136 protein-coding genes and 2 pseudogenes (1 of these 138 only partly in view) are annotated in these 176,885 nt (G+C 46.2%); 62 read left to right on the forward strand and 76 right to left on the reverse strand.

All coding sequences use genetic code 11. From position 1 onward, the window contains the following. The 7 genes from FCL48_RS09170 to FCL48_RS24970 form a co-directional block, all read left to right on the forward strand. Positions 1–727 carry the 3' portion of an ATP-binding cassette domain-containing protein gene (locus tag FCL48_RS09170; protein WP_136871970.1) on the forward strand. It extends 287 nt beyond the left edge of the window, so only the last 727 of its 1,014 coding nucleotides appear in the window; its start codon lies off the left edge, out of view; the stop codon is at positions 725–727. 133 nt (positions 728–860) lie between these two features. After that, the gene (locus tag FCL48_RS09175) at positions 861–1,079 is read left to right on the forward strand and encodes a hypothetical protein (RefSeq protein WP_136871971.1); all 219 of its coding nucleotides are present in this window, start codon (positions 861–863) and stop codon (positions 1,077–1,079) included. A 398-nt stretch (positions 1,080–1,477) separates the two neighbouring features. Beyond that, positions 1,478–2,494: a TRAP transporter substrate-binding protein gene (locus FCL48_RS09180; RefSeq protein WP_169309154.1), complete on the forward strand. Its 1,017-nt coding sequence runs from the start codon at positions 1,478–1,480 to the stop codon at positions 2,492–2,494. Positions 2,495–2,579: 85 nt separating this feature from the next. Further along, the gene (locus FCL48_RS09185) at positions 2,580–3,869 is read left to right on the forward strand and encodes a TRAP transporter large permease (RefSeq protein WP_136871973.1); all 1,290 of its coding nucleotides are present in this window, start codon (positions 2,580–2,582) and stop codon (positions 3,867–3,869) included. Next, on the forward strand, positions 3,869–4,450 hold the full coding sequence (locus FCL48_RS09190; protein WP_136871974.1) for a TRAP transporter small permease: 582 nt from the start codon (positions 3,869–3,871) through the stop codon (positions 4,448–4,450). The genes FCL48_RS09185 and FCL48_RS09190 overlap by 1 nt, the downstream gene beginning before the upstream one ends. Positions 4,451–4,630: 180 nt before the next feature. Continuing rightward, the gene (locus FCL48_RS09195; RefSeq protein ID WP_136871975.1) at positions 4,631–4,939 is read left to right on the forward strand and encodes a putative quinol monooxygenase; all 309 of its coding nucleotides are present in this window, start codon (positions 4,631–4,633) and stop codon (positions 4,937–4,939) included. Between the two features lie 256 nt (positions 4,940–5,195). Continuing rightward, entirely contained in the window at positions 5,196–5,366 is a 171-nt protein-coding gene (locus FCL48_RS24970) for a hypothetical protein (protein WP_169309155.1), read from the forward strand. Between the two features lie 410 nt (positions 5,367–5,776). On the opposite strand, the gene uvsE is transcribed toward FCL48_RS24970, so the two are convergent. The 20 genes from uvsE to FCL48_RS09295 form a co-directional block, all read right to left on the reverse strand. Next, positions 5,777–6,682: a UV DNA damage repair endonuclease UvsE gene (uvsE, locus tag FCL48_RS09200; RefSeq protein WP_136871976.1), complete on the reverse strand. Its 906-nt coding sequence runs from the start codon at positions 6,680–6,682 to the stop codon at positions 5,777–5,779. Positions 6,683–7,253: 571 nt separating this feature from the next. Next, positions 7,254–9,113, reverse strand: a complete 1,860-nt coding sequence (locus tag FCL48_RS09205) for an ATP-binding protein (RefSeq protein WP_136871977.1) — start codon at positions 9,111–9,113, stop codon at positions 7,254–7,256. A gap of 414 nt (positions 9,114–9,527) precedes the next feature. Then, positions 9,528–10,439 (reverse strand): methylisocitrate lyase, encoded by a 912-nt coding sequence (gene prpB, locus FCL48_RS09210; protein WP_136871978.1) that lies wholly within the window; start codon positions 10,437–10,439, stop codon positions 9,528–9,530. An 82-nt stretch (positions 10,440–10,521) separates the two neighbouring features. Continuing rightward, positions 10,522–11,259 carry a bifunctional 2-polyprenyl-6-hydroxyphenol methylase/3-demethylubiquinol 3-O-methyltransferase UbiG gene (locus FCL48_RS09215; RefSeq protein ID WP_136871979.1) on the reverse strand — a complete coding sequence of 246 codons (738 nt, stop codon included), beginning with the start codon at positions 11,257–11,259 and terminating at the stop codon, positions 10,522–10,524. 193 nt (positions 11,260–11,452) lie between these two features. Continuing rightward, positions 11,453–11,812, reverse strand: coding sequence for a tRNA-binding protein (locus FCL48_RS09220; protein ID WP_136871980.1), 360 nt, complete (start codon positions 11,810–11,812; stop codon positions 11,453–11,455). 738 nt (positions 11,813–12,550) lie between these two features. Then, the gene (locus tag FCL48_RS09225; RefSeq protein ID WP_136871981.1) at positions 12,551–12,847 is read right to left on the reverse strand and encodes an isoamylase early set domain-containing protein; all 297 of its coding nucleotides are present in this window, start codon (positions 12,845–12,847) and stop codon (positions 12,551–12,553) included. 63 nt (positions 12,848–12,910) lie between these two features. Continuing rightward, positions 12,911–14,470 carry a glycogen synthase gene (locus FCL48_RS09230; RefSeq protein ID WP_136871982.1) on the reverse strand — a complete coding sequence of 520 codons (1,560 nt, stop codon included), beginning with the start codon at positions 14,468–14,470 and terminating at the stop codon, positions 12,911–12,913. A 19-nt stretch (positions 14,471–14,489) separates the two neighbouring features. After that, positions 14,490–16,124: an alpha-D-glucose phosphate-specific phosphoglucomutase gene (locus FCL48_RS09235; protein ID WP_136871983.1), complete on the reverse strand. Its 1,635-nt coding sequence runs from the start codon at positions 16,122–16,124 to the stop codon at positions 14,490–14,492. A gap of 70 nt (positions 16,125–16,194) precedes the next feature. After that, on the reverse strand, positions 16,195–16,947 hold the full coding sequence (tpiA, locus tag FCL48_RS25430; RefSeq protein WP_136871984.1) for a triose-phosphate isomerase: 753 nt from the start codon (positions 16,945–16,947) through the stop codon (positions 16,195–16,197). Positions 16,948–16,974: 27 nt separating this feature from the next. Beyond that, positions 16,975–18,171, reverse strand: a complete 1,197-nt coding sequence (gene pgk, locus FCL48_RS25435) for a phosphoglycerate kinase (RefSeq protein WP_136871985.1) — start codon at positions 18,169–18,171, stop codon at positions 16,975–16,977. 238 nt (positions 18,172–18,409) lie between these two features. Then, a complete protein-coding gene (gene glgB, locus FCL48_RS09250; protein ID WP_240744799.1) occupies positions 18,410–20,314 on the reverse strand; it encodes a 1,4-alpha-glucan branching protein GlgB in 1,905 nt (634 codons plus the stop codon). Positions 20,315–20,326: 12 nt separating this feature from the next. After that, a complete protein-coding gene (locus FCL48_RS09255; RefSeq protein ID WP_136871986.1) occupies positions 20,327–22,294 on the reverse strand; it encodes a fructose-1,6-bisphosphatase in 1,968 nt (655 codons plus the stop codon). 28 nt (positions 22,295–22,322) lie between these two features. Further along, the gene (locus FCL48_RS09260) at positions 22,323–23,567 is read right to left on the reverse strand and encodes a glucose-1-phosphate adenylyltransferase (RefSeq protein WP_169309161.1); all 1,245 of its coding nucleotides are present in this window, start codon (positions 23,565–23,567) and stop codon (positions 22,323–22,325) included. A 54-nt stretch (positions 23,568–23,621) separates the two neighbouring features. Continuing rightward, positions 23,622–24,917: a phosphopyruvate hydratase gene (gene eno / locus FCL48_RS09265; RefSeq protein WP_136871988.1), complete on the reverse strand. Its 1,296-nt coding sequence runs from the start codon at positions 24,915–24,917 to the stop codon at positions 23,622–23,624. Positions 24,918–25,034: 117 nt separating this feature from the next. Further along, entirely contained in the window at positions 25,035–26,057 is a 1,023-nt protein-coding gene (gene gap, locus FCL48_RS09270; protein WP_136871989.1) for a type I glyceraldehyde-3-phosphate dehydrogenase, read from the reverse strand. 254 nt (positions 26,058–26,311) lie between these two features. After that, a complete protein-coding gene (locus FCL48_RS09275) occupies positions 26,312–27,292 on the reverse strand; it encodes a class II fructose-bisphosphate aldolase (RefSeq protein ID WP_136871990.1) in 981 nt (326 codons plus the stop codon). A 27-nt stretch (positions 27,293–27,319) separates the two neighbouring features. Continuing rightward, positions 27,320–28,249, reverse strand: a complete 930-nt coding sequence (gene pfkB, locus FCL48_RS09280; RefSeq protein ID WP_136871991.1) for a 1-phosphofructokinase — start codon at positions 28,247–28,249, stop codon at positions 27,320–27,322. 3 nt (positions 28,250–28,252) lie between these two features. After that, positions 28,253–29,989, reverse strand: a complete 1,737-nt coding sequence (locus tag FCL48_RS09285) for an alcohol dehydrogenase catalytic domain-containing protein (RefSeq protein ID WP_136871992.1) — start codon at positions 29,987–29,989, stop codon at positions 28,253–28,255. Between the two features lie 32 nt (positions 29,990–30,021). Continuing rightward, a complete protein-coding gene (gene ptsP, locus FCL48_RS09290) occupies positions 30,022–32,652 on the reverse strand; it encodes a phosphoenolpyruvate--protein phosphotransferase (protein ID WP_136871993.1) in 2,631 nt (876 codons plus the stop codon). 141 nt (positions 32,653–32,793) lie between these two features. Further along, positions 32,794–34,188 carry a PTS mannitol transporter subunit IICB gene (locus FCL48_RS09295; RefSeq protein ID WP_136871994.1) on the reverse strand — a complete coding sequence of 465 codons (1,395 nt, stop codon included), beginning with the start codon at positions 34,186–34,188 and terminating at the stop codon, positions 32,794–32,796. Between the two features lie 777 nt (positions 34,189–34,965). Here FCL48_RS09295 and FCL48_RS09300 point away from each other — a divergent pair. Further along, complete coding sequence (locus FCL48_RS09300) at positions 34,966–35,958, forward strand: LacI family DNA-binding transcriptional regulator (RefSeq protein WP_136871995.1); 993 nt, start codon at positions 34,966–34,968, stop codon at positions 35,956–35,958. A gap of 66 nt (positions 35,959–36,024) precedes the next feature. Here FCL48_RS09300 and FCL48_RS09305 read toward each other — a convergent pair whose 3' ends face one another. Together FCL48_RS09305 and FCL48_RS09310 are read right to left on the reverse strand one after the other, a co-directional pair. Further along, a complete protein-coding gene (locus FCL48_RS09305; RefSeq protein ID WP_136871996.1) occupies positions 36,025–37,914 on the reverse strand; it encodes a VTT domain-containing protein in 1,890 nt (629 codons plus the stop codon). Between the two features lie 7 nt (positions 37,915–37,921). Next, positions 37,922–38,344 (reverse strand): rhodanese-like domain-containing protein, encoded by a 423-nt coding sequence (locus tag FCL48_RS09310; protein WP_169309156.1) that lies wholly within the window; start codon positions 38,342–38,344, stop codon positions 37,922–37,924. A 397-nt stretch (positions 38,345–38,741) separates the two neighbouring features. Between FCL48_RS09310 and FCL48_RS25870 the strand changes: the two genes are divergently transcribed. The 3 genes from FCL48_RS25870 (at position 38,742) to FCL48_RS09320 (ending at position 41,925) form a co-directional block, all read left to right on the forward strand. Beyond that, complete coding sequence (locus FCL48_RS25870) at positions 38,742–39,191, forward strand: IscA/HesB family protein (protein ID WP_205747681.1); 450 nt, start codon at positions 38,742–38,744, stop codon at positions 39,189–39,191. A gap of 255 nt (positions 39,192–39,446) precedes the next feature. After that, positions 39,447–40,928 carry an SDR family oxidoreductase gene (locus tag FCL48_RS09315; protein ID WP_205747682.1) on the forward strand — a complete coding sequence of 494 codons (1,482 nt, stop codon included), beginning with the start codon at positions 39,447–39,449 and terminating at the stop codon, positions 40,926–40,928. 328 nt (positions 40,929–41,256) lie between these two features. Continuing rightward, positions 41,257–41,925, forward strand: a complete 669-nt coding sequence (locus tag FCL48_RS09320) for a Crp/Fnr family transcriptional regulator (RefSeq protein WP_169309157.1) — start codon at positions 41,257–41,259, stop codon at positions 41,923–41,925. 83 nt (positions 41,926–42,008) lie between these two features. On the opposite strand, the gene FCL48_RS09325 is transcribed toward FCL48_RS09320, so the two are convergent. From FCL48_RS09325 to FCL48_RS09350, 6 genes are all read right to left on the reverse strand, one after another. Continuing rightward, on the reverse strand, positions 42,009–43,901 hold the full coding sequence (locus FCL48_RS09325) for an aryl-sulfate sulfotransferase (RefSeq protein ID WP_136872000.1): 1,893 nt from the start codon (positions 43,899–43,901) through the stop codon (positions 42,009–42,011). A gap of 35 nt (positions 43,902–43,936) precedes the next feature. Further along, entirely contained in the window at positions 43,937–44,245 is a 309-nt protein-coding gene (locus FCL48_RS09330) for a thioredoxin family protein (protein WP_136872001.1), read from the reverse strand. 11 nt (positions 44,246–44,256) lie between these two features. Further along, the gene (locus tag FCL48_RS09335) at positions 44,257–45,174 is read right to left on the reverse strand and encodes an NAD(P)/FAD-dependent oxidoreductase (RefSeq protein WP_136872002.1); all 918 of its coding nucleotides are present in this window, start codon (positions 45,172–45,174) and stop codon (positions 44,257–44,259) included. A 50-nt stretch (positions 45,175–45,224) separates the two neighbouring features. After that, the gene (locus FCL48_RS09340) at positions 45,225–46,610 is read right to left on the reverse strand and encodes an SLC13 family permease (protein ID WP_136872003.1); all 1,386 of its coding nucleotides are present in this window, start codon (positions 46,608–46,610) and stop codon (positions 45,225–45,227) included. Between the two features lie 770 nt (positions 46,611–47,380). Continuing rightward, positions 47,381–48,412, reverse strand: a complete 1,032-nt coding sequence (locus FCL48_RS09345) for a cyclic nucleotide-binding domain-containing protein (protein ID WP_136872004.1) — start codon at positions 48,410–48,412, stop codon at positions 47,381–47,383. Positions 48,413–48,836: 424 nt separating this feature from the next. Further along, entirely contained in the window at positions 48,837–49,445 is a 609-nt protein-coding gene (locus FCL48_RS09350; protein WP_136872005.1) for a hypothetical protein, read from the reverse strand. A 713-nt stretch (positions 49,446–50,158) separates the two neighbouring features. Here FCL48_RS09350 and FCL48_RS09355 point away from each other — a divergent pair. The 12 genes from FCL48_RS09355 to FCL48_RS09410 all read left to right on the forward strand — a co-directional run bounded on the left by FCL48_RS09355 (position 50,159) and on the right by FCL48_RS09410 (position 66,140). Beyond that, positions 50,159–51,004 carry a hypothetical protein gene (locus tag FCL48_RS09355; RefSeq protein ID WP_136872006.1) on the forward strand — a complete coding sequence of 282 codons (846 nt, stop codon included), beginning with the start codon at positions 50,159–50,161 and terminating at the stop codon, positions 51,002–51,004. 61 nt (positions 51,005–51,065) lie between these two features. Then, positions 51,066–53,390, forward strand: coding sequence for a response regulator (locus tag FCL48_RS09360; protein ID WP_136872007.1), 2,325 nt, complete (start codon positions 51,066–51,068; stop codon positions 53,388–53,390). Between the two features lie 203 nt (positions 53,391–53,593). After that, complete coding sequence (locus tag FCL48_RS09365; RefSeq protein WP_136872008.1) at positions 53,594–55,417, forward strand: sigma-54-dependent Fis family transcriptional regulator; 1,824 nt, start codon at positions 53,594–53,596, stop codon at positions 55,415–55,417. A 290-nt stretch (positions 55,418–55,707) separates the two neighbouring features. Continuing rightward, on the forward strand, positions 55,708–56,139 hold the full coding sequence (locus FCL48_RS09370; RefSeq protein ID WP_136872009.1) for a hypothetical protein: 432 nt from the start codon (positions 55,708–55,710) through the stop codon (positions 56,137–56,139). 87 nt (positions 56,140–56,226) lie between these two features. Then, positions 56,227–57,381, forward strand: coding sequence for an NAD(P) transhydrogenase subunit alpha (locus FCL48_RS09375; RefSeq protein ID WP_136872010.1), 1,155 nt, complete (start codon positions 56,227–56,229; stop codon positions 57,379–57,381). A gap of 121 nt (positions 57,382–57,502) precedes the next feature. After that, entirely contained in the window at positions 57,503–57,793 is a 291-nt protein-coding gene (locus FCL48_RS09380; RefSeq protein WP_169309158.1) for an NAD(P) transhydrogenase subunit alpha, read from the forward strand. A gap of 25 nt (positions 57,794–57,818) precedes the next feature. Next, a complete protein-coding gene (locus FCL48_RS09385) occupies positions 57,819–60,344 on the forward strand; it encodes an NAD(P)(+) transhydrogenase (Re/Si-specific) subunit beta (protein WP_136872011.1) in 2,526 nt (841 codons plus the stop codon). Positions 60,345–60,359: 15 nt separating this feature from the next. Further along, positions 60,360–61,436, forward strand: a complete 1,077-nt coding sequence (locus tag FCL48_RS09390) for a rod shape-determining protein (RefSeq protein WP_136872012.1) — start codon at positions 60,360–60,362, stop codon at positions 61,434–61,436. 71 nt (positions 61,437–61,507) lie between these two features. Further along, on the forward strand, positions 61,508–62,080 hold the full coding sequence (locus FCL48_RS09395; RefSeq protein ID WP_136872013.1) for a DUF2179 domain-containing protein: 573 nt from the start codon (positions 61,508–61,510) through the stop codon (positions 62,078–62,080). Between the two features lie 57 nt (positions 62,081–62,137). Further along, entirely contained in the window at positions 62,138–63,106 is a 969-nt protein-coding gene (locus FCL48_RS09400; protein WP_136872014.1) for a universal stress protein, read from the forward strand. A gap of 46 nt (positions 63,107–63,152) precedes the next feature. Further along, complete coding sequence (locus tag FCL48_RS09405; RefSeq protein WP_136872015.1) at positions 63,153–64,667, forward strand: potassium/proton antiporter; 1,515 nt, start codon at positions 63,153–63,155, stop codon at positions 64,665–64,667. A 375-nt stretch (positions 64,668–65,042) separates the two neighbouring features. Next, on the forward strand, positions 65,043–66,140 hold the full coding sequence (locus FCL48_RS09410; protein ID WP_136872016.1) for a PAS domain-containing sensor histidine kinase: 1,098 nt from the start codon (positions 65,043–65,045) through the stop codon (positions 66,138–66,140). A 95-nt stretch (positions 66,141–66,235) separates the two neighbouring features. Here the strand turns inward: FCL48_RS09410 and FCL48_RS09415 are convergent, their stop codons facing one another. The 4 genes from FCL48_RS09415 to FCL48_RS09430 form a co-directional block, all read right to left on the reverse strand. Beyond that, positions 66,236–66,880, reverse strand: coding sequence for a histidine phosphatase family protein (locus FCL48_RS09415; protein ID WP_136872017.1), 645 nt, complete (start codon positions 66,878–66,880; stop codon positions 66,236–66,238). 98 nt (positions 66,881–66,978) lie between these two features. Beyond that, positions 66,979–67,269: a nitrate/nitrite transporter NrtS gene (gene nrtS, locus FCL48_RS09420; protein WP_136872018.1), complete on the reverse strand. Its 291-nt coding sequence runs from the start codon at positions 67,267–67,269 to the stop codon at positions 66,979–66,981. Between the two features lie 33 nt (positions 67,270–67,302). Next, the gene (locus FCL48_RS09425) at positions 67,303–67,986 is read right to left on the reverse strand and encodes a haloacid dehalogenase type II (protein WP_136872019.1); all 684 of its coding nucleotides are present in this window, start codon (positions 67,984–67,986) and stop codon (positions 67,303–67,305) included. 73 nt (positions 67,987–68,059) lie between these two features. Next, positions 68,060–68,713: a flavodoxin family protein gene (locus FCL48_RS09430; RefSeq protein ID WP_136872020.1), complete on the reverse strand. Its 654-nt coding sequence runs from the start codon at positions 68,711–68,713 to the stop codon at positions 68,060–68,062. A 693-nt stretch (positions 68,714–69,406) separates the two neighbouring features. On the opposite strand from FCL48_RS09430, the gene FCL48_RS09435 reads away from it, so the two are divergent. From FCL48_RS09435 to FCL48_RS09445, 3 genes are read left to right on the forward strand one after another with little or no spacing between them, the layout of a single operon-like run. Then, positions 69,407–71,398, forward strand: a complete 1,992-nt coding sequence (locus FCL48_RS09435) for a cache domain-containing protein (RefSeq protein ID WP_240744802.1) — start codon at positions 69,407–69,409, stop codon at positions 71,396–71,398. Further along, entirely contained in the window at positions 71,395–71,757 is a 363-nt protein-coding gene (locus FCL48_RS09440) for a response regulator (protein ID WP_136872022.1), read from the forward strand. Before FCL48_RS09435 ends, FCL48_RS09440 begins: the two co-directional genes overlap by 4 nt. 53 nt (positions 71,758–71,810) lie before the next feature. Then, entirely contained in the window at positions 71,811–73,055 is a 1,245-nt protein-coding gene (locus FCL48_RS09445) for a formate/nitrite family transporter (protein WP_136872023.1), read from the forward strand. 73 nt (positions 73,056–73,128) lie between these two features. Here the strand turns inward: FCL48_RS09445 and FCL48_RS09450 are convergent, their stop codons facing one another. The 8 genes from FCL48_RS09450 to FCL48_RS09485 form a co-directional block, all read right to left on the reverse strand. Beyond that, on the reverse strand, positions 73,129–76,035 hold the full coding sequence (locus FCL48_RS09450) for a PAS domain S-box protein (protein WP_136872024.1): 2,907 nt from the start codon (positions 76,033–76,035) through the stop codon (positions 73,129–73,131). Between the two features lie 349 nt (positions 76,036–76,384). Continuing rightward, the gene (locus tag FCL48_RS09455; protein ID WP_136872025.1) at positions 76,385–77,698 is read right to left on the reverse strand and encodes a HAMP domain-containing sensor histidine kinase; all 1,314 of its coding nucleotides are present in this window, start codon (positions 77,696–77,698) and stop codon (positions 76,385–76,387) included. After that, the gene (locus tag FCL48_RS09460; RefSeq protein WP_136872026.1) at positions 77,695–78,372 is read right to left on the reverse strand and encodes a response regulator transcription factor; all 678 of its coding nucleotides are present in this window, start codon (positions 78,370–78,372) and stop codon (positions 77,695–77,697) included. The genes FCL48_RS09455 and FCL48_RS09460 overlap by 4 nt, the downstream gene beginning before the upstream one ends. After that, positions 78,366–81,512: an efflux RND transporter permease subunit gene (locus tag FCL48_RS09465; protein ID WP_136872027.1), complete on the reverse strand. Its 3,147-nt coding sequence runs from the start codon at positions 81,510–81,512 to the stop codon at positions 78,366–78,368. Before FCL48_RS09465 ends, FCL48_RS09460 begins: the two co-directional genes overlap by 7 nt. Continuing rightward, positions 81,505–82,677: an efflux RND transporter periplasmic adaptor subunit gene (locus FCL48_RS09470; protein WP_136872028.1), complete on the reverse strand. Its 1,173-nt coding sequence runs from the start codon at positions 82,675–82,677 to the stop codon at positions 81,505–81,507. Before FCL48_RS09470 ends, FCL48_RS09465 begins: the two co-directional genes overlap by 8 nt. After that, complete coding sequence (locus FCL48_RS09475; protein ID WP_136872029.1) at positions 82,674–83,981, reverse strand: TolC family protein; 1,308 nt, start codon at positions 83,979–83,981, stop codon at positions 82,674–82,676. Before FCL48_RS09475 ends, FCL48_RS09470 begins: the two co-directional genes overlap by 4 nt. A gap of 906 nt (positions 83,982–84,887) precedes the next feature. After that, the gene (locus FCL48_RS09480; protein ID WP_136872030.1) at positions 84,888–86,783 is read right to left on the reverse strand and encodes a malate synthase; all 1,896 of its coding nucleotides are present in this window, start codon (positions 86,781–86,783) and stop codon (positions 84,888–84,890) included. A 351-nt stretch (positions 86,784–87,134) separates the two neighbouring features. Next, on the reverse strand, positions 87,135–88,727 hold the full coding sequence (locus FCL48_RS09485; protein WP_136872031.1) for a hypothetical protein: 1,593 nt from the start codon (positions 88,725–88,727) through the stop codon (positions 87,135–87,137). Between the two features lie 565 nt (positions 88,728–89,292). Here FCL48_RS09485 and FCL48_RS09490 point away from each other — a divergent pair. From FCL48_RS09490 to FCL48_RS09530, 8 genes and pseudogenes are all read left to right on the forward strand, one after another. Next, complete coding sequence (locus FCL48_RS09490; protein ID WP_169309159.1) at positions 89,293–91,398, forward strand: ATP-binding protein; 2,106 nt, start codon at positions 89,293–89,295, stop codon at positions 91,396–91,398. A gap of 211 nt (positions 91,399–91,609) precedes the next feature. After that, entirely contained in the window at positions 91,610–93,607 is a 1,998-nt protein-coding gene (locus FCL48_RS09495) for a sigma-54-dependent Fis family transcriptional regulator (protein ID WP_136872033.1), read from the forward strand. Between the two features lie 242 nt (positions 93,608–93,849). Further along, complete coding sequence (aldA, locus tag FCL48_RS09500; protein ID WP_136872034.1) at positions 93,850–95,283, forward strand: aldehyde dehydrogenase; 1,434 nt, start codon at positions 93,850–93,852, stop codon at positions 95,281–95,283. A gap of 25 nt (positions 95,284–95,308) precedes the next feature. Next, entirely contained in the window at positions 95,309–95,794 is a 486-nt protein-coding gene (locus FCL48_RS09505; protein WP_240744803.1) for a heme-binding protein, read from the forward strand. Between the two features lie 409 nt (positions 95,795–96,203). After that, positions 96,204–96,647 (forward strand): transposase, encoded by a 444-nt coding sequence (locus FCL48_RS09510; RefSeq protein WP_136872035.1) that lies wholly within the window; start codon positions 96,204–96,206, stop codon positions 96,645–96,647. Between the two features lie 2 nt (positions 96,648–96,649). After that, positions 96,650–97,579 carry a transporter substrate-binding domain-containing protein gene (locus tag FCL48_RS09515; RefSeq protein WP_136872036.1) on the forward strand — a complete coding sequence of 310 codons (930 nt, stop codon included), beginning with the start codon at positions 96,650–96,652 and terminating at the stop codon, positions 97,577–97,579. 1,162 nt (positions 97,580–98,741) lie between these two features. Further along, positions 98,742–100,148 (forward strand): annotated as a pseudogene (locus FCL48_RS25875) (PAS domain-containing protein); the annotation flags it as partial. Between the two features lie 39 nt (positions 100,149–100,187). Further along, the gene (locus FCL48_RS09530) at positions 100,188–100,775 is read left to right on the forward strand and encodes a response regulator (protein WP_136872039.1); all 588 of its coding nucleotides are present in this window, start codon (positions 100,188–100,190) and stop codon (positions 100,773–100,775) included. Positions 100,776–100,877: 102 nt separating this feature from the next. Here the strand turns inward: FCL48_RS09530 and FCL48_RS09535 are convergent, their stop codons facing one another. Next, complete coding sequence (locus FCL48_RS09535) at positions 100,878–101,117, reverse strand: hypothetical protein (RefSeq protein ID WP_136872040.1); 240 nt, start codon at positions 101,115–101,117, stop codon at positions 100,878–100,880. Positions 101,118–101,360: 243 nt separating this feature from the next. Here FCL48_RS09535 and FCL48_RS09540 point away from each other — a divergent pair, with 243 nt between their 5' ends. Together FCL48_RS09540 and FCL48_RS09545 are read left to right on the forward strand one after the other, a co-directional pair. Continuing rightward, positions 101,361–103,280: a CHASE4 domain-containing protein gene (locus tag FCL48_RS09540; RefSeq protein WP_136872041.1), complete on the forward strand. Its 1,920-nt coding sequence runs from the start codon at positions 101,361–101,363 to the stop codon at positions 103,278–103,280. Continuing rightward, positions 103,280–105,133: an EAL domain-containing protein gene (locus FCL48_RS09545; protein ID WP_136872042.1), complete on the forward strand. Its 1,854-nt coding sequence runs from the start codon at positions 103,280–103,282 to the stop codon at positions 105,131–105,133. The genes FCL48_RS09540 and FCL48_RS09545 overlap by 1 nt, the downstream gene beginning before the upstream one ends. 165 nt (positions 105,134–105,298) lie before the next feature. On the opposite strand, the gene FCL48_RS09550 is transcribed toward FCL48_RS09545, so the two are convergent. Continuing rightward, positions 105,299–105,961 (reverse strand): tellurite resistance TerB family protein, encoded by a 663-nt coding sequence (locus tag FCL48_RS09550; RefSeq protein WP_205747683.1) that lies wholly within the window; start codon positions 105,959–105,961, stop codon positions 105,299–105,301. A gap of 299 nt (positions 105,962–106,260) precedes the next feature. Between FCL48_RS09550 and nhaR the strand changes: the two genes are divergently transcribed. After that, positions 106,261–107,166: a transcriptional activator NhaR gene (gene nhaR / locus FCL48_RS09555; protein WP_136872044.1), complete on the forward strand. Its 906-nt coding sequence runs from the start codon at positions 106,261–106,263 to the stop codon at positions 107,164–107,166. Between the two features lie 64 nt (positions 107,167–107,230). Here nhaR and FCL48_RS09560 read toward each other — a convergent pair whose 3' ends face one another. Next, the gene (locus FCL48_RS09560) at positions 107,231–108,145 is read right to left on the reverse strand and encodes a Tim44 domain-containing protein (protein WP_136872045.1); all 915 of its coding nucleotides are present in this window, start codon (positions 108,143–108,145) and stop codon (positions 107,231–107,233) included. An 813-nt stretch (positions 108,146–108,958) separates the two neighbouring features. On the opposite strand from FCL48_RS09560, the gene FCL48_RS09565 reads away from it, so the two are divergent. From FCL48_RS09565 to FCL48_RS09590, 6 genes are all read left to right on the forward strand, one after another. After that, complete coding sequence (locus FCL48_RS09565) at positions 108,959–109,348, forward strand: hypothetical protein (protein WP_136872046.1); 390 nt, start codon at positions 108,959–108,961, stop codon at positions 109,346–109,348. A gap of 953 nt (positions 109,349–110,301) precedes the next feature. Next, positions 110,302–112,128: an SLC13 family permease gene (locus tag FCL48_RS09570; RefSeq protein ID WP_136872047.1), complete on the forward strand. Its 1,827-nt coding sequence runs from the start codon at positions 110,302–110,304 to the stop codon at positions 112,126–112,128. A 401-nt stretch (positions 112,129–112,529) separates the two neighbouring features. Then, a complete protein-coding gene (proV, locus tag FCL48_RS09575) occupies positions 112,530–113,747 on the forward strand; it encodes a glycine betaine/L-proline ABC transporter ATP-binding protein ProV (RefSeq protein WP_136872048.1) in 1,218 nt (405 codons plus the stop codon). 92 nt (positions 113,748–113,839) lie between these two features. Continuing rightward, on the forward strand, positions 113,840–114,838 hold the full coding sequence (gene proW / locus FCL48_RS09580; protein ID WP_136872049.1) for a glycine betaine/L-proline ABC transporter permease ProW: 999 nt from the start codon (positions 113,840–113,842) through the stop codon (positions 114,836–114,838). Positions 114,839–114,921: 83 nt separating this feature from the next. After that, positions 114,922–115,926, forward strand: a complete 1,005-nt coding sequence (gene proX, locus FCL48_RS09585; protein ID WP_136872050.1) for a glycine betaine/L-proline ABC transporter substrate-binding protein ProX — start codon at positions 114,922–114,924, stop codon at positions 115,924–115,926. Positions 115,927–116,063: 137 nt separating this feature from the next. Then, positions 116,064–116,537, forward strand: a complete 474-nt coding sequence (locus FCL48_RS09590) for a MarR family winged helix-turn-helix transcriptional regulator (protein ID WP_136872051.1) — start codon at positions 116,064–116,066, stop codon at positions 116,535–116,537. A 328-nt stretch (positions 116,538–116,865) separates the two neighbouring features. Here the strand turns inward: FCL48_RS09590 and FCL48_RS09595 are convergent, their stop codons facing one another. The 13 genes from FCL48_RS09595 to FCL48_RS09655 form a co-directional block, all read right to left on the reverse strand. Further along, positions 116,866–118,617: an ATP-binding protein gene (locus FCL48_RS09595; protein ID WP_136872052.1), complete on the reverse strand. Its 1,752-nt coding sequence runs from the start codon at positions 118,615–118,617 to the stop codon at positions 116,866–116,868. Positions 118,618–118,639: 22 nt separating this feature from the next. After that, positions 118,640–121,693, reverse strand: coding sequence for a chemotaxis protein CheB (locus FCL48_RS09600; RefSeq protein WP_240744804.1), 3,054 nt, complete (start codon positions 121,691–121,693; stop codon positions 118,640–118,642). Positions 121,694–122,563: 870 nt separating this feature from the next. Further along, entirely contained in the window at positions 122,564–122,755 is a 192-nt protein-coding gene (locus FCL48_RS09605) for a ferredoxin (RefSeq protein ID WP_136872054.1), read from the reverse strand. Positions 122,756–122,899: 144 nt separating this feature from the next. After that, positions 122,900–124,564, reverse strand: a complete 1,665-nt coding sequence (gene hcp / locus FCL48_RS09610; protein ID WP_136872055.1) for a hydroxylamine reductase — start codon at positions 124,562–124,564, stop codon at positions 122,900–122,902. A gap of 110 nt (positions 124,565–124,674) precedes the next feature. Beyond that, entirely contained in the window at positions 124,675–125,853 is a 1,179-nt protein-coding gene (locus FCL48_RS09615) for an FprA family A-type flavoprotein (protein ID WP_136872056.1), read from the reverse strand. Positions 125,854–125,925: 72 nt separating this feature from the next. Further along, positions 125,926–126,150, reverse strand: a complete 225-nt coding sequence (locus FCL48_RS09620) for a DUF1858 domain-containing protein (RefSeq protein ID WP_136872057.1) — start codon at positions 126,148–126,150, stop codon at positions 125,926–125,928. A gap of 38 nt (positions 126,151–126,188) precedes the next feature. Then, the gene (locus FCL48_RS09625) at positions 126,189–126,992 is read right to left on the reverse strand and encodes a ZIP family metal transporter (protein WP_136872058.1); all 804 of its coding nucleotides are present in this window, start codon (positions 126,990–126,992) and stop codon (positions 126,189–126,191) included. 223 nt (positions 126,993–127,215) lie between these two features. Continuing rightward, positions 127,216–127,911, reverse strand: coding sequence for a Crp/Fnr family transcriptional regulator (locus FCL48_RS09630; RefSeq protein ID WP_136872059.1), 696 nt, complete (start codon positions 127,909–127,911; stop codon positions 127,216–127,218). Between the two features lie 731 nt (positions 127,912–128,642). After that, a complete protein-coding gene (locus FCL48_RS09635) occupies positions 128,643–130,163 on the reverse strand; it encodes a tripartite tricarboxylate transporter permease (protein ID WP_136872060.1) in 1,521 nt (506 codons plus the stop codon). Between the two features lie 31 nt (positions 130,164–130,194). Next, entirely contained in the window at positions 130,195–130,620 is a 426-nt protein-coding gene (locus FCL48_RS09640) for a tripartite tricarboxylate transporter TctB family protein (RefSeq protein ID WP_136872061.1), read from the reverse strand. Positions 130,621–130,639: 19 nt separating this feature from the next. Then, positions 130,640–131,602 carry a tripartite tricarboxylate transporter substrate binding protein gene (locus FCL48_RS09645; RefSeq protein WP_136872062.1) on the reverse strand — a complete coding sequence of 321 codons (963 nt, stop codon included), beginning with the start codon at positions 131,600–131,602 and terminating at the stop codon, positions 130,640–130,642. 60 nt (positions 131,603–131,662) lie between these two features. Beyond that, positions 131,663–133,105, reverse strand: a complete 1,443-nt coding sequence (locus FCL48_RS09650; RefSeq protein ID WP_136872063.1) for an aryl-sulfate sulfotransferase — start codon at positions 133,103–133,105, stop codon at positions 131,663–131,665. A gap of 31 nt (positions 133,106–133,136) precedes the next feature. Next, a complete protein-coding gene (locus FCL48_RS09655) occupies positions 133,137–133,853 on the reverse strand; it encodes a FadR/GntR family transcriptional regulator (RefSeq protein ID WP_136872064.1) in 717 nt (238 codons plus the stop codon). Between the two features lie 409 nt (positions 133,854–134,262). Between FCL48_RS09655 and FCL48_RS09660 the strand changes: the two genes are divergently transcribed. Both FCL48_RS09660 and panF read left to right on the forward strand, forming a co-directional pair. Then, the gene (locus FCL48_RS09660; protein ID WP_136872065.1) at positions 134,263–134,565 is read left to right on the forward strand and encodes a YhdT family protein; all 303 of its coding nucleotides are present in this window, start codon (positions 134,263–134,265) and stop codon (positions 134,563–134,565) included. Beyond that, positions 134,562–136,043, forward strand: coding sequence for a sodium/pantothenate symporter (panF, locus tag FCL48_RS09665; RefSeq protein ID WP_136872066.1), 1,482 nt, complete (start codon positions 134,562–134,564; stop codon positions 136,041–136,043). The genes FCL48_RS09660 and panF overlap by 4 nt, the downstream gene beginning before the upstream one ends. 275 nt (positions 136,044–136,318) lie before the next feature. Here panF and FCL48_RS09670 read toward each other — a convergent pair whose 3' ends face one another. Beyond that, positions 136,319–136,936, reverse strand: a complete 618-nt coding sequence (locus tag FCL48_RS09670; RefSeq protein WP_136872067.1) for a LysE/ArgO family amino acid transporter — start codon at positions 136,934–136,936, stop codon at positions 136,319–136,321. A gap of 107 nt (positions 136,937–137,043) precedes the next feature. Here FCL48_RS09670 and FCL48_RS09675 point away from each other — a divergent pair, with 107 nt between their 5' ends. After that, positions 137,044–137,940 (forward strand): LysR family transcriptional regulator ArgP, encoded by an 897-nt coding sequence (locus FCL48_RS09675; RefSeq protein ID WP_136872068.1) that lies wholly within the window; start codon positions 137,044–137,046, stop codon positions 137,938–137,940. A 36-nt stretch (positions 137,941–137,976) separates the two neighbouring features. On the opposite strand, the gene FCL48_RS09680 is transcribed toward FCL48_RS09675, so the two are convergent. The 10 genes from FCL48_RS09680 to FCL48_RS09725 form a co-directional block, all read right to left on the reverse strand. Beyond that, the gene (locus tag FCL48_RS09680) at positions 137,977–138,162 is read right to left on the reverse strand and encodes a hypothetical protein (RefSeq protein ID WP_136872069.1); all 186 of its coding nucleotides are present in this window, start codon (positions 138,160–138,162) and stop codon (positions 137,977–137,979) included. Next, positions 138,159–138,422, reverse strand: a complete 264-nt coding sequence (locus FCL48_RS09685) for a hypothetical protein (RefSeq protein WP_136872070.1) — start codon at positions 138,420–138,422, stop codon at positions 138,159–138,161. The genes FCL48_RS09680 and FCL48_RS09685 overlap by 4 nt, the downstream gene beginning before the upstream one ends. 223 nt (positions 138,423–138,645) lie before the next feature. After that, positions 138,646–139,776, reverse strand: a complete 1,131-nt coding sequence (locus FCL48_RS09690; RefSeq protein WP_136872071.1) for an amidohydrolase — start codon at positions 139,774–139,776, stop codon at positions 138,646–138,648. Positions 139,777–139,815: 39 nt separating this feature from the next. After that, complete coding sequence (locus tag FCL48_RS09695; RefSeq protein ID WP_136872072.1) at positions 139,816–140,595, reverse strand: ABC transporter ATP-binding protein; 780 nt, start codon at positions 140,593–140,595, stop codon at positions 139,816–139,818. 6 nt (positions 140,596–140,601) lie between these two features. Next, on the reverse strand, positions 140,602–141,300 hold the full coding sequence (locus FCL48_RS09700) for an ABC transporter permease (RefSeq protein ID WP_136872073.1): 699 nt from the start codon (positions 141,298–141,300) through the stop codon (positions 140,602–140,604). Next, positions 141,297–142,010: an ABC transporter permease gene (locus tag FCL48_RS09705; RefSeq protein ID WP_136872074.1), complete on the reverse strand. Its 714-nt coding sequence runs from the start codon at positions 142,008–142,010 to the stop codon at positions 141,297–141,299. The genes FCL48_RS09700 and FCL48_RS09705 overlap by 4 nt, the downstream gene beginning before the upstream one ends. 53 nt (positions 142,011–142,063) lie before the next feature. After that, a complete protein-coding gene (locus tag FCL48_RS09710) occupies positions 142,064–142,876 on the reverse strand; it encodes a transporter substrate-binding domain-containing protein (protein WP_136872075.1) in 813 nt (270 codons plus the stop codon). A gap of 33 nt (positions 142,877–142,909) precedes the next feature. Further along, positions 142,910–143,674, reverse strand: coding sequence for a dimethylarginine dimethylaminohydrolase family protein (locus FCL48_RS09715; protein ID WP_136872076.1), 765 nt, complete (start codon positions 143,672–143,674; stop codon positions 142,910–142,912). 11 nt (positions 143,675–143,685) lie between these two features. Further along, positions 143,686–145,269 (reverse strand): M20/M25/M40 family metallo-hydrolase, encoded by a 1,584-nt coding sequence (locus FCL48_RS09720; protein ID WP_136872077.1) that lies wholly within the window; start codon positions 145,267–145,269, stop codon positions 143,686–143,688. Beyond that, a complete protein-coding gene (locus FCL48_RS09725; RefSeq protein WP_205747684.1) occupies positions 145,239–146,111 on the reverse strand; it encodes a dimethylarginine dimethylaminohydrolase family protein in 873 nt (290 codons plus the stop codon). Before FCL48_RS09725 ends, FCL48_RS09720 begins: the two co-directional genes overlap by 31 nt. Positions 146,112–147,157: 1,046 nt before the next feature. On the opposite strand from FCL48_RS09725, the gene FCL48_RS09730 reads away from it, so the two are divergent. Further along, on the forward strand, positions 147,158–147,424 hold the full coding sequence (locus FCL48_RS09730) for a hypothetical protein (RefSeq protein WP_136872078.1): 267 nt from the start codon (positions 147,158–147,160) through the stop codon (positions 147,422–147,424). A 49-nt stretch (positions 147,425–147,473) separates the two neighbouring features. Here the strand turns inward: FCL48_RS09730 and FCL48_RS09735 are convergent, their stop codons facing one another. Then, positions 147,474–148,865 (reverse strand): sigma-54 dependent transcriptional regulator, encoded by a 1,392-nt coding sequence (locus FCL48_RS09735; protein WP_136872079.1) that lies wholly within the window; start codon positions 148,863–148,865, stop codon positions 147,474–147,476. Positions 148,866–148,876: 11 nt separating this feature from the next. Continuing rightward, positions 148,877–151,288 (reverse strand): DUF3365 domain-containing protein, encoded by a 2,412-nt coding sequence (locus FCL48_RS09740; RefSeq protein WP_136872080.1) that lies wholly within the window; start codon positions 151,286–151,288, stop codon positions 148,877–148,879. A gap of 574 nt (positions 151,289–151,862) precedes the next feature. Here FCL48_RS09740 and FCL48_RS09745 point away from each other — a divergent pair. The 3 genes from FCL48_RS09745 to FCL48_RS09755 all read left to right on the forward strand — a co-directional run bounded on the left by FCL48_RS09745 (position 151,863) and on the right by FCL48_RS09755 (position 154,813). Then, entirely contained in the window at positions 151,863–153,614 is a 1,752-nt protein-coding gene (locus FCL48_RS09745) for a YeiH family protein (protein ID WP_136872081.1), read from the forward strand. Positions 153,615–153,673: 59 nt separating this feature from the next. After that, the gene (locus tag FCL48_RS09750; protein ID WP_205747686.1) at positions 153,674–153,916 is read left to right on the forward strand and encodes a hypothetical protein; all 243 of its coding nucleotides are present in this window, start codon (positions 153,674–153,676) and stop codon (positions 153,914–153,916) included. Between the two features lie 306 nt (positions 153,917–154,222). Then, the gene (locus tag FCL48_RS09755) at positions 154,223–154,813 is read left to right on the forward strand and encodes an NF038143 family protein (protein WP_136872082.1); all 591 of its coding nucleotides are present in this window, start codon (positions 154,223–154,225) and stop codon (positions 154,811–154,813) included. Positions 154,814–155,072: 259 nt separating this feature from the next. On the opposite strand, the gene FCL48_RS09760 is transcribed toward FCL48_RS09755, so the two are convergent. Beyond that, complete coding sequence (locus FCL48_RS09760) at positions 155,073–155,423, reverse strand: zinc ribbon domain-containing protein YjdM (RefSeq protein ID WP_136872083.1); 351 nt, start codon at positions 155,421–155,423, stop codon at positions 155,073–155,075. Positions 155,424–155,988: 565 nt separating this feature from the next. Here FCL48_RS09760 and FCL48_RS09765 point away from each other — a divergent pair. Both FCL48_RS09765 and FCL48_RS09770 read left to right on the forward strand, forming a co-directional pair. Beyond that, a complete protein-coding gene (locus tag FCL48_RS09765) occupies positions 155,989–157,824 on the forward strand; it encodes a sodium:proton antiporter (RefSeq protein WP_136872084.1) in 1,836 nt (611 codons plus the stop codon). 1,013 nt (positions 157,825–158,837) lie between these two features. Further along, a pseudogene (locus tag FCL48_RS09770) lies at positions 158,838–160,193 on the forward strand (IS1182 family transposase). Positions 160,194–160,801: 608 nt separating this feature from the next. Here the strand turns inward: FCL48_RS09770 and FCL48_RS09775 are convergent. Genes FCL48_RS09775 through FCL48_RS24975 form a run of 3 tightly spaced genes read right to left on the reverse strand, consistent with a single transcriptional unit; the run spans position 160,802 to position 161,415 of the window. Beyond that, positions 160,802–161,110, reverse strand: a complete 309-nt coding sequence (locus FCL48_RS09775) for an addiction module antidote protein (protein ID WP_136872085.1) — start codon at positions 161,108–161,110, stop codon at positions 160,802–160,804. After that, positions 161,097–161,324 (reverse strand): type II toxin-antitoxin system RelE/ParE family toxin, encoded by a 228-nt coding sequence (locus FCL48_RS09780; RefSeq protein WP_136872086.1) that lies wholly within the window; start codon positions 161,322–161,324, stop codon positions 161,097–161,099. The genes FCL48_RS09775 and FCL48_RS09780 overlap by 14 nt, the downstream gene beginning before the upstream one ends. Then, complete coding sequence (locus FCL48_RS24975) at positions 161,269–161,415, reverse strand: hypothetical protein (protein WP_169309149.1); 147 nt, start codon at positions 161,413–161,415, stop codon at positions 161,269–161,271. The genes FCL48_RS09780 and FCL48_RS24975 overlap by 56 nt, the downstream gene beginning before the upstream one ends. A 683-nt stretch (positions 161,416–162,098) precedes the next feature. Between FCL48_RS24975 and nrfH the strand changes: the two genes are divergently transcribed. Both nrfH and nrfA read left to right on the forward strand, forming a co-directional pair. Continuing rightward, a complete protein-coding gene (nrfH, locus tag FCL48_RS09785) occupies positions 162,099–162,626 on the forward strand; it encodes a cytochrome c nitrite reductase small subunit (protein WP_136872087.1) in 528 nt (175 codons plus the stop codon). 15 nt (positions 162,627–162,641) lie between these two features. After that, positions 162,642–164,150, forward strand: a complete 1,509-nt coding sequence (gene nrfA / locus FCL48_RS09790) for an ammonia-forming cytochrome c nitrite reductase (protein WP_136872088.1) — start codon at positions 162,642–162,644, stop codon at positions 164,148–164,150. A gap of 844 nt (positions 164,151–164,994) precedes the next feature. Here the strand turns inward: nrfA and FCL48_RS09795 are convergent. Then, positions 164,995–166,488 carry a succinate CoA transferase gene (locus FCL48_RS09795; RefSeq protein WP_136872089.1) on the reverse strand — a complete coding sequence of 498 codons (1,494 nt, stop codon included), beginning with the start codon at positions 166,486–166,488 and terminating at the stop codon, positions 164,995–164,997. Between the two features lie 310 nt (positions 166,489–166,798). Between FCL48_RS09795 and FCL48_RS09800 the strand changes: the two genes are divergently transcribed. From FCL48_RS09800 to FCL48_RS09820, 5 genes are read left to right on the forward strand one after another with little or no spacing between them, the layout of a single operon-like run. Then, a complete protein-coding gene (locus FCL48_RS09800) occupies positions 166,799–167,407 on the forward strand; it encodes a TetR/AcrR family transcriptional regulator (RefSeq protein WP_136872090.1) in 609 nt (202 codons plus the stop codon). After that, the gene (locus FCL48_RS09805) at positions 167,404–168,552 is read left to right on the forward strand and encodes an efflux RND transporter periplasmic adaptor subunit (RefSeq protein WP_136872091.1); all 1,149 of its coding nucleotides are present in this window, start codon (positions 167,404–167,406) and stop codon (positions 168,550–168,552) included. The genes FCL48_RS09800 and FCL48_RS09805 overlap by 4 nt, the downstream gene beginning before the upstream one ends. Beyond that, on the forward strand, positions 168,549–169,754 hold the full coding sequence (locus tag FCL48_RS09810; protein ID WP_136872092.1) for an ABC transporter permease: 1,206 nt from the start codon (positions 168,549–168,551) through the stop codon (positions 169,752–169,754). The genes FCL48_RS09805 and FCL48_RS09810 overlap by 4 nt, the downstream gene beginning before the upstream one ends. A 1-nt stretch (position 169,755) precedes the next feature. After that, the gene (locus tag FCL48_RS09815) at positions 169,756–170,466 is read left to right on the forward strand and encodes an ABC transporter ATP-binding protein (protein ID WP_136872093.1); all 711 of its coding nucleotides are present in this window, start codon (positions 169,756–169,758) and stop codon (positions 170,464–170,466) included. Beyond that, positions 170,463–171,941 carry an efflux transporter outer membrane subunit gene (locus FCL48_RS09820; protein ID WP_205747687.1) on the forward strand — a complete coding sequence of 493 codons (1,479 nt, stop codon included), beginning with the start codon at positions 170,463–170,465 and terminating at the stop codon, positions 171,939–171,941. Before FCL48_RS09815 ends, FCL48_RS09820 begins: the two co-directional genes overlap by 4 nt. Before the next feature lie 31 nt (positions 171,942–171,972). Here the strand turns inward: FCL48_RS09820 and FCL48_RS09825 are convergent, their stop codons facing one another. Then, a complete protein-coding gene (locus FCL48_RS09825) occupies positions 171,973–172,998 on the reverse strand; it encodes a hypothetical protein (RefSeq protein WP_136872094.1) in 1,026 nt (341 codons plus the stop codon). A gap of 214 nt (positions 172,999–173,212) precedes the next feature. Between FCL48_RS09825 and FCL48_RS09830 the strand changes: the two genes are divergently transcribed. From FCL48_RS09830 to FCL48_RS09840, 3 genes are all read left to right on the forward strand, one after another. After that, positions 173,213–173,833, forward strand: a complete 621-nt coding sequence (locus tag FCL48_RS09830) for a CBS domain-containing protein (RefSeq protein ID WP_136872095.1) — start codon at positions 173,213–173,215, stop codon at positions 173,831–173,833. Beyond that, a complete protein-coding gene (locus FCL48_RS09835; RefSeq protein WP_136872096.1) occupies positions 173,830–174,366 on the forward strand; it encodes an HPP family protein in 537 nt (178 codons plus the stop codon). Before FCL48_RS09830 ends, FCL48_RS09835 begins: the two co-directional genes overlap by 4 nt. A gap of 205 nt (positions 174,367–174,571) precedes the next feature. Then, complete coding sequence (locus FCL48_RS09840) at positions 174,572–176,062, forward strand: methylenetetrahydrofolate reductase C-terminal domain-containing protein (protein ID WP_136872097.1); 1,491 nt, start codon at positions 174,572–174,574, stop codon at positions 176,060–176,062. Positions 176,063–176,096: 34 nt separating this feature from the next. Here the strand turns inward: FCL48_RS09840 and FCL48_RS09845 are convergent, their stop codons facing one another. Beyond that, the gene (locus tag FCL48_RS09845) at positions 176,097–176,360 is read right to left on the reverse strand and encodes a hypothetical protein (protein WP_136872098.1); all 264 of its coding nucleotides are present in this window, start codon (positions 176,358–176,360) and stop codon (positions 176,097–176,099) included. Between the last annotated feature and the right edge of the window lie 525 nt (positions 176,361–176,885).

A 176,885-nucleotide genomic window follows, 5' to 3' on the forward strand; every position in this document is an offset into this window, starting at 1 on the left:
CAATCCGGAACCAAATAATGTGGTACTCAAGGTCGGAGAGGTTGTTGCACTTGTTGGCCCAACAGGGTCAGGAAAAAGCAGATTACTCGCCGACATAGAGTGTCTCGCCCAAAAGGATACGCCTTCCGGCCGGCAGGTACTCATAGATGGAGAAGCACCCGATGAAAAAAAGCGGCTTTCCGGGGACCAGCAGTTGGTTGCACAATTATCGCAAAACATGAACTTTGTGATGGATCTCACTGTTGGTGCGTTTGTTCGTATGCATGCGGAGAGTCGGCTTGTCCCCGATATCGATTTTCGTATCGATCAGATATTTGCAACAGCGGTGGAACTGGCAGGTGAACCCTTTACCCTTGAAACGCCTGTTACTGCATTATCGGGAGGGCAGTCCAGAGCACTTATGATCGCTGATGTCGCCTGTCTCAGTGCGTCACCCATAGTTCTTATTGATGAAATTGAAAACGCAGGTGTCGATAGAAGACGGGCGCTGGAGCTTCTGGTCAAGGAAGAAAAAATGGTCTTGATGGCCACCCATGATCCGTTGCTTGCACTCTCTGCAGATCGTCGGCTGGTGATCGGTAACGGCGGTATTCAGGCTATTTTGACGACGAGCCCAGAGGAGAGACGGGTTATCTCGGAGCTTCTCGTAATTGATAAAAAGCTTTCCGGAATGCGAGATTTGATCAGAACAGGCAACCGATTATCTTTTTCGTACTTTCTCGGTTAAACCTGTGTTGGTAGAGCCCGCGATTGTAAACCCACCGATTTTGAGGCAGATGGCTGTTTAGTCTCTCCGTTCTAAGCCTCATCGCTGCCTGGATTATCGGTAAGGCGGAGAAAAAAATTTCGAAATGGAGGACATGGACGGAAAAAGAGCCATCTTATTATGGCAGAAAAAAGACTATTCCTCTGAAGCACCAGACAATACAGAATTTTTTTCAAGAGGTTGTCTTTGCTCTGAAAACTTCTACATCACTGACCAGGACGAACAAAATAATATTTACAAAAGAGATATTTTATCAAAGTCTGTATACCTAAAAAGGCTGTATTCATTTAAAATTAAATCAGCTCAGCAATGAGTTAGCAGGTGTGACGATACATCTGAGTTCCTATGTTATGACACAACACCAAGTGTTCTTTTCTGCAAAAGACAGAGCTGTGCATACCTGAGAAATGCTCACCTGGCAGACAGATCTCTTTTCCGTTGAGAAAACAGTGGAAAAGACGAAAAAAAGACGATAGGTTACACAGGTGTTCTGCTTTAACAAAAATTTGTAAAAAATAATTAGGCTAGCCTCAACATTTGATTGTTTATAACCATCACTTGGTTTTGGAATATAGGACAGGTTATTGAAAATGCCCTAATACCTCAACCATTGTGGATGATAGATTGTGCTAAGATTGAAGGATGGTCGATTGTGTCCCAATCGCCAACAAATGTACAGTCACACTAACTATAACAATGGAGGAGCTCACAATGTATCAAAAGCAGAGAGTTGGCGGTAGGTATAGGTCTAAGACATTATTAGCGGTTCTGATTACATTGCTGTGCTGCACTTGGGCATCTTCAGCATTCGCAGTCATAGAACTGAAGTTAGGTCATTTCGGATCTGATACTCATCCGTCCCATATTGCCGCAACCCAGTTCGCAAACAATGTTGAAAAACGCACCAATGGTGAAGTAAAAATCGCAATTTACCCAAACAATGCTCTTGGTAGTCCACCAGAAGTTCTTGAGCAGGTTATCATGGGTGTAGTTGATATGAGTCTTTCAGGTCAGGATCAACTTGCCAAGCACGTATCCCTGTTTGACACCGTTAGTATTCCCTTTTCTCTCAGCAGCTATGAACACGCCGATCGAGTACTCGATGGCCCGTTTATAGATTGGGCTGCACCTGAAGTTGAAAAAATTGGCCTTGTCTATCTATCCAGCTGGGAATGGGGATTCCGTCAGTTGACCAATTCAAAACTGCCCATCATTTCCCCTGCTGACCTCAAAGGGCTTAAGATAAGAACACCTCCCGCCATGACCTATCAGGCAGCCATGGAAGCTCTTGGCGCCAACGTTCAGACCATCGCTTTCAGCGAACTGGTTATGGCCATGCGTCAGGGTGTTGTCGACGGGCAGGAAAACCCAATCGGTGTTATTTACAACCTCAAACTGTACGAATCTCAAAAATATATCTCCATTATAAACTACCTTTACAGTTCAATGTGTCACGTGGTTTCCAAAGGTGTCTGGGACAGTCTGACACCTGAACAGCAGACAATTATTCGCGAAGAATCCAATTCTGCCAGACTGCTCATGCGTAAACTCGCCCGTGCTGACGAGCAAAAACAGATCGAAGACATGCGTTCCAAAGGTATTCAGATCGATACTCCTGACCTGGCTCCTTTCAAAGCCAAAATGGGTCCTGCCTACGAAAAGATCAAAAAGAATGTCGGTGAGGCCAACTTTGACAAATGGATGAAGATGACGGAGTCAATGCAATAAACAACAGAATAGTTTCATAGCACAAATGGCTCCGCCTTTGTTACGAGGTGGAGCCAGTATTTTAAGTTCTAAGAGGTGACTTACATTGTTGACCCTTTCTATATTCGCCGTCCTGATCGCCCTCCTCCTCATAAATGTCCCGGTTGTTGTTGCAATTGGTGTAACTTCAGTTATCTTTTTCGTTGGCCTCGGTGATGCTCGCATGCTGGCGATGCTTCCGCACAGAATGTATTACGGCACCACCGGCTTTACCCTGCTGGCGATACCATTTTTTATTCTGGCTGGGAACCTGATGAATGTCGGTGGGATAACCGATCGAATTTTCCGTTTTGCCAGTGCAATGGTTGGACATATTTCCGGTGGCCTGGGACAGGTTAATATTGTAGCCAGCGTCATTTTTTCGGGTATGTCCGGTTCAGCTGTCGCCGATGCTGCAGGTCTCGGCCAGATCGAACACAAGGCGATGGTCGACGCAGGTTACGATCCGGCGGATTCCGCTACACTGGTTGCAGTTTCCTCGGTAATCGGTCCGGTTATCCCCCCCAGTATCCCTTTCGTGCTTTATGGAGCGATCACGAGTGTTTCGGTCGCCCGCCTGTTTATGGCGGGTTTCATCCCTGGCATCATAATGAGTCTTGGAATGATGATGGCCTTGGCAGTTCTGGCCAAGCGACACGATTATCCCTGTTCTGCCCACAGGGCATCGATTAGCCTTCGATGGATCGCCTTCAAAGAAGCATTCTGGCCACTTCTGGCCCCGGTAATTATCATTGGCGGAATCATGACCGGCTTCTTTACTCCGACAGAAGCATCGGTAGTTGTCTGTGTATATGCCCTGTTACTCGGATTTTATTATGGGGACCTTACGTTTAAAGATTTGCCGGATATTATGTACAAATCGATTACTCAGGCGGTCAGTCTGCTCTTCATCATCGCAGCAGCAAACTTCTTTGGCTGGCTCATCATCCATCAGAAAATACCGGACAGCATCATCGCGACCTTGATTGATTTTGGGGCAACGCAATCGGCTGTATTATGGATTATCATCGGCATCGTCCTGATCATGGGCTGTTTTCTTGAGGGAAATGCTATTTTCCTCATCACCCTGCCTATCTTTATGCCAATTGCCAAGATGTTTCAGATCGATCTGGTTAATTTTGGTGTGGTCATGACTCTACTTATCATGATCGGCAATCTTACTCCGCCTGTAGGTATGTGTCTGTTTGCTGTCGACAGTTTCGCCAAGGTCGGGATTCCGGCTTTGGCTAGGAAAATCTGGCCATACCTCATTATCATCCTGATTATTACCCTGATTATTGCATTCGTACCGAGTATAGCCCTATTCTTACCGAACCTGCTGATGGGAGAGATGTGATGATCAAGGCTCTTAAAAAACTGGATAGCTGGGTGCAAAAGATATTGCGCCTGATTTCGATGGCAATTTTCTCGGCACTGGGACTGCTGATGGTTGTCAACGTGCTGTTACGGCTGACGACTGACCTGATCAACTTCCTCAGCGTTAATGGATATGTCAACATTGCAGAAGCCATCAAAAATCTGCTGCCGGTCACATCCTTTCATTGGTTTGATGAAATTGTTGAACTCTCCTTTGCCGCTCTGGTCTTCTATGGTGCAGCTGCTTTATGGGGGGCCAAGCTCCATTTCAGCGTTGGAGACTGGATCACTCCACGCCTGCCAAACCAGCGCTTAAAGATTCTTTACAAGATGTTTATCTACCTGATTTGTATGGTGTTCATGGGAATTTTGTTCTGGTTTTCAATGCGTCTGACGCTACGGTCAACCGAATTGACCACCGTTTTTCAAATTAAAAAATCGGTTCTCTACTCCTGCATGCCGATATCTGCTCTGATAATGCTGATTTATTCAATTTTTGATTTTTTAGGAACCGTTATGGACCTCTTTTCAGGCGAGCCCAGTCAAAAACCATCAGAGTGAGCTCAGATGTCTACAGCCAGCACTTTTTCGGCTACGTCCTAAGCTGATTCGCCTGTCGGCCTAATACAAGCCTGGCTGTTGTAGTTGTTCTATTTTGATTGTTGCTCCAGATAGCCACATGGCCCAACCTTCATTAAAAGAAGGTATCCTCTTATAAAATTGTAGAAAAAGGATATTCCTATGATTCATATTATTGCTTCGTTGACCATTGCAGATGGGAAAATGCCCCAGATGAAAGAGATCTATAAATCATTTGTCCCTAAAGTTGAAGCCGAGGAGGGATGCATTATGTACTGTCCAACGGTTGACTTTGAGACGGACATTCCCACCCAGGAGAAAAATAAGAATATTATTACTGTCATAGAAAAGTGGGAGAATATTGAGGCCTTCCATGCCCACCTCTCCGTGCCACATCTGGCAGAGTTCAGAAAGGATGCACAGGGCATGATTGAAGGGGTATCAATAAAGGTGCAACAAAATATGTTGTGATTGACAAGAAAGAATTGAGAACATCATACTAAATACTGCATCCGTTCTAACTACGAATGATAGTATTCATTAGTATTATGCACTTCTTTTGCTTTCATTGTAAATCATTTCGCATGCTCTATCGTATAAGACAGGCAAGAAAGAGTCTCAAGGATCGATCTTAACACACTCTATACACTTGCAAGGATTTCAATTTGTTGAATTCCATAGGAACGATAAGATTTTTTCATATACAATAGAGAGGTGGGTTATGAGTATGAGAGGCGAAATTATTTCAAAAGAATATCAGAGCATGGTATGGGTGAAGGACAATGATGGAAAAGAATATGCCTGCTATTTAGACGACTTAAAAGATAAGGATAATCTCACTGAAGAAGAAAAAGCAAAATGTGTAAACGTGAGTGATATGCTTGGTGATAGCTGGTGATATATTTTCCCCATGTTAAGATAAATAATTTTTTCTATGTTAGAATTGTTGAATTATTCTAGTGCATGGGAAAACATGAATACATTACCGTTTGAGATCCGACAAATATTCTGAGAGATCAACAGAAAAGAGAATATGGATCTCAAGCGGTGTCTAATGCTGGTATAATTCTAACGATATTCTCCACCCGACCGTTAAATATCTCCTTTAAGCGTGTTAAGTGTAATTAAAGAGCACTTTGATAGACCTATATTTTCGTAGTCTTCTTCCACACTTTATCTGCAATCCTGGCACCTGCTGGCCCTGTTGGCGGACAAACCAATACGTAGTGACGTCATAGGTTTTAAGTGTCGATTGTAGGGGAAATTCTTTCACGCATGGTCTTTCTGCCATGGTGATGTGAGTTTAACCTAGTTTTCATGACATATGTCATCCATCAATCGCATGATTGCCAGCTCTTTGGCTTTCGCTTCAATATCGACAGTCATCACACGCCCTCGCCAACAGTCGGGCAGATCATCGGGATTTATATAATCGGCATGTGGTCTGGGATTACCATCCCCCCAACCGGCCTTCGGTGATGACAGATGGCAATATTGCTCCCTCCCCTGCCGATGCCAGGTTGCAGCTGCAAGCTCAGTGGCCTCTTCGACAGACAGTTCATCCGGATTGCAGCGATGGTGATGAACATCATAGACCAGTGGAATGCTCAGCTTGTCACAAAGGGGCAAGAGATCGGATACAGTATAACTGACATCATCATTTTCCAGAGTCAAGCGGCTGCGCACATTTCCAGGAAGATCTCCAAAAACCTGGCTAAATCGTTGCAGTGCAGATAATTTATCGCCGTAGACACCACCGGCATGTAGATTAATAATGCCTGCCCCGACTGCTTCCGCCAGCCATCCCTGATACTCCAATTCTCGGATTGAGTTGGCGACGACCCTTGTGTCAGGTGAAGAAATCACAACAAACTGATCCGGGTGGAAACTGAGACGAATGTCATGCAAATGGGAAAAAGATCGAACGGCGCTAAGCAATTCGACTATTCTCTCTCCCTTGGGAAGATCATCAAGACGATAACCAACCTCTGGATGGGTTATCCGAGGAAACAGCGGCGACATGATGCGAAATGCACCGATCCCAAGGCGGTGGACGATTTCTACGGCCTGCAGGAGGTTCCAACTATTGTCGTAGCAGAGATCAGACAACTTGTTCAGCTGTTCAGCACGAGACAGGCTGGAAAGAAACTTGGCAGTCGTTGTCCGAAAGGCAATCTTCTCATTTTTAAAAATACAGCACAAACCAAAGCGCATAGGAGCTCCTTCATCACAGTCTAGACTATCATAGATAATCACATATATAACAAATTATATCAGCTACCCATGTTTTGGCGCCTGAAGTATACGACAATTTTTTGTACAATCCAGGCGTGGTTATTATAACATCCATAGCTTTATTTAGTATTCAGCTGCAGAGCAGGTTTCCTCAAAACTGTCGGAATAAATCTCTCCAAAATTTCCAAAAAGCCACTGACAAAAGACCATCTTGTTGGATTGCTCCCTGGAAGATAATATTCTCTTACCTGCTTGCTGCTGTTGATTTGCTCAAGCGATGTCTATAGGGTTGAGAATATGATATAGATTGGTTGATTGAAGCGATACTGGTAACTACCCCATTATATGTTTCGTGTCGTCAAATTTTTATTTTTCAGGTTGTACGGACCACAGTGAACGGTTACCCGTTGGAGATTACTTATGAGCAGATTTTGCTGGATACCACCTGGGAAAGTGCAGGAGAAACAATTCACCACCAGTTGAGGCAAACATACAGGCAAACTTGTGAGACAAGCTGATTATAATTTCTGTCTGAATCTATAGCACGTTGTCATGCATCAAGCACCTTTCTAATCAAAACAGCAATATCTTTTTTTGTCAGAGGTTTGAGCGCAAAGCCCCTGATTCCATATGATTTTGCCTTATCTTTAGAAACCTGAGAGCTATACCCGGTACAGAGAATGATTGGCATTCCGGGTCGAAGCTGGAGAATCCTTTTAGCGAGATCAAAGCCGGTCATGTCTGGCATGGTCTGATCAGTAATAATCAGATCGAACCTCTCGGGCTGGCTCTGAAAAGTGGAGAGGGCATCAATGCTGTTTAGCCTGACCGTGACCCGATAACCGAGTCTCTCTAGCAATTGTTTACCCATTTCGGCCAGTATTTCCTCATCATCTATAAAAAGAATATGTTCGTGGCCAACCGGAATGATGTCCGGGACGTCGGTTCCAGGCAGGGCGGCATCCGCCATAGCAGGAAAATACGCATGGAAAACAGTTCCTTCCCCGGCTTGACTTTCAAAGGTTACAAAGCCTCCATAACTTTTCACAATGCCATGGATAATGGCAAGTCCCATGCCGGTCCCTTTGCCAACCTCTTTTGTGGTAAAATAAGGATCGAATATGTTTTTCTGGATTTCAGGTGCAATCCCTGAACCGGTGTCTGTTATAGACAGCTTGAGAAAATCTCCAGGTTGAATATTTGATTCAGAGGGAAAATCCGAACATTGAAGGTATTTCTTCCTCAGGGAAATGGAAAGAATCCCCCCGGTCTCTTCCATGGCGTGAAAAGCGTTCGTACAGAGGTTCATGAGGATCTGATGAATCTGGGTCGGATCGGCAAGAATATAGCCTGATTCAGGATCAACGTCTTCCCGGATAGCTATGGTCGATGGTAGGGAGGAACGCAGCAGCTTAATTGTTTCATGGATAACAGCAGCAACTTGAACGACAACAGGTTCGGTGTCTGTATGGCGGCTAAAACTAAGGATCCGTTTGACAAGATCCTTGGCCCTGTTGCTGGCCTTGAGAACTTGCTTAATATCATTTTTAGCCATTGATCCTGCGGTACTATCCTGCTCTGCCATTTCGGCATAGCCTATGATTACACTGAGGATATTGTTAAAATCATGGGCAATACCTCCTGCCAGAGTGCCGATGGCCTCCATCTTCTGCGCTTGGAGGAGTTCCGCCCCCAGGCTGGCGTTTATCTTTTGTTCTTCAATCAGCTTATTGTTGGCGACTTTCAGCGAAGCTGAATGTTTCCGCAGTCGTGCAGAGTAGATCAAATGAAGTGGAATAGTGGCCCCAAGTAATAGAAAGGAATAGCCAAAGGCTAAGAGCATTTCCATTCGGAGCCCAGCCGATATATCATTGATATTAATCTCTGCACCCGAAATATATGAATTTCCTGCGGGGCTACTGCGCAGCAGAAGGCTTGTTCTGAAGGTTCCCCAGCGATCTGAGTATGTTAATTGAATAGGTTCATCTTTTTTAATTTTATCTGTCAGCAGATGAACGGCTTCATCATAACGGGTGAAATAACGGACCTCAGACGAAGAGGCCATTTCTTCTTCTGAAGCGCTCGAGGAGGTGATGAAAATATGTTGGTTTTGAATAATGACCGTGTACAAATACGTTACAGATGAAAGTCGTGCCATTTGGGTCAGTAATCTGATATTTTCCTGATCCTCCGCCGGCAACACCGAATCTTTGGCTATGGCCCTGTCATGAAAGTCGTCAGCCAGTATATATTGCACACTGGCTGCACTCGCCGCAAGATGCTGATCCAAATGCCGATAGATACTTTCCTTATGCCTGTAATAAATGGTTATTGCGGTGAGAAAAACTATGAAAACATAAAATGCCACCGCCAGAAACGTATGTTTTTGAAAATATTTGTTTTCAGCCATTTGTAAGTTTAATTATCACTCCATCAAAAACATCGTGCTTGAAAGCTGCAAGTCTATGAGCTGTTATTCCTGGGGCGGATCGGTCAAGTTATGTGTCAGGAAAGGGGGGACAGCGCTAACAGATAAAAATTGCCTGCCTGAATTCTATTAAAGCATCAGGCGTTAACGTAATTGCCGATCGCACCAAAGAAATATGCATCACAGGAACATTACTATTATACAGCTAACTATACTGTAATATCAAGTAATTCCTAACAAGGTATTAGGTTTTTTGAATTGACTTACAATATTCACATTACCATAACAGATATCGTCCAGTTCCTGCCACCGCTCTGACAAAAAACGGGATCTCTCTTTACTAGTGCGTTTCAACACAGGCCATGTTCTCGATTTTACGCATGTGGCCGAAGACACTCATTTTGCCGGGGTGTCATGAACTTCGAAGTTAAACAGATTTTGATCGAAGGCGTTGTAATCCTCATAACGAAGGAGGTCATACAAATCCTTTCGATGCTGCATTTTATCCAGAATTCCGTTTTGATCTCCGTCCCGTAATATTGCGTCCAATCCCCGGCTTACTTCTCCCATTGCCAGCCGAAGAGTGGTAACCGGATATATCACCATATTATAGCCAAGATCTTCCAATTCCCTCACGTTGAACAATCTGCTTTTCCCAAATTCTGTCATGTTGGCAAGCAAAGGGACCGAGATTGCCTCTCGGACCGTTGCAAATTCCTGTTCCGACTTGAGCGCTTCAGGGAAAATAACGTCTGCGCCTGCATCTACATATGCCTGCATTCTTTCAATTGCTTTATCGAGTCCCTCAATTGCCCGAGCATCTGACCTGGCGATCAGACAGAAATTGCTGTCCATTTTAGCATCGGCTGCAGCACGCACGCGCTGAACCATGGTGGTTGTCGCCACAAGCTCTTTACCGTCGAGGTGACCACAGCGTTTTGGCATGACCTGATCCTCTATATGACAGCCGGCAAGGCCTGCCTCCTCCATGAGACGTATTGTTCGGGCAGCACTGACCGGTTCACCAAAGCCAGTGTCAATGTCAATTATGGCAGGTAGATCCGTCACCCGAGCAATCTGCCGTCCTCTATCTACAAATTCACCCATTGTGGCAAGGCCAATGTCAGGTAGACACAGATCAGCGGAGATCACAGCCCCGGAGATGTAAATTCCACTAAATCCTTTTCTCTCAATTAATTGCGCACAGAGGGGATTAAAAGCTCCAGGGAATTGATGGAGAGCCCCATCAGCCAGCTGCCGTTTGAGTTCAAGACGTTTTTCAACGGCCGTTTTTTGTGTAAAAAGCATTAGAAGATTCCTCTCAAAAGATTTTTTATCCGATACACTTCAGCTACCACCGGATTCAACTCCCTGATTATAAATACTACACTCAACCACACTCAACAGGGTGATATATCCTTGCCAGATAGTGTTTTTCTTCCCCTTCAATGAGTTTGTCACACTTTAATCCATGGAAGCTACATAGGGTGTGTAAAAGTTCGAAATCCACATAAAGCCAACTGAAAGGGTCTGACCGTAACCCTTTATATATCATGACAAAATCTGTTTCACCGCAATACTCTCCGTTCTTATTATAGACTTCCCCGGCTTTTTGTAAAAATCTTTCGGTGAGATCAGTAGAATCCACCAGCAGTTGTCCCTTCGGAGCAAGCAGGGACATCAGATGCTGAATAAATACATTCAGACCATCCAGTGAACCAGATATTCCTATCCCATTCATGAGCATGAGGATTGTGTCATAACAGCAATCTCCATGATCCAGGATATGTCTGAGAAAGGTTTTTTTGACGCTTCTTTTGCGCATTATCTCCACGCAGCCAGGAGAGATGTCAATTGCCTCGACGTCCAGGCCTCTAGACTGCAAGACAAGGCTGTGACAGCCTGATCCGGCACCGACATCGAGCACTCGTCCCCGGCATCCTTCCAGGGCATATTTTTCGAGTTCGTTCATTTCCTCGAAACTTCGAAACATGGTGCTGCCCTGCATGGAAGACATTTCAAGCGTCGAGGACCATACATTGAGAAAAGCCTCTGAATCACCACAAAAATAATCATTCAACATTATACCCAGGGGATCTTTCTCTTTGGCCAATATACATCCTGGCATATTTCTTTCCTTTCCGGGGATCAGTGCTGCATTAAGACAAAGTATAGAGAATCCATACTAAAAATGGCAAAAGCAAGCTTATACAGGACAAATTGTGGTATGGCAGGACTTCTTCTTAAGAAGTTACCTTACACAAAACATTTTGCCCTTTCACAGTGATCGGCTTAAACCATAAAAGCTCGAAAGTCATTTTTCAGAACAACTTACTTCCAACTTTTGCATTAACTGCAGGTGAAACAAATGTAGCCTCACCACTTTCCGCCTTTGGGTATTGCACACCGAGAATCAACACCTCTGAAGTGACAGGCCCCATTGGCCTTGGCTCAAAATTTAATACTCCGAGTACCAGCCTGTCTTTTACTTCTTCTATGGGATGGCAGGTAAAACGGCCGTAACTTAGTCGCTTACCATATTTGCCAAAATCTACTACCATCCTGTATGTCTGCTTATTTGTTCTCGTCTCCACTTCAACCTCAATAACCCTGCCAACCCGGATATCGAGCAGTGCGAATGAGGCATCATAGGAGACAACTGGTTTTATTTCGCTTGCCATTTTTCTTTCCTTTTAGCCTGAAGATCATCATAAAATCGCTTTAACATATGATTTTGTAGTTCTGCGCCTTGTTGTTACGAAGTTTATATTTTGGGAACAGGGCACTACAGTATGACACTTGCCACGTACATCTTCATAACCGACAGATTTGTGTTGCTCAACATTTTTAAGTAAACGCGAGATCTACCCTTACCGTGGGTTGAAGTCGCTTCCTTGGAGAACAATTCTTCAACCAAATCACGATCAACACTGATTTTGGCAGTTTTTCTAATTGTATATTCGCATCTCAAAGAATGACGGCTCTCAGGTTTTTGACCAGCAGTTTGATGCTTTGGAGGAAGCTTGAGTTGATCCTGAAAGATTTTACAAAGATCAGGCCTCCGGAAGAAAAGATAACTGCCCTGGGCTACAGGCTTACCGCAGCCAGGGCAGGAGGACGCTTAGATGGAAGGCCACGTAAAATGACCACGAGTCTAATGTTGACCAGAGTTGGGCAGATCTTGCAAAAAAAGATCTCAAGAGCTTATTTCTGGGAATGTTTCTTCGCTACCATGAGATGAGGTAAAAAGAAAGGTACTCTCCTAAAATGCCATCTTTATGATTTCCAGTCGGCTGGCATCAAGGCGATAGTAAATCAAATACTTCTTATAAGGAAAGGCTACCACACTTTTATCAGGATAATCTCTTCCAGAATAAAAAAGTCTCAAGAATCTGAATATTTATCGTTTTTGGAGAGGCTCACACGGTCACAACCGAATTTTCTTCCCCATATTGGTTGGTGACATAACTGTCAGCCTCAACGTCGTTAACCCAGGTATTCCCGTCAAGAACATAGCGGAATTGATAGGAATTACCGGCCTGCAGAGAAAGGGTTATTGAAAAGCTTCCATCTTTCAATTTCTTCATAGGGTTTTCCTGCAGTGACCATTTATTGAATTCTCCAACAAGCACAGCATTTTTAGAACCCTCAGGATTATTGTATTTGAAGGTAACACGACAAATGTTACCGGATTTTGAGTAATTTTTTTTAAGCATGTTTTTCTCTTCATTGTGTTTTACGGATCTGAGTCCATAATTTTACTGTCTGGAAACAACTATTCAACCAAGATATAAGGAATCGATATACTCCTTTGCCACACGACTCCATAAGAAACGCTCCTCAGTTGCCTGCCTTGATATTTTTTGCCACTGTTCAGGATTCGTGTCATGCAATTCCAGGATGGTTTTGCAACTCTCCAACATATTCCTGGCTTGTATCATCAAACTCTTCCCGGTAAACACAAAACCATTTTCATTGTGTTTAACTGTATCACGTAGGCCTCCGACACCATGGACAAGGCATGGTTGCCCGGCTCTCATTGCCAGCATCTGACTAATCCCACAGGGCTCAAAAGAACTGGGCATCAGAAACAAATGACCACTCCTGTAAATTGTATCTGCCAGAGACTCAGAATAACCCTTGAGAAAAATAAAATTCTGCTTACGGGCTGCTACTTTTGTCAGAAACACTTCCAGATCTCGATCACCGCTCCCCAGCATCAGGAAAATACCATCCCCCAGCATATCGAGCAATTGTTCCAGAGCAGATTGACCATCTGCCATTTTTTGCTGGAGTATGAGTATTTTTTGATCAGTAACTCGGCCGACCGACGTTAGTACAAAACGCTGGTGGTGAGATGGAGATGTCAACCATTTTGTCAGGTTGTGCAATGAAATAAGATGTGCACTTTCTACAGTTGTTTTTGCTGCAACCCAATTCAACACTTCTTTTTCGCAGTGTAAAAGCAGCTCAGAAAATGACAACTTTTTATTTTCCTTGCGCGGGTATTCGCAACCATTGAGAATTCCATGTAAACGACCATCCTTTGCAGCGCGTTTTAAATCGTTTTCAAGGCCTTCCCCACCGAAATACCCATGTTCAGCATTGCTGGGCAGCAAAATCTCCTGTGCATAGGAGGGTGATACCGTATGCACCTTGTTGCAAAGATTGATACCGATTCGCATTAAATTGACACAATGCATTACATCTGGATCGTGAATTGGTCGGTGGTCATATCTGAGTTGTGGAAACCAGTGCTGCAATGCAGAATCATCCCCTGCCAGTGGGCGTACACCCTGTAATGCCAGGTTATGTATTGTGAAAACCGAATGGATAGTCCGTAACTCGTGGTATTGCGGATCATATGCGAGTAATAAAGCAACGATCGCAGCATGCCAATCATGGAGGTGCAGCACATCCAGTTTGCCAAAGTGGTTATTTGCGATTGTTTGGCAGACAGCCGAACAAAATAAGGCAAATTTAGTGGCATCGGTAGCATAGGGTCTGGTTGAAGGATCGTCACAATAGATTCTGCCAACACCTCCCACTGAGAATAGCGGATGCTCCAGCACCCAGATCTGTACACACTCATGAGGAATTTTTGCAGGCACCCGAAAAAGATTGATGGTTTCTATTTTACCAGCAAACGAGATCTGGACTGCCCCCTGAAATTCAGTGCCCGGCAACTGAGGGAATATGCCATACCCTGGCATAATCACATGGACTTGATGACCACTGTCAGCCAAAGCAGGAGGGATATCTCTGACCACATCACCAATACCTCCAACCTTCCCGCCGGGAAGTGCATCATTTTCAGATGCCACCATTAAGATATTCATCTCTAATTATTATCCCGTATTAGGTTATGACATCTGGTGCCATGCGTCCGGTGGATTGCTTAATACCGGCTACCTGATCAGCTGCTTTTATCAGGACAGCCAATGCCTCCTGAGGATCCTGAGCTAAACGAGTTGGGCTGTCCTCATAACAGTCACAATAGACCCGCAGGGTAGCTCCCTCGGTACCAGTGCCCGACAAACGGAATACGACCCTGCCACCATTGTTAAAATAGACCCGTATTCCCTGCTTGGTGGCCTCACTGTGATCTACCGGATCGTGATAAGAAAAATCATCGGCGGAATCAACGCGCAAACCAGCAAATTCCTGACCCGGTAATTCATCAAGGGACTGACGAAGGCGATCGATCATCTGGTGTGCACTATCACTATTCACACCTTCGTAATCGTGCCTTGTGAAATAATCCCGACCATATTGCGCCCAATGATCGCTGACTATCGTAGCAACAGGTAACTGCTTTACTGCGATGAGATTAAGCCAGAATAACACCGCCCAAAGGCCATCTTTTTCACGTACGTGATCTGAGCCGGTGCCAAAGCTTTCTTCACCGCACAGGGTAATTTTTCCGGCGTCGAGCAGGTTGCCGAAAAACTTCCAGCCAGTAGGTGTTTCATAACATTCAATACCCAAAGAAGCCGCAACACGATCAGCTGCTCTACTGGTCGGCATTGAACGGGCGATCCCCACAATACCGCCACTATAACCGGGAATCAGTTTTGCATTGGCCGCTAAAATCGCCAGGCTGTCACAGGGATTGATATAGCAATCCTTTCCAAGCACCATATTTCGGTCACCATCTCCATCAGAAGCCGCGCCAAAATCGAGGGCATTTTGCCCTTTCAAGCGTGACACAAGCTCCTTGGCATGGACCTGATTCGGATCCGGATGACCACCACCAAAATCCGTCAGTGGAATTGCGTTGACGACAGTCCCTTTGGATGCACCCAAACGGTTTTCCAGTATTTCTCTGGCATACGGTCCCGTCACTGCATGCATGGCGTCGAAACACATACGGAATTTTCCTCCAGCAAACAATCCCGCTATCGCTGGAAAATCAAATTTCGATTCCATTAAATCGGCGTAGTCAATTACCGGATCTATGATTTCAATTTTTGTATCACCAATTTGCCGTTTCCCCAGTGAATCCAGGTCTATATCTTCTGATTCAACCGAAAAATATTCCTGAATGTTCTGGCTTTGTTGATACATCTCATTGGTCATTTTCTCGGGGGCCGGACCGCCATTGGCGGCATTATATTTGATACCAAAGTCTTCGCTCGGCCCTCCCGGGTTATGGCTGGCAGATAACACAATGCCGCCAAAGGCCTGGTATTTACGAATGACACAACTTGCGGCAGGTGTTGACAGGATGCCACCCTGCCCCACCAACAGACGAGAAAATCCGTTGGCAGCAGCCATACGAATAATAATCTGGATGGTTTCGCGATTATAAAATCGACCATCACCACCGATCACCAGCGTATGACCGTCGCAGGGGCCGATGGAATTAAAAATCGACTGGACAAAGTTTTCCAGATAATGGGGTTGTTGAAACTCTACAACCTTTTTGCGTAACCCGGAGGTCCCTGGTTTTTGACCCGGAAATGGTTTAGTTATAACTGTAATGGGTTTCATTATTCTCTTCCTTTTTGCGTTAAAACGAACCCCTCCAGATACGTGAGACTCCGAGGGGTATTAGTGAACATTAACTCTGGAAGTTTACAAGACTGAGGAAGCTGTCCGGCTGCAGACTTGCGCCACCAACAAGTGCACCATCTATATCAGACTCTTTCATGATTTCTGCAACATTTGAAGGTTTTACGCTGCCACCGTATTGAATCCGGATTTTGGTAGCCGCATCTTCGCCAAACATAGTTGCAACAACTTCACGAATGTAGGTGATAACATCATTTGCCTGGCCACTCGTGGCTGTTTTACCGGTACCGATGGCCCAAATAGGTTCATAAGCGATTACGACATTCGTAAGTCCATTTTGATCTACACCGTTCAGGCCTTTTTGGACTTGCTTTTTAACAACATCTTTCGTTTTCCCTGCGTCTCTCTGCTCTAAGGTCTCTCCACAACAAAGGATCGGCAGGAGATTGTGCTCCAGCGCTTTAAGAACTTTCCTGTTCACTGTGTCATCTGTCTCATTGAAGTATTCTCTTCTCTCCGAGTGCCCGATAATGACATAATCCACAGCGAGCTCTTTCAACATTGAGACCGATATTTCCCCTGTAAAAGCGCCACTTTCTTCAAAATGCATATTTTGAGCACCGACTTTTATAGCGGTACCTGCAGTGGCTTCTTTTAGATCTTTGAGCATTGTAAATGGGGCACAAAGAACTGCCTCAACATCTTTTCCATCAATTTTGTCCTTAATTGCAGCGACGAAACTCTTTGCTTCTGCAATGGACATGGTCATCTTCCAGTTTCCTGCAATAATTGGCTTTCTCATTTTTCCACTCACTGTTTTACTGTTTAATCATTTATCGTTACATGCATCAATCCCAGGAAGTACCTTACCTTCAAGAAATTCAAGGGAAGCTCCACCGCCGGTTGATATATGAGACATCTTTTTACCGAATCCAAGTTGGTTAACAGCGGCCACACTGTCACCGCCACCAATGATTGTCGTCGCTTCGAGTTCAGCCAAGGTTGCAGCAATAGCCAATGTTCCTCCAGCAAAGCCTGCAAATTCAAAGACACCCATTGGTCCGTTCCAGACGACCGTTTTCGCGTCATTGAGTTCTTCTTTAAAAATTTTAACGGATCTTGGCCCAATATCCATACCCATAAATCCGGAAGGGATATTCTCATCATCTGTTACGACGGTCTTGGCATCTGCAGAAAATGAATCACCGCAAATGTTATCTACTGGGAGAAGAAGCTTCACGCTCCGTTCTTTCGCCTTGGCGACCATCTCAAGGGCATAAGCCATCTTTTCTTCTTCCAGTAAGGATGACCCAATCTCATAGCCTTGGGCTTTAAGAAAGGTGTAAGCCATTCCGCCGCCAATGATCAGGCTATCAACTTTTTCAAGCAAGTTATTGATGACCTTTATTTTATCAGAGATTTTGGCACCACCAAGGATAGCTACAAATGGTCTCTGAGGGTTAGCGACAGCCTCTCCAAGATATTTGAGCTCTTTTTGCATAAGATATCCGCAAACACAGGTATCCAGAAAATGTGTCACACCAACCGTTGAACAATGAGCGCGATGAGCTGTGCCGAATGCATCGTTTACAAAGATCTCAGCAAGAGAAGCCAGCTCCCTGGAAAATGCTTCTTTATTCTCTGTTTCTTCCACGCGATAGCGTACATTTTGTAAGAGCACCACATCGCCATCAACCATTTCGGCTACTGCTTTTCTGGCATTTTCACCAACAACAATATCATCTGCTGCAAACACAATCTCTCTGTTCAGCAGTTCCGCAAGACGTCTGGCGACAGGTTTTAAAGAAAGTTCTGGCTTAGGCTCTCCCTTTGGTTTACCCAGGTGAGAACAGAGAATCACTCGTGCTCCATTTTCTATCAGATAATTGATTGTGGGTATCGCGCCAGTCAATCGGGTCTCATCTGTTATCACATCATCTTTTATAGGAACATTGAAGTCACATCGTACAAGAACGTTCCTGCCTTTTACTGCTATATCTTCAATTGTTTTTTTGTTGTAAACCATTATGCAAACCTCAATTATTCATTTTTAAAAGGGCACAGAAAACAGGGGAGAATCATATCGCCACTGAGTTCTGAAAAAACTGGTAATATCATAAGAAAGACACGTACAATATTCCACAAATTTACCTTTACCTAAATTTTGCAAGTGCCTGGTGTATCATTTTGAAAATACACTCAACTTAAAAAACTCAAAACAGAGAATGCAGTTTTTGGGTTTAAATTTACATGATTGTTTAGATCTATGTTCTCAACTTGAGCATTATGGTTGCAAGTGGCGGCAATACCAGCGATAACGACTGGGGATGCCCGTGCATTGGTACCGATTCAGTGGCTTGGCTTTCATCATTGCCCAGGTTACTTCCCCAATACTCGGCTGAATCGCTATTAAAAATCTCATCATATCTGCCGGGTTGAGGTACTCCTATCCGGTAACCATGCCAGGGGACCGGTGTAAAGTTGGAGACGATAACCAGGAACTCATCGCTGGATTTAGCTTTGCGGATAAACGAGAGTACGTTGTTGTCTGTGTCACTGGCGTCAATCCACTGAAAACCATTTGATTCGAAGTCGTTCTCATAGAGAGCCGGTTCCTTTTTATAGAGTTGATTCAAATCCCGGACAGTTCTTTGTAAACCCTGATGATTAGGTGCCTCCAGGGCAGCCCATTCCAAACTCGTATCGAAGTTCCACTCCTGCCATTGGCCAAACTCACAGCCCATGAATAATAACTTTTTCCCCGGATGGGCCCACATAAAGCCATAGTAGGCGCGCAAATTGGCAAATTTCTGCCATTCATCCCCTGGCATTCTGGTCAGCAACGAGCCTTTGCCATGCACTACCTCGTCATGGGAGAGGGGCAGGATAAAATTTTCACTAAAAGCATAGAGCAGGCCAAAGGTCATATCATTCTGATGATATTTTCGATGGATCGGATCTTTACCCATATAGCCAAGGGTATCGTGCATCCATCCCATATTCCACTTGAGGCTAAAGCCGAGACCGCCAGTATAGGTGGGCCTGGACACCATTGGCCAGGAGGTCGATTCCTCTGCCATGGTTAACACCCCGGGAAATACACCGTGGACCACCTCGTTCATTTTCCGCAAAAAGCTAATGGCCTCCAAATTTTCCCGCCCTCCATACTGATTAGGGAGCCACTGTCCTTCTTCCCGGGAATAATCGAGGTAGAGCATGGAGGCCACCGCATCGACGCGCAGGCCGTCAAAATGATATTTATCAATCCAGAACAAGGCATTGGAGATGAGAAAAGCCCTTACCTCGTTACGTCCATAGTTGAAGATCATGGTCCCCCAGTCCTGATGTTCTCCCTGCCTTGGATCAGTGTGAGCATAGAGATGGGTGCCATCAAAAAAGTTGAGGCCAGCGCCATCTTTTGGGAAGTGGGCGGGAACCCAATCCAGAATGACAGCCAGTTTATTCCGGTGACACTGATCTATGAAATACATGAGATCTTCCGGCGTGCCAAATCGACTGCTGGGTGCGTAAAATCCCATCACCTGATAACCCCAGGAACCATCAAAAGGATACTCCGCTATGGGCAGCAATTCGAGATGAGTGTAACCCATCTCCACCACATAAGGGATGAGCTCATCTGCCAATTCACGGTAGGTCAAATAGCGCGAGCCCCATTTCTCGTCAGGCACCTTGCGCCAGGAGCTTAAGTGCACTTCATAAATTGAGATCGGCCGGTCCAGTCCCTGTTGCTTACCCCGTCCATTAACCCAGTCCCCGTCAGTCCATTGATAGCGGTCCAGCTCTGCCACCACTGATGCGGTTCTGGGACGCTGCTCCATAGCAAAGCCATAGGGGTCGGCCTTATCAAAACTTTCGCCAGACTTGCTGACGACCCGGTATTTATACACAGAATTTTCGGTCAGGGCCGGTACAAACAAGGTCCAGATGCCGCTGTCGCTGGAGTTGAGCGGATGGTTTTCACCATGCCACTCATTAAAATCACCTATGAGCTGGACCTGGCGAGCATTGGGAGCCCACACGGCAAAATGCACTCCCTTTTCACCGTTAATCTCAACCAAATGTGCCCCCATTTTTTCGTAGGTTCGCTCGTGGCTTCCTTCGCCCATCAGGTATTGATCAAAATCAGTTAAAATGGTTGTGGTATTCAAGCTATTCTCCTTTTAGTGCCTGGACAAAAATGTTCCTGTTCGATATGCATCGTGTAGCGCCATCAGTTCATCAATTCGTTGCTTAATTTCTTGGCCTAAATCTGTATCTTTGATACGAATCCGGTGGTTCCGTTGTTCGAGGATCTCAGTCATACAATCGATGGCCGGGATGTCCGATCTGGTTGAAGAGTTTACTTCACCCTGCTGGTGAGTTGCGAGCAACAGCCCCCATGAATTAAACACCAGAGTGTAACCAGCGATCCCTGTCTTTTGCTGGTAAGCCCGAGAAAAACCGCCATCAATGACGATCAATTTCCCGCCCGCCTTCAATGGACGTTCTTTTTTCTTAACGATTACCGGCACATGCCCGTTGATCACATGCCCTTGGTCCGAGGCTAAGCCAAATGCTTCTAGAATTCGTCGGACCGTTGTTTCATCGTCCCTCAAGGAATAGTAAATATTGCGCGGCTCTTTGTGGGTGGCTTTATCTTCAATAAAATATTGTTCAAAAGTTGTCATCTTTCCCTTGCCAAAAAGTGGCGAACAGGGGCCGCACCATAAATACCACATGGCGTCCAAACCTTGTTGTTTTTCCGTGGAGTCTTCACTGGCAAAAAAACCCTGTCTGGCCAGGCGAGTAAAGGTATCCATCAAATCAGCTCCAGAAGACGTAGCATGCCCAAGGCTCAGTGACTTAAAGGAACCGTCATCATTCATGGGAATGCAACCATGATAGAGCAGATTCCCATTACAGGTTTTATAGATGCTGCCATTTGCAAAGAGAAAGCGTGCGTGTTCCTGTAATTTTTCACTATGTAGAAACGCGACTTTCAACCTATCGACCACATGTTGCTCAGCAGGTGTTAACGCATAAGGATCTTCAGGCGTGACAGTCTGAAACTTTCTGTCAAGGAGAGGATAGACCTGTCGGTCTATCTCTATGGTTCCCTTCTCAAAGTCTATTTTATCAAGCAGCAGACGATCCTCAAGCTGGTATTCCGGGCAACGCCGAATGATTTGAGCCTCCAGCTTAAACTGAATAATCGTGATGGCCTTATGCATCCTGGCCATCAACATCTGTTCACCCTCAGAATCATCCTGCTGGTTAAACCTCTGCTGGACAAACAATTCGCAAGGATCATTACCGTAGGTTTCGATGGCGAAAGAGGCCAGTGGCAAAAGGCTCACCGCATAGCCGTTTTCCAAAGTCTCCATATTTGCGTGTCGCAGCGAGATCCGGATGACACTGGCAATACAGGCCTCACTGCCACCTGCTGCCCCCATCCATAGGATGTCGTGGTTACCCCACTGAACATCGACACTGTGATAATCCATTAAGCGATCCACAATAAGATGTGCGGCAGGACCACGATCATATATATCACCAACAACATGGAGGTGATCGATGGCCAGGCGTTGGATGGCTTTGGCCATCACTACAATAAATGCTTTGGCGTGGCCGGTTGATACAATTGTTTCAATCAAGCCCTGATAGTATTCGCTCTTATCGTTCAGATTTTCATTCTCATAGAGCAACTCTTCAACGAGCCTCTCAAATCGACCCTCAATCAATTGCCGAACCTTGGTGCGCGGATATTTTGAAGATACTGCCCGTAATACATACGTCAGTCGCAGTAAGGTTCGCTGGTACCATTGCTTTTGCTCATCTGCAACAGGTAACATGATGCCCAGCATCGTTTCAGGTGTATAAATCAAGGCACCAAGCTTGATTTTATCTTCACCTGAGAGAGTATCTTTAAAAATTTCATCAATTTTTCGCTGGATTGCGCCAGAGGCATGGTTCACAACCTTGCAAAATGCTTCGTACTCACCATGAATATCAGAGATGAAATGCTCGGTACCCTTGGGCAGCTTGAGCTGGGCCTGCAGGTTAATAATCGCCTCGGCTGCCGTTTCCTGAGATGGGAACTCTTTTGCCAGGTGGGTCAGATAGCGCAAATGATCCGGAAATAATTCCATTGATACTCCCCCTTTACAAGGCCATGAATCAGATAACCGTATTGTCGGGAATGACCGCACTCTTTGGGACGACAACCAAACCATCCCGGACTACCCAGTTTTCGTTATCGGAGTCGGGCCTCTCAGGCAGGGAACGAATATGAACATTTCGGCCAATCCGCGCTTTCGAGTCAATGATTGCACTCTCTATGACTGAGCCGTCGCCAATTCCGATATCAGGCCGGCCTAACTGCCTGTTTTCTAAACGTTGCTCTTCAGTTTCATAATAATTTGAACCCATCATGACAGTGTCACGAATAACCACTTGCGAACCAATGACACTCCGGATACCAACGACAGAATTGCTGATATCTGCATTGCCGATATTGCATCCTTCTGCCAGTAGAACCTTCGTGAGTGTTCCTCCCTGAATTTCAGTGGGAGGCAGGAAGCGAGCATTGGTGTATACGGGCTGTGAAGGATTATTCAGCTCAAAAGGCCTTGTGGAAGCAAGCTCCAGACTTACCTCATAGAAGCGACGAATTGTACCAATATCTGCCCAGTAGTCATCGAAGACGTACCCTATAACCCGATGGTTAAGCATGGCTTCGGGAATGATATCATTGCCAAAATCGTCACCCGGCGCCGCTAATAATTCAGAGAGCAGATCGGTGGAAAACACATAAATCCCCATCGAAGCCATGAAAGGTTTATCTGAACCGGGCCTGCTTTCCAGATTACCCAGAAGATCAGGAGTTGGTTTTTCGGTAAAACTTACAATTTCACCGTCCGGGTTTTGTTTGAGAATACCAAGAGACGGGGCCTCTCTTTTGTCTACCGGTTGAACTGCCAGAGTGATATCTGCCTTTGTGTCAATATGAAACTGCACAAATTTACTATAATCCATCCTGTATAAATGGTCGCCTGCCAGGATGAGAACATATTTGGTGCCTGAGCTTTTTATTTCAACCAGCTGCTGGCGAACCGCATCTGCAGTCCCCTGATACCAACCGGTGCTATTTGGTGTTTGTTCGGCTGCCCATATTTGAACCCAGCCATCAGTGAACATATCACGCCGATAGGTCCGGAAAATGTGTCGATGCAGTGATACCGAATTAAACTGCGTCAGAATCGCAATCTTGTCGATACCAGAATGCATACAGTTGCTGATGGGAACATCGATCAACCGGTATTTGCCTGCAAAAGGAACAGCCGGCTTCGATCGTTTCTGAGTTAGAGGAAACAGTCTGGTTCCTCGCCCCCCACCCATAATTAATCCCAAAACATTTTTCATCATCATCGCCACCTCTATCCCTATCTATGGTTTTCCGGACTGTTTACGACGCTATCAATATTGCCCTTTTATGCCTTTACGCCCGGCATATCCCACTTTCCCTGCCAATTCTTCCTCAATCCGCAGCAACTGATTGTATTTGGCAACCCGGTCCGACCGACAGAGGGAGCCGGTTTTTATTTGTCCTGCTGCTGTGCCAACAGCCAAATCTGCAATGGTCGAATCTTCTGTTTCGCCGCTTCTATGGGAAATTACTGCTGTATAACCCGCTTTTTGAGCCATTTGAATCGCCTCCAGAGTCTCGGTCAGAGAACCAATCTGGTTGAATTTAATCAAAATGGAGTTGGCTACACCGGTATCTATGCCCCGTTTCAGGATTTTGGTGTTGGTCACAAAAAGGTCGTCGCCCACCAGCTGGACAGTGGAACCAAGCTTCTTCGTCAGGCTTGCCCAACCATCCCAGTCACTTTCGTCCAGACCATCTTCAATGGATAGTATCGGATATTTTCTACTGAGTTCAGCAAGGTAGTCCCCAAAACCCTCAGAATCAAAAACCTTACCTTCACCTTTGAGATTGTAGCTGCCCTCTGTGTAAAATTCGGAAGCCGCACAGTCCAGAGCCAGGGTAATGTCTTTATCCATCTTGTAACCGGCCGCCTCCACCGCTTGAACAATAACGGACAGAGCCTCTTCATTAGAAGAGAGGTTTGGGGCAAAACCACCTTCGTCACCAACAGCTGTACTGAGCCCCTTGCCACTCAGCACTTTTTTCAAATTATGAAAAACTTCTGCACCCATTCGTAATGCTTCTCTGAAATTTTTTGCACCAACCGGCTGAATCATGAATTCCTGAATATCAACATTGTTATCTGCATGCTCACCGCCATTGATAATGTTCATCATTGGTACCGGCATCAGATACTGACCGGGGGTTCCGTTTAATTCAGAAATATGCTGATAAAGTGGGATTTTTTTGTCCATGGCCGCAGCTTTTGCATTGGCTAAAGAGACCGCCAGGATTGCATTGGCACCGAGCTTTTCCTTATTCTCTGTACCATCCAGTTCGACCATGATTCGGTCAATACTCTTCTGGTCATACGAGTCTTTACCAAGGAGGGCGGGTGCTATTGTTTCGTTCACAGCTGCAACTGCCGTTAAAACTCCTTTTCCGAGATATCGACTCTTGTCACCATCTCGGAGTTCAAGTGCTTCCCGCGAGCCTGTGGAGGCTCCGGAAGGAGCACAGGCTCTACCACATGCACCTGATTCAAGATATACATCCGCCTCTACGGTGGGATTGCCCCGGGAGTCCATCACTTCTCGGCCAATAATCCTGCTGATCTTTGCCATTGCCGTCTCCTGTTATTTTGAAGTCAATTCATTGATGAATCTACGCTTAGTACTTTATAGATTAGTTTCTTATCTTTTTAGTAAGAAACTAATCTGGCAAAAAGTACTTGTCCGGGCTTATTTCATTAAGCTTCCCATATGGTCTAATGTTCTGATTAATTGACTCACATAGCTCATTTCATTATCGTACCAGGCTACAACCCTGACCTCATAGATATTGGTTCCACAACGTTGCGCAAGTGTTTGAGTGGAATCAAAAAGTGAACCAAAGCTCATACCAATTGTATCGCTTGACACCAACTCCTCGTCAGAATATCCAAAGGATTCATCGGCGGCCTTTTTCATCGCTTCGTTGATATCCGCAACAGTTACAGAATCGGTCTCATCTTTTAACGTCGCATCAAGAATCGTAATGGAACCAGAAGGAACTGGTACACGTTGTGCCGATCCTATCAGTTTTCCGTCAAGTTCAGGAATGACAAGACCGATCGCCTTCGCAGCACCGGTTGAATTGGGTACAATGTTGATTGCACCGGCTCTTGCTCGACGCAAATCACCTTTGCGGTGTGGTCCATCAATAATCATCTGGTCCCCTGTATATGCATGAATCGTGGTCATGAAGCCTGTTCTCAACTCACGATAATCATTCAAAACCTTTGCCATGGGAGCAAGGCAATTGGTTGTGCAGGATGCACCGGAAACAATGAGATCATCATTTTTTAATATCTGGTGATTTACGCCATAAACAATGGTTGGCAGGTCACTGCCTGCAGGGGCTGAAATAAGAACCCTCTTTGCACCTGCATCAATATGCGCCTGACTTTTGGCTTTTGAACAGAAAAAGCCGGTACATTCTAAAACAATATCGACACCAAGGCTTTTCCAGGGAAGATTCTTCGGATCTGGATCTTTGTATACTCGGATTTTCTTGCCATCAATGATCAGAGAATCCTCATTACTCTCTACAGTATGGCCTGAAAAATGACCCTGTACACTGTCATACTTCAGGAGATGAGCAAGCATCCTTGGCTCTGTTAAATCGTTGATTCCCACAACTTCAAAACGATCATCTCCAAAGATTTTTCGAAATGAAAGTTTTCCTATTCTTCCAAAACCATTTATAGCTACACGGATTGACATTTTCTTTCTCCTAGGACAACTATTTTTATTAAATTTGTAAATACTTATAAGTTTGATGAACCCGTAAAAAAGATGAGGTTTTCGGTAGATAAGCAAAAATATTCATATGCGCACCGCAAGAAATGCCTTTGGGGGTGCGAGGCGTAAAGATACTTCTATTATTTAGGCATACTAGAGTACACCGTAAGGATAAAAGTATTGCCACAACCAAGCAGATACGCCAAGACTTCAGATGAAATGCTTATACGACGGCATCAACCCTTTCCAGCACTTCCCAACACATTGGTGTTTTTCTCTTTGATAAGGCGAATCAGCTCATCCCTGGCGGGTCCCAGATATTTCCGCGGATCAAACTCTGATGGCTTCTCGGCAAATATTTTACGAATCACAGCGGTCATCGCAAGACGCCCGTCGCTGTCTATATTGATTTTACACACTGCAGATTTGGCGGCCCTGCGCAACTGTTCAGCAGGAATTCCTACGGCACTCTCAAGCTTTCCACCATACCGATTAATCATGTCCACATGTTCAGGTGTAACGGAAGATGCACCGTGGAGTACAATCGGGTATCCAGGCAGTTTCTGCTCAATTGTCTCCAGGATATCAAAACGTAAAGGCGGTACCGCCTCGCCTGGTTGAAGTTTGAACTTATGCGCACCATGGGATGTCCCAATGGATATGGCCAGACTGTCCGCACTGGTTTTTTTCACAAATTCCTCAACTTCTTCTGGCCTGGTATAGTGACTCTTTTCAGAAGAAACTTCGTCTTCCACACCGGCAAGAACACCCAGCTCTCCTTCAACAGTAACGTTTTTTGAATGAGCATACTGAACTACTTCTGCGGTGAGACGCATATTTTCTTTAAAAGAAAGGTGGGAGCCGTCAATCATGACCGAAGAAAACCCGCTGTCGATACAATCTTTAGCGAGCTCAAAGCTATCTCCGTGATCAAGATGCAGGGCAATAGGAATGCTGCTGCCCATACTGCGCACAAGTTCAACCGCCCCTTTGACCATATAGGGCAACATCTTTGCTTCAGCATATTTTCTGGCACTTCCGGACACCTGCAGGATAACAGGAGAGCTGGACTGGGCACAGCCAATAACAATTGCCTGAAGTTGTTCCATATTGTTAAAATTATAGGCAGGAATGGCATAGCCGCCCGCCATTGCCTTGGCAAACATCTCTTTGGTGTTCACCAGGCCAAGATCTTCATATCTGGTTGGACTCGTCATTATAGTTCTCCTTGTGAATCAGGATGATTAAACTGGTTTGATTTGAACCTGTGCTAACAACTTATTAACCTGCTCACGGGTTCCAACCGTTGTACCTTTCATACTGGCAGTTGCAGCACCGCAGGCAATCCCTTTGCACAGGGCATCCTGCATGCTGTCCCCCTGGCTGAGGCCCCACACAACTCCGGCAACCATAGAATCACCTGCTCCAATCGGGTTAGCTGCAACTATTTTGGGACTGGCAGCCAGCCAGGCCTTATCTTTATCGACTAGTATGGCCCCCTCTTTGCCAAGAGAGATGATCACACTGCCAGGGCCCATGGCAGAGATTGCCTTACCAACTGCAGCTATCTCTGCAGGCGTACTAACCGGCAACCCGGTAAGCACATGCGCTTCTTCGTCATTTGGCTTGACCAGCTGGGGTTTGGCCGAGCAGTTCTGACGCAGGGCCTCATCGCTGGTATCCAAAAATACCTGTGCCCCCGCCGACTGGATGATGGTGATGAGCTCGGTATAGTAAACTGGAGGTACCCCGGGAGGGAGGCTGCCAGCAAGCACCCACCAGTCTCCGGCCTGTACCCTCTCACCTATCTTTTGTGCCAGTTGCGTAAGATTGTCTTTGGTAATAGTTGGCCCCGGCTCATTAACCTTCACATACTGCCCATTTTCAGTACTTACAATGGAGACATTGGTGCGGGTTTCCCCTTCGACCCAGACAAAATCGGTCTCTATTCCGAGCGTCTTGAGCTTATCGTCCAACATCTCCCCACTCTTACCGGCAGCAAAGCCCAGTGCTACACTTGAAATGCCAAGAGATTTAAGCATACGGGCCACATTAAAGCCTTTTCCACCGCAGTCTACCCGCCAATCCGAGGCTCTCAGCACAGTATCAAAAACGATCTCATCAACTGTTAACTCCCGGTCAACTGCAGGGTTTAGTGTCACAGTAAATATCATTTTTTAGCCCTTATAATATTTTTCAAACAACGCTTCTTCCGCTTCGATGGTCCACATGTTGCCCGGTTCAAGTTTGTCGGCAATATCAGGATGAACCTTGTGCAGATCGTCAAGTCCTATAAGCGGCAGGTCCGGGAATTGTGGGAAGATAATAATCTTACCCGCATAGCGACCATCAATCATCGCCTGAATTCCCTCTCTGGCAGCATTCATTCCACCAATGGCCCCGACACTACGGCCTGGGTTGAGGCTTCCTTTTGCTGCCTGGCTGAGCACCTGAGACTGATCGCTCAGGGTGAGACCGGAGGTCCCGGTATATTGGGCATTATTCATATACACGTTGGAGAGATTCAAATGGGCCATGGTTCCGTTGGGGACACCTGCAAAAAAGACCAGCATGCCATCCTTATGCATCAAGGTATCCGCCTCGGCCATGACTGCAGCAATGGGAACACTGACAACAACATCATCTGCCCCCTTGCCATCTGTAATATCCATGACGAATTCATGGATTGATTTATCACTGGTTTGAGGATTGTAGGTGAACAGTTCACAGTTATTACTTTTCGCCAATGGTCCGAAACGTTCCTGGATGGCAGCAAGCCGCATATCACTGACCTCTGTCGCGATAACCTTACCTGGTCCGTCTGGAAGTTCTATTGCCCGCTGAACATGCATTTGCCCCATGGGTCCACCGGCACCGACAAAAACGGTTGTGCCACCGGCTTTCAGTTCACAGCGGTTTCGTTTTTCGCCATAAGATGCCCCGATGTCAGGGCCCTGGTTACCGAGAAAGGCGATATAATCATAATGAAGACGGCCGACATCGGCATTAACCAGGCCGTCCAGTGGTGTCTGGCCCACCAGATTCAAGGTACCTCTGCGAACGATAAAGGCTGCAACATCACTTACAAGGGCTGCGGAACGAGGGTCAAGCATGACGATATCGTCAAAACCTGCTCCATTGGTAAACTCTTTGGCAAGTTCACTGTATTGGTCGGGATTGATACTGTTGCGCACCACTACTTTTGCCGAGGTTTTTTCTGCAAGCTTTGCAACACTCTGCGGAACGTCGGTAAGAATAATGGTTGCTGGAGCGGCAAGGCCTGTGGAGAACTGATACTCCCGGTCGTCTCCCTGCTGGCCAAGAATCCACATAACGCCACCATCTTTTGGCTCAAGACGTCTTCTCTGGGTATATGATGCGATAACACAGCCCCAAGGCTCAAGTAGTGAGGCTTCGGCATAACCCATGTCACCGGTAACAGGCAGCAGGCAGGCACCTTCATCGGTTTCCAGCATCTCAGGACCGATCAGGTGATACTGAATAAGGCCTCCGGGAATGGTATAACCATACGCTGTGCTTTTACCGTTCTGGTAGATATCAGGCTGTACCGCAACGCGCTGGCCGGGAGTATATTTTCCTTTCAGTTCTTCACCTACCTCGATGATGGTGAGGGCCGCTTCATGGCCAAGCCTTGTTGGCTCTTTGGTCAGATCTCGATTGTACAGTTTTGGATGATCTTTACCCATCCGAATCAGTTTCACATCGGAAAAACATAAACCTACGCTGTCAACTCGTACCAGCATCTGGTTTGGTCCCGGTTTCGGTACAGGTAGAAGTTCAGGCTTGCCGTCTTTGCCTATGTTTTCTTCACCGGCACCGTACATATTCCACACCCATGTTTTTTCGGGTGGACTGATTTTTTCGGATTGGTATTTCTTATATTGTGATGTCATGGCTACCTCTCAGGAATATTTAAATGCAGATTTTACAACAGATCCTCGTTCGTTTTATACAACGCCATAACGGCTTCTGAGCTATCCAGTTGTAAGGCTTTTTTGGCTTTTTCTTGTAATTTACTGTAGTTTACTGCGCGGATAATATTTTTCACCGCCGCCACATTGGCCGGGCTGACAGACAGTTCCGTCACCCCCAGGCCCACCAGCAGTGTTGCCAGGCTCGGCGTCGCTGCTGCATTGCCACACACACCAACCCACTTGCCATGGGCTTGTGCGGCTTTTACTGTCATCTCGATCATTTTCAGCAACGCGGGGTGGTAACTGTCGGCTTCACTGCAAAGATCCGGATGCAGGCGATCTATGGCCAAAGTGTATTGAGTCAAGTCATTGGATCCGACGGAAAAGAAATCCACTTCTTTTGCCAGATGTTCGGCCACCATCACAGCGGATGGCACCTCAATCATCATGCCCAGCGGCAACTTGGGAGCATTCAGTTGTGCGCGTACGCGCTCGGCCATATCCCGGGCTTTCTTCCACTCCGACACTCTGCCGATCATGGGAAACATAATGTGCAGTCCGGTTGATCCGGTCGTCTCTTGCTGCCAGACTGCTGTCTGGTAGATGGCTTCCAGTTGGCGCCGGAACATATCTTCATATTTGAACGACAGGCGGATGCCTCGAAGACCCAGGAAAGGATTGTCTTCATGGGGGATATGCATCCAGGATACTGGCTTATCGCCACCGATATCGGCTGTACGCACGATCAACTGGCGACTGCCAAGCTCCTTGATGATAGCTTTTAGACTCTCGCCCTGCTCTTCAGGTGTGGGTTCCGAAACAGAAGATTCAAAAAGAAACTCTGTTCGTAACAAGCCCACACCTTCGCCTCCATTTTCCAAGACGAGCTTCGCGTCTTCGGGGTTGGCGATATTGCAGACAACTTCAACATGGTGGCCATCCAGTGTTTCTGCTGGTTTGTGCTTTTGTGCATCTTCTTCTTTTCGAATCTGCTCCCACTGGGTTTTCCACTTAATCGCACGTTTCTGTGTTGCTTCGTCAGGAGCAACGTAAATGGAAGATGCCTGGGGATCGACAATAATCAACTCGCCATCCTCAATGTCCGTAAGGCTTCCGTCACCCAGACCAACGATTGCCGGTAGCCCCAGGGCTCTGGCAAGAATCGCCATATGACTGTTGGGACCACCAAGCTCTGTACAGATGCCCCGAACCTTCAACCCATGTAACCCGGCTGTTTGTGAGGGGGTGAGGTCCTTTGCCATCAAAACGAAATCAGTCCCCGGATATTCGACGGATGAAGCAGCCGGCATCATCAGGGCCAGTACCCGGTCACGTACATCGATCAAATCGGCAATCCTCGCCCTCAAACGCTCATTATCAACCGTTTTCAAGGAACCCACCTGCTTTTCAATGGCTTGATGGAAAGACCAGGCTGCGGTTTTACCATTGACAATGTACTTTTCACTGTCGGTCAGAACAAGTTCATCCTGCAGCAATTGTTTCTGGGCATGCAAAATAGCGGCTTCTTTTGGCGCCCTGCTTTGCAGATTGGCCTGCAGCTCATCGAGTTGCTGGGCGGCCTCGGTCAAGGCGGTGCTGAAAAGTTTGGCCTCCCCCTTAGGGTCTTTTCCTTCCTCTTCAAACCTCATCTTCCTTGCATGTAATCGAAATGCCGGTGCCATGGTAATACCTGGTGAAGCAGCGGAACCACTTATTGTCTTACGACACTGGACATCGGAGAGAGCGGGGAGTACGGTCAGAGGATTATACGAAGCATTATCCGGTCCATCATCATCATCGAGGCCTTCACAAATCATTGCAGCCAGCAACTGAACAGCCTGTTCTGCTTCAGGTCCTTGTGCGGAAATGATCAGAGCATCGCCAAGACATGCGCCCATGGATAAAAGTGATGCCATGGACTTGGCGTTGGCCGTCTTCTGATCGTTGCGAATGCGAATGTCCGTTCCTGAAAATTTAGCGGCACTCTCTGAAATCATGCTGGCAGGGCGGGCATGCATCCCCTGGACATCAACGACTTTCGCCTCAGCGGTAACAGCAAAATCTTCGAGTTGTTCAGGCGCACTCTGCTTTTCAGCGTTTAGCGCATCCAGAATATCGTTTTTATTGGTTGTGGTGGCCAGTTGGCCGGCAACGGCCTCATCCATGACCACATTGGTCAAACGCTCAAGCAGCTTCAAGTGATCCTTGCCTTTGGCTGCAATACCGACGATCAAACGTGCCACGTCTCCCTTGTCATTCCAGACGACACCCTCAGGTGCCTGGACGATAAAAACACCTGTCCTGATAACCTGATCTTTGGCCTCATTGACACCATGGGGGATTGCCACACCATTAATGAGATAAGTGCTGACTTTTTCTTCACGTCCGGAGAGTGCATCCAAATAGTCTCCCTCAACGAGCCCCAATGAAGACAAGTTTTCTGAAATCAATTTGAGTACATCATCCTTGGACGTTACCTGGGCATTTAATAAAACCTGGTCAGAACTGACCGTAAGAGTATCCTCTGCGGCAGCATCGCTCTCTTGTTTTGCTTCTGCCTGGACAACTTTTTCTGGCTCTTTGGGCTTCTCTGTGGTCGCAGGTTTATCTTGACCACCGAGCAATTTTTTAAAAAAAGACATAACAATCTCCTTTAAAACTGAGTCGATCTTCGAACAGGACTTCCGCCTGCGCCTCAAAACGTACAGCATTGTCAACTCCTGGAAGAGTGCCATGAAAAATCAAGTAATCTTTCATGGCCTCAGCCAGTCTAACCAGAGCCCTTATACCAGCTTAGCTACCAGGTCATCATAGAAACTTGCATCCATAAAGTTGTCGATACTGAAATGCTGTGCGTTAGGCAGTTTAGCCCGAGCACGAGCAGTCAATTCATTCTGGGTGATAACAATATCCGCATCTTTCAGATCATTGATAGCTGCGTTGGTAACCTCAATATCCAAGCCAGCGGCTTTGACTTTGCCCCGTAACACCGTTGCTCCCATAGCTGAAGATCCCATTCCAGCATCACAAGCCACAACAATTGAACGAACAGTTCCTTTCGCGACTGAAGTTGTCTGCGCAGAGGCCGCCTGTCCTTTTGCGGCAGACTTGCTTTCGGCAACAGCGGCTGTGGCTGCTTCCAGGTCGTCAGCTTCTGAAGCGTCTGTACGGATGAGTATTGCTGCAATGATAAACGAAGTGAGAGCAGACACCGCAATGGAACTGAGGGTGAGAACAATCCCCATTCCTTTTGTTGACATCAGGGTCAAAGCAAACACAGAACCCGGAGAAGGAGGACCAACCAGGGCATTACCTGTGACCATGTTAAAACCAACCCCCACCATACCGCCAACAATCACGGCCAGGATCAATCTTGGCTTCATCAAAATATAAGGGAAATAAATTTCGTGAATACCTCCAAAGAAATGAATGATTGATGCGCCATAGGCAGATTTTTGCGCTGTACCCTTACCCATCGCCATATAAGCCAGAAGAATACCTAAACCGGGACCGGGATTGGTTTCGATTAAATAGTATATAGAAGATCCGACCTTAGCTGCCTGTTCTGCACCCAGAGGGGTAAAGACACCATGGTTTATGGCATTATTTAAGAATAGAATTTTTGCCGGCTCAACAATGATTGACACCAGGGGCAAGAGAGACATGCTAACAATCCAACCCACGCCAGCTGCAAGAGCCTTGGTGATGACAGAGACGATCGGACCAACAACGAGGTAGGCAATCAAAGCTGCCAACATGGCGATAATACCGAGGGAGAAATTGTTGACCAGCATCTCAAACCCGGGCTTGATCTTACCGTGCACCTTCTGGTCAAATCTGATTACTGCCAGACCTCCCAGTGGACCGGCAATCATGGCCCCCATGAACATCGGAATATCAGCACCGACAATGACCCCCATCGTCGTAACAGCCCCGGCTACCGCACCACGTTCACCGCCAACAATCTTACCACCGGTATAACCAATCAATAGCGGTAGCAAGTAGGTAATCATGGGACCAACCATTGATGCTAATTTCTCATTAGGCAACCAACCGGTTGGTATAAATAACGCAGTAATCAAACCCCAAGCGATAAATGCGCCAATGTTGGGCATTACCATACCACTCAAGAACCTTCCAAATGATTGGACACCTATTTTCAAAGTACTACCGGACATAAACTTACCTCCCAGTTACATGGTTATTAAATGATCCGTAATCAAACCTCAGGCGATAAAAGCACCAATGCTAGAGGGGAAATTATCCCGGACATAAACCGCCAATTCCTTGAATTGCCTCTTTCATTTCAAGGTCTCCTTATTAAGTGGGTTAGTGTGGGCTGACCAAGTACTTTACTCGCTGTAGATAAATCGGACTGGCCTCTTTCAGATAATAGACAGATCTCATTCTTGGGTATTTACTGTAATCGTTTACACAAATCATGTCAAACATTTTTTGCCATCTTTTCAGTGAAAGGCCAAGGCTTAACAGAGAAAAGAGCTTATAGTACTGTTTTTATATGGTTTATTTTTAGAATTACATTTATATTTATCACATTTTGTTTGTCAGATCTTCTCATTTTTTCCTTCTTACTAGAGCAATCGTTTACATGATACAATGTGACAGGTTCCTGTAACAATCAGAAAGCCAGGACACATAAATGTCGTTTTGTTTGTAAACCTTAGATGCATTTTATCCCGACGAACCGCTCTTTCGATCATTCCAACTACACATACCCTCGCCTGAATCTGTGTATCTTCATGACATCATTGTATATATCCTTTCTCTATTATCCGTAGAGATAAACCTGAAAATTACTGCTTGGTAATGAGGAGCCCGGATGGTTCAATTTTAAATAACCACAGTTGCAAAAATGTAATTGACGAAGACAGTGTAATCGTTTACATTGTATTTACGAGTATAACTACCAGCTAAACAAGGAAAGTAATAGTCACATGGTTAAAATTAAAGATGTTGCCAATGCTGCGGGCGTATCAACTGCTACTGTATCACGGGTCTTAGCGAACAAACCCCACGTGCGACGTGAAGTGCATGATCGAGTGATGAAAGTAGTGAAAAAGCTGAATTATCGGCCAAACCGAGTTGCACAAAATCTGAGATCAAATAGTTCAAAGATTATAGCACTGGTTGTTTCCGATATAGAGAATCCATTTTTTCAGCGGGTCAGTCGGGCTGTTGATGATGCAGCCTATGAGCATGGTTATATTGTCATGCTTTGCAATACAGATGAAAACCCAGTCAAAGAAGAATCATGCCTGAATCTTCTTCGGGACGAGAATGTTGCTGGGGTTATTTTGTCACCTACACGACAAACAATTGAAAGATTTACAGATATACCCGCCCTCAATATGCCGGTAGTTATAGTTGACCGACATGCGAACAATCTGGAAGTTGACAATGTCCTGATTGACAATGTTCAGTCGGCCCATATCCTCACAAGTCATTTAATAGAGCACGGTTATCAACGAATCGGTGGAATTTTCGGTGTGGGCAGTAACACTGGAAGTCTCCGGCATGAAGGTTTTATGCAAGCGTTAAAAGATCATAACATTAAGCCTGCTACCGAATTGATAAAGTTTGCCAACCCCAGAGAGGACGATGGTTTTAAGACGACAATGAACCTGCTGAATCTGGAGAGTCGGCCAGATGCTATTATTACCAGCAACAGTCTGTTGGCAGCAGGCGTTCTTCTTGCGATCCGAGAAAGCAAATTGACGATCCCGAAAGATATTGCTTTAGCCAGTTTTGATGATACTACCTGTGCTCAATTACTTGAACCTGCAATGACAGTCATTGATCAGCCAACCTATGAAATTGGCCGGACTGCTGCTGAGCTTCTCATTAAAAGGATTCAGGATCCGACCCGTTCTAACCGTGAAGTTGTTCTGAAAACAAAACTTATTATTCGCCAATCTTGCGGTTGCTGAAAATAATAAGCAAAATATTCATCTGTGTCAGCATAACGACTCCTATTACGCTATCTGAGCCGCTTACTATTGTTTTTTGAGATTGTGGGTGCGAGATCTGGAGAGAGCCGGTTCTTTTTGCAACCTTTTTTTCAAGCGAAGCCGTTGCAGATATGTAAATGGGGCACGCGTTGCCGATTTTTTACCGGGCCTTGTTGTTTCTGGCAAAAAGAGCAGATCAGTAATATGGACCGTCGGGACGACCCGTTCGAGAAAGTTGCAACAACCAGCGCAGTAGGTGACCAAAATACGACCTCCGCTTTCTTTCGCTCGCATGTTTGCCCAGGCCTTGGCAAATAAAGGACGAACAGCACTCACAGTCCCTCCTTCTCCGCAACAGAGCGTACGGCGGCCGCGATGTTTCATCTCCACTTGCTCCAGGCCCAGATCCGTTACCAGTCGACGTACGGACTTCTGCACGTTATCGGCCTCTCGCATAGAGCAGGGATCGTGAACACACACGGTCTTCCATGTTTTGGCCAATGGCATAGTTCCTTGTTCCACCTCAATAACCTCGTAAACTGTCTGTACTGCCAAACCTTTTCCATACTGCTGAAAAATCTTATAACAATTCGGACACGCAACCAATACACGCCGAATTCCTTGCTCTCGAAGGCTTTGACGCAATGCACCAAAGGCTGCCGCAAAATGTTCTTGTCGGCCGAGATCGTGGGAGGGCTTATTACAGCAGTTGAGCACCATTCCAAGTTTTGGGATAGTACGGCGCAAACTCTCAAAGAGCTGAACTGTGGTTGCCATGCGACTTCCAGGTAAATTACAGCCGGGGAAGAAAATTGTGTCACAACCATCGGGAATTCCCTGCCATGCGAAAAGTTTCGAACGTCCAAGCGTCTCATATCTGAGAATTGTGCTGTACGTCGATTTGTTGAACTGACCGTTTGCCACAAATGTTCTTCGCAGATCAAGAAATAGTCTGCCGGGATCGAGTTTTTCCGGGCAAACTGCAGCACAAAGGCCGCAGAGGCTGCATTCGTAAGCCATTGACAGAGCTCCGTTCCAGGTAAAATCCTGATTTACGGCAATTGCTTTAGGTGTGCCGTAATGGCTCAAAAAAGTGCAGTTCCTGACGCATGCTCCGCATTCACTGCATCGATTTTCGATATCACGCAGCTGGTTGGATACTGTTGCCGGAAGCGACGATGGTTTGTTTTCTGCTTTTTCCCGTTGCTCACTTGATCGTTGTGAGGCTCTTTGCCAGACAAACAGGCGTTTAGTTACTAAAGGAAAGAGACCGATAAGAGCAAGAGCCGTCAGTAAACCTGGAGATATGATTTCAGCAGGAGAATCAATCAGTCCCAATTGGTTGCCGGCATTGACGAAAAGAAATGTTCCCGGCAGCATGCCGAGTTGTGAAACCCAATAAAAAGTGGTCAGGCGCAATGTTGTCAGCCCCATGACCAGGTTGATGATAAAAAAGGGAATAACCGGCAGGAGTCTCAGAGAAAAAAGATACAGGGCCCCCTCATCATGTAAACCGGCATTGACCCGTTTCAGCCTATCGGAAAATCGCCGTTGCACCAGATCCCGAAACAGATAACGAGAAAGGGCACAAGCTATCGTCGCTCCGATGGTGCTGGCAAAAGACACCAGCACCGTCCCTGCCAGGGTGCCGAAAAGTGCACCGGCAACCAGACCAAGAATCGTTCCACCAGGAAGGTTAAGAATTATCACAGGCAGGTAGCAGGCAAGAAAACCACCCGCTACCAGCCAGGGACTTTCAGCATAGAGTTGTTGAAGCTCTACCTGATGGGATTTTAGCGCAGTAAGTGACAGTTCATGATGCAGGCCAGTCGTGAAAAAAATTGAACATACTCCAATTATCCCCAGTAACAGTCCACTTTTGAGCACCATGCCTGAGGAAATTGATTTCTCACGTTGTAGCTGAGATAAATTCATGAAGGGCTTATTTTGCTTCAGTGGCAAAAGGCCATTTTTCCACGCCTTTCTCAAGAATCAACAACCGGCTTTCATCGACGCCGTTGGCTTTGTAAAAATCATAGGTTCTTTTGGCACCCCCACCACCGCGAGGGCAGAGGACAATTACATCGTCTTGGCTTTCGAGAATCTGTGGCAGCAATTGACCAATAGCCGCACGTTCTTCGTCAGTTTCCACCGGGTAGGCATTGGTTTCAATCGAGCCTGGGATGTGTGCTTTAGCGAATTGTTCCACCGAGCAGATATCAACCAGGATCATTGGTGATTTTGCCTCAATGCGTTTTTGCAGATCCTCTGGGGAGATGAAGTTGTAGCCACTGGATAGAAAGGCAGAAGCGGATGACACACTAAACAGCAGTGCGATAAGACAGAGTAAACCTTTTTTAAACATTTTTCTTTTCTCCTTAGTATTTGAATCATTCATGACAAACAGCATAACGACACTACCGTCGAAGCCAGGGAAAATTTATAGCACAGATTTTTAACTTGGTAAAAAAGGTAATACCGATCGATTAGGGGCTGATTGATAGACTAGAGGGATAGGCCGTGGTGTAAGAGCGTTCACGGACATGTGCTTTTTGAGGTATCTACTCCTTAAGAAAGATAATAATTGTAAATATCAGTTCAGGCGTAACCTTTTGAATTAGAAGAAATGATGACGCTGTTACGTCTGCCCTGCATGTTGCAGATTTCTGTGTGTCAGGAGTTCAGCAAATTTTTCTTGCTCCTTTTTAGTAAAAATATAGCAATACGCTCCATGCAAATTTCTGATTGAAAACACTTAGAAAATGCAGACCTATGCCACCACATTTTTTAATCGTTATTTCCTATTTGACATATTATATATTTCGATAGTAGCTTGGTTTATCAATAACCGAAATAAAAGGAACAATATCAAGCTTAAGATAACCAGCATGGAGAATGACAAATTGATAAACTATCCTCAAGAAAACAATAGCTTCTCAGCCATCAGAGTTTCACTGGTGCAGGACGGATGTTTCGGTCCGTTTTTGGGCCTCTCCTTTGACCAAGAGAAACCGCAGGATGAATCATTTCAGATTCATGAACTAACCTTTATCATGGAGAAAAGCCTTTTAAAAAAATGTGGGGGCATATCAATTGATTTCAACGAGGCTGGAAGCTTCTCCGGGTTCACAATTACTTCTGTCAACCCACTTTCTTTAGGAGAAGAGTGCTGTAGTCCGGGACCATGCGGGTCATGTGGTTGCTGTCAATGAGCCTTGAGCTATCAAGGCACATTAACCTGTAGTTAAAGCCCATGGAGAAATCTTTTGAGATAAGAATACTTCAGATAATTCGGAATTCCGTGAAAAGAGTATTGTATTAATACCTAAAAATAGCGTAAAACTTCTCATTTTAATTTCTGTAATAATTAGGTTCGGCAGGATATCCAGGCAATCGAAAATGAACTCTATTGTCTAAAGTGGATATTAGGTTTGACCCGACATGAAACAAGGATGAGAATGGAATTGATGAACAAACCAGTGATGGTTCTTGGGGCCACTGGCTATGTAGGTGGAAGATTGGTGCCACTTCTTCTCGAACAGGGGTGGAAAGTCAGGGCTGTTGGTCGTTCTGACCAAAAGATTAAAGCAAGGTCATGGGGAAATCACTCCAATCTGCAAATTATTGTAGCCGACGCCCTAGACACAGCAACACTCGCTGAAGCAATGCAAGACTGCATTGCGGTTTTCTATCTCATCCAATCAATCAGGCCAGGTGAAAGTGATTTTGCCACCCTCGACCGGCAGATTGCCTATTCTGCCGTCAAAGCTGCCAGGGTAGCTGGAATGAACTGGTTTATTCATTTCAGTGGGCTGGGACATCAATCCCGTCTTTCTTCCCAGTTAAGATCCAGGTATGAAGTTGGTGACATCCTGAGCCTTGGTGGTGCCAAAGTTACCCAACTGAGAGCCCCGTTAGTCCTTGGCTCTGGAGGGGCCTCATTTGAAATGATCCGAGCTTTTTGCGGGTACATGCGAATCATGTTTGCCCCTCGCTGGATGGATACCAAATGTCAACCCATCGCCATTTCTAATGTGATCGAATATCTGGCTGGGTGCCTGTCTCATCCCCAAACGGCTGGACAGGTTTACCAGGTTGGAGGGCCCGAAGTTCTTACCTGGCGTAAGCTTTTTCATATTTATGCCGATGAGGCCCAGCTGCCGGAACGAATCGTTGTGGTACTCCCTTTGCGTATCCATCGAATTTCGATTGGCTGGATGAATGTGGTAACACCGGTATCTGTAGCTCTTATCCGGCCGCTGGTTGAACGTATGCAGGATGAAATTCTCTGCCAGGAAAAGCTCATCCAGGAGATCATTCCCCAAAATCTTCTCACCTGCCGCGAGGCCATAACCGTCGCTCTTTCCGAAACATACCGAAACGAGGTCGTTTCCAGCTGTTTTGACGCGGGCTCAACCCAACTGTCAGAATGGGACGTTACCATGAGACCGTCAGAAGCAAAAGTTTATCGGGACACTTTCTCAATCATCCTTGACGGTTCACCGGAACATACCTGGAACGTGGTAAAAAGTATTGGCGGCAATACCGGTTGGTACTTTGGAACGGTGCTTTGGCGGATACGCGGTTTTGTTGACAAACTGCTTGGAGGCCCGGGTTTATCAAGGGGCCGCCGCCGTGTGGATTCCATTGCTGTTGGTGACTGCCTTGATTTTTGGCGTGTAGTGGCAGTGGATGAGCGGCGCCTCCTACTGAAGGCTGAGATGCTTGCACCGGGTAAGGCTATGTTGGAATTTCATATTCAAGTGTTACCAGACGGCACAAATGAGCTGCGGATGACTCCAAGCTTTGAACCCCGAGGGTTGTGGGGGAGACTGTACTGGTGGATTATTGCACCATCACATTCCCTGATGTTTGGCTCCATGCTCAAGCAAATGGCCAAGGTAGCTGATGTTCGTGTTTTAAAGGGTCCAACCGCTGTCAAAGGGTGAAAAGGACTTATCATGTATTGCTGAAATGTTAATGGTAAAGACGATTAAGGTGTTTCCAGTCGATTTGTTACGACAGGCTTAATAGGTTTGAAAGATCCTTAAAATGAAGTTTTACATATGTCCGCAGGTTTGATAACGTAAATATCTCAACAGAATTATCTGTAAAGATATGATAAAAATTGATTGCTCAATAAATCTTGTTACCAAAATTCTCGAGATAAGCCAATATTTGTCAATGTAATGTCTGGGCGGTTTAACAATGAGCAGGCGCTTCGCGACATGTGTTAGACCATGCCATTATTTATATATCAGTCAAAGGTGGCTATTGATGTTTTGGGAAAAGATAATGTACAGCGATGTATTCAAAGGTATAGGCAAAAAAATTTCTTTTCCTGCCAATTGCGAGTTACCAATTGGCAATGATGTGGCTTACCTGGAAAGAGGTATCTGCGGTGTAGCAACAGTAACCCAAGAAGGCAACGACCGCACTTACCTCTATTTCAAATCCGGGAACCTCATGGGCTTTTTACGCCATATTCTTCCTGTTGATACATTTGCAGCCAGCCATATCCATAAAACAAGGAATCGGGTAGTTACAAAAACGAAGGTCGATTGCTATATAATTAAAAAAGAGGACTTTTTTGGAATATTAGAAACGAATCCTGCATATTATCAGGTGTTGACCATAGCATTGGCCCAAAACTTATCAAACGTTATGGAGCACTCCGCCTGGCTTGCATGTGAGAATGGGCCCATTCGCATCTGTTCAATGTTACTTGAGTTCTCAGAGTTGGCTGGTGGGATTTATCTGTTGCCGCGCTGTTTTACTCAAGCGGAGATGGCACACTTTTTATCACTGCATAAGATTACCGTCGCAAAGATATTAAAATCTCTGCGGGAAGCGAACTTTATAAGAAAAGATGGACAGCTTATCCGTATAATGGACAGAGAGGCCTTGATTAAAATAGTGAATCGGGAACTTTGTATACGATACTGAGGTCCGATAGCAAAACGTAGCCGGCAATGGCTATAGAGGGGCCTTTTCTACAGCCCCTCTATAGCTACTCTGTTATGAGATAATTAAGGGAATGTGATTGTAATTCCTGTGTTAAATTTCTTCTCATCGAGGATGTATTTTACTTTGAATACGCCGGAAAAACCAAGCTTACTGATATTCACAGACAACTGTCTGTCATCCGCGGCCATAAAAGACCCCACACACATGGCAAGAGCCGGCCGTGCCGTTGTCGATATATAGTAATTATGTGTTTCCTTTTCGTTTTCCAGACAGAGCATTAACAGGGTACCTTTGGAAAAACGTCCGTGAAATGTGAAGCGATCCTCTTCTTCTACAATTTTAATCTGGTTCCATTCCGATGGAGCTTCTAAAACTTCCTCAGCTTCAGGAACGGTATCAAATTCAGGCGTTACATCTAAAGTCCCCAATACTTTACCATCTCCTAAAAAGAGATTGTCTCCTCCGTGATATAGAGACAACTTTTCTGCTCTGTAAAACTGAGTGGGTAGATGCATTTCATACATGACCACATCATCTTTTAATTCAACAGTTATACTTTTTTGTACATGGGATGGGTCATTTGGATCAAGAAATGCGGGAAGCAAGAGTTCCGAGGCACTACCATCAACGTAGCCTATTCCACCAGAATGCACCATGTAATGACCATCTTCGTAATATTCTACATTACTGATATACGGTGAAAAAAAGTGCTGACCACGTTCTTTACCAAACTGCCAGACCTGCTCAATGGTCATTTTCTCGGTATCAATTTTATATCTGACACCACGTGAGAAGTTATTCTTATTTAACCAATAATTCTCTTTTTTCTTCGCACGCCAGTGTCCGTTATCAAAACACATTACATCACCCTCAGGGGTGATAAGGCAGGCATGTTGCTCATATTGCCAATCAAAATCGCCGGTTCCGACAGGGGTGAAAAAGTATTTATCAACGAGCTCCTGCGGCCAGCCTTCAGGGTCTCCCAGCATCCAGCGTAACGCTCCCGTCTCATAATCGATATTGATGATAATATCCTGGTGACGTCCTGAAAGACTGAGTGAGTTTGTCACTTTGTCATACCATACCGCATTACAGTGGAACCAGTCATGGTCACTCCAGCTGCCCGACTTGCCGACATTCATTGGAAACAATCCTCGTATGTCCCACATGCGAAGAACGTCACCAGTTTCTCTATCAATTAAAGCGAGCTGATCTTCAACGGTATCCCTATGGAAATCCTGGGTCAGGACAAGCAGGTTACCATCTTCCATCTCCCACTGGTCATGGTGGTAGTTCCCTGGCAGGCGGTATTCTTTGACGATTTTACCTGCCATGGTGATCTCGCATATACCGACCGCATGATAGGGAACACGGGAATAACGATAGGATCCACAAAGCAGATTGCCGTTTTTTGCCCGCTTCATGTCAAACACAAAGTTTTCGGCAAGTGTCCAGCGACAATCGCCTTTATGGTCATAGCCACCGGGGAGTGATTTCCCGGCCGCAGAAACGAACATGAGATTGTCCGCCATATATTCTGGAGATGTGAAAATTTTCTCAACTTGCTGGGTGAGGACGGGCAGGTCGCCACCTTGAATCATGAGAGTTGTGTTACGGCCATCTGAAAGTTCAATCTGAACAGTATTTTCAAATGTTGCATAGAGGCCGAGGACAGGTACGATATGTTTTCGCGAGGGGCCAAAAGAAAAGGAGATATCCGCTGTTGAATCCAGCTTTCCTTTTACCGTAACGGTTACACTGACCTCTTCCTTGGTCTCAAACAACACCATTGCCGCAAGTGGATTGATGAGATATGGATTGTCAACAACGAGGGGTGACTCCAGTGTGTAGTCTCCCTGCTCAAACTGGCTGAGGAACTCTTTTTCTTTCCTGTTTTGCTGAGTGACAAGATGATCTATTCGTAAATATTGAACTTTGGGAAGATTGTAATTCATTGATATCTCCAATGTAGTCGTAAATTTAAAATTATTTATGCTTTTTCAATCATCTCAATGATTGCTCTTTTCTGCTTGAGCCCTTGCATCCGTTCAATTTCTTTACCGTCTTTGAGCATGAGCATCGTAGGAAAGCCTTTCACATCGTAACTTTCTTTTAAGTCGGTGTATTCATCAAAATCGACAACCACGATTGTGGGGTTATCCAGGGTTTTGTCTACATCTTTAAGAACAAAAGCCAGCATTTTGCATGGGCCACAGGTTTTAGAATAAAACTCAACAAGCACTTTGCCGGACTCTGTTAATGTTTTAAATTCTTCTAAATTTTTGATTTCAGTTATCATGGTAATATTCCTTACAGGGTTTCGATGTATTTTGAGGCTTTCTGTGCTGCAATAGCTCCATCAGCGCAGGCTGTAACAATTTGTCGCAGATGTTTATCAATAACATCACCTGCAGCATAGATTCCTTTAACTGCGGTCTGCATGTCCTGATCAACACGGATAGTGCCAAACTCATTACAGATGTTGAATGACTCGACAATTTTGGTCATAGGTTGCAGTCCAATATATTCAAAAACGCCATCACAGCTGACGCTTTGTTCTTCATCCGTTTTAGTCGACTTGAAACGCACTCCTTCCAGTTTGCCATTGCCTTTAAACTCAAGAATTTCCTGGTAAGGATGTATCTTCACATTTTCAAAGGCCCGTAATCTATCGCAGGCAACAGGATCTGCGGTAAGATCAAAAAGGGTGATGATTGTTAGAGACTTAACAAAGCCAGCGAGGTAGATGGACTCTTCAACGGCGGAGTTTCCTCCACCAATAACAACAACATCCTTATCCCTGTATTGCGGACCATCGCAGATTGCACACCAACTGATACCATTGCTCTTAAACATTTCTTCGCCAGGAACCCCAAGGGTTCTCGGCAGGGAACCTGTAGCAACAATTACTGTTTTCGTTTCATATACAGCGTTGTCTTCTTCACAGACTACCTTTATGAGATCTCCGGTAGTCTCAAGACCAATGACTGTTCTCTCGTCATACTCGATACCGAGTTCCTGGGTGTGGGTAAACATCTGGATGGCGAGTTCTGCACCATTGATAGAGCCTACTCCGGTATAATTTTCAATTTCATTGGTGTTCAGCATCTGACCACCAGGAGAGAGCCGGTCCAGCATAAGTACTTTAAGATTTGCCCTGATCGCATATATGGCTGCTGTCATACCAGCGGGACCTGCACCAACTATAATCGTATCGTATAAACTCATTGTCTTCCTCTTAAATAGAATGATTTTTCCTGCTTCCTGAGAGGAGCTATTTATAAAATTCCTATTACTTTCCAATATGGAATCGCTATGGCGAATAAAAATAGAACAGTTAAAATTGCCCGTGCCCCAAGAGTGAGGATGATATGCTTAATTTTCATGTACCCTTGGGAGTAAAAATAAAGAAGCACTGCGTATTCATAGGGGAAAATGTACTGATCAATACCAAAGATGAGGCAATATGTGGCCACATTAGTGGGAATATCTATTGCCTGTGCAATCTGAGCAAAGGGTCCTGTAAGCGCGGCTACTGCTGCCAGTGGGGTAAGGAAAAAGTTAGCAATTACACCGACTCCATAGAATCCTATTAAGCTGGTTGTTTGAGACCCCTGAAGGTGTGGAGCTATCAGATCGGCAAACCAGACATCAATACCTGCAGCTTGTGCGGCCGAACCGATACACATGGATCCCACAACAAAGAAAATGACACCGAAGTTCATTTTACTCAATTTTTCTTTATCAAGGAGATCGATACCCGGTAGAAAACATACCCCTCCCATAAAGAGCAAGACGTAACCAGCAGGTACTCCATGCATCTTGTCAGTAAACATAAGCAGAAGAAGGGTAATCAAAATGCAAATGCTTTTTTTCTCATTTATGCTTACTGCCCCCAGGGCGTTATACTCGTTGTTCACATAGTCAGTCAGGTCATCAGATAGTTTTGGTCGCAATATGAGAATGACGAGAACAAAGGACATAACCGCGTAGAGAATAGCAAGAGGGAAGTTATGGATGAAGTATTCCATCCAACTGATAGGTGTCCCCGCGACTTCGCCTGCAAGTTTCATTGCAATGACAATGTCCCCTCCACCGGTAAGGTAGGCCAGCTTTGGACAGGCAACGGATAAAAAACCGACAAGTAATACGGTACTTCCTTCTCTTGAACCGGGTTTGAGTTTGAGTGCATCACAGATACCCAGGCAGATTACAGAGACAATGGCAGCCTTGCCCATTACAGAAGGGACAAAGGGGGATATAATAAGACCGGCCAGCATCAATCCAATCATAACCCTAACGAATGAAAGTCCTGAAATACGAATTGACCATAGAGCAATTCGTTTCGATAATCCGGTCTGCATCATGATCATGCCCATCATCATACCGCCGGCAACCAGCCAGGGAATCTCAGAGGCCCATGGGGAAAAGATTTGTTTGCCTTGACCAACGGCGAAAACCACATAAAACGCCGGCATTAAGATGGCGATCAGATTTTCAGGTAAGGTTTCAAGAATCCACCCTAAAATTGCCCATACAGTAATCGCTAAATATGTTGCAATGACGGGTGGTAATCCCATGTCTGGGCCCATTAGTTTTATCAAGATCGGGACACATAAGTTGAGACCCCACTTGATGGCCATCGTTTTGTCTTTAAAAACCATTCCTATCTCCCACGGTTAAAGTTATTTTAAATATGTATAAAAACTACCGTGATTATATTCGCAGAATCTCATATGGAAATTGCATAGACTAACTTTTGCCTATATTTATCTTTTATTCAGATTGTTGAGGATGGGAAATATCCAGCGTGGCAGGTTCGTTTCTCAACAGAGCACACAAGTCAACATCGTATTTGATATCAATATGTTACACCACATGGTTGCAATGCTAATCTTGGAGGAAATACTAAAGAAACTCAGAATGTCTTTACTAAAACCCGAATTGAAAACTTAAGGTGCTCCTCAGATTTCTGGTTCTTGCAACTCAAGAGCATGTGTTAATTGTCACTTCGACCTATTAAGGCAGTACGGGAAAGGTGTTCTGACAAATTGCGTTTACCTTTTATAGCGGTGCACTTTTAAATTTAAGTAGGTGACCCGTGAACGGTGGTCAGTGAATCTTTTTAGAATGACGCTTTGAGCGGTTCATACTTTAAAGCTCCCAGCTTTGCCGGGGAATAGTTACTTGTATTTTTTTGCTGGCCATTTACAAAAAGAGGGAGGAGGAAGGGGCATTATTTGGAGCGGTCATATCTGTGAAAAATATCTAATGAGCTTTTGGTTTTGCCTATCGATTTTTTTGTTACTCTCAACATTTTATTTAAGGTGGCCTTAAGTCATTGCTGTGTTGTAAAAATTGAGGCAGAGGTGGCTTTTCTCTTGTGTCATCTCTTCTATAGATTTCTGTTCTTTGTTTGGAACTGGTTGTCACTTCAACCAATTGGCAGAGCCTTCTCCAGTTCTTTTGGGATTCCTCTTGTGTACCCGAAATGACCGTTTTTTGTATTCAGCAGTGCAGATACCGCTTCTTTTTGACGATACTTTGCGTATCGGGCATAGACGATATCACCCTCTCGAAAAAAGACTACAGCCTTTCCATCCTGAAGGGAGAGCTGAACTGTGCCAGTTTTCCTGGCCAAATTAATGGCTTGAAAAAGATCTGCAGTGTTAATGTCAGCTAAATTGCCAGTCATGCCTGAGGTGATATTTCCGGTTCTTAATGCTGCTGTTTGGGACCTGTCGACGAGCAGTTTCAAAAGAAAGAACTGCAAGATATGGTAGCCTTTCAGGATATTCCGAAAATGCTTCACACTCAGTGTCGCCACCTGGGTTTCTTCAATCGTGTGGATAGAGCTTGATACCGGTTCACCGGAGAGAAGGCTCATCTCCCCGAAGATCTCACCCTCTTTCAGCTCAGCTATCTTTGAATTATTACTGTTTGTGACGGCTACCTTGCCTTTGAGGATGATATATAACTGATTGCCTGGTGAGCCCTTTTTCACTATTATCTTGTTCTGTGGTATTGTTTTAAACTCAAGTAACAGCGCCAAATCAATAAGCGAACTATCATTTAAAGGTTTGAAAATATCGAGTTTACGAAGTGCCTCGAAGTGTTGTTTGAGTTGTTTACTATTACGCTGCTCCTGTGCTTCTTTCAGCATTTTCATTTGTAATGTGGCGAAATCTTTTTCCTTTTTATATTCAAAGAAAATCTTGCTTTCACCGCAGCCACCACAGTCAAACTGGAGTTTTTGCCCGCCTGTCTTTTGTGGAGATCCGCTGAGATTTTTCTCTACTGTGACAATATCGGCAATTTTTGCCGTAAGGTGGAGGCAACTCGCCTTATAGCTTGATGTCACCAAACTGAAATTTTGCACTTTCAGTTCATCTCCTAAGTCGTAGATTGGACATGAACATTCTTCCATGATTACAAAGACAGCATCACGATATTTATCTTTTTTCATTGTTTACAATGTTCCTCTATTCATTCCTAATGATGCCAAAGCGTGTGGTAAATTGTCAGGTCTATTCCCCAATGAATTTGACTGGTCGCCTGCTCCTGGTTCCAGCAAGAGTGATGTTCTTCCCGTTCCAATTTAAGAGCACCCTGTAAAAGACCTTTTGTCAAGGAAGAAATATCAGTATCCAGTGAAAAAAATAGCTGCCTCCATTTCCTGTAAACAGCGAAAACACAGGGAACATTGTTCCTGCTGGTAATAGAGGTGTTGTGCCGGAAGTGGTAAGCGACAGAGCCAATCAGAAGAACCCGGGGAAATGATTGCAGAACAGGAAGAGCACGGTAAAACTCTTCAGGGTCACAACGAATGAACATGACCAGTCGTTTAGTGGGAAGGTCGAGGTTGTAGAATATCTTTGAAAGGCAATACCTTATAGACTCATTTTGCCTTTTAGAAACCTGCTGCGATAATTCATATTTTCTAACAACTTACTAATATCATGAGCTATCTGGTCATATATTTTTCTATCATATCTGCACAGATTTGCTTCGACAAAGTCATTTTCTTCTGGAGGCACTCCACTTAAAGGATAATTTGGATCCATCATTTGGCCATAACTGACAAATGTCATCGTTTGGGCAATCTTTTGCATCCTCAAATCTATAGATGAAAGGTATAATTCTGACAGCGTATCAGCACCCTTCAACATCTCATACAAATCTGGTATCAAAGGACCTTTAATATGTACGAGATGAGTATTATCACGGAGCCATTCTGCTACATTTGTTCCTGCAGGAGCATAATCGATAAACTGGTCGGTCATCCCTTCATACCTGTTCACCTTCACGGGTTCCCAGATCCCATTGATGTGAACTTCCGTATGTCTTGGATTTACCATTAAATCACCAGCTTCACGAATCTGGCCAAAGTCAGCATAATTACCAGCACAGAGTAAAGCAAGTTCCATTATTCGTGACATAGAAAGCCAATAAATTTCAATAGACCCATCAAGGTCTTCAGATGATTCCAGTTGCTCCATCTGATTTATGAGGACTTCCTCCCCTAAATAATGATCAAAAACATGTTCGTGCAAATTTCTTGTTAAAAGCATTATGTATAGATTAATTTTAATCCAAATTTTCTGTTCAAGGTATAGATCGACAATGTCCGTCGACCTCAGCTATACCACTGTTATCTCCAGTTAAATAAACGTTCAATCCACTAGCGTACAATGAATGTTTTTCGGTTTTTTAAAGCTATCTTGGGCCTCAATTGTTCAGATCCCCAAAAAACCGAGAAGCTCACAACCAGACCGCGAGCACCACAGCAGATGAGCTGAGGAAGGCAGCCTTTTTGTCGAAGAAAAACTTAACAGAATATTCTTTGGTAACAACAATTCTCGTTATTCTAACCAATACAGACGTTCCGCAACTGAAAGCTACGGTGCTGAGCAATGAGATACCCCCGTTATGGTCTTGTAATTGTACGAAAATCGACAATAATATCTTAATTCAGCGCATTTATTAAAAAATGATAGTTGTTGGAGTGCTCTATCCCGCTTACCAACCGTGTCAATGTGGTGGCAAAGTCTGTCTGGACAGTTACTTTCAATAGATGATACAATTTGTATGTCATATGGGTTAGGCAGCACTTTTGCTGATTCACGAAATTCAGGAACGCATATAACTCATCAGGAATTTTAAAAACCACGGGTAGCCCGATGACAAACTCAGGGCTCAAGGAGTGAATCAGATGGCTGTACGATCTTTTTGCCTTGGATTTTTCTGGATCATATTGATGGTCCCGACAGGGGTGCTCCTGTCTGTGCAAGAAAAAGCAATTGCCACACCAATGTCAGACAAACAGGTGCTTATTCTATGTAAAGATTCGTACGGTTTACCCGTACCGGATATGACCATTGCTGCCATTGTCGATGAGCTCAAACGCAAGAAGGTGAGCATAAATGATATTTTTGTCGAATATCTCGATTTTAATAGGAACTCCGACAGCACCTACCGAATTAATACCATCAACCTATTGCAACACAAGCTTGCTCAAAAACAAATCGGAGTGATCATTGCTGTCAGTCAGGGTGTTTTATCTTCCCTGTCACATGACGGCAAAGATTTTTTACCAGGTGTACCGGTAATTACGTTCAAGCCACGTGCCACTGAAAACTCTTTGGAGGGAGCGGTTCGCCCGCTCAATAAAATCCAAACCAGTAAAGACGTGGCCGGGACTTTGCAATATGCTCTTACACTGTTTCCGGCAACCCAGCGGCTGGTAGTGATTAACGCTCCAGGAAACTCGAAAGAACTCACAAATGAAGAGATAACCTCAGCGATTAACAAGGTTAAACCGCAACTGAATGTGGAGTTTAAAGAGGGATTACCTTACGAAACAATATTGCAACAAGTCGGGTCTCTGCCCCCAAACACCATCATCCTCTACGGTCTTTTTTTTCGTGATGCAACCGGCAGAACGTTTGTTCCTTCCGAGGTCGCAAGTGAGCTTGGGCAGCGGTCTAATGTTCCGGTCTTCTGTCTGGATGAACTTCATGTACTTAATGGATTGATGGGGGGGGAGTGTCCTCAGTAGTTCGACGATTGGTAAACGGGTTGGAGAACTCGCCTTCGATTACCTGAACGGCGACATTACTTTGATCCAGGCCAACACGGAAGCTGATATTCCGTATACTCCACTGTTCAACTGGCAACAGGTTGAGCGTTGGAAAGCTAATATTTCACAGTTACCTGAAAGCAGTGTCTTTTACAATCGTCCAATATCCTTTTGGCAGCAGTATAAGACTATCGTAATCGGCATCACCATTGTGCTTATAATCCAGGCTGGTTTGATTATCTCTCTGTTGGCCCAAAATAGACGTCGCCGATACGCCGAGGAAATAGTGGAGAAAGAGCGCCAACGGCTGGCGGGAATTATCAGTGGTACCAATGTCGGAACCTGGGAGTGGAATGTTCAAACAGGAGAGATCATAGTTAACGATCTATGGTGGGAGATTATTGGGTACACCCATGAGGAGGAGCAGCTGCACCCTCTCTGTTTTGACATGTGGACAAAATTTGTACACCCCGATGATCTAAAAGCAAGCCGTGACATGCTTAAAGCGCATTTTCAAGGTCAACTTGATCACTACCAACTCGAATTGAGGATGAAACATAAGGACGACAGTTGGAAATGGGTGCTCGCTCGAGGCAAGGTAGTTTCCTGGACAGACGGTAAAAAACCCCTTGTAATGATGGGGACTCACCAAAACATCACCGATAAGAAACAAGCTGAAGAGGCAAATAAACAAAGTGAATTACGATTGGCGAAACTGGTTGATATTCTCCAGCATTCATCCGAAACGATTCAGGATCTCCTCGATTATACCCTGGAACGGATCATCGAGTTAACTGGAAGCAAGATCGGTTTTATTTATCACTACGATGAAAAGAGCAAAAAACTTATTTTGAATTCATGGTCTGATGAAGTCTTGCCTGCCATCGCCGCCACCGACCCGCAGACCTGTTATGAACTGGAAAAGACTGGTGTCTGGGGAGAAACTGTTCGGCAGCATCGAACTCTGATCTTTAACGATTTCCAGGCCCTCTGCCCCTTGGGAAATGGCTCACATGAAAGATCTGTTCACTTTTCAAAGCTCGTAACAATCCCGATTTTCAAAGGTAATCGCATTGTCAGCGTGGTTGGCTTGGCGAATAAAGAAACCGACTATGATGAAACTGATGTACTTCAGGTCTCTTTGTTGATGGATGCCGTCTGGAAAGCTATGGACAGAAAACAGGTCGAAGAAGACAGGAAAAACCTGCAGCTCCAGTTGATCCAATCACAAAAAATGGAAGCACTAGGAACTCTTGCCGGTGGAATTGCCCATGACTTCAACAATATACTCGGAGCGATCCTTGGTTTTTCAGAAATGGTCCAGGAAAATTGCCCACCAGGATCAACCATGAGGCACGATATTGATCAGGTCGTCGAGGCAAGCCACAGGGCAAAAGAACTGGTTAAGCAAATACTTTCCTTTAGCCGCCAAGCAGAGACCGAAGAGAGGATTCTGCAACCAGCTTTAATTATAAAAGAAGCAATAAAAATGCTTCGTGCCTCGTTCCCTGCGACCATTGACATCCAGCAAAACATTGATCCGGACCTGGGACAGGTTCTGGCCGATCCCAGCCAAATCCATCAGATACTGACCAATCTCTGCACGAATGCCTTTCACGCCATGGAAGAGACCGGTGGCACCCTGAGCATATCCCTGAAAAACAAAAAGCTTACATCTGCTGACGTAGTCCATGAACAGGATGTGCAGCCTGGTCTTTTTGTAGAGCTCTCTGTTGGTGACACTGGCCCTGGAATCTCTCCGACAATTATGAATAAAATTTTCGATCCTTTCTTCACCACAAAAGAGGTGGGTAAAGGGACAGGGATGGGCCTTGCAATTATCCATGGCATAGCCAAGAAATCTGGCGGGTTTGTTTCTTGTCAAAGTACACTGGGTGAAGGAACAATTTTTCATGTATATCTTCCTCTCCATGATCAGGAGGGAACATTGGAAACCGAAAAAAAACCTTTGATCTCCACCCCGCCAGGAAAAAATGAACGTATTCTCTTTGTTGACGATGAAGAGATGCTCGCTGAAATGGGCAAGACCATGCTGGAGCGACTCGGCTATAGGGTAACCAGTACTACACGCAGTGTCGATGCACTCACAATCTTACAAAAGCAGCCGGACGAATTCGATCTGGTCATCACCGATCAGACAATGCCTGGTATGACTGGAATTGAACTGGCACGACGTGTGCTGCAAATACGACCGGGACTGCCGATTATTCTCTGTACAGGTTTCAGTAATTTGATTTCAGAAGAAAAGGCCAGAACTTCCGGGATAATGGGTTTTGCAATGAAGCCTCTGGCTAAAAAAGATCTTGCTGTTCTTATCAGGAACGTGCTGGAAGGTAAGAAGTGATAAAGGTAGCACTATCATCAACGGAATACCCACAACTGCCAGATCAGTGGATCAAGCAACCCGACATTCATCAGCTTATGAGCTGTAATTTATTATCAAACCCTGTAGAATCATAAATTGTTTATCCCATTAAGGGTAAGACAGTAACGACTTAATATACTTGTTTTTGTAGTAAAGATTTTATTTCTGGGTGGGGAAAATACATGAAGCCTACAGATGCCACAAAACCCGCTAATACGAGTGACAATAAAATAATCTGCGGTGAATTCTGCAAACTTCCACCCATCTATGCTGCTCCTAATGCTCTCACTGAAAGAATTAAAGAACTGAATTGTCTCTACAGTATCTCAAGCCTTCTTGAGAATCAGGACGGAACTCTGGACTGGATTCTTTCTCGCGCAGTAGAACTTATCCCTGCCGCTTTGCAGTATCCAGAACTGGCCTGCTCCTGTATCAAGCTGGATGGTCATGAGTATGTCTCTGCTAAATTTAAACGGACCCAATGGTGCCGAAATACCAAGATCATGCTCAATGATCGCCATGTAGGGGACCTGGATGTTTTTTATACCCAGTCAACCTCAACCGGAAACAGTGGCTTGTTTCTTGAGGAAGAATCCCACCTATTGCAAGCTATCAGCGAACGTTTAAGCAAAGTTTTGTGGCGGAAACTTTCCGAAGAAGCGTTGAAGGAGAGTGAAGAGCGATATCGGGTCCTGACGGAACAGGTTACCGACGGCGTAGTGTTGGCTCAAAATGCACGATTTTGCTATGTGAACCCTGCATTTTGTGAAATGTTCAATATATCGTCACCAAAGGCTGTTATCGACAACAAGCTCCTTCGTCCCGGTGCGGGTGAGGTCGAAGAAATCAAGCAAATGTACCAGGGATATACCGACAACTACAGCAAAAATAAGGCCGACAATGTACATTGTTTTTCCCGTCCTGGAAAATCTATTTGGATACAAGTCTGCCACACTCCGATCACCTTCAGAGGACAACCGGCACTTCTGTCTACTTTTAAAGATGTCACGGAAATCAAAGAGCAGCAGGTTGCGGCGCAGAGTATGGCTGACCAACTCCACGACGAAAACCAGGTATTGCGTGCTTCCTTGAATGAACGTTATCGGTTTGGCAACATTCTCGGTCGATCTCCGGTTATGCAAGAAGTCTACGAACTGATAATGAAGGCAGCTGTAACTGATGCCAGCGTTGCAATTTTCGGTGAATCTGGCTCTGGTAAAGAGTTAGTTGCTCAAGCCATTCACGAATACAGCCCAAGAAAAAACAACCGCTTTGTCGCAGTTAACTGTGGTGCAATTCAAGAATCCATCTTTGAGCGAGAGTTTTTTGGCCATCGCAAAGGCTCTTTTTCAAGTGCCCATGCAGACTCTGCTGGCTATTTAGATATGGCCAATAAAGGCACTCTTTTCCTTGATGAAGTGAGCGAACTTACCGTCAATATGCAGGCTAAACTACTCAGAGCCATTGAAGGCGGAGGATATCGACCTGTAGGTGGTACTGAAACAATCGATTCAGATTTCCGAATTATATCAGCCTCCAATGTTTCTTTAAGTGAAAAAGTAACCAATGGACAGATGCGCAACGACTTTTTCTATCGGCTGCAGATTATACAAATACGATTGCCGCCTCTGCGCCAGCGAAAACAAGATATCTCTCTGTTGGTTGACCATTTTGTCCAAAAGATGTCTCCATCATCGAGTTTAACTACAATTCCGGGACATGTTATGGATGTCTTCATGGAGTACGATTGGCCTGGTAATGTACGTGAATTGCGGAATGTCCTGCAGCGTTACCTGGCTCTTGGACGACTCGAGTTTATTTCACCGGACAGGACAGTAAACACAATCTCGATGGAAGCACAGTTGAACCTTCCCCAGGCTGTGCGACAACTTGAAGAATCCCTTATCGGTCAAGCGTTGCAACTTACAAATGGCAACCGAACCAAGGCTGCCAACCTCCTTGGTATTTCCCGAAGAGCTCTCTCCCGAAAAAACATTCTGCCTTAAATACCAATATCGCCCACTTTGGGCGATATTGCCCAATTACATTATACCACAAGATTCCAAATATTTAGATGTGTTCTCTTGTGTGGCGCCGGGCGGATTCGCCCTTTTTTCTTCCTTGGTTGTTTTTCTATTTAAAGATTTACATAATAATATCAACACTATATGTGTTTTGTAGATTTTGGCATCATCCTTGCGATATCAGTGACCAGAAGGATGTGAATTCTCGTATGGTTCACTTCATTGATACAAATAGAGCGGCGATCAATACGTCCATAACAAGGAGAAAAAAAATGCAACCTGACCCTTTTGGAAACCTAAGAGACTGGGGCCCAGCACTCGAAAAAATATGTCAATTAGCGGACGAAGGTAACTTGAGTGATTGTCAATCTGGTTTGACACGGATACTTCGTTACCGTGACAACTGGAGACTTCGTGAAGAAGCACTGCTCAGGATCGGAAAGATCAATACACCTGAAGATCCGATGGTTCGCCAGATCCTCAATATTATCGAAGATGAAAGACTCTACTATGACGTAAGAATTCTTGCCTGTCAAACCATGGCGGAATTAATGAAGAACAGCTCCGGAAGATTTTATGCTGCAACAGAGACAGATATATTGAACGTAGTAAAAGTATTGTCTTCTACCCCGCAGCCCCCTATTTTCGAGCAGGCACTGAAAAAACTATACTCCGTAGGACGCGAAAAATTCTGTGTTGTTTAATACTGTTTTTGACTGACCATGTTTATGCAAAGCGCAAAGAATCGCTAACAAACCAAATCTCTAAATTACTCTTGTGTGAGGTAAATAATGTTGATTGTAATCCCCAGAGAAATCATGGCTGAAGAAAAAAGAGTAGCAGCGACACCGGACACCGTCAAAAAATATATTGCTCTGGGTTATACCGTTGCTGTCGAAGCCGGTGCCGGTGAAGGTATCTTCATCTCTGATCAAGAGTATAAAGATGCTGGGGCTACCATGAGCACCGATGTTGAAAAAATGCTGGGTGAAGCGGATATCGTTCTGAAGGTTAAGGAGCCCAAGTTCAACAAAAAAACGAACAAGCACGAAGTGGAAATGCTGCGCAACGACAGTATTCTGATCACCTTCCTCCATCCCGCCGCTCCGGGTAACCATCAGATGGTAAAAGATCTGCAACGCAAAAACATCACTTCACTGACCATGGATGGTATTCCACGAATATCCCGTGCCCAGAGAATGGACGCACTGTCATCAATGAGTGCTCTCACCGGGTATAAATCAGTAATCATGGCTGCCAACCAGATGCCCAAGTTTATTCCTATGGTCGGCACTGCCATCGGTACAATCAAGCCTGCAAACTTTCTGGTCATCGGTATCGGCGTGGTTGGTCTTCAGGCAATCGCCACTGCCAAACGCCTTGGTGGTGTTGTTAAGGCTCTGGATATCCGCAAAAACGCCTCTGTTGAGGGAGACAGCCTTGGCGGCAAGGTTATTGAATTTGATATTCCTCAGGAATTGGCCGTTGCAGCTGGCGGCTATGCCAAGTCACTCGATGAACAATGGTTGAGCAAAGAGCGTGCTCTTATTCGGGAGTACGTGAAAGATACCGACGTAATTATCCTTAGTGCGCTGGTACCAGGCGAAATAGCACCGGTGCTTATTACCGATGAGATGCTGGCTGAAATGAAGCCCGGTTCCATCATAATCGACGTGTCCATCGACCAGGGTGGTAACTGTGAAGTGACTGAGGCCGGTGTCTGGATTGAAAAACACGGCGTACAGATTTGCGGTATCAATAATATCCCAGGCCGCATGGCAGTTCATGCGAGCTGGTTATATGCCAACAATATTGTGCACTATCTCGAGAACCTGTTCAAAGGTAAAAAAGAAATTGATCTTAACGATGAGATCGTTAAAGGCTCACTGGTTACTCATAATAGAAAAATCCTTCATGAAGGTATGTTGAAGGCGATGAAAGAGTAGATCTTCGCCTCCCGAATCCCAGAAGATGGGTAGTAAAAAACAGCCGGTCGGGTAATTATCGGTCGGCTGGCTCTATTTACTGCGGCCCTCACCCACTGTATTCCAATCCGGAGCGAGTACCATGTTGAATCTGATCCTGATGATCGTTGTGTTTTTTTGTTCTTTTGCAATCGGCTACCTGCTGATTTCAAGGGTGCCACCCTTACTGCACACCCCCTTGATGTCTATGACCAATGCGATCTCTGCCATTACGATTCTGGCGGCGCTCATCCTGTTCGCTGTGCCGACAACACCTGTTGAAAAAATTTTCGGCTCTATCGCTATCATTACCGCAACCTTTAATGTGGTCGGCGGTTTTGCAATCACTCATAAGATGCTGAAGATGTTCAAAGGCAAAAAGAAACAAGCCTGAAGAAATAACTGAGGAACCCACTGACATGAATATGTTCATTGACTTCACCGTAATCGCAATTCTCATTGCTGGCATCTGGCAGTTTCGCTTACCCCACACTGCGAAAGTTGGAAATCTGACAGCTGCTTTTGCCTTTTTCCTGGCCTTCGTCCTCATCCTCTACCGTAATGGCATTATGGATCTCGGCACTGTTGTCATATCGCTCATAGTGGGTTCACTGGCAGGCTATGCTCTCGCCAGGGTGGTCACTATGATCCAGGTTCCAGCCATGGTGGCTTTTCAACATGGGTGTGGTGGTGTCGCCGCCTTTCTCGTTGCCTTAGTAGAGTTAAGCCGTACAACCATTGACTTAAGCCTGATTAGTGAAATCTCTGGAGTTCTTGGCCTTGCTATTGGCTCACTGACGTTTAGCGGCAGTATGATCGCCAGCGCTAAGCTTGCTGGTAAAATGCGACAGGCCCCCCAGGTTCTGGACAAGCATAATCTTTACGTGATCATCAATCTTGTTGCCATCGTTGTGGTTGGGGCTCTCTCGCTAATGGTACCACATGGTTTTGCTCTCGTTCTATTTGTATTCGAGATACTTCTCGGCGCCTGCTTTGGTATACTTGTGGCGATGCGTATCGGCGGTGCCGATATGCCTGTGCTTATTTCATCACTCAATGCTACAGCTGGTGTGGCAGCGTCCCTCTGCGGTATGATCATTGAAAACCAACTGTTGATCGCCTTTGGCGCAACCGTTGCTGCATCCGGTTCGATACTCACCTATGTCATGTGTAAAGCGATGAACCGCAAGCTTGGCAAGGTAATTTTCCCTGATTATAAACCGAAAAAAGCCGGGTTACAAACTTCAGTAAGAGACAGTGCTGTCCCTGTACAACCTGCGCCAGCTGGTGCACCTGCAGTGGAAAACGACCAGGCCGCTGCAAGCCGCGCCATAAAAGAAGCTCAAAGAATCATCATTGTTCCGGGTTACGGCATGGCGCTTGCCAAAGCTGGGACTGAGGTTGCAACCCTGGCAAATGAACTCATAGCCCTGGGCAAAGATGTAAAATACGCCATCCATCCCGTAGCCGGCCGGATGCCAGGCCACATGAACGTGTTACTGGCTGAAGCTGGGGTTGATTATGACATGCTGGTTGAAATGGAGGCCATCAATCCAGAATTTCATGCCACTGATCTGGTATTGGTCGTCGGTTCCTGTGACGTGGTGAATCCGGCTGCCATCAAAGTCGAGGGAACTCCCATTTCGGGCATGCCGATTCTCAAGGCCCATGAAGCAAAAAAAGTGATCTGCTGCAACTTTGATCGTAAACCTGGATACTCCGGAGTGGAAAACTCGCTCTATGACCAGGACAACTGCATCTTGCTCGAGGGTGATGCCAAAAAGACGGTGCAGATTCTTCTGAATTCTCTGACCGGTGAACCAGCAGGTGCGTCTGATATCGGTAAACCTGCTTCTGAATCGGGTTATACAAAGGCTGGCAACATGCTGAAAGCCTCCAAACGGGTGATCATCGTGCCCGGCTACGGTATGGCTCTGGCCAAGGCACAGGAAGACGTAGCTAATCTGGCAGAAGATCTCACTAATATGGGCGCAGACGTAAAATACGCTATCCATCCGGTAGCAGGTCGGATGCCAGGGCATATGAACGTACTGCTTGCAGAAGCCGGTGTTGATTATGATATGCTCGTGGAGATGGACGCCATCAACCAAGAGTTTGAGGCCACTGACCTGGTGCTGGTCGTCGGTGCCTGTGATGTTGTCAACCCTTCAGCAATAGAGGTTGAAGGGACACCGATCTCTGGAATGCCCATTCTCATGGTGCATAAGGCTAAAAATGTTATCTGCTGTAACTTTGACCGCAAACCCGGATACTCTGGCGTGGAGAACTCACTCTATGATCAGGACAACACTGTACTGCTCGAGGGGGATGCAAAAAAAACAGTCCAGGAACTTCGCAAGGCGCTTATCACCGAGACAGCCTCTGAAGTATCTGCCATCCCTGCCAATCCAGTAGTAGTCGATACTATTTCTGAAGCAGTTCGGGTTTTAGCTACCGCAAAAAGTGTGGTAATCATTCCCGGCTATGGCATGGCACTGGCCAAAGCCCAGTTGAAACTGGTTGAGATGGTTTCCCTACTCGAACAGCGCGGCGTGAGTGTCAAATACGCCATCCACCCTGTGGCTGGACGGATGCCAGGCCACATGAACGTTCTGCTGGCCGAGGCGGATGTTGAATATGAAAACCTGCTTGAGATGGAAGATGTTAATCCGCTCTTTGCAGAAACTGATGTTGCAATGGTTGTCGGGGCCTGTGATGTCGTCAACCCCGCAGCCATTGAAAGTGAAGGAACCCCCATTTCCGGTATGCCGATCCTGCTGGCCCAGGACGCCAAACATATTATTGTCTGCAACTTTGATACAAATCCCGGTTACTCTGGTGTCCCTAATCCACTGTATAGCAACAGTAAAACGATACTACTTACTGGTGATGCCAGAGAAACCATAAACAACCTGCACGCAGCATTACAAAATGTCGATGTTTGAGTTTTGGGAACGAAAATGGGTCATCACATCAACAACGGAGCAGCGATGAATGTTATGTTGACAGAATTATTACATTTTATGTCGCGCCCCAATATTGCTGTGGACCTTGGTACCGCTAATACTCGTATTTATAGTTCACTTAACGGGGAGACGACAGACAATCCCTCTTCAATAAACCTCGTTGTAAGAAAAACAACACCTGTTTCAAATGAGTATTTTCAGTATATCAATAATAAAATTTCAACCAAGCCACTTCGTCGTGGTGTAATTGTTGATTTGAAAAATGCTACGATATTGCTGAAAAAATTAGTGAATAAGAATAGAAAATCTCTTCTTTCACCAATGGCCCTGGCCACCGCTCCCATAGGCACTACAGAGAAGGAGCGGGACCTCCTTCGCAAAGCACTTATGAATGCCGGGACATCGCATGTGGCAATAATTCCAGAAAGCCGGGCTGCTGCTATAGGAGCCGGACTCGACCTTGCTCTTCCCCAGGCGCAAATGCTTTTAGATATTGGTGATGGAGTAACTGAAATGGCGGTGTTTCGGGGAGGACGCATCCTATATCATGCAACAGTTCATTTAGCGTGCAGTGATCTTCACAGATCGGTGCGCTCCACAATCCTTGCAAGACACAGGGTGCAACTGGAGAATGCTTCTATTGAAAAATTGACCCATGTAATCTCATCCATGCAAAATGAACAGGAATCCAATGTCGGAATATTTGATGTTAGCGGTATTGATGCAGTCCAGGGAAAGAGAGTTCATTGTTGCCTCAACAGGAAAGATGTTATCAATGCACTAGAACCGGTACTGATGAAAATTACTGTTATTATTGTTAATTTTTTAAAAAAACTACCGGATAAAATCTATTCTGAAATCTTGGAATCAGGAATTACTTTGACAGGCGGTGGAGCTTGTATCGCAGGAATGGATAGCCTGATAGCAAGGAGAACCAACATCAAAGTTAGAGTTGCACTTGATCCGTTGCATGCAGTCATAAATGGTGCACGACTATCATTGAACTATTGGATTGGTAAGGAAGATGGTTGGGAAAATTTTACCTGGCCGAAGTTGACTGCTTTTCGTTAGAAATAGGCAGTATCGTTCTTGAAAAAAACTAACTTTAATTCTTCTTCTATCGACTGTCTGAGGTCCACATTATGCTCTCTTTCTTTGATTCACAAATTCTGCTGACCGGGCTCTTTATTTTCTCGGCCCGTGTTGTCGATGTCTCTCTAGGCACTGTTCGAACAATTGTTACAGTTCAAGGACGAGCTGGCGTAGCATTTTTGTTGGCCGTAATCGAAGTAACTATCTGGATAACAGCCATCAGCACTATAATTAAACAGATCGATCAGTCACCTATTCTGGTTATGTTCTATTCCCTGGGATATGCCTGTGGGAATGTTACAGGAATTCTGGTTGAAAACAAACTTGCCTTCGGCAAGATCATCCTCAAAGTCTTTGTTGCCAACAATGGACAGGTAATCGCTGATAAAATTCGCAAAATGGGACAGCCGGTGACTATATTTCAGGGAGAAGGCATGAACGGCCCGGTTCTGGAACTGTATATTGCCTGTGGGCGGCGACACCTCAAATGGTTGCTACCTATGATTACCGAGTTTGACGAAAAGATCTTCTACGTCATCGAACCGGCCAGGGACATGAGCAGAATACTCAGGCCTACTTTTTCACCACGTGGCGGTTGGCGATCCCGGCAAAAAAATAAATAGTCGTCCAAGCAGAAACAACATGAACAGTGAATTGATTAACGAGGAGGTGAAGTGATCATGCAACCTTTCAAGAATATACTCTACGTCAATGAATCAAATGTAGAGCAAGTCGCAACTCTTGCGCGTGCAGTCTCTGTGGCGGAAAAGAATCAGGCGACCTTAACGGTCGTAGACGTGATTCCGATCGAAGTCGTACAGGCGGATATGGCTTTACCACCAGGAGGACCGGTTTCCACCGAACTGCAGGCTTTTGTCGTGGCTGACCACCGCAACACGCTGGAAACCATGCTTCGGCCTTACACCCAACGTCTTGACATCCGGGTTGATGTATTGATTGGCAGAACCCATATTGAAGTGGTTCGCGCAGTGATAAAAAATGGACACGATCTGGTTATCAAGCCCGCTGAAAATCCATCATGGACGCACATGCTGTTCGGCAATGAGGATTTGGATCTGCTGCGGGAATGCCCCTGTCCAACATGGTTGATGAAGTCATCTGAAAAATCGAATTACCACAATATCGTGGCCGCAGTCGATTTCGATCCACTGCACCCTTCTAATACCGAGCAAGCCTTAAACCGTAAAATTCTTACCCTGGCTGGGTCCCTGGCCCTCTCCAACAAGGCTAATTTACATCTCGTGCATGTATGGGAGGCCTTTGCCGAGGCAACCATGCGCTCACGAAGTGGTGCAACATCTGAAAACCTGGTCGGTTATGCTGATTTGGCCTATACACAGCACAAACGAGGTCTTTCCATGCTGACGGAGGAATTACGACAGGAGATCGGCGAAAATGCTTATACTGCGCTCTCCCCCCGCCTTCACCTTCTCCAGGGGGAAGCCAAGAAAAAAATCACATCGTTTGCAACGGACGTTGATGCCGACCTTGTAATCTTGGGAACCGTCGCCCGAAAAGGTTTCATCGGCCTGATCTTCGGTAACACCGCCGAAGTTCTCCTCGATGAACTGTCCTGTTCCGTTCTGGCCATAAAACCCCCGGGGTTTACGACGGAAGTTCAGAGGTGATTGCATTACTCTTGTCCCTGCGGGACTGTTTATATGGAGCAGATTCATGAGTGCAATCTATATTATTGGTCCTACCATCCTGATTGCCGTTGTCTTGGCCGCAGTGTGGCTCGATCGCTGGAGTGTTCCGGTTATCTTGATAGCTCTTGGTGCCGGAATATTTTTTGGCAGTGACGTCCTGAATGTCTGGCATTTCGATAATATCGAATTAACCAATCAGGTCGCCAACTTTGCCTTGGTCCTCATTCTGTTCCATGGGGGGTTTTCCACCAAACAATCCGACTTCAAAGCTGTTGCCCTGCCTGCGGGTGGAATGGCCACCTGGGGTGTTGTCCTAACTGCAGTGGCATCGTTCTCTGTGCTTTATATCCTCTTTGGCTGGCAGCTTGAGAAAGCTATTCTGCTTGCGGCCATCATCTCATCGACAGACGCAGCTGCAATCTTCTCCATCCTTCGCCGACAGCCTCTACCTGAGAAGCTGTCCTCTACAGTCGAAATTGAAAGCGCCGCAAACGATCCGATGGCGATTCTTCTCACCATGGCCGTAATCGAGACGCTCACTTTCGGCACCTCAGCTTTGCCCCTCACGGCCGTGCACTTTGTCTGGCAGTTCACCGCTGCACCGCTGCTGGCCTGGTTCCTTGCCCGTGGAGCTCTGTGGATGTTCAACCGTCTCAGCCCGCAGGACCGGGGCCATTATTATGTGCTCACTTTAGGGATTGCCCTCTTAGTATACGGACTTGCTCAACTGATTGGTTCCAGTGGCATGCTTGCGGTGTTCATTGCAGGCTATGTAATGGGCAATCGTTCGTTCGTGCACAAGCAGGGAGTGGCGAATTTTTCAGCTGCCCTGTCCACAGTGGCCAATATCGGTATGTTCGTTCTCTTGGGTCTCCAGGTTTTTCCCCGCCAGTGGGGAGACATCTGGTTTGAAGGACTGCTACTCTTTTTGGTATTGACCTTTGTCGCTCGACCACTTGCCGTTTTGCTTGGTACGGTCGGAATGGGGCTTGAGTTGAAAGAAAAGATCTTTATTTCCTGGGCCGGACTCCGCGGCGCAGTACCCATCGTGTTGGCCACCTACCCGGCCGCAGCTGGCATTGTAGGTGGTGACGAAGTGTTCAACCTTGTCTTTTTTGCCGTTCTCCTGTCGGTTGCGGTGCAAGGGTCCACGCTGGGGATCTTGGCCCGTTGGCTGAAACTAACCGTGCCAGCGCGTCCACGGCCACTGTTCAACCTGGAACTGGTGACCATGGCCGCAAGCGATCTGGATATGTTCGTGATCGATCTTCCCGGCCCGCAAGGCGCCCTTGGACCGACAATCGCCGAGTTGCACCTTCCTACCGGAGCGGTCATCGCCTTGATAACACGGGGAAAAGAGCTGGTAGTCCCCAAAGGCTCCACCCAACTGCATGGATGGGACCAGGTGACCGTGCTCGCCCACGCTCGGGAGGAAGAGGCTATTCGTTCTGCTTTGCTGCAGGCATTTCCTTCCACTTTACAAGCCATAATCAATACAGCCTCCGACAAAAATATGCCCACCAAAACCAAGGCATCGTAAGTCGACAGGGTAAAGTAGCCCCCTGTTCATTGAAAATTGGCATATGGTTACGGCTAAAAGACTGTATTAATATTTACATAATCAAATTGGCACAATATTCGTCAGAGTATGAGGTAGTACTTGTTACCTCTGTTTTTGTGGGTATTTTTCAGGAAAGTATTGGAAAGCAATAAATGTTACCTGAGAATGCGCTCAATCAAGATCAATAAGTATTTCGGACTTAAAGGTATCTGCCGTAATTTCGAAGAACTTGAGAGCGTCTCCAAGCCCGTAATAACAAGTTGGGATAACCTGTATAGCACTTTCAAGAAGAACTGATTTGCTCAACGAAAAACGAAAAGAGTAGAGATATTCTACATACTGTTAAACAAAATAATGACAAGTATTCTTCAACCAATACAGAGAGGTGTATTTCTGGTTCTGCTTATAGCAGGTATAACCTACCTGCATTACAGCACGGATCAGAGCCGCTATTATTTTCATGTATTCTATGGTGAACTCTATTTTCTGCCGATTGTATTGGCTGCTTTCTGGATCGGTTTGCGGGGGGCACTCTTTGTCTCAACGGCTATTACTGTATGTTACCTACCCTTTATTTTCTTGAACTGGCAGGGTTTTTCCGCAAATGACCTGGATAGCATTTTATCCCTTCTGCTCTACAACGGCCTGGCTATAGTCGTAGGTGCACTAAAAAACAGTGAGACAAAAGCCCAGAAGGCGTTGCTGCAAACAGAAAATTTGGCCGTAATGGGCAGGTCTCTTGCCGCAGCTGCTCATGACATGAGAACCCCCCTTGTGGTGATTGGCGGTCTCGCGAGACGGCTTTTGAAGAAAACAAATCATGAAGATCCGGCTCACCTGAAGCTGGAACTTATCATAAAAGAGACAGAGAAGATGGAGGAAATGACGAGAGATATGCTCAACTTCTCCAAGCCTTTGACTCTCAATCTGCTACGCAGTAATTTTAGCGGAACTATCCAGAACGCTCTTATAAAAATAGAGGAAGCAGCCCGAAGGAATAATGTGTCTATTAAATACAAGTCCGATATTGCAGCCGAAGTGCTTGACATCCCGTTCGATTGTATACGGTTTGAACAGGTGATAGTCAACTTGGTGCTTAATGCTATTGAAGCTTCTCCTGAAGGAGGTACTGTCACAATAACACTTTCACTTACGTCTTCTGGAGATCTTACTCTTGATGTTTCCGACAATGGCAGTGGCATACTGCCTACAAATAGGCGAAAGGTTTTTCATCCTTTTTTTACTACTAAAAAGGAAGGAACAGGTCTCGGTCTTCCTATCGTAAAGAAAATTGTCGAGGGTCATGACTGGTCATTACATATTCTAGATGGTCCAAGTGGCGGAACAACCTTTAGAATCAAAGTGAGAAAAGAGCTACGAGGAGTTGATGGGGATTGCCATAGCACCTGTTTCCGTTTCATTACAGGCAAAGAGCAAAACCGTGACCATTAAGAGAGGCATCATCGAGTAAACGAGGCTGGAACATGCTGAGGAAAAGTGGCTCTGTTACGTATTGGATGGAATTGTGCTTTACCTGATCAAGACTCTCAGGCCGGATCTGGAATACCATAATTGAGATGACTTCTATCGTTGATTTTTTCAATCTGGAAGTCTGTCCCGTTTGTATGCATGATATTAAGGGCCGCTGTCTCCTGCCGCATTTCCCGAAATTGATCTAACGAGATTTTGGCCGCAAAGCATAACAGGGAAACAATTACGAAATTGTGCGAACATATCAGCAGAGTACTGTTAGAGGGGTTTGATTGGGAGATCTTCCGCAGCGTATCTACAGCCCTACGCTGTACTTCCTCCAAAGATTCTCCTCCCGGCATGGGCAGCGTTGCCGGATTTTTTTCCCAGGCTCCTCGAAACTCCTGATACTGGTCTTTCCAGTATTGAGCTTTCATTCCTTCGAACTGTCCCAAATCCATTTCCATCAACCCGGATTCTTTGATCAAAGGAATTGTTGGATGAAACCTGCCAATATGGAATGCCGTTTCTGCAGCCCGCCTGAGTGGGCTTGAATACATGGCCGTGATGCTCTCATTTTTCAAGGCCAAAGCTAAGGCTTGAGCCTGTTTATGGCCCCTTGGATTAAGTGGTATATCACTCCGTCCCTGAAAACGGTGAAGACGATTCCATTCGGTTTCCCCATGCCGGATCAGGATAAGCCGCGTATCTGACTGTTGCATAATTTTATTTGATGGTCACTCCTCCATTCACCAAGAATTGCTGCGACTTGATAATGCAGCTCTAAAAATTAAAAGCCCACAATCATTGACTAGACCAATTACGATTGCAGTTCGTTCTTTATTGCGTAAATTGGTTTTTCTGACCGACAGCCTTTTAGAAATCCGTAACTCGAGACACAAAAAGGCACCACAAAATTCATTCCAACCTTGAGCCAGGTAATTGAAGTGGCAAGACCACTGAGTATTACATCACTCTGGTTGATGATTGAGAGGATAAAGCCAACTATTATTGCCACCGGAATACAGGAGTACAGTGTCGCACCATTAAGGAAAAGATGGAATGCCTCCTCCCAGGTTTGCCATGACTCTTTTTGTACATATTTACTCATCTTATTGAAATTGCAGTTAAATAATAAAATTTATCAGCACAGGGAGTGCTGGTGTATCCCGTCGTTTAATTCTAGAAGATTGTTTATGGTAATGGTGGGTTCTATTCCCCATGGATCGAAAACTGCACCAGGTGAACGTTGAACCCAGGCAGCTTTCATCCCCGCTGACATAGCGCCGATCACATCAAAAGGATTGCTCGAAATCATCCATGCCCTATCGCCTGTGGCCTTTGCCTGGCGTAAAAAGTGGCAATACGTGGCCGGAGATGGTTTGAATGTTTTAATGTCGTCAACGCTCACAACACCCTGGAACAGATCTCTGATATCAGCGTTATCCAGCAGTATCTCAAAAGCATCCGTCTTACCATTGGAAAATGCATACAGCCGAAAACCAGCTGTCTGCAAAAGGTTCAATCCAGCCTTAACGTCGCTGAATGCTGGTAGTATCCGATAAATACCAAGTAACTCCTCCTTCTCGGAATCGGTAAGCGGGACATTATAGATCAAACAGGTATAATCCAAAGCCTGGCTCGTACAGACAGCAAAATTTTCGTAGTTTTGCATAAGGCCTCTTCGAAACGAGTATTCCAGCTGTTTGTCACGCCAGGTTCTGGAAAAACCTCCCGCCTTATCTCCGATGATCTTTTGCAATGCTTCTACAACCCCATCGGTATCAATCAAGGTCCCATATACGTCAAAAGCAAGAGTCGTCCGCATTGTTTCATCCTCCGTTCAGGATTTTAAACCTGACCTTCCAAGAGAGGCTGTGCATGTCAAAAACCCGGTCGGGTTATCTCAAATATACTTTTTTCAATCTTTCGGTAATCTCTTTACCGAGCTTTTCAGCCTGCTGCCATGTTTCCTTCTGATCTTCCACCTGACAGAATTTCTCAGGGGTAACCGTCGTGTCATCTTTAAAAATCCAGGGAAGGGCGCTCATGGAACAACTCTGTCCAAAACCGCAGACCATACATTCGGGGTTTCCAACTACTTTGAGCTGACCCAGAACTTCCATTCCTTCCATGGTAAGTGCCAGACTGATCTGGGCACTTGCCTCATCCAGCCCTGGGGCACCCCGTCCGATAGCGGTAACAACAGTCACAGCTAATTTCCCACGATTAAGGCCGTTTTGATGTCTGAGAGAAAAAAGCCGCTCAAGAAAAGCCTTTGTAAAAGCATCAACGGTACCATAGGGTGGATATCCACCGACCACTATTGCGCCTGCATGTTTCACCTTTTCGGCTATTTCCTGAAAATCGTCCTTTACCTTGCATATATTATCTTTCGTACAGCCCAGGCATGCGATACATGGCTGAACTTTATATTTTGATAATTTGATAAATTCTGTTTCAAGGCCGGTATGGTTCAGGACTGCTTGAACAGCTCGGTCTGTATTGCTATTCTTAATAGGGCTTCCTGAAATTCCAATGACTTGTGGCTTCATGATCTCCTCCTTGGGGAAAATATGGTTAGTTAATTCATCTATCTTAACACAGGCCGGGCAAAGAGCTTGTAGCAATTGTTACAATGTATATGGAAATATTTTGAAAACCAGCAATTTCTATATATCATCCTGATATGTATGAATTTATTCTGATTCAGACTGTGCCATTCACCGGCAAGGAGTTGTCCGCCCAATCAGTAGCCACCTTGTAATATTGCGTCCTCGTCTCAATTATCGCGTTGTTGCCGACTTTTTCAACCGATTATAGCTCTGCCATCGTTTCATTCCTGCTCTCTCTGAAAAACACCAAGTTTCCACCAATTGTGCAATTAGTGCAATCGATTATTTATTGGAAAAACATTCAGAATACGTTACTCTTTCATAAATCGTAGTTTTGGGCGATCGGGAATTGTAATTTTGGTCGAATTGGTCAGGAACATCACCTTCCATTTTCGAGGCATTTCTTTTGGGCAGTCTGGAGTAGACGTAGCGTCTGAGATCAGTTGTTTTTTGTGTTTTTTCACACGTAATATCTGACCTTTAGGCCTAAGCTTTAGATATTTTGCACGAACACCATCCCCCCGTTATTGCCATTTTTCCGCTCTATATTAGATATGTAGTTTTTCGTAATCCTTGATGCCATAACGCATTTCAAAATGGTTAAGGCACAATAGTACCTTGAGGGAAATGGTTGTGAAACTAAAATTGCTTAACCTGATATATTCGACCCGGTTTCGGCTCATTGCCAGTCTTTTGGTCGTGTCACTGTTAATTGGCACATTATCGCTCATTGTTGGCGGTAATATGCTGTACTCCTCAGTGCTCACCGAGACCCGGACTCGGGTTCGCGAGGATCTGAACGTGGCAAAGTTGCTCTATGACGAAAGAATCGATGCCATTCGCATGGTGCTTGAAATAATAGCCGACACGTCTGAGTTTAAGCAGGCCTTGGCCTCCGGAAATTATCTCTATCTTGATAAACAGATTCAGAATTTCTCGGGCCGTGTCGGTTTAAATTTTGCTGGAATAATAAATGACAACAATGAATCCTACGGCCGCCTCAACCAACAGGTTGTGGGGCAGGTAACCCAAGCAGTAATGAATCCACTTGTTGTTCGGGCCTTCACAGAAGTGAGATCTATTGCCGGTACCTTTGTGATGGACGAGCAGAGTCTGCGTTATGAAAATCCTGAGCTGCTCATCAAGGCCCAGATAGCTACCTCTGAAAATCTTCCCGCCCAAAAAGACTTGAAATCAGCTGTGGCCCAAGGGTTGGCAGTTGGCGCTGCAGTGCCGGTGAGACTTGACGGAAAAGTGATTGGGGCGGTTTACGGCGGTGTTCTTTTAAACGGAGATACTTCGTTTGTGGATCAAGTCGGAGAAACCGTGTTTCGAAATGAGGTGTATAAAGGCCGAAATGTTGGCACATCAACCATATTTCTTAATGCACAGCGTATCTCAACAAATGTAATGAATCGCAATGGCGAGCGTGCTCTTGGTACATATGCTTCTTCTGAGGTAACCAGGCAAGTTTTGGATGAGGGAAAACTTTGGACTGATCGTGCCCAGGTGCTGTCTGACTGGTATATTTCGGCATATGAACCGATCATGGATATCTTTGATACACGTGTGGGAATGCTGTATGTGGGAACACTTGAAGATAAATATCTGGACGTTCGTAAACAGGCTATCGTTCTGTTTGCTTTGATTACCCTGGCAGGGATTGTCTTCTCGTTTGTACTTGGCTGGTATGTAACTGGAATTATCATGAAACCGGTCAATGGCTTGCTCCAGGCAAGTGTTGCCATTTCCAATGGTAATTTTTCTCCGGATATTGGCCCACCGTCAAAGTGTGATATGGGGCTATTGCAAGAGCAATTCAAGATAATGACCGAAGCGTTACAGGAACGTGAAAAACGCCAGAAAGAAGAAAGTGAAAGTGTCCTGATTCAATCTGAAAAACATGCAAGTGTTGGTAAATTAGCCGCCGGTGTCGCCCATGAGATCAACAATCCGTTGACCGCAGTATTGACCTTCACCCATCTGATCCTGCGTCGCCAGGACTTAGCCGCAGAAGTGCGGGATGATCTTGAAACAATCGCAAGTCAGACCGAACGGGTTCGTAAGATCGTCAAGAGTCTTCTTGACTTCTCCCGCCAGAGTCGTCTCGATCCTCAACCGATGGACCTCAATCTCGAACTCGCGAAAAGTGTTAAATTACTCAGTAATCAATCACTTATTAAGGGTGTCGAACTGAGCTTTAATGGTGCCACCGGACTCCCTATGTTTTCCCTGGACCGCAACCTGTGTCAGAGCGTCTGGATCAATATGATTATGAATGCCCTGGATGCCACTCAACCCGGTGATAAAATTGAAGTGTCTACCCAGCAGGTAATTTCTGATGACAAAAACGGGGCTGAAATAATCATTCGGGACACGGGAAGCGGAATAGAACCTGAAATTCTGGATAAGTTGTTTGATCCTTTTTTTACAACAAAAGATGTTGGTAAAGGGACGGGTCTCGGTCTTGCTGTTTCTGCGGGAATCATAGAACGGCACGAAGGAAACATTCGAGTTACCTCAACATTAGAAGAAGGAACCTGTTTTACTATCTGGCTGCCTGCAATCAGACTGCTCGGTGACCACTGTTCTTACCCAACAAAATATCTTAGGAGGGGTGCATGAAAGTTTTGATTGTGGATGATGATACCATAGTTGTCGAAAGCTGTCGGAGGATACTGCATGCCGAAGGCATAGTAACACAGCACGCCGGGACTGTTGAAGAGGCCAAGGCGGTTCTCGAAACTGAAGTTTTTTCCGCCATGATTACGGATATCAAAATGCCAAAACAGGATGGATTCAAACTCATTTCCTGGGTTAAAAAACACAGGCCGGAAATGTCTGTACTGATGATGACAGGATACCTGACGCCGGATACCCAGAACACTGGACTCAACTCCGGAGCCGATGCATTTATCGCCAAACCGTTTACTCCCGATGAATTACTCGAACAGCTGTACAATCATATTACATGCAAATTTTAAACAGTTTTTAAAATACCATTAAACAATACTAATAACACATGGAGGAGAAAGTTTTGGTTCAGAATATGCTGATTATAGACGATGACACCGCGGTGCTCATGTCCTGTGAACGAATATTTACGGAGGAAGGTTTTAGTGTTGAGGTTGCTTCAGACCCGCATCAGGGACTTCAGATGGCAACACAAAAAAAATATACGGTAATCCTCTGTGATTGGCAGATGCCTGGCCTGGACGGACTGGATGTTGTGGCAGAGCTTGAAACACGGGCTCCTGAATCAACGGTTGTGATGATCAGCGGCTACCCCTCTGTTGGCCGTGCCACCGAGGCAATGAAACGGGGTGCGATGGACTATCTGGCAAAGCCATTTACTCCCGAAGAAATCACAGCTACTGTGCAAAAGGCTGTTCGTAATAAACTACATAGCGAAAAGAAAACTCTGGGCCGTTTTGAGCAATTACTCAACAAGTTCCCGGTCCCCAGTATGGACGATAAAGGCCCCAAAAACATCGCTGAAACCGTTGCCCAGACTATTGGAGTGTCGAAGGCTACATCGCCCTGGATTTCCATTGTAGTCCTTGGCATTATGGCTGGTGCATATATCGGCTTTGGGGGACTTTTTGCGGTCACCGTAACCTTTGACATGGATCTGGGAATTGGTCTGAAAAAAATGGTGGCAGGTATCGCTTTCAGCATAGGCTTGATGTTTGTGGTGATTGCCGGAGGAGAACTTTTCACAGGTAACAATCTTATGGTTTCCAGTGTTGTCACCGGTAAAATAACCTGGAGAAATGTTTTGGGAAAATGGGGATTAGTATGGGGGGCGAACTTCATTGGTGCCCTTCTTCTTGCCCTCTTATTTTATTTTTCTGGCCTGTGGAAGACCGGAGACAACGCCCTGGGTGAGGCGTGTGTGAAAATTGCGGCGGCCAAATGTAACCTGGACCTCGGCGAGGCTTTTGTACGTGCTGTCGGATGTAACTGGATGGTCTGCCTGGCCGTCTGGATGGCCCTTGCCTCCCGACAGGTCGTTGGAAAAATATTTGCCATTTTTTTCCCGATAATGGGCTTTGTTGCTATTGGCTTTGAGCACTGCGTAGCCAACATGTATTTCATCCCAAGCGGGTTATTCCTCTCACACTGGGCAGGTCTGGCTCCTGCAGGCGTCGACCTCTCAACCCTGACCTGGACCGCTTTCTTTATCAATAATTTAATCCCGGTGACCATTGGTAACACCCTTGGCGGGGCGGTTTTTGTCGGGCTTGGCTACTGGGGTGCATATTTAAGGTCGCCGCAGTAAGCAACACCCTTTGTTTGATGTTTGTGCCTGGTTCCCATGTCGGCCATGGGAACCAGATTTTTCCTCAACACATCTAAAGCTTAAAAGTTGCTTCAGATTCTAGAACCTCTCTCACCTTGGCAGCCAGGGCCTTACTTGTAATTGGTTTCTGAAGGAAGTGTACGCTCCTGGCCAAAACTCCGTGATGGGCGATAACATCTGCGGTATATCCAGAAATAAAGAGAACCTTCACCCCAGGGCAACAGGAGGTTATGGCTCTTGCCAGATCTCGACCATTCATTTCAGGCATAATGACATCAGTGATGAGCAGATCAATCTTTCCGAGATATTCTTTATTGAGGCGAATTGCCTCTATTGGAGATATGGCGGTAAGGACGGTGTATCCTAATTCCACGAGCATGTCCTTGGTTAAATCTATGAGCATAGGTTCATCTTCGACCAACAGTATCGTTTCATTGCCATGACAGAGATCAACCTGTTCTTCTCGGTCACCAGACTCGTCTGATGGAATGGTAAATGATGGAAGATAGATCATAAAAATTGTCTCTTTTCCGGGCTCACTGATGACGTCGATAAAACCATTGTTCTGCGTAACAATCCCATACACCATTGCAAGACCAAGTCCCGTCCCTCTCCCCTGCCCTTTGGTTGTATAAAACGGCTCAAAGAGATGTGACATGATCTCCTTACTCATTCCACAGCCATTATCCCTTACAGTCAGAACCGCGTATTTACCAGGAGGTATTTTCGAATATGCTGTGCTGGTTGTTCGTGTAATAACAGCGTGTTGCGTATCCACGCTAATTGTACCCGTGCCACGGATGGCATCACGGGCATTGACGCACAAATTCACCAACAACTGGTCAAGTTGAGAAGGATCAATATGAATGGAAGGAAGGTTACGAGCAGGTGACCAGATCAATTCGATGTCTTCGCCAATCAGATGCCGAACCATCTTCAGCATTTCTTCCACAGTCCCGTTGAGATCAAGCAGTTGAGGGCTCACCGGTTGTCTTCGAGCAAATGCCAGCAATTGCTGGGTAAGAGCTGCCGAACGTTTTGCTGCATCACTCACGACTCTTAGCCTTTTCAGCACAGGATCATCTGAGGAAAGTAGATTCATTGCCAACTCCACATTGCCGAGGATGACACTGAGCATATTGTTGAAATCATGCGCGACACCACCGGCTAAACGACCGACAGATTCCATTTTTTGAGCCAATATAAGTTGCTCTTCGAGTTTTTTCCTATCGCTTATGTCTAAGTTAACGACAATTGCACCATCAATTTTTCTTTCTTCATCATAGATAGGAGTCGCATAATTTAGAACGGTTTTCCGTTTCCCATCTCTTGTTTCTATTTCCAGAAGTTCATCGACAGTGGTTATTCCTTTGCGGAACGCCTTGACGGATGCCCGATTCTCGTCTTCTATAGGTTCAAGGGATGGTAGTCGCCATACCTTAATTTTACGGGGGCCCAGAAAAGGTAAGCCTGGTTCAGATGCCAATATTTCCAGACCCATGTTGTTTTGGTGACGGACGTTTCCATCTTTATCGAGAAACCATACGGCAATGGGGAGCATGTCAAATATTTTTTTCATTAAATAGTCCCCCTTACGAAGCTCATCTTCTCTTTGCTTACGTGAGGATATGTCAACAACATGAGACACAAAATATTTTACAGTTCTGTCCTCATTGAAAATTGACGAGACACTGAGCAGGACCCAAATGACATGACCGTCCTTGTGGATATAACACTTTTCTATCTGGTAAAAAGAGATTTCCCCTCTGATCATCTTTTGCACGTTGGCCAGATCATCGGTTAAATGTTCTGGATGGGTAATATCTTGAAATGTTTTTGAGAGCAGCTCTTTTCTGGAGTAACCGGTAAGGCTGCACAATGCACGGTTGACTTTGACATATTTCCCCTCAGGCAGGGCAAGAGCCATCCCGATGGGAGCATATTGAAAGGCATGATAGAAGCGCTCTTCACTTTCGCGCAATGCCTGTTCTGCAAGCTTCCTGTCGGTAATATCGATATTTATGCCAAGAATACCTAACTTTTCTTTTCCATCCAGAATGGGTACTACGATGGTATGGAAAACTCGTTGTTCTCCGGCACAATTAATTAATTCGCATTCTCCAGAGACTGTTTCACCTTTTAGTGCCAACTCATTATTCCGTTGCCATGCCGCCATGGTCGATGGATCAAATTTCCAATCAATACTTGGATCAGAAATAAGATCCCCCCAAAGTTTGATCGACTCTTCACTTTGCATGATAACCCGCAGATCATTGCCCCGTGCCCAGAAATCAAAGGGTAGATTACGCAGCATGGCACCTAGCAGGGCATCTTTCTCGGCAAGTGCTTCAATTGCCTTCATGGCCTCTGTATTATCGCGAACATTGGCTATAACACCATTGACTGAAGATTCATGCAGAAAGCTTTGAGCGACAGCCTCACAATGGACCCATTTCTTTGATTTATGGAGATGTCGGTATTGAACAGTAAAGGTGTTGTCTGGATGTTTTACTGCATTCTGGAAAGCATCTTTGACGCGGTTCTGGTCGCTCGGATGAATAATAGTATCCAGTGTTTTTCCTTCGAGCTCAGCTCTTGTAAAACCGGTTATTCTTTCGACTACAGGGCTCACATATTGCTGCCTACCATTTTTGTCCAATATCACCAAAATATCGGAAGAATTTTTGACCAGAAATTGTAATTTTTCATTGCTTCTTCGATTTTCGTCAAGAGCTTGATTGATTTTGCGATTGAATCTTGCCAGCAACAGGTACAGTAGGGCCGAAGTGAGAAATATAAAAACAATGCCTTTGTAAGTGCTCAATGTCGTCAGGGTATTGGTATCTTTAACCAAAAAGCCGAGAATCGAATCAGAAAAAAATATCCAGGCACAACCAAACAGAAAGTAGGTAGCGACTATTTTACAGATTTCCGGTTTCTTATTAATTGGTGATAACATTTTGATTTCTCTTCAACTGAGTTGAAGTAAAGGAACAACTTCCTGATTTTATCGAAACAAAGAAAGTAAAAAGCCTAAAGGCCTTTATTTAACAGAGATAAAAACTGAGTCCCATCCTATGCCATGGTGACCACAATTGCAATAGTTGCCTTTTTCTGTCGGGTCACTATTGGCCTGATTTGGATATCGTTAACCCACTGGAATACTTCTTGTAAAAAACTGTAGGTGCCACCGGCACCATGCTGGACCCGAGACCCTCAAAAAATAGAATCTCTGCAGTGCCGGTTACTGCGAAACTGATCAAAATCAATCTGAATCCGGATAAGCGTTAGGCCATGCCCTATACCATTTATCTATTTTCAATACCCTCAGTCAGCTTGCCACCTTCGCTACCGAATGTGATTGATGCCTTGTGAACATCCGTTGTTGACTCATCCACATATCTCCAATCCAGCTTTTTTGTAAGTTGAGCTGTCAGTTGCAGACCAAGACCAAAACCCACATCATTTTGCCCCGTATCTGCAGGAGATTGAGGATTGGTGACAACGACCCGGTTATCTTCCTGAAAAATATTGATGCAACCCTCCCAGGTATACTGAAAAGCATTACGAATGAGATTCCCGAGGATAATCTGGACTGGAAATTCCGGTAAAAAAACCGTACACGGTCTTGTTTCAAGTTTGAGTTCGACCTCTTTTCTATCGAGCAGATACTCCATTTCCTCCACTAATTGCGCCAGCATTTTGTCCAGCTGAATACATTTAACCGGGAGTGAAACCATTTCTTTTTTGCTCAGCCACAGCAGGGTCTCTGTCAGATACTGCATATTCAGACTTGCTCTATCAATGCGATTTATCACTTTTTCCTGCTGGCTGATATACCCTGATCCCTGAGTCTCCTTAATCTTACGTAACAGTTCAATGTTGTTGCGAATGATGGTGATCGGGGTGCGTAATTCGTGACTGGCGTAACTCAAAAAACGGTGTTCCCGGGCCAGACTCTCCTGCACCGATGAAAGACTTGTTCGAATCAAACCGGCAAGGTCATTGAGCTCGGGATAAGAGAAATCCGGCAGTGGCTTGTTCAGATTTTCAGCATTCAATGTATGGGCCCACTGGCCAAGTGCAGCTACAGGCCGCGAAACACGTCGCAATAAGAGCAGTATTACCCCTCCCAGAACGCCTGCAATTAAAACGCTGATACCAAACAGCATTTCTCTACTTTCTGCAGCATTACGGCCAATGAGAGGGGGAGCCGTATCTCTGGACCCGTGTCGGGTGACAAAGAGGGTCTGATCATTGCTCTGATATCGATATACAAAATACATAGCATCAGGAGGCGCAAACCATTTACTGCGGCCTACTTTTACAGTGAAACCAGGCTCAGCAGGCGGAGTGCGAAAAACCTCTTTGAAAGCCCGGGGGATATGTTCCCAGTGAGCGGCAATCTGATAGCCTCTAAAATTGTCCAGTTGGTTACGCCTGGCTGGTGGAACCAATTCAAGATAACTGTGGGCAGCCCCTTCCATATCACTGGCTGTAACGCTGTTCATTCCCATTCGATAATAATGGGCACTCAGCATTGAATAACCTGTGACGAGCACCACACCAAGCGATAAAAAAGCCAGGGTGACAAAAAGTTTAAGGCTGATCTGGCGTTTCATTCTACAGAGTTCTCTCTTATGGCAAAACCGTGCCCGGCTACCGTCTGCAGCAGAGGGCTGGAAAAGGGTAAATCAATAGCTTTGCGTAGATGAAATATATGTACTTTCAAACTGTTACTATCAGGAATATCGTCTTCCCAGACGGCTTCCTCCAACGCCTGCCGTGAAACAACTTCAGGGGAAGCACGCAATAATGCCTCCAGAAGCCGCCAGCCCGTGGGCGATAATTTTAGTATCTTACCTTCTCTGCTGACGGTTTTATCTCTTAGATTCATCTCAAGATCTGCACAGGATAATTTCCGGACCTGACCACTGCGTCTCCGGGCCAGTGCTTCCAGTCGCACCACCAGTTCCTTTAAAGCAAAGGGTTTTACCAGGTAATCATCGGTTCCGGCCTTAAAGCCCGCCAGTTTATCATCCAGCCCGTCCCGGGCCGTCAACATCAGAACAGGGGTGTCATCCCCACCATCCCGCAGTTTTTCACAGAGACTGAGACCATCAAGTCGCGGCAGATTGATATCGAGCAACAGTACCTGATAGCCACCCTCTTTTGCCAGCTGGAGGCCGGCCATACCATTTGCCCCATGATCACAGCGTATTCCTTCCAACTCAAGAAACTGGACCACTGTGTCCGCAAGATCAAGATCGTCTTCAACCAGGAGTACGTTTAACATATCTGCCGTTGCCCTTTTTCTGGAAAATACCAATGTTTGACTGCAACCAGAACCTTTGCCACATCCGCCTGTATCATCAGCAGGGACGGGATCAGTATCAGGGTAATCAAGGTCGCAAACATTATGCCGTATGCCAGTGACACTGCCGCCGGAATGAGGAATTGAGCCTGCGACGAGGTTTCACCAAGCAAAGGCATGAGTCCTGCAAAAGTTGTGAACGAAGTGAGCAGAACCGCCCGGAGCCGATCACGACAGGCACCGCTGATTGCATCATGCAGTCCCACGCCTTCGCCTCTCAGGGTGTTGAACCGGGAAACCAGTAAAAGACTGTCGTTCACGACCACTCCACTAAGAGCTATAATACCATTGAGTGATAATATTCCCAAGGAAAGGTCGTTGAGCCAATGACCGAGAAGAGCCCCTACTATGCCAAAAGGAATCGCGGTCATAATGATCAGTGGTTGAATATAGGATTTCAGCGGAATAGCCAGCAACATATAAATCATAAGCATGGCAATAAAAAACACCTGGACCATGGAGCTTTGTGTTTCCGCCTGTTGCTCGGCCTCACCTGCAAAATGGATGGTAAGACCAGGATAGTTTGCCTGCAAAGTTGGCGTTAGCGTTGCTTTCAGCGTGCTGACCAGTTCGGTTGCAGACACGGCATCCTTGTCGACATCCGCAGAAATATAGACAGCGCGCTTTCCATCAATACGGGTAATTGTATCGCGTGTATAGCCGTAGGTCACGGTAGCCACGCTGGCAAGTGGCAATACCGTTCCGTCACTGGTACGTACCGATGAGTTCAGCAGGTCAGAACCATTCTGACGCTCGTCTTCAGGGTAGCGGACCTTCACTTCAATTTCATCACTGTTTCGCTGATAGCGCTGCACCACCTGGCCGCTAAAACCCTGGTAGGTCTGTTCAGCAAGCATCTCTGTTGTCATGCCGAGTGCTCTGCCCTGCTCGGTCAACTTCAACTGTAGCTGAGGTTGACCGGGTTTGAGGTTGTCTTCAATACCACTGACTGCAGGTATTGCCTGCAATTGCTCTTTGAGCGTATTACCAGCCGCCGTCAGGATACTATCATCTGCGGCCCGAAGTTCAATACGCAGCGCATCTACCATTCGACGGGTGTTCTGAACACTCAGGGACCTTGTACCCTCGGGTAAACCAGCCAGCTGTTGCCAGCGGCGGGTGAAGGTATTGATGTCATAGGGTGCATCACTGCTGAGCTTGAGTGTTATCGTACCTGACTGATCAGCCTCTGCCAGTATCTGTAAACTTGTGATGAAAGATTTCTCCTGCTCACCACTGAGTTCATGATCTGCCTGATATGCGCGCTGCTCCAGTAGATTGAGAGCAGCATGGGTCTGGCCATAACTGCTATCATTTTGCATAGTCAGGGAAGCCAGAACGGTATCACCAGGAATATCTGGAAAAAAGCTAAAGCGCAACTGACCAGTAAAGGGCATGGACAAAACGAGGACAAAGAGAGCGACAAACATAATTGTCACCGCATATCGATAATGCAGCGCGTATTCTATAACCGGCCGGTAACAACGTTCAGTAAACATCTTCAGTACCCGATCAGCACCATTCTGGATGACCTGCCAAAAACGCAGCAACAGGTTGGTGGAGGTTTGGGGCCTGGTGTTGAGATGTGCCAGGTGAGCAGGCAGGATAAGCTTTGACTCGATAACAGAGAGGACCAGGCAGATGGCCACAACTATTGCAAACTGAGAATAGAGTTCACCCATACGGCCACTGATCTGAGAGAGTGCGAAAAAGGCCGCCACAGTTGTAAAAACGCCAAAGATAGTGGGCAGAGCTACTCGGAGTGTCCCCTTGATGGTATTTTCCCGCGTATCACCACGTTCAGCCCGCATAGTATAGACACTTTCACCAACCACCACCGCGTCGTCCACCACAATACCAAGAGCCATGATAAAACCAAACGTAGTGAATTCATTCAGTGTTAAGCCAATGAAACTGGTACCCATGAAATAGAGGGTCCCAAAAAATATAAACGGCAGCCCCATTGCCACCCAGAAGGCAACCGTAAGGTTTAAAAACACAGCCAGCAGGACAAAGACAAGAGCTATACCGGTCATCGCATTTTTAATCAGCAGCTGCAACCGTTCATTGATTGAGGTTGATCGGTCATACCAGGTGGCGAGTTCGACCCCTTCCACAAGTTTGGAACCGTTTTGCCACTGCTCTGCAACCTTTCGGGCACTTTTTGCAGATTCGGAAATGTCATCCATCCCGGTGGTGACAACCTGCAGGGAAATGGTGTCATGACCGTTATAACGCGACAATACTGCTGTTTCATCGTCAAAGGTATCACTGATCGTTGCCACCTCGCCGAGCAGCAGTCTGTGCCCATCACTGGTGGTAAGAAGAGGTATGGCTGCAAAATCTTCTTTCTGATAAGCCTGCTGGGAAGATTTGAGTTGCAGATTGAGCCGGTCATTACGCATGACGGCTGATGCCGTGCTGGAAGAGCCATCGTTAATAGCGTCTTCCACATCGGATAGAGACAGACCGTAGGCTCTCAAGCGTGCCTCCTCAATCTCCACAACCATCATTGGATCCTTACGGCCGGAGATGGTGACTCTGCTGATGGCATCATCTGCCAGCAGGTCAGATTTCAGGTCATCGGCAAGCTGCTGCAGGGTGTTCCTGTCCACATCACCATAGAGCTGCAGCCAGAGTGAATGTTCCTCGCGCTCTGCTTTTTCAATAATGGGATTTTTTGCATCTACCGGGAAGGTGGAAATGGCATCAATCTTGGTTGTCACATCAGTGAGCAATTGGTCGAGGTCGTAATCATCCTTTTTTTCAATAGTAATGGACGCCCCACTGCTGGTGGATGAACTTGTAATCGAATCGATTCCGGTAACGTCTTCCAGCTGGTCTTCAATCTTAATTGCCAATCCCTCCTCAGCCTGCTGTGCAGAACCGCTGTTGTAGGTCACCGATACCTTGATCGAGTTTGGTTCCAAGCTGGGGAAGGCCTCTTTGCGCAGGCTCGTTAACTGTATGGCACCAAGTGCGATGACCAGCATCAGCAGTAGATTGGCAGCGACGGGATTTGCCACAAACCAGGGAATAATCCCTCGTGTTTCACTATGCATTGTCATTCTCCACTACTGGTTGAACCCGCATTCCGGGGAGGTAACTACTGAGTGGATGCACCACTATCTGTATCGGCGCTTTGGCCAATTCTTCAGGGACCTTAATATATATAGAGTTTCCACTGCTAAAAATTGGTTCACTGGAAAATTTGGCTAAGGTGTCATCTTGAGAAATATACCAGATTTCTCCACTCTGACTCAGGGCAGAACTTGGCAGTTCCCAGGTATTATCAACCCTCTGACCATTAATCCAGGTCTCGACGAAGGTCCCGGGAAAAAGGGGTGGAACCTGTGCCAGGGGGGAATCAACCGCAATAAGAAGAGTACGCTGCCGACTGGTGGTGTCGACGTGCTGCTCAGCACGAAGTACGTGGCCAGCCCACGTTTGATTACCTTCAACACTTTTCAATACAACCGGCCATTGATCACCACTGAGCGTTGCAGGATCGGGGAGATTCTCCCAGTCCCTCGTTGTCAGAGCAACAGGAATTTCTACCATGTCTGTACTATATAAGGTGGCAACTTCAGTTCCTGCCTGAAGGTAGCTGCCAGGTGCTGTCATTCTTTCGACCACAATGGCATCAAAAGGCGCTGTCAATTTCGTTCGACTCAGGTCTTTCTCAGCGCTCAAAAGAGCCGCTTCAGCTTTTGAAACTACAGCATCTGCCGCCTCCAGCTGCGGCTTGTGAAGAACCAGTTCAGAATCGGGCTCACCACTGATACCTGAGGCCAGCCATTCTGCCTTTGCCTGACTTGCTTCACGCTGTTCTTCAAGCAGGTCGAGTCTTGCACTTGCCAGGGTACTTTTAGCGTCGGCGACTGCTGATTGATAGGCACTATCTTCGAGTTCAATAAGCACCTCACCTTTTTTCACCTGATATCCCGCCTCAAGTTTTTCTGACTGTGCGACGACCTGTCCGCTAACTTGAGCCGTCAGGGTCAGGGTGAAATGAGGCTCTGTTTCACCATAACCCCGTATCCTGGCATTATACCCGGCTCTTTCTACAGTTATCACCGCAACCTCAGGTAGCTGGGGTTTGTTGATCCGTTGAGGATGAGGATTTCCAACCTGCTGAGCTATAAGCTGACGGGTATAGGATATTATTGAAATAAGGATGATTATCGCCACAGCGAGGGTGGACCATTGTATAATTCGACGTTTCATTGTGCTACTCCAAGGCCGAGAGCCAGACCGAGATCGATCCGGTTTATCAGGCGTTCGTAAGTAAGGTTGTCAAGTTCTGATGCGAGATCAAATGTTTTTTCCTGTACAGTGAGCAGATCAAGTATATCAACCAGACCGGATCTGTAACTCTCTTCATATCTCTCAAGTGAGTTGCGGGCGCTCACCAGGGCTGAGGTGATATGGTTTTCACGGCGGGTAATCGACTGCTCCAGGCTCAGGGCATTATCCACTTCCATAATGGCTTCCAACAAAGTTTCCCGGTAGGACTGATAGCTTTGTGCTGTCTGCAGCTCAGCAACTTCAGCCGCTGATTTCAATTTGCCCCCCTGGAAAAGCGGTGCACTCAACTGCCCAAGCAGTGCCCATACAGGATCGGTAAGCAAAAGAGATTGCGGTGAATCACTGAGGTCTTCGAAGGCAGCTTCCAGACTAATACTGGGCAGGAGATCCTTATAGGCAACAGAGGTTCGCAAATCGGCTGCTTCTATGGCAAAATAAGCCGCCTGTAAATCAGGTCTGCGCTGCAGAGTCTGATCCGGCAGGTCAGCAAGCGGTGTTACCACCTGCGGATATACGCTGGCCACCGTTATATCGGCCTCTCCAATACGGCCGAGTATCGTCTTTAAGGTTCGTTGTCTTTGTTTCAGGTTTTCTTTGTACTCTTCCAGGGACGCTCTGGAAACAGCCGTTGAGGTGCGGGCACTTTCCAGATCTTCCAGAGTACCAATACCACTACGATATCGTTGCAGGATGTATTGCTCTGTTTTTTCCAGATTTTCCAGACGAAGACCTTCTATGTCTATTGCGTGTTGATCGCGGGTCAGGCCCAGCCACTCCTGCATGACCTCTGCAGTCAATGCATCACGGGCAGCCTGCAGAACCGCTGCCTGCTCAGCCTCATCCATCATAGCAGCACTTTCATTGTCGGCAAGTTTACGCCAGAGATCCACTTCCCAGCTTATGGTGAGTGACCCGCCATAGTTGTTGTCCTCTTCCTCACTCTTTTCTCCGTAACCATCAAAAGAAACCTCCGGCAAACGCTCTGCCTTGGTTTGCTGAAGCTGAGCATGAAGAATTTTCAAAGTCAGTACGGTCTGCTGAAGACTGGGGTTGGCGAAAATCGCTTCCTTAACCAAGTCATTCAGCTCAGGAGAATTTATCAGCTCATTCAGGCTGGTTGTCTGTTCCGCACCCTCCTGAACGGCCCACCGAGTCGCACGCTGCCGTTCCTGATCAGCCAGTGCAGTGTAGTTGCCCTGAGGGGCGAGACTACATGCACTCATAAACAGTACATTGGCTATTAATACCACGGGCAGCCAAAATTTTGATTTGTTCAAAAAATGCATCTTCACACCATTTTACCTGCTGTTTTTTTTTGTACCGATAAACCTGTTGCTCCAGCTCCTGAATACTCTCAAAGATATACTGGGCAGCGGATACACAATTATTTTAACAGGGAGTATAACGAGGTGCTGGTTAACGATGGGTTAACGTTTGTGAAAAATCAGAAAAAAAGAGGCAGATCTCTTGATAGCTTTCGATACCCACAGCGGATAATGGTCGTTTCAAGAAAAGAAAGTTAATGCAACAGATAATCACGCGGGCTATTTGGGTAATACAGATAAGCAGTTCATCACATGATTTTTATGGATCTGGGTGAATGAGTGGAAGAAAAACAGCCAGAAGAATCTTTCATTCATCCGAGATGGGATAGGACTTGGAAATTCCTGAGCCAGACCTTACAGACCTTACAGCTTACCCACCTCAACCTATGAAACCTGCATAAACCATAGGTGATCAGGAGACCAACGCTCCAACCATGATACTGCCTGGCCGGCAACCTGACGTAAAGAATGTGACGCCAGGTCTGCCCCAGGGGAACATTGACAAGACCTTTTGCAGAGGTTGCCAGCCACCCAGAACTGCTCCTCCGATCCCTGCTGTTTTTATGGTAACTGCCCAGCCAGACGAAAAAGGGACCGAAGGGTATTGAGTTTTTTATTCCACATTTTATCCCGTAAAAAATGGAACCTTCTGCAGCAGCTGGTGCCAAGGGAGAATCAATGCAAATGGTTTTCCACTGCTTTCCTCCATGGCACTGCAATACAATTGAGGAATTCCAGCAAAGCGGGACCCAGAACAATAACCCTCTAATTCACGCAACCGTTCCCTTCCCTTTTGCTCCTTTTTTATTGTAAATAGTCCCAATTTCCCGTAATTCGCTGACCGTTTTCTCTGAATTTCTTGATGTAGGCCTCAATTCGCCGTTTAGCTTCTTCTAAATCAATATTGTTCAGATTGATATTCAACAAATCGATATACCATGGGATTTTTACTTCTTCGTCTATATATTTTTTTACCATTTCATAGATGATTGGAAGTGATGTGGTTTTTGAATTTTCATGAACGTCCCGGCTGTCCGCCTGGAGGAGTTTGTTATATTCCTCATCTAAAAGTCTGGCAAAAATAGCTTTTGAAAAGACATCCCCTTTTTTCAGTCCTGTCTTTTGATCATCTTCCGTCAGGGAGGCACCTTTGTGTACCCATTCCCAGAGGATACTGAGGCGGATCTCACCGGTTGCCATATCTTCCATGAGGTAAAGAATGTCATCGTTGCCAAAAGAATCTCCACCTTTTAAAGCAGCTGCCTGGAACCCCTGGGAAAAGGCATTCCCATATTGCAGAGCAACGCTCAGAAGATTTCTTGCTCCGCCAATGGTGCGGGGCGCATCTTCGAGTAAAAAAAGATTATCTGCATCTTCTTTTTCATAGCAAAGAGGTGGAAAGGATCTTCCCAATTGATTGATTTCACCAGCTTTTTCCCACACAGGCCGGATGATATGGACCATTTTCCAGTGGGCGACCCATTTGCCGCTGGCACCCGCTTTTTGTTCCCGCGCAGCGCCTGCAAGGGCATTTTTCATGCTGGCTTCCACACCTTTTGCAGAGCCAACGGGAATATTGGGTTCCATTCCGCCCTGAAATAACGCAAATCTTCCGTTCTCATCGGGACTGTTGACACAACGCCTAACCCTGTCTTCATAGTGGCGCATGTAGCCGTAGGTCATGGTGATTGCTTCAATGTTGGGGTTGATGAAATTCTTGTCCCAGGCCATGGCGTCGGCTACGCTGTTGATATAATCCCATCTGCCGGTGTTAAACCCGAGAAAATGACCGCCCAAAGCTGCACGTATTTCCATTATTTGAAAGGTAGCTTCAACCTGCTCAAGAAGGACGTAGGCAAGGATAGTGTTTTGGGGCAAGCCTAAGACGGTTTCAATGGTATCCAGTATTTTTTTCCAAAATGCCGCTTCTTCAGCTGTCTGGATTTTAGGCAGGTAAAGTACCAAAGAGAAACCAGCCTTACGCAGTGCCTCATGACAATTGCAGAGATACAGCGTTGTATCGACTATGGAGGCAGAAAGGCCATTGCCCTTACTGTCCCTGAAATGCCGATCATCAAGATGAAGCCCCCGCGGCCTGAATATTCTTGTGGTAAAAGTGAGCTGATCCCGCCAGTTATCAATGATTTTTCTACCGAGAAAAGATTCGGCCCAGGTATTCATATCCTTTGCTACCTTCTCGGCCACATCAAGAAATAGTGGGTCTTGCCGATAGGCGAGTTTGAGATTTCGAATATTGTCTAAAGACATGGTGTTAATCTGCCCCATGGCATCTTCACCGTCGAACATCCAGCCGTCTGCTCCGGAGAGAAGTGCGTAGGCCACGTTTCTGATGCTGCTTTCAATTGCTGCCCCCGGTTTTGCAGCGGGTCCGGTACCTTGAATCCATTGTCTCTTTAAATCTTCAGGAATGCTGGGGCCACTGAATTTTCCAGCCCTTGCATCTGCGACCGTTATATTGCTACCACCGATGATCTCGTCACTATTTAAAAAGGTGATCCGTTCCTGACGTTCAAATCTTTGCCGTCGTTTCCTGTCCCGCTTTTCCATGAGAACAAGACGTTCATCGTTGAGCTCTGCAATTTTTTCGAGTGCCGCGAGTGTTCCAGCTTCCAGAACGTCTGGATATTTATTTATAATATCAGATGGATATAAAAGTTTTTTTTGAGTTGTCTTTGACATTTGACCTCCGCAGAATGATTGGTTCTTAGTATTTAATGTGTCACATATGTAGCAGATCAAACGAAATGTCGCTAAAAAATTTATTTCGCTCGGTGTAGAAGATTTTCCAAGAGTGCCATGCATTATACGGCATGACACAGTTTATGAATGAAGAGAACCTTAGAATTATTATTGTGATACAGGTTAAAACCTGCAATAGAGAGCTTATCCGGGATGCTCTCTGCTGGAACGATCAAAGATAACCAACATTGTATTTTCCTGCGTGATTCTCATATTTTAAAAACAGCATAATCTTTGATTTTAATCAGCTCTTTGTCGTTCTGGTCATTTTTCGGCTGGAGTCTGAAAAACCTATCTGTTCCTGCAAGCCTGTACCTGCCAGGCATTGACGAGCAGCACTGTCAACGGTGGAACGACTAACCCGGTAACGGTGACCGCAATCATCAACAGCCCCAGCTCACTAAAATCATTCCTTTCGATGACAAATATTCTGTTATAATAGCTCGTCAGCAGATTCGAGGCCGACAGGGCTAGGTTGGTAAAAGCAGCCATGACCGCAAAATAGGTAGCTTTCTGGCTGGCCGGTGCTTCTTTTGCTATCCAGGCCAGCATGGGTACCATGGCCACCTGATTCAAAGGGGAATCAGCCATGGTATCTATGATGGCAATGGCATGGGCTCCAAATCCAAGATGAGCCTCTGTCCACAGATGCAGGCCATAGTACATGCCGATGAAGGGCAGCATCATAACAGTGCTATACAGTGAGAGAAAGATCACAAGATAGGGAATGGGTCTTTTGGTCATCCAGCTGCGCAGGGCAAACAAACCAACTATTGCAAGAATTGAGGAGATTTGCCGCAACGTGCCAAAGAAGGCCTCATCGAATTTGAGTACCTCTATCTGCCACCAGCTTGCACCGGCGCCAATTGAAGGCATAGCACGGAAAATAAAAACTATAACTGCAATCCCAACAATCTCTCTTCTTCTCAAAGGACTTAATTCTTTTAAGAGTGAATGCATCAAATATATGATGACACTGAGCGAGCCCAGAAAGATCACTTCCTTGTTTAATGAGAAATTGGACAGGCCCGAGATAATACTCAACAAGATGAAGACGACACTGCCTCCAAGGATCTGATAGTTCGGCTTCATCTCCGAAACAGGCAAAGAAGGAGAAACGTTGGTTTTTTCTACGGAAACACCCAACGACTCACGACGTTTACGGGACCGCACGTTCAACTGTCCCAGACTTACCCCAAGTACTGAGATAATCGGAATGACCAGAGCCACCTCATACATTGTCTGGTAAGAAAGGGTTCTGGCCAGCCAACCTCCAAGTCCTGCCACCGTTGCGCTTCCACCGATGATGGCGATTCTGCCCAGGGTCTGCATCGTGATATGCATGCTCTTGAGCTTTTTTTCCTCAATCGGGTCTCCTGATTCCTCAAGTGTCGGCACCGCTTCCACTGTCATCGCATCTGCCACCACATCCTGAATGACAAACCCCACAGGGGAGAGCAAGGTGGCTACGATATACCAGATCTCGGCTGTGAAAAACTGTTCCATCTGCTCTTTATAACCAGTTAATCCGACCATAATCAGCAGACTGATTGCCATGAGCAGGGCGCCAAAGTAGACAAACAATGCCTTTTGCCGCCAGAAAAGATCTACCAGATGTCCCAGGGGCATTTTCAGAGCCCAGGGCATTCCGGCCCAGAAACCAAGGCTTGCCAGAAATGTGGCTGAAAGTCCGAGCTTTTCTTTGACGTAAAAACTTTCAATAATGCCAGTGAAACCGGAGATCCCAGCGGCGAAGTAGACCATCAGGGGCGGCACATAACTCCAGCGCATTTCACGGATAATGCCGAAAAAATCCCTGACAAGCCAGCCCCATAAACGTTCAAAGACACCAACTGGAGAGGATTGTTCAACTTCGGTTGTCATAACAACTCTTTACTCTCGTCCAAATTATTATAATTACACTTAATTTATCAACAGTACACCGCTCGATTCATTTTGGCTAGTTCATGTCAGAACATGGTTGCCCATGGAATACAAGGGAAATCAGATGCACACAATGTCCGCTGATACCGGCACAATCTACAGGATGGCATCATGCTCATACCAGGTGTAGAGTTTTTAGCGGGTAGCCCACCTTTATTCAACTCTTTGATTGCCGTTTTGTGACCATATTGACTCCTGAGCTACTATTATGATCTAATAAAGATAATTAATACCTCTTTTATTATTGGGTATTACAAACGGCTCGTCAGCTTTCAGGTTCTTATTCTTTAAGCGCAGGCGGGAGACCACTCCTTGACGTATGAACATTTGACAGCTTTACCCAAAATACAACCATGCAAATAAGCAATACCACTGTCAGCAAAACTAATAAAAATCTACCCCATAGTATGGAGAGCAATGTCCAATCACCTCACCGAGGGCTCAGAGCAACCTGCCTGATGACTATTGGAAAGGCTAAAGCCTTACAACACATATGAGGTATTTCATGGCAGACCGAGATAACGCTCTTCACCTCTCTTTCGAGGACAGACGGGCCTACACTTTTGATAGAATAGTCTCAGGGCTGCATCAAATCAGGCTGACTTTCATTGTTTTCATTTTTCTATATGGCCTTTTTGCAATATTTGATTTCTTGCTTGTGGGGGAATATCTTTCCACCTTTCTTTTCATCAGGTTCGGTATTGTGATTCCACTCATGATCGTGTGTGTCGCATTGACCTTTCACCCCTCTTTTCATACATTCGCCCAGCCGTTCATGGTGCTCTGCTGGATCGTGGGAAGCACCGGTATTGCCTACATGCTGATTATTTATCCTGGAAACTTCAGCTATTACGGCGGAATTTTTATGGTTATCCAGGCAGGCTTCTTTCTTTTAAAGCTGGATACACCACATGCGGTTTTTGCAGGTTTACTCTCACTGTTGCTCTATGTGGCAGGATATGTATACCATAATGGCCAACTTAACCCTGAGACACTGATGACGATTGTCTTTTTCCTTGGAGCGAACCTCATCGGGGCCCTGGGAAACTACCAGATGGACAAGATAGGCCAGGCAAATTTCATGCAAAAACGTGAGATTCAACGGCAGAACGAACAATTGCAAGACCGTGTCAGGGAACAACGGACAGAACTTCTGCAGATAGAAAAAGCCATCGACTCTACGAGCGATGCCGTGGTTATCTTCAATCCCGAAGGGGTGGCCACCTACCGCAACGCCGCATACAGGTTATTGATGCGACCTTTTTCGTTCCCCGGGAATAAAATGCCACACTTTTTGGAAGATATCCTCGCCAAGGTTTTGACAGGAAGGCCATGGAAAGGTGAGCGTACTGTTTCCGATGAAATGGGCGTGACGAAGGTTTTGTTGATCCAGGCGGATGCCGTTCATAATGAGCAAGGCATCATAGCCGGCATCGTGACAAGCTGCCGCGATATCACCGAGCACAAGGAAAACGAAAAGGAGCTGTTAAAGAATGAAAAACTGGGTTCTCTGGGTATCCTTGCCGGTGGCATTGCTCACGATTTCAATAACATCCTGACTGGAATTATTGGAAACATCTCTTTTGCAAAGGTTTTCCTCGATACTACACACAAATCCTATAAGCTTTTAGCTGAAGCCGAAAAAGCATCTCAACGGGCCGGAGAACTGGCCCATCAACTTCTGACCTTTTCACGGGGCGGCGAGCCCGTAAAAAAGGTGGTATCGCCTCAGCACCTCATCAACGAAGCAATTTCTTTGGTGCTACGTGGCTCAAATGTTAAGGCTGTCGTTGATATACACAATTCAATACACGCCATTGAAGCGGACGAGGGGCAAATGAGTCAGGTATTTCACAATATCATCATCAACGCCACCCAGGCGATGCCGGGTGGTGGGACGCTCATGGTCACGGCACGAAACGAGATGATTGCAGAAAATAATACCCTGTCACTTCCACCCGGCAGATATATCCGAGTAGTCTTTGCTGATCAAGGGTGCGGGATTCCAGATGATCATCTGAAAAAGATCTTTGACCCGTACTTCACCACAAAATCTGCAGGGAACGGCCTCGGACTTGCTTCGGTCCACTCCATAATAAAACGCCATGGCGGGCATATTGGAGTGAGTTCCATGGTCGGAAAAGGCACAACATTTACAATTTTCCTGCCATCACTCGGTGAGAGATATGCAAAATTCCAAGCTGACATTGCCACTCAGGCAAAAGGCAGACATAAGGGCGGCTCTATTCTTGTTATGGATGACGAAGAAATGATCAGGGATATCGCCGCATCAATGCTTACCCATCTTGGTTATGAGGTTACGACCTGCGCCGCCGGTGATGAAGCCGTTGAGCTCTACAAAAAGTCTATGGAATCGGGTCACCCCTTCTTGACGGTTATTATGGATTTGACAATCCCTGGTGGACTTGGCGGTAAACAAGCCGCCAGCCAGATTCACACTCTTTTTCCTAACGCTCGCCTGATTGTATCAAGTGGCTACTCAAACGATCCTATTATGTCCAACTATCAGGAATACGGTTTCAGTGGTGCAATTGCCAAGCCCTATAACGTCGATGAAGTTGAGCAGGTGCTAAGTTCCTTATTTGAATAGGGAAAACACTTTAAAAGTCACCGAAAACAGTGTGTCTTTCGTTGCACATCAAAAACTCACCCTACGGGCCAATAGATGGTACTGATATCGGCCAAGATGAACAGACCAGATTACAAAAGGAAGGTCGGTGTCATATCCATCGTTTTGTTGTATAGTCTGTATTCACGCAACAGTATTATGACAATATGGATAGTATGTTAGGTAATCCTTTATGCAACAATACAACAGAGACCTGATCCTTCACCAGTGGCAAAATTTAATTAACAGACGGCCAGTAGATCCAGCCACTGTCCGTCCTGAGATATTAAAATCATGGCATCATTGTCTGGAGAATAACATCGATCCTCATGGTGATATGCAACGTTGCACTGATGTAGAGGCTTTGTTAGACCGATCAAAGGAACTTATTACTGCAGCGGAACCGTTCATGGCCATGATCAATGAAGTGATAGCCGGAAGCGGTCTGCGCATTGACTGCATTGATCATGACGGATATTTTCTTTGTTCCTGTGGAGACCCGACGCTGCTTCAGGAATCGGAATTCAACGGTTTCGTAACAGGATGTAACGTTAACCTCAACACCTTGGGAACCAATGCGGCAGGCCTCAGCTTATCACTGAAACACCCTGTTCAGGTATTGGGCCCTGAACACTACAATATCAGCCTTCACAATTTATATTGTTCAGCAACCCCTATCTTTGCACCCGGATCAGAACTTGTTGGTGTCCTCAATATATTAAGCTATGCGACTCCCCAAAACCGACAAACTCTCGGTTTGACCACCTCACTTGCAAAGGCTATTGAAAACCAGCTTGCCTTGACCAAAACCATAACATCGCTCAAGATATCAAATGTGGAACTCAAAACGATTATGGAATACCTGCCCCAAGGGGTCATAGCATTAAATGACTTGGGGGAGGTCGTGAGCTACAACCGCAAAACACTCGAAATATTCTCAATCACTGGAAAATCGAACATCAAACAACGTACGAAACAACTCAGGACAATTATAGATGATCTGCAACTCTCGCCGGCTATCGTCAAGGGGCGGGAAAAGGAGTATACAATCAGCATCGGTGGCAGAAAAAAATCATATATAATAAATGCCCACTCGATTGAAAATGGGGAGCGAACCCTGGTCATGGTTGAGGATAACAGTCGTATTCAAAGTTTATCCGCCGCGCAATCAAACAGAACAAGCTACACCTTCAACGATATAAATGGTAGATGTCCGGGAATTATCAAGGCAAGGGAACTTGCGACCATGGTTGCCGCAACGGACTCAAGTGTCCTCCTGGTCGGGGAATCAGGGACTGGAAAGGAGCTGTTTGCACAGGCTATCCATGCAGCAAGCGGTCGCTCCAGAAAGCCCTTTGTTGCAATCAACTGCGGGGCAATTCCTGCGGATATCATTGAAAGTGAACTTTTCGGATATGAGCCCGGAGCATTCACCGGAGCTCGGGAGGCGGGCAAACCTGGAAGGCTGGAGACCGCTTCCGGCGGGACTCTATTTCTGGACGAGGTTGAGGCTATGCCTCTGAGTTTTCAGATAAAGCTCCTGCGGGCATTTTCTTCCAAAAGCATGGTTCGTGTGGGTGGCATTGCAGAAATCCCACTCAACCTCAGAATAATTTCCGCATCAAAAGCAAACCTGCTTGAAGAAGTAAGCCAGGGACGCTTCAGAGAAGACCTCTATTACAGAATTGCTACCTTTCCAATCCAAATTCCACCCCTTAATAAACGGGGTGATGATATTCGTCTTTTGGCAAAACAATTTCTCGAACAACTTTCATCCGAGTACGCAAGGCCACTTATTTCGGCAGATGAAAGCTTTTATAATGCCCTCAGTGCGTATACCTGGCGAGGAAATATTCGTGAACTCCGTAACACTATTGAGCGAGCTGTAGTTATCGGTCTCGACGAAGATATTCTGACACCGCTCCAGCTTCCAGAACCGGTACAAATCTCATGGATGGCAAACAAATTCAAACAAAAGGCTGAAGTATCTACTGCCAAAAATCTCCATCCTGAGAGATCAATGTTAAAAATAGCCGAAGACGCTGTTATCACAATGGTTCTTGAAGAAGAAAGTGGTAATATATCCCGCTCTGCAAGAAAATTGGGTATTGCACGATCAACATTGTATCAAAAAATAGAAGCCAGTCCCCAGCTCTCAGCTGTCGTAAATTCGGACAGTCCAATCAACTGACCGATTTTCCTACACCTCGCAGTGCAACGATGCAAATACCTCATATTTCGCTAAATGTACTTGCATACCACCTGTCCTGAACTCCCTGCAGTTGTACGATATTCAGACACCTTAGCTACTCACACACCTCTTCTCAAAATGATATTCACACAATAACAGCATGTTACCGCCATGGCACAGCGCGTGCATCTTCTGCGAAAGAGGCAACAGGATTTGTTATCTAATTCAACGAGGAGGTTTACATGAGAGAATATCTACAATTTATCAATGGCTCACTGGTTAAATCACATTCCAGTGAGATGATTGAAGTAGAAAATCCGTACACCGGAGTGACCATGGCGCTCGCCCCCCAGGGAGATGAGAACGATGCTCAGAAAGCACTTGAAGCGGCCCAGAATGCCCAGAGCGCATGGGCTGCTCAACCGGCTGCGGTTCGCGCCACCTACTTGCAGAAAATGGCAAAAGCCATCAGGGAAAACAGGATAGAACTCGCTGAAATATTGGCCAGTGAGCAGGCAAAGGTACTTCCGCTCGCTCAGGTTGAGGTCGATTTTACTGCAGACTATTTCGATTATTACGCAGGATGGGCCAGAATTTATGAGGGTGAAATAATCCAGAGTGATCGGCCCAAAGAAAATATCCTGCTTTTCAGGCAACCAATCGGTGTAATTGTCGGTATCTGTCCCTGGAACTTTCCATTGTTTGTTATGGCCCGTAAAGTAGCTCCTGCCCTTTTGACCGGTAATACAGTCGTCATCAAACCAAGCAGCGAAACACCAGCGACTACCATGGAGTTTGCAAAACTCGTTGCAGGGCTCGATCTCCCAGCGGGTGTACTGAATATCATTTCCGGCCGTGGCGCAACACTTGGAGAAACTCTCGTCCGCAGCCCTATAACCGGAATGGTTACCCTCACCGGAAGTGTTGAAGCGGGAAGCAGGATCATTGCCGCAACAGCCGAAAACATTACCAAATGCTCGCTGGAACTTGGCGGGAAGGCTCCGGCAATTGTCTGTGCGGACGCAGACCTTGATCTGGCGGTTAAAGCAGTGGTCGCATCCAGGGTTATTTTCAGCGGCCAGGTATGTAACTGTGCTGAGCGTGTTTATGTACAGAAGGAGGTGGCCGAGGAATTCACAGCGAAGTTAGTCAAAGCGATGAAGGCAGTAACGTATAACGATCCATTTTTCACTCCGGTGCCAGACATGAGCTCTCAGGTGAGTCTTGACCAGTTGAACAAGATTGAGGCTATGGTTGAGCGAGCCAGACAGGAAGGTGCCGAGGTTCTCTGTGGAGGCAAAAAAGCCGACATGGATAGCGGTTATTTCTTTGAGCCAACGGTTCTCGGCAAATGCAGCCAGAATTATGAGGTGGTTAAAAAAGAAGTCTTTGGCCCAGTTCTCCCTGTACTGACCTACAGTGACCTTGATGAGGCTATTGACCTTGCAAATGATTGTGAATATGGCTTGACCTCATCAATATATACTGCGAATATCGGCAAGGCTTTTGAGGCCATCAACCGCCTCAAGTTTGGTGAAACATATGTGAACAGGGAAAATTTTGAAGCTATGCAAGGTTTTCACGCTGGTTGGCGTAAGTCGGGTATAGGAGGGGCAGACGGCAAGCACGGCCTCTATGAGTATTTACAAACCCACGTTGCCTATATCCAATACTAATTCCTAATCCATAAGAGGTGTGCACATGAATATCAGAAATCTCGTCAGTATTATGGCTGTTGTGCTTTTGTTTGGGATAGCAGGTGGAAAAAACGCATATGCCACAGAGGCAAAAATGACCTTGGATATGGCCCTGCCAATGATCAAAGCAGCAGAAGCAAAAGCCAAAGAGATCGGGGTACCGATGGTTGTTACAGTTTTGGACGGCGGCGGCAATATGGTTGCCCAACACCGAATGGACGATGCACTCCTTGTCAGTGTTGAGGTCAGTCTGAACAAAGCGTATTCCGCCGTGGCTGTCAAATTACCAACGGACACATTAGGAGAATTGTCCCAGCCGGGAGCAATGCTCTACGGCCTGCAAAACGCCAGCCGTATGATCATCTTTGGTGGTGGAGTCCCCGTTAAGGTAGACGGAAAGATAATAGGTGGCCTCGGGGTAAGCGGTGGCTCGGTTGAAGAAGATATGCAATGCATGAACGCTGGCTTAGCCGCATTTGCAGGCAAATAACAGAGGATTGTAACGATCTATACCTTCTCCCCTCCTCTCTCATGCGGGGAGGAGGTTAATTCTTCGACTCCATTCTCTTTTCTAACCTGACCTATCCTGTCTGTCACTCAGCCACTCAGCAACCACCGGCCTAAAGTCGGGGAAGATCAATCTCGCAAACTACAAGTCCTGCAATACGGGCAAATCCCAACTATTCGATGTCAAATTTACCGTTGTGGTCTTTTGCAAAGCGATAAAGGGAAGGATTCATTGGTCATCTCTCTTGAAAGTGCACCTGAAGCAATAGAAGTGTGGCTGGTGCTGAAAAATGAGCTATACTGCTGAATAAGCGAGAGATAAAAGGTTACATATGCTATCATATATAGAAGCTCATTGATACTAACCGTCCATTTTCTTGGATTTTGAGGCCATGAAACCGAAGTCATCTCCTCAGCAGAATCCCCAAGCAGATCAATTCAGGGACGAGCTTCAAAACATGATCACCCCCTTGCGCTCTCTAGTCCAATTATCAGAAGTTGTGAACAGGGGCCAACTCACCCAAATATTTGCTCAGTCATTCAATTCAGAAAAAAGCCGGCCGGCCATCAGTACACGACTGATGATTGCACTCCATTATTTCAAGTACACATTTGACCTCAGTGAGGACGATGTTCTTCATGGCTGGCTTGAAAATCCCTATGGGCAGTACTTTAGTGGCATGAAGTACCTTGGCTATAAACTCTCCATCCATCCGACTAGTGTGGCCAAATGGAGGAATAGGATCGGTACGGCTGGAGTTAAGTCAGCTGGCAGAAAAGCTGAGTGCAATGGTTGGTCGTTTTACAGTTTGAAAACGAGGCGGCAGGAGATATAACCATGACAGGACACACGTACCCCATAGCTATAAGAAAGCTTATCTGTTGGCTTCTGTTTGTCTTCATAACGCTGACAGTTAAAGTGACCAGGGCAGATGGTTACGCTGAAGTAATGCAACGGGGGACGCTTCGTCATCTCGGGGTACCGTATGCCAAATTTGTTACTGGCAGTGGTGACGGGCTCGATGTTGAGCTCGCACAATTATTCGCAGCCCATTTGGGGGTTGCCTATCAATATGTGGAAACGAGCTGGGAAAATGCCATTTCTGACCTGACCGGCAATAAAATCACCACATCTGAACAGGATATAACTGTTGGCACCAATGTAGCAATACATGGAGACCTGCTAGCCAACGGCTTGACCATCCTGCCCTGGCGGCAGAAAGTCATTGATTATTCCATACCAACATTTCCTTCCGGCGTATGGCTGATGGTACGGGCTGATTATCCCGCTGACCCTATAGTACCTTCTGGTGATCTTCAAACCGATATTGAAGCAACTGTCGCTTTAGCCCAGGGACATGACATCATGGCGATTGCCGGAGGTTGCCTTGATCCCGCGTTGAGCCGGCTTAAAGGTTCCGACATTCATGTGAAATTAATGCCTAGTGGAATGAATCTCAATGAGTTGATTCCGGTCCTTGTCAACAATGAAGCTGACGGCACGGTGATAGATGTCCCCGATGCCCTGGTCGGTATCCAAAAATGGCCGGGGAAGATCAAGGTCCTGGGACCTCTCACGCCGCCGCAGCAAATGGGTTTTGGCTTTGCTAAAACGTCGACGAGGCTTCGGGACGAGTTTAACATATTTTTCAAAAAATGTGTGAGATCGGGACAGTATCAGAAGTTGGTGCAAAAATATTACCCTTCTATTTTTACCTATTATCCGGCATTTTTCACGGAACAACAACGTCTGCTCATGGAACAATAAAGGGTGGTTACTTCAATGAAATCTGTTTCAAGCAGACGCGCAAATATCGCAATTGCTCTGGTTGTTATATTCATCATCGGCTATGTGAGTCTTCTGCTGGTAAGCAACTACATCTCACACGTCAGGCTGGTGGACGCCTCCCAGAAACAGTTTATCTATGTTGTTGAGAAACAGGCTCTAGCGGTCCAATATTTCCTCAACGAGCGCGAAAAAGATTTGACCGAAATCTCGAGTTGCAGAGAGCTTTCCACTTATTTTGAGAACAAGGCCCTCGGCATGTCGCTGGAGTATGGTTTAACGACGAGCCTCCTGAATATACAGAAACATTTCAACACCATATTGCAGTCCAGACACTTTGATACTCAGCGGATATACGACTGGATTGCCTTAATCGGGCCTGATGGTAAAACAAGCATCATAACCTCTCCTGAAAAGAATAAAACGGCGTCGGTTCGCTTGCTCAATTCTCTTGCCAGTTCCTTAGAAGAGCATAAAAGAATTATTTTTGTAAAAAAAGGTACAACAACACATGCTCTTTTTTGGAAGCCCTATTTTTTTAAAGAGCAGGTGAAGGGCTATATTGTGGCCGACATGCCGTTAACTTCTATACTGGACTACCTGATTGATGCAGAGGCGATCCGAGCGGCATCGCAGTCCTATATCTTTTGTTCTGACTGTGCAACGCTCTACCCTGAGGATACGCTTGTCTCTTATGCACGGCTCGATAAAGCCGTCAACGCCGAGAAAAAGAACAGCGGTATACTCCATCTCTCCAATTCGACACGTGGTGGTGAGAATTTATCGGTAGTGTATGCGACCATTGGCGATACCAACTTGAAATTACTCAATGTCTTCCCGGAAGAGGAGTTGTCTGCAGGCGTAAAACCACGGAATACTTTACTAATTATGCTTCTTCTGTCTCTTCTCATTTTCGTAGGCGTTGGCCTTACGTTCAGGAAAAATATTCAAAAGCAATTACTTGCCCGGCAAGTTGAAGAATCCCTGCGGAATGCTGAGGAACTCAATGACCGGAATAAGAAATTATCCGCTGAGATTTTTGAGCGAACCAAGGTTGAAAAGGCACTTGAAAACGCGAACAAGGAGATAGCGGAGGCCAGTGCCGTATTGAATTGTATGCTCAAATCGGCAACGGAGTTTGCCATTGCAGCAATTGACACAGACTATCGTATTATTCATTTTAACCCGGCCGCAGAACGAATCTTAGGTGTTAAGGCCGAAGAAGTGATGGGAAAAAGAGTTATCGATATCCACTCCCTAAAAGATGTTGAGCATGATCGCTTTCGGCGTGGTCTTGATATTGCTCAAAAGGACGGTAAATATGAATACGATATCCTCCGTGAGAACCCGAATGGTGAAGAGCAGAGAATGCACGCAGTTGTTATGCCGATGTATGATGATTTATCCAACATTGTCGGCTTCAACTTCTTTGCACTCGACACCACCCAAAAATATATGGCGGATGAAAAACTGCGCATAAGTGAAGAACGCTACCGTACTCTTCTGGAAAACATACCTGACATCGTTTTCTCCGTTGATCAGCAGTTTGTCGTTCGCGATATCAATATGCCGCCTCATTTGTCCTATGGCCTGGAAGCAAAAGATATTATCGGCAAGCCTCTCAAAAAATATGTGCATAAAAATGATCACAAACACCTCTTTGAGTTGACGCAATCCGACATTAACAGTCGGCGAACCGATAGACGTGGATTACGGTTTCGAATTGTTCCCGAACAGGGGGGGTGTTCACTGGGTAGAATTGAATATTCATTACGACTATGACAGCGAGGGAAACTTTCTTACCATCAATGGTGTGCTACGGGATATTACCGAACAGAAAGAACTCGAAGCGCAACTCATCCGTACGGAACGGCTCGCTGCAGTCGGACAGTTAGCAGCATCCATCGCCCATGAAATAAATTCTCCACTGGCGGGTATATCGGCCCTGCTTGGTCTCGTTCAGAAAAAAATATATGAAGATAAAGAGACACTCGAAAATGTGGAACTGATCCACAAGGCTTTTCAATCGATCACCCTGACGGTACAGAATCTTCTAAATCTCTGCCGACCAGGTTTGGACACCTCGCAAAAAATTAACATAAACCTCATCATCAAAAATACAGTTGCTCTATCGCGAGCGCACCTGAAAAACAAAGGTATTGGAACTCAGATAGACCTTTCGCCTGAGGTTCTCGCTTTTGAGTGTTTCCCACAGGAAATCAGCCAGGTCTTGCTGAATTTTATAAATAATTCGGTGGAAGCGATGGAAAACTGTTTAGAAACCACAAACAAAAAAATCATTATTCGCACAAAATCATCAGCGGAAAAGATTATCGTCGAATATCGTGATACAGGCCCGGGCATTGCGGAACATGATATAGATAAGATTTTTGATCCGTTTTTCACCAAGAAAAAAAACATCGGTATGGGGGTTGGTTTGTCTATTTGTCATGACATTGTTGTTCGCAATAATGGCACAATTCGGGCTGTGGCTTCAACTGCCGGAGCACACTTTATTGTTGAATTTTCTCATCCTTCCCCAGAGAAGAAATAACCTTATGACAACACATAGAAATGAGAGGCAACTAAGATGAGAAAGACTCCATACAATATTCTTCTGGTGGACGATGACCCTTTTATTCTCGTCGGAATCCGTAAAGAACTTGAGTCAGAGGGATATGCTGTTTCTACAGCCGACTCCGGTGAGTCAGCCGTAGACTTTTTACAGAAGAACAACGGGGCGATTGATCTGGTTATTACCGATTTAATTATGGGTAATGTTGATGGTATTGGGGTTCTTGAAACATCAAAACAGCTGCATCCCGAGTGCATGGTGATGATTTTGACCGGTTATGGAGAACTCAGTTCGGCAATCGCCGCCATCAGGCTTGGAGCGGACGACTATATGCTCAAGCCGGGCAGTCCTGAGGAACGTTGCTTTCGCATCAAGGAACTTATCAACAAATTCGAGTTGAAGAAAAAGCTCAAAATCTATGAAAATATTTTACCGATCTGTTGTGCCTGTAAACGAATTCGTGACGACGCAGGGACTGAGAGAGGCGAAGGTCACTGGATCTCTGTGGAACAGTTTTTTAATGAAAAAAGTAAAATTCAGGTAACATCAACCTATTGTCCGGTTTGTTTTGAAAAAGAGATGGAAAAATTCAACAAGGGGTAGACCGTCAGCTTGCATTTGTGAGAATCCCCCTGTGCATGTGCATATAAGGTATAAAATTGATCCTCTACAATGGTTTCATATTTTTGAAACCGGCTTTCCGGCCTAAGACAATCGTCTATCTTTTGGCAAGTATTCTTTTATGAGTAATCGTAACGACTCACCTCTATCCTTCTTTGGTGCTGAATCTTTTCCTGTAAGAGCAACCTGAAGAACAGCGAGGGATTCTCCTGATTCCAAGAAATGGGTGATAAGGCCCAGATAGCCATAGATGAAGATTACATCTTCAAAGGTAAACAGGTGGAAAAGAGCCATCCTATCGGCGGTGAAATGGAGAAGTCGCATGTCTTTACGACTATCTTAAAGCCCTGGAAACCCTTGAAAAAATATCTGTTAAAATATGTCTAATCGGTTTGACTTTTAAAATTTCCTATCATAAGCTTTCCAAGGTGACATCGTTATTCACTCCAATGTTGCCCTGCTCCAGAAATCAGTTGAAGTGATTCTCCGGGAATCGACAAAACATCACAAACAAATGAAGTTGTAAGCAAATTCTTGTCCGCTATAATTTTTTTAAGGATCCACTACATGCCTATAACACGAAAAGTGTCCATTATCGTGATCTTGGTTTTTCTGCTGTCTGCCCTGGCAAACCTTGCCATCCAGCAGATGTTTATCATGCCAAGTTTTATTGCCCTTGAAAAAGAGACGGCAACCCAAAATGCAGAGCGCGTCCTGGCAGCTATTGACCGTGAACTCGTGCAGATCACAACTCTTGTCACAGACTGGTCTCACTGGACAGCTTCCTATACGTATGTACAAGGACAAAATCCGGACTACCAGGCCGACAACCTTGATTACGACAATTCACTTAATGCATTGAACATGAACTTTCTTGGGTATTATGACACAGCCGGAAAAACCATCTGGAGCAGGGCTGAAGAGCTGGAAACTAAAGTTCCCCTGGATCTCGGCCAACTGATGGAAGCAGCTCTCCCAGCCGACCACCCTCTCATCCAACACAAAAGTATAAAGAGCAATATCAAGGGGATCGTCCCCACCCTGCAAGGGCCTCTGTTAATCGTAGCAGGGCCCATCCTCACAAGTGATGCAAAGGGGCCTATAGTCGGTACGTTAATGATGGGGCGCCTACTCAATGCTGCTGCTATTGAACGAATTGGTAAGATCACTAAACTTTCTGTAACGGCTCAAACAGCCAGTCAATCCCAATATCCCTCATCGACCATCGGACTACTTATTGCCGGTCGTAATTTGGTACACACGGATTTAGAAATGGTCGAGAGTCCTGATAGATTACAGGTACAATCCACATTGTTAGACGTTTTTAGCCATCCAATACTGACCCTTCAGGTCGACAGCCCGCGCGATATTTCCAGGCAGGGAGCAGCGGCAGTCAACCAATCGATGTGGGTACTGGCTGTAACAGGCATTTTAATAATGCTCATCCTTCTTAAATTACTACGCAATACCATCCTCACCCCCCTCGCAAAACTTACTGAGCACGCACTGTTTATCGGTGAAAACGATAATACCCAGGCACGTCTTAACCTGAAACGAACAGATGAGGTTGGTGTTCTCGCTCATACATTTGATCAAATGGTCGATCGTCTCGCAGAAACTAGGCGCCGTCTCATAGATCAATCCTACCGCTCCGGGATAGCCGAAATGGCCAGTGGTGTGCTGCACAATATAGGAAATGCTATAACCCCCCTGACGGTAAGGTTGTCCACTCTACAACAGGAACTGAAAAACGCACCCCTGGCCGAATTGGAAATGGCAACAGCCGAGTTGGCCGATCCATCGACACCACCTGATCGGCGTGTTGATCTGGTTCAGTTCGTTGAATTGGCAGGAGGTGAAATGGCCAGCCTGATCAAAGACACTCAGGAAAAGGTAAATTTATCCATTCAGCAGGTTGATCAGGTTCAGGAGATTCTCACCGATCAGCAACGGTTCAGTCGATCAGCAAGAGTCATAGAACCTGTCGAGATGTCAGCAGTTATAGAAGATATGGCCGCCGGATTAAGTCCGGAGATAAAAGATGTCCTGGAGGTAATAGTCACCCCCAGCGTTACTGAGGCAGGGCCTGTCACCGGATCCCGCGTGGCCCTGCAGCAGGTAGTGACAAACCTTCTTATCAATGCCGCTGAGTCTATTCAGTCGACAGGTAAGGGACCTGGCAGGGTTACTATCACGGCAGAACTTAAGGACATACAAGAACAATCGATGGTGGACTTTCTCTTTACGGACAATGGTGCGGGGATGGATGGGGAGCTTATTGAACGGCTCTTTGAACGGGGTTATTCGAGCAAAAACAGGGAAGGTTCCGGCTACGGTCTACACTGGAGCGCCAACACAGTGCAGGCTCTTGGTGGTCAAATCTTTGCTGAAAGCGCTGGAGTTGGGAGTGGCGCATGTATGCATGTCCTTCTTCCCTCGGCAGATAACCAAGGAACATCTGCACCAGATTCAGACGAGGTAGCATAATGGATTGCGAAACGAACCAACCAATTCGAATTCTGGTGGCTGATGATGAACCCGCCATTCTTGAATCCTATCGCATAGTGCTGGATTCCGATAAACCTGCCAACGACACTAAAGTCAACGATCTAAAGGCAAAGCTATTCGGTCGTGGAGCAGCCAAACCTTCACAGCCCGAAGAACCCAGGTTTGATATCGTTTACACCAGAGGTGCAGAGGCGGCGGTGCAGGCAGTGAGGGAGAGTCGCGAGAGTGAGAAGCATTTCGCGGTTGCTTTTCTCGACATGCGTATGCCGCCTGGACCAGACGGGGCCTGGGCTGCTTCCAAAATTCGCGAACTTGATGACCGAATCGATATCGTCATCGCTACTGCCTACTCAGACGTAGATCCCAGGGAACTCTCGCAAAGTGTGCCACCGGTTGGGAAAATGTTTTATGTCCAAAAACCTTTCCATCCTCACGAGGTACGTCAACTTGCGGTCGCCCTGGGACAGAAGTGGCACGCTGAAAACAAGATTCTTCGACTGGCTTATTACGATAATTTAACGGAATTACCAAACCGTGCTTTCTTTATGGCCCGCATAGAACAGGCCATCAGTTTTGCGAAACAACAGGAACGTTCGCTGGCTGTACTCTTCCTTGACCTTGATAATTTTAAACGCATAAATGACACCCTGGGGCATAACGTAGGAGACGAATTGCTCCGCACGACTGCACGCCGGATCACCCATAGCTTGCGGAGTAGCGATACGGTTTCCAGGTCCGTGGTCGAAGACCAGAATAAGCGACATCTCGCCCGGCTTGGTGGTGATGAATTCACGGTGCTGCTGGCAGACCTTCAGCAGCCCGAAGATGCCTTGATTGTTGCAAACAGAATTCGGGAAGAATTGGCCAAGCCCATGCAACTGAACGATCATAAGCTTATTATCACTCCCAGTATCGGAATAAGCCTGTTTCCCCGAGACGGCAATGATGTGGTCACACTCTTGAAAAGTGCAGATATGGCCATGTATTTTGCCAAACGTACAGGCCGCAACAACGTTCAGTTTTTTGAAGGCTCTATGAACGAAAACGCCCTTCTGCGAATGAACCTTGAAAACGAACTGCGCCAAGCCATCGAGCGGAATGAGATGTCTCTGCATTATCAGCCGCAAATTGACTTGACAACAGGCAAAGTAACCGGCCTTGAGGCTTTGATCAGATGGCAGAACTTTACCCTTGGAAATGTGCCGCCACTTGATTTCATCCCTATTGCTGAAGACAGCGGCCTGATCATTCCGATTGGCGAATGGGTTTTACGTACTGCCTGCCGACAAGCCAAATCCTGGCAGGATGCCGATGTAGAATTCTCACGCATAGCCGTTAACGTATCAGTACGGCAATTTGCTCAAAAAGAATTCCCGAGCCTCATTGCCCAGGTACTTCGCGAGACAAACTTAGAACCATCTGCATTAGAGCTGGAAATCACCGAATCAATTCTGATGAATAACGCGGATAAGGCCGTTGAAACACTGAAGCAGTTGAAAGCCATCGGAGTGCACCTTGCCATTGATGACTTTGGTACCGGCTACTCAAGCCTCAGTTATCTCAAACAATTTCCTATAGATCGTTTAAAAATTGATAGATCGTTCATTAACGCCATAACAACGGATACCGACGACCAGGCGATCGCGAGTGCTGTTATTTCCCTGGCGGAGAGCATGAAACTGCAGGTAACCGCCGAAGGTGTCGAAACCGTTGGCCAGATGCAGTTTTTAAAGCAAGAAAAATGCGATGAAGCACAAGGCTTCCACATTAGTCGTCCGATGACGGCAACTGATGCTGAACGTTTTTTGCGGGCCCTTAAAGACCAGGAGTAAGGGTTCGTTCTGTAAGGCCACCCTGAATAATTACCGATTGGCCCAACGTCATCGGTGTTCTCAGAATTTTATCTTCGGAATATCAATTCTGAGAACAGTCATACACCACCGGCTTTGCCACTGGTATATGACTGAACAGGGTTCAGCACATTTTCAATGAACCTGTTATTGAGCAATTACTCTTTGCCCTTCAATCTGTCGCTCAAGTTCCACAACAAGCCCGGCGGGTAAACGAAGACGTGCAGCCAGCATGGCAAGATAGCCTTTTTCCGCCGGGGTGTCGACTTCGACGGCAAGCAGAGATGCGGCGTAGATTTCTGCTGCAACCTCCGGGCTGGTTGCGCTGTTGACGATGGCGTCCATATCGACCGGATGGCTCATTTCTTCTACCAGCAAAGCCTGACTTTCATGGTCAAGACCTAATGATTGGATCTTCTCGAAAATAGCCTGACTTTCTAGCGCATCAAGCCGTCCATCCGCACGTGCAACGGCAATCATTGCTCGTACCAGGGTAAGCCCTAATGCTTCATTGGCGGCGACATCACTCTCTTCCGGCATAAATGCGGTTCCTTGCGGGACTGCAGCGAGTTCTGCCGGAGTTGCCGGAGTTGCCGGAAAATCCACCTTACTGTTTTGATTGGTATAGCGCTGATATGCAGTGTATGCCAGTGCACCTACTGCAGCGACTCCACCCAATTTAAGGGCTTTCTTCCCCAGCTTGCGCCCTTTCTTACCGCTCAGCATACTACTGGCAAGCCCGCCTGCCAGTCCCCCAGCAAATCCACTGGCTGCTCCGCTACCAAGGAGTTGCCCTAACAGTTTATTCATATCAACCATCGTAGTAGGTTCCTTTGAGATAAGAGTTAATGTCGTTTTTGAACATTTCGTAGATATCAAATTGCGAAGGTTTTAAAAAGGCCATCACAGCAAAATATGAAATTTAATATATAGAGTAAGAGACACGAGATTCTATGCTCCAACAGCTACATTGATTCCATAATTGCAAACGATATAGCAAAATATAAATAGAACAAATAGATAAAGATGGTACTTTATATCGAATATAGTGAAACATATTCTCATGCAGCTCAGCCTCTAATCATCAACCCTCAAGAGATTACAAAAACATGGAATGGCTCAACTATCATCATCTGTTTTATTTCTGGACTGTTATGCAAGAAGGGAGCATTACGGCAGCCAGTAGCAAGCTCAGCTTAGCCCAGTCCACGGTAAGTGCTCAATTATCAAGGTTCGAAGAAAATTTAGGGGCAAAACTATTCAGGCGGGTTGGTCGCAATATTGAGCCTACAGACATGGGGCATCTTGTCTATCGGTATGCGGACAAAATATTTTCTCTGGGCCGGGAAATGATGGACTCTGTCAGTGGCAGGCCGGTTGCTGGTCCCTTATCTCTGAAGGTTGGCATTGTCGACGTGATTCCAAAACTCGTCGCCCGAAAGCTTCTGGAACCGACCGGAAAATTGCCTGAAAAAGTTCGTCTGATTTGCCACGAGGGAAAAGATGAACAGTTGCTAGCCGAATTGGCCCTGCATAATCTCGACGTGGTCCTGACAGATACTCCGCTTCGATCAAGCTTAAGTATCAAGGCGTACAATCATCTTTTAGGTGAATGCGGTGTATCTTTTTTTGGGGTCGAAAAACTTGCCAAACCACTTCAAAACAATTTTCCTCTCTCCCTGGACCAGGCACCCATGTTGCTTCCCATGCCCATGAGTTCATCGCGGGGTATGCTTGATCAGTGGTTTGAAAGAATTGGGGTTCACCCTGCAATAATTGGCGAGTTTGATGATAACGCCCTGGTTCAAGTATTTGGACAAGCGGGTGAAGGTATATTCATGGCACCAACAGTCATTGAGAGAGAAGTGGAACAACAATATCAGGTCCAATTGATTGGGCGGACAAATAAGATAAGAGAAAAGTTTTATGCTATTTCGGTGGAGAGAATAATCAGACATCCTGCAGTAGCAGCCATCTCTGAGGCTGCCCAGCAGAAACTCTTTTTTGAGTGTTAGCAGGTTTCCAACATAAACCGCCGCAATAACAACAGAGAACTGTATTGCGGCGCAGGAGAATTTTTCACCCTTCTTTTATCCCTTCGAGCTTCCAGTCCTGTGTACCTGTGGGTCTGGCCCAGGTCCACTTTTCCTCGAATTTGACAGGACTTGTCATACTCCCTGAAATCAGCGCACCACTTTTGTCATCAACTGTGTAATCGAGGAGATTGGCGGTGACCAATACGGTGACAAAATCCTCTAAACCATCACTACCGGCTTCAACAATCTCCATCCCACGAACAGCAATGGATTCCAGCTTATTGATCTGCCCTTTGCTACGCATTTCATTGAAATGACTTTCGTATTCCTTCGCCAACTCCTCACCGAGGAGGTGTTGATAGGAGTTGAGATCTCGGCGCATCCACCCGGCCTGCACCTGAAAAAAGACGTCGGAGGCTACTTCTGTAAAATGCACCTGATCAAAGTCCCTGTCGTATTCTTTAAGCTGTTGTATACCCTCAGCCACGACGCCCGCGCCTATAATAGGTGCAGGAGATGGCGGGCCCGTAGTATGGGCTCCCCCACCAAAGTTACTTCCTGTTTGAACTCCCTGCATTGCATATTGCTGAGTCGCAATACCGCCAACACCCTGCCTTGCTTTGGCAAATTTTCTAAAAAGAAAAAATGCTACCCCGCCAAGAATCAAGATTGGAAGTATTCCCATACCCGATCCTGCCGCCCCGAACATCGAACCAAGCAACATCCCTCCAATAGCACCACCAAGCAGTCCTCCCATGAGCCCCTGACTCATGCTTCCTTTTGTAGCCGAGGTGCTGGCAGGTGCACTTGCAGGAGTTTTACTGGGGGATGATTTGAAAGATTTACCGCCCATCTTGGAGCGGGCATCGGCATAATCTGCCATTACTCCACCTTCAATAAAGCTAAAGGCAATGAGTATCAAAAAAATCGGTGCAAATCCTTTCCATAATGTTGCCATAGTCTTCTATTATCTCCATGTTTTTGTAGGTTACTCCCAGGCCACCTTTCAAAAAGAACTCCTGAACCCGTTTACAACCTTTTTAGTAAATGAACGTTGCATGAAATCCCTGCTCCACAAGACGTAAGATCCAGGCATCATCTCTCTGACAATACGATGTGTTTCAAATTAGGACAAACAGATAAAGAGATTGTTTCCTATCGGATAAATCGAATTGTCTTTATGGGAGATAACCTGCGAAAATAAACTCTGGAGGAATTACGATATAGCGAACTATGAAAACATCAGTGGTTGTCATATTTGAAAAAAGAAAAACCGCAAAAATAATCTCCCTGTGACACTGTATCTACATATATACAAGCGAAAATAAAAGCTTCGAGTAAAGCGATTATTTCAGTTTTGAGCCACAGCAATACACCTTTTTTATGTTATGGTTCTCTAAACCACTGCGCTGTATCTTTTTCATGACCTTCAGCTCCAGCATACCGCAAGGATGTTCATTCCCAGACACCTTTTGAGTTGTTATGGCAGAACAAAGGGAGCAAACTGAAGTCATCGATCTACCCGTCACCTCAATAATCAATGCCAATGGGTGGCGGGCAAGCAGAAAAGGTTGCGATCTGCAAAGTTGAGCTCACAAGGTGTAATAATTCGTATTTATCGAATTATTATACATTTTTTATCTATTTGTCCTATTTTCTCTGTGGCCTTATTGTTTACCTCATGACGGATACAAAATCCGAATTGAAGGATAGATTCTTTACCGAGATACCCACTCGCTGAATTGCAGCATCATTTCATCTGGGAGTTTACATGAAGATCGACATCACAATGCAACAGAGTTGTTCCGACAACAAAATTTCTCGTAAGGTGGCCCGACGGGCGCGGCTGGCGCTGAACCGCTTTGCAACAGCCATCCAGACCGTGACAATCCGTATAACCGACACAAATGGCCCAAAAGGTGGAGAAGACACACGATGTATTGTCTCTGTGAAACTTGCCTCAGTCGGTGAAGTTGTCGTCCAGGGTGAAGGAGAAAAGATTCTACCTGTGCTGAACCAATGTCTGTCCCGTGCAGCAAGAACGGTCAGCCGCAGCCTTGATCGACGCCGGGATATTCCGATCCGGATGAACAGAAGAAAAACAAAGACCAGAGACGAACCTCGCTGGTCTGAATTTAACCAGCTTGATCATCACAGTTGAGGCAAGGAACTGACCTTTTCCTTGGTTTCATTACAGATATATTATCTGCAAACAGGATGAAAGCAGAAAAGATAACTAAATTATCCTAGCTGTTATATTAACCTTTTTGTTGCCGATCATGGTCAGGACAGCATAGCCATCGGTTGTCAACTTTACATATATCATCCTCCTCCAAAAGTCCCTCATGTATGCTGCTGGTGTTTATCTGCATGACGGGACTTTTTTTATAGAACTATTCAATGGATAAAAAATATTGGTGTTTAACAGCTTCAGCTTCCTTCTTTTACTCGATTCTGAATCAGCACCAGGCAAGAAATATATTATAAAAATTCCAGTAGGGGGTAACGCCTCAGGAAAAACAGATCATAATTTTTGTGACAAATAAACCAATCTTGTCACCTGCATAGAAATGAGCATAACTGCCTGTAACTTTACTGCTAAAGACCGTAATACCAAGATGGATCCTACCCGATTTGGTTCATTCATCCCCCTTGTCCGCTATTCCTGCAGGATTATCAAAAATTCATACCAGACTGAGTTGAACAAATTCTTTAGAATTATCTCCAGTGCTGCTGTCACACTCATTGTTTCCTGCACTGCTCTTTGCAAGAAACAAAAAATAATTTAAATTTCAAAATCTTATGGAGATACACAAACACTCTTTTAATTATTTTTATGCGAGCATCAAGCCGTTAACCGGGAACGGTCCATTACAGAAAAAATGCAAGAATAAGAGTTAAGCGGGCAAACTTCACGCCAATTCCAGGATATTTCCTTGCGTGGCGTCCACGTTTAGATCGATTCAACCAGATAGCCTCTGAAACGCTCGTCTGTCCAAAAAACATCGCCCCAGAAAAGGCGACTACTAAAATATCCACCAATTTTTACCATAAAAAAATTGAGCTAAAAACTGTACTCTTCACTCAATTTATAAAAAAACGGAACTACAGGCCATGACCACTGAACTGCTTATCGTCACAATAACACTTTCTTTAGCGGTGATTTTTTTTGTTACCAACTGGCTGCGGAGTGATCTTGTCGCCATGATAGTGGTTCTGATTTTTATGGTATCCGGCGTGCTTACCATCGAACAATCTCTTGCCGGCTTCTCAGATCCAGTGGTCATTATTATTGTCTCCATGTTCATAGTCAGTGAAGCCATTGTCCATACAGGCATTGCCCAGCGTCTCGGTGATTTTATTATTCGTCGAGGTGGAAACAATGAATTGTTTCTGATGATCCTCATCATGTTGATCGTCAGCCTGACCGGTTCCTTTATGAGTTCGACGGCGACTGCCGCCATTTTTATTCCAGTTGTCATAGCTGTTGCGATTAAGGCAAATCTCAACCGGAAGAGGCTCCTCATGCCACTCTCAGTCGGTGCCCTGATCAGTGGAATGATGACCTTAGTCGCAACCACGCCTAACCTGGTGATCAACAATGTTCTGAAAAACCACAACCTTGAGCCGCTCTCTTTTTTCAGCTTTACGCCATTTGGTGCCGCCACACTGATTGCGGGCATGGTGTTTATGGCCGTATTTGGAAGAAGAATGCTGGCACAGAAAACTATTGTCCCCAGCGGCATAAAAAAACGATCTGTGCTCGACCTGATTAGCGGATATGGCATGGAAGAACGTTTTTTCAGATTCCACATACCAAAAGATTCTCCATTAATTGACCGATCTGTCGCCAGAATCCCCCTAACTACAAAATATAATCTCAAACTCATCGCCTTTGAAAAACTTCAGGATGGAGCCTTTGTGATAGAAAAGCCGCGTCCTGAAACCGTCTTCAATCCCGGTGATATCATCGTCTTGATTGGCGAACCGAAGGATGCCCTTCGTTTTTCTCATTATAGTGGACTGACACCCTTGTCGCCTGTTGTCAGAGAATCGAGGCAGAAGCAGTTTCTCCGGACGATCGGCCTTGCAGAAATCATGCTGACCCCCGACTCACCGCTGCTTGGCAAAAACCTCAAAGAACTGCAGTTTCAAACCAGATATAATTGCCTGGTCGTGGGCATTCGCCGCCAGGGACAACCTCTCGTCAATGCTATCGAGCAAATGCCTCTCGTCTTTGGTGATGTATTGCTTATCAGCACTGATTGGCAGGATATTATTCGTTTACGTCAACATGTCGATGAATTCCTGGTCCTGACTTTACCGGAAGAACATCAACAGGCCATGTACGATTATCGCCGGGCACCGCTTCTGCTCGTTATTCTTGCTTTAATGGTGACTTCAATGACCACAGGCATACTACTGCCGGTGACCGCTGCCGCCCTCGCTGCAATGGCTCTGATTCTCTCCCGTTGTGTCAACCTCGATACAATCTACCGAGTTATCAATTGGCAGGCAGTATTTCTCATTGCTGGGTTGCTGCCGATAGCCTCTGCACTGGATAAAACCGGAGCATCCCTGACGATTGCCCATACCCTGGTTACTGCTCTCAGCGAAGCCGGACCAGTACTGATGCTTGTCGTTGTATTTTTAGTTGCGTCAACACTATCACTCTTTCTTTCCAATACCGCGACAGCAGTACTGCTCGCCCCTATTGTCGTGGAGGCAGCGGCGCAGCTCCATGTCTCTCCCCAAGCCTTTGCCATGACTCTGGCAATTGCCTGTTCAGCAGCCTTTGCCACCCCGGTTGCATCACCGGTGAATATTCTCGTACAAGAACCCGGAGGCTACAGTTTTATGGATTTTATCCGAGTTGGTATTCCCCTCCAGTTGCTGTCACTGGCAATTACAGTTTTCCTAGTATCATGGCTTTACCTATAATAAATGGAGGCAGTATTGGGGGCACCGTTCACTGTGGTTGTCATATCTTTCTGGGCCAACAGATCATCTGTAGCTGCTGATTGATGTTGAACCGTCTCTTAAAACGGTTCAATGTATCAATGGGGGCAAAAGCGGATGTCCAAAACGTAGAGGTAAAAAGCCTGCAACTCAAGGAGATTGAGATATGGCTCTCTACTGTTGCAATAAGAAAGCGAGAATCGGACCACTACAATAGTTTCTTCAAATACTATATCTCGGCATATTGTATTGCATAAAACTTTATTGTGATATATGGTATTGCGCAATACAATAAACTCCCGCATTTATAATGCCATATTAACTCACCTGAAGTACTTCCCCTGAACTACTCTCTTGAAAAAATATAATACCAGGACGTTACCATGCCCAAAATTGTTATAAAGAATTTGTATAAAATATTCGGTCAATCACCAAGTAAGGCTATGTCTCTTCTTAAAGCAGGAAAATCAAAAGAGGAGATCTATGAGACAACCGGCATGACAGTCGGCGTGCAAGACGCCAGCTTTGAAGTTGAAAAAGGTGAGATTTTTGTCGTCATGGGTCTTTCAGGTTCGGGAAAGTCAACACTTGTCCGTATGCTTAACAGATTGATTGAGCCGACAAGCGGTGAAGTTCTGGTGGACGGAGAAGATGTTCTAAAAATGAACAAGCAACAGCTTGTGAAGTTTCGCAGAAGCAAGACAAGTATGGTTTTTCAATCTTTTGCTCTCATGCCGCATCTCAACGTCATCGACAATGTGGCGTTTGGCCTCGAACTGGACGGCATTGACGAGGAGACTAGGCGGTCACGTGCTCTGGATGCACTCAAACAGGTAGGTCTTGAAGGTTGGGAAGAGGCAAAGCCGGACGCGCTGAGCGGCGGCATGCAACAGCGTGTCGGTCTTGCCCGCGGGCTGGCGGTAGACCCGGACATCTTACTCATGGACGAGGCATTTTCCGCTCTTGATCCCCTTATCAGAACAGAGATGCAGGACGAACTGCTGAAACTGCAGGACCAACACGAACGCACCATTGTTTTTATCTCCCATGATCTGGATGAAGCACTGCGTATTGGAGACCGAATCGCAATAATGGAAGGAGGCCGCGTTGTTCAGGTAGGCACCCCCGAAGACATTCTTCAAAATCCTGCTGACGATTATGTTCGGGCTTTCTTCCGCGGCGTCGATCCCACCGGTGTTATATCTGCCGGTGATATTGTTCGAGACAACCAGCCTACAGTCATCTGGCATACAGCTCAGGGTAGCCCCAGGGGTACTCTGGAGATGCTCAACAACAGGGATCGGGAATATGCCTATGTTCTTGACTCGAGCCATCGCTTCTGTGGAATGGTTTCAATAGATTCGCTTCGAGACCTGCTTGATCAGGAGAATGGTACAAAAAGAAAAATTGAAGAGGCCTTTATACGAGATGCTCTGGCGGTAACAGAGACAGAATGCCTCCAGGACATCCTGCCCCAGGTGGCATCTCATAAATGGCCAATTCCTGTGATTAACGAAGAGGGCATATTCAAGGGTGTTGTTTCGAAAAATCGTTTCTTGAAAACACTCTATCGGGCCGAGACAGAAAGCAGTCCACTATAATTTCAAATCAGGCGTTTCTCATAGAAATTAGGTATTCATCGAACATCTTATGATTTTTATTACATATTTTAGTATAGGAGTAAGGAAATACAATGGCAGATAATCCATGGTCCAACGGTACGACACCGTCAGAAGAAACAGCACAAACTACAACAAATGCCTGGAACCAGGGGACAGAGGCTGTGGAATCAAACACAGACTGGCTAGATCAGGCGGGGGCGATTACACCAGATGATGCATTTAGTTGGATTCACCCTTTTAGCGATGCGGTCTTACCTCTTGATTCCTGGGTTAATAATGGTTTGAGCTGGGTTGTCGACAATTTTAGACCAGTGTTTCAGATGATCAGGGTACCTGTCGACACCTGCCTGACTGCAGTCGATTCTCTGTTAACCTCGGCACCTGACGTACTGATTATCTTGATAATGGTCGGGCTTGCCTATCGTTTATCAGGTCGTTCACTGGCAATAGGTACATGTCTGTCGCTGATTGTCATTGGCTTAATCGGCGCCTGGTACCAAGCCATGGTCACGCTCGCACTTGTCCTTACCTCTGTACTGTTTTGTATAATCATTGGACTTCCGCTTGGAATATGGATTTCACAGAATGAAAGTGCATTAAAGATCACACGTCCAGTACTGGATGCAATGCAAACGACCCCAGCATTTGTCTATCTTGTTCCTATCGTTATGTTACTAGGAATCGGCAATGTGCCGGGAGTAGTCGTAACGATTATTTTTGCATTACCTCCTCTTATTCGTCTTACCAATCTGGGAATACGACAGGTACCTGAAGATCTTATCGAAGCCGGTCAGGCTTTTGGAGCCAGTCCAAGCCAATTATTATTTAAAATCAAACTTCCTTTGGCTATGCCGACAATTATGGCTGGCATTAATCAGACACTCATGCTGGCATTATCAATGGTTGTCATTGCCTCAATGATTGCAGTAGGAGGCCTTGGGCAGATGGTTCTTCGTGGAATAGGTCGTTTGGATATGGGACTTGCGGCTATCGGAGGATTGGGAATCGTCCTCCTCGCCATTGTCCTTGACAGATTGACCCAAACAGTCGGAACCGATAAAAAAGGGTAAAGGCTATCCAGTTATAATTCATGTTGTAATGCAAAAGGCCCTAACGGCTCATTACATTAACTCAAAAAATGTAGGAGATTATTATGAGATTTAAGCACAAACCACTGATTTTCTTATTTGTATCGTGTTTTTTCCTGACCTCTGCGGCATATGCAGCAGATACCCCAGGCAAAGGCATCAAGGTTCAACCATTAAAAAGCTCAATTGCTGAAGAAACGTTTCAGACCATGCTGGTCATGAAGGCATTGGAAAAACTCGGTTATGAAGTTGAGCCCATAAAAGAAATCGAATACGCGGCCGGACATGTGGCCATAGCAAACGGCGACGCTACTTTTCTGGCAGATCATTGGGACCCCCTCCATGTTGACTTTTACAAAAACGCCGGAGGAGCCGATAAAATTTATCGAGAAGGCGAGTATTCCGGAGGGGCATTACAAGGCTACCTGATAGATAAGGCGACGTCAGATACGTACAAAATCACCCATATTAACCAGCTTGCCGATCCTGAAATTGCTAAATTATTTGATGCCGATGGCGATGGAAAAGCAGATCTTGCCGGTTGTAATCCAGGATGGGGCTGTGAAAAAGTCATCGAACATCAACTTGACGCATTTAAATTGCGCGATACCGTTACCCATAATCAGGGGACCTATTCTGCAATTATGGCTGACACTATTGCACGCTACAAGCAAGGGAAATCAGTCCTTTATTACACCTGGACACCATATTGGATCAGCGGTGTTATGGTGCCAGGCAAGGACACTGTCTGGCTTCAGGTTCCATTTTCGTCTCTTCCTGGTGATCGAAAGGATGTCGACACGAGCCTTCCCGACGGCAGCAATTACGGATTTCAGGCCAATACCCAGCGTATCATTGCCAACAAAGAGTTCACTGATGCAAACCCAGGGGCAGCAAAGCTCTTCAGTATCATGAAACTATCCAACAATGATATTTCGTCTCAAAATCTTCGCATGAGGGATGGAGAAAAATCTGAAAAAGATATTGAGAGGCATGTTGACAGCTGGATAAAAGCGCACCAAAGTACTTTTGATGGCTGGCTGACCGAAGCCAGAAACGCGGCTCAATAATAGGGCGGTATTATAGGGCAATCGTTGTGGCAAGCCGCCCCCGGTTGCCCTTTTTTTAAAAAAAAAAGAGTGTTTATCGTAGAAAAGCCAAGTAAATAAGCTCTGTTTGATATTTTTTGATTAGAATAGAGGATATAATGAGAGCACGAAGCATCCAGGAAAAGACCATTACAAAGCAATGGCGCATAGTTTTCAAAGCTGTACAAGCTCACTCCAGGAGTGTCGAGAGAGCGTGTGGGTTGAGCAGTGCGCAACTATGGATGCTGCATGAAGTCTCCATGTCTTACGGTATTAAGGTCTCGGAACTGGCAACAACACTCTCCATTCATCGGTCAACCTGTTCTAATATGCTCGATAAGCTTGAAAAGAAACAGTTAATATACCGTGATAGAAGCAAGTCGGATCAACGATCTGTGCACATTTATATTGCGGAACAGGGCAAAGAGTTGCTCGCCCATGCCCCTTCTCCTCATCAGGGGCAGTTAAGCAGCACACTGAAAAAACTTACAGATGAGCAACTGACCAACCTCGAATCGAGCCTGCAGGTATTTATCGAGGCCCTTGATTTTGACAATGTGACAACGTGTATGATCCCAATACCTGAAGTATAATCTGATTTTTTCATAAACATCAGCGGAGTTTTCTAATACTCCGGGTTGACTCTGGCATTCAATCAGCTCCAAATCCTACAGATCCGGACATTCTTTATATCAGACCTCCGGGATACACAGTTTCTATACAGCCACCTTTTTATTTTTTCCCACCCTCTCCGAGCTCATCAAGATGGGCACTTGGCTGCTTACCAGAAAACAGTGCGTTTTTCGTTTCAAAAGCAATACCCTTTGGGTCAATAGATTTTTCCGCAGGTGCAGCCTTACAAGCCTTCTCATGGAAGAAAGCCGGGCTCGGAAAAATTTATCATCCTAATCTCCTGCTCTTTTAACTATGGAGAACCTTACGGACCTTATCTCCCAATTCATTTTTCGAGAAGGGTTTCTGTAAAAAGTGGATGCTTGAATCAATTTTTCCTTGTTGAGAGATAATGTTCGACGAGTATCCGGACATATATAGGGTTTTCAGTTGTGGAGAAAAAGACAAAATGTTTGCTGCCAGATCCTTTCCATTCATTTCTGGCATGATCAAATCGGTTATGAGCAGGTCAATTGTTCCACGATATTTATTTGCTAAACGAACAGCCTCGCTCGGCCTGTCCGCAGCGAGAATTTGGTAGCCAAATTGTTGCAGCATCCTCTTCATCATTTCGAGTATATTCTGCTCGTCTTCCACCACTAAAATAGTTTCAGTGCCATGCTGTGCCGGCTCAATCAGCTTTTCCTTCTCTGGCTCAATGCTTTTTTCTTTGTAACGCGGAAGATGGATGGTAAAAGTGGTTCCGACACCAGGGTCACTCTCGACATAAATATTGCCGTTGTTCTGCAGAATCGCCCCATACACGGTGGCCAGACCAAGGCCTGTACCTTCGTGAACACTTTTTGTCGTAAAAAATGGTTCAAAAATTTTTCCGAGAATACCGGTGCTCATACCACAACCGTCATCAGTTATAGAGAGTTCAACATATTCTCCGGGGTTGCTCCCGGGATGGGTGGTACAATACACCTCGTCTACGATGGTATTTCTTGATTTAATGGTAATCGATCCATTTCCTGCAATGGCGTCACGCGCATTCACACAGAGGTTGGTTAAAATCTGATCAAGTTGTGATGGGTCCATTTTCACCGGCCACAGATCAGTTTGAGGCAGCCAGGTAAAATTGATGTCTTCACCGATCAAGCGAACAAGCATGTGAATCAGTCCCGTCACGGTTTCATTTACATCAAGTATTATCGGTACTATCGGCTGTTTAAGGGCAAAGGCAAGAAGCTGCCGGGTCAGAACGGCGGAGTGTTTAGCAGCATGTCGGATTTCCTCCAAGTCGGCGTACATAGGATCAAACCGATCGATTTGCTCCATGATGATGTCCACAAAACCTAGAATAATCGCCAACTTGTTGTTGAAGTCGTGTGCCACACCACCTGCCAGCCTGCCAACCGATTCCATCTTCTGGGCCTGCTGGAACTGAGCCTCGATCTTGGCCTTTTCCTCTTCTATTTTTTTACGTTCGGTGATATCGCTCAATACAATTCGGCATCCCGGAGCACCAGCTTCATCCGAGGCCAGGTTGGCATTTAATCGAACCCAGCAGGGAATTCCGGGATGTTTGACCATCCTCAGTTCACAGACTTGTGGGGCTTCGGTTTCAAAGAGTCGTTTTTGATGCAGATAGTAAATATCCTGATCATCGCCCAGGATATAGCGAGTGATTGGCTGCCTGAGTAATGCTTTTTTGGTAACCCCCAAGAGAGTAGCAACCGAAAGATTCGCTTCCAGAATCACGCTGTCCTCGTTGAGAGTGCAATAGCCAACAGGAGCCAGATCATAAAGCTCAAAATAGCGAATCCGTGCTGCAGCAAGCTCCGCCTGAGCTCGCCTCAGCTCATCGTTTTGCATTTCAAGCTCTATCTGATGCACCTGCAATTCGTGAAGCTTTCGTTGTATCTCTTCAGCTGATATTTTATCTTGCTGTTCGGGTAATACGGCTTTTTGGTCGCGAAGAGTAGCTTCAGCTTTTTTACGCAAAAGAGCCCTGGCCTGCGCTGCATCCGGTTGGAGCTTTTTGTTATGATCCATCATGGTCTAACCTTTTCGCTATATTTCAGGTGTTTTCAGCGAGCCTCTCTGTCGTTGCAATCGCATATATCTGCCCGGACTCATTGACTAAACTTGTTGAAATTATCGTGGCTGTGACGATTTTACCGTTTTTACAGATGCGTTGTGTCCGGTAAGGCTCCAGAATAGCTGCTTGGCTCAACTGTCGTACTCTGGCCAGCGCTTCTTCTCGAAGTTGTTCCGGGATAAAGTCTTGAGCATGCATAGTCAAGACTTCACCTTGATCCCAGCCGTACATCCTTTGCGCTGAAGGATTCCAGGCAAGAATGGCTCCATTGAGATCCTGAACGATCATAGCGTCGTTGATATCTTTGAAGACTGCTGCCAGGTGACTCAGCATATTCACTTGGGCAATTGTCTCCTGATTCTTCCTGCTTTCAGTGATATCAACAAAGGTTATAACCGCACCTTCTATGACATTATTGAGGGTACGGTATGGCTGGATACGCATCCTGTACCACTTACCTGTAGTTGTCTGGACATCAAGTTCCTTGGGGATAAGAGTATCCAGCACGGCTTGAACATCTTCTACGAGGCTATTGTAGTCCGCAAGATTAGACACAATATGACCCACGGGCCGACCCACATCACTATGTATCAAATTAATGATTCGCTTTGTAAAAGGTGTGAAGCGAAGGACGCGTTGTCGAAGATCAACAAAGACGGTAGCAATACCGGTACCTGCCAGCAGATTGTTCATGTCGTTGTTTGCCTGGGACAGGTCTGCAACTTTCGTCTGCAATTCTGCATTGACTGTTGCCAACTCCTCATTGACCGACTGCAATTCTTCTTTTGAGGTTTCTAGTTCCTCATTTGTTGATTGCAGCTCTTCGTTAACCGACTGCATCTCCTCGTTTGAGGATTTGAGTTCTTCGTTAGAAGCATCCAGATCCTCAATAGCACTCTGCAGGTATTCTTCTTTGATGCGAAGCTCCTGCCTGAGTCTCTGGTTGTCAAGTTCTATGGGTTGCCCTGCTGCGAGGTGAGGTGTGTCGGACTTTTCATTAGGAGTAGATGCGGGGACAGGGTGAATGTGATTCTGATCAAAGTGAGAAGCTTCTTCAAATATGATAAGAAAGAGTGCTTGTTCGTTTGTTGCTTTAGATTGCTGATATACCGGATGGACACTCATATTGACGCTGGTAAAATCACCGTTGGTCTTTACCTGAAGCCCAGAATGGTGCACGATGCTATTTTTTACTGCGGCTTTCTGCAGGGCCGAATTCAATGAAGGGCCGAGTCCTTCGCGAGCCATTCTGAGGACGTTTGTGCCAATCTCCCCGGGTGACAACTCAAGATACATGCCGGTACGCCCATGTAGATAGATAATGTCACCTTTTTTGTTGACGAGTACAGCCACCGGTACAACCTGTTGCAGGATTGTTTGCTCGGTAAGATCACGCAGGGGCAATCTTTCTGGATGGGTTGTTTTTAATACACTTTGAGGCAGCGTTGTTTTCACTTCTGTCGTTGGAAAATAAAAAGGTCCAATCGAAGTGCCGGGATATCTCTCAAGGTCGTCTTTACGCTTGTAGAGTTTTGCTTTTCGGTCGATGGTGGAAAATAAACTGTCAAAGTCTCCAATAGTCTCGGAGCTGCCGAGAAAAAGCACTCCACCTGGCTTCAATGCATAGTGGAACAAAGGAATGAGTTTCTTCTGTAGATCAGCATTAATATAGATCAGGAGATTTCTGCAACTGAGCAGATCAAGTTTTGAAAACGGCGGATCTTTGATCAAATTCTGTTCTGAGAAGACCAGCATGTCCCGGATAACTTTGTTGATCCGGTATGCACTACCGTCGGGTTCGAAGGTAAAAAAACGTTTGAGACGTTCTGGTGAGATATCTGTGGCGATACTGGCTGGATAGATACCTGCACGGGCCGTATTGATAGCATGGCTGTCTATGTCGGTTGCAAATACCTGCACCTGGAAACTCTGTTTCAACGATTCCATATGCTCCTGGACAAGGATAGCCAGGGAATAGGCCTCTTCACCGGTGGAACAACCCGGGGCCCATACTCGAATCGTTGACCCTGGCGGCTTGCCTGCAAAAAGATCTGGAATGACGTGCTGTTCGAGTGAGTGAAATGCTTCTGGGTCTCGGAAAAAGTTTGTTACACCTATCAATAAATCACGAAAAAGAGCCTCTACCTCTTCCGGTGTCTGTCGCAGGAAGGTAATGTAATTTTCAATTGCCTCAATCTGCTGGACTGCCATCCGGCGTTCGATGCGACGATTCACCGTATTTGTTTTGTATTGGGAAAAGTCGTGTCCGGTTCCCGCCCGCAGAAGGATAAAGATTTTTTTAAGAGCATTGTCAGCCTTTGCCGCCGGTACCTTGCTGAAGGGGGCATTCATGCCAAAGGTTTGTTCGACATACCCAATGAGCTGGTTGGCCATCTCTTTAGGTTGCAGTTCATAATCCACCAGACCAGTGGCAATCGCACTACGCGGCATGCCATCAAACTCGGTGGAAGTCGGGGACTGGACCATGACCATTCCACCTTCACCCTTGATTGCCCGAACCCCCAAGGTGCCATCGCTGCCGGTGCCGGAAAGTATTATGCAGATAGCTCGTTCACGCTGATCCAGGGCAAGTGAGCGAAAGAAGAAGTCAATGGGTAATCGCTGGCCTCGCGGCATTGAAGGTTCCAGTAATTGCAGGGTTCCATCCATAAAAGCCATATCATAACCAGGTGGGATGATGTAGGCACAGTTTGGCTTTACGACCACTCCATCCTCCACTTCGAAGACCTTCATACGGGTGTAGCGCCTGATGAGATCAGATAAAATGGACTTATGATCCGGGGCCAGATGCTGGACCAGAATAAAGGCCATCTCGGGATCACGATCAGTCGGCATTCCTGAAAAGAAATCTTCGAAGGCGGCAAGCCCTCCTGCAGAAGCACCTATTCCGACGATCGGAAAGTTGGCAGTGCTTTTTCCAGCTGCTTCATCCCCATCACATGTTTTACCTTCAATCTGTTTTAAGGGAGATTTCTTGCTTGTTTTTTGGGTGTTTTTTTTGTTGGCGGGCACAGTGCTTGTTCCTCGAGAAATTGGACAGGTTACAGGTACAGGGAGTACAAGACAGCAACGACAGACCCGCAATGTAAAGCTGGGCATTTCAGGGAATCTGCGCCCTCATTCTCCGAGAAGAAACATATTAGATATTATACAATACCTCACCGTGAATGTCCAAATGTACCGGGGCTTCCTGTTTTGCAACAAGGATGGTCCTGAACGTACCATCAGCTGAGACAAGTTAATTGAAATAAACAGGATTTTCCATGAGCCGTTTTTTTCTAAGATGGTCAGATCCTGATCATATCCATAGAAGTGAAGCCGCAGATCATCGACGAGCAGGGAATCTCAACGACCACGGGTGTCACGGGCATTGACCACGATGCTGAGGTCGTTGGGCTGGGGTAACGCGAGCCTCCAATTGTTCGTGCAGTTCTTTGAGTTTGTTCGGGTAGATCATTGTGAAAATATCGTCACTTTTGATAGCAATCACAAGTAAATCGTCGCAGCCGAACCGATCGCGAAAACTGTAGTCTGTTGTCTGATTTTGTCGTATGGCTGCAAAAGGTTTTTGTTGGATCTGTCTATAGTAAGGCGACCTGCTGTGAGCCTGACATAACGATCACAATCATCACCACAGCAAGCACCGGAAACCGAAACTGGATAAGAGGACGGGTCCACGCCTCGAATATGGATTCAATACGGTTTTTCATATTCAGTACATCCATTGAGCAAGGAAGATAACGCTTTTCCGGAATATTTTTGGAGTTAAGGTCCTACGATACCTGTGCTAGCAGCCCAGAGAAAGGAGCCATACTCTCTGTACAAAAAAGAACTATTTTTTGTGCAGAGAGCATGGCCTTTGATAGTGAATTGTTCCGTTATTTACTCTTTAGAGATGCACTCGGCTGGACATGAAGCGATGGCCTCATCAACACAATCTTCATCACCGTCGGCACCATCGATAACAATGGCTTTATCACCATCATCGTTCATCGCAAAAACAGAGGGACACATTTCTACGCATGATTCACATCCCAAACATTCTTCTTCATCAATAATTACAGTTGCGGCCATGTTGTTCTCCTTTTTTTATTAAAAAAGCTTTCAATAGTACACCGGATACTTTTCCGGGTACCTTATTAATAATGCGACGTTTCTCACCTTTTTACATAAATCAGATGATAAACCCGCATCACTTCACGCAACATATTCGGGGAATTAATTGCCGGCCATCATCGCCTTAATGTCTTCCTCGACTGTGCCAATCGGCTTAATATTAAATTTCTCCACCAGTACCTTAGCTACATTGGGTGAAAGAAACGCAGGCAGCGTTGGCCCAAGACGAATTCCCTTTACCCCAAGAAACAGAAGGGCCAGAAGTACGGCTACCGCCTTTTGTTCATACCAGGCAATATCATAGGATATTGGCAGTTCATTGATATCCTCCAGGCCAAAAACTTCTTTGAGCTTAAGGGCAATGACAGCCAGCGAGTAGGAATCGTTGCATTGACCCGCATCAAGTACCCGGGGAATACCGCCAATATCTCCCAGGTTAAGCTTGTTGTAACGATATTTCGCGCAACCAGCGGTAAGAATCACCGTATCTTTTGGCAGATTTTCAGCAACTTCCGTATAATAATTCCGATCTTTCTGACGTCCATCACACCCTGCCATAACGACAAAACGCTTTATAGCACCGGATTTTACAGCATCCACAACCTTGTCGGCCAAGGCAATGACCTGATTATGGCCAAAACCACCGACAAGGGTTCCGGTTTCAATTTCGGTCGGAGGCTGACAGGTTTTCGCTTTTTCAATGATAGCTGAAAAATCCTTGGTACCCCCCTCCGGACGGTCGGCAACGTGTACAGCTTTTTCATACCCTACAACACCTGTGGTATATAGTCGATCGAGGTAGGTGTTATTTTTACGTAAAGGCACCAGACAGTTGGTTGTCAACAGAATAGGACCGTTAAAAGATTCAAATTCGGTATTCTGATGCCACCAGGAACCACCATAGTTGCCAACAAAATGATCATATTTTTTAAAGGCGGGATAGTAGTTAGCGGGCAGCATCTCACCATGGGTATACACGTCCACACCTGTGCCTTCTGTTTGTTTAAGCAGTTCCTCCATGTCCTTGAGGTCGTGACCGGAAATAAGGATTCCGGGTTTTGTGCCGACCCCGAGGTTTACTTCGGTTATCTCCGGGTTTCCATAGGACGTTGTGTTGGCCTCATCGAGTAAAGCCATAGTGTTGACTGATGTTTCGCCAGCTTTCATGACGAGGGCAATCATTTCCTCAACAGGTAAATCCTTGGTCGTTGAAGCCAGTGCTTCCATGAAAAAATCATTGATCTGATCTTTATGAAAGCCCAGGATAGCAGCATGATCGGCATAGGCAGCGATGCCTTTCAGGCCAATAATCAATAACTCACGCAGGGAACGAACATCTTCATTTTCAGTAGATAACACACCAACTTCTTTTGATTTTTCTCCGTACTCGGCCTCAGAGGTTGCAGTCCAGGTGGCCGCCTCAGGAAGAGCGCCATCAAAATCCTTACCGTTCTTTGCCTTGTATGCCGCCAGAAAACGATCCCTTATCTGATCCCGACGCTTAAGGCCATCTGTAATCATTGCGGTGAACCGGGCATCATCCCAATTTGCATTGGTTATAGTGGCAAACAGACTCTGGGCGATAAATTCATCATTAACCCGGTCAGGACTGCCCAACTCTTTCAGCTTTTCACCGTAAACGGATATTCCTCTGAGCACAAAAATTAATAAGTCCTGAAGGTTCGCTGTCTCCTCGGGCTTACCACAAACTCCCTTTATTGTACAACCGGTGTTTTTGGCAGTTTCCTGACATTGAAAACAAAACATGGTTTCCTCCCTCTTGCTATATATGTTTCTTCATTTTAAGGACCTTGTTTCCGACAAAGTCCTCACTATTGTACAACCTCAAATACTTTTCATCTACGCCTCAGTGGATATCATACATACCCGTTTTCTTTGTGCTTTTCAGCAATTACCTCAGCCATGTTCGTAAGGGCAAGATAGGTGTCTTGACGAGGGACACCTTTGCAGAGAACAGGATCAATAACTTCAACCTTGAGGTTGGGGATCATCCCGGCAAGGGTCTCAACAGTTTTACCCCCCCAGCCATAGGACCCGATAATGGAGAGAAATTTGGCATTAGGACGCAGGGCGTTGGCTAAAAAAGTGGCATAGGCTGCATATGGATGTGGCCCTGCTAAAACCGTCGGTGTCGCCACAACAATAGTTGCCGCATCAACAAGAGACATGGCTAACTTACCGATGTCGGTGACGGCCAGATTAAAGGGTTCAACCCGCACACCTCTCTCTACAAGTGCAGTAACCAGATGATCAACCATCAACTGTGTACTGTGATGCATGGTTACGTGGGGTAAGACCACCGTGTTTTTGGGTGCTCCCAGTGCCCATTCCTGATATGCATCGATAATAAATTTTGGCCGCTGAAATATCTGTCCGTGCCCGGGTGCAATCATTTCAATCTCGTAGGCTGCAAGTTTTTCCAGATTCTTTTGAATCACTTTTCTAAACGGCATCATGATTTCGGCGAAATAGCGTTTGGCTGCCTCGTAAACTCGTCCTTCGTCTGTGACGAAAAGGTCGCTTGAAGCAATATGTGAACCGAAAAAATCACAACTAAAAAGGATCTTGTCTTCCTCCAGATAGCTCACCATGGTCTCTGGCCAATGTACCCAGGGAGTGTGGATAAACGTTAAGGTTTTATCGCCCAGAGAAAGTTTTTCTCCATCTGCAACAGTAACGAAGTAATCCTCCGGGATCATTAACAGATCGGTGAGCATCCCCTTGGCTTTAGGGGTACAGACGAGTTTAGCCTCCGGGAACTTTTCAAGGACCTGCAGAATAATACCGGAATGGTCCTGTTCGGCGTGCTGCGAGATAATATAGTCAATCTTACTAACACTCTCAAGCTGTTCCATGAACTCCTTGACCATATGAGGTTCATCAGAATCCAGCAAGGCAGTTTTTTCACTTCCTTCAATGAGATATGCGTTGTAACTGGTCCCGTCAGGAAGAGGCACCAGAGAATCAAAGAGACGACTGTCCCAATCAACAGATCCCATCCAGTAAATATTGTCTTTTATTTTTCGTCGAAGCATTTTACACCTCCCAAGATGTATTGAAATGAAATAGCGTTGTTTTGTGTGTAGCACATCGATCAATTACAGCAATTATTGTGACGAAGCATCATCGCTGACACTTTTATGAAAGCGATTGAGCAGCTGATGAAGGTCAAGTTTATACTCCTCGGCAACTTCTGCCAGGGTATGAAATGCCTCAGCAGGACACCCCACACACAGCAGCCCCATATCCAAAAATATCTGTAGTAGGCTGGGGTGTGTTTCCAGAAGTTCCTTAACCGTCATAAGGCTTGATATATCTGTTTTTGCTACCATCGATCATTCCATTGTTACCATTTGGATCTTACAAATATTTACCCGATACATTCAAGGAGCATCACACTGACAATGCCAAACATAAAAAACAATGTTGTTTTCTGACCACTGTTGTTGGTCACTGCAGGCATCAGCTCACTTGCGGAAATATAAATCATTAACCCTGCCGTGGCACCAATCAATAAAGACATGGTTTGGGCTGAAATTTGACCGAATATATAGCGAGCAACAAAAAAGCCTGCCACGATAGGCAATGCGCTCATTGAAGACATGACAAACGATTTCAGACGGTTCCCGTACGCATAATAGTGAGGGGCTGATGTGCATATACCTTCGGGAATATTGTGAATCGCTATTGCTAATGCCACCACAAGGGAATCCCCCACATTTGTTGAGCCACCTATACCAATGGCCATGCCTTCCGGAAAATTGTGCAGAAATATCGCCAAAATCAGAAAATTCGCGGTATGACCCATCTGGCACTCATTTTCCCCACATGCCGAACATTCATGTACGTGAGGGAAAATGCGGTCAAGCAGCCATATGGCGGCAGCTCCGAGAACCAAGCCGGACACGCACGTCATGGTAGAACCCAGGCGACGACTTTCAGGAATCAAATCGAGAAAAGAGACAGCCAACATTATCCCAGCAGCAAAATAGAGCATATTTTGAATATAAACCGTGGATGGCTTTTTCAAGACGCCGATACCTGACCCTATGACCGGTCCTATGGCAGATAATCCAACGATCATAAATTCCTGCGTCATCCTCTTCTCCTGTTTGTTTTGCTGGTGACTTGTTAAAAACAGCGTCAACATCCCAACGAAATCTATAAAAATCATGTGGCCTGCAGGGTGAACGTTTTGATGAGAAGCGAAAAACTGTAAAATAAATATCTGAGTTTCAAATCAAAAAGTTCATCAGAAAATCAAGCCAGGTTCCACAATGTTAAGGAGTAAGATAGCCTGAATCGTTGTGTCTTTCTTTGTGCTGGAACAAACAGGGTCGTATTTTAATACAATAGTTATCAAAGAAAGGGGTGAAGAGGGGCAGATTGGCAATTTTTCAACCTGACCGCAACTCATCGCCCTCACTGAAAACAACCAATGCGTGGGGATCTTTTATAATAATTTTTTCACGACCGGATTTAATCCATCCTTTTTTTTCCCAGCTACTGAGAATCCGGCTTACGGTATGAAGGGTGGTTCCGGAATAGTCCGCAATATTCTGCCGGCTAAGAGGGATATCAATGTGAATCCCTTCAGCAGTCCGTATCCCGGCCCGTCGCATAAGTCGAAGCAGAGTTCGGGCTATACGCTGATCTACCTGTTCACTGCAAACCTCAAGGTAACGGTGTTGGACGTCATCAATACGATCAAAGACAACGCCGAGCAGGTTAATTGCAATAGCCGGATATTGCTGGATCAATGCCAGTATGGTCGTTTTATCCCAGGCAGTAACTTCAGTTTCGTCAATGCATTCAGCGGTTGCAGGATATGGTTGATTTCTAAGAACAGCTATAGCTGCTGCCAGTTCCCCACAACCTATATACCTGAGAATTACTTCTTTTCCTTGTTCACTGAACAGCGTCAATTTCAAGCGGCCCCGATGTACCAAGTAACATCTTTTTGCCAGGTCACCTTGATGAAACAGTATGCTTTTAGATTCAAAGATCGTTTGTTGACCTTTCTCAAGAAGGTCAGCGAGCTGTACACTCGATAAACCTTCAAAAATCTTGGATTTGTCCAGGCTGATCAGCATAGGAATTTTTTTCCCTTTTGAGTGGCTGCGATTAAAAAAACTATACAAGGGGCTGGCCGTCTATCAAACGAAAAGTTTCTCTTATCCACCCTTATGAAGTGTTTCTGCACGCTATAAATACTTCTCTGCAGAGAAAACACAGCTTCGGTTATAATTTCAGACATCACCCTTTTTAAGCTTCACAACATATGTGAGGGCAGAGTATCCAAGCCGTCGATACCTCCCCGCATAGTACCAACGATCAGTGATAACACTCAACATCCATTGATTGTACCCAGATCTCAACCTGAACAGAGAGCAGTGTGTATTACATATACCTTTTTCCTGAAATATCAACAGGTAGCTTGGTATTCACCTTGGACCAGTCCCCTCTCCTCACGGTTATCCTGTTGGCTCGCCATGTTCGCTCTCTTCACCCATCGGGGTTTTGATATACAATAGGTATGTCAGCAAAATATTCCTGATGATTTTCATACAGGCCATTGGGAATGACGGTTAGACCACAGGAAGAGGCTCTATCGTGGTAAGGAAAAAGGTCCAAATCACGTTGTTGCTACCCTGGCAGCAGCGGTTGTCGAGAAAGGCGGCTGGCCCGAAACACTCTACGCCGAGTGGCCGATTCAATATGTAGACAAGATGATCTCCAACAGATCTAAACCGGGGAGCCTGTACCAGATGAACAGACGTGAAGACTCCCCTCCGCCATCAAGGCCAACTATCTGCCCGGCGTATCAAGATGATTGCGAATCTTCAGAGGTACCTTTACATTTAACGCCTAAACCGAACCAGAAAATTGATATTATAGCCATGGCAAATAGCGTTAATGCAACCGGATGAGAAAAAAGAATCGAAAGGTCTCCGTCAATGATATTGAGGGATTGAGAAAGGGAGAGTTCAAACCTTTCACCGAGAAAAAAAGCGATTACAAAGACTATCACAGAATACCCGTAAGAACTCATCAAGTACCCTAAAAAAGCAAAGACAAACATCACAGCAACCCCGAACATCCCGCCGGTTGCAAGATATACCCCTGTCATACAGAGTAACAGGGCCGCTGGGAAAATTATAGACTCGGGGGCCTGTATAACCTTTGTCCAAAGCCGAAGTCCCAGTAAACCCGAAAAAAGATTGAGAATATTTGCCATAAGCAGAGTGCCGAACAACCCATAAATGAGTTGTCCCTGTTCCTGAAAAAGAAGAGGACCCGGTTGAATACCGTGGATCATCAATGCGCTGATAATAAGTGCTGCAGCGAGATTTCCCGGAATCCCCAGAGTAAGCAGAGGGATAAGGTTCGCTCCGGCAACAGCGGAGTTCGCAGACTCCGTGGCAGCGACACCATGGATGTTCCCTTTACCAAAACTCTCCGGGTCACTTGACGCCTGTTTGGCCGTTGCATAACTGAGAAAAGAGGCGGCCGAGGAATCAAGGCCAGGAATAGCACCAAGTATTGTTCCTATAACCGAGCCTCGTAAGATCGTATATCTACACTTCCAAAACTCAACAAAACTGACCCGCCGATCTGCCTTGTTTTGAGCTTTGGAAATAACAATGGCTGATTCGATTTTCCCTCGAATACCTGCCATTCTGCGTAACACCTCAGCCACGGCCAGCATACCCAGAGCCATTGAAACCAGAGGGACACCATCATATAACTCAAAATAACCAAAGATAAATCTCGGGCTACTATTTTCAGGATCAAGGCCAACAGTCGCGCAGAGCAGTCCAAGTCCGGCAGATGCTATTCCTTTTGCCACGGAATCCCCCACCAGTCCTGCGATAATGGAAAAGGCAAAGACCATGAGGGCAAAAATTTCAATGGGTCCCATTTTCAGAGCAACCACAGCGATGAAAGGAGCCACGGTTATCAGAATAATATCACTAAAAGCGTCACCTGTTACCGAGGAGTAGAGAGCCATCTTGGTTGCTTTTTCAGGTTTTCCATTTTTCGTCATTGGATACCCGTCTAAAGTCGTGGCTGCGGCATCCGGAGTACCTGGCGTATTAATGAGGATTGCGGGAATAGCCCCACCCACAAGCCCACCTTTGCTTACCCCCATGAGAAAGCCAATGGCGGGTAATGGATTGAGGGTAAATGTAAATGGAATAGCAATGGCCATTGCCATAACAGGCCCGATACCTGGAATGGCTCCAACCAACTGGCCAACAATGATACCCAGCCAGACAAAAAACAGGTTATACAGGCTGAGTGCGTCGGCCAAACCTGCCAGAATAGTATGTATATCAATCATCTGAGATGCCCTTGGGTACTTACATTTCGATTCATGACAAAAATCCAGGCAGAGGTCTTTGCAGGAGATAATCTACACAAAACCAGATAAACCCCGGTAGCAGAATAACACCAATACAGAGCCACCCCCATCGTCTCTCACCAACCATCCACATGAGCACAAGCATCAGTAAAGGGGCGGCGATCAAATAACTAAAGGTCATCAGCCATACTCCAAGAGCCCCAATGCAAAAAATCAGCAGAGCTCTTAAAGCCAAAGCGGGATCAAAGTCCACCCCACCCTTTGGAAAGATCGAATGCAGCGCCCCAGAGAGTATTATGATAACAGCCGCAAGAGATGGGAGCGTTGCCGGTTTCAGCCACCCGTAATCAATAACTTCTATCTGACCTGGAATAACAAATAACAGTACAGCAATTCCAAAAAGTGACACCAATATGCCTGAAATGCGATTTTGCATGAGTCCAACACCTATTGCATTATTGCTGCTGAGTTGTTGCCGCTTCGACAAGCGCTTTGATATCAACAGCTCCCTGGCTCATCATTGTATGTGTGCCTTGGGGCCCCAGATTATGAGCAGTGGCCTGCATAGAATTCAAAAGACCCTGTTTGACACTATCTGAATTAATGGCTTCATCAAATGCTTTAGCCAGAGCGGCTTTTACATTTTCAGGTAACCCCTTTGGAGCTGCAATGTAGAAGTAAGGCTCCAGATACAACTCAAAACCGTTTTCTATGAGTGTTTTCGCATCCGGTGCACAGGCTTGTCTGTCCTTACTCATTGAAGCGATCATTTTTAAATCACCGCTTTCAATATATTTTACATGTTCCCCTGCGGTACAACCAACATCCACGTGGCCACCCAGAATGCTCTGAACCTGCTCTGCCCCACTTTTGTGTTTCACAAACTTGAACTTCACCTCTGCATCCCTGGCAACAGGCTCCAACACCATCTGCTGTGGCTTGGCATCAAACGCAACTGCGATTCCACCTTTCTGGTTTTTGGCGTAGGCTATAAGCTCTTCAAGGGTATTGTACGGTGCATCGGCTTTTGCAACCATTGCAATTTCACCTCGCATGATTGTAGCGAGGTAATCAAACGTATCGATATTGAAAGGAATCTGATCCCCTCTCGAAGCAAGATTGAGAAAAATAGGCATACTCACACCAAGACCCAGGGTCAGGCCATCCGGTTTTTGCCTCATAAGCGAAGAGAACATGGCAATGCCACCACCTCCGGGTTTATTTTCAACCACGATATTCCAACCGGTATTCTCTTCAATCTTGGCTGCAACCAATCGTCCCATAATATCCGTCGAACCCCCAGCACCAAAGCCGATTTGAAGGGTAATAGAATCCTTTGGAGACCAATCCTGCCCGTGACCAAGAGATGGTACAATCATCATGCACGCAAGCACTACAATAGAGAGTAACTGTTTCATCAACTTCCTCCTGAATTTACTGTTTCGTTTCAGCTGCGGCAAAACCGCACCAGAGAGTAGCTACTGTTCACCATCATCGGTATCAGAGAGCACGCAAAGGGCCGAAGAGGTCTGATAGGGAACAACTCCTTCCACAAGACTCTCAGATCTTGCACCTCTTGGAGAAGCGCCTTCAACCCTGAAATCAACAACATTAATTGGTTTAATATCAACTTCCTGCGGTACATCAACCTGGGGAATATACTCATAGGGGTATCTGTAGGCCCGATACACCATGTTCATATTAAAATGTTTCCCCCAGTAGGGTGAGATGTACTCCCAGACCAGCTCATACCCCGCTGTCACCTCTATAAGCCGTCCACCGCTTCCCTCCGTAATAAGGGTGTTGCCGTTCGGTAATCTTTGTGCAGAACTGATGAACGGGCTATACAGACGGTTGGAATCAGTCGGGTGCACAAGACCCGCCTCTTGGGGCGTATATTGCCAGACGATTTTCAGCGATACCGGATCAAACTCAAGCACTCTTGAATAATCCCGCAGTACATTCTTGGTTCCCGCAGGGCTTGCTGGATGGCAGCCACCGTATCCGGCCCAGCCTCCGTTGTCATACACGAGAATATTACCTTCACCCGGAAGACCTCTCGGGATCATATGGGCGTGATGCTGGCCAATGATCCACCCAAGATCTTTTTCCGGGGTATGATCATAGTAAGGCCCTACCTTCCAGACAATCTCCCCGGTCGCTTTGCTGATTATGAAAATGATATTGGTTTCCCGGCCATCCACTATAATATTGTCAGGATGAAAACGTGCGTCTCCGGCGTCAAACCATTTATTGGGTCCCAAGAGTGACATGGAGTTGAGATGCATCCAGTCTCCCATACCTCCGCCGCACGGCCTCATATTCGGGTCGCGTGACAGAGCATTTCGTGCATCTTCTCTAAAACCAAACTCCTCGAAATGATCGCTGCATTTCCATTCCCAGAGAACATCTCCATCCCAAGAAACCTCATATACTGTATCATCGAGGAGATTTTTGTCGCTGATGGCCTTGCATCTGGTGTTTTTGTGGCCAAGGAGCATGGTCTTTCCCGAATCGATCTGCGGTGCCATTCCAGGCACATAGTATCCGACCGGATTCCCCTCACGCTGAAAATCATGATGAACCCGTGCCATCCACTGCGGCTCCTCCCCGGGATCATCAATAAACTCATACTTGTTGAATTTCCAGACGACCTTGCCATCCCAGTCCACCTGTATAAGATCACGATAATCCTGCATGCCGTACAGGGTCGAACGTTCTCCCGTATGTCCGAGAATCTGTCCACCGGGCAGGAGTTTATTCGGAAATCCATGGAGGCCACGCCATAATTTGACCTCCCCCCCATTCATATCAATAATCAGCGCGCCATGCTCTTTTGCCTGGAACACCGTGTAACCGTTAAAACACCTTGAAGAGTCGTATACGGTTGCTCCTGTTGGGTATACACTTGGATATGTCATTTCTCTCTGTTTCCTCCGCCAGGCACAGATCTCAGGTGATAGTCTCACCATTTGCTCTTCTCTGCCTGATTATTTCTTCTAGAGCGTTAAAATGTTCTTTCATTACCGCTTCAGCTTTTTCACCATCACGGCTCTTGATATGTTGGTAAAAGAGTTCATTGAATCGAACATCTTTTCTGGCTGTTTCCAGATCTGGTTCTTTATCGAGAACCTTCTGAAAGACATGAACAAGTGCACCCATCAGCCCACTGATAAAACTGTTGTGGCAGGCATCAGCAATTAACTTATGAAAGCCTATGGCCCTGGTCTGGTCAGGGTCTCCTTTTTCAATAGAAAGATGGATAGCCTTTATATATTCTTCCATAATGGCAAGATCGTTTTCAGTTCTTCGCCGTGCTGCAAGGCGGGCAAGTCCCGGCTCAAGAAGCTGTCTGAACTCGGCAAGATCAGTTACGGTCACTCCACCAAACAAAAATGCGTTGGAGACTACATCGACCATTTGATCAGCTCCAGGCTCAGCAATAAAACTCCCCCCAAATATGCCTCTTTTCTTTACAATCAGGCCTTCACTCTCCAGCTCTCGCAACGCCTCCCGGGCCGAGACCTTGCTCACCCCGTACTGTTTGGCTATTTCAACCTCGGGCGCAAGTTTATCTCCCGGCTTGTACACACCATCCAGGACAGCCTGCTTCAAGTCGCTCTTAATTGTGTCTGAAATTCTCTTCCTGGGTGCTGTTGAAGATGACACGCATACTCCACTGTCAAAAGTTAGTTCTTTAAAAGTTAGTTCTTTTATTCATCGCTATACTTCCAGACATTTTTTACTTTGTCAAGATACCAGATCAGGTGTTTTTTACGCAGTGGAGGAGGAACAGAGAGGTAAAAGGGCACTGCTGTTTGGAAATCAATTACACGGTCGGTCAGGTTCAGACTATTGCTGCTGAAACTTTCAAGGTTAAAGATAATTTTGTGAAATTATAGAGTGTCGCAAAGCATCCGTTATTGATGTGCAGTATGTATTTAGCGACGAATCCGGCCCGCAGCTTTAAAAATGACTCATGAGAATGCAGATGTTTGGAGTGCTTTTCTATGTTATAAGGATGTCGTTTATAATGATGAAACTCTAACTGAAACCGAAATTCCTAAGGTTGATATTTATGAAAGATTCTGACTCCTTTGTGAGTGATTTGCGCTTTACACAGGCAAACCGGGAAGCATTTTGGGCGGTGGGACTTGCAGTTTTAAACTTTCTCTGGTGGTACACCACCGCCTATGGATTCGGTTCAAAGCCTGCCGAGAATTATACTTATGTATTGGGTCTACCTCTGTGGTTCATGTTGAGTTGCGTTGGAGGACTGGTTCTTTTTTCACTTTTTTCCTGGTTAATGGTTCGGCTTTTCTTCCGGGAAATGTCTCTGGATGATTACCTGCCAGAGAATGACGTGGAGGGAAAGGGATGAATATTCAGGTTCTTTTACCTCTGATCATCTATCTGGCGGTGATGTTTTCTCTTGCGTTCTACAGCCGAAAGCGACTTTCCACTTCCGGGAATTTTCTGGAAGAGTATTTTATCGGAAGCCGAGGTATGGGTGGATTTGTCCTGGCAATGACTCTGGTCGCGACCTACACCAGTGCCAGCAGTTTTGTTGGAGGCCCTGGTGTGGCCTATAAAATGGGGCTGGGCTGGGTCCTGTTAGCAATGATTCAGCTGCCCACGGCATGGCTGACCCTGGGGGTTCTCGGGAAAAAATTTGCAATAATTGCGCGCAGGGTAAATGCGGTGACTGTAAACGATATTCTTCGAGAGCGTTACCAAAACCGCTGGGTCGTCATTTTAGGCTCATTGAGTCTGGTCCTATTCTTTATCGCCGCCATGGTAGCACAGTTCATCGGCGGAGCCAGGCTTCTTGAGGGAATGACAGGAATTTCCTACAATACCGGGCTTATAATCTTCGCCTCCACCGTCATTCTCTATACCTGTATCGGCGGTTTCCGTGCCGTGGTCCTTACAGATACGGTACAAGGCATAGTTATGATGATCGGTACCGTGGCATTGCTTGTTGGCATTTTGCACGCCGGAGGAGGCATGGAGGCTACGGTCACAACCCTTAGAGAGATCGATCCCGCCTTAGTGACTCCATTTGCTCCCGACGGATTTCTCGCGAAACCTTTTATCATGTCCTTTTGGATTCTTGTCTGTTTCGGGGTGATTGGCCTTCCTCATTCTGCTGTTCGCTGTTTCGGCTATCGAGACAGCCGTTCAATGCACACAGCAATTGTTTTGAGTACAGTGATAGTAGGCGTAATCATGCTGGGCATGCATCTATCTGGAGCTTTGGGAAGGGCGATTTTGCCTGAGATCACAGTAGGTGACAAGATCATTCCAGCAATCACCCTGACGGTGCTTCATCCGGTGTTTGCCGGAATTTTTATTGCCGGCCCTCTGGCTGCAATAATGTCCACCATTGACTCTCAGTTGATTTTGGCCTCTGCGGCGATCGTAAAGGATTTGTACCTCAATTACATCCGCCCCTCAGAAAGTGAAAAAGCAGAAAAGGTGGTGAAACAGCTCGGCTCCTGGACCACATTATTAATAGGGCTCATTGTCTTTTTAGCGGCCTTTCGCCCCCCGGATCTCATTGTATGGTTGAACCTGTTCGCATTCGGTGGAATGCAAGCTGCATTTTTATGGCCTATGGTACTTGGGCTATACTGGAAAAGAGCTAACGCGACTGGGGCTCTCACGTCCATGGTCTCTGGGCTTTTTACATATTTTTATATGGTCTCCTACGTAAAACGGTTTTACGGTATGCACGTAATCGTCCCCACTTTGGCAATTTCGCTGGTTATATTTGTGGTAGTAAGCCTGGTAACACAACGGCCGGATACAGACATTCTGAAATTGTTCTGGGGACGGGATAGAGTCAAAAAAAGTTAGGAATACAAGTTACCAGGGTTTGAACTGCCAGCAACAGAACTGTCTGTTGCTAGGGTGAATAGCGGGGCAAACGTAAGTGATAGCTTCAGTGTGGTGGCAATGGTCAGGTGATACCTAAAAGGTGAATCCGATTTCCGCTGAACCACCACACAACAACTCTCCAAGGTTTTTGAGACCCTGATCAGTTCGTTATGCAGAAAGCCCTTTCTCCCCGTTAATCTGAGTGAGCAAGATAAATGATGGGAATTCTAGACACATAAGCGAATGCTCCCAATCTATTTTGAAGTCTCAAAAATAACTAAAGATGCCGCAATCATCCACATAGTCACACAGATCAACATGTCGAGAATGCGCCAGGCCAGTTGTGTTCTAAACACCGGTGCAAGCATTTCCCCACCCAGACTCAGGCAGAGAAACCATAACGTAGAAGCTGAGACAGCCCCGAACCAAAATATCAGCTGCATCTGACCTTGAAATTGACTACTTATCCCACCAAGTAAAAATACAGTGTCTAAATAAAAATGTGGATTCAACAAGGTAACGGCTAATGTCGTCAATATGATACTACTTAGAGACTGAACAGCCTGATCACTTTCCTGGAGAGATCCTCCACGAATGGCCGAACACAATGATCTGTAACCATAAATTATTAAAAACCCGGCACCTCCCCAGGTAACCCACCGGGAAAGCTCAGGATTAGCTGAGACCGTTGCCCCGACACCTGCAACTCCGACCGTTATAAAGACCGCGTCACAGAAAATACAGATCAGCGCAATAACCAGGTGATGATTACCTCGGACACTCTGAGATAATACAAAAGCATTTTGAGCTCCGATGGCAACAATCAAGCCAGCGCTCGTCCCGAATCCCTGCATAAATGGCGTAACAAACATTATTTTCACATCCTTCTTTATGGTTTCGTTGAGAAAATACCCGAGAAGATGTATGAAGTAAAATTAATGTTTTTAATATATTATTAAATTATCTAATGGGTGTTGATATGTTCGACTACAAACTCGTTGAAGCGCTGGCCATGGTGAGTCGGGAGGGGAGTTTCGACAAAGCTGCTAAAGCCTTGTACATCACCCAATCTGCGGTTTCACAGCGTGTCAAATTACTGGAAGAAAGTATGGGACAGGTACTGATAGCACGTACCACACCACCCAGGATGACGGTAGCCGGTCGAAAACTTCTCAAGCACTACCTTCAAGTCAAGAGGCTTGAGGACGATCTGACGGAAGAAATAGGCAATCCAGCAACGGGAGGGTTTGCATCTCTGGCAGTGGGTATCAATGCAGACAGTCTGGCTATCTGGGTTCTGGAGGCAATCCATCCGTTCTTACTGGAAGAACAAGTGTTGATGGAAATCAGGGTAGAAGATCAGGAACAAACCCATCGGTTACTCAAAGATGGTGAGGTCATAGGCTGTATCAGTTCCCAAGAACACCCTATGCAGGGATGCCAAATCGAATATCTCGGCCACATGACTTACCGTATGTTTGCTGCGCCGGGATTTGTGGCTCAATGGTTTCCAGACGGTTTTACTGTCGAAAATGTTTGTAAAGCACCGGCTTTAATTTTTGACCGGAAGGACGATTTGCACCATAAATATCTCCACCAAGTGCTCGGCGAAGTACCTACCACCCTCCCCGCACACTATCTACCATCTGTAGAGAAATATTGTGATTTCATAACCTTAGGCCATGCGTACGGGATGCTGCCAGATCAGCAAAGCACACCTCTGCTGCACACCAATCAGATCGTTGATTTATCACCAGACTCTCATATATCGGTGAAACTGTATTGGCATTGTTGGCGTTTAAAATCAAGGCTCCTGGAAAAGTTCACCCAGCAACTCACTTCTCGAGCAAAAACACTTTTAAGGTGTAGCGGCTGACAAACAAGAATAACAGTTTTCTCTGAGAAATTGTAATTACTCAGATTTAATCGACCTTTGCACCTTAGCCACTTCGACCAAAGTTTCTATTCGGACTAAACGTCGATCATGCTCACGCAATTCTTTTGATATTTCGGTCAACACCCCACCTGTTCGCTCTACCTTCTCTGTTAAGAGCAGCACTTCTTTCATTGCTGAAATCACATCTTTTAATGTACTCAAACCTCCCTCCTGATTTCTGCCAATACCTTTTCAGCATCGTCTAAACCTTTCTCCAAGGACTTCTTTGCCTTTTGAGTGGCCTTATTGACCTCGCCAATTAATGCAGATAACAAGGTTTCATCATTGTTTGCAGGTTTTTGCGTACAGCGTTGCCGTACCAATTCCGACATACTGATGCCTTCTTTTTTTGATTCTTTGACAAGAAACGCTTTAAAATCCGGTGTACCAAGTATTGTGATTCGCTCAGATTGAACACTCATTCTATGACCTCCTTTGTTGAACATATCATTGTAATGTTAATTATAATGACAACAACATCAGGTTGCAAGAAAAACTGTTTGTAAAGACCGTTAAGATGTCTGCAGCCTTGATTCAAAACATGATAAAAAAACAATTATATTTGTTGGTTTTGCAGGCAGTTACAACACTATTTCAATCTTCACGTCATCGGCATAACCAGTTCCCAAACAACAGATTGATGGTTTAAGCAGGTCGTGTAAAAACGCTGGCGGCCAAAGCTACATAGAACTTGACCCCATAGGGAATTACCAGATCGTTAAAATCGTAAGATGTATTGTGCAGGGATGCACTATCACCGTTTCCGATAAACAGAAAGGCTCCGGGAACCTGCTCAACCATAAAGGCAAAATCCTCGCTGGCCATAACAGGGTCTTGCAGTAACTCCATCGATGATGTCCCAAAGGTCTTTTCAACCACCTGACGGGCGACATCAAACGCCGTTTGATGGTTTACAAGAACAGGATAACCCGGCTGCCATTCAATTTCAGAACTGCCGCCGAATCCTTCTGCAATGGAACCACAAAGCGCTTCTACCCGCTTAATAATATGCGCCCGGCTTTCCGGGTCTGCGGCTCTCAGGCTTACCTGCAAAACAGCCAGGTCAGGAATGATAGTGCTGGAAGAGCCGCTATGAAAAGAACCCACTGTCACAACCCCGGGTCTTACTGGATTAATGTTCCGTGAGATAACCGACTGTAGAGCATTAACCAGACTCGCTCCGATAAGAATGGGATCAATCGTCTGCTCTGGCAGGGCACCATGGCCACCCTTTCCTTTGATGGTGATCTCGGCGGCATCAATGGAGGCCATGAGTGGACCTGCTTTTCCGGCAAATGTTCCCAAGGAAAGACCAGGCACATTGTGCAGTCCAAACACCATATCACAGGGAAAGCGTTCAAACAGCCCTTCTTTTATCATCAGCTGGGCTCCCCCTATATTTTCCTCGGCGGGCTGGAAGATAAAATGAACTGTTCCCTGAAAGTCAGGATCTTTAACCATCTCCTGGGCCGCCCCGATGAGCATAGCCATATGGCCATCATGGCCACAACCATGCATACAGCCGTCGTGGCAGCTTTTATAGCTCCGCCCCTCCGGTTCTTTCATGGGCAGACCATCCATCTCCGCCCTCAGTCCTAATCGGAAAGGATGGCTTCCCCGCTGTAGAGTCGCAACAATCCCGGTCCCTGCGATTCCGGTTGTCACCTCAAGTCCCAGATTCGTCAGCAGCCTGGTAAGAAACTTGGCAGTTTTTTCCTCTCTAAGCCCTATTTCCGGCATGGCGTGGAGTGTTCTTCTGATATCAACAAGATTCATTTTAATTATAACCTGACTGCGAGTGGGCAGAGACAGAATCTACGCTGCATTCAACATCCCCAGGAACTGGCGTAACCGGTCTGAGTCCGGGTTATCCATCACCTCTGCAGGAGAGCCCTGGGTATGGATGAGACCCTGATCCAGGAAGATGAGCTTGCTGGATATTTCGCGGGCAAGAGCCATTTCATGGGTCACCATGATCATGGTTCTCTTTTCTTCAGCCAACTGGCGGATAACGGTTATAACCTCACTGACCAGCTCAGGATCAAGGGCTGAGGTGGGTTCGTCAAAAAGCATAACTGTTGGATTCATGGCCAGAGCCCGGGCAATCGCAACCCGCTGCTGCTGTCCCCCTGACAGCTGGGAGGGATAGTGATCCTCCTTGTCGAAAAGCCCAACCTTGTCCAGTAATGCCCGAGCCTGTTCCTTCGCTTGCTTTTTTGACTGTTTGAGGATATGCACCGGCCCTTCAATGATGTTATCCATCACGGTACGGTGGTCCCAAAGGTTGAAGTTCTGGAACACCATACCAAGACGCGCACGCATCTGGCGCAGCTGCGCTTTGTCCACCGGCACAAGGGAACCGGTTTTGTCTTTACGGGTGCGGATAGCTTCGCCGCCCACTACAATCTCACCTGAGTTTGGACTTTCCAGGAAATTAATACACCGAAGCAGGGTACTTTTCCCCGAGCCACTACTGCCGATGATTGAGACCACATCCCCTGAATGGGCTTCAAAAGAAACCCCTCTCAGCACCTCTGTATTTCCAAATTGCTTATGTATATCCCTGACGGAGAGTGCAGGTTGGTTGGTATCCATTAAACCTTATCCTTTTCTATAACGGGTGAGCCGATTTTCCAAAGGCCGCATAAGAGCGGTCAGCAGAACAACCACGACAAAATACACCAGGCCACAGGCTATCAACGGCTCGTAGACCTGGAGACTCTGGCGCTGGATCACCCTGGCCGTTCCCATAAGTTCAAGTATGGTCACGGTGGAGGCCAGTGCCGTTGATTTGAGCAATATGATAATGTCGCTGGTCAGAACCGGCAGGCAATTACCAAAGGCAAGGGGCAGACGAACCCGCCAAAGAGTCTGGAATCCGGACATGCCGATTGCCTGAGCCGCCTCAATCTGGCCTTTGGATATCGACTGGAGAGCCCCTCGAAGCACTTCGGCATTGTATGCAGCCTGATTCATGCTGTAGGCAAAGAGTGCAAAAGTGAGCCCCTCACGCATATAGGGCCAGAGAAAACTCTGTCTGACCCATGAATGACCCAGATACTGACCCAAGCCATAATAAATCAGGTAGAGTTGCACCAGAAGTGGTGTGCCGCGGACGACAAACATGAAGGCCGCCGCAGGAAGGGAAAGTAACGGCTGTCCGGACAAACGTGCTAAAGCGAGAAATGTGCCCACTACAAGGCCTATCACCCCGGCCACCAGAGTCAACAGCAGGGTCAGAGGTGCCGCCGCAAGAAGATCAGGCAGGCAGTTCACAATATTTGTGACAAAATCATTCATAGCAGTCCCCTGTTCAGCCGTTTTTCCATCCAGTGCAGTACAGCCAGAGAGAGAATGGTAATCAGCAGAAAAAGCAGGGCCGTCAAACCATAGAAATAGCCATATTCCTTTGTTGCCGCAGCCGCCCTATAACCGGTTTGAAGCAGTTCTCCAAAGGCACCAAGTATCGAGACAATGGCACTGTCCTTCGTAATACCCAACCAGAGATTTCCAAGCCCAGAAAGAGAATGACGCATCATCTGGGGCATAACCACACGCCTGAAAATCTGGGGGCCGGACATACCGATGGCCCAGGCTGCTTCAATCCCACCTTTTGGCACCGCGAGAAGACCTGCTCTGATCACTTCGGTCATAAAGGCACCGGACACAAAAGCCAGAGCGAACACTGCGGTCCAGAAGGGACTGAACTGAAACTCACTGCCCACCAGTCCTGCCGATACCAACATTTTCTCGGCCATCCCGGCAACGGCAAAATAGACAAGGAGGATCATCAACATCTCGGGCAAGGCCCTGACCACCGTTGTATAGGTGCCGGCTATTCCTCTAAGAAAACGGGAGTTCGACAGCTTGAACATGGCAAACAGCAGCCCCATTGCAAAGGAAGCCCCATAGGCTATCAGTGAGATTTTCAAGGTCATAAAAAAGGCAAAGAAAAACTCATCGCCCCAACCCTTGGGCCCCCAGGCCATGTAATTCAGGAATTCTGCCATTGTTCATTTGCCCTCCCGGCATCAAACACCAGGAGGGCGGTTTCCTTATCGATCTATTTTACGGTAAAAAACCATTTATCTACCATGGCATCAAGGCTGCCATCTTCTTTTAAGGCCGTTAGGGCTCCATCGATTTTATCCAAGGAATCCTTGTCACCCTTGCGAACCGCATAGCCGATGCCCTCACCAAGAACGACATTGGCTGGAACCTCATGTTTCACCGCGTAGTCACCACCCTCCTTGGAAGCGAGAAAGGTCTCTACAGGCTGAAGGTCCATGAGCACATAGTCAAGACGACCGGCGGTCAGGTCTGCCAGGGCAGTATCGGCACCGGGATAGGCCTTTGCGTCAATCTTTGGAAGATATTTTTCCGCATAGGCAGCCTGGATGGTCCCACTCTGGTAGCCGATGATCTTGCCTTTGAGGCTGGCCGCATCCACAACCATACCCTCACCATCTTTACGATCGCTGATCTTGGTGCTGTCGGCTTTCATGCCCACAAGCACCGTAATAGCGTCGTAGTACGACAGGCTAAAATCGACCACCTCTTTGCGTTTGTCGGTAATGGAAAAGGCACCTACGATAAAATCAATTTTACCTGCGGTCAGAGAAGGAATCAGCCCTTCCCAGGAAGACTGACTGATCTTGCATTCCAGTCCAATTTTTTCGCAAAGGGCATTGGTAAGATCCGCCTCAAAACCTTCCCATTCTCCCGCTGAATTAATCTGGGTAAAAGGCATATACGGCTCAGGGCTTATTCCTAGGCGGATCTCTCCAGCCTGGGCCACAGGCACCATGAGGGCAGCCAGAACAGCAAAACCGACCAAAACTTTTATAATGGGGTTCTTCGTAATTTTTTTCATCATCTTCTCCTTAAATTTTTCTCAGTATGTTTTTCATCAAAAGCGAAGGGACAGGCAGCTCAAACCACCATCCAGTTTTCGGTATTCAGAGGTGTCCACGGTCTTCACTTTCAACCCTGCCGCCTCAATCAACTTCCTCGTTTTATCAAAACCCTCAGGGACAATGACATAATCGTTAACTCTGATGCAGTTGGCCGCATATCCCTCATCTTCAGGGATTTCAACGCGGATAAAGGAGCGGAACTCCTCCCTTTGCCGGAACTCTCCTGCCACCAGAAGAATGTTATCTTCCAGGTAGGCGAGACCCGTTTTCAAATGAAGCATCTCCTCCATCTCTATGACCGACCCGGTCATTCCATACTTTTCAAGTGCAGTAATAAACTGTTCTGCACCTTCACGGTTGGTTCGGTCTGAAAGACCGATGTAATAATGATCTTTTACCATCATCACATCGCCCCCTTCTAAAGTACCCGGAGCCTGAATTTTCTCGATGTTTTCATAGTAATCCCCCAAAATCTGGGGGAGGTCTCTTTCCTCCCCTTTGCGGGTAGCCGCCCCTGGATTTGTAACCATGGCAAAGGCCCTGGTGCACACAGCGACGTCTTCTACGAAGCAGGAATCCGGATACTGGTCATCTTTTTCAAGCACCCTCACCTGAACTCCGCAGGCCTCCAGGGCTTTAATATACTGCTGATGCTGTGAGAGAGCCTTTTCATAATCGGGAACCCCAAGTTCCGGGGCCGAGGTAATACCCTGAACAAGGGTTGGGGCAGGCGTTCTGACAATTGCGTTGTTAAACATGTAGTAAATCCTTAACTGTTATAGGTTCGTATTATATGGTCCACAAGCATCGGCGTTCTGTGGAACAAGTCTTCTTTTAAGACCCTTTCCGAGGGTTTATGGAAATCCTTTCCCCAGGGGCCGAGGTTGATACAGTTCATTGATACCTGTTCAATCTGCTCAAATGGAATTTGGTAATCCTCTGCTGCCATATGTGCCATGGCGGAAGAAAGCTGCTGTGTCTCCCCTGCTGACATGGCATAGCTTAAGTCAGAAATGCCAGTATAATAAGCCTGATTGTCATATTCCTGGCCAAACTTCTCCTTTGCAAAGGTGCAGACCTTTTCCCGGAGTACTTCAGGTACGGAGTTACTCACGCCCGGGTAATACGGTGGACACAGTCCGATAACAATAAGCGGGTCTTCAGGGAAAAATTCACGGGTGCGAAAACCGAGTTCCTCTTCAAGAGACATGGGCGCAGGAGGAGCAGGGCTTGCCGCACGGAGTTCCCCAAAGAGCACAACCCTTGGCTGCCAGCTTGGTGACGGCCAGTCCTGCCCGGTTCTACGGGAAACTTCCCCCCGCTTGCCGCTGACCTTTGCAATATACTGAATAAGAGACCTCTCACAAATCTCCATCATTTTGGCCAAAACCTCTCCCGGTCCTGTATGAAAGTTCAGCACATTGAACATTCCGTAGCTGGCCTCAGGAAAGGAAATGTCATACTGACTTTTTAAATCCCTGAGAAAAATCCAGGTGGGTGGGATACTGGTCTCATTTTCAAAATGATCTACAAAATCCTCGGAAAGATCGGTTTCCGTGGCAATTGCGGCCATCAACCCTGTAGGATTGATACCCTCAAGCACCTTCCCGGCGTGGGCCATAACTCCCCTGACATAGACAAAGAGGTTCAGTTTGCCAATGGACCCCTGACTGATAAGGCCCCTTTCCGGGCTCAGCCTCTGGTGGGGTTCACAGTTAATCATCAGCCTGTAATCAAGGCCAAACTGTTCCTGGAGGTGGCAAAGCAGCCCAACACCTGCACGCATGCCGGAACTTAAATTTTCCTCATCCGGCACAGCCAGAACGATCAGGGTTGGCAGATCTTTTCGCTCCTCTTGGCTCATCCGGCCATAGGTATCAAACAGGGCCAGTTGAATCGCCCCACCACCTTTCATATCGGCAGTTCCTCTACCAAAAAGCCACAGCCCGGACAAAAGATCTTTTTTCGCCTCTTGATCAAGTATTCGAGGGTCGGCTTTCAGCGCTGCTTCAAGACGGTCCGGGTCAAGAGCCAGATCCTGAAATCTTCCATAGTTTTCCGTTACCACAACATCACTATGGTGAATGAGAACACAGGTTTTCTCTGAGCCACCCCGGATCATCGCCCAGCAGACCTGCCGGTTGAGGGAATCCTTCTCAATGGCCCATGTGCCAAGATGATCGGGGTTCTCCACATAGTACGGAAGTTGGCCCAGACACCTCTTAAAAAACTCTGGGATAAGAGTTTCTCCAGAGGTGCCGGTTATGCTGGGGATTCGACAATACTCTTTTAATATTTCAAAGATTTTTTTATCGAGCCCAGCTAATCCCGGCAAACAGGACATGTCAGACATGTGGGGCCTCCGGTGCCGTAAAAAGATACATTTCTACCCGGATAGGTATGCACCTGGCAACCTGCGTCTTCAAGGGCCTGCTTGATCAGTGGATTACCCTCCATGATCACACATATATTGGGAGCTAAGGCCAGAACGTTGGAACCCAGGTTTTGGTATTCCGTATCACCAACTTCGATCAGCCGGACTCCCCTGTCTAAAAGCAGCCGCCTGAAAACCACAGGCATATACCTGGAGTAAACCACAGCCAGACTGTCGCTGACCAGAGATATCACACTCATCAGGTGGAGACACTGGTCCTCACCATCCCCATGGGGCATCGGCACCAGAACATAGTCATCTATAAGCTCCCGCGTGATCTCTTTGAACTGTTCCACCCCGGCCATGTTGGTCCTGTAGCCCAAACCGATGGCAACAGTTCTCTCATCCAGCCAAACCACATCTCCTCCCTCCATAAGCCCTGGCGAAGTAATCCGACCAAGGGTAGGTACACCCGCGGCCTCAAGCAGTTTTTGGCTTTCAAATGATTCTTTTTGGCGAAGAACTTTGCCTGTGTTGAAGTAGACGGCCCCTTTGTTGGTCACCTTTAAGGAATCGTGGGTATAAATGGAATCAAGTCCCACACTTTCCGACTGTGGCAGATAAAGGATATTACCCACATGGCTGCGGATAATTTCTTCAAATACGCTGAATTCTTCTAGCGCTTTCTGGTAATCAGGTACCTGTACATAGTTAAACCGTTGCCATGCACGATTGAGATGATCCTGTGAAATAAATGCGTCATCAGGTTTTTTAAGCACTATGCTCCGGATTTTACCGGTCATGGAATGACATCCGTACATTCTTCCTCCGTTGTTCTTATCTATTTACTACTGTTCTTTGAATCTTTTATGGTCCGAATACATTCCACAACCGACAACTGCCATCAGGTAAACATTATAACCCAGACCGCCATATCCACGATCTGAGGGCTGTTACAAAATAGGTGCCATCTTACCGGGTCATTTACGGCCAAAAGCCAATAGACCGAAATATCATCGAATTACCAAAAAAGAAAAACATAAAACCAGAACTTCCTCAAAAAAGCTATAGCAGCATGACATATTTGTAGCACTATGGTAGACGAACTCACAAAATCGAAAATATTCAACCTGGCTTTTTCAATCGAAAAATTAACAACTGCTCATATCTCAATTTATGCAATTTTTTTGCCCTCCTCAAGCTGGTTTCAGCCATAGAACAGTATCTTCATTCAACGGGTAAAAGATTCAACACCATCAAAAGAACCTCTTTCTGACCTTTTCCGGGCATGTAAACAAACGACCAGCAAAAGTCCAGGATCTCAAAAATGGGGGTTAACCGTTGCGGCTGTTCTCAAAATAAGACGATTGAAGGAGAGATTAATACAACAAAGGAGTGATGACGTGGAGTTGATGAGTGCAATATTGTTAGTATCGGATGTCAAAACAAAAAACTATCTATACCTATAAATACCCGGTTCTACCAGATATGAAGATATTGATTTTTTTTTAAGGCCTATTTGCCTTCTTCATTACAAAAACACCGCTAGCCTATCGGAAAAACTTATATTTCCCGTATTGCTTCACCAGTAAAATACAACGAATTCAAAAAGTTGCCTTAAGGTAATCTTACCACTGTGGTCCACCAGCTGAGATTTGACCCTACCCGTCTACTATCCTCAAAATGTATACAAAATGAGAACGAGCAGAGAAGCATCGGATCATTTATCTGCCAATCAGATCCTATTGTTTGATTTTTTGATTCAGGTCATGTAATTACCGTGTTTAATATCCCTTGGGATAGAATCGTCAAATTACAAACGGAAAAGAATCGTTTCCAGCTTAAATAAAATGATGGATGGAGATCTATGTCAAGAGAACTAATGGAAATCATAGTAGAGTGTGAAGACGGTACCGATCCTCGCTGTATAAACAATGATGGTCTTCTTACTATCGCCGTTGAAAAGAATGGTTTGACCGATGATCAGATTATAATGCTGAGAGAAGAACAAGACGAAAACGGCTTTGTCAGTCAAGAAACGCTCGAAGAAATTCGAGAATTTATTGACGATGATGAATGGGCAACGGAAACAATATGTAGTTATTGTAAATCTGATTCAATCTTTGACGATTGAAATCACTGCGATTTTAAATGTTTGTTTCTGCCTGGTAATGGGATTCGACTTAGCGAAACCGGCCGAGATCAATTCCAAGTCGCTGACTGAGCTTGCCGATCGCTACACGAGAGAGTCCGCTGATCCTCGATGCTTCCGAAACATTACCGGATGTAGTGGTGAGGAGTTGCTCGATATAGATGCGGGAAAAACGGTCTGCGACCAGGGCTTTCATCGCTTTATAAGGTCCCAGCTCTTCTTCAAGGGGTGGTAGCTGTGGGGCTGGTGAGTCAATACGCTGCACAGCAGTCATGTTGATATTTTCACGACCACTAAAGACAAGCAGCCGCCTGATATAATTGTGAAGCTCACGGACATTGCCCGGCCAGTCTTTTGTTGCAAAGTAGGAGAGGACCTCAGGTTCGATAGTCATCCCCTGTATGTTCATCTCAATGAGAGTCTTCTCGAAAAAATATTGGGCAAGCAGCGGAATATCCTCGCTTCTGTCACGAAGTGGCGGCATGGTAATGGCAATTACGTTGAGACGGTAATAGAGATCAGCTCGAAAAAGATTCTCCTCAACTTTCTGTGCCAAGGGTTGATTCGTGGAGGCAACTATCCGCACATCCGTTTTTAATGTGCGGGTACACCCCACCGGCCGCACTTCACCTTCCTGCAGAAAACGTAACAGTTTTGTCTGCATTGTCGGTGAGATATCACCAATCTCATCCAGATGCAAGGTTCCATGATTAGCTGCTAAAAAGAGTCCTTCCCTGTCTTGATCTGCACCAGTAAACGCTCCCCGGCAGTGGCCAAAAAGCTCGCTTTCCATGAGACTATCGGGGATGGCCGGACAATTAACTGCTATATAGGATTTTTTTACCCTGGTACTCAGACGATGCACCATACGTGAGGCCAGTTCTTTGCCCGTTCCGGATTCACCCTGTATCAGTACTGGATAATCGGTGCCTGCCACCGCTTCGATCGACTGACGTACCTGCCGCATAGCACTGCTCTCCCCAAGCAGGACTTCTTTTCCTTCTCTTCCAAGCAGTTCCCGTAGATGGCGGTTTTCCGCTTCCAGTTTTAAGATAGCCACGGCTTTGCTTACAGCCCGATACAGCTGCTCCGAGGCAACCGGCTTGGTAAGAAAATCAAAGGCCCCTTGCCTGACCGCCTCGACAGCTTTTTCGATGGTTCCAAAACCGGTAAGAATGATGACCTTGGTTTCAGGGTGCAAACGATGAACCTCAGCCATAAGCTGCAGGCCGTTCATCTCGGGCATCTGCAAATCAGTAATAAGAAGATGTATTTCTGACTGCTCCATCAGGGCCAGACCTCGCTGCCCGCCTTCAGCCGTCAGGACATCAAGATCTTCAAACTCAGATAACAGTAGCCTGGAAAGACCATTAATAAAATCGAGTTGATCGTCAACCAGCAGTACAGTAATTCTCTTGTTCATACCTCTCTCCATCAGGGTTTCGGAGCTTTTGGGAAATACAGCTCGAAGAGTGTTCCACCCCGTGCCAAGTTTCGTGCATTGATGCTTCCACCTAACTCGCGCATGTACCCGTAAATTACGGCGAGCCCAAGCCCGGAACCCTTATTCACATCCTTGGTGGAAAAGAAAGGATCAAAGATGGACTCCAGGATCGAAGGCTCAATACCACTGCCGTTATCCATCACCGAAAGAACCAGGCCATGTTTTTTGGAATCACAGTCAATGCGTACCGTAATTTCTCCACCTTGATCAGGCAAAGCATCCAGGGCGTTTAGAAGAAGATTGAGGATAACGTGTTCAACCACCTGCGGCTCAACACGAACAGCCATGCCTCCGTCAGTGCGCTGGCAAAAGAGTGAGCCCCCCTTCTTGGCGGCCTGTACTCTGAACACCCCTATAACGCTTTCCGCTACATCCCCGATTACTGTCTCTCTATGGGTGGAAACTTTGGGCCGAGCAAAATTCAACAGGTCGAGAAGAACTGACTGAGCCTGCTGGGTATGTTTGATGATGACATCAACATCTGTTTGATGCTGGTCGTTTTTCAGGGCTTTCTTCAACAGTTCGGCATAACAGAGGATCACTCCCAAAGGATTATTGAGCTCATGGGCCAGGCCGGCGGCCAGTTTACCAACGGTACCCATCTTTTCTGCCTGGACGAACTGCTTCAACATTTTCTTCTTGTCGGTTTCTTCCTGGATGGCGACAACATATCGAATTGACTGACCTTCCTGCTGGGCAAGCCCAATGGTATTAATAAGAAAACTCCTGCCGTTATTGAGTTCTATTTCCCGATGTGACTGAGCGGCAAGCGCACTGGAACTGCCGAGTGTCTGACCGGAAGCGACATCAGCTTTGAGAAGAGAGTCCATATTATTATCATGATTTTCTCCAGAGAGGTCGTCCATAAGGTGATTTGCAGCCTTGTTGGCCATGATAACAGCACCACCCTGGTCTAAAAGCAGCAAGGGGTCGGGAACACCCTCAAAAATGGTCTGCAAATTATTGGTCTGGCTGAGAATGGAATCGAGAGCCGCAAGATTTTCGGCCGCAATACCAAGCTGACGTCCTACTGCCGTAAGCATTTCCGCCTGGTCACCGCTAAAATGAACATGAGGGGGCCGTTCAAGATAGAGCAGCCCGTCGATGCTTTCATCACTACTGCCGACCGGAACAAAGACGGTATTTTCCCTGATCCGGAGTTTTGGTTGCAATACTAACTGCACATAATCTTCAGGCAATGCTGGTGGCTTCGCCTCATGTGGCCAAGTGAACGCCTGGTTTCCAGAAAAAGTGCAGATATATGACGCACGGACAAGGAGAAATCTCTCCGCCAGCAGGGGCAGTGCATTATCCCAGAGTTCGGAACGATTACGGCTGACTTTCAGTGCACCGAGAACACTGACCAGCATGTTTAGATCCTTTTTGTGGATATCATTTTCCTGGGAAAGCTGTTCGGTTCGCCTATCAACTTCCTTTTCGAGATTGCCAGCATATTTTTTGAGACGCTGGTCGGTTTCAAAGAGATGCTGACTGAGTCCTTCCATATTTTCAATCATCTCTTCAATCTCGTCACCGTGTTCTACCTTTCTCAGCAATTCCTCGCCTTTCTGATCATGAAAATTTTTCCTGAACTGGCTGGTAAGGGTGCGTAAATTGACCAGCACCACTCGCTGAAAGGTCAGATATATCACAAACAGAACAAAAATCGAAATAATCAGATAAACAACAACATAGTCGCCGAATTCAGCCATGGTTTTCACAGCATAACGATCGGTGGGGATGCCTACCAGATCAACCCCGGCAATACTGTCAAGAGGATGGTTAAAGCCTCTCACTCCGTATTGCTCGATCATTTCCACCGGCGCTTCAGCAGGATTTCCATGGCAAAGCATGCAGCTTTTTACAAACTTCACCGGCCTTGCCATGACAAATATACTCTGCTCATCTATTTGTTTGAGACCCTGCCAGATCTGCTTGTCCTGGTTGCTCAGAAAGTAAGAGATAAGTTCGCGTTCGACCTCATTTGCTTCAAAAACCGGATTACGGGCATTTATCGCCACCCGGCGATACACATAGTCGGCCTCGGCGGTATCAAGCGTTTCCATAATACTGCGGGAGACAAACGAAGATGACATGGCTTCAAGAACAAAGCTATCGGGGAGGACCTCTATCATTTTCGGCCGGAGTCTGGTCTGCACGTATTTCTGAACCGCATCAACCTGCTTTAGAACAATGCTTGCCCGGGTGCTGACATCTTCTTCTACCGTGTTCTGCATAAAGTAATAGAGTCCGGTCAGATTGATAACGCTGATCAGCATGAGAATAGCGAGTAACCTGAGAATAAATTTGCTTTGCAGAGAGTAAGGTCTGGGAATATTCATACTTAAGGCGGTAAAAGTGAGAGAATTGTATTGATCAGAAGACAGGTACTAATGTGCTATCTGTAGCAGACTAAATGAGATTGTAAAGGAAAAAGAAAATACACACCAAGCTTTGACCGCCAGATGCTAACTCAAGTTTACAGGTGATAACATAAGTTATCTGGCAAGAACATATTTATACACTTATCTTACTGTATTTATTATATAATATAATTTTTGATCAATGAAGTCCCCGGTTGTTGTCTCTACCCAGAGCATAATTTTGTCTTGATAAACTATGGTAGAAGGGCGACAGATTGTATCTACAGCTTAAGCCAGTCAACAAAAAATCCGCTCGCCTGCCAACCTGAGTATACACCTGCCCAGAATTCAAGATCTTAACACCCTGAAATAAGGCACTTTAACAGTGTGACACAATTGGCATGATTATTGTAAAAACCCTCCCCGTTCGCCGGGCATGATATCTGGGCACCAGAAGGCATCGGCTAAAGTTGAAAGTGAAGTTTTTTTAGTCTTATAAACGTCGATCGCCACCCACAATCAAGCACGGCACGACACATTCAGGAGGGAAGTTATGGCAAAAGCAAATGCAAACATTGTTGTGGACCACGGTCAAAGCCGCTGGTCCGATCTCTGGAGTAAAGAGGATTATCTGGCCATCTGGCTCGGTTTTCTCGTCATCGCCGTGTGCCTCACGGCCTTTGTTAGTTTTGGTCCAATGGCAGACTTTGCACCGAAAATTGAAAAGGCAAAACAGATTCAGGCCGCAGAATTGGAAAAAGCATCATTTAAAACCATCGCCTGGCAAGAGGCCAACGCCGATATTAACAAGCTGAAGGCTTCTAAAGAAACAGCTTTTGGTAAATTCATGAGCCATTGGACGAAACACCCTGGGAGCTGGAAAACAAATCCTGTCGATGCCTTCGTCTTCTCTGATGCTCAAGCCAAGGCCAAAAATGAAAAGGCCATGCCTGACTATGAAACGGCAAAAGAGAAGGCCGCCGCAGCACTTCTTACCGCGACAGCAGCCGAAGAGGCCGCCGCAGCTGCAAACTTTACGGATGAGACCTTAAATGAGGCCGCAAAAGCAGCAATTGCTTTTTGGACTGCAGCTGAGAAAAAGGCCTCTTCAGCCAAGGCAAAGACGACCACTAAAGCTTACAACTACATCCCTACTCTGATCGGTCTTTGTTTGTTTATGATCGTTTTCTTTGGCGTCGGTATGAAACTAATGGGCCACAGCATTACAGAATTTGCCAAGGGATTTGTCATGGTTTTCCTGGTTGCTGTTCTCGCCTATATGCTCGGTGGTCAGGCCATCTCCAAGCAGTATGGTATTGGTGCTGAGGCCTGGGGCGTCTTACTCGGTATGATCATCGCCAACTCCATCGGAACACCAAAATGGGTGCTCCCTGCCTGTCAGGTGGAATTCTTTATCAAAACAGGCCTTGTCCTTCTTGGTGCAGAGGTTCTCTTTAGCAAGATCATGTCTATTGGTATTCCTGGTATTTTCGTCGCCTGGGTTGTTACCCCGGTCGTTCTGATCACCACCTATATATTTGGTCAGAAAGTTATCAAGATGCCTTCTAAAACCCTGAACGTGGTTATCTCTGCTGACATGTCCGTTTGTGGAACATCTGCTGCTATTGCTGCAGCTGCAGCCTGTCGGGCAAAAAAAGAAGAGCTTACTCTTTCAATCGGTCTGTCACTTGTCTTTACCGCAATCATGATGATTGCCATGCCTGCGGTCATCAAGGCCGTTGGTATGCCAGAGATTCTTGGCGGTGCCTGGATGGGTGGAACCATTGACGCCACTGGTGCAGTAGCGGCAGCGGGTGCATTCCTTGGCGAAAAGGCCTTGTATGTTGCGGCAACCATCAAGATGATCCAGAATGTCATGATCGGTGTTACCGCATTCTGTATCGCCCTCTACTGGTGTATGAGGGTGGAAAATAATGGTGCTGAATCACGCACCGTTGGTGTTGGCGAAATCTGGCACCGTTTTCCAAAATTTGTACTTGGATTTCTTGCAGCCTCCATCCTCTTTTCATTTCTTGACAGCAGTCTTGGTAAAGAAATGAGCGGGGCACTCATTGACCAGGGTGCTGTCCGTGGCGGTACCCGCCTCCTTCGTGGCTGGTTCTTTGCCTTGTCATTTGCTGCAATCGGCCTTTCCACGAACTTCAGGGAACTGGCGAAATACTTCAAAGGTGGTAAGCCTCTGATTCTGTATGTCTGTGGTCAGAGCTTAAACCTTGTTCTCACCCTGACCATGGCATACATCATGTTTTACCTGGTGTTCCCAGAAATCACGGCGAAAATCTAATCAAGCACTGAAAAAACTTAAAAAGGGCCGGGAGGAAACTCCCGGCCCATGAAGAAAATATGGAACCCATACTCAATAATAGTCTGCCACAACGGTTACGGAAATTCGTCATTGCTTTTGGAGCGCTACTGCTCTTTGTTTATGGTTTCCTGCCATTTTTGACCAACTCCTTTACGGTCCTGAACAGAATGTCGCAGTATCTCGATGAAAACGGTATCGACCCAACGCGCTACTATTATACCGATGTCGCACAGGTTAAAGAGGCAGAGGAATATCTTGACTCTGTCCTCCATGACAAATAGGCTGATTGATAATGTTTTTTTAGCCTTTCACTTAAAAATTGCACTCTCTGTTTTGAATTATCCGGTTTATATATATTTTCAATATGATACACCAAACACTAACAATATTAAGGTTCACAACAGTGTGAAGAAAGTAAAACTCAAAACAAGCGAACCCTCCGGGAGTACCTTGTCGTCAGATCTGCAGTGTTACAAAACATTTGCAGTAGAAAGCTACGGCGGCATGTCTTGGGCCTTGCATATCTAACCACAAAGCACTTGCAATATATAAGTTTCATTTTTTAACCTTCATCGGCAATTTTAATCATGACAACACTCTCGCTTGAAGAGAAAAAGCAACAGATCCTCGAGTACGAACAATCTCTGGCCCACACCCTGGCCCGCCAGGTGGTGGACAAGCCAGTCCCCCCCATCTGGATGATCCTTATTCCGATATTTTTTGTATTTCATGCCTCAAAAATCAAAGAATATTCAGAAGGATTGAAAGCTTTTGCCGATCACTATCTCATCTCTAGACGCCGCGCCCTTGATACTGCCTACCAGTCGGTTTTGCATGATGCTGAGCCCGAACTTGAACCCCTGATGAAACAGGCTGAAGCCATACCTGAAAAAGCACGTAGCCTCTATCAGCAGTGGATCACCCTTCTGATTGACCATTATCGGAATGTACTGGTAGCTCCTGGGGCGACGGCCCAGGATCGCATCCGCTCACATTATCGAAATAAATCCAACTACTTGCTTTTTAGCAATCAATTCGACACTGCAGAGAACGCCTTCAACAAGGCACTACTTCCAGAGATAGACGGTGACCAGCAGGACATCCTCTACATAGCAGACAAATTGCAACAGAGCAGCGTTGAGCTGCACCGCAAAGAAGTTGAGAATATTTACTCCTGAATGCATGAAAAAACTGTATCCAGAATTTGAGGAAGAGAAATGAGATATAACTCTCAAAGACAAGGAGCACATATAGCCTCGTCCTGACCGTCTTGATCGATTATTACAAGAAACGGAGTAAAGCCGGCACTATGAGTTGGGAATCCAACATGGTGCTACAGACGAGAGCCATATCATCATACTGTTGCCCGAAACATTCAGCGATTGAAAATCCATCGCTTTTTTCCTGTTTGAATGAAAAAAAAAGGCTATCGGTAAGCTATACTTTTTTCACTACAGAACATTTCAGATACATAGAACCAACCCCAGGAATCTTACAAGAAATATCATGACCGTTAACCGGCTCATCCAGCAATCGTATTCCCTTTACTTTGGTTCCTGACTTTATTGTGTCTTTACCGGCCTTAAGATCTTTCACGACTGTAACAGTATCACCATTCACCAGCACAACACCATTGGCATCTACAAACTGTGCTGCATCTTCTGGGGAGTCGGAAACAGCCCCTTCCTGGCTCCATTCATGACTGCATTCCGGACAAATCATAAGATGTCCGTCTGGATAAGCATATGGAGAACCGCATTTGGGGCATTTAATTTCTTGAGCTGACATAACAGGTACCTGATTAATTTTAGAGTAGTAAATACGTTATTTTATGTGGGGCGCTACACAAACGCAGCCTCCCCTACTGTAAAAGCTTCCTACCTATACCAGCTTTCATTTTCTTGGCAAGCGTTAGGACGTCTTTTCGTTGACAACAAACAAAACATTTATCGAGCATGTAATGCTTCAATAGTAATTTTTTGTATATTTTTTCGTATAAATAGTGCGTTAACAGCCTATACAACGATTGCTTTTGATTCAGGCTTACTTGGCCAGGATCTCTTTGGCCGGAATCTGCGCTCAGTAAGATTCAGAACAGAACGATATTGCCAAAGAACATCTTAATGGTCGCTGTTTAACACCGCTGTCATCTCTGATCTTTCACTGAACATCATCATATTATTCCACCTATTCAAGTGCTCACCTATGACATGGAGTCAAATGTTCTTTATGGGGATGCATCTTTTTGAAAATGGTCATCAGGTTGATTGCTCTTTGTTTGACAGAAGGGTAGTGATATCCTATCCTTGTATTTGAATTTTCTCATTAACCCCAGCCAGGACAACCTATTCCCTTGATTCAACATACACTCATTATACTTACTCTTATTTTTATGGTGGGTAGCGGCTGCCAATGGCTGGCCTGGCGGGTAAAGCTACCGGCAATAATATTTCTTCTTTTATCAGGGATCCTGGCAGGTCCGGTCCTGGGTCTGCTTGATCCTGATCAACTTCTGGGAGAACTGCTTGCCCATTTTGTCTCTCTTTCTGTAGCTGCAATCCTTTTTGAAGGCAGCCTGACCCTCAGATACAAGGAGATTCTCGGCAAACAGCGAGTAGTGAGAAACCTGGTCACCTTTGGCCTGTTAGTGACCTGTTTGATCACCGCAGTAGTTACCCATTACACCCTATCACTTTCCTGGCAGATATCTTTTATGTTTGGGGCTGTGTCTGCTGTCACCGGGCCGACAGTGATTGCCCCCATGCTGAGAACGGTCCGGCCAACGGCTGCCGTCTCTAACATTCTCCGTTGGGAAGGCATCGTTGTTGACCCCATCGGGGCCTCTCTGGCTGTCCTGATCTACGAATTTATTGTGTCAGGTGGAGGTGGTCAAGCCATCGGCCAGACTCTTCTCAGCTTCTGCCAGCTTGTCGGGATCGGCGTACTCATGGGTACTGCGGGGGGCTATTTGTTTGGTCTGCTCCTCAGAAATCATTTAATCCCCAACTTTCTCCAAAGCTTTATATCGCTTGGGTTGGTCTTTTTCTTTTATACCATATCCTACATGCTGCATACTGGGGCTGGTTTGTTGACAGTAACTGTTATGGGTGTCTGGCTTGCCAACATGAAAGATGTGGATGTAAAAGAAATACTCAATTTCAAAGAAAGCTTGAGTATTGTCCTGATCTCCCTACTCTTTATTCTTTTAGCTGCTCGCATAGATCCCATCGCCTTTATCAATCTAGGTTGGAAAGCGTTCCTGGTCTTTCTTGTCATTCAATTTCTTGCAAGACCCCTGAGCGTGATGGTCTCTACTCTGGGATCAGAGCTTTCCTGGCCTGAACGACATCTTTTATCCTGGATTGCCCCAAGAGGTATAGTTGCAGCTGCTGTTTCCGCCATCTTTGCTATTCGGCTTGAAAACGCAGGTTTTGCAGACGCCCACCTTTTAGTTCCCCTTACCTTTTTCCTGATCATCTGCACCGTACTTCTGCAAAGTGTAACCGCGAGGCCAATAGCACTCTGGTTGGGAGTCGCTGAACCGGACTTGGATGGTTTTTTGATTATCGGCGCAAGTCCAGTGGCCCGCGTCGTAGGCAAAGCCTTATCCGATCAAGGATTCCGGGTCCTGCTGACCGATAGCAGCTGGACCAATATCACAGCTGCAAAATTGGAAGGTCTCAATACCTACTACGGTAACCCGATTTCGGTGCATGCCGAAAACCATCTTGACCTGGCAGGGATTGGACGGATGCTGGCCCTCTCTGCCCATGAGAATATGAACATCTCGTCAATGATGCACTTTCGTCAGGAACTGGGAACAAATGCTGTTTTCATCATCCAGTCTAAGGTAGCGCTTAACACTAAGGATGAACGGACTACAGCTTCTATCCTCCGTGACAGGACCCTGTTTGGCTGGGACGTCACCTATGGAAAACTGGCGGGCATGCTCTCCCGAGGAGCAGAAATCAAGACCATCAGATTAACCGAGACCTATAACTACCAGGACTTTATACAGACACACCAGAACGAGACAATTCTCCTCTTCGCCTTAGACGACAAAAAAAGGTTGCATATGGTGGTAGATGGAAAACCACTGGCACCCAAGCCTGGTTGGCTGCTGATCTGTTTGCTGAATGGACCTCAATTTTCACCAACCAAGGTCAAAGATTCTGCAGAGCTGTTGTAGGCAAACAATATAGTTTGAGCAAAACAGGAAAATGACAATAAAATTTGGCCATTTTGTACAACTATTGCTGCTGGCATGAAAGTAGTATCAACGCCGGCGATGGTCAGAAATAGAGTAATTCTCTCTGTTGATTTTCTGGAAGAACCTATGGTAAGCGGTTAGTCGAATGGTGATAGGCATTTGGCCTCTCTGGAACCAGAGGGCTACAGTAGTTAGTCTTAATTTGGTTTATATGTTTTGTTGTTATCAATTAGCTCTGGCAATCCTAAAACTATTGATGTTTGACCTTCCCGGTTGCTTTCCGCTTTGCGCTCAGTAATCCCACATTGCTGCGATTTCAAAAAAAATGTTTTCCAGCGTCAGTTGCTTGATTTTGGCATGCAAGGTATTCAGCCTTACCTTTTCCAGTTTGTGATCTAATTCGGGTGCACATTGAATTGCTGAAAATTCAGGTTAGTAGACACAACCTGATAGGCGTCTCCGGTTAGTGCGCTTTTTCCAGAAATGTTCTGAGGTCTTGCGCAGAGGTAAACTTCGTGCTCCTCTCTACCGCATACCCCAGCGGATGACGGTTATCTGCGTTGACTGGGCGTATAACAGAGCAGGAGCGTGAAGATAGATTTAAAAGTGGGCCACCTAAACATGCGCAGGATCCTGAATCGAATAATATATTTCCAGATTCGGCATCGATTCTCAACCGTGGGTTGAGATGTGATGTTCTTCCAAATGTATCGATTTGACATAATTCATTCTTAAGCAATCGTGGATTTTTTTTTAGTGCTTCTCTAAATCGACCAGAAATCGTTTTCCCATACGGGGTACCGTTAAACTGAAGTATGAGTTCTTCATCGATAAGGTCTAGGAGTCTGTCGGATTTAGACTCATTTTTAATATGGTAAAAATGCACAAAAACAATGTATCGTTTTGATTTTACGATATAAACATTGATCTTTTCCAGTCCTGGTGGTTAATTTCTATGTATATTCAAAGAATTGCATAGAGAGAAAACTATGATTCAAAAATTCATTCCTACCAATAGAGACCAACAGTACTTGTTCCCGCCATCTATTCAAGATTGGCTTCCGGAAAAGCATTTGGCTCGATTCATTGTCGATATTGTCTCGCAGCTTAATCTACGGCCTCTTGCGGAGACCTATGCCGGGAAAGGGTTCAAAAGCATATCATCCTGAAGTTTTGATATCTTTATTGTTTTACGGTTATGCTACCGGCGTATTCTCCAGCCGAAAAATTGAGAAGGCAACCTATGACTCTGTTGCTTTTCGTTTTATCTCTGCCAACACCCACCCAGATCATGACACCATAGCTACCTTCCGCAAGCGGTTCCTGCAACAACTGAAACCGCTTTTTATAGAGATTTTGTTGCTTAACCGTGAAATGGGCCTTTTGAAATTGGGCAAAGTCAGCCTTGATGGTACCAAGGTGAAAGCCAATGGTTCCAAGCACCATGCGTTGAGTTGGGATCATGCCAGTAAGCTCGAGGAGCAATTGAAGGCGGAGGTTGATGAACTCATCCGCCTGGCAGAACAAGCTGACTCCGAACAAATTTCGGAAGGAATGGATATCCCCAAAGAGCTGTGTCGTCGTCAAGATCGTTTGGAAGCCATAGCCCAGGCAAAGATGACAATTGAGGAGCGGGCAGCCCAAAGATACGCTCAGGAACAAAAGGAATACGAAGAGAAAGTTGCCAAACGTCGAGAAAAAGCTGACAGCACCGGCAAGAAGCCTCGCGGTCCCAAACCAAAGCCACCGACAGCGGGACCTCGTAAAAACGATCAGGTCAATTTGACTGATGAAGAATCCCGCATCATGCCGTCCTCGGATAAGGGATTTGTCCAGGCATATAACGGTCAGGCAGGCGTTGATGTTGACACGATGCTATTATCGAAGCTCATATAAGCCAGTCACCGAACGACAAGCAAGAAATCACCCAGACTCTTGCATCCCTGAACGAATTGCCTGAGGAATTGGGCAAAATTGAGATCATGCTGGCGGATGCTGGTTACTATAGTGATGCGAACGCGGCATCCTGTGTGCAGTCGGGAATGGAACCGTTTATTCCCCCAAATCGAGACAAACATAACCGACCCCTTGTCGAACGATTCATCGATCCTGCGCCTCTACCGGAAAATGCAGGGCCAATCGACAAGATGAGACAAAAACTCAAGAGTGCAGAGGGTCGAAAGGTTTATGCGGAACGGAAGAGCACGGTTGAGCCAGTATTTGGCATCATCAAACACGTCTTGGGTTTCCGACAATTTTTCTTGCGAGGTCTGGAAGCAGTCTCCGGCGAATGGACACTTGTGTCCATGGCATGGAATTTAAAGCGGATGTTTACTCTGAATGGTTAAAATATGTCAAAGAACAAAGTAATCTGAACAGATTTCAGCTCAGAGCGGCGGCTAATTGTCTGAAAAGGTGACGATTGTTATCAACTGGGCAGAACACTTAGCTGCAATTGTTAGGAAGAAGTCTGCGGTGTGGCCTATAAATCCGACAGACGCCTAGACTCAACATCTTTCCACTGTACCTTAATCCCAGGGTACACCCAATAATTCGTGAAACCAAGTGCAAAGTAGTGTCTTGTTTCGCTTAATATTTCGACGCGAAATGAGTTATCTGATTTTATCTGTGGGTGCAAGAAATGGTTATGTCGTGAGGACGGGTTACAGGCCAAGTGGGGATGACGATAACCGGTTTCAAAGTGAGGCGATTCATGAACCACTTGCCGTTGTTTTGGTTCAATCCTCCTAGGCTAAATGCGGGGTAAATCTACCTACTCTTTTTGAGACATATATTTTGGTTTTCATGACTCAGACCTCCCAGAACTAGTTGTATTGGTTCGTCCTGGTCACTACCATGGAGATCCGCACGATCCAGTGGGCTATACGGTTTCAGCGATTTCGCACGCAAGTATAAGGAGAATCCTGTCGGAATTGGTGGGCTTAAGCATCGTGTTTTATGCATTTAATTTTTGTGGTGACAACCGATAGCCCATCGCGTGCATAATGGCGTTGATACTGGAAAGCGCAGGGTTGCCGTTTTCGGAAAGAGCTTTTTGTACACCCTTTCGGCTTAATCCTGATTCTTCAGCTATTTTGGTCACGCCTTTTACACGGCTTAAGACGCGGAGTGAAGAGAGCAGCGCCCCTGTGTTGCCGTCCTCGGCATAGGCTTCGAAAATGAGTTTGATATAGTCGTCGATCTCTTCCGGATGGTCTCGAAAATACGATTCTTCAACAGCATTGAAAGTTCTATAATTTTTCATTATTTAAATACTCCCGCCAATAGGCTTTTGCCTTTTTGATGTCTTGTGCCTGGCTCCCTTTGTCACCGCCACAGAGCAGGACAACAATGTTTTCTGCATCTTCCCCAAAATAAACCCGATAGCCAGCCCCAAAGAACATTCGTAATTCGCTAACGCCCTCACCAACTGGTTCGGCGTGTAATACGAACAAGGATGCGCTTACGCCCCATAACATCTTTCAACCCATAGAGCCACTCTGTGAATGGTTCCTTGCCATCTTTATCGGCAAAGACAATAACACGCGGTGGTTTTGCCAACCTTGCCACTTTTATCTCTCCTTACATCATAACACTGCGTACCCCGGTACGCAACATGAGTATAGATAATTATTTTTGCCATTAAAGATCGCAGGTTTTAGAACCTTAAACATTCAAAGTATCAAAAAACTGTCCTGCAGCGCTTCCGGATTAGATATTTTTATTCTGCATGGTATCAAAAAGAAAGATCCTGGTCAGTGCCGGTGTGATCTACACCCACTTACCACAAAAGCCATTGTTTTGATGCAAAACCTCCAGGGTAACTTGCGGCGTAAACGGACTTCAGTTTCAGGGAACTGAAAAAATCCCGACGGGGTCATGACACCTTGGGTGATCTCTACAACTTGTTTCACGATTTACAATAATTCCTGAAATAATTTATCTTTCATGGTATTCTTCCTCCACGATTCTTTAAAGCTCCCACTGGGAGGACTAGTAGATGCTGGATGGAGAATCAAGATAATTATTTTTATGCCCGCCCCTTAGAAAACTTGATATTTAAAGAGACTTACGGCTTATTTATGGAGCCTGGAAAGATAAAAAACAAGTTTTATAAAACTTACAACTTTATAGCCGACAAGGCAAAGGAGGTGAATTGATGGCATTTGTGCCAGGCACCAGGAAAAGAGATGTAACGTACTCCGGTTTTTTGATCGTGCTGGTTAATCGTTTATCTAATCAGGATTCTACCCATGAAAACAGGTAACTTGTTATTTTTCAGCTCAATTATTTCTTTTGTCGCAGCGATAGTGTTTTTTGCCTATCTGGTAAATGCGTCAAAGGCATTGTCTTACCTGTCAACCGACCCTAAGGCTTGTATCAATTGTCATGTCATGAATACCCAATATGCGACATGGCAGCACAGCTCCCACGCTGATCGTGCCACCTGTGTTGAATGTCATCTTCCCATTAATAATATGGTGGATAAGTACGCTGCAAAGGCGCGTGATGGCTGGAATCATTCGGTTGCTTTTACGATGAACACTTTTGCGCAGAGTATTGAGATAAGTGAAGATGGTGCCAATCGTGTGCAGGCCAACTGTAAAGCCTGTCATGCTGCATTAATACAGGAAGTTATTGCCAACAGTGATAAGTACCATGACTTTACCGGTGTCCAAAGAACTGACAGGAAGTGCTGGGATTGTCATCGAGATGTGCCGCATGGCAAGGTGAGAAGTTTGTCGTCAACACCGAATGCTCTTGGTGTAAGAGAACTCTAATGAAGGGAGGAAATAGTGAATAAGTATAAGATATTGCTTGGTGGTTCTCTGGTAGCTATTGTGGCAATGGGTGTTTTGGCCAATTCTATCAGCGGTAAGCAGGAGGAAAGGACAATTATCAATTCGACTCCGGTGATTAAAGAAAAGGGCATTGAGAGTAGAAATGAGGAGTGGGCGAAGTATTTCCCACGACAGTATGACTCCTGGAAGCAGACCAAACAAAACGATACTATCGATGATATGATCGAAAAGAAACCTCAATTGGCCATTCTTTGGGCCGGTTATGGATTCGCCAAAGATTACAATGCTCCACGTGGGCATTTTTATGCAGTGCAAAGCAACATTAACTCTCTGCGGACTGGTGCGCCGGTGGGACCCGATACCGGACCTATGCCAACCGCATGCTGGACCTGTAAATCTCCCGACGTTCCACGGGTTATGGATGAAGAAGGTGAAAATGAATTTTTTACCGGTAAATGGGCACGTTTGGGCGATCAGATTGTCAATCCTATCGGATGCGGGGATTGCCATGACAGCCAGACGACTAACTTAACCATCACCCGCCCCCATCTCAAAAGGGCGCTCGAAGCAAGTGGCACGAAACTTGACGAAATTACCCACCAGGAGATGCGTAGTCTGGTTTGTGCCCAGTGTCATGTTGAATATTATTTCAAGAAGACCGAATATAAAGATAAAGCAGGTAAAGATCAGGTTGCCGCAGTGGTGACTTTGCCATGGGCTGAAGGCCTCAACGTCGAAGGTATTGAAAAATATTATGACAGCTACGGATTTAGCGACTGGACCCATAAAATCAGTAAAACACCTATGCTGAAAGCGCAGCATCCCGGTTATGAGTTGTATAAAACCGGGATCCATGCCCGACGCGGTGTAGCCTGTGCCGATTGTCATATGCCTTATGTTCGAGAAGGAGCCGTGAAATATTCCGATCATCATATTGCAAATCCGCTCGACAATATTGCCAACACCTGCCTAACCTGCCACCGCGAGAGTGAAGAAGAATTCAAAGCGGTGGTGAAGAGAAAATTTGAGCGGAAAGAACAGTTAATGGAACTCGCTATGAACAGTCTTGGTAAGGCACACCTCGAGGCTGGACGTGCCTGGGAGGCAGGAGCCAGTGAGGCCGAAATGGCCGATATCCAACAGCTTATTCGCTCGGGGCAGTGGATGTGGGATTATGCTATTGCCAGCCATGGTTCTTTCTATCACGCCCCCGAGGAAACTTTACGGATCCTCAGTGTCGCCAACGACAAGGGCCAAGAAGCTAGAGTTAAGCTCGTCGCCGTCCTGGCTAAACATAATGTCTTTGATTATGTTGCCCCAGATTTTTCCACCAAGGAAAAAGCGCAAGAAATTGCCGGGGTGCCTTTGCAGGAGCTGGTAGACGAAAAGCTTGAGTTCAAAAAGACCCTGCTCGAGGAGTGGAATCAAAAAGCAGTTGCTGGAGGTCGCTTAAATATGGAACCGCGCAAGGGGATGAGCGATAAATCATCATACGCAAAATAACTGTTGATGGACTCGTAAAAGTCCCGATTTTCTTCGTTGTCGGTCTGATAGGGCGATTTGCTGTACCACATGTAGTTCCAAATCGCCCTATTAGACACTTCTCCTTGTATTAACCCGGGAGACAGATCGAAGTGTACGCTATCTAATTTTCAAAACACGACGTGAAAAGAAATCAGTCCCCTGCCCCTTGCTGGAAAAATTTCAGTTTGGCTGAATTTCATACGTAATCACGAACCAATTTGCTCTACGTCCAACTATCAATCGAAATACAGGTAAGTGGAGAATTGTTAGTAAAAAGACGGCAACATCTCTATCAAACGATCCAGCGGATGCCTTACTGCCGCCGCTGGTTTTGTGTTTAATATTGACATCTTAAAGGTCTTGATACTCTACCAGCGATTCCAGTTTAGACATAATTCCTGTGGATCTTCGGTTCCCATCAAGTCGATATCCTAATAACTTTCAGCTTGCAGTTTGTGCCAGATAATTCCAGATTCTCTTTCTTTTTCACTTAATAAAACTGTTAGGCTTCGTGCTCAACACCACAACACTCTCCATACTAATTTGACCGAATTTTATTGTTCCACTTTAGAATTACGTAGCGATAATTTCAGCTAAAAAGAATCGAAATTTAACAAATACTTTCACCATAAATATAGGATATTTTTCTCATTCTGGATAAACTACATTGTTCTCCAACAGCTTTTGGAGAAAGGGTTTCGGAGTCTTTAATCATAGACTCAACCGTTAGTGGTACAGTATTTAACCACACTCACGCTTGGTGACTACCCACCTCTACACCCTTTAAAAAAAAGCGACATTTGCAATATCCCTTGTTGTGATTTTATTTAAGGCGCATGTCGCCGTTTTCCAGAAAACATTGATGCATGAAAAAGGCCTTCTCTATGATATGCGGCTCATGCCCACCCCGCTCCCGCACCGCCCGCTGATAGTAGTCCCACAGCTGGTCTCGAAAATCTGGATGGGCACATTTTTTTATAACCTGTTCAGCGACCTGACGCGGGGTGAGTGGCCTGGTGTCCACTAAACCGTGTTCAGTTACCACCACATCCACCGAGTGCTCAGAATGATCGACATGACTGACCATGGGAACAATGGCCGAAATAAGCCCACCCTTTGCGGTAGAAGGCGTGACGATAAACGACAATGCTCCGTTACGTAAAAAATCCCCCGAGCCACCGATCCCATTCATTAATTGAGTGCCCATAACGTGAGTGGAGTTGACCTGGCCATAAATGTCAACTTCGATGGCCGTATTGATGGCGATGACTCCAAGGCGGCGAATAACTTCCGGAGAGTTGGAAATTTCCACTGGTCTCAGGACTATTTTATCCCTGTACCGAAAAATTTCATTGTAGAACCTTTCACGTGCCTTTTCAGACAATGTCATAGCCGAGCCGGAAGCCGCCCGAACTTTGCCAAGATCTATAAGGTCCAGAACGCTGTCCTGAAGCACCTCCGAATAGATATCGATGGCTTGGAAGTTATCGTCTTTTATGAATCCAGACAAAACGGCATTGGCGACATCTCCCACCCCGGCCTGCCAGGGAAGGGCTGAAGGCATACGGCCTTTCTTGATTTGATGTTGCACAAAATCGAGGATGTGTTCGGCGATCCGGCTGGAGGTGGCATCGGGTGGAGTAAAAATTGGGCAATGGTCCTTCTCGGTGCTAAACAAGATAGCCACCACCCGGTTAGGATCCATTTTGATAAAAGGTTTGCCAATCCTGTCGGCTGTACGATAAATGGGAATAGGCATTCGGTAGGGTGGGTCCTCTGGAATGTAGATATCGTGAATCCCTTCCAGATTTGGCGAAGAAGCGGAGATCTCAATAATAATCTTGTCCGCCTCCTGCACATAAGTAGGGGTGTTACCCACAGACATGGTGGGTATCAGATGTCCCTGTTCAGTGATGGCGGCCGCCTCGACTACAGCAACGTCACAACGACCCCACTCCCCGGCCCGCACTTTGGCAGATAGTTGGGAAAGATGATCATCCTTGAATAAAATCTTGCCCTGGTTAATTTGTCCCCGCATGAATTTATCACTCATGTAGGGTCGCCGCCAGGCTATAAGTTCAGCCCGGGCCAATGCCCCATCGACCATGTCACCCGTAGATGCCCCGGCAAACAGGTTGATCTTGAATTGTTCTCCACTTTCAGCACGCCTCACCAGTTCCTGGGGAATCAATTTGGGATAGCCGGCGGTAAATCCGGAAATAAACAGGTTAGTGCCGTCCTGGATATGCCTGGCCGCAGTAGCCGGGTCGGTAATTTTATCCCGTAATGGTGTATATCGAACCCGGTCAGTTAACATCTCTTTATCTCCTCTAGATTTTTTCGTACATACTGTTGCTGTTATATTTCGGTATCTTACCATATCAGGCGTTATTTTGAACCACCAATGATAGTCTTTACCAAAGGTATTTCCGCCACTTCAGAGCTTGTCTTTCGACAAAAGGGAAGCGATGCTGTGGCAATGCACCAATCACCGAAAGACTGTAATTATCCGGTATGTAGTAGAGCTGACGTGGTAGACCGACAAAACGTCACAATCCTTCTTGACAAAATCGGTGAATGCAATATTTTAAAGATAGTAATCAATTACTTTCTTTAATGGAGACTTTATGAAAACTGTTGGCAAGCATCTACCGGCCGATGAACGTCGCGAGGTAACAGTTGCAACGGTGATTGAGCTGGCAGCAGAACAGAATCCAACCGACATAACCACGGCTGCCATTGCTACCCGGATGGGCTTGACCCAGGGAGCCCTGTTTCGACATTTTCCTAACAAGGCTGCAATACTCCAGACTGTAATGTCCTGGGTTTCAACGCAACTGATAACCAGATTAAACAAGGCTACAAAGGGAACAGCATCACCTCTTGCCGCACTTGAAGCCATGTTTATGGCTCATGTGGATTTTGTCATCCAGCATCCAGGCGTTCCTCGTCTTTTATTTGGAGAACTGCAACGCGCCGAAAAGACAATTTCAAAAGACATAGTCCAGGAACTTATCAAGCACTATAGCGAACAACTACGTCGGCTGATCGAAGAAGGCAAGGCGGTTAATGAACTCGATCCCGACCTCGATCCTGAGGGAGCTGCAATCCTATTCATCGGTACAATCCAGGGACTGATTATGCAATCACTGCTGGCTGGGAATGTGGGTCATATCCGCAAACATGCACCAAGGGTGTTTACCATCTACTGTCGTGGTATCAGGAGAGCACAATGAAACGTATACCTTTCCAGGGACGTACCCTGGCACTGCTAGTGGTACTTTTGCCTCTTTCAGCCCTCTTTATCTATGTGGCCCTCCGGTCTGGGCCACTCGCCCCGGTACCCGTAACGATTGCTGCTGTAGAAGATCGCTCCATCGCCCCTGCTCTCTTTGGTATCGGCACGGTAGAGTCCAGATATACGTACAAGATTGGCCCGACCGTTGCCGGGCGCATCAAACGGCTCACTGTGCAGGTCAACGAAAGTGTAGTGGCCGGACAGATACTAGGAGAAATGGATCCGGTTGATCTCAGCAACAAGATACAGGCTCAGGCCGCTGCAGTCCAGCGTGCCGAAGCTCAGTTGGTCGAATCCCAGGCACGCCAGGTTTTCGCCAAATCCCAGGCACAGCGCTATAACCAATTGCTGGAGGCACGTTCAACAAGTGAAGAGATTGTTGCAGGCAAAAAGCAGGAGTATTTAATCGCCGAAGCGAACCTGAAAGCTGCCAGGCAGGAAAAGATTCGGCTTCACGCAGAAGGTGCCGCATTAGAGGCACAATTGAGCAATTTAAACCTTGTCGCTCCAGCAGCAGGACTGGTAACCGCACGCAATGCGGATCCCGGCACTACAGTTGCGGCCGGCCAAGCGGTTGTCGAGCTGATTGACCCGGAAAATCTCTGGATTAATGTACGCTTCGATCAAATCCATGCGAGAGGATTGGCGGCCGAGCTACCTGCGCAAATAGTATTACGCACCCAGGCCGGTGTCTTGACAGGTCGCGTTCTGCGCACCGAGCCGCTGGCCGACGCAGTGACTGAAGAAATGCTCGCCAAAGTGGTGTTTGACCTGGTCCCAAGACCGTTGCCACCTATTGGCGAACTCGCCGAAGTTACTGTCGCCCTGGCTCCACTTCCCTCTGGACCGGCTATCCCCAATGCAGCCATCCAGCGCCTCGGCGGAAAAACGGGCGTCTGGCAGATTATTGATGAACATCCACATTTCACTCCTGTCACCTTGGGGACTGCCGGCCTGGAGGGATATGTGCAAGTAACAGATGGACTCAAAATCAATGACGAGATTGTGGTTTATAGCGCCAAGGCCTTGACTGCCCGAAGCAGTCTCGATGTTGTCGAACACATTCCCGGAGTGGCACTATGATCAGCCTGGCCGGACGTGACATCATGCATGCCTGGGGGAAATTCGTTTTTACCGGCATGGGCCTTGGCCTGTTGATCGGCGTGACACTGTCGATGGCGGGTATCTATCGCGGCATGGTCGATGACGGCAAGGCTTTACTCGACAACAGCGGAGCTGATCTCTGGGTGGTGCAAAAAGATACCCTTGGTCCTTATGCCGAGCCATCGAGCATCTATGACGATGTCTGGCGAGCTATCCGTGGAATTCCGGGAGTCGCCCGAACGGCCAATGTCACCTATCTCACCATGCAGGTACGCCAGGGTGAGCGCGATGTACGCACGCTGGTTACGGGCGTCACAGCCGGTGGAGCCGGAACTCCCGGCTGGCCTCCGTATCTTGTCGCAGGGCGACAGATCACTCGTGGCCATTATGAGGCTGTGGCCGACATCGCCACCCATTTCAAGCTGGGCGACCGGCTGCAGATTCGCCGCAATCACTATACCGTGGTCGGCCTGACCCGGCGAATGGTCTCTTCCAGCGGCGACCCAATGATCTTTATTCCCCTAAAAGATGCCCAGGAAGCCCAATTTTTAAAGGACAATGACGCCATCCGGCAACAACGCCGTCGCACCGCGGAGAATCCGGCTTTTAACCGCCCACAGGTTCCGGGCCTGCTGGATTCAGTGATTGCTTCGCAAAATACCAACCAATACGTCAACGCAGTTCTGGTTCAGCTTGCACCAGGGTATCAGGCGACAGAGGTGGCAGACTCGATCCGCCGCTGGAAACGGTTAACGGTCTACACCCGAAACCAGATGGAGGAAATTCTTATCGGTAAGCTCATCGCCACCTCGGCCAAACAAATCGCTATGTTTCTGGTGATCCTTTCCATCGTCAGTGCGGCCATTGTTGCCTTTATCATCTACACCCTGACACTTGGCAAAATCCGGGAGATTGCGGTGCTGAAACTGATTGGTACCAAGAATCGCACCATTGCCGGCCTGATCATGCAGCAGGCCATTGCCCTTGGAATAATTGGCTTTGTTGTGGGTAAAATCTCCGCCACTTTACTGATGGCCCCGATATTTCCGAAACATGTGTTACTGGAGCCGCTCGACTCGGTGATAGGACTTGTTGCCGTGATTTTGATATGCATCCTGGCAAGTCTTATCGCCATTCGTGCTGCCCTCAAAGTCGATCCGGCCGAGGCCATTGGAGGTTGATATGGCGGGTAAAGGTATTCATATCGAAGGACTGAAAAAACGTTATGGCAAAGGGGATACCGCAGTCGACGCCTTAAAAGGCGTGAATATACAGGTGGCACCAGGCGAGGTGGTCGGCCTGGTCGGGCCTTCAGGGTCCGGGAAGAGCACCCTGCTCAAGTGTTTGGGCGCGGTGATCGAGCCCACCTCCGGAAGGATGGTTCTCGGCAACGATACAATTTATAACGATGGCTGGAAGGTCCGTGATTTACGCGCCCTTCGCCGCGACAAAATCGGCTTTGTCTTCCAGGCCCCTTATCTTATTCCGTTTCTTGATGTAACCGATAATGTTGCCTTACTGCCGATGCTGGCCGGAGTATCCAACAGCGAAGCGCGCAAACGGGCCTTAGAACTGCTCCAATCACTCGATGTCGAAGCGCGGGCGAAAGCCATGCCCGCTCAACTTTCGGGTGGTGAGCAGCAGCGGGTGGCAATAGCCAGGGGCCTGGTCAATCGCCCGCCGGTAATCCTTGCTGACGAGCCCACTGCACCCCTTGACAGCGAACGGGCGCTGGCGGTGATTCGGATGCTCAACGACATGGCACGAAGATTTGAAACCGCAATTATTGTGGTTACCCATGATGAAAAAATCATTCCCACTTTTAAACGAATCTATCATATCCGTGATGGCGTGACCTACGAGGAAGCGGGTGAAGGTCGGGAAATTTTATGAAAATTCATAGATACCGTGAGACACCGATGAAATATGCGCCCCTTTATGCTCTTATTACCCTAGGTGTAACAATCAGCCTGCTGACGGGATGCACCGTCGGTCCTGATTTCACCAGTCCAGCCAAACCCGACGTGACGGACTACACCACAACGCCGTTGCCGTCAAAGACTGCTGGTGCCCCAACACCCTTGGGAGAGGCACAATATTTCACAAAGAGTAAAGGAATAAACTCAAGATGGTGGCAGGAACTTGGTTCAGCCCGGCTGAATACACTGGTGCTTAATGCACTTGAGGCCAGCCCCACCCTGAGGCAAGCGCAGGCAACATTGAACCAGGCTGAAGAACTTTACATGGCAAGGGCCGGTTCAAGCCTCTATCCGCAAGTTGCGGCCAATCTCGGCACGCAACGACAGCGATTTAGCCCCAGCACTTCGGGGCTAACCGGCGATGCCCGAGAATTCGCTCTTTACAACACCGGGGTGGGCATCAACTACACCCTTGATCTTACCGGTGGCAATCGACGCGCCCTGGAGGCACTGGCCGCGCGCATCGATTATCAGCGCTACCAGCTGGCAGGTGCCCGATTGAACCTGGTGGCCAGGATCGTCACCACCGCCATCACCCAGGCAAGTATTTACGGGCAGATACAGGCGACAAAGGATATCCTCCATGCCCAGGAGGAACAGCTGGAACTGACCAAAGAACGCGTCCGTCTCGGCCAGGCAGCTGCAGATGAAGTGTCAGCCTTACAAACCCCGGTGGAACAGACCCGGGCCACCATACCCCTGCTCTCTACGCAGCTGCAGCATACCGAACATCTTCTGGCAGTCCTTGCTGGCCGGCCACCAGGTGCGGGAGACTTGCCGGCTTTCACCCTAACGGAATTCACTTTGCCTACGAACCTACCGCTCATCATCCCCTCTGAACTGGTGCACAGCCGTCCCGATATTCAGGCGGCAGAGGCTTTACTGCACACCGCTAATGCGGAGTACGGCATGGCAATCGCCAGGCTCTACCCCCAAATCAACCTCAGCGCTGACCTTGGTTTGCTGAGCTTGACGACTGAGTCGTTGTTTAGCGGCAGTTCGACAGTGTGGGGGCTAGTCGGACAATTAACCCAACCTCTCTTAAATCCGGGGTTGCCGGCAGAAAAACGTGCGGCGTTGGCAGGATTCGATGCAGCTGCTGCGAATTACCAAAATATCGTTCTCGAAGCTTTGCGTAATGTGGCTGATGTACTCCGGGCTCTGGAAAATAATGCTCAAAGGCTGGGGGCACTGGTTGCCGCCGATCTTGCGGCACAAAAATCCTTTCATACCATGCAGCGCCGATACGAGCTGGGAGCGGCCAGTTATGTCCAGCTGCTCATCGCCCAGCAACAGGTGCAACAGACCCGACTCAACTTAATCGAAGGCCAGGCTCGGCGCCTTACCGACAGCGCGGCGTTGTATCAGGCAATGGGTGGCGATATTTAATTGTTGCTCCAATCGAAGGTGTCAAAAAACGTTAGAGAATTTTATATTTCTCCCGAAGCATCTTTGACAGATGATTGACCATCGAAAAGGCGTTTTCGACAGTTTTTCCCTTGTCTGGATTAACCAGACAACATGTCGCCGGAGACAGCATGCTCTGGGCGATTATTTGCTCAAGATCCACGCCTTTTTTACCCAGATGCTGCCAGATGCCTTCCAGTTTCATTATGAGAAAACCGAGGCTTTCTTTGGCAAAGATTTCATAGCCGGTTGGCACTATCCCCCACACCAACACTCCGCCCCGGTCAAGGAATTTTTTAATTGAGCCAGCGCAGGCTGCAAATATCTCTGCATTGGTATAGACGTCTAACGAGAGAATATCCATATCCAGATTGAGGAGAAAATCCCAATCCGGGTTGCCGCAAAGATGAATGCCCCGTGGGCCATCAACCATAGCAAAAAAATTATCCAGGTCGGCTTTAGCTTTCTGTTCGCCGTAACCAGACATGGCAGAAAAAATGAATTGCAGTCCCGGTTCGTCTATGAACATAAAGGCATTTGGATTGCGCTCCTTCAATCTGCTGAGTTGAATATTTATTCTCTTGGCCATAAACTCCATCATGAAAGGCCTGATGGTGTCGTCAAAAAGGATGGGGCGTTCATCCTGGTCAAGAATATTGAAGCCAAAACTGACCGGCCCTTCGAGCTGGCCACGAATAGCCGGACGACCGAAAAGATCTCTTGTTAAAAAATCATGATAGACAACAGAATATTTTTCGCTGATATCAAAGTATGTCGGATCATCAAACCGGCTCATGGTTTCTTCAAATTCTTCAATGAATGTATCCATTGAAAAGCGCAGCGTCTTCTTGTCCACGTCCAGCACGATCCCTGGAAAATGTTCGGCTGCCTGAACGTACATATCTTCGTAATAGCTAAAGTTCGGCAATTGCGGCCAAAAGGGAACGTCCAGCGAAAGTGCCAGATCAAGAGCCTGCTGCACATCAGTCTGCGGCATAACAGCCATGGCCGTAGTCAAGAGATTTCCGGGTATCGGCATGGGTTGTTCTCCTGTTAATTATGGCTGCCATAATTAATGCAACCAGAGATAGAATTGTCAAATAATAAGCATTGTTGACGTAAGTCAATTACCCTATGAGAGATATTGTATTTACTGTAATCTACGATATTATTTCAAATAGCCTTGAACAAAAGAGGGGAGTTTCTATACTTCTGCCTGGATCATCTCTGTGACACAATAAGGAGTGGAACAAATGAAAGAAATACGCAATGCCGCCTTCATCCCTGTTGATATTTCCGAGCAGGATGTGTTTGAGGCGATGAAACACATCAAAGGCTATATTGATATCACTCCCGGTGACTTCAAAGAAGTGTATCAATCAGCCTATGATTTGGCGATACAACGGCTCCTTAATAGCCTTACAGCAGATAAAATAATGACCAGATCTGTGATTTTTGTTGATCAGGAAATGGCCCTTGTCGGGGCGGCTGATCTGTTAGCGGAAAAACAGATTTCCGGCGGTCCTGTCGTTGATAGCAACGGAAAAGTCGTTGGTGTTGTTTCCGAAAAAGATTTTCTCAAAGAGATGGGGTTTGGCGCTACACCATCCTTTATGCAATTAGCCACCCATTGTCTGAACAGCAAGAGCTGTATGATCCGAAGATTACACAACAAGACTGTTGGGGACATCATGACAAAGCCGCCGATAACTGCCGGTTCAGAGATGACCATCGGCGCAATTTCCGCTCTTTTCGCCAAGCACCAAATCAACCGTCTGCCCATTATCGACGATGATATGCGGCCGATTGGTATGGTCACACGTACTGACCTGGCCCACTCCTTTGACACCTTAGGAAAGAGGTCGAAAATATGAGCTACTTTAATAAAATGAAGGGTGGTGGCCAAAGTCCTCCGCAGGTTGGTCTGACTGAAGTACTCTGGTCCTGGTTGGGCAGTTTCTTAGGCCTCGCCGCAGTTTCCCTCATTCACTATAAAATACTTGACGAGACGGGTTTGATGATGATCATCGGCTCGTTTGGCGCGTCAGCAGTACTCATCTATGGTGCTATCCGCAGTCCTCTGGCCCAGCCAAGGAATCTGCTTGGAGGGCATATTCTTTCCGCCATTATCGGAGTGACGGCCTTTCAATGGCTGGGTGGCGAACCGTGGCTGGCAGCAGCTGTTGCCGTCTCTACCGCAATCGCCGTAATGCATCTCACCAAGACCCTCCATCCCCCTGGTGGCGCGACAGCACTCATCGCGGTTATCGGTGGTGAAAGCGTACACAATCTCGGCTACCTCTATGTGCTGGTGCCGACTGCCCTGGGGGCAATGGTAATGCTTGTCGTGGCGCTTATGGTCAACAATATTTCAAAGAATCGACGGTATCCCGAATTTTGGTTTTAGCTGAAGACAAAGGACACTCTTGCACAACGTTTTTCGCTTTTATCACCACAATTCAATTCTATTGAAATACCATTGCCGATTCAAAGTGTACCGGAGGTGGTGATATTCTTGTATGAAATAACATTCCGTTCGAGACCAATGCTTTATTCAACTGAACTCGTTACCCATTGAAACATCGAAATTATTTTAAACCAGGAGAGTATGAATGCTTCGTGTTTTCAGTAACCAATTGATGGACCCGGAAAACTTTGTTGTCACCATTGAACTGGTGCCAGGACGTGAATCCTTTGGGGCCAGTACAGACACCCTGGTGGGTATCGCAAAAGATGCCTTTATCGATGGCAGGGTTTCTGCCGTATCCATCACCGACAACCCCGGCGGCAACCCTTCGTTGTCCCCTGATGTTCTGGGACAAGAAATATTCAAGCATGGGTTGGATGTGATTGTTCATTTTACCTGCCGGGACATGAGCCGGGTCGGTATGGAAAGTCGTGCACTGCAGCTGGCCCGTATGGGCATCAAAAACATTTTATGCGTGACTGGGGACTACAGCGGAAAGGGCTTTGGCGGACGAGGGACTCCGGTATTTGACCTGGATTCTGTCCTGTTAACCCGCATGATGCAGGGATTAAGCGACCGGATGGTGGCCTCGGGGGATCCAGAGCCATTTTTTACTGGATGCGGGGTTTCCCCCTTTAAAACATTGAAATCGGAATGCCTTGCACAGTACAAGAAACTGGATAAAAAAATTGATGCAGGTTCTGCTTTTGTCATTACCCAGCTTGGCTATGATATCAACAAGTTCAATGAACTGATCCGCTACCATAAAGAAAAAAATGCATCAATACCAGTGATAGCTTCGGTTTATCTTCTCAGCCCAAAGGCTGCCCGAGCCATGAACCGAGGCCGAGTCCCCGGCGCCTATGTGTCTGATACCCTTTATAAACAAGTCATACAGGAATGGAAAACCCCAAGGGAAGGCCTTAATGCAGCCATTGAACGAGCCGCCCGTTTGGGCGTTGTTCTCAAGGCATTCGGGTATCGGGGGATTCACATTGGCGGCATACACCGTAGTTTTAAGGCCATTGCCCGAATCCTGGACCGTATGGAAGAAATTGAAGAGACCTGGCCCAACTATCTGAATGATTTCTCCAGCAAGGAAAAAAGCTCTTATTATTATTACGATAAGGTCATTGAAGACGAAACCGTTCCTGCTTCACGGCCCGGTCTGAAAGAGAGGGTTATAGAGCACTGGCCGTATAAAATGTTTTCTTTTGCCCACAACATATTTTTTGACAAAACAGTTGGAGTCGCACCGATCTGTCGAAAAGTGGCCACCTTTTTGGATTCCAATAATAAATCCTGGCTATTGAAACGCGGTTTAGAAGACCCCATTAAAATCCCCCTACTGTCCTGCCAAAGTTGCGGCGATTGCGGCATCCAGCATGTGGCCTTCATATGTCCAGAGTCCGGATGTCCCAAACATACGCGTAACGGCCCCTGCGGCGGCAGCCGGAACGGTACCTGTGAGGTTTACCCGGATAAAGATTGCATATGGATACGGGCATACAACCGCCTGGATCATGTCGGTAAACTGCCCACCTTTCTCAAAGACAATGTGCCCCCGAGAAACTGGGAGTTGAACAAGACCTCCTCTTGGATCAATTTCCACCTCAACCGCGACCATCAAAAATAAAGGTTCTATAGTCTCGCCCCTTCCCCGTCACGCTTTATACAATAGACAGGTGTGAGGACCGCTGAAGGGGCTTGAACTCTTTATTGGTTGTAGGTAGGAGTTTACGGCCCGGTATATTGAGCAATAACAAGAGTAATGTTCTCTGTTCCTCCCTTTGCCAAAGCATAATCGACATGAGAATCTGCTGTTTTTTGAGATCTTCAGCCTTTCGAAGTTCGGCCTCAATAATCCCCGGCAATACCGGATTGTGAAAACCAGCGGTGGTCAGTAAGTGAGTATCTCCTACTTCGAGCGACACGACACCTGTCTCCAGGTCTTCCATGGCGCTAGCCAATGCCTAGTCAAAAATGTTTCGTGAATATTGATCGGCTACTTCTTCCAGCGAAATCTCGCCCTCTGCAACCCAACAAACTCCTGTTGAAATATCGGCTGTCATATCTGCGCCCTGACGTGCCCCTTCAACCACATCAAGGTGGGGATGGGAGAAGAGGCTTAAGGACGTTGATATTCTGTAGTTATCCAACTGCATAGCCGGGTTAATGGTTGAAAAATATTGCGTAATCAGTAGAATAATCTAGATCAATAATATTGATCTATTACTTCAGATATTTTATGATTAAAGGTGGTCACTCAAGCAAGATCGTTAACCGTGAAACACAGACACGGACTTTTGCGTAAAAAACCGAACATGGCTCTTTAGATATGATGGTTGCCACATAAACAAAACAGACCTGCCTACCTTGCAAACGTGGGTTAAGTTGAGAGCATAAACAATCAACTCAGAGCCAAAATCAAGGAGGCAGGTCATGCAGAAAACAATAAA

Source organism: Desulforhopalus sp. IMCC35007, assembly GCF_005116575.1.
Taxonomy (GTDB): Bacteria; Desulfobacterota; Desulfobulbia; order Desulfobulbales; family Desulfocapsaceae; genus Desulforhopalus_A.

Bases quoted from the DNA above. Each gene is read 5' to 3' on its own strand.
- FCL48_RS09275 (WP_136871990.1), bottom strand. From the start codon at position 27,292: ATGACGAGTCCAACCAGATATGAAGATCTTGGCCTGGTGAACACCAAA.
- hcp (WP_136872055.1), bottom strand. From the start codon at position 124,564: ATGTTTTGTTTTCAATGTCAGGAAACTGCCAAAAACACCGGTTGTACA.
- FCL48_RS09450 (WP_136872024.1), bottom strand. From the start codon at position 76,035: ATGTTATCACCAATTAATAAGAAACCGGAAATCTGTAAAATAGTCGCT.
- FCL48_RS09375 (WP_136872010.1), top strand. From the start codon at position 56,227: ATGTTGATTGTAATCCCCAGAGAAATCATGGCTGAAGAAAAAAGAGTA.
- proW (WP_136872049.1), top strand. From the start codon at position 113,840: ATGGCAGATAATCCATGGTCCAACGGTACGACACCGTCAGAAGAAACA.
- FCL48_RS09320 (WP_169309157.1), top strand. From the start codon at position 41,257: ATGTTTTGGGAAAAGATAATGTACAGCGATGTATTCAAAGGTATAGGC.
- FCL48_RS09440 (WP_136872022.1), top strand. From the start codon at position 71,395: ATGAAAGTTTTGATTGTGGATGATGATACCATAGTTGTCGAAAGCTGT.
- FCL48_RS09670 (WP_136872067.1), bottom strand. From the start codon at position 136,936: ATGTTTGTTACGCCATTTATGCAGGGATTCGGGACGAGCGCTGGCTTG.
- FCL48_RS09840 (WP_136872097.1), top strand. From the start codon at position 174,572: ATGCTTCGTGTTTTCAGTAACCAATTGATGGACCCGGAAAACTTTGTT.
- FCL48_RS09465 (WP_136872027.1), bottom strand. From the start codon at position 81,512: ATGCATAGTGAAACACGAGGGATTATTCCCTGGTTTGTGGCAAATCCC.
- FCL48_RS09690 (WP_136872071.1), bottom strand. From the start codon at position 139,776: ATGAATCTTGTTGATATCAGAAGAACACTCCACGCCATGCCGGAAATA.
- FCL48_RS09805 (WP_136872091.1), top strand. From the start codon at position 167,404: ATGAAACGTATACCTTTCCAGGGACGTACCCTGGCACTGCTAGTGGTA.
- FCL48_RS09510 (WP_136872035.1), top strand. From the start codon at position 96,204: ATGAAACCGAAGTCATCTCCTCAGCAGAATCCCCAAGCAGATCAATTC.
- FCL48_RS09355 (WP_136872006.1), top strand. From the start codon at position 50,159: ATGGCTGTACGATCTTTTTGCCTTGGATTTTTCTGGATCATATTGATG.
- FCL48_RS09315 (WP_205747682.1), top strand. From the start codon at position 39,447: ATGAACAAACCAGTGATGGTTCTTGGGGCCACTGGCTATGTAGGTGGA.
- FCL48_RS09540 (WP_136872041.1), top strand. From the start codon at position 101,361: ATGCCTATAACACGAAAAGTGTCCATTATCGTGATCTTGGTTTTTCTG.
- FCL48_RS09630 (WP_136872059.1), bottom strand. From the start codon at position 127,911: ATGCTGATCAGCCTGGACAAATCCAAGATTTTTGAAGGTTTATCGAGT.
- prpB (WP_136871978.1), bottom strand. From the start codon at position 10,439: ATGCTTTTTACACAAAAAACGGCCGTTGAAAAACGTCTTGAACTCAAA.
- FCL48_RS09735 (WP_136872079.1), bottom strand. From the start codon at position 148,865: ATGAACAAGAGAATTACTGTACTGCTGGTTGACGATCAACTCGATTTT.
- FCL48_RS09215 (WP_136871979.1), bottom strand. From the start codon at position 11,259: ATGCCAGGATGTATATTGGCCAAAGAGAAAGATCCCCTGGGTATAATG.
- FCL48_RS09640 (WP_136872061.1), bottom strand. From the start codon at position 130,620: ATGCAAAATCGCATTTCAGGCATATTGGTGTCACTTTTTGGAATTGCT.
- proV (WP_136872048.1), top strand. From the start codon at position 112,530: ATGCCCAAAATTGTTATAAAGAATTTGTATAAAATATTCGGTCAATCA.
- FCL48_RS09835 (WP_136872096.1), top strand. From the start codon at position 173,830: ATGAGCTACTTTAATAAAATGAAGGGTGGTGGCCAAAGTCCTCCGCAG.
- tpiA (WP_136871984.1), bottom strand. From the start codon at position 16,947: ATGAGAAAGCCAATTATTGCAGGAAACTGGAAGATGACCATGTCCATT.
- FCL48_RS09505 (WP_240744803.1), top strand. From the start codon at position 95,309: ATGAATATCAGAAATCTCGTCAGTATTATGGCTGTTGTGCTTTTGTTT.
- FCL48_RS09455 (WP_136872025.1), bottom strand. From the start codon at position 77,698: ATGAAACGCCAGATCAGCCTTAAACTTTTTGTCACCCTGGCTTTTTTA.
- FCL48_RS09570 (WP_136872047.1), top strand. From the start codon at position 110,302: ATGACCACTGAACTGCTTATCGTCACAATAACACTTTCTTTAGCGGTG.
- FCL48_RS09615 (WP_136872056.1), bottom strand. From the start codon at position 125,853: ATGCTTCGACGAAAAATAAAAGACAATATTTACTGGATGGGATCTGTT.
- FCL48_RS09405 (WP_136872015.1), top strand. From the start codon at position 63,153: ATGAGTGCAATCTATATTATTGGTCCTACCATCCTGATTGCCGTTGTC.
- FCL48_RS09365 (WP_136872008.1), top strand. From the start codon at position 53,594: ATGAAGCCTACAGATGCCACAAAACCCGCTAATACGAGTGACAATAAA.
- FCL48_RS09345 (WP_136872004.1), bottom strand. From the start codon at position 48,412: ATGAAAAAAGATAAATATCGTGATGCTGTCTTTGTAATCATGGAAGAA.
- FCL48_RS09470 (WP_136872028.1), bottom strand. From the start codon at position 82,677: ATGAAACGTCGAATTATACAATGGTCCACCCTCGCTGTGGCGATAATC.
- FCL48_RS09825 (WP_136872094.1), bottom strand. From the start codon at position 172,998: ATGCCGATACCCGGAAATCTCTTGACTACGGCCATGGCTGTTATGCCG.
- FCL48_RS09425 (WP_136872019.1), bottom strand. From the start codon at position 67,986: ATGCGGACGACTCTTGCTTTTGACGTATATGGGACCTTGATTGATACC.
- FCL48_RS09550 (WP_205747683.1), bottom strand. From the start codon at position 105,961: ATGAATAAACTGTTAGGGCAACTCCTTGGTAGCGGAGCAGCCAGTGGA.
- pgk (WP_136871985.1), bottom strand. From the start codon at position 18,171: ATGGTTTACAACAAAAAAACAATTGAAGATATAGCAGTAAAAGGCAGG.
- FCL48_RS09475 (WP_136872029.1), bottom strand. From the start codon at position 83,981: ATGAGTGCATGTAGTCTCGCCCCTCAGGGCAACTACACTGCACTGGCT.
- FCL48_RS09815 (WP_136872093.1), top strand. From the start codon at position 169,756: ATGGCGGGTAAAGGTATTCATATCGAAGGACTGAAAAAACGTTATGGC.
- FCL48_RS09180 (WP_169309154.1), top strand. From the start codon at position 1,478: ATGTATCAAAAGCAGAGAGTTGGCGGTAGGTATAGGTCTAAGACATTA.
- FCL48_RS24970 (WP_169309155.1), top strand. From the start codon at position 5,196: ATGAGAGGCGAAATTATTTCAAAAGAATATCAGAGCATGGTATGGGTG.
- FCL48_RS09685 (WP_136872070.1), bottom strand. From the start codon at position 138,422: ATGAGTGTTCAATCTGAGCGAATCACAATACTTGGTACACCGGATTTT.
- FCL48_RS09485 (WP_136872031.1), bottom strand. From the start codon at position 88,727: ATGACAACCGAAGTTGAACAATCCTCTCCAGTTGGTGTCTTTGAACGT.
- uvsE (WP_136871976.1), bottom strand. From the start codon at position 6,682: ATGCGCTTTGGTTTGTGCTGTATTTTTAAAAATGAGAAGATTGCCTTT.
- FCL48_RS09325 (WP_136872000.1), bottom strand. From the start codon at position 43,901: ATGAATTACAATCTTCCCAAAGTTCAATATTTACGAATAGATCATCTT.
- FCL48_RS09175 (WP_136871971.1), top strand. From the start codon at position 861: ATGGACGGAAAAAGAGCCATCTTATTATGGCAGAAAAAAGACTATTCC.
- FCL48_RS09235 (WP_136871983.1), bottom strand. From the start codon at position 16,124: ATGAAACCCATTACAGTTATAACTAAACCATTTCCGGGTCAAAAACCA.
- proX (WP_136872050.1), top strand. From the start codon at position 114,922: ATGAGATTTAAGCACAAACCACTGATTTTCTTATTTGTATCGTGTTTT.
- FCL48_RS09260 (WP_169309161.1), bottom strand. From the start codon at position 23,567: ATGAAAAATGTTTTGGGATTAATTATGGGTGGGGGGCGAGGAACCAGA.
- FCL48_RS09430 (WP_136872020.1), bottom strand. From the start codon at position 68,713: ATGAAGCCACAAGTCATTGGAATTTCAGGAAGCCCTATTAAGAATAGC.
- FCL48_RS09340 (WP_136872003.1), bottom strand. From the start codon at position 46,610: ATGGTTTTTAAAGACAAAACGATGGCCATCAAGTGGGGTCTCAACTTA.
- FCL48_RS09415 (WP_136872017.1), bottom strand. From the start codon at position 66,880: ATGCAACAGTCAGATACGCGGCTTATCCTGATCCGGCATGGGGAAACC.
- FCL48_RS09625 (WP_136872058.1), bottom strand. From the start codon at position 126,992: ATGATTTTTATAGATTTCGTTGGGATGTTGACGCTGTTTTTAACAAGT.
- FCL48_RS09380 (WP_169309158.1), top strand. From the start codon at position 57,503: ATGTTGAATCTGATCCTGATGATCGTTGTGTTTTTTTGTTCTTTTGCA.
- FCL48_RS09710 (WP_136872075.1), bottom strand. From the start codon at position 142,876: ATGATGAAAAAAATTACGAAGAACCCCATTATAAAAGTTTTGGTCGGT.
- FCL48_RS09820 (WP_205747687.1), top strand. From the start codon at position 170,463: ATGAAAATTCATAGATACCGTGAGACACCGATGAAATATGCGCCCCTT.
- FCL48_RS09700 (WP_136872073.1), bottom strand. From the start codon at position 141,300: ATGAATGATTTTGTCACAAATATTGTGAACTGCCTGCCTGATCTTCTT.
- FCL48_RS09490 (WP_169309159.1), top strand. From the start codon at position 89,293: ATGGCAGACCGAGATAACGCTCTTCACCTCTCTTTCGAGGACAGACGG.
- FCL48_RS09230 (WP_136871982.1), bottom strand. From the start codon at position 14,470: ATGAATATCTTAATGGTGGCATCTGAAAATGATGCACTTCCCGGCGGG.
- FCL48_RS09780 (WP_136872086.1), bottom strand. From the start codon at position 161,324: ATGTTATGGGGCGTAAGCGCATCCTTGTTCGTATTACACGCCGAACCA.
- FCL48_RS09595 (WP_136872052.1), bottom strand. From the start codon at position 118,617: ATGATGGATCATAACAAAAAGCTCCAACCGGATGCAGCGCAGGCCAGG.
- FCL48_RS09190 (WP_136871974.1), top strand. From the start codon at position 3,869: ATGATCAAGGCTCTTAAAAAACTGGATAGCTGGGTGCAAAAGATATTG.
- FCL48_RS09305 (WP_136871996.1), bottom strand. From the start codon at position 37,914: ATGAATTTATCTCAGCTACAACGTGAGAAATCAATTTCCTCAGGCATG.
- FCL48_RS09760 (WP_136872083.1), bottom strand. From the start codon at position 155,423: ATGTCAGCTCAAGAAATTAAATGCCCCAAATGCGGTTCTCCATATGCT.
- FCL48_RS09480 (WP_136872030.1), bottom strand. From the start codon at position 86,783: ATGTCAAAGACAACTCAAAAAAAACTTTTATATCCATCTGATATTATA.
- FCL48_RS09400 (WP_136872014.1), top strand. From the start codon at position 62,138: ATGCAACCTTTCAAGAATATACTCTACGTCAATGAATCAAATGTAGAG.
- nrfH (WP_136872087.1), top strand. From the start codon at position 162,099: ATGAAAACAGGTAACTTGTTATTTTTCAGCTCAATTATTTCTTTTGTC.
- nrtS (WP_136872018.1), bottom strand. From the start codon at position 67,269: ATGAGTAAATATGTACAAAAAGAGTCATGGCAAACCTGGGAGGAGGCA.
- FCL48_RS09705 (WP_136872074.1), bottom strand. From the start codon at position 142,010: ATGGCAGAATTCCTGAATTACATGGCCTGGGGGCCCAAGGGTTGGGGC.
- FCL48_RS09720 (WP_136872077.1), bottom strand. From the start codon at position 145,269: ATGTCTGACATGTCCTGTTTGCCGGGATTAGCTGGGCTCGATAAAAAA.
- FCL48_RS25870 (WP_205747681.1), top strand. From the start codon at position 38,742: ATGCAGACCTATGCCACCACATTTTTTAATCGTTATTTCCTATTTGAC.
- FCL48_RS09195 (WP_136871975.1), top strand. From the start codon at position 4,631: ATGATTCATATTATTGCTTCGTTGACCATTGCAGATGGGAAAATGCCC.
- FCL48_RS09390 (WP_136872012.1), top strand. From the start codon at position 60,360: ATGGGTCATCACATCAACAACGGAGCAGCGATGAATGTTATGTTGACA.
- nhaR (WP_136872044.1), top strand. From the start codon at position 106,261: ATGGAATGGCTCAACTATCATCATCTGTTTTATTTCTGGACTGTTATG.
- pfkB (WP_136871991.1), bottom strand. From the start codon at position 28,249: ATGATATTTACTGTGACACTAAACCCTGCAGTTGACCGGGAGTTAACA.
- FCL48_RS09810 (WP_136872092.1), top strand. From the start codon at position 168,549: ATGATCAGCCTGGCCGGACGTGACATCATGCATGCCTGGGGGAAATTC.
- FCL48_RS09645 (WP_136872062.1), bottom strand. From the start codon at position 131,602: ATGAAACAGTTACTCTCTATTGTAGTGCTTGCGTGCATGATGATTGTA.
- FCL48_RS09715 (WP_136872076.1), bottom strand. From the start codon at position 143,674: ATGTTTAACAACGCAATTGTCAGAACGCCTGCCCCAACCCTTGTTCAG.
- eno (WP_136871988.1), bottom strand. From the start codon at position 24,917: ATGGCAAAGATCAGCAGGATTATTGGCCGAGAAGTGATGGACTCCCGG.
- FCL48_RS09495 (WP_136872033.1), top strand. From the start codon at position 91,610: ATGCAACAATACAACAGAGACCTGATCCTTCACCAGTGGCAAAATTTA.
- gap (WP_136871989.1), bottom strand. From the start codon at position 26,057: ATGTCAATCCGTGTAGCTATAAATGGTTTTGGAAGAATAGGAAAACTT.
- FCL48_RS09395 (WP_136872013.1), top strand. From the start codon at position 61,508: ATGCTCTCTTTCTTTGATTCACAAATTCTGCTGACCGGGCTCTTTATT.
- FCL48_RS09285 (WP_136871992.1), bottom strand. From the start codon at position 29,989: ATGACATCACAATATAAGAAATACCAATCCGAAAAAATCAGTCCACCC.
- FCL48_RS09350 (WP_136872005.1), bottom strand. From the start codon at position 49,445: ATGGAGCAACTGGAATCATCTGAAGACCTTGATGGGTCTATTGAAATT.
- FCL48_RS09460 (WP_136872026.1), bottom strand. From the start codon at position 78,372: ATGTTAAACGTACTCCTGGTTGAAGACGATCTTGATCTTGCGGACACA.
- FCL48_RS09675 (WP_136872068.1), top strand. From the start codon at position 137,044: ATGTTCGACTACAAACTCGTTGAAGCGCTGGCCATGGTGAGTCGGGAG.
- FCL48_RS09410 (WP_136872016.1), top strand. From the start codon at position 65,043: ATGACAAGTATTCTTCAACCAATACAGAGAGGTGTATTTCTGGTTCTG.
- FCL48_RS09830 (WP_136872095.1), top strand. From the start codon at position 173,213: ATGAAAGAAATACGCAATGCCGCCTTCATCCCTGTTGATATTTCCGAG.
- FCL48_RS09535 (WP_136872040.1), bottom strand. From the start codon at position 101,117: ATGCGACTTCTCCATTTCACCGCCGATAGGATGGCTCTTTTCCACCTG.
- FCL48_RS09695 (WP_136872072.1), bottom strand. From the start codon at position 140,595: ATGGATACCAACCAACCTGCACTCTCCGTCAGGGATATACATAAGCAA.
- FCL48_RS09740 (WP_136872080.1), bottom strand. From the start codon at position 151,288: ATGAATATTCCCAGACCTTACTCTCTGCAAAGCAAATTTATTCTCAGG.
- FCL48_RS09565 (WP_136872046.1), top strand. From the start codon at position 108,959: ATGAAGATCGACATCACAATGCAACAGAGTTGTTCCGACAACAAAATT.
- FCL48_RS09795 (WP_136872089.1), bottom strand. From the start codon at position 166,488: ATGTTAACTGACCGGGTTCGATATACACCATTACGGGATAAAATTACC.
- FCL48_RS09560 (WP_136872045.1), bottom strand. From the start codon at position 108,145: ATGGCAACATTATGGAAAGGATTTGCACCGATTTTTTTGATACTCATT.
- FCL48_RS09530 (WP_136872039.1), top strand. From the start codon at position 100,188: ATGAGAAAGACTCCATACAATATTCTTCTGGTGGACGATGACCCTTTT.
- panF (WP_136872066.1), top strand. From the start codon at position 134,562: ATGAATATTCAGGTTCTTTTACCTCTGATCATCTATCTGGCGGTGATG.
- FCL48_RS09300 (WP_136871995.1), top strand. From the start codon at position 34,966: ATGGTTAAAATTAAAGATGTTGCCAATGCTGCGGGCGTATCAACTGCT.
- ptsP (WP_136871993.1), bottom strand. From the start codon at position 32,652: ATGTCTTTTTTTAAAAAATTGCTCGGTGGTCAAGATAAACCTGCGACC.
- FCL48_RS09385 (WP_136872011.1), top strand. From the start codon at position 57,819: ATGAATATGTTCATTGACTTCACCGTAATCGCAATTCTCATTGCTGGC.
- FCL48_RS09650 (WP_136872063.1), bottom strand. From the start codon at position 133,105: ATGACATATCCAAGTGTATACCCAACAGGAGCAACCGTATACGACTCT.
- FCL48_RS09255 (WP_136871986.1), bottom strand. From the start codon at position 22,294: ATGGAATTATTTCCGGATCATTTGCGCTATCTGACCCACCTGGCAAAA.
- FCL48_RS09635 (WP_136872060.1), bottom strand. From the start codon at position 130,163: ATGATTGATATACATACTATTCTGGCAGGTTTGGCCGACGCACTCAGC.
- FCL48_RS09335 (WP_136872002.1), bottom strand. From the start codon at position 45,174: ATGAGTTTATACGATACGATTATAGTTGGTGCAGGTCCCGCTGGTATG.
- FCL48_RS09330 (WP_136872001.1), bottom strand. From the start codon at position 44,245: ATGATAACTGAAATCAAAAATTTAGAAGAATTTAAAACATTAACAGAG.
- FCL48_RS09660 (WP_136872065.1), top strand. From the start codon at position 134,263: ATGAAAGATTCTGACTCCTTTGTGAGTGATTTGCGCTTTACACAGGCA.
- FCL48_RS09225 (WP_136871981.1), bottom strand. From the start codon at position 12,847: ATGCTTAAAAAAAATTACTCAAAATCCGGTAACATTTGTCGTGTTACC.
- FCL48_RS09545 (WP_136872042.1), top strand. From the start codon at position 103,280: ATGGATTGCGAAACGAACCAACCAATTCGAATTCTGGTGGCTGATGAT.
- FCL48_RS09605 (WP_136872054.1), bottom strand. From the start codon at position 122,755: ATGGCCGCAACTGTAATTATTGATGAAGAAGAATGTTTGGGATGTGAA.
- FCL48_RS09220 (WP_136871980.1), bottom strand. From the start codon at position 11,812: ATGGCAAGCGAAATAAAACCAGTTGTCTCCTATGATGCCTCATTCGCA.
- FCL48_RS09730 (WP_136872078.1), top strand. From the start codon at position 147,158: ATGTCAAGAGAACTAATGGAAATCATAGTAGAGTGTGAAGACGGTACC.
- FCL48_RS09755 (WP_136872082.1), top strand. From the start codon at position 154,223: ATGACAACACTCTCGCTTGAAGAGAAAAAGCAACAGATCCTCGAGTAC.
- FCL48_RS09370 (WP_136872009.1), top strand. From the start codon at position 55,708: ATGCAACCTGACCCTTTTGGAAACCTAAGAGACTGGGGCCCAGCACTC.
- FCL48_RS09205 (WP_136871977.1), bottom strand. From the start codon at position 9,113: ATGGCTGAAAACAAATATTTTCAAAAACATACGTTTCTGGCGGTGGCA.
- FCL48_RS09725 (WP_205747684.1), bottom strand. From the start codon at position 146,111: ATGTACGGATGTCATTCCATGACCGGTAAAATCCGGAGCATAGTGCTT.
- FCL48_RS09800 (WP_136872090.1), top strand. From the start codon at position 166,799: ATGAAAACTGTTGGCAAGCATCTACCGGCCGATGAACGTCGCGAGGTA.
- FCL48_RS09515 (WP_136872036.1), top strand. From the start codon at position 96,650: ATGACAGGACACACGTACCCCATAGCTATAAGAAAGCTTATCTGTTGG.
- FCL48_RS09310 (WP_169309156.1), bottom strand. From the start codon at position 38,344: ATGTTTAAAAAAGGTTTACTCTGTCTTATCGCACTGCTGTTTAGTGTG.
- FCL48_RS09295 (WP_136871994.1), bottom strand. From the start codon at position 34,188: ATGTCCGGTAGTACTTTGAAAATAGGTGTCCAATCATTTGGAAGGTTC.
- FCL48_RS09590 (WP_136872051.1), top strand. From the start codon at position 116,064: ATGAGAGCACGAAGCATCCAGGAAAAGACCATTACAAAGCAATGGCGC.
- FCL48_RS09750 (WP_205747686.1), top strand. From the start codon at position 153,674: ATGGAACCCATACTCAATAATAGTCTGCCACAACGGTTACGGAAATTC.
- FCL48_RS09775 (WP_136872085.1), bottom strand. From the start codon at position 161,110: ATGAAAAATTATAGAACTTTCAATGCTGTTGAAGAATCGTATTTTCGA.
- FCL48_RS09745 (WP_136872081.1), top strand. From the start codon at position 151,863: ATGGCAAAAGCAAATGCAAACATTGTTGTGGACCACGGTCAAAGCCGC.
- FCL48_RS09620 (WP_136872057.1), bottom strand. From the start codon at position 126,150: ATGGTAGCAAAAACAGATATATCAAGCCTTATGACGGTTAAGGAACTT.
- aldA (WP_136872034.1), top strand. From the start codon at position 93,850: ATGAGAGAATATCTACAATTTATCAATGGCTCACTGGTTAAATCACAT.